Origin of the sequence: Variovorax sp. V213 (genome assembly GCF_041154455.1) — a bacterium.
GTDB lineage: Bacteria > Pseudomonadota > Gammaproteobacteria > Burkholderiales > Burkholderiaceae_C > Variovorax.
On sequence record NZ_AP028665.1, the window covers coordinates 674,351 to 900,411 of the forward strand.

At 66.3% G+C, this 226,061-nt stretch carries 208 protein-coding genes and 4 pseudogenes (2 of these 212 running past the window's edge); 92 read left to right on the plus strand and 120 right to left on the minus strand.

The genetic code is table 11. From position 1 onward, the window contains the following. The 25 genes from ACAM55_RS28350 to ACAM55_RS28470 all read right to left on the minus strand — a co-directional run. Window positions 1-1,872, minus strand: partial view of a GNAT family N-acetyltransferase gene (locus tag ACAM55_RS28350; RefSeq protein WP_369656592.1) — the 5' portion only. 819 nt of this gene lie to the left of the window's left edge; the window shows 1,872 of its 2,691 coding nt (coding positions 1-1,872); its start codon is at window positions 1,870-1,872; the stop codon falls past the left edge of the window. A 90-nt stretch (window positions 1,873-1,962) separates the two neighbouring features. Further along, entirely contained in the window at window positions 1,963-2,151 is a 189-nt protein-coding gene (locus ACAM55_RS28355; protein ID WP_369656593.1) for an NnrS family protein, read from the minus strand. A gap of 43 nt (window positions 2,152-2,194) precedes the next feature. Further along, complete coding sequence (locus tag ACAM55_RS28360) at window positions 2,195-2,845, minus strand: hypothetical protein (protein WP_369656594.1); 651 nt, start codon at window positions 2,843-2,845, stop codon at window positions 2,195-2,197. Window positions 2,846-3,103: 258 nt separating this feature from the next. Then, on the minus strand, window positions 3,104-3,904 hold the full coding sequence (locus ACAM55_RS28365) for an IclR family transcriptional regulator (protein WP_369656595.1): 801 nt from the start codon (window positions 3,902-3,904) through the stop codon (window positions 3,104-3,106). A gap of 14 nt (window positions 3,905-3,918) precedes the next feature. Continuing rightward, a complete protein-coding gene (locus tag ACAM55_RS28370; RefSeq protein ID WP_369656596.1) occupies window positions 3,919-4,611 on the minus strand; it encodes an amino acid ABC transporter permease in 693 nt (230 codons plus the stop codon). Further along, window positions 4,608-5,378: an amino acid ABC transporter permease gene (locus ACAM55_RS28375; protein WP_369656597.1), complete on the minus strand. Its 771-nt coding sequence runs from the start codon at window positions 5,376-5,378 to the stop codon at window positions 4,608-4,610. Before ACAM55_RS28375 ends, ACAM55_RS28370 begins: the two co-directional genes overlap by 4 nt. 29 nt (window positions 5,379-5,407) lie before the next feature. Further along, entirely contained in the window at window positions 5,408-6,304 is an 897-nt protein-coding gene (locus ACAM55_RS28380) for a transporter substrate-binding domain-containing protein (protein WP_369656598.1), read from the minus strand. Between the two features lie 51 nt (window positions 6,305-6,355). Further along, a complete protein-coding gene (locus tag ACAM55_RS28385; protein ID WP_369656599.1) occupies window positions 6,356-7,531 on the minus strand; it encodes an aminotransferase class V-fold PLP-dependent enzyme in 1,176 nt (391 codons plus the stop codon). Window positions 7,532-7,868: 337 nt separating this feature from the next. Further along, window positions 7,869-8,909 carry an MBL fold metallo-hydrolase gene (locus ACAM55_RS28390; protein ID WP_369656600.1) on the minus strand — a complete coding sequence of 347 codons (1,041 nt, stop codon included), beginning with the start codon at window positions 8,907-8,909 and terminating at the stop codon, window positions 7,869-7,871. A gap of 13 nt (window positions 8,910-8,922) precedes the next feature. Further along, window positions 8,923-9,582: a peroxiredoxin gene (locus ACAM55_RS28395; RefSeq protein ID WP_369656601.1), complete on the minus strand. Its 660-nt coding sequence runs from the start codon at window positions 9,580-9,582 to the stop codon at window positions 8,923-8,925. A gap of 208 nt (window positions 9,583-9,790) precedes the next feature. Next, a complete protein-coding gene (gene acs, locus ACAM55_RS28400) occupies window positions 9,791-11,713 on the minus strand; it encodes an acetate--CoA ligase (RefSeq protein WP_369657490.1) in 1,923 nt (640 codons plus the stop codon). A 96-nt stretch (window positions 11,714-11,809) separates the two neighbouring features. Continuing rightward, window positions 11,810-12,718: an ACP S-malonyltransferase gene (locus ACAM55_RS28405; protein WP_369656602.1), complete on the minus strand. Its 909-nt coding sequence runs from the start codon at window positions 12,716-12,718 to the stop codon at window positions 11,810-11,812. Continuing rightward, window positions 12,715-13,578: a triphosphoribosyl-dephospho-CoA synthase MdcB gene (gene mdcB, locus ACAM55_RS28410; protein ID WP_369656603.1), complete on the minus strand. Its 864-nt coding sequence runs from the start codon at window positions 13,576-13,578 to the stop codon at window positions 12,715-12,717. The genes ACAM55_RS28405 and mdcB overlap by 4 nt, the downstream gene beginning before the upstream one ends. Further along, window positions 13,575-14,267: a malonate decarboxylase holo-[acyl-carrier-protein] synthase gene (gene mdcG, locus ACAM55_RS28415; protein ID WP_369656604.1), complete on the minus strand. Its 693-nt coding sequence runs from the start codon at window positions 14,265-14,267 to the stop codon at window positions 13,575-13,577. The genes mdcB and mdcG overlap by 4 nt, the downstream gene beginning before the upstream one ends. Before the next feature lie 17 nt (window positions 14,268-14,284). Continuing rightward, the gene (gene mdcE / locus ACAM55_RS28420; RefSeq protein ID WP_369656605.1) at window positions 14,285-14,986 is read right to left on the minus strand and encodes a biotin-independent malonate decarboxylase subunit gamma; all 702 of its coding nucleotides are present in this window, start codon (window positions 14,984-14,986) and stop codon (window positions 14,285-14,287) included. A gap of 14 nt (window positions 14,987-15,000) precedes the next feature. Then, a complete protein-coding gene (locus ACAM55_RS28425) occupies window positions 15,001-15,906 on the minus strand; it encodes a biotin-independent malonate decarboxylase subunit beta (protein ID WP_369656606.1) in 906 nt (301 codons plus the stop codon). Further along, window positions 15,903-16,235 carry a malonate decarboxylase acyl carrier protein gene (gene mdcC, locus ACAM55_RS28430; RefSeq protein WP_369656607.1) on the minus strand — a complete coding sequence of 111 codons (333 nt, stop codon included), beginning with the start codon at window positions 16,233-16,235 and terminating at the stop codon, window positions 15,903-15,905. Before mdcC ends, ACAM55_RS28425 begins: the two co-directional genes overlap by 4 nt. A gap of 14 nt (window positions 16,236-16,249) precedes the next feature. Continuing rightward, entirely contained in the window at window positions 16,250-17,932 is a 1,683-nt protein-coding gene (gene mdcA / locus ACAM55_RS28435; RefSeq protein WP_369656608.1) for a malonate decarboxylase subunit alpha, read from the minus strand. 46 nt (window positions 17,933-17,978) lie between these two features. Next, window positions 17,979-19,352, minus strand: coding sequence for an SLC13 family permease (locus tag ACAM55_RS28440; RefSeq protein ID WP_369656609.1), 1,374 nt, complete (start codon window positions 19,350-19,352; stop codon window positions 17,979-17,981). 159 nt (window positions 19,353-19,511) lie between these two features. Then, the gene (locus ACAM55_RS28445; protein ID WP_369656610.1) at window positions 19,512-20,426 is read right to left on the minus strand and encodes a LysR family transcriptional regulator; all 915 of its coding nucleotides are present in this window, start codon (window positions 20,424-20,426) and stop codon (window positions 19,512-19,514) included. Between the two features lie 69 nt (window positions 20,427-20,495). Then, a complete protein-coding gene (locus ACAM55_RS28450; protein WP_369656611.1) occupies window positions 20,496-21,287 on the minus strand; it encodes an enoyl-CoA hydratase/isomerase family protein in 792 nt (263 codons plus the stop codon). A gap of 29 nt (window positions 21,288-21,316) precedes the next feature. Continuing rightward, window positions 21,317-22,300 (minus strand): Bug family tripartite tricarboxylate transporter substrate binding protein, encoded by a 984-nt coding sequence (locus ACAM55_RS28455; RefSeq protein WP_369656612.1) that lies wholly within the window; start codon window positions 22,298-22,300, stop codon window positions 21,317-21,319. 59 nt (window positions 22,301-22,359) lie between these two features. Further along, the gene (locus tag ACAM55_RS28460; RefSeq protein ID WP_369656613.1) at window positions 22,360-23,901 is read right to left on the minus strand and encodes an AMP-binding protein; all 1,542 of its coding nucleotides are present in this window, start codon (window positions 23,899-23,901) and stop codon (window positions 22,360-22,362) included. A 242-nt stretch (window positions 23,902-24,143) separates the two neighbouring features. Then, window positions 24,144-24,857, minus strand: coding sequence for an IclR family transcriptional regulator (locus tag ACAM55_RS28465; RefSeq protein ID WP_369656614.1), 714 nt, complete (start codon window positions 24,855-24,857; stop codon window positions 24,144-24,146). Window positions 24,858-25,112: 255 nt separating this feature from the next. Further along, a complete protein-coding gene (locus ACAM55_RS28470; RefSeq protein WP_369656615.1) occupies window positions 25,113-25,385 on the minus strand; it encodes a DUF4242 domain-containing protein in 273 nt (90 codons plus the stop codon). A 130-nt stretch (window positions 25,386-25,515) separates the two neighbouring features. Between ACAM55_RS28470 and ACAM55_RS28475 the strand changes: the two genes are divergently transcribed. Both ACAM55_RS28475 and ACAM55_RS28480 read left to right on the plus strand, forming a co-directional pair. Beyond that, complete coding sequence (locus ACAM55_RS28475; RefSeq protein WP_369656616.1) at window positions 25,516-26,469, plus strand: AraC family transcriptional regulator; 954 nt, start codon at window positions 25,516-25,518, stop codon at window positions 26,467-26,469. 166 nt (window positions 26,470-26,635) lie between these two features. After that, window positions 26,636-27,094, plus strand: a complete 459-nt coding sequence (locus ACAM55_RS28480; protein WP_369656617.1) for a hypothetical protein — start codon at window positions 26,636-26,638, stop codon at window positions 27,092-27,094. A gap of 69 nt (window positions 27,095-27,163) precedes the next feature. Here the strand turns inward: ACAM55_RS28480 and ACAM55_RS28485 are convergent, their stop codons facing one another. Genes ACAM55_RS28485 through ACAM55_RS28500 form a run of 4 tightly spaced genes read right to left on the minus strand, consistent with a single transcriptional unit; the run spans window position 27,164 to window position 32,587 of the window. Then, window positions 27,164-27,841, minus strand: coding sequence for an acetyl-coenzyme A synthetase N-terminal domain-containing protein (locus tag ACAM55_RS28485; protein WP_369656618.1), 678 nt, complete (start codon window positions 27,839-27,841; stop codon window positions 27,164-27,166). Beyond that, on the minus strand, window positions 27,838-30,153 hold the full coding sequence (locus ACAM55_RS28490; protein WP_369656619.1) for a N,N-dimethylformamidase beta subunit family domain-containing protein: 2,316 nt from the start codon (window positions 30,151-30,153) through the stop codon (window positions 27,838-27,840). Before ACAM55_RS28490 ends, ACAM55_RS28485 begins: the two co-directional genes overlap by 4 nt. Beyond that, window positions 30,150-31,127 (minus strand): Bug family tripartite tricarboxylate transporter substrate binding protein, encoded by a 978-nt coding sequence (locus ACAM55_RS28495; RefSeq protein WP_369656620.1) that lies wholly within the window; start codon window positions 31,125-31,127, stop codon window positions 30,150-30,152. The genes ACAM55_RS28490 and ACAM55_RS28495 overlap by 4 nt, the downstream gene beginning before the upstream one ends. Window positions 31,128-31,177: 50 nt before the next feature. Next, window positions 31,178-32,587, minus strand: coding sequence for an aspartate aminotransferase family protein (locus tag ACAM55_RS28500; RefSeq protein ID WP_369656621.1), 1,410 nt, complete (start codon window positions 32,585-32,587; stop codon window positions 31,178-31,180). Window positions 32,588-32,658: 71 nt separating this feature from the next. Between ACAM55_RS28500 and ACAM55_RS28505 the strand changes: the two genes are divergently transcribed. The 7 genes from ACAM55_RS28505 (at window position 32,659) to ACAM55_RS28535 (ending at window position 38,001) form a co-directional block, all read left to right on the plus strand. Next, the gene (locus tag ACAM55_RS28505) at window positions 32,659-33,576 is read left to right on the plus strand and encodes a LysR substrate-binding domain-containing protein (protein ID WP_369656622.1); all 918 of its coding nucleotides are present in this window, start codon (window positions 32,659-32,661) and stop codon (window positions 33,574-33,576) included. 313 nt (window positions 33,577-33,889) lie between these two features. Next, on the plus strand, window positions 33,890-34,381 hold the full coding sequence (locus ACAM55_RS28510) for a GNAT family N-acetyltransferase (RefSeq protein ID WP_369656623.1): 492 nt from the start codon (window positions 33,890-33,892) through the stop codon (window positions 34,379-34,381). 101 nt (window positions 34,382-34,482) lie between these two features. Then, on the plus strand, window positions 34,483-34,827 hold the full coding sequence (locus ACAM55_RS28515; RefSeq protein ID WP_369656624.1) for a hypothetical protein: 345 nt from the start codon (window positions 34,483-34,485) through the stop codon (window positions 34,825-34,827). A 92-nt stretch (window positions 34,828-34,919) separates the two neighbouring features. Continuing rightward, window positions 34,920-35,753 carry a tetratricopeptide repeat protein gene (locus tag ACAM55_RS28520; protein ID WP_369656625.1) on the plus strand — a complete coding sequence of 278 codons (834 nt, stop codon included), beginning with the start codon at window positions 34,920-34,922 and terminating at the stop codon, window positions 35,751-35,753. Between the two features lie 108 nt (window positions 35,754-35,861). Next, window positions 35,862-36,422: a dihydrofolate reductase family protein gene (locus ACAM55_RS28525; RefSeq protein WP_369656626.1), complete on the plus strand. Its 561-nt coding sequence runs from the start codon at window positions 35,862-35,864 to the stop codon at window positions 36,420-36,422. Window positions 36,423-36,573: 151 nt separating this feature from the next. Beyond that, window positions 36,574-37,197, plus strand: coding sequence for a site-specific integrase (locus tag ACAM55_RS28530; RefSeq protein ID WP_369656627.1), 624 nt, complete (start codon window positions 36,574-36,576; stop codon window positions 37,195-37,197). Between the two features lie 432 nt (window positions 37,198-37,629). Beyond that, entirely contained in the window at window positions 37,630-38,001 is a 372-nt protein-coding gene (locus ACAM55_RS28535) for a hypothetical protein (protein ID WP_369656628.1), read from the plus strand. Between the two features lie 502 nt (window positions 38,002-38,503). Here the strand turns inward: ACAM55_RS28535 and ACAM55_RS28540 are convergent. Together ACAM55_RS28540 and ACAM55_RS28545 are read right to left on the minus strand one after the other, a co-directional pair. Next, complete coding sequence (locus tag ACAM55_RS28540; protein ID WP_369656629.1) at window positions 38,504-39,013, minus strand: DUF1993 family protein; 510 nt, start codon at window positions 39,011-39,013, stop codon at window positions 38,504-38,506. A gap of 244 nt (window positions 39,014-39,257) precedes the next feature. After that, window positions 39,258-39,488 (minus strand): hypothetical protein, encoded by a 231-nt coding sequence (locus ACAM55_RS28545; RefSeq protein WP_369656630.1) that lies wholly within the window; start codon window positions 39,486-39,488, stop codon window positions 39,258-39,260. A gap of 644 nt (window positions 39,489-40,132) precedes the next feature. On the opposite strand from ACAM55_RS28545, the gene ACAM55_RS28550 reads away from it, so the two are divergent. From ACAM55_RS28550 to ACAM55_RS28575, 6 genes are all read left to right on the plus strand, one after another. Further along, window positions 40,133-41,014 (plus strand): alpha/beta hydrolase, encoded by an 882-nt coding sequence (locus ACAM55_RS28550; protein ID WP_369656631.1) that lies wholly within the window; start codon window positions 40,133-40,135, stop codon window positions 41,012-41,014. Window positions 41,015-41,154: 140 nt separating this feature from the next. Further along, window positions 41,155-41,904: a DUF4303 domain-containing protein gene (locus ACAM55_RS28555; RefSeq protein ID WP_369656632.1), complete on the plus strand. Its 750-nt coding sequence runs from the start codon at window positions 41,155-41,157 to the stop codon at window positions 41,902-41,904. A 1,137-nt stretch (window positions 41,905-43,041) separates the two neighbouring features. Beyond that, a complete protein-coding gene (locus tag ACAM55_RS28560; protein ID WP_369656633.1) occupies window positions 43,042-43,950 on the plus strand; it encodes a LysR family transcriptional regulator in 909 nt (302 codons plus the stop codon). Window positions 43,951-44,075: 125 nt separating this feature from the next. Beyond that, on the plus strand, window positions 44,076-44,939 hold the full coding sequence (locus ACAM55_RS28565) for an NmrA family NAD(P)-binding protein (RefSeq protein WP_369656634.1): 864 nt from the start codon (window positions 44,076-44,078) through the stop codon (window positions 44,937-44,939). Window positions 44,940-45,191: 252 nt separating this feature from the next. Then, a complete protein-coding gene (locus ACAM55_RS28570) occupies window positions 45,192-45,494 on the plus strand; it encodes a DUF3658 domain-containing protein (protein ID WP_369656635.1) in 303 nt (100 codons plus the stop codon). A gap of 59 nt (window positions 45,495-45,553) precedes the next feature. Then, complete coding sequence (locus tag ACAM55_RS28575; protein ID WP_369656636.1) at window positions 45,554-45,715, plus strand: hypothetical protein; 162 nt, start codon at window positions 45,554-45,556, stop codon at window positions 45,713-45,715. Between the two features lie 136 nt (window positions 45,716-45,851). Here ACAM55_RS28575 and ACAM55_RS28580 read toward each other — a convergent pair whose 3' ends face one another. Further along, window positions 45,852-46,787 carry a LysR family transcriptional regulator gene (locus ACAM55_RS28580; protein WP_369656637.1) on the minus strand — a complete coding sequence of 312 codons (936 nt, stop codon included), beginning with the start codon at window positions 46,785-46,787 and terminating at the stop codon, window positions 45,852-45,854. A gap of 116 nt (window positions 46,788-46,903) precedes the next feature. Here ACAM55_RS28580 and ACAM55_RS28585 point away from each other — a divergent pair, with 116 nt between their 5' ends. The 3 genes from ACAM55_RS28585 to ACAM55_RS28595 all read left to right on the plus strand — a co-directional run bounded on the left by ACAM55_RS28585 (window position 46,904) and on the right by ACAM55_RS28595 (window position 49,757). Continuing rightward, window positions 46,904-47,875 carry a Bug family tripartite tricarboxylate transporter substrate binding protein gene (locus ACAM55_RS28585; RefSeq protein WP_369656638.1) on the plus strand — a complete coding sequence of 324 codons (972 nt, stop codon included), beginning with the start codon at window positions 46,904-46,906 and terminating at the stop codon, window positions 47,873-47,875. 18 nt (window positions 47,876-47,893) lie between these two features. Next, on the plus strand, window positions 47,894-48,697 hold the full coding sequence (locus tag ACAM55_RS28590; protein ID WP_369656639.1) for an alpha/beta fold hydrolase: 804 nt from the start codon (window positions 47,894-47,896) through the stop codon (window positions 48,695-48,697). A gap of 655 nt (window positions 48,698-49,352) precedes the next feature. Continuing rightward, window positions 49,353-49,757 (plus strand): hypothetical protein, encoded by a 405-nt coding sequence (locus tag ACAM55_RS28595; protein WP_369656640.1) that lies wholly within the window; start codon window positions 49,353-49,355, stop codon window positions 49,755-49,757. A 233-nt stretch (window positions 49,758-49,990) separates the two neighbouring features. On the opposite strand, the gene ACAM55_RS28600 is transcribed toward ACAM55_RS28595, so the two are convergent. Further along, window positions 49,991-50,434 (minus strand): hypothetical protein, encoded by a 444-nt coding sequence (locus ACAM55_RS28600; RefSeq protein WP_369656641.1) that lies wholly within the window; start codon window positions 50,432-50,434, stop codon window positions 49,991-49,993. A 163-nt stretch (window positions 50,435-50,597) separates the two neighbouring features. Here ACAM55_RS28600 and ACAM55_RS28605 point away from each other — a divergent pair, with 163 nt between their 5' ends. From ACAM55_RS28605 to ACAM55_RS28615, 3 genes are read left to right on the plus strand one after another with little or no spacing between them, the layout of a single operon-like run. Further along, window positions 50,598-51,113 carry a transposase gene (locus ACAM55_RS28605; protein ID WP_369652061.1) on the plus strand — a complete coding sequence of 172 codons (516 nt, stop codon included), beginning with the start codon at window positions 50,598-50,600 and terminating at the stop codon, window positions 51,111-51,113. Further along, entirely contained in the window at window positions 51,089-51,439 is a 351-nt protein-coding gene (gene tnpB, locus ACAM55_RS28610) for an IS66 family insertion sequence element accessory protein TnpB (protein WP_369652062.1), read from the plus strand. Before ACAM55_RS28605 ends, tnpB begins: the two co-directional genes overlap by 25 nt. Before the next feature lie 17 nt (window positions 51,440-51,456). Then, window positions 51,457-53,043 carry an IS66 family transposase gene (locus tag ACAM55_RS28615; protein WP_369652063.1) on the plus strand — a complete coding sequence of 529 codons (1,587 nt, stop codon included), beginning with the start codon at window positions 51,457-51,459 and terminating at the stop codon, window positions 53,041-53,043. 46 nt (window positions 53,044-53,089) lie between these two features. On the opposite strand, the gene ACAM55_RS28620 is transcribed toward ACAM55_RS28615, so the two are convergent. From ACAM55_RS28620 to ACAM55_RS28630, 3 genes are all read right to left on the minus strand, one after another. Then, on the minus strand, window positions 53,090-53,296 hold the full coding sequence (locus ACAM55_RS28620) for a hypothetical protein (RefSeq protein ID WP_369656642.1): 207 nt from the start codon (window positions 53,294-53,296) through the stop codon (window positions 53,090-53,092). 289 nt (window positions 53,297-53,585) lie between these two features. Then, window positions 53,586-54,047, minus strand: coding sequence for a hypothetical protein (locus ACAM55_RS28625; protein ID WP_369656643.1), 462 nt, complete (start codon window positions 54,045-54,047; stop codon window positions 53,586-53,588). A gap of 109 nt (window positions 54,048-54,156) precedes the next feature. Further along, a complete protein-coding gene (locus ACAM55_RS28630; protein WP_369656644.1) occupies window positions 54,157-54,495 on the minus strand; it encodes a hypothetical protein in 339 nt (112 codons plus the stop codon). A gap of 175 nt (window positions 54,496-54,670) precedes the next feature. On the opposite strand from ACAM55_RS28630, the gene ACAM55_RS28635 reads away from it, so the two are divergent. Together ACAM55_RS28635 and ACAM55_RS28640 are read left to right on the plus strand one after the other, a co-directional pair. Next, a complete protein-coding gene (locus ACAM55_RS28635) occupies window positions 54,671-55,138 on the plus strand; it encodes a hypothetical protein (RefSeq protein WP_369656645.1) in 468 nt (155 codons plus the stop codon). Between the two features lie 456 nt (window positions 55,139-55,594). Continuing rightward, window positions 55,595-55,897 carry a hypothetical protein gene (locus ACAM55_RS28640; protein WP_369656646.1) on the plus strand — a complete coding sequence of 101 codons (303 nt, stop codon included), beginning with the start codon at window positions 55,595-55,597 and terminating at the stop codon, window positions 55,895-55,897. Between the two features lie 268 nt (window positions 55,898-56,165). Here the strand turns inward: ACAM55_RS28640 and ACAM55_RS28645 are convergent, their stop codons facing one another. From ACAM55_RS28645 to ACAM55_RS28675, 7 genes are all read right to left on the minus strand, one after another. Further along, window positions 56,166-57,209 (minus strand): IS110 family transposase, encoded by a 1,044-nt coding sequence (locus tag ACAM55_RS28645; protein WP_369656647.1) that lies wholly within the window; start codon window positions 57,207-57,209, stop codon window positions 56,166-56,168. 119 nt (window positions 57,210-57,328) lie between these two features. After that, a complete protein-coding gene (locus ACAM55_RS28650) occupies window positions 57,329-57,892 on the minus strand; it encodes a hypothetical protein (protein ID WP_369656648.1) in 564 nt (187 codons plus the stop codon). A gap of 110 nt (window positions 57,893-58,002) precedes the next feature. Continuing rightward, the gene (locus ACAM55_RS28655; protein ID WP_369656649.1) at window positions 58,003-59,640 is read right to left on the minus strand and encodes a hypothetical protein; all 1,638 of its coding nucleotides are present in this window, start codon (window positions 59,638-59,640) and stop codon (window positions 58,003-58,005) included. Between the two features lie 422 nt (window positions 59,641-60,062). After that, window positions 60,063-60,539, minus strand: a complete 477-nt coding sequence (locus tag ACAM55_RS28660; RefSeq protein ID WP_369656650.1) for a hypothetical protein — start codon at window positions 60,537-60,539, stop codon at window positions 60,063-60,065. Between the two features lie 89 nt (window positions 60,540-60,628). Next, window positions 60,629-61,186, minus strand: coding sequence for an AAA family ATPase (locus ACAM55_RS28665; protein WP_369656651.1), 558 nt, complete (start codon window positions 61,184-61,186; stop codon window positions 60,629-60,631). Between the two features lie 142 nt (window positions 61,187-61,328). Further along, window positions 61,329-61,568: a hypothetical protein gene (locus ACAM55_RS28670; RefSeq protein ID WP_369656652.1), complete on the minus strand. Its 240-nt coding sequence runs from the start codon at window positions 61,566-61,568 to the stop codon at window positions 61,329-61,331. A 287-nt stretch (window positions 61,569-61,855) separates the two neighbouring features. Continuing rightward, complete coding sequence (locus tag ACAM55_RS28675) at window positions 61,856-62,782, minus strand: LysR substrate-binding domain-containing protein (protein ID WP_369656653.1); 927 nt, start codon at window positions 62,780-62,782, stop codon at window positions 61,856-61,858. A gap of 119 nt (window positions 62,783-62,901) precedes the next feature. Here ACAM55_RS28675 and ACAM55_RS28680 point away from each other — a divergent pair, with 119 nt between their 5' ends. After that, a complete protein-coding gene (locus tag ACAM55_RS28680) occupies window positions 62,902-63,867 on the plus strand; it encodes an alpha/beta fold hydrolase (protein WP_369656654.1) in 966 nt (321 codons plus the stop codon). Between the two features lie 119 nt (window positions 63,868-63,986). Beyond that, on the plus strand, window positions 63,987-64,778 hold the full coding sequence (locus tag ACAM55_RS28685) for an SDR family NAD(P)-dependent oxidoreductase (RefSeq protein ID WP_369656655.1): 792 nt from the start codon (window positions 63,987-63,989) through the stop codon (window positions 64,776-64,778). 306 nt (window positions 64,779-65,084) lie between these two features. Here the strand turns inward: ACAM55_RS28685 and arr are convergent, their stop codons facing one another. The 3 genes from arr to ACAM55_RS28700 all read right to left on the minus strand — a co-directional run bounded on the left by arr (window position 65,085) and on the right by ACAM55_RS28700 (window position 66,766). Next, complete coding sequence (gene arr / locus ACAM55_RS28690) at window positions 65,085-65,480, minus strand: NAD(+)--rifampin ADP-ribosyltransferase (RefSeq protein ID WP_369656656.1); 396 nt, start codon at window positions 65,478-65,480, stop codon at window positions 65,085-65,087. A 157-nt stretch (window positions 65,481-65,637) separates the two neighbouring features. After that, window positions 65,638-66,291 (minus strand): glutathione S-transferase family protein, encoded by a 654-nt coding sequence (locus ACAM55_RS28695; protein WP_369656657.1) that lies wholly within the window; start codon window positions 66,289-66,291, stop codon window positions 65,638-65,640. 55 nt (window positions 66,292-66,346) lie between these two features. Further along, the gene (locus ACAM55_RS28700; protein WP_369656658.1) at window positions 66,347-66,766 is read right to left on the minus strand and encodes a hypothetical protein; all 420 of its coding nucleotides are present in this window, start codon (window positions 66,764-66,766) and stop codon (window positions 66,347-66,349) included. 156 nt (window positions 66,767-66,922) lie between these two features. Between ACAM55_RS28700 and ACAM55_RS28705 the strand changes: the two genes are divergently transcribed. Continuing rightward, a complete protein-coding gene (locus tag ACAM55_RS28705; RefSeq protein WP_369656659.1) occupies window positions 66,923-67,735 on the plus strand; it encodes a class I SAM-dependent methyltransferase in 813 nt (270 codons plus the stop codon). A gap of 21 nt (window positions 67,736-67,756) precedes the next feature. Here ACAM55_RS28705 and ACAM55_RS28710 read toward each other — a convergent pair whose 3' ends face one another. The 23 genes from ACAM55_RS28710 to ACAM55_RS28820 all read right to left on the minus strand — a co-directional run bounded on the left by ACAM55_RS28710 (window position 67,757) and on the right by ACAM55_RS28820 (window position 89,471). After that, complete coding sequence (locus ACAM55_RS28710) at window positions 67,757-68,161, minus strand: cupin domain-containing protein (RefSeq protein ID WP_369656660.1); 405 nt, start codon at window positions 68,159-68,161, stop codon at window positions 67,757-67,759. A 119-nt stretch (window positions 68,162-68,280) separates the two neighbouring features. Next, complete coding sequence (locus ACAM55_RS28715) at window positions 68,281-69,252, minus strand: Bug family tripartite tricarboxylate transporter substrate binding protein (RefSeq protein ID WP_369656661.1); 972 nt, start codon at window positions 69,250-69,252, stop codon at window positions 68,281-68,283. A gap of 31 nt (window positions 69,253-69,283) precedes the next feature. Beyond that, window positions 69,284-70,438 carry an acyl-CoA dehydrogenase family protein gene (locus tag ACAM55_RS28720; protein ID WP_369656662.1) on the minus strand — a complete coding sequence of 385 codons (1,155 nt, stop codon included), beginning with the start codon at window positions 70,436-70,438 and terminating at the stop codon, window positions 69,284-69,286. A 16-nt stretch (window positions 70,439-70,454) separates the two neighbouring features. Next, window positions 70,455-71,633: a thiolase gene (locus ACAM55_RS28725; protein WP_369656663.1), complete on the minus strand. Its 1,179-nt coding sequence runs from the start codon at window positions 71,631-71,633 to the stop codon at window positions 70,455-70,457. Next, a complete protein-coding gene (locus tag ACAM55_RS28730) occupies window positions 71,630-72,028 on the minus strand; it encodes a Zn-ribbon domain-containing OB-fold protein (RefSeq protein WP_369657491.1) in 399 nt (132 codons plus the stop codon). Before ACAM55_RS28730 ends, ACAM55_RS28725 begins: the two co-directional genes overlap by 4 nt. A 14-nt stretch (window positions 72,029-72,042) precedes the next feature. After that, window positions 72,043-72,948 (minus strand): SDR family NAD(P)-dependent oxidoreductase, encoded by a 906-nt coding sequence (locus ACAM55_RS28735; protein WP_369657492.1) that lies wholly within the window; start codon window positions 72,946-72,948, stop codon window positions 72,043-72,045. A 24-nt stretch (window positions 72,949-72,972) separates the two neighbouring features. Next, window positions 72,973-73,773 (minus strand): enoyl-CoA hydratase/isomerase family protein, encoded by an 801-nt coding sequence (locus ACAM55_RS28740; protein WP_369656664.1) that lies wholly within the window; start codon window positions 73,771-73,773, stop codon window positions 72,973-72,975. Next, window positions 73,770-75,488 (minus strand): long-chain-fatty-acid--CoA ligase, encoded by a 1,719-nt coding sequence (locus ACAM55_RS28745; RefSeq protein WP_369657493.1) that lies wholly within the window; start codon window positions 75,486-75,488, stop codon window positions 73,770-73,772. The genes ACAM55_RS28740 and ACAM55_RS28745 overlap by 4 nt, the downstream gene beginning before the upstream one ends. Beyond that, window positions 75,488-76,654, minus strand: coding sequence for an acyl-CoA dehydrogenase family protein (locus ACAM55_RS28750; RefSeq protein WP_369656665.1), 1,167 nt, complete (start codon window positions 76,652-76,654; stop codon window positions 75,488-75,490). Before ACAM55_RS28750 ends, ACAM55_RS28745 begins: the two co-directional genes overlap by 1 nt. Then, entirely contained in the window at window positions 76,651-77,493 is an 843-nt protein-coding gene (locus ACAM55_RS28755) for an SDR family NAD(P)-dependent oxidoreductase (protein ID WP_369656666.1), read from the minus strand. Before ACAM55_RS28755 ends, ACAM55_RS28750 begins: the two co-directional genes overlap by 4 nt. A 23-nt stretch (window positions 77,494-77,516) precedes the next feature. Then, a complete protein-coding gene (locus ACAM55_RS28760) occupies window positions 77,517-77,963 on the minus strand; it encodes a MaoC family dehydratase (RefSeq protein WP_369656667.1) in 447 nt (148 codons plus the stop codon). Then, complete coding sequence (locus ACAM55_RS28765; protein WP_369656668.1) at window positions 77,960-78,403, minus strand: MaoC family dehydratase N-terminal domain-containing protein; 444 nt, start codon at window positions 78,401-78,403, stop codon at window positions 77,960-77,962. The genes ACAM55_RS28760 and ACAM55_RS28765 overlap by 4 nt, the downstream gene beginning before the upstream one ends. Before the next feature lies 1 nt (window position 78,404). Beyond that, entirely contained in the window at window positions 78,405-79,589 is a 1,185-nt protein-coding gene (locus tag ACAM55_RS28770; RefSeq protein WP_369657494.1) for a lipid-transfer protein, read from the minus strand. Between the two features lie 133 nt (window positions 79,590-79,722). Then, window positions 79,723-80,157 carry a PaaI family thioesterase gene (locus ACAM55_RS28775; RefSeq protein WP_369656669.1) on the minus strand — a complete coding sequence of 145 codons (435 nt, stop codon included), beginning with the start codon at window positions 80,155-80,157 and terminating at the stop codon, window positions 79,723-79,725. Beyond that, the gene (locus ACAM55_RS28780) at window positions 80,154-80,972 is read right to left on the minus strand and encodes an SDR family oxidoreductase (RefSeq protein WP_369656670.1); all 819 of its coding nucleotides are present in this window, start codon (window positions 80,970-80,972) and stop codon (window positions 80,154-80,156) included. Before ACAM55_RS28780 ends, ACAM55_RS28775 begins: the two co-directional genes overlap by 4 nt. A gap of 17 nt (window positions 80,973-80,989) precedes the next feature. Then, complete coding sequence (locus tag ACAM55_RS28785) at window positions 80,990-81,955, minus strand: tripartite tricarboxylate transporter substrate binding protein (protein ID WP_369656671.1); 966 nt, start codon at window positions 81,953-81,955, stop codon at window positions 80,990-80,992. Window positions 81,956-81,986: 31 nt separating this feature from the next. Then, complete coding sequence (locus ACAM55_RS28790) at window positions 81,987-82,406, minus strand: PaaI family thioesterase (protein ID WP_369656672.1); 420 nt, start codon at window positions 82,404-82,406, stop codon at window positions 81,987-81,989. Beyond that, window positions 82,403-83,914, minus strand: a complete 1,512-nt coding sequence (locus tag ACAM55_RS28795) for a class I adenylate-forming enzyme family protein (protein WP_369656673.1) — start codon at window positions 83,912-83,914, stop codon at window positions 82,403-82,405. Before ACAM55_RS28795 ends, ACAM55_RS28790 begins: the two co-directional genes overlap by 4 nt. Window positions 83,915-84,012: 98 nt before the next feature. Further along, on the minus strand, window positions 84,013-85,026 hold the full coding sequence (locus tag ACAM55_RS28800; RefSeq protein WP_369656674.1) for an AraC family transcriptional regulator: 1,014 nt from the start codon (window positions 85,024-85,026) through the stop codon (window positions 84,013-84,015). A gap of 65 nt (window positions 85,027-85,091) precedes the next feature. Next, a complete protein-coding gene (locus tag ACAM55_RS28805) occupies window positions 85,092-86,273 on the minus strand; it encodes a CaiB/BaiF CoA transferase family protein (protein WP_369656675.1) in 1,182 nt (393 codons plus the stop codon). Between the two features lie 188 nt (window positions 86,274-86,461). Beyond that, on the minus strand, window positions 86,462-87,439 hold the full coding sequence (locus tag ACAM55_RS28810; protein WP_369656676.1) for a Bug family tripartite tricarboxylate transporter substrate binding protein: 978 nt from the start codon (window positions 87,437-87,439) through the stop codon (window positions 86,462-86,464). Between the two features lie 50 nt (window positions 87,440-87,489). Beyond that, on the minus strand, window positions 87,490-88,464 hold the full coding sequence (locus ACAM55_RS28815) for a Bug family tripartite tricarboxylate transporter substrate binding protein (RefSeq protein WP_369656677.1): 975 nt from the start codon (window positions 88,462-88,464) through the stop codon (window positions 87,490-87,492). A 53-nt stretch (window positions 88,465-88,517) separates the two neighbouring features. Beyond that, a complete protein-coding gene (locus ACAM55_RS28820) occupies window positions 88,518-89,471 on the minus strand; it encodes a 2-hydroxyacid dehydrogenase (RefSeq protein ID WP_369656678.1) in 954 nt (317 codons plus the stop codon). A 142-nt stretch (window positions 89,472-89,613) separates the two neighbouring features. Between ACAM55_RS28820 and ACAM55_RS28825 the strand changes: the two genes are divergently transcribed. Continuing rightward, window positions 89,614-90,774, plus strand: coding sequence for a citrate/2-methylcitrate synthase (locus ACAM55_RS28825; RefSeq protein WP_369656679.1), 1,161 nt, complete (start codon window positions 89,614-89,616; stop codon window positions 90,772-90,774). A 114-nt stretch (window positions 90,775-90,888) separates the two neighbouring features. Here ACAM55_RS28825 and ACAM55_RS28830 read toward each other — a convergent pair whose 3' ends face one another. The 3 genes from ACAM55_RS28830 to ACAM55_RS28840 all read right to left on the minus strand — a co-directional run bounded on the left by ACAM55_RS28830 (window position 90,889) and on the right by ACAM55_RS28840 (window position 92,558). Further along, window positions 90,889-91,260 (minus strand): DUF4440 domain-containing protein, encoded by a 372-nt coding sequence (locus ACAM55_RS28830; protein WP_369656680.1) that lies wholly within the window; start codon window positions 91,258-91,260, stop codon window positions 90,889-90,891. Then, window positions 91,260-91,889, minus strand: a complete 630-nt coding sequence (locus ACAM55_RS28835) for a GNAT family N-acetyltransferase (RefSeq protein WP_369656681.1) — start codon at window positions 91,887-91,889, stop codon at window positions 91,260-91,262. Before ACAM55_RS28835 ends, ACAM55_RS28830 begins: the two co-directional genes overlap by 1 nt. A gap of 111 nt (window positions 91,890-92,000) precedes the next feature. Continuing rightward, a complete protein-coding gene (locus tag ACAM55_RS28840; RefSeq protein ID WP_369657495.1) occupies window positions 92,001-92,558 on the minus strand; it encodes a nucleotidyltransferase family protein in 558 nt (185 codons plus the stop codon). Between the two features lie 186 nt (window positions 92,559-92,744). Here ACAM55_RS28840 and ACAM55_RS28845 point away from each other — a divergent pair, with 186 nt between their 5' ends. Further along, window positions 92,745-93,800, plus strand: a complete 1,056-nt coding sequence (locus tag ACAM55_RS28845) for a lysophospholipase (protein WP_369656682.1) — start codon at window positions 92,745-92,747, stop codon at window positions 93,798-93,800. Between the two features lie 82 nt (window positions 93,801-93,882). On the opposite strand, the gene ACAM55_RS28850 is transcribed toward ACAM55_RS28845, so the two are convergent. Next, on the minus strand, window positions 93,883-94,677 hold the full coding sequence (locus tag ACAM55_RS28850; protein ID WP_369656683.1) for a fumarylacetoacetate hydrolase family protein: 795 nt from the start codon (window positions 94,675-94,677) through the stop codon (window positions 93,883-93,885). A 220-nt stretch (window positions 94,678-94,897) separates the two neighbouring features. On the opposite strand from ACAM55_RS28850, the gene ACAM55_RS28855 reads away from it, so the two are divergent. From ACAM55_RS28855 to ACAM55_RS28910, 12 genes are all read left to right on the plus strand, one after another. Further along, a complete protein-coding gene (locus ACAM55_RS28855) occupies window positions 94,898-95,746 on the plus strand; it encodes a branched-chain amino acid ABC transporter permease (RefSeq protein ID WP_369656684.1) in 849 nt (282 codons plus the stop codon). Continuing rightward, complete coding sequence (locus tag ACAM55_RS28860; protein ID WP_369656685.1) at window positions 95,737-97,515, plus strand: branched-chain amino acid ABC transporter ATP-binding protein/permease; 1,779 nt, start codon at window positions 95,737-95,739, stop codon at window positions 97,513-97,515. The genes ACAM55_RS28855 and ACAM55_RS28860 overlap by 10 nt, the downstream gene beginning before the upstream one ends. After that, the gene (locus ACAM55_RS28865; RefSeq protein WP_369656686.1) at window positions 97,505-98,212 is read left to right on the plus strand and encodes an ABC transporter ATP-binding protein; all 708 of its coding nucleotides are present in this window, start codon (window positions 97,505-97,507) and stop codon (window positions 98,210-98,212) included. Before ACAM55_RS28860 ends, ACAM55_RS28865 begins: the two co-directional genes overlap by 11 nt. Continuing rightward, the gene (locus ACAM55_RS28870) at window positions 98,202-98,813 is read left to right on the plus strand and encodes a cupin domain-containing protein (RefSeq protein WP_369656687.1); all 612 of its coding nucleotides are present in this window, start codon (window positions 98,202-98,204) and stop codon (window positions 98,811-98,813) included. Before ACAM55_RS28865 ends, ACAM55_RS28870 begins: the two co-directional genes overlap by 11 nt. Further along, a complete protein-coding gene (gene eno, locus ACAM55_RS28875; protein WP_369656688.1) occupies window positions 98,806-100,098 on the plus strand; it encodes a phosphopyruvate hydratase in 1,293 nt (430 codons plus the stop codon). Before ACAM55_RS28870 ends, eno begins: the two co-directional genes overlap by 8 nt. A gap of 37 nt (window positions 100,099-100,135) precedes the next feature. Beyond that, entirely contained in the window at window positions 100,136-100,723 is a 588-nt protein-coding gene (locus tag ACAM55_RS28880; protein WP_369656689.1) for an NADPH-dependent FMN reductase, read from the plus strand. Between the two features lie 46 nt (window positions 100,724-100,769). Then, window positions 100,770-101,777 carry a VOC family protein gene (locus tag ACAM55_RS28885; protein ID WP_369656690.1) on the plus strand — a complete coding sequence of 336 codons (1,008 nt, stop codon included), beginning with the start codon at window positions 100,770-100,772 and terminating at the stop codon, window positions 101,775-101,777. Between the two features lie 20 nt (window positions 101,778-101,797). Next, entirely contained in the window at window positions 101,798-102,328 is a 531-nt protein-coding gene (locus ACAM55_RS28890; RefSeq protein WP_369656691.1) for a carboxymuconolactone decarboxylase family protein, read from the plus strand. A 61-nt stretch (window positions 102,329-102,389) separates the two neighbouring features. Continuing rightward, window positions 102,390-103,010, plus strand: coding sequence for an ABC transporter substrate-binding protein (locus ACAM55_RS28895; protein ID WP_369656692.1), 621 nt, complete (start codon window positions 102,390-102,392; stop codon window positions 103,008-103,010). Further along, window positions 102,929-103,612 carry an ABC transporter substrate-binding protein gene (locus ACAM55_RS28900; RefSeq protein ID WP_369657496.1) on the plus strand — a complete coding sequence of 228 codons (684 nt, stop codon included), beginning with the start codon at window positions 102,929-102,931 and terminating at the stop codon, window positions 103,610-103,612. Before ACAM55_RS28895 ends, ACAM55_RS28900 begins: the two co-directional genes overlap by 82 nt. Before the next feature lie 21 nt (window positions 103,613-103,633). Next, on the plus strand, window positions 103,634-104,761 hold the full coding sequence (locus ACAM55_RS28905) for an alcohol dehydrogenase catalytic domain-containing protein (protein ID WP_369656693.1): 1,128 nt from the start codon (window positions 103,634-103,636) through the stop codon (window positions 104,759-104,761). Between the two features lie 14 nt (window positions 104,762-104,775). Next, window positions 104,776-105,762 carry a phosphotransferase family protein gene (locus ACAM55_RS28910; protein WP_369656694.1) on the plus strand — a complete coding sequence of 329 codons (987 nt, stop codon included), beginning with the start codon at window positions 104,776-104,778 and terminating at the stop codon, window positions 105,760-105,762. Window positions 105,763-105,787: 25 nt separating this feature from the next. On the opposite strand, the gene ACAM55_RS28915 is transcribed toward ACAM55_RS28910, so the two are convergent. Both ACAM55_RS28915 and ACAM55_RS28920 read right to left on the minus strand, forming a co-directional pair. Continuing rightward, complete coding sequence (locus ACAM55_RS28915; protein ID WP_369656695.1) at window positions 105,788-106,753, minus strand: C-terminal binding protein; 966 nt, start codon at window positions 106,751-106,753, stop codon at window positions 105,788-105,790. Between the two features lie 21 nt (window positions 106,754-106,774). Continuing rightward, the gene (locus ACAM55_RS28920; RefSeq protein ID WP_369656696.1) at window positions 106,775-107,821 is read right to left on the minus strand and encodes a LacI family DNA-binding transcriptional regulator; all 1,047 of its coding nucleotides are present in this window, start codon (window positions 107,819-107,821) and stop codon (window positions 106,775-106,777) included. A gap of 218 nt (window positions 107,822-108,039) precedes the next feature. Here ACAM55_RS28920 and ACAM55_RS28925 point away from each other — a divergent pair, with 218 nt between their 5' ends. Next, window positions 108,040-109,329, plus strand: a complete 1,290-nt coding sequence (locus ACAM55_RS28925) for a porin (protein WP_369656697.1) — start codon at window positions 108,040-108,042, stop codon at window positions 109,327-109,329. Here ACAM55_RS28925 and ACAM55_RS28930 read toward each other — a convergent pair. Beyond that, window positions 109,326-110,258, minus strand: coding sequence for a LysR family transcriptional regulator (locus ACAM55_RS28930; protein WP_369656698.1), 933 nt, complete (start codon window positions 110,256-110,258; stop codon window positions 109,326-109,328). The genes ACAM55_RS28925 and ACAM55_RS28930 overlap by 4 nt on opposite strands. Window positions 110,259-110,347: 89 nt before the next feature. On the opposite strand from ACAM55_RS28930, the gene ACAM55_RS28935 reads away from it, so the two are divergent. From ACAM55_RS28935 to dmpG, 7 genes are all read left to right on the plus strand, one after another. Continuing rightward, window positions 110,348-111,325 (plus strand): tripartite tricarboxylate transporter substrate binding protein, encoded by a 978-nt coding sequence (locus tag ACAM55_RS28935; protein ID WP_369656699.1) that lies wholly within the window; start codon window positions 110,348-110,350, stop codon window positions 111,323-111,325. Between the two features lie 31 nt (window positions 111,326-111,356). Further along, window positions 111,357-111,881, plus strand: coding sequence for a heme-binding protein (locus tag ACAM55_RS28940; protein WP_369656700.1), 525 nt, complete (start codon window positions 111,357-111,359; stop codon window positions 111,879-111,881). 85 nt (window positions 111,882-111,966) lie between these two features. Next, window positions 111,967-112,782: a 2-keto-4-pentenoate hydratase gene (gene mhpD, locus ACAM55_RS28945; protein ID WP_369656701.1), complete on the plus strand. Its 816-nt coding sequence runs from the start codon at window positions 111,967-111,969 to the stop codon at window positions 112,780-112,782. Beyond that, entirely contained in the window at window positions 112,779-113,546 is a 768-nt protein-coding gene (locus ACAM55_RS28950; protein WP_369656702.1) for a 2-keto-4-pentenoate hydratase, read from the plus strand. The genes mhpD and ACAM55_RS28950 overlap by 4 nt, the downstream gene beginning before the upstream one ends. Before the next feature lie 3 nt (window positions 113,547-113,549). Further along, window positions 113,550-113,804 carry a 4-oxalocrotonate tautomerase family protein gene (locus ACAM55_RS28955; RefSeq protein WP_369656703.1) on the plus strand — a complete coding sequence of 85 codons (255 nt, stop codon included), beginning with the start codon at window positions 113,550-113,552 and terminating at the stop codon, window positions 113,802-113,804. Between the two features lie 10 nt (window positions 113,805-113,814). Beyond that, window positions 113,815-114,774: an acetaldehyde dehydrogenase (acetylating) gene (locus ACAM55_RS28960; RefSeq protein WP_369656704.1), complete on the plus strand. Its 960-nt coding sequence runs from the start codon at window positions 113,815-113,817 to the stop codon at window positions 114,772-114,774. Next, window positions 114,771-115,820, plus strand: a complete 1,050-nt coding sequence (gene dmpG / locus ACAM55_RS28965; protein ID WP_369656705.1) for a 4-hydroxy-2-oxovalerate aldolase — start codon at window positions 114,771-114,773, stop codon at window positions 115,818-115,820. The genes ACAM55_RS28960 and dmpG overlap by 4 nt, the downstream gene beginning before the upstream one ends. Before the next feature lie 121 nt (window positions 115,821-115,941). Here dmpG and ACAM55_RS28970 read toward each other — a convergent pair whose 3' ends face one another. The 4 genes from ACAM55_RS28970 to ACAM55_RS28985 all read right to left on the minus strand — a co-directional run bounded on the left by ACAM55_RS28970 (window position 115,942) and on the right by ACAM55_RS28985 (window position 120,090). Further along, entirely contained in the window at window positions 115,942-117,171 is a 1,230-nt protein-coding gene (locus ACAM55_RS28970; RefSeq protein ID WP_369656706.1) for an acyl-CoA dehydrogenase family protein, read from the minus strand. 315 nt (window positions 117,172-117,486) lie between these two features. Further along, complete coding sequence (locus tag ACAM55_RS28975) at window positions 117,487-118,299, minus strand: class I SAM-dependent methyltransferase (protein WP_369656707.1); 813 nt, start codon at window positions 118,297-118,299, stop codon at window positions 117,487-117,489. A gap of 54 nt (window positions 118,300-118,353) precedes the next feature. Continuing rightward, complete coding sequence (locus ACAM55_RS28980; protein ID WP_369656708.1) at window positions 118,354-118,758, minus strand: nuclear transport factor 2 family protein; 405 nt, start codon at window positions 118,756-118,758, stop codon at window positions 118,354-118,356. A gap of 48 nt (window positions 118,759-118,806) precedes the next feature. Next, window positions 118,807-120,090 (minus strand): LysR family transcriptional regulator, encoded by a 1,284-nt coding sequence (locus tag ACAM55_RS28985; protein ID WP_369656709.1) that lies wholly within the window; start codon window positions 120,088-120,090, stop codon window positions 118,807-118,809. Between the two features lie 202 nt (window positions 120,091-120,292). Between ACAM55_RS28985 and ACAM55_RS28990 the strand changes: the two genes are divergently transcribed. From ACAM55_RS28990 to ACAM55_RS29005, 4 genes are all read left to right on the plus strand, one after another. Beyond that, window positions 120,293-121,321 carry an amidohydrolase family protein gene (locus tag ACAM55_RS28990; protein ID WP_369656710.1) on the plus strand — a complete coding sequence of 343 codons (1,029 nt, stop codon included), beginning with the start codon at window positions 120,293-120,295 and terminating at the stop codon, window positions 121,319-121,321. A gap of 4 nt (window positions 121,322-121,325) precedes the next feature. Then, window positions 121,326-122,027, plus strand: a complete 702-nt coding sequence (gene ligK / locus ACAM55_RS28995; protein ID WP_369656711.1) for a 4-carboxy-4-hydroxy-2-oxoadipate aldolase/oxaloacetate decarboxylase — start codon at window positions 121,326-121,328, stop codon at window positions 122,025-122,027. An 81-nt stretch (window positions 122,028-122,108) separates the two neighbouring features. Further along, the gene (locus ACAM55_RS29000; RefSeq protein ID WP_369656712.1) at window positions 122,109-123,089 is read left to right on the plus strand and encodes a Bug family tripartite tricarboxylate transporter substrate binding protein; all 981 of its coding nucleotides are present in this window, start codon (window positions 122,109-122,111) and stop codon (window positions 123,087-123,089) included. A gap of 20 nt (window positions 123,090-123,109) precedes the next feature. After that, window positions 123,110-123,799, plus strand: coding sequence for a substrate-binding domain-containing protein (locus ACAM55_RS29005; RefSeq protein ID WP_369656713.1), 690 nt, complete (start codon window positions 123,110-123,112; stop codon window positions 123,797-123,799). A gap of 30 nt (window positions 123,800-123,829) precedes the next feature. Here ACAM55_RS29005 and ACAM55_RS29010 read toward each other — a convergent pair whose 3' ends face one another. Next, window positions 123,830-125,596: a tannase/feruloyl esterase family alpha/beta hydrolase gene (locus ACAM55_RS29010; protein WP_369656714.1), complete on the minus strand. Its 1,767-nt coding sequence runs from the start codon at window positions 125,594-125,596 to the stop codon at window positions 123,830-123,832. 203 nt (window positions 125,597-125,799) lie between these two features. Between ACAM55_RS29010 and ACAM55_RS29015 the strand changes: the two genes are divergently transcribed. From ACAM55_RS29015 to ACAM55_RS29025, 3 genes and pseudogenes are all read left to right on the plus strand, one after another. Beyond that, the gene (locus tag ACAM55_RS29015; protein WP_369656715.1) at window positions 125,800-127,332 is read left to right on the plus strand and encodes a diguanylate cyclase; all 1,533 of its coding nucleotides are present in this window, start codon (window positions 125,800-125,802) and stop codon (window positions 127,330-127,332) included. Window positions 127,333-127,494: 162 nt separating this feature from the next. Next, window positions 127,495-129,570: pseudogene (gene yccS, locus ACAM55_RS29020) on the plus strand (YccS family putative transporter); the annotation flags it as partial. 88 nt (window positions 129,571-129,658) lie between these two features. Further along, window positions 129,659-130,795 (plus strand): YihY/virulence factor BrkB family protein, encoded by a 1,137-nt coding sequence (locus tag ACAM55_RS29025; RefSeq protein WP_369656716.1) that lies wholly within the window; start codon window positions 129,659-129,661, stop codon window positions 130,793-130,795. Between the two features lie 6 nt (window positions 130,796-130,801). On the opposite strand, the gene ACAM55_RS29030 is transcribed toward ACAM55_RS29025, so the two are convergent. Beyond that, the gene (locus tag ACAM55_RS29030; RefSeq protein WP_369656717.1) at window positions 130,802-131,779 is read right to left on the minus strand and encodes a Bug family tripartite tricarboxylate transporter substrate binding protein; all 978 of its coding nucleotides are present in this window, start codon (window positions 131,777-131,779) and stop codon (window positions 130,802-130,804) included. A gap of 165 nt (window positions 131,780-131,944) precedes the next feature. On the opposite strand from ACAM55_RS29030, the gene ACAM55_RS29035 reads away from it, so the two are divergent. Both ACAM55_RS29035 and ACAM55_RS29040 read left to right on the plus strand, forming a co-directional pair. Next, complete coding sequence (locus tag ACAM55_RS29035; RefSeq protein ID WP_369656718.1) at window positions 131,945-133,282, plus strand: glycosyltransferase family 2 protein; 1,338 nt, start codon at window positions 131,945-131,947, stop codon at window positions 133,280-133,282. Beyond that, window positions 133,279-134,238: a hypothetical protein gene (locus ACAM55_RS29040; RefSeq protein WP_369656719.1), complete on the plus strand. Its 960-nt coding sequence runs from the start codon at window positions 133,279-133,281 to the stop codon at window positions 134,236-134,238. The genes ACAM55_RS29035 and ACAM55_RS29040 overlap by 4 nt, the downstream gene beginning before the upstream one ends. A gap of 19 nt (window positions 134,239-134,257) precedes the next feature. Here the strand turns inward: ACAM55_RS29040 and ACAM55_RS29045 are convergent, their stop codons facing one another. Continuing rightward, window positions 134,258-135,550, minus strand: a complete 1,293-nt coding sequence (locus ACAM55_RS29045; protein WP_369656720.1) for a porin — start codon at window positions 135,548-135,550, stop codon at window positions 134,258-134,260. A 181-nt stretch (window positions 135,551-135,731) separates the two neighbouring features. Between ACAM55_RS29045 and ACAM55_RS29050 the strand changes: the two genes are divergently transcribed. The 5 genes from ACAM55_RS29050 to ACAM55_RS29070 all read left to right on the plus strand — a co-directional run bounded on the left by ACAM55_RS29050 (window position 135,732) and on the right by ACAM55_RS29070 (window position 140,789). After that, on the plus strand, window positions 135,732-136,379 hold the full coding sequence (locus ACAM55_RS29050) for a TetR family transcriptional regulator (RefSeq protein WP_369656721.1): 648 nt from the start codon (window positions 135,732-135,734) through the stop codon (window positions 136,377-136,379). Window positions 136,380-136,496: 117 nt separating this feature from the next. Continuing rightward, the gene (locus ACAM55_RS29055) at window positions 136,497-137,516 is read left to right on the plus strand and encodes an amidohydrolase family protein (RefSeq protein WP_369656722.1); all 1,020 of its coding nucleotides are present in this window, start codon (window positions 136,497-136,499) and stop codon (window positions 137,514-137,516) included. A gap of 29 nt (window positions 137,517-137,545) precedes the next feature. Continuing rightward, entirely contained in the window at window positions 137,546-138,511 is a 966-nt protein-coding gene (locus ACAM55_RS29060; RefSeq protein ID WP_369656723.1) for a Bug family tripartite tricarboxylate transporter substrate binding protein, read from the plus strand. A gap of 357 nt (window positions 138,512-138,868) precedes the next feature. Beyond that, the gene (locus tag ACAM55_RS29065; RefSeq protein ID WP_369656724.1) at window positions 138,869-139,255 is read left to right on the plus strand and encodes a tripartite tricarboxylate transporter TctB family protein; all 387 of its coding nucleotides are present in this window, start codon (window positions 138,869-138,871) and stop codon (window positions 139,253-139,255) included. A gap of 10 nt (window positions 139,256-139,265) precedes the next feature. Further along, the gene (locus tag ACAM55_RS29070) at window positions 139,266-140,789 is read left to right on the plus strand and encodes a tripartite tricarboxylate transporter permease (protein ID WP_369656725.1); all 1,524 of its coding nucleotides are present in this window, start codon (window positions 139,266-139,268) and stop codon (window positions 140,787-140,789) included. A 78-nt stretch (window positions 140,790-140,867) separates the two neighbouring features. Here ACAM55_RS29070 and ACAM55_RS29075 read toward each other — a convergent pair whose 3' ends face one another. Together ACAM55_RS29075 and ACAM55_RS29080 are read right to left on the minus strand one after the other, a co-directional pair. Continuing rightward, a complete protein-coding gene (locus ACAM55_RS29075) occupies window positions 140,868-141,986 on the minus strand; it encodes a 3-deoxy-7-phosphoheptulonate synthase (RefSeq protein WP_369656726.1) in 1,119 nt (372 codons plus the stop codon). 97 nt (window positions 141,987-142,083) lie between these two features. Further along, window positions 142,084-143,223: a hypothetical protein gene (locus ACAM55_RS29080; RefSeq protein ID WP_369656727.1), complete on the minus strand. Its 1,140-nt coding sequence runs from the start codon at window positions 143,221-143,223 to the stop codon at window positions 142,084-142,086. A 173-nt stretch (window positions 143,224-143,396) separates the two neighbouring features. On the opposite strand from ACAM55_RS29080, the gene ACAM55_RS29085 reads away from it, so the two are divergent. Then, on the plus strand, window positions 143,397-145,373 hold the full coding sequence (locus ACAM55_RS29085; RefSeq protein WP_369656728.1) for an ATP-binding protein: 1,977 nt from the start codon (window positions 143,397-143,399) through the stop codon (window positions 145,371-145,373). 12 nt (window positions 145,374-145,385) lie between these two features. Here ACAM55_RS29085 and ACAM55_RS29090 read toward each other — a convergent pair whose 3' ends face one another. The 7 genes from ACAM55_RS29090 to ACAM55_RS29120 all read right to left on the minus strand — a co-directional run bounded on the left by ACAM55_RS29090 (window position 145,386) and on the right by ACAM55_RS29120 (window position 151,007). Then, on the minus strand, window positions 145,386-145,646 hold the full coding sequence (locus ACAM55_RS29090) for a hypothetical protein (protein ID WP_369656729.1): 261 nt from the start codon (window positions 145,644-145,646) through the stop codon (window positions 145,386-145,388). Window positions 145,647-145,740: 94 nt separating this feature from the next. After that, window positions 145,741-146,034 carry a hypothetical protein gene (locus tag ACAM55_RS29095; protein ID WP_369656730.1) on the minus strand — a complete coding sequence of 98 codons (294 nt, stop codon included), beginning with the start codon at window positions 146,032-146,034 and terminating at the stop codon, window positions 145,741-145,743. Window positions 146,035-146,211: 177 nt separating this feature from the next. Next, window positions 146,212-148,302, minus strand: a complete 2,091-nt coding sequence (locus tag ACAM55_RS29100) for an SdrD B-like domain-containing protein (protein WP_369656731.1) — start codon at window positions 148,300-148,302, stop codon at window positions 146,212-146,214. After that, on the minus strand, window positions 148,299-149,126 hold the full coding sequence (locus tag ACAM55_RS29105; RefSeq protein ID WP_369656732.1) for a hypothetical protein: 828 nt from the start codon (window positions 149,124-149,126) through the stop codon (window positions 148,299-148,301). Before ACAM55_RS29105 ends, ACAM55_RS29100 begins: the two co-directional genes overlap by 4 nt. Continuing rightward, window positions 149,126-149,596 (minus strand): hypothetical protein, encoded by a 471-nt coding sequence (locus ACAM55_RS29110; protein ID WP_369656733.1) that lies wholly within the window; start codon window positions 149,594-149,596, stop codon window positions 149,126-149,128. Before ACAM55_RS29110 ends, ACAM55_RS29105 begins: the two co-directional genes overlap by 1 nt. Then, window positions 149,593-150,258, minus strand: a complete 666-nt coding sequence (locus ACAM55_RS29115) for a hypothetical protein (RefSeq protein WP_369656734.1) — start codon at window positions 150,256-150,258, stop codon at window positions 149,593-149,595. The genes ACAM55_RS29110 and ACAM55_RS29115 overlap by 4 nt, the downstream gene beginning before the upstream one ends. Window positions 150,259-150,356: 98 nt before the next feature. After that, window positions 150,357-151,007 (minus strand): hypothetical protein, encoded by a 651-nt coding sequence (locus ACAM55_RS29120; protein WP_369656735.1) that lies wholly within the window; start codon window positions 151,005-151,007, stop codon window positions 150,357-150,359. 300 nt (window positions 151,008-151,307) lie between these two features. Between ACAM55_RS29120 and ACAM55_RS29125 the strand changes: the two genes are divergently transcribed. From ACAM55_RS29125 to ACAM55_RS29135, 3 genes are all read left to right on the plus strand, one after another. Further along, on the plus strand, window positions 151,308-151,523 hold the full coding sequence (locus tag ACAM55_RS29125; RefSeq protein ID WP_369656736.1) for a DUF2892 domain-containing protein: 216 nt from the start codon (window positions 151,308-151,310) through the stop codon (window positions 151,521-151,523). Then, complete coding sequence (locus ACAM55_RS29130; RefSeq protein ID WP_369656737.1) at window positions 151,520-152,080, plus strand: RNA polymerase sigma factor; 561 nt, start codon at window positions 151,520-151,522, stop codon at window positions 152,078-152,080. The genes ACAM55_RS29125 and ACAM55_RS29130 overlap by 4 nt, the downstream gene beginning before the upstream one ends. A gap of 112 nt (window positions 152,081-152,192) precedes the next feature. Next, on the plus strand, window positions 152,193-152,567 hold the full coding sequence (locus ACAM55_RS29135; RefSeq protein WP_369656738.1) for a YbaN family protein: 375 nt from the start codon (window positions 152,193-152,195) through the stop codon (window positions 152,565-152,567). On the opposite strand, the gene ACAM55_RS29140 is transcribed toward ACAM55_RS29135, so the two are convergent. Then, window positions 152,544-153,821, minus strand: coding sequence for a M20/M25/M40 family metallo-hydrolase (locus ACAM55_RS29140; RefSeq protein ID WP_369656739.1), 1,278 nt, complete (start codon window positions 153,819-153,821; stop codon window positions 152,544-152,546). The two genes, ACAM55_RS29135 and ACAM55_RS29140, sit on opposite strands and share 24 nt — an antisense overlap. Before the next feature lie 4 nt (window positions 153,822-153,825). Continuing rightward, entirely contained in the window at window positions 153,826-156,771 is a 2,946-nt protein-coding gene (locus ACAM55_RS29145; protein ID WP_369656740.1) for an FAD-dependent oxidoreductase, read from the minus strand. 105 nt (window positions 156,772-156,876) lie between these two features. Between ACAM55_RS29145 and ACAM55_RS29150 the strand changes: the two genes are divergently transcribed. The 5 genes from ACAM55_RS29150 to ACAM55_RS29170 all read left to right on the plus strand — a co-directional run bounded on the left by ACAM55_RS29150 (window position 156,877) and on the right by ACAM55_RS29170 (window position 161,658). Then, window positions 156,877-157,773 carry a dihydrodipicolinate synthase family protein gene (locus ACAM55_RS29150; protein WP_369656741.1) on the plus strand — a complete coding sequence of 299 codons (897 nt, stop codon included), beginning with the start codon at window positions 156,877-156,879 and terminating at the stop codon, window positions 157,771-157,773. Window positions 157,774-157,835: 62 nt separating this feature from the next. Further along, the gene (locus ACAM55_RS29155; protein WP_369656742.1) at window positions 157,836-158,666 is read left to right on the plus strand and encodes an ABC transporter substrate-binding protein; all 831 of its coding nucleotides are present in this window, start codon (window positions 157,836-157,838) and stop codon (window positions 158,664-158,666) included. Window positions 158,667-158,704: 38 nt separating this feature from the next. Beyond that, entirely contained in the window at window positions 158,705-159,433 is a 729-nt protein-coding gene (locus ACAM55_RS29160) for an amino acid ABC transporter permease (RefSeq protein ID WP_369656743.1), read from the plus strand. Between the two features lie 13 nt (window positions 159,434-159,446). Then, entirely contained in the window at window positions 159,447-160,901 is a 1,455-nt protein-coding gene (gene hydA / locus ACAM55_RS29165) for a dihydropyrimidinase (RefSeq protein WP_369656744.1), read from the plus strand. A 70-nt stretch (window positions 160,902-160,971) separates the two neighbouring features. Further along, the gene (locus tag ACAM55_RS29170) at window positions 160,972-161,658 is read left to right on the plus strand and encodes a GntR family transcriptional regulator (RefSeq protein WP_369656745.1); all 687 of its coding nucleotides are present in this window, start codon (window positions 160,972-160,974) and stop codon (window positions 161,656-161,658) included. A gap of 27 nt (window positions 161,659-161,685) precedes the next feature. Here the strand turns inward: ACAM55_RS29170 and ACAM55_RS29175 are convergent, their stop codons facing one another. Further along, window positions 161,686-162,699 (minus strand): tyrosine-type recombinase/integrase, encoded by a 1,014-nt coding sequence (locus tag ACAM55_RS29175; RefSeq protein ID WP_369656746.1) that lies wholly within the window; start codon window positions 162,697-162,699, stop codon window positions 161,686-161,688. A gap of 368 nt (window positions 162,700-163,067) precedes the next feature. After that, window positions 163,068-163,967, minus strand: coding sequence for a LysR family transcriptional regulator (locus tag ACAM55_RS29180; RefSeq protein ID WP_369657497.1), 900 nt, complete (start codon window positions 163,965-163,967; stop codon window positions 163,068-163,070). Window positions 163,968-164,037: 70 nt separating this feature from the next. On the opposite strand from ACAM55_RS29180, the gene ACAM55_RS29185 reads away from it, so the two are divergent. The 10 genes from ACAM55_RS29185 to ACAM55_RS29230 all read left to right on the plus strand — a co-directional run bounded on the left by ACAM55_RS29185 (window position 164,038) and on the right by ACAM55_RS29230 (window position 191,636). Beyond that, window positions 164,038-164,409 (plus strand): hypothetical protein, encoded by a 372-nt coding sequence (locus ACAM55_RS29185; RefSeq protein WP_369656747.1) that lies wholly within the window; start codon window positions 164,038-164,040, stop codon window positions 164,407-164,409. A gap of 707 nt (window positions 164,410-165,116) precedes the next feature. Beyond that, the gene (locus ACAM55_RS29190; RefSeq protein WP_369656748.1) at window positions 165,117-166,007 is read left to right on the plus strand and encodes a LysR family transcriptional regulator; all 891 of its coding nucleotides are present in this window, start codon (window positions 165,117-165,119) and stop codon (window positions 166,005-166,007) included. 401 nt (window positions 166,008-166,408) lie between these two features. Next, window positions 166,409-167,050 carry a hypothetical protein gene (locus tag ACAM55_RS29195; RefSeq protein WP_369656749.1) on the plus strand — a complete coding sequence of 214 codons (642 nt, stop codon included), beginning with the start codon at window positions 166,409-166,411 and terminating at the stop codon, window positions 167,048-167,050. A gap of 141 nt (window positions 167,051-167,191) precedes the next feature. Next, window positions 167,192-170,101, plus strand: coding sequence for a beta strand repeat-containing protein (locus tag ACAM55_RS29200; protein ID WP_369656750.1), 2,910 nt, complete (start codon window positions 167,192-167,194; stop codon window positions 170,099-170,101). Window positions 170,102-170,303: 202 nt separating this feature from the next. Then, window positions 170,304-177,569, plus strand: a complete 7,266-nt coding sequence (locus ACAM55_RS29205; protein ID WP_369656751.1) for a hypothetical protein — start codon at window positions 170,304-170,306, stop codon at window positions 177,567-177,569. Between the two features lie 2 nt (window positions 177,570-177,571). Next, window positions 177,572-184,810 (plus strand): hypothetical protein, encoded by a 7,239-nt coding sequence (locus ACAM55_RS29210; RefSeq protein WP_369656752.1) that lies wholly within the window; start codon window positions 177,572-177,574, stop codon window positions 184,808-184,810. A 2-nt stretch (window positions 184,811-184,812) separates the two neighbouring features. Continuing rightward, the gene (locus tag ACAM55_RS29215; RefSeq protein WP_369656753.1) at window positions 184,813-185,634 is read left to right on the plus strand and encodes a winged-helix domain-containing protein; all 822 of its coding nucleotides are present in this window, start codon (window positions 184,813-184,815) and stop codon (window positions 185,632-185,634) included. Window positions 185,635-185,944: 310 nt separating this feature from the next. Further along, the gene (locus tag ACAM55_RS29220) at window positions 185,945-190,288 is read left to right on the plus strand and encodes an autotransporter outer membrane beta-barrel domain-containing protein (RefSeq protein WP_369656754.1); all 4,344 of its coding nucleotides are present in this window, start codon (window positions 185,945-185,947) and stop codon (window positions 190,286-190,288) included. Between the two features lie 38 nt (window positions 190,289-190,326). After that, a complete protein-coding gene (locus ACAM55_RS29225) occupies window positions 190,327-190,905 on the plus strand; it encodes an OmpA family protein (RefSeq protein ID WP_369656755.1) in 579 nt (192 codons plus the stop codon). Window positions 190,906-190,928: 23 nt separating this feature from the next. Beyond that, on the plus strand, window positions 190,929-191,636 hold the full coding sequence (locus tag ACAM55_RS29230) for a Crp/Fnr family transcriptional regulator (protein ID WP_369656756.1): 708 nt from the start codon (window positions 190,929-190,931) through the stop codon (window positions 191,634-191,636). A 17-nt stretch (window positions 191,637-191,653) separates the two neighbouring features. Here ACAM55_RS29230 and ACAM55_RS29235 read toward each other — a convergent pair. Beyond that, window positions 191,654-192,390: pseudogene (locus ACAM55_RS29235) on the minus strand (IS5 family transposase). 986 nt (window positions 192,391-193,376) lie between these two features. On the opposite strand from ACAM55_RS29235, the pseudogene ACAM55_RS29240 reads away from it, so the two are divergent. Continuing rightward, window positions 193,377-193,655 (plus strand): annotated as a pseudogene (locus tag ACAM55_RS29240) (transposase); the annotation flags it as partial. A 315-nt stretch (window positions 193,656-193,970) separates the two neighbouring features. Here ACAM55_RS29240 and ACAM55_RS29245 read toward each other — a convergent pair. From ACAM55_RS29245 to ACAM55_RS29255, 3 genes and pseudogenes are all read right to left on the minus strand, one after another. Continuing rightward, the gene (locus tag ACAM55_RS29245; protein WP_369656757.1) at window positions 193,971-195,230 is read right to left on the minus strand and encodes a LysR family transcriptional regulator; all 1,260 of its coding nucleotides are present in this window, start codon (window positions 195,228-195,230) and stop codon (window positions 193,971-193,973) included. Between the two features lie 499 nt (window positions 195,231-195,729). Further along, a pseudogene (locus ACAM55_RS29250) lies at window positions 195,730-195,952 on the minus strand (transposase); the annotation flags it as partial. 149 nt (window positions 195,953-196,101) lie between these two features. Next, window positions 196,102-196,611 (minus strand): ornithine carbamoyltransferase, encoded by a 510-nt coding sequence (locus tag ACAM55_RS29255; protein WP_369656758.1) that lies wholly within the window; start codon window positions 196,609-196,611, stop codon window positions 196,102-196,104. A gap of 214 nt (window positions 196,612-196,825) precedes the next feature. Here ACAM55_RS29255 and ACAM55_RS29260 point away from each other — a divergent pair, with 214 nt between their 5' ends. Further along, on the plus strand, window positions 196,826-197,614 hold the full coding sequence (locus ACAM55_RS29260; protein ID WP_369656759.1) for a Crp/Fnr family transcriptional regulator: 789 nt from the start codon (window positions 196,826-196,828) through the stop codon (window positions 197,612-197,614). Window positions 197,615-197,620: 6 nt separating this feature from the next. Here the strand turns inward: ACAM55_RS29260 and ACAM55_RS29265 are convergent, their stop codons facing one another. The 4 genes from ACAM55_RS29265 to ACAM55_RS29280 all read right to left on the minus strand — a co-directional run bounded on the left by ACAM55_RS29265 (window position 197,621) and on the right by ACAM55_RS29280 (window position 199,631). Then, window positions 197,621-198,235, minus strand: a complete 615-nt coding sequence (locus ACAM55_RS29265; RefSeq protein WP_369656760.1) for a hypothetical protein — start codon at window positions 198,233-198,235, stop codon at window positions 197,621-197,623. A 126-nt stretch (window positions 198,236-198,361) separates the two neighbouring features. Then, window positions 198,362-198,862 (minus strand): DUF6691 family protein, encoded by a 501-nt coding sequence (locus ACAM55_RS29270; RefSeq protein ID WP_369656761.1) that lies wholly within the window; start codon window positions 198,860-198,862, stop codon window positions 198,362-198,364. Between the two features lie 11 nt (window positions 198,863-198,873). Continuing rightward, window positions 198,874-199,308, minus strand: a complete 435-nt coding sequence (locus tag ACAM55_RS29275) for a YeeE/YedE family protein (protein WP_369656762.1) — start codon at window positions 199,306-199,308, stop codon at window positions 198,874-198,876. Then, window positions 199,305-199,631, minus strand: a complete 327-nt coding sequence (locus tag ACAM55_RS29280) for an ArsR/SmtB family transcription factor (protein ID WP_369656763.1) — start codon at window positions 199,629-199,631, stop codon at window positions 199,305-199,307. The genes ACAM55_RS29275 and ACAM55_RS29280 overlap by 4 nt, the downstream gene beginning before the upstream one ends. A gap of 112 nt (window positions 199,632-199,743) precedes the next feature. Here ACAM55_RS29280 and ACAM55_RS29285 point away from each other — a divergent pair, with 112 nt between their 5' ends. After that, window positions 199,744-200,634, plus strand: coding sequence for an MBL fold metallo-hydrolase (locus ACAM55_RS29285; protein WP_369656764.1), 891 nt, complete (start codon window positions 199,744-199,746; stop codon window positions 200,632-200,634). Here the strand turns inward: ACAM55_RS29285 and ACAM55_RS29290 are convergent. From ACAM55_RS29290 to ACAM55_RS29305, 4 genes are all read right to left on the minus strand, one after another. Continuing rightward, on the minus strand, window positions 200,580-203,759 hold the full coding sequence (locus tag ACAM55_RS29290; protein WP_369656765.1) for an efflux RND transporter permease subunit: 3,180 nt from the start codon (window positions 203,757-203,759) through the stop codon (window positions 200,580-200,582). The genes ACAM55_RS29285 and ACAM55_RS29290 overlap by 55 nt on opposite strands. After that, window positions 203,756-205,264: an efflux RND transporter periplasmic adaptor subunit gene (locus tag ACAM55_RS29295; RefSeq protein ID WP_369656766.1), complete on the minus strand. Its 1,509-nt coding sequence runs from the start codon at window positions 205,262-205,264 to the stop codon at window positions 203,756-203,758. Before ACAM55_RS29295 ends, ACAM55_RS29290 begins: the two co-directional genes overlap by 4 nt. Further along, window positions 205,261-206,493: a TolC family protein gene (locus ACAM55_RS29300; RefSeq protein WP_369656767.1), complete on the minus strand. Its 1,233-nt coding sequence runs from the start codon at window positions 206,491-206,493 to the stop codon at window positions 205,261-205,263. The genes ACAM55_RS29295 and ACAM55_RS29300 overlap by 4 nt, the downstream gene beginning before the upstream one ends. A gap of 76 nt (window positions 206,494-206,569) precedes the next feature. Next, window positions 206,570-206,959 carry a hypothetical protein gene (locus ACAM55_RS29305; protein ID WP_369656768.1) on the minus strand — a complete coding sequence of 130 codons (390 nt, stop codon included), beginning with the start codon at window positions 206,957-206,959 and terminating at the stop codon, window positions 206,570-206,572. A gap of 189 nt (window positions 206,960-207,148) precedes the next feature. On the opposite strand from ACAM55_RS29305, the gene ACAM55_RS29310 reads away from it, so the two are divergent. The 7 genes from ACAM55_RS29310 to ACAM55_RS29340 all read left to right on the plus strand — a co-directional run bounded on the left by ACAM55_RS29310 (window position 207,149) and on the right by ACAM55_RS29340 (window position 212,604). After that, on the plus strand, window positions 207,149-207,436 hold the full coding sequence (locus ACAM55_RS29310; RefSeq protein ID WP_307578381.1) for a DUF2282 domain-containing protein: 288 nt from the start codon (window positions 207,149-207,151) through the stop codon (window positions 207,434-207,436). Window positions 207,437-207,461: 25 nt separating this feature from the next. Next, a complete protein-coding gene (locus tag ACAM55_RS29315) occupies window positions 207,462-208,304 on the plus strand; it encodes a DUF692 domain-containing protein (protein ID WP_369656769.1) in 843 nt (280 codons plus the stop codon). After that, complete coding sequence (locus tag ACAM55_RS29320; protein WP_369656770.1) at window positions 208,301-209,089, plus strand: DNA-binding domain-containing protein; 789 nt, start codon at window positions 208,301-208,303, stop codon at window positions 209,087-209,089. Before ACAM55_RS29315 ends, ACAM55_RS29320 begins: the two co-directional genes overlap by 4 nt. Then, complete coding sequence (locus ACAM55_RS29325) at window positions 209,086-209,571, plus strand: DoxX family protein (protein WP_369656771.1); 486 nt, start codon at window positions 209,086-209,088, stop codon at window positions 209,569-209,571. Before ACAM55_RS29320 ends, ACAM55_RS29325 begins: the two co-directional genes overlap by 4 nt. Before the next feature lie 85 nt (window positions 209,572-209,656). Further along, the gene (locus ACAM55_RS29330; RefSeq protein ID WP_369656772.1) at window positions 209,657-210,463 is read left to right on the plus strand and encodes a LuxR C-terminal-related transcriptional regulator; all 807 of its coding nucleotides are present in this window, start codon (window positions 209,657-209,659) and stop codon (window positions 210,461-210,463) included. Between the two features lie 88 nt (window positions 210,464-210,551). Next, window positions 210,552-211,577: a Rieske 2Fe-2S domain-containing protein gene (locus tag ACAM55_RS29335; RefSeq protein WP_369656773.1), complete on the plus strand. Its 1,026-nt coding sequence runs from the start codon at window positions 210,552-210,554 to the stop codon at window positions 211,575-211,577. A gap of 46 nt (window positions 211,578-211,623) precedes the next feature. Continuing rightward, window positions 211,624-212,604: a Bug family tripartite tricarboxylate transporter substrate binding protein gene (locus ACAM55_RS29340; RefSeq protein WP_369656774.1), complete on the plus strand. Its 981-nt coding sequence runs from the start codon at window positions 211,624-211,626 to the stop codon at window positions 212,602-212,604. A 16-nt stretch (window positions 212,605-212,620) separates the two neighbouring features. Here ACAM55_RS29340 and ACAM55_RS29345 read toward each other — a convergent pair whose 3' ends face one another. Next, window positions 212,621-213,961, minus strand: a complete 1,341-nt coding sequence (locus ACAM55_RS29345; RefSeq protein ID WP_369656775.1) for a type II toxin-antitoxin system HipA family toxin — start codon at window positions 213,959-213,961, stop codon at window positions 212,621-212,623. A 1-nt stretch (window position 213,962) separates the two neighbouring features. Then, window positions 213,963-214,160 carry a helix-turn-helix domain-containing protein gene (locus ACAM55_RS29350; protein ID WP_369656776.1) on the minus strand — a complete coding sequence of 66 codons (198 nt, stop codon included), beginning with the start codon at window positions 214,158-214,160 and terminating at the stop codon, window positions 213,963-213,965. A gap of 143 nt (window positions 214,161-214,303) precedes the next feature. On the opposite strand from ACAM55_RS29350, the gene ACAM55_RS29355 reads away from it, so the two are divergent. Next, on the plus strand, window positions 214,304-215,182 hold the full coding sequence (locus ACAM55_RS29355) for a LysR family transcriptional regulator (protein ID WP_369656777.1): 879 nt from the start codon (window positions 214,304-214,306) through the stop codon (window positions 215,180-215,182). Here the strand turns inward: ACAM55_RS29355 and ACAM55_RS29360 are convergent. The 10 genes from ACAM55_RS29360 to ACAM55_RS29405 all read right to left on the minus strand — a co-directional run. Then, window positions 215,179-216,168: a tripartite tricarboxylate transporter substrate binding protein gene (locus tag ACAM55_RS29360; RefSeq protein ID WP_369656778.1), complete on the minus strand. Its 990-nt coding sequence runs from the start codon at window positions 216,166-216,168 to the stop codon at window positions 215,179-215,181. The two genes, ACAM55_RS29355 and ACAM55_RS29360, sit on opposite strands and share 4 nt — an antisense overlap. A 9-nt stretch (window positions 216,169-216,177) precedes the next feature. Then, complete coding sequence (locus tag ACAM55_RS29365; protein WP_369657498.1) at window positions 216,178-216,975, minus strand: amidohydrolase; 798 nt, start codon at window positions 216,973-216,975, stop codon at window positions 216,178-216,180. A gap of 201 nt (window positions 216,976-217,176) precedes the next feature. Further along, window positions 217,177-217,773: a hypothetical protein gene (locus ACAM55_RS29370; protein WP_369656779.1), complete on the minus strand. Its 597-nt coding sequence runs from the start codon at window positions 217,771-217,773 to the stop codon at window positions 217,177-217,179. A 31-nt stretch (window positions 217,774-217,804) separates the two neighbouring features. Then, complete coding sequence (locus tag ACAM55_RS29375) at window positions 217,805-218,602, minus strand: DUF899 domain-containing protein (protein ID WP_369656780.1); 798 nt, start codon at window positions 218,600-218,602, stop codon at window positions 217,805-217,807. Between the two features lie 160 nt (window positions 218,603-218,762). Then, a complete protein-coding gene (locus tag ACAM55_RS29380; protein WP_369656781.1) occupies window positions 218,763-219,446 on the minus strand; it encodes a hypothetical protein in 684 nt (227 codons plus the stop codon). A 52-nt stretch (window positions 219,447-219,498) separates the two neighbouring features. Next, on the minus strand, window positions 219,499-220,719 hold the full coding sequence (locus tag ACAM55_RS29385; protein ID WP_369656782.1) for a helix-turn-helix domain-containing protein: 1,221 nt from the start codon (window positions 220,717-220,719) through the stop codon (window positions 219,499-219,501). 43 nt (window positions 220,720-220,762) lie between these two features. Then, window positions 220,763-220,987 (minus strand): formate dehydrogenase subunit delta, encoded by a 225-nt coding sequence (locus tag ACAM55_RS29390; protein WP_093014171.1) that lies wholly within the window; start codon window positions 220,985-220,987, stop codon window positions 220,763-220,765. 12 nt (window positions 220,988-220,999) lie between these two features. Further along, complete coding sequence (fdhD, locus tag ACAM55_RS29395) at window positions 221,000-221,836, minus strand: formate dehydrogenase accessory sulfurtransferase FdhD (protein WP_369656783.1); 837 nt, start codon at window positions 221,834-221,836, stop codon at window positions 221,000-221,002. After that, the gene (fdhF, locus tag ACAM55_RS29400; protein WP_369656784.1) at window positions 221,833-224,715 is read right to left on the minus strand and encodes a formate dehydrogenase subunit alpha; all 2,883 of its coding nucleotides are present in this window, start codon (window positions 224,713-224,715) and stop codon (window positions 221,833-221,835) included. Before fdhF ends, fdhD begins: the two co-directional genes overlap by 4 nt. A gap of 28 nt (window positions 224,716-224,743) precedes the next feature. After that, window positions 224,744-226,061: the 3' portion of a formate dehydrogenase beta subunit gene (locus ACAM55_RS29405; RefSeq protein ID WP_369656785.1), read on the minus strand. Its footprint extends 239 nt past the window's final position; 1,318 of the gene's 1,557 nt are visible here — the last part of the coding sequence; its start codon lies beyond the right edge, outside the window; the stop codon is at window positions 224,744-224,746.

Here is a 226,061-nt window from a genome sequence, read left to right on the forward strand (position 1 = left end):
CAGCGGCGGCAGCGCGATGGCCGTGTCGCCGATCACCTCGACCGCGGTACCGCCCTGCCCGCAGAGGATCACGGGGCCGAACACGCTGTCGATGCTGGCGCCCACGATCAGTTCCTGCGCATGCGGGCGGTGCACCGCGGGCTGCACGGTGAAGCCGTCGATCCGCGCCAGCGGCCTGGCGCTTCGCACCGCCTCGAGCATCTCGCGGGCGGCGCCGGCCACGGCGGCTTCGCTGTCCAGTCCGAGCCGCACGCCGCCCACATCCGACTTGTGGGTGATGTCGCGCGACAGGATCTTGAGCGCCACCGGATAGCCCAGGCCGCGCGCCGCCTCGACGGCTGCCTCGGCCGTCGCTGTGACCGCCAGCGTGGGCACGACCTCGATCCCGTAGGCCTTCAGCAGTGCCTTGGCCTCCTGTTCGCCCAGCCACTCGCGGCCTTCGGCCATGGCGGCCTCCAGCGGCGCACGGACCGCGGCGGCGTCGGGCGAGGCGTGGGGGCTGGCGCTCGGCGTCTCCATCAGGATGTCCTGGTTGCGCCGGTAGGTCTGCAGCATGGCGAAGGCGTGCACCGCTTCTTCCGGCGTGGCGTAGTCGGCGATGCCGGCGTCCTCGAAGAGCTTGCGCGCCTGCGCCACCGCGTTGTCGCCGAGCCAGGCGCTCATCACGCGCGAGGCATGGCTGCGCACCAGCGGCAGGCAGACTCGCGCGATGTCCTCGCTGCGCACGATGGCGGTCGGTGCATGCATGAAGAGCACGGCGCCCGCCGAGTCGTCGGCCAGCAGGGCCGAGAGGGTCTCCGCATAGCGCTCGACCGGCGCGTCGCCGATGATGTCGACGGGATTGGCGCGCGACCAATGGGCCGGCAGGATGGCATCGAGGCGGGCCAGAAGGGCGGCGTCGGGCTCCGCGAGCGCCACGCCCTCTTGCGCGGCCGCGTCGGCGGCCATGACGCCGGCGCCGCCGCCATTGGTCATGACCGTGAGCGTGGTGTGCCGATTGCCGCGAAAGCGCGACAGCGTCTCGGCGGCAATGAACAGTTCCTGCAGGGTGTCGACGCGCAGCATGCCGGCGCGCCGGATGGCCGCGTCATACACCGTGTCGGAGCCGGCCAGCGCGCCGGTGTGCGAGGCTGCCGCCTTCACGCCGTTGCCGGCGCGGCCGGCCTTCACCACGATCACGGGCTTGTTGCGCGCGGCGGCCCGCGCGGCCGACATGAACTTGCGCGGCGATTCGATCGACTCCACGTAGAGCAGGATCGATCGGGTGTGCGCATCGCTGGCCAGGTGGTCGAGCAGATCGCCGAAGTCGACGTCGCAGTGGTCGCCCAGGGAGATCAGGTGCGACAGGCCCACGCCGCGGCTGCGCGTCCAGTCGAGCACGGCAGTGACCAGCGCGCCCGATTGCGAGACGAACGCCACGTCGCCCGCCAGCGCATCGGTGTGCGCGAAGCTGGCGTTCAGTCCGATGTGCGGGCTGAGCAGCCCCAGGCAGTTGGGGCCGAGCAGCCGCAGTGTGAACGGGCGCGCCGCGTCCAGCGCGGCCTTCCTCTGTTCCGCGCTCAGTCCCGCCGTGACGATGACCACCGCGCGGGTGCCGAGCGCGCCGAGTTCGGCGACCAGCGGCGCCACGGTGGCCGGTGGCGTGCAGATCAGCGCCAGGTCGGGCGCCGCGGGCAGATGGGCCGCTGCCGCGAAGATGGGCACGCCATCCAGCGAGGAGTGCTTCGGGTTCACACCGTACACCGGCCCCGCGAAAGGGCCGGCGCGCAGGTTGCGCCACACCGTGGCGCCGACGCTGCCGGGCCGGTTGGAGGCGCCGAACACGGCGACGGAGGCCGGCGACAGCAGGCGATCGAGATGGCGAATGCTCAAGGAAGGCTCCGAAGTGAACGCCCATGGTGCCGGGCGGTGCCGGCCCCTGCCTTGACGCACGTCAACCTGCCGCCGTGACGCAGGGAGCGCTCAGCCGGGCTTGCCGTCCAGGCGCGCCCGGGTCAGCACGGGCCAGTAGCGCACCGCATAGAGGCCGAAACCCAGGCTCCAGAACGCGCTGAAAAAAAGCGCCGCGGCAACGGTATGGGCCGGGGACACCAGGGGCAGCAGAACCCGGACCAATGCGGCGAGCAGAACCAGCGCGAAGCCCAACAGCATCTCGTGCGCATGCCACATCGGCCCCCGAAGGTAGGCGCCGGGCTCAGCCCCCGTTTGTCGCGGCAAGCAGCATGGCCTGCAACACGAAGCGGTGGTTCTCCGAGCACTCCGCGGCATCGATCGGGCCGGAGGGCGCATGGAGCATCCAATGGTCCGCGTCGAGCGCGTCCACCAGGAATTCCGCCTTGTCCGTCGTCCCGGAGGGATCGAACTGGCGCAGGCGGATCCCTGCCGCGCGCGCGAGCTCGAAAAAGTTCTCCGCACGCCTCGAAAGGGGGTCGCCGAGAAAGGCGATCTGCGTGTTCGGCGCCGGCGTGCAGCCGTGTTCGCGCAGTGTCATCAGGTCTGCCATCGCCCGTGCCGGATGGTCGGCGCTTTCGAGATCGTCGAAGACGGGCACGCCCGCATGCCGTTCGATCTGCCGCACTTCCGCAGGCGACAGGGAGGAACAATCGATCGCGTCGTACAGCCGGCCCAGCATCTGGGAAAGGCCGCGGAACTGAATCCCGTTCGGCTCGATCGGGGGACCAAGGCGCACATGCGCCACGTGCGCGCCCAGGTCCAGCGCGGCGCGATGAAGCACCGGCAGCTGCGCTTCGGGCGGGCGCGCGCGCAGCAGCGCGATGTTCTTGCCGAGCAGGGGCCGGTCGCCGTGACCGCCCGCGAGTGATGCAGCCTTCAGCCGGTGCGCCATCTCGTAGACGGCCGAAAGGTCGCTGGCCGTGAACATGCTGTCCGGGCGGAAGCCGGGACTGTTCGAGGAAGGCAGGGTCGAGTGCAGCATCTCCGCAGCCTATGGGCAGCGGCACCGCAATCCTTGATGGCCGTCAAGTCTTCGCCATGTCGGGAATGAATGACACAGTCCATTCACCCGCGGTTCACGCTGGCGTGGCGCCGCGTCCACGGTGCTCACGCTGTCGCAGGAAGGCGGCAGGCCGAGTCAGGGGGATCTTCAGGATTGCTGTGCGATCGAACGCCTCATGCGCTCCGCGTATGTCTTGACTGTCGGGACCATGGCGTGGACCTCGTCAAGGGTGCGACGACTTCTTGGCGCCGAAATGGTCAGTGCCGCAACCACCTGGTTGTCGGCACCGTGAATCGGAACCGCGGCCCCGACCACTCCGACGATGTACTCCGACTCGTTGGAGGCGAAGCCGTCGGCGCGGACCTTGCGCAACTTGTCCTTCATGGCCTTGGGATCAGTGATGGTCTTCGGCGTGAGGGCTTCCCAGGGGCCCGAGGCAAGGAATTTTGCGAGCTCGTCATCGCCGAGTCCGGCCAGGAACACCTGGCCGCTGGAGGTACTGTGCAGCGGTGCCTTCTGGCCCGCCTGAAACTGGAGCGTCAAGGGAGACTGGCCCATCACGCTCGCGATGTACTCCACCTCCCCGCTGGACATCACGGCAAGTCCACACGTTTCTCCGGTCTTCTGGGCGAGGCCCGTCAACAAGGATTGAATGGGCGCGTAGACGATGGTCGACCCGAGAATCGATGTCGCCAAGCCCACCAGCTTTGGCGCAATCGCATATTTGCCCTTGACGGGCATCTTCTGGAGGAATCGAAGCTCCTCCAGCGTCGCAATCATCCGGTGGGCAGTCGGCCGCGGGAGATCGAGCATGTAGACGACGTCCGCGGCGGAGATCATCCCCATCTTCGATGCGAGCGTCAGCACCGCAAACAGCCGCTCGACCGGCGTTCCAGGCCCAAGTGCTTCGCGCGCCTTGGCTTTCCGATTTGGTGCAGGCTTGGCCATACCGTCCTTTCCCGTCAGCGGCGGTCCGGCACGGCGTAGCGCCGCTTCAGCACGGCCACCAGCTGCGACGTCGCGCAGCAGATGACCATGTACACCACGGCCACGGCCAGGTACATCTCGACGAGGCGCCCGTCTCGCTGGGCCACCTTGGACGCGGCGCCCAGCAAGTCGGTGACGGAAAGTACGTACACCAGGGAAGTGTCCTGGAAAAGGATGATGGTCTGGGTGAGAAGTATCGGGCTGACGACGCGCAGGACCTGCGGAAGGATGATGGAGCCGTAGGTTTGAAGGGTCGTCATCCCAAGGGCCTTGGAGGCAGCGAACTGGCCCTTCGCGATGGATTTGAAGCCGGCGCGGATGATCTCCGCGTAGTACGCCGCCTCGAACAGCGTGAAGGTCACAAAGGCGGTCCACACGGGGCCGATCTGGACAGGGCGCGAGGCGCCGGTCAGCCACATGAGGATCAGCGGCATCAGAAAGAAGAACCAGAACAGCACCATGATGAGCGGCACCGAACGGATCAACGTGATGTAGCCGGTCGCCAATGGGGCGGCGAACGGAACCTCGAGATGCCGCACCAGAGCCAGGCCGATGCCCAGGACCAGCCCGCCGATGAAGCCGACAGCGGTGAGCTCGAGCGAGAAGATCAGGCCCTTGACCAGGAACGGCCAGGCCTGGACGATGACCGAGAAGTCGAAGTGATTCATGGCGTTGCCTCCTCGGCCTTCTTGTCGAACGGGATGCCGCGCTTTTCCCGTTTCATTTCCTGCCCTGGTGTCTGGAAATGGTTTTCGAGCCAGCGCATCGCTCCATAGACCGTGAGCGCCAGGAGCAGATAGATGAGGGTCGCGGCTCCGAATGCCTGGAACGTCTTGAACGTGAACTCGTTGATCTGCCGGGCCTGCGCAGTCAGCTCCAACAGGCCGATGGTCAAGGCAACCGACGTGTTCTTGAAAATGCCCATGACCTCGCTCGTGAGCGTCGGCATGATGATGCGAAGAGCTTGAGGCAAAAGGATGAGGCGGTAGGCGCCGAACTCCGTCATCCCGAGCGCTCGCGACGCGCAGCGCTGGCCATAGGGAAGCGCCTCGATGCCGGCCTTGACCTGCTCCGCGACCCGGGCGGCCGTATACAGCGAGAGGCCAAGCAGCGCCGGGACGAATGTTCCCCAGGGTGGGGGGATCTTCTTGATCCACGCTCCCGTTTCAGGGGGCAGAACCTCGGGCAGTACGAAGTACCAGAGGAACATCTGGACGATGATGGGAATGTTGCGGAACACTTCGACATAGAGGCGCGACGCTATGGCCACGGCCCGGTTCGTCGAGGTCCTTGCGCATCCGACAACGATTCCCAAGGCGAACGCGAAGCACCATCCGGCCAGCGCGAGCGCGACGGTCCAGCCCAGCCCGGCGAGGAGCCATGTCAGGTAGAGCTCTTCTCCATCCTGGACGGTTTCAAAAAGGACGTTGAACACATCTCTCTCCGGGTTGGCTGGCTGTCTGCCTAGTCGATCTTGTCGCTGGGCGACTTGATGCGCTCCCTGAGCTTGTCGGTCATCGGAAAGTTGAGGTTCATGCCCTTGGGAGGAATCGGCGATTCGAACCACTTCTTGTAGAGCTTGTCGAACTCGCCGGCCTTCATCATTCCCGCAATCACGCCATCGACGAGCGTCTTGAACTCGGCATCGTCCTTGCGCAGCATGAGGCCGTAGTAGATGTTGTCGAACCCGCCTGGCATCAGCGTGAACGACGCGCCATTGCGGGAGTTGGCCTTCTCCCCGGCCAACAGGATGTCGTCTTCGAGCCATGCGGCCGCACGGCCGCCGTCGAGCGTCAGCATCGACTCCCCATGGTCCTTGGCCTGGATCGTCATCAGGTCCAGCTTTTGCTCGTCATTGAACTTTCGAGCGAAGCCGACGGCATTCGAACCTTGCGTGACGACGATGGTCTTGCCTTTGAGATCGGCGGGCCTTTTCACCCCGGCGTCGTTTCGCACGAGCCAAAGGGGCTGGCTCACGAAGGTGGCGACGGTGAAGCTCACCTGCTTTTGCCTTGCTGCATTGTTGGCCGTGCCGCCGCACTCGACATCGACCGTGCCGTTCACCACCAGCGGGATGCGGTTCGACGAATTCACCGCAACTTCCTTGACCTCGAGCGCAGGCAGGTTCAACTGCTGCTTGACCTTCGCGACGATGGCTTGGCAGATGTCCATGGAGAAACCCACAGGCTTCTGCTGCCCGTCGAGGAAGGAGAACGGTACCGAGGATTCACGGTACCCCAGCGTGATGGTCTTGGTTTCCTTGATCTTCTTCAGAGTGTCGCCGGTGGACTGGGCGAACGAGGGGGCGCCGAGGAGAAGGCCGCTGACTGCAGCGACGGCAAGCAAGGTGAGGCGGTTCATGGGAAGGACTCCTGTTGATTTCCGAAGAGAGTGGCCGGGGAGCGAATCGGGTCAGTCGATCTGCTCGGCTGCCTGGGAGCGTGTTGTCTGCAAGTGCCGCTCTTTGAGAAGTGCGGCGACCCGGTCCACGTCTTCGAGCGAGTTGAAAAGGCCGAACGAGATGCGGATGCCGTCCCGCTCCGGTGAAACCCGCACCTGGTGTTGCGCCAGGTAGTCGAGCCATTCGGCGACGGGCAAATCGAGCACATAGATATGAGCGCGGCTGTCCCGGTGTCGCGGCCCCACCAGCGGGATCCCCAACGCGTCGAGGTGAGTGATCAGCCGGTCTCCAAGCGAGAGAACGTGCTGCTCGATGTTGGCGGGCCCCGCCCTGTTGATGAGTTCGATGGCGGCAGAGAGCGCGTGAAGGTCGGGGAGGTTGTAGTTCCCCATCTCGAAGCGCCCGGCGTCCTTCCGTGGAGCGAGGTCATCAGGCCGGGCGATGTAGTCCTCGGGAGGATTCGCGAGACTGGACATGGCCAGATACGCGGGCTGGAGTTCGTCCAAGCCCTCCTTCACGTACAGGATGCCCAGCCCCTGTGGGACCAGCAGGCCCTTGTGGCATCCGGCAGCCAGGACGGATACACCAAGGGCCTTCACGTCGACCGGCAGTACACCGACTGACTGCATCGCGTCCACGACCAGGTAGATTCCCTTGCTTGCGCAGAGCTTGCCGATGTTGCCGATATCGTGGCGATGGCCGGCATGAAAGGTGACGTGCGACAAGGAGATGACCTTGGTCCTTGCGTCGATGTGAGGCGCGAACGTCTCGGCGGAGGCAATCTCGGTGTCGAGCTTGATGAACCGGACCTCCACACCCTTGCGCTTCAGATTGAGCCACGCGTACGCATTGTTGGGATGGTCGCCCTCGATCATCAGGACGTTGTCCCCCCGCTCGAGCGGGACGGCATTCGCGGCGATGTTCAGGCCCTCCGACGTGTTCTTCGTGAACGCAATCTCGCGGGCTGAGGCGTTGAGCAGCTTGGCAACGTTCTCGCGGGCGATCTCCACTCGACGCATCCACACCGGCTTCGGGCCTGCCGATTCGTTGCCCTCGACGAGAAACTCCGTCAAGGCCGTGCGGACGGACGTCGCCATCGGCGTCTGGTGGGCCGAGTCGAGATACAACATCCGCTTCATTACGGGGAACTCGCTGCGAAGCGAGGCGAGGTCGAACTTGTCGGTCATGGCGTTCTCGGTGAGTTGGTCAAATGCCGCCGCACAAGGGCGGCCTGCGCACTGAAACCGCCTGTCTGCCGCGTGGCGGATCTCAATGCGTTCGACCAATGCTAGGTATTCCGTGAGCCGCCACGTCTCGAACTTTGAGCGCGGAGCAGCGGCCCTTTCGCTAGGGAAAGCACTATTTCGACATGCTGAAATCGGCCGTGAATCGCGTCCGGATTTCGAGACATAAAAATTTTTCGGGGTCCAGCCCGGCGTCGCGCGACGCGCGGCGTGCCGGCCGCGAGCGAGAGCCCGCGGCCGAGCCGGTTGCGCCGATTCGGCGGAGAAAAACCCCGCGCGCTCAGGCCACGCGCCCGGCCGTCAGCGGATAGCCTGCCTCGCGCCAGGCCTTCATGCCGCCGTCCAGCGCGACCGCGTGCAGAAAACCCATGCCCCGCAGCGTCGAAGCCGCCAGCGTCGAGATGTAGCCCAGCTCGCAGCAGGTGAGGATGCGCCGCGTGGGATCGGGCAGGTCCTGGTTGACGCGCAGCTCCAGCTGGCCGCGCGGCAGCAGGCGCGCGCCGGGAATGTGGCCGGCCTCGTAGGCGTCGCGCTCGCGCACGTCGAGCACGATCAGGTCGTCCTCCGCGGCCTCGACGCGCGCCTTGAGTTCGGCCAGCGACATGAAGGGCACCGCCGCCGTCGCCTCGGCGAGCAGGCTCGCCACGGTCTTGCCGCCGCTCATGTTCGTGCGCAGCGCCTCGGTGATGTGCGTCGGCATCGTGAGGTTGAGGCTGCGCATCATCTCGACGAAGGCCTCGCGATCGCGCGCCTGCAGCCGCGGGTTGGATGCGATTTCCTCGGCGATCGTCGAGTGGGTGCGTCCCTTGTAGTCGTGCGCGGGGCAGACCTTGAGCGCCGGGTCCATGCGCAGCACGCGGTTGAACAGGCTGTCGTAGAGCGCTTCGGGGTCCCCGCTGGGCAGGTCGGTGCGCCCGGTGGCGCCGATGAGCAGCGTGTCGCCGGTGAACAGGCGGTCTTCCACTTGAAGGCACATCGAGTCGGCGGTGTGGCCCGGCGTGTGGGTGACCTGCAGCCGCAGGCGCCCGACGACGATCATCTCGCCGTCGCCGATGCGCATGTCCACGAAGGGCGCGGGGCTCGCGTGGTGCATGACCACGGGCACCTTCAGCTGGCGCGCGAGTTCGCGGGTCGCCGAGAAGTGGTCGGCGTGCGTGTGGGTGTCGATCAGGTAGCGGATGCGCACGCCGTCGCGGGCGGCGAGCGCGATGTAGTGATCGATCTGGCTCAGTTCCGGATCGATGAGCGCGGCGGCACAGGTCTGGTCGCAGCCGACGAGGTAGGACTGGCAGCCGCCGGTCGCGATCTGCGCGAAGACCATGATGCGCTCACGGTCAGCCGGGCTGCTTCACCACGCGCAGGTAGGGCTTCGGCGACTTCCAGCCCGCGGGGAACAGCTTCTTGGCGTCCTCGTCCGACACCGAGCCGGCGATGATCACGTCCTCGCCCTTTTGCCAGTTGACCGGCGTGGCGACCTTGTGCGCCGCAGTCAGCTGCATCGAGTCGAGCACGCGCAGGATCTCGTCGAAGTTGCGTCCGGTCGTCATCGGGTAGGTCAGCATCAGCTTGATGCGCTTGTCGGGCCCGATCACGAACACCGAGCGCACCGTCGCATTGGTCGCCGCGGTGCGGCCCTCGGACGTGCCCGGCTCGTCGGCCGGCAGCATGTTGTACAGCTTGGCCACCGCGAGGTCGGTGTCGCCGATCATCGGGTACTTGGGCAGGTAGCCTTGCGTTTCCTCGATGTCCTTGGACCAGCGGTCGTGGGCATCGACCGGATCGACGCTCAGGCCGATCAGCTTGGTGTTGCGCTTGGTGAATTCGGGCTCGATCTTCGCCATGTAGCCCAGCTCGGTGGTGCAGACCGGCGTGAAGTCCTTGGGGTGCGAGAACAGGATCGCCCAGCCGTCACCGATCCATTCGTGAAACTTGATCGGCCCCTGGGTCGTCTGGGCCGTGAAGTCGGGGGCAATATCGTTGATGCGCAGTGACATGATCACTCCTTGAACGGGTTGACGACATACGCTCTTTCTTGCCGGCCATCCGGCAAGACTCAAAGCATAGGACGGTGCGGCGGCGGACGCCAGTGCCGGCAAGCCGGAAATTGCCGCGGCAGGTTCGCGGGCGGCGGCAATCTCACGCAGCCTGCGCGATCGCGCAGGCCGCAACGGTCCGGCCCCACCCCGGGAAGCCGGTGTCTCGTCAGTTCCGCTGCGACAGTTGTTCCAGGATGGCCGGGTTCTCCAGCGTCGAGGTGTCCTGCGTGATGGCCTCGCCCTTGGCGACGGACCGCAGCAGCCTGCGCATGATCTTGCCGCTGCGGGTCTTGGGCAGGTTGTCGCCGAAGCGGATGTCCTTGGGCTTGGCGATCGGGCCGATTTCCCTGGCGACCCAGTTGCGCAGCTCATTGGCGATCTTCTTCGCTTCGTCTCCCGTGGGCCGTGCGCGTTTCAGGACGACAAAGGCGCAGATCGCCTCGCCCGTGGTGTCGTCGGGGCGCCCGACCACCGCGGCTTCGGCCACGAGATCGGTGCACGACACCAGCGCGGACTCGATCTCCATCGTGCCCATGCGGTGGCCCGAGACGTTGAGCACGTCGTCGATGCGCCCGGTGATCGTGAAATAGCCCGTCTTCGCATCGCGGATCGCACCGTCTCCCGCGAGGTAGAAGCCCTTGAGTTCCGGCGGGTAGTAGCTCGCCTTGAAGCGTTCCGGATCGCCCCAGATCGTGCGGATCATGCTCGGCCAGGGCTTCTTGACCACCAGGATGCCGCCCTGGCCGTTGGGCACGTCGGCACCGGTCTCGTCGACGACGGCCGCCGCGATGCCGGGAAAGGGCAGGGTGCAGGAGCCCGGCACCAGCGGGGTGGCGCCCGGCAGCGGCGTGATCATGTGGCCGCCGGTCTCCGTCTGCCAGAAAGTGTCGACGATCGGACAGCGGCCGCCGCCGACGTGCTGGTGGAACCACTCCCAGGCCGCGGGGTTGATCGGCTCGCCGACCGAGCCCAGGATGCGCAGGCTCGACAGGTCGTAACGCTTGGGATGCACGGTTTCGTTCGCCTCGGCCGCCTTGATCAGCGAGCGGATGGCCGTCGGCGCGGTGTAGAACACGCTGACCTTGTGGTCCTGGATCATCCGCCAGAAGCGGCCGGCGTCGGGATGGGTGGGCACGCCCTCGAACACCACCTCGGTGGCGCCCAGCGCCAGCGGGCCGTAGGCAATGTAGGTGTGGCCGGTGACCCAGCCGATGTCGGCAGTGCACCAGAACACGTCGTCCGGCTTCAGGTCGAAGGTCCACTTCGTCGTCAGCGCCGCGTGCAGCAGGTAGCCGCCGCTGGAATGCTGGACGCCCTTGGGCTTGCCGGTCGAGCCCGACGTGTAGAGCACGAAGAGGGGGTGCTCGGCACCGACCCATTCGGGTTCGCAGGTCTCGGCCTGGGCTTGCATCTCCTCGTGCAGCCAGCGGTCGCGCGACGCGACCCAGTGGATCGCGCCGCGGGTGCGCCGATAGACGATGACGTTCCGGACGCTTTCGCAGCCACCCAGCGCGATGGCTTCGTCCACGATGGACTTGAGCGGCAGTTGCTTTCCGCCGCGCAGCTGTTCGTCGGCGGTGATGACCATGACGGCGCCGGCATCCTGGATGCGATCGCGCAGGCTCTGCGCGGAGAACCCGCCGAACACCACCGAATGCGTGGCGCCGATGCGCGCGCAAGCCTGCATCGCGACCACGCCCTCGATGCTCATCGACATGTAGATGACGACGCGATCGCCTTTCTTCACGCCGCGCGCCTTCAGCGCATTGGCCAGGCGGCAGGTGCGCGCCAGCAGTTCGCGGTAGCTGACCCGCGTCACCTGGCCATCGTCGGCCTCGAAGACGATCGCGGTCTTGTCGCCCAGCCCACGCTCGACCTGGCGGTCGAGGCAGTTGTAGGACACGTTCAGCGTGCCATCCTCGAACCACTTGAAGAAAGGCGCCTGGCTGTCGTCGAGCCCTTGGGTGAACGGCGTTCTCCAGCTCAGGAACTCGCGCGCAAGGCGCGACCAGTAGCCGCTGTAGTCGGCCTCAGCCTCGGCCACCAGCTTGTCGTAGGCGGCCATGCCGGCCACATGGGCGTCGTTCATGTCCGGGACCGGAATCGGATGGGGCGTTATTTCTTCGTTGCTGTTCACGATGGATCTCCTGTTGCTCGATTCAAGACGTCAAGTGGCCTGCCGGTTTCACGGGTCCGCGTGGCTGTTCAGCCATGCCGCGATCGCCGCGGCGCTGCGGAAGTCGTCGCAGGCGCGAGCCGGAACGGTCGGGTAGCGCTGATTCCACATGCGCGCCAGCGCCTGGCCCGGACCGATTTCCAGCACGCAACGCACCTGCCGGGCCATGACGTTTTCCATGCATTCGTCCCAGCGAACCGTCCGGGCGATCTGGGCGGCCAGCGCAACGCGGGCAGACTTTGCATCCCGGATGCGATCCCCCGCATTGCTGAACAGCACGACCCGAGGCGCGTCGAACGGCACCTGTGCAAGCGTCCGCGAGAAGCTCTCTGCCGCCTCGCGCATCCAGGGCGTGTGGGAGGCGACGTTGACCCGCAAGCGCGTGCACTGCGCGCCCAGCGACCCGGCAATGCGTTCGGCGTCATTCAACGCGGCGATCGGGCCGCCGAAGATCACGCTGGCGTTGCCGTTGCGAATGGCGAGTTCGAGGCCGGCTTCGACGCGCAGCTGTTCGAGCTTCTGCTCGGGAAGACCGCTGACGGCCAGCAGTCCGCCGGGCACACGGGCGGCGCAACGGTCCATGGCCTCGGCCCGCTGCGGCGCCAGCGCTGCCGCTGTGGCGGGATCGATCACGCCGGCGGCACTGAACGCGGCCAGTTCGCCGACGCTGTAGCCCGCCACTGCGGCTGGTGGTGCGAGAAGGGGCGCCAGCTGCCCCCAGGCTGCCAGGGCAAGGCCCGTCAACAGCGTCTGGGCGTGGTCGTTGCGCTCGGCCCACTCCGGATCGGCGAGTGCATGGCGCCAATCGTCGACGCCAAGCCGCGCGCACATGTCGCGCACAAGTGGGTCGTCCGTCAACCAGGGCAGCATGGCGGGATGCTGGGTGCCCTGGCCGGAAAAAAGCAACGCGAAGCTCATGAGCCTGGGCACACGCGCTGGATCCAGCAGGCTGCGGCGAGCGTGTCGGCCGCGCCGCCGGGCGACAGGCGCCGCCGCACGAAATCGTCGGCAATGGCGTGTGCCTGCTGGAGCCCGTCGGGCCGCGCGACGCCTCCTCGATCCAGAAAGTCTTGCGCGGCGCGCTGGGCGCAGCGCAAGCCGGCGAGGCCGCCGCGATGCGCGAGGTTGCTGTCGTCGAGGACCGCGATGATGTGGAACAAGGTATCGAGACGGGCCTGGCGGGGCGTGAGGCCCCGCGCCAATGCCCCCTTCAGTGCGGGGAGCGCTGTCTCGAACAGCACGGGAAACGCGAGCGCCGCTTCTTCGGATGCGCCGCGCAGGCCGTGCCTTCGTGCAGCGATGCCGCCGGGCAGCACGGGCGGGCGCCGGCTTCGCCTGGCCAGCGCGTCGCCCCAGTGCTGGCGCAGCGCATCGCGCAGTCCGGGCGGGTGCAATGCGCCGCCGTGCTCTCGCAACGCGGCGCCCGCTGCCGCGCACAACAGGCCGAGCATGAAGATCGCGCCGCGATGCGTGTTGACCCCGCCCGTGGCGGCCAGCATGCGTGCCTCCGCAGCGATGCCATGCCGCTCCAGCACGTCGAAGTCTGCACCGCCGAATCCGGCTTCGGCGATCTGCGCGAAGTAGCGACGCAAAGAGAACAGGCTGCGCATGAAGGTATGGGCGTCCATGTCGTCGTGGCTGCCCGAGTCGATCAACGTCACCAGGCCCGGCTTGGGTGCCAGCGACAGTTCGTCATGCAGCGCGAGCGTGGCGGCGCGCCCGATGGCGGCCGGTGTGAGCGGCGAATCCGGGGCCAACGGGAGGGCGGAGCTCTTCACGCGGCCACCTCCATCCGCCCGGCGTGTTCGCACCACGCGGCGTCGCGCTGCAGGGATACGCCGTCCAGTCGCTTGACCATCACCGCCCGCGAGCGTCCGGTGCGCCACTCGCGCCATTCACGCCACGCAACCGCAGCTGCGTCGCCGAATATGAGCTCGCCGTCCAGCCGGGGCCGTATCGCGTCGAACGACTCGAGCGCACGAACCGCGCTGTCCGCATGTTCCGCCCCCCGGGCGGTGACCGACAGATCGAGATCGGAGTCGGTCCGCACGTGATCGAGACCGCTGATCGCTTGCCAGCCATAGCTGCCGAACACCCGTGCTGTCGCATGGCACGCGTCGAGCCTGCCAGCCAGCTCGCGCACCGCATCCCGCGCCGACGATGGCAGCAGCTCCTGGACAGCGGCGAGGCGCGGGAACTCGTCGAGGCAATGCACCGCAACGCGCGGCACCTGCAGTGCAAGCCGTCGCCTGCCCCAGCGCGCAGGCGAGGGCAAACCCAGCGCGATCGATCCGTTGGACTCGGAATGAACCGGTTGGCGCGTCACGACCAGTGGCAACTGATGCGACGCCCAATGCGCAAGGCAGTCGCGCGCCTGCTCATCCCAAGGATGGCGCAGGACGGCGGCCCAGCCGCTCCTGGAGAGCCGGGCGAGTTGATGGCGACGCAGTGGAGCCATGGCACTCATGCGCATTCAAGCGGCGCTCAGGCGGCGTCCAGCACGCGCTGCGCGACCGCGGCGGCAAGCCGGCGGCCCCCCCGTTCGGCGCCGTCCCGTGCGCGCCGGTCGTCTGTTGGCGCTGGGGCCAGCGCCTCGCGCAGGCAGGCCTGCAGGTCGCCCCGCCAGAGTGCGCGCACGCCCCCCATCGCCACGTAGTTCTGTACGCCAGGGGCGAATACCGGATTGGACTGCGACAGCGCCGTGAGTTTGTCCTCCGGCAGCTTGGTGACGCGCGCCATGGCGGGGATGCGCATCACCCGGATCTCGGCATCCGGCAGCGCGTAGCAGGCGTCGGCAATCAAGCCCGAGGTGATGAACCCGCCGGACAGCGCCTGGTCGTACACCAGGCCGATCACGCGGTGGCCGCGGCGCCGTGCCAGGTCGATGCTTGCGCCCAGGTGCGCCATCGCCCGGTTGATGCCGAGCAACTCGTCGCGCCGGCGCAGTTGCTGTCCCTGGGTGTCGATCAGCAGCAGGATCGGCCGGCCCGGGTGCCGGGTGATGGTGTCCAGGATCGCGCGGGCCTGCGCAAGTGCGAGCCGGACCCCGATCGGCGCATGATGGGTCGTGCCGATCACCGTGAGCGGCTCGCCTTCGAACATCACCTCGCCCTGCAGAAAATCGCCGTCCTCGCGCATGCCGTGATAGGGGCCGAAGAGCTGGGTGACTAGAGAACTCCACTGCATGTGATGCTCCTCGGTTAAATGGTGCGCAGCGCGCGGACGGCTTCCACCGAAAGCTCCGGGACCTGCTGCGCATCGGCAATCCCGAGCGCGCTCCAAAGCTGCATTGCTTCGTCGCTTCCGGCGTTGTCGGCGTGGTCGGCGTGGTCGGCGCTGTCGATGGGCAGGGCGTGCAGGCGTGCCGTGAGCAATGCGTGCTCCTGCTCCAGCGCCGCCAGGGTCAATGGCCTCGATTCGCCGATCGCCGCGATGGCCGCCGCGCGAAAAGCGGCGACGTCGTCTTCGACCAGCGCATCGCAGTCGCCAGTCAGCCAGCGGTGCTTGCCGCCGGTCGTGCGCCAGACCAGCGCGCGGTCGCGCGAGTCGAATTCATCCACGCCGTGAGAAGCTTCGATCACCTCGGGCCCCGACATGGCCAGCCGGCCGACGTCGCTCATCACGATGTAGTCGGCACAGCGCGCCACGATGCCCATGCCGCCGAAGCAGCCGTTGGCGCCGCCGATCAGCACCAGCACGGGGATGCGGGCGGCGCGCACGTCGAGGAGCGCGCGCATCACTTCCGACACCGCGATCAGCCCGGCGTTGGCTTCATGCAGTCGCACGCCGCCCGATTCGGCCAGCAGCAGCACCGCCGCCGGCCGGTCGCGCAGCGCGCGCTGAAGCAGGCCGACCAGCTTGGCGCCATGCACCTCGCCGACGCCGCCGCCCATGAATGCGCCTTCCTGTGCGGCCACGAACACGCTGCGGCCGTCGAGCATCGCGCGGCCGACCGCCACACCGTCGTCGAACGCGCAAGGCACGCCGAGTTGCGCCAGATGCGGGCTCATGACCCGCTCGCTCGGAGGCAGCCATTCATGAAAACTACCGGGATCGAGCAGCAGGGCCAGCCGCTCGCGCGCCGAGCATTCTGCATAGCTGATCATGGCCGGCCTCCGGCGATCTCGGCCACCGCCTGGTCGAGCCGCAGGCTCACCACCGCGGGCGTGGCGCCCATGTCGTTGATCGAGACGCGCACACCGGCCAGCGGATGGCGCGCATGGAAGTCGTTCATCACGGCCTGCCAGATCGGCCCGAAGCCGCGCGCCGAAGTCTCGACACGCACCGCGCAGCCGTTGCCGCCGGCCGGCTCGAGCAGCACCTCGAGGTTGCCGGAGCCGACGACGCCGACCAGCACCGGCGCAAAGGCACCGGCCGGCCGGCCGCCGGAGAAGGAAAAGTCCAGGGTTTCGAGCCCTGCGGGAACGTCGCTCATCGTTGAATCTCCTGCTACCAGTTTCTGAAGCGCTTGGGCGGCTGATACAACCCGCCGGAGGCGCGCACCAGGTCGCGCATGCTGCGTGCGGCCAGCAGGTTGCGCGTGGCCTGGCGGGGGTCGATGCCCAGGTCCTGCGGCCGGCGGATCACGCCGCGGTCGCGCAGGTTCTCGACCGCGCGCTTGTCGCGCGCCAGGCCCACCGCGGTGTAGCCGGCCACGCCGCGGATGGCTTGCTCGCGCTCCGCGTCGCTGCGGCACAGCAGCAGGTTGGCAATGCCTTCCTCGGTGAGGATGTGCGAGACGTCGTCGCCGTAGATCATGATCGGCGGCAGGTCCATGCCGGCCTGCTCCTGCAGTGTCCAGGCGTCGAGCCTGTCGACAAAGGCCGGCTGCATGTGCTCGCGGAAAGTCTCGACCATCTGCACCACCAGCTTCTGCCCGCGCGGCGTGCCGGCGGCGCCGGTGCGCCCGGCACGTGCCTCGCGTCCGGCCTTGAGCCAGGCCGGGCTCGCGTGGCGGCGGCCGCGCGCATCGGCGCCCATGTTGGGCGCTCCGCCGAAGCCGGCGATGCGGCCCAGCGTGGCGGTGGAACTGTTGCCATCGAGGTCGATCTGCAAGGTCGAGCCGATGAACATGTCGCAGGCGTAGTGGCCGGCCGCCTGGCAGAACGCCCGGTTGCTGCGCAGGCTGCCGTCCGGGCCGGTGAAGAACACGTCGGAGCGCGCGCGGATGTAGTCTTCCATGCCGAGCTCGGAGCCGAAGGAATGCACGGACTCGACCCAGCCCGCCTCGATCGCCGGGATCAGGGCCGGATGCGGGTTCAAGGCCCAGTGCTTGCCGATCTTGCCCTTGAGGCCGAGCGACTCGGCATAGGTCGGCAGCAGCAATTCGATGGCCGCGGTGTCGAAGCCGATGCCGTGGTTCAGGCGCTGCACGCCGTACTCGGCATAGATGCCCTTGATGGCCATCATCGCCATCAGCACCTGCACCTCGCTGATCTGCGCCGGGTCGCGCGTGAACAGCGGCTCGATGAAATTCGGGCGCGGCGCCTTGACCACGAAGCTGACCCAATCGGCTGGGATGTCGATGCGCGGCAGCGTGGTGGTCTTGCCATCGACCATCTCGTTGACCTGCGCGATCACGATGCCGCCCGAGAACGCCGTGGCTTCGACGATGGCGGGCGTGTCCTCGGTGTTGGGGCCGGTGTAGAGATTGCCCTCGGCGTCGGCCGCCTGCGCGGCGACCAGCGCGACCTTGGGTGTCAGGTCGACGAAATAGCGTGCGAACAGCTCGAGGTAGGTGTGGATCGCGCCGATCTCGATGCGCCCGGCCGACACCAGTTTGGCCAGCCGCGCGCCCTGCGGCCCCGAGAAGCTGAAGTCCAGCCGGGCGGCGACGCCGTTCTCGAAGATGTCCAGATGCTCAGGCAGCGCCAGCACCGACTGCACCATGTGCAGGCCGTGGACCCGCTGCGAATCGACCCCCACCAGTGCCTGCGCCAGGAAGTCGGCCTGCTTCTGGTTGTTGCCTTCTAGGCAGACGCGGTCGCCGGGCTTGAGCACTGCTTCGAGCAGGGCCCCGATGGCGCCAGTGTCGACGCGCTTGCCGGCGAGCCGCGTCCCGAGTGCGGCGGCGGCGCGCGCCAGCCGGGCGGCGCGATCGTCGGCCTTGGAGGTCCAGGAGCTGGGATTCATGGGAGGGTTGATGGGAGTGAAGTTCAATCGAAACAAGAGCAGCGCCTCACAGCACCACGAAGAGCAGCCACACAACCACGGGGGCCACCAGGGTCACGATGGCACCGTACACCATCAGCTGCCGGAAGAAAACGTCGCGGTCCACGCCCTTGGCACTGGCGAGCACCAGGGCGCCGTTGGTGGAGAACGGGCTGACGTCGACGATGGTCGAGGACACGGCCATCGCCGCGATGAAGCCGATGGCACTGACGCCGGTATCGCCCTGCAGGAACGGCACCGCCAGCGGAATCAGCGAGCCGAGCACGGCGGTCGACGAGGCGAAGGCCGAGACCACGGCGCCGACGAAGCACAGCAGCAAGGCGGCCACCATGGGCGAGGTGAGCCCGGCCACGCTGTGGCCAACGAAGTCGATGGTGCCCATCTTTTCCATCACGCCCACGTAGGTGCTGACACCCACGATCAGCATGATCTCCGGCCACGACACCTGGCCCAGGGCGCGCTTTTGCAGATTGGGCGCCATCAGCGTCAGCACGAGCCCGATGGTGATCGAGACGAAGCCGATGTCCTGCTTGAAGAACAGCGTCAGCACGGCCAGCGCCAGGAGGCCGACCACGGTCGCGACCTGATAGCCCCGCGAGCCGGGGTTCGTGGCTCCGGCCGGCGCCGACTCCATCAGCGAGTTCTTTGCCCCGGCTGCCGTGCGCCGCTCTTCGGGAAACGACTCGCCTTCGGCGTCGCCATACACCTGGGCGCCGCCCTGACCATGCGACACGCGCTGCACGAACGGCGCACTGCCGTCGGCGTTGGCTCTCTGGCGCATCAGCTTCATGCCACCCATGAGGAAGAACAGCAGCAGCGACACGGACAGGTTGACGCCGAGGCTCGCCAGCATGGTGGCGATCTCGTTCAGGGGCAGGCCGGCCTTGGCGACGATCTTGTTGGTGATGCCGCCGTAGATGCTGATCGGCGAGAAGCCGCCTCCCTGGGCGCCGTGCACGACCATCAAACCCATGAGCAGCGGATTGATGCCGTACTTGGCGGCAAAGCCCAGCGCGATCGGCGCGATGATGGCCACCGCCGCCGGGCTGACCGCCCCCACCGCCGTGAGCAGCGCGGCGATGAAGAACATGATCCAGGGAATGGCGGCGATGCGCCCGCGCACGGCGCGCACCGCCAGCTTGACGAGCCAATCGATGGTGCCGTTGTTCTGCGCCAGTGCAAAAAGATAGGTGATGCCGACCAGGGTGAGGAACAGGTCGGCGGGAAAGCCGCCCATGATCGCCTTCGTGTTCATGCCGGCCACCAGCGTGCCGACCAGGAAGGCGCCGACGAAGGCGATCACGCCCATGTTGATGGGCAGCACCGTAGCAAGCACGAACATGCCGACCAGTGCGTAGATCGAAATCCAATGTGAACTCATCGATGCGTCTCCGGTGTTTTTTGGGTGCGAGCGCATGTACCGCGCGTCTGGGTCCGTACGGTACGCACCCCCTCCGGGACGATCAATGAAGCGGCGGCGTCGACCTTTACGCCTTGTGAAACGATCGAGGGTTAACCCTGATCTGGCCGACGCCGCATGCTAGCCGAGTTCGGGTTTGGCCAGGCGGCAGACCGACAGCAGCGCGAGCAGGTTGGGGTCGCGCTCGCGTGTGCGCAGGAAGTTGAGCGCGATGGTCTGTCGCATCAGGTACCTGGACTGCAACGGGATCAGCTGCACGTTCTGCGGCATGACGCCACGCACGCGCCCCGGCAGCAGCGTGTAGCCGACGCCGCCGCTGACCAGGTTCATGAGCGAGAAGATGTCGTCGGTCTTCATCACCACATTGGGCGTGAAGCCGGCGATGCGAAACGTCTCGACAAAACCCTTGTAGGTGACGAAACCTTCGCTCAGGCTCACGAAGCGTTCGCCGGCGCAGCTGCTCAGGTCGATTTCCTTTTGCGCAGAGTAGGGGGAGCCCACGGGCGCGGCGAACTGGATGTCGTCCTCGAACAGGGGTTCCGACTCGACATCGGAAACATCCTCCGGAATGGCCATGAGCGCGGCGTCGATCGCGCCATCGCGCAGCTTCTGCAGCAGGTGCGCATTGGACCCGAGCACGAGCTCGGTGTGCAGGTCCGGCTTGCGCAGCTTCATTCCCATGATCAGCTGCGGCACTGTGCGGCTCGTCAGGGAATAGAGTGAGCCGATGCGTATCCGGTCGGCCGAGTAGCCGGCGACTTCCCGCGTGGCACGGATGCCCTCGGACATGGTGCGAAGCACCTCGCGCGCCACCTCCGCCAGCGCATGGGCGGCTTCGGTCGGGTGCAGGTTGCGGCCCTCGTGCCGGAACAGCGCGCAGCGCAGCCCGGTTTCCAGCGAATGCAGGGCGCGGTGCACGCTCACGGCGCTGATGTCGAGCTTTTCTGCCGCGCGGGCAAGATTGCCGGTCTCCATGAAGGCCAGGAGGACCTCGAGCTTGCGGAAGGTGATCTCTTCGTCGACGTGAAGGAGCATGGGGCGGCCTGCGGATGACATCCGATCGTAACGCCGGCAAGGCGAGCGGTACGCATCGACAGGCGTGCGCTACGTCCCGGCGGGGTTCGCTTGCTTGCGTTCGGTGAATTTCCTTGCGCCGAGCGAGTAGGCGCCGGACGCGAAGTTGATGGCGTGCCCGCGGCGGGCAGCGGCGGCGGCCTTGGCGAACAGCTCGTCGCCCATCTCCTTCCACCACGATTTGGTGATGGCCACGGAGGTTGGCGACCACTGCGACACCTGCGCGCAGATCTCGGCCACCCGTTCGTCCAGGCACGCATCGTCCACGACTTCATGGACCAGGCCGAGTGCCAGGGACTGCGCGGCCGGCACGATCTCGGCAAGCAGCACCAGCCGCTTCATCGCAGCCTCGCCGATGATCGAGTGCAGCAAGGTGCTGCCGAAGATGGCTGCGGAGCCCACCTTGAACTCCGTCATTCCGAAACGTGCCTGGGTGGAGGCGATGCGCAGGTCCGACATGAGCGCGATCTGCAGCCCTGCGCCGGCAGCCACGCCGTTGATCCGTGCGATGACCGGTTTGCCAAGCGCACGGAACACTTCGTACAGGGCCATGTAGCTGTCGATCCGTGCGGCCGAGCCCGCCGCGTCCATGGCGGCGCTCTCGTGCTGATCCTGGCCCGCGCAGAAGGCCCTGCCGGCGCCGGTGATCACGATCGCGCGCACCTGCGCCTCGGCATCGGCCGACTGGAGGGCCGATTGGAAGAGTTCGCGCTGCGTACGATCGAACGCGTTCATGGCGTGCGGACGATCCATCGTGATCAGGGCGACACCCTTTTCGATGGCAAGGGTGACGCAAGGTTTTGTGGAAAGCGCTTCAGTCATTGGTTCGGCTCCAGGATGTGTGTGAGGTTCTAGCGGGCCACTCTGATCCGCTGCACCACCTGCTCCCACTTGTTCGATTCGTTCTGCAGCCGGTCGCGCGCCTGGGCGGGCGTGCTGCGGACGGCCTCGACCCCGAGCTGCGCGAAGCGGCGCTTGACCGCCTCGTCGTCCAGGGTCTCGTTGAGCGCCGCATTCAGCGTGGCCATCACATCGTCGGGCGTCCCCTTGGGCGCCAGCACCGCATACACCGAGGCGGCGACGAACTGCGGCAGGCCCTGCTCCGCAAAGGTGGGCAGGCCCGGGAAGATGTCCAGCCGCTGCGGGCTCGCCACGCCCACGGCCACCACCTTTCCCGAGGCCAGGTTGGTGAGCGCAGTGGGCGAGGTGGTCACCATGAACTGGATCTCGCCCGCGAACAGGTCGGCCATCGCCGGCGCGGAGCCGCGGTACGGCACGTGCAGCAGTTCAATGGCCGCCTGCTGGCGGAACCACTCGGTGACGATGTGTTCTGTCGAGCCGTTGCCCGACGAACCGTAGGCGAGCTTGCCCGGCTGCAGCCTGGCCTTGGCGGCCAGGTCGGCGTACGAGGTGATGCCGCTTGCCTTCGACGCGAGCATGACCAGGGGCAGCTCGCCGACCGTGGCCACCGGCCTGAAGTCCTTGGCGAGTTCGTAGCCGACGGCCTCGGTGCCGGACATCTTTTCCGACATGACGTAGGAAGTGGTCGGTGCCATGAGGAGCGTGTGGCCGTCCGGCGCCGCCCGCTTGACGAACTGAGCTCCGATCGCGCCGGAAGCGCCCGCCTTGTTGTCCACCACCACCGACAGCTTCAGCTTCTGTGCCATGCCCTGCGCAAGGATGCGTCCGACCACATCGACGCCGCCGCCGGCCGGAAAGGCCACGACCAAGGTGATGGGCTTGTCGGCGAGGGCGGCCTGGCCCCATGCGCAGAAGGCGAGGCTGGAAACCATCACCAGCGCCTGGCGCCAGCGATTCAAGTGAGCTCGGACCATGACTTTTCCTTTCAGTTGAGCAATCGGGGAATCGGTGGAGACCTTGAATCGGAGGGGTTTCAGTGCTTGGCTGCGCGAAAGCCGGCGGCATCGGCGTCCCACACACCGGTCAGGCTGCGAGACAGCTCTCTCTTCTGGATCCGCTGCGTCGGTGTCTTGGGGAAGATGTCGATGAACTCGACGTAGCGTGGAATCTGGAAGTACGGCAGCTTGCCGCTGCACCAGCGGATCAGGTCGAGCGGCGTGACGCGGGCCCCCTCGCGCAGGCGCACGAACAGCTTGAGTTCGTCTTCGCCAAGCTCGCTGGGGACGCCGACCAGAGCCACTTCGGCCACCGCATCGTGCTGCGCGAAGACGCTCTCCACATCCCAGGCCGCAATGTTGATCCCGCGGCGCCGCAGCATGTCCTTCTTGCGCCCCGCGTAGAAGAGATTGCCGTTCGCATCGCGGCGCGCCAGATCGCCGCTCAGGAACAGCTCGCCGCGGCGCGCGGCCGCATCGGCCTGCGGGTTCCTGAAGTAGCCCAGGAACCCCAGGCGTGGGTCGAGGGCGCGAATGGCAACTTCACCCTGGGCGCCCGGCTCGACCGGCGACCCGTCGTCGGCGAGAAGCGAGATCTCGTAGTACGACAGCGGCTTTCCGATGGAGCCCGGTGGCCCGTCGATGTTGGCCGTCACGAAGGTGATCAGTTCGGAGAGTCCGTAGCCTTCCCGCATCGACACGCCGAAACGTTCGGCGAATGCGTGCCACACATCGGCGGGACAGCCACCTCCCCAGGCGATGCGCACGCGATGCTCGCGGTCGTCGGGGCGCTCCGGCTGCTTCAGCAGCATCGGCAGCACGCTGCCCAGGTAGTGGATGTGCGTGGCCCGGTGGCGACGGACGTCGTCCCAGAACCGCGATGCGCTGAAGCGCTCCAGCATCGCCAGCTGAAAGCCTCCCATCAGCGCGGCAATCGCGACGGCCACGCCGGAGCCGTGGTGCAACGCCTCCCAGAACAAAAAGACGTCACCCGGTCCGGCCTCCGTCAAGCGAAGGATGGCCAACGGTCCGGCGCGCAGTTGGCGGTCGGATTTCAGAACGCCCTTGGGTGCGCCGGTGGTGCCCGAGCTGGGACTGAGGGCAATGATCTCGTCGGTCTTCACGAGGGGCGCGGCGTCGTCCTGGTCGCAGAGGGCGAAGCGATCGAACGCCCCGCCGATGCCGTTGCGCCAGATCACCCGCGGCGGGTTGCTTCCCGCTTCCTCGAGCGCCGCACGGAATGCGGTGTCGGCCACGATGGCTTGTGGTGCGAGCTCGCGCAGGAGATGGGCCAGCGGTGCGCCCAGCAGGTGCACGTTGATCGGCACGCGAACCATGCCCAGCCGCGCCAAAGCGAAGAGCAGGTAGAGGTGGTCCGGATGGCTGGGCAGCATGACCGCGACCCGGTCGCCCTTTTGCAGGCCTTGCGACTTCAACAGGGTCGCAACCTGGTTCACTCGCCGGTCCAGCATCCCGACGCTGATGCGCTCGCCCTGGAAGGAGCAATAGATGTCTTCGGGATTCGAGCGGGCGCGGCGGGCAAGCAGTTCGCCGATGGTTTCCTCGCTGAGCGAGTCCATGGCGACGGATCCGGTCGAAAGGGTGGCCTGCGACATCTTGTTCCTGAGAAAAAGTTCAAGCGAATCTGCGGATATAATTGCAATGCAATTTATTAGTTTGCATTTCAATTAATATTGCGCGTTGTGCCTCGCTTCGTCAAGTGCGGGATGCGCGTACCCGACAGCCGGGCACGCGCTGTTCGCCCCGGCAGATCCGGCGGCAGACAAGAGGGAACGGGGCAAGCGCGCGAGAGCCGCGGCGCTCAGGTGGAGGCTTCGCGCGCCGCCAGTTCGAGCCGGGGAAGGATCAGTTCGCGCACCTGGGCGATGTCGTAACGCGAACGCACGGTCGATACGTTCAGGGCGGCAATGGGACGCCCCGAGAAGTCCGTCACGGGCACCGACACGGAGACGCCGTCGTCGCCGAAATTCTTCTCCGTGAACGAGTGCCCGTCTTCCGCCGCCTTGCGAAATATGGAGAGCACCTCGGATCGGCTGCGGGCGCCGAAGCGCGCCCGCACCTCGGGGGACAACGCATCCAGCATCTTCACCAGCTGCGCCTGCGGAGCGTGCGAGAGAAGCACCTGACCCGATGAAGAGGTGAGCGCAGGAAAGCGGCTTCCCACCGGGAGGTTGATGGCCGCGACGTGCGCTCCCGGAATGTTCAGCAACACGACAACCTCGTCTCCGTCCAGTTCAACCCATGACACGGTTTCGCGCGTCTCCTTGGCGAGCTTCTCGAGCAGTGGGTACGCGAGCTCTCTCTGAGGATGGTGGCGATGGATGCCGCGCACCAGCCCCAGGAGCTTCAGCGAGGGGAGGTACTTTTTCGACTCGCTGTCCTTGCCGAGATAGCCAAGCCGGTGAAGCGTGTAGACGAAACGCTGCGCCGCGCTGCGGCCCATGCCGGTGTGCTGCGCAATGTCGCCGATCGAAAGGGCGCAGGGATGTTCGTTGAACAATTCGAGGATGCGCATCCCCTTTTCCATCGAACCGACGAACAAGCGCCCATCGACATCGCCTTGGTCTTCGTGCGAATCGGCCTGGGCGGAGGAGCGGCGCTTCGAGCGCTTTTGAGACGTGTCCACGAGGAGCGTGACGGTCGATGGTGTGAATACGTATCGAGGCGCGCCACGCTTCCAAGGCGCGGGCCGGATCGAGCAAGGGGTGAAAATCAGTGTAGCGCACCGGGTCGAGCCCGGCCGTGGCACATCCCGCCCCGCTCGTAGCGCTCACTCGGCGGTGGCCGGGTCGATCACGCTGTACACCCGGTCCACCCGGTCGACCGGGAAGCCACCGAGTTCCGCGTGCCGGCGCACCAGGGCTTCGTCGGTGGACTGGTAGACGCAGTAGATCCGGTCGTCGGTCACGTAGCTGTGGACCCACTGGATGTCGGGGCCCATGCTGCTCAACACGCCGCAGGACTTTTGCGAGATGGCCTTCAGGTCCGCCGGGGTGAATTTGCCGGCGCCGGGGATGTGCCGTTCGATGAGGAATTTGGGCATGGCGATACTCCTGTCTAGAATCGGTCAAGGGCGACCAGGACCCATGGTGCCGACGCGAAGCACCTTCGTATTGCCCGCCACTCCGGACTTATTGACTGAAACCCCGCCCTCGCTTGCCTGAGAGGTGACCATGGATGTCTTGTCGGACGTGCTGCGGACCATCCGCCTGGAGGGCGCGCTGTTCCTGAACGGGGACATGCACGCGCCGTGGTGCTTCAAGGTGCCCAAGGGTACGGACATGGCGCCGCTGCTCAAGCCCGGCGCGCAGCGCCTGGCCATCTGCCATCTCGTGCTGCAAGGCGAATGCTGGGCCCAGGTCGAAGGCGGGGAGGCGATCCGCGCATACGCGGGCGAAGTGATCGCCGTGCCGCGCGGCGACCCGCATGTGCTGGGCAGCGGCCTGCACCATGCGGCGGTGGACGTGGCGCATGTGGTGAGTCCGCGCGCCCCCGAACTGGAGCGCATCCGCTACGGCGGCGACGGTGACCGCACCGTGCTGGTGTGCAGCTGGTTCGCCTACGAAGGCGATGCGCCCAATCCCGTCATGGCGAACATTCCGCGCCTGTTCACCACGCCGCTTCGCAGCCGGCCGGCCGGCCCGTGGATCGAGCAGTCCGTCAATTTCGTATTGGCCGATGCCGCTTCGCACACGCCCGGTTCGGAGATGGTCGCCGCCAAGGTGGCGGAGGTGTTGTTCGCCGAAGTGCTGCGCGGCTACATCGAAGCCATGCCCGCCAACAACCCTGGCTGGTTGGCGGGCCTGCGCGACCCCCACGTGAGCCGCTGCCTGGCGCTGATGCACGGCGAGCCCGCGCGCAACTGGACGGTCGATGCGCTGGCGCAGGAAACCCACATCTCGCGCAGCGTGCTGGCGGACCGCTTCGCCGAACTGGTGGGCGTGCCGCCCATGCAGTACCTGACGCGCTGGCGCATGATCCTGGCCGCCGGCCTGCTGCGCAGGGACCAGGGCAACCTGGCGCGCATTGCCGAAGACGTCGGCTACGAGTCGGAGGCCGCTTTCAACCGCGCATTCAAGCGCGAGTACGGGGTGTCGCCGGGGGCTTGGCGGCAGAATGGTGCTTAGCTGGGTGCAACCGCTTGGGCCACAACCCGTCGAAGTCGAAGGCGCAGAGCCGCGAGACTCGCGGGGCACTGTAAGGGTTTGCGTTGACAAGATGAGGGTCAAACCCTGTTCCGCAGCGTAGTAAGAGTTGCGTAAGATTCGCGCCCACGCCCCAACCAAGGTACCCATGCTCGACGTCGACTTGCCAGCGCCCGCTGCGACCGTTCGCAGCCTTCTTGCCAGCCGCGGGATCGTTCCGGCGCTGGCCTTGCTCAACGATAGGACGTCCTATCGGTTCACGGCGATCTACAAATTGAACGGCGAGGTGATGCGCGCGGCGCATGCCTTCGACCGCGACTCCGAATACCGCACCTGGCTGAAGGTGGTGCCTCTGGGCAAGAGCTTCTGCCAGTACGCGCTCGAGCACGGCGAGTTCGTAACCCGCCATGCCTCCGAGGATCAGCGCCTGACGAACCGACCTTATGCCGGCATGGTCGAGTCGTACTACGGCCGGCTGCTGACGCGAAGATGCGGCACGCCCTATGGCACCTTCATCCATTTCGACTTGGAGTCGCGCAGCATTCCCACAGAGGAAATCCGCTTCCTGCGCGAGGTGATCCCGCAGTTCATTGACTACTTGGAATGAACAGGCGGCAACAGGGGCCCGCCAAACGAACGACTGGTGTCGAAGCCGAATCCGGCAGTCGACGTGCAGTCAGGGGCTGAACCAGGCGCCCATGCAAATCAACGCCTTGAGTGCAGATTTACCAAGCGCGTTCAAGCGGGTTTTCAACATAGCTTGAATTTCCCGGCGGGGTTGAGCACCGTACATTGAATTATTCCCGTCAGCGCGAGGGGTCTGGCTCCGCCGACGGCCCTGGCGTGAACAGCCGTTTTGGGCCCCTTCGCGACGGCAGCGCGACCGGCGACGGTCGGCCAGGAGCCGACGGTCTTCGACGACGGCTTTCCGGCATTCCACCTGGCGCTGGAGCTCGCACCAGCTCATGGCGCCGGTGCCCGAGGCCTCGCTTTCAAAAACGATCGAGGGCGAGGCGAGGTGGGCGTGGCGGAACACCTGGTCGACCAGGTTGAGCCGGGCGCCTTCGAACCAGCGGGCGCCCGGCATGTCTTCGCCGGACAGGATGCGTTCATACGGCGTTCGCAACGGAAGCTCGAAGAAGGCCAGAACAGCGCTCCAGAAGCCCTCCAGGTCGGTCACCGACCATTGCCACAGCGCCTCGTAGTTCTCGAAGCGAAGACCGCGTTCGCGATCCAGCCAGGCCTCGAAGTGCGTGATCAGGGCCCGTTCCTTGCGGCCGGGCGCAGGCGTCCACAGGGGCGCATCGGGCGCGGCGGACACCGTGTGAAGAGTCATTTCTGGATGTGCGGTCACGGTGCAGTCTTGCCGGTGCGGGCTCGCGCGAGGTTCGTGGGCGCCACGCCGAAACGATGCAGCACGTTGCCGAGCAGTTTTCCGAAGAGCGGGTCGCTGCCAATCACCCAGGCCGCGCCGACGGCGCCTGCATGAAACACGCGCCCGCCCTGCGGTCGCTCCCAATAGATCATTTCGGCCGAAAGTCCGTCGAGCGATTCGGTGAGCCTCGAGTAGTAGTCGAGGTAGGCGTCCAGCTTGCCCGGGACGCGCCGGATGCCCTTGGCGATGACTTCGATGCCCTCTTGCGCGACGGGCAGGGAAGCACCCGGGGGGCGGCGCTTCGTCATCTTCGCGAGGGTCGAGAGGGTCAGGTCCCACTCGTGACCGATGGCACGCGGCAGCCCGCCGCCGGGCGCGTGGCCGAAGGTTTCGCCCTTGCCGAGGCCCAGCGGCTGCGGCTCGTTGAAGAGCGCATGCGCCGGCAGCTCGACGTGGTAGACGCCGAAGTCGTCGCCGTCTGCGAAGGCCCAGCCCGCGGTTTCGAGGCCGATGATGTCGGCGGCCGGTCGGCCCGATGCCTTGAGCCTTCCGCCGCGCGCCCAGTCCTGGCTGTGGTACTGCTCGCCGAACGCGCCTGCCGGCGGGCCGACGGGTGGCCTGGCGTCGTCGTGATCGGGCCCGTTCACCTTCCGCTGCTCCATGACGGTGAAGTCCTCGTCGTAGCTCACGCGCAGGTACATGGTGTTGCCCGAGAGCACGATCGTACTGCCGCCACGCTTCAGGAAATCGTCCAGCCCCTCCACGCCGGGCAGCGACCAGTATTCGCTGTGGCCGTTGATGAAGACGGTCTTGTAGCGCGCGAGCAGAGACGGGTCGCGGTGCAGGTCGATGTCGCCGATCACGTCGTAGTCGTAGCCCTGCTTCTCGAGCCACACGTGCAGGTGGCGTTCGAGCCGCGTCCACTGGCTGAAGCCGCTCGCGGCCGGATCGTAGAGTGCATTGGGGCTGGCATTGGGCCAGGGCATGCGCAGGCCGACCTGGTAGCAGGGCTGGCCGTGGCGGTGGTAGACGTAGCTGCTGTAGGCCGGCGCTTCGGGATGGCTGTTCTCCAGCCCCTCCGAACGGCGCGGCCACACCGGATCGTCGATCACGTTTTTCGCGAACGGCGTGGTGGCGTAGGCGAGCCAGCTGTTGACGGCGCACAGCACGAGAATCGGGGCCGGCGACACGTGCGCGGGCTTGCGCACGATGAAGGTGATGTCGTAGTCCGCCTTGCGGCCTTCGATGTCGAAGCGCGCGCGGCCGACGTACACGCCCGACCTGGCGTCTTCCGGAACGCGAAATTCGTGCACCGCGTCCCAGCGGCAGTCGTAGAGATCATCGCCGGCAAAACGCAGGCCGTGCCCGCGCGTCGGATCGTGGAGCGGGTCGTAAGGCGATTCGTCTTCTTCGCAGTGGCCGACCTTGCCGGGCTCGAAGGCCGGCCCGACGATCATCCAGGTCGCGTGGTTGACGATGCGGCCCGTGCGTTGATGCCCGCTGGCATCGGCCACCTGCGAGCCGCGTTCTTCCCGCAGCGGCCAGCAGGCGAGTAGCGAGCGGCCCGTCGCGATCTGCAATCCGCGTTGTTCGCGGCGTGCGGTAATTTCGTGGCTCGACAGCGCCCGGTCGTACAACGCCGGCATGACGAGGTCGGCTTCGAGGAACAGGTCGGCCTGGCCGTCGATGGCGCTTGCGCCGAGCCGCAGCGGCGCGGCTGCGGGCTCGACGGCCTGCAGCGCGGGCCACTCCGCCACGCACACCCCATCGATGCAGAGCGTCGCAAACTCGCCGTTCCACGTGGCGGCAATGTGCTGCCAACGACGCGTCACGAGCCGGCCGTGCGATGGCGCGGCGTTGTCTCCCAGGTGGAACGACAGTGCGCCGCCTGGTTCGATGAAGAGCGCAAAGCCGCGGTGCGCGGGGTCGTCGTGCTGGCTGACGATGGTCTGCCTGACATCGACCGTCCAGGGCTTGATCCAGCATTCGAAGCTCAACCCGCGCAGCGGCAGGCCGGCCGGCAAGCCGCGTTCGACATGCACGTAGGAGCCGGGGTGGATCGGCTGGACGCGCGCCTGATGCGGCGCGAACGCTTCGAGCGCCACATCGTCGCTGCGTCCTTCGACGTCGCTGCCCAGCCGGCAGACCGCGAACTCGTAAGGCACGTCGCTGCTGACGTGGAAGCGGATGAGATCGCCCGCCGCCACGGTCTTGGCATCGGCGTAGCCGTGGAGGCCTGGCAGTTGCAGCGGTTTGTGCGGCGGGATCGGGTGCGGGGCGGTCGCTGTCATTCCGACGTGAAGCCCGAGGCCTTCACCACCGGTCCCCAGCGCCTGATGTCGTCGGCGATGAGGGCCGAGAGTTCTTCGGGCGTGCTCGGATTCGGATCGCTGCTGAGCTTGAGCAGCCGTTCCTGCACGTCCTTGTTGGCAAGTGCCTTGCCGAGTGCCGCATGCAGCTGATCGACGATCGGCCGCGGCGTGCCGGCCGGCACGAAGAGGCCGGTCCATTCCAGGTTGTCGAAGTGCGGCTGGCCGAGTTCCTTGAGCGTCGGCACGTCGGGCAGCAATGCGGCACGTTTGGTGCCATTCACCGCCAGCACCTTGAGCTTGCCCGACTGCTGGTGCGCGACGAGATCGGCAATGGGCATGATGCCGGCCGAGATCTGGTTGCCGAGCAGGTCCTGCACCAGCGGCGCGGCGCCCCGGTAGGGCGCGGCCACGAGGCCGGCCTTGGCGTCGCTGCCGAGCCGGTAGCCCATGAACTGCGCGACGCTGCCCGGTGCGGGCACGCCGTAGTTCGCCTTCTTCGGGTCCTTGGCGGCGATGTCGAGCCATTGCTTCACATCCTTGGCCGGCAGCTCCGCGGGCACCGCGATGCCTACGTAGAAGCTAGCTATGCGGCCGACGGGCTTGAAGTCCTTGACAGGGTCGTAGCGCACCGACTTCGTGGTGAGCGGCAGCATGACCATCATGTGCATGTTGGCGAGCAGCACGGTGAGCCCGTCCGCTGGCGCCGTGCGAACGTAGTCGGCCGCGATCGCGCCGCCTGCGCCGGTGCGGTTGTCCACGACAACCGTCGTGCCGAGTTCAGCGGCCAGCTTGTCGGCGAGCGTGCGCGCCTGCACGTCGGCCGAGCCACCCGCCGGGTAGCCGACGATGAGTTTCAGCGGACCGTGCGCGGTGTTGATCTGTGCCGCGGCCGCGGCGGCGAAGGCCAATGCGGTGCAGGCGAGCGCGGCCTTGAGAGTGGACGAGAGCTTCATCGGAGGCTTTCCTGGGTGGTGGGGTTGCGAGATCGGTGCGGTCGCCGGGTTCAGCGTGCGAGGCCCTTGCGCGCGACCTCGTCGGCGAGATCGGCGAGCGACTTTTCGAGCAGGCCGGCCAACTCGTCGATCTCCGCTTCGGTGATCGTGAGCGGCGGCGTGATCATCTGGAAATCCCCGAAGGCGCCGAGGTTGGCCCGGCGGTTGTAGAGCGCGATGCCATGCTTCAAGCCGTGCTCGGTCAGCCGCGCGGGCGCGTTGAAAGCGACCGGCAGCTGGCTGCGCGTGGCCTTGTCCGAGACGATCTCGATGGCCGTGAGCAGGCCCTTGCCGCGCACGTCGCCGACGATCGGCGATCGCGATGCGATGTCGCGCAGGCGTGCCATCAGCAGTTCGCCCATGTCGCGTGCGCGCGTCACGAGGTCTTGCCGCACGACCTCGTCGACCACCGCGCGTGCAACCGCACACGACAGCGGATTCGTGAAGTAGGTATGGCCGTGCACGAAGCCGCCGGCACCCGCGATCGCATCGACCATCCGGTTCGGTGCGAGCAGGCAACCGAGCGGGGTGTATCCGGCGGCCAGGCCCTTGGCGAGCGTCACGAGGTCCGGGCGCGCGCCCTCCCAGTGGTGCGCGGCCAGGAAGGCGCCGGTGCGGCCGGCGCCGCTCATGATCTCGTCGAAGATCACCAGCACGCCGTGGCGGTCGCAGATCTCGCGCACGCGCCGGAAGTAGGCGCCCGAGGAAACCACCGCACCGGTCGAGAGACCGCCGATGGGCTCGAGGATGAACGCCAGCACCGTGTCCGGACCCTCGCGCAGGATGGTCTGTTCGAGCGCGTCGGCGCATGCCTGCTCGTGCGACTCGACGGTGTGGCCCTCGGGGATGCGGTACGACAAGGGCGCCGGCACCTTGGGCATGGCGCGGACCATCGGACCATACAGGCCGAGCGTGTTGGCATCGCCCGTGACCGCCAGCGCGCCGAGCGTCGAGCCGTGGTAGCTCGGATCGCGCGAGATCACCTTCGAGCGGCTGCCCTGGCCGGTCACGACCGCGTACTGGCGCGCGAGCTTGATCGCAGCCTCGTTGGCCTCCGAGCCGCCCGACACGAAGAAGGCGCGGTCGAAGCCTTCGCCTGCGAGTTCGCAGACGCTGTCGGCCAGCGCAATGTTGTGCTCGCTCTCGAAAAAGCGCGGGTATGCAAAGGTCACTTTCGATGCCTGCTCGGCCATCGCGGCCAGCACGCGCGGGTTGCCGTGGCCTATGTTCGCGACGACGGCGCCGGCGGTTGCATCGAGGTAGCGCTTGCCGTTCGCATCCCACAGAAAGATGCCTTCGCCGCGCGCGACTTGCGGCGGGCGGGCCGACCCCTTGGGGGCGTAGAAGCCGAGGACAGAGCCGCCCTTGGGCTCGTCGCCAATCCGGGCGATGCCGGCCGCGTTGGAATTCGAGGTGTTCATGCCCCGACGATACAAATCGCGCTCACTTTGCGGTAGACGCATGGAGTGATGAAGTGTTATACGTTCGCCGTATGAAGCATGTACATGATCGGCTCGACCTGCTCGACACGTTCCAGAAGATCGGCGAGAGCGGATCGCTCAGCAAGGCAGCGCGGCTGCTGGGCACGACGCAGCCCACGGTCAGCCGGCGGCTGCTCGAACTGGAGCGGCTGCTCGGCTGCAAGCTGGCGCTGCGCACCACCGCGAGCTTTTCGCTCACCGACGAAGGGCGCTCGCTGCTCGTCGAGGCGCGCGACCTCGGCGACCGCTGGTCAGGCCTGTCGCAACGCCTGAAGGGCGGACAAAGCCAGCCTGAAGGCACGCTGCGCGTGATCGGGCCTTCGGGGTACGGGACGGGCTTCCTGACCGATGCCGTGACCGACCTGCGCGCGGCACATCCCGCGCTGCGCGTCGAACTCACGTTGACCGATCGGGTGCTCGACCTGACTGCCTGGGGAGCGGACTGCTGGGTCTGCGTGGGAGAAGTGCGTGATCCTGGATTGGTGAGTCGCAAGCTCGGCACGATGGAACGCGTGCTGATCGCCACGCCCGAATTGCTCAAGAAGCTGGGGCCCGTCAGCATCGCGCGTCTTGCGCAGTTGCCTTGCGTCGGGCTCGTGCCCTACGTGAGCGGCAACGTGCGCATGCTGGATCGATCGGGCCGCCCCCGCATGGTGATGCTCGACACGCCGATCCAGACCGACAGCCTGTTGTCGAGCTACCGCGCGATCCTCAACGGAGCCGGGATCGGCGCGGCGGCCCCCTGGATGTGCCAGGAAGACCTCAAGACCGGTCGGGTGCAACGGGTGCTGGCGAACTGGTGGCTCGAACCCATCGCCATTCATGTCGCGCTGCCTCCGGGCATCTACCGTCCCGCGCGCGTGACGGCTTTCATCCAAGCGCTCAAGGCGCGGATGTTTGCCCTTTCCGGATTCAAGCCATCGCACTAAGAAAAGCAAACCACCAAGACGTACCCAATGGCCCTTGCATTCCGAGGCCAAAGTACCGCTACGTTTCATATCCGAGGGACCGCTCCCTTGCACTGAGCTCGTCAAAAAGCGCACAAGGTTGCCCGACAGGCGCTTCGCCGCATTTCGTCAAGATCGGGAGAAGAGGTCGTCCGATCGTTGAACGACAGTTTTTCGGGAGACAATTTTGGCGGCTGAATGTCGACAGTGGGCCCAAAGCTCCTGCCGTCGCAAGCGGCTACGGTCGGCCAGGACCGGACCTTCGCTGCGGTCGCCGAATGAACTACTGCCATCCATGAACATCCAGGAAGCGCGCCCCTCCGATGCGCCAATGATTGCCTCCGTCCTGCAAGAGGCAGCCGAGTGGCTCGCCAGCGACGGTAGGCCGCTTTGGTCGGCAACCGAGATTGGCCTCGAACGCGTCCTGCGAGACGTGAGCAATGGTCTCTTCCACATTGCCCGTCAGGACGAGCAACTGGCTGGCGTCATGAAGTTCGAGTTGGAGGACGCCTATTTTTGGCCCGAGGTCCTGCCGTGCACCTCGGCTTTTGTTCACAAGCTCGCCGTACGCCGAGCGTGGGCGAAGAAGGGCGTCTCGACCGCGCTGCTGTCATATGCCCGAACTCGGGCTCAGCAGCTTGGACGTGATCACCTTCGCCTGGACTGCGTTGCGGACCGCCAAGGGTTGCGGAATCTTTATGAAGGCTTCGGCTTCGCCCTGCACAGCGTCGTTCGGATAGGGGCCTCTTCGTATGCGCGGTATGAACTCTCGACGGCAACCCTGTAGGGACTAAGGCGTCGACGGGCTACAGTTGGCCAAGAGCGGAAGTACGCATGCGGGGTAGAGTTGCCACAAACCGGTCATCCAAAAACACTTGAGCTTGGAATATGCCGTCAGTCCTGATTCGTCTTGATCCCCGCCGCATGGAGAATCCAGATACCGATCTTCGGTACGTCGTACCTGATCGCTTGGCCGAGGTTTCGAGCGAAATTCTGACGGACAGTGGTTACGACTATGAAGAGGGAACTGATGCAATGCTCATCTACCTGTCCACCGACAACCTGGACGCAGCACTCCCCTTCGTGATCGAACTCCTAGAGAACAAAATAGTCCATCAGAACCGGTTAGCCTTATCAGCCAAAGTGGGAACCTCACCGCTGGATCAGACGGAGCGCCCTGCCGATTTCACGGTCGTCTACCCAGGTGCCGAAGTTGGCACACGTATGCGTTGAGCCCGCGGTCGGCCAACAGCGGACGCTCGGTCCGACGCCAGAAATTCGCACCCTGCATCACCAATTTCGAGCAGCCATCGCTGACTTGTTCCATGTTCCTCCCCCCTCAGATTGTCGAAGTCAGCGTTGACCAATCTTGGCGCTACGAGACGCCGTACCCTCCCTTGGGCTTTCGACCCTTCGCTGAAGGGGAGCTCGGCAACGGCGATTCGTTTGGGCTTTATTGGCCTATTGGGCTGGAAACGCGAGAGCCCATCGTGGTCGAGACTTGGCACGATTCATGGCAGATTCAGCCGACGTACTCTTCACTGTCCTCATTCCTGGCCGCGCTTGAGAAAGCTGAGGGCGAATATCCTGAGCCTCCCTCTATTGAACAGGACGCGCGTTCACCACGAGCGCTGTTCGAGGACGCGAAGCGAAAAGTGCAGGCCCAAGCTGTCGCCGACGCCGTTTCGCTGTTGGAAAGGGCGTTGGAGGTCCTGCCCGAGTACACGGATGCACTTTGCCTTCTTTGGGCCCAGTATGTTCGGCAAGGTCGCATAGATGAAGCGCTTGCAGTCGCGGTCAAGGCAATCATCGCTCCGCCATCATTTGGAGGCCGTGCGACCAAGCCGCTCAGATGGTTGCAGGGGCGAAGCAACGCGCCGACCTTGGAACATGACCCGATTTGGCAAGGACGCGCGGAACTCGAGCTGTCCTACGGGGGCGTCAAGGAGAACGGAGACTATGCCGTGTATCGAGCAGCGATCCAGACCTACCTAAATGCCTCGCGGTATGTTGAAGCGTGCACGCTCATGCAAACCTATGCGGAACTGATGCACGCTGAGACGGTGGCCTTCCAAGAGCGACAAGGATTCGTGAAGGCTGACTTCGTGGCTACCCAAATTGCTGCCAGCCGTAAGCTGCCGCATGGGCCACGGGCGTAAGACCGTGCTGGGCCACGAACGGCCATTCACGGTGCCGCTCCGCGCTCCGAGCAGGTATTCGTCGACAAGCGACCGTCCAGCGGACCGCCCAACTCGGAGGAGACTCGCATGGGACTTCTAACTTTCAGCCTCAACGTCACCCTGGACGGCTGCGTCGACCACCAGGAGGGAATCGCCGACGACGAGACGCACGCCTTCTTCACCCGCCTCATGGACGAGGGTGGGGCGATGCTATGGGGCCGCGCCACCTACGAGATGATGGAGAGCTACTGGCCGGCGGTCACCCGCGGCGATGTGGAGGCACCTCCGACGGTGCGCGAATGGGCGGCCAAGCTGGAGATCAAGCCAAAGTACGTCGTGTCGTCGACGCGAACGGACTTCCCGTGGACCAACAGCCACCACATCGCCGGCGACTTGCGCTCAGGCGTGCAAAAGCTCAAGGACGCGACCCCGGCCGGCGTGCTCCTCGGTAGCGGCAAGCTCGCGGCCGAGCTGGACCGGCTGGATCTGATCGACGAGTACAAGTTCCTCGTTCACCCCAGGATCGCCGGCCACGGCCCGACCCTGTACCAGAGCGGGCTGCCCAGCACGCGACGGCTTGAGCTGGTCTCGGCAAAGCCGCTCAGCAACGGCGCGGTCGCAATGCATTACCGGCGCGCGCGCGGCTAGCGATCGGTTGCAGCGGACGGTCCGCTGCGCGGCCCGCCGCTGAACAGCAGCGTTGAACGACTGCTTCCGGGGAGCGCCCAACGCCCGCGATGGGCCCCCAGGGGCCCTATTGGCGCAAAGTTTCGATCCCTAAACTGCACAGGAGATCGACATGGACGCTCTCACCGTCCCAGCACCGCGGCCCCCGTGGAACAAAGACAAACTCGTGGGGCAGAAGCGGCCTTTCAAGCTCAAGGAGATTTGGGCCATCCGCACCCGGCTCCAGTTGTCCCGTCGTACTCGAGACCTTGCACTTTTCAATCTCGGAATCGACAGCAAGCTCAGAGCATGCGACCTGGTGAAGCTGCGGGTCCGCGATGTTGCCAACGGCGACCGGACGGCCGCACGGGCGAACGTGGTGCAGCAAAAGACCGGGCGACCGGTCCAATTTGAACTCACCGATCCAACGCGGGAGGCCGTGTCCAGCTGGATCAATCTGGCCCACCTTCGTTCCGAGGATTTCCTTTTCCCTAGCCGGGTGCATTCGTCGCCGCATCTCGGGACCAGGCAGTACGCTCGAATTGTTGATGGGTGGGTGGAAGAGATCGGACTGGACCCGGCCGAGTACGGCACCCACTCAATGCGCCGGACCAAGGCTTCCTTGGTCTACCGCCGAACGAAAAACCTTCGCGCGGTGCAGCTCCTGCTCGGCCACACCAAGCTGGAGAGCACTGTGCGTTACCTCGGAATCGAGGTCGAGGACGCACTGGAGATGGCTGAGCAGACAGAAGCCTGACGGAGTCCTGGCGCCCTGGTCGACGGGCGCCAGTCTAGGGAAAGATGCGGCCAGGAGCGGTCGTTCGACCCGGGCTGCAGCCCATAGCAAGCGCACTCTCTTGGGAAGAGAGCCAGAGCGGGCAGCCGACGTGGCATTGGGAGGCGCCAGCGGAATGACAAAATTCTGGGATCCAAGGCCTAGTATGCAGGAAATCTTGCAACACTTAGGAAAAGAATGGCCTACGTGGGCTACGAATACGTGCGGTCAAGCCTGGACCTGCCCATCTTCGAAGTGAGCCGACCCGCTATAGAAACCGGTCACGCGCATCATGTCATCGGCGGAAGCACTTGGCGTGCCGGGTGCCATGGCGCCGGCCGACGGCGACCTTGTAGCGCACTTGCTCTTTGCCCTCAAGCATGAGGGAGTGAACCTGCAGGTGCTTGCAGGTGCTTGCAGGTGCTTGCAGGCGCATCCAAGCACCTCGCCGGCGCCGACCTGGCCGCGGCGCTCGCCGCGACTCCGAATGGACAATACGTGCGAATGCTCTGCAGCGCGTGGGAACACTTCACCGGCAACCAGGTGGTGGCCCAGCCGGTCGTCACCGCGGGCTATGTTGACTTGTTCGACGAGGGTCGTTACTACACAGGCGGCACCGACCGCGACTCTCGATGGCGAGTCAACTTCAACGGCCTCGGAACCTGGGACTACTGCGTCACAGTGGAGCGCACGCCGGCGATCAAGGACGCGCTGGACTTTGATGTGCTGGGGCCACTCGTGAATTCGTCACCTCCCTCAACCGCGAACTCCTTGATCGCACGTTGACCTGGGCGTATCTGTACGAGACCCAAGACAGCTACGCGATAGAGAAAGAGGCGCCGTCGGAAGACAAGGCGCGCACATTCATCCGCCTGCTGCGTCAGCCAACTCTCTTTTTTCATCGAAGCGTTCCTTCTCGCGCTATGCGTGTTGCGCGCTCCTCAGTCTTGAAAGACCGCCATTAAGCCATGAGCAAGCTCACGAAGGTCCTCACGTGCCTCGTTGGACGTCCGTGCTGAATGTCTAGTCCTGGCGATAGTACCCATTGGCGCAAGGCCGAGAGATGGCGGCAACCGCTGCATAGCCGCCATCGGCAGACCAACGTCGAACGCTCGCAACGGGTCGACTGTGTAATTCACAGACTAACGCAGGAGACATTTGGTCAGCTTGACCAGGCGCCAAGCAAATTAGGGTAGATAAAGCCTCCATCCACAGCTAGCTGAAATCGCGCAGCGACGGAGGCTCTAGTTGCTATGGCCAGAGTGGCTGAACTTCTGTCTGTCTTGGGTTAGTAGGCACCCATGTAGTCGCGCTTACCGATCTCAATACCGTTGTGGCGCAAGATGGCATAGGTGGTGGTCACGTGGAAGAAAAACTGCGGCAGTCCATAGTGCAGAAGATATGCGCCTGCGGTCAGCTTCTTTTCCTTGGGGGTGCCGGGGCGCAATACGATTTCGCGGCTCTCGCTTGAATCAAATTGCTCAGACTTGAAGGAGCCGATATGGGCCAAAGCTTTGGCGATCAACGCTTGCAGGTCGGCGAAGCTGACCTCAGTGTCGGGCCAGGACGGCACCTCGGCACCAGCCAGGCGGGAGGCAATGCCCTTGGAGAAGTCTGCGGCGATCTGTACCTGACGTACTAGCGGAAACATGTCAGGGAACAGCCGCGCCTGCAGCAGCGCATTTGGATCGATATTTTTTTGCGTCGCGTGGTCTTCGGCCTTCTTGAGCACGTCGGACATGGCGCGCAGCATCTGCTGCATGACGGGAACGGAGGCGTTGTACAGCGGGCTGATCATAGTGAGTTCACTTCTAAAATTGGGCACGATGGCCGGAGTTGGCGTGGCAGAGGCTCTGCCGACCATGTAAGGCTAACAGCACAGGGCGAACTGAATCGCCCCGGCTTTTGTGGCCAGCTTTTCTTCCCGCTGGTAGTCGGAGCAGCCGCGTTGAGGGGCAGTTCACTAGCAAGAAGCGGACGTCAATTGCAGACGCACGACAGACCGCGATCGCTGCGTAGCCGCCCATCGTGGTATGCGCGCTTCAGACTGGCTGCCGACGTTCGGTGCGCTGACGTGAATAGGTACTATCGGCCACAACCAGACATTCACCCCCATGTCTGAACACACGCTGTATGCCTACGTTGATGGCGCCGACCTTCATGAAATCGCCGATCCAGTTGAAAGACGCTTGGACGCCTTTGCCAAGGAAGGCGAATGGCGGATTGCGATTCCATGGGTAGTCAATCGGCGAGGCACTGACGATGGCCTTCATGCCGGCGACCTCCGTCGTGGGACCTAGGTCTCAACCTTGCACTCCCTGACGTCAGGCACGAGTCCGAGGGATGGTTCTTGGATGTCGAGCAAAGCGCGCGCTTCATGGGACGGCTGCATGCGCAGTTCGCACGAGACTTCATCATCGGCATTTCCCACAATGGAACAGGGCTTGCAGAAGACCTCTTCACAGTCGAGTCAGTCGTTCCCGACCTCGCTCTGCTCCAGCAAATCATCGGTGTCGAACCGCCGAGGGGCGCTTAGGCCATAACAAGTCATCCAGCATGTTGACCAAATTGCCGCCGGAATATCGTCAATGCATCACCGCGAGTGGCTGTTCGAGGGCAGAGTTGTCACAGCAGCGCACGAGGGAGACATCATCCTCTGGGGAGAGGAAGAAGCGGTACCCGACTTCGGGTTCGAGCGCTAAGGTGTAAATACCCCACGCTGAGCCGCTTGTGGACCCGATTGCGGGCCCAGGCGGCTTTTTGCTTGGCGGCCGGACGCGCCGACCATCGCTCGCGGTACTGGCCCATAGGGTTGCTCATCCGGAGCCGCGCAGGGAGGTGGTTACGAACGGAGGTCATTGACCACTGACATATGCCGCGACGATGATCCTGGGCGTTACGAAATGCCTCGACAAGAATGAAAGCCACCATGCAATTCAGAGGGAGTCTTTACGCGCTCATGTCCGCAGTCTGCGGCGCGCTTCTCATTGCGCTAACAGCCTGCGGCGGCGGAGGTGGGGGCGGCGGCGGTGCCGCTTTGCCGATACTGCCCGTAACGGGTGGGCCCCCCACCACCACGCCACCGGCTACTGGCCGAACGGAAACCGCAAGCATCCGCTCCGCACAAACCGGCGCAACCTACGAGCTGCAGATATACCTGCCGCCCTCATACAGCGGCAGCTCCGCGGCGGTCCCCGTTATCTACGCGCTGGACGGCGATGCTCCTTATGCACCGGTCTCGCGCTTCCATAACCTTAAGGAAATACTCGAACGACGGCGCGTCGAAGCCATCCTCATCGGGATAGGCGGCACCATACGTAGGAGCACCGACTACACCTTTCCCGGGGCCCTTCCCTATCATGAGTTTCTCAGGTCGGAACTGGTGCCGTTCATCGAATCCAGGTACCGTTCCGATCCGAGCAAGCGCATCCTCACAGGGCTTTCGCTCAGCGGCAGCATGACGGGCCATGCGCTTTTTCTTGAAGGTGCCAGCGGCACACTCACTTTCACGCACTTCCTTTCTTTTGAAGGCTCCTATGGTTTTCAGAAGGACGATACGAACAACCTCGAGCAGAAGATGTACGACACCCAGAAAGGCAAGGCCATCAACGCCACGTTGATCCTCGCGCGATGCGGTGATCCTGTGGGCTGCAACTACGTGTCGGTAGGCGAGATGTATGAAAAGCTGCTGCAGCGCGGCTATCCGGGCTTAACGGTGATGGAAAAAACATATTCAACGAACCACGTCGGGACGGATCTGCCGGCTTTTGAAGATGCGATTTCGATGATCTTCAAATAGGCCGCAGCCCAGCTGATTCCGAACTGACCCTGCAAACGTCTGACCAGCCGCCGCAGGCTGTGCCAGCGGCTTGCATACTGGAGGTACTCGCGGTCTTCCAGATCCGTCACCAGCCGCCCCCCAGAAGGAGTTCCCCGTCGATGACCTGGTCACTGTTCTACCGTTTCGACAACGAGGTTCCCACGAACTTTTACGAACTGCGCCAATTCGGCAACTCGCTGTGGACCGCGAACGGCAGGGTGCACACCATGGGGCACTCCCTGGTCGCCGAGTTCGCAAGTCCCGAAGCCGCAAAGGAAGCCCTCGTGCAGCGAAGCAACGAGATCGAGGCGCAGGGCTACAAACGAGTGCGCCACGGCATACACGATCCCGCTCGAATCGACTTCCCCTTGCTCACTACAGAGATTCGCGAAGGTGCTCGCCACACCTTTCAGGCCATTCGCGCGGCTCATCCTGACAAGACCATCCGTCTTTTCGCGCTTGGCAGCGATGACGGTGCGATGACCATCGTCCATGCAGCCAGCGATCTCTCTTTGGGCGCTCCGGGCGACATGGACGATGAAAGCGAGGTCTGGAGCTCCGCCGAATGGCCCTACACGGAGGGCGGTGAGTTCCTCGACATCGCTTACCGCATGATCCTGTCATGCCACCGCAGCGACTTGCCTTGCGACGTTGAATTCGACGTCTTGCATGCGGGTCTCTTCGAGGCCTGCATTGCCGCGATGGAGCAACTTGACCGTGAAGGTTTCTTCGCCACGGGCGACGCGCGTGAAGAGGTTGTGCTGCTATGCCAAAGCGAGGGCAACGAGGATATGGAAGGCTCGATCGGCAGACTCAACACTTCGCGAGTGGTGGGGCGACTCGAACGCTGGATCAAGCTCTGCCAATGAGCGCAGATTGGGAGCTGGCGGATTGCCGGATGACCCTGAGGCTTTGCCTGAGTGATCGCTTTGCGAAGTTTCCAAGAACCGCCCATTCAGGATGGTGTCGCGACCGGCTAAAGTCGGCCAAGACCGGACGTTTGACTCCGCCTCCCGAAGCGTGTGCGCACTGACTGGTAGTCTTGGAGCCCCAACAGAGCAGCGAACCTGTTCTTGCTGAAAATGCCTAGCAATCCAGAGATTGTTGTATCCATCGTTGGCGGCGTCTTCCTCCTTATCTTCGGGGAGGCCATCGCAAATATCTTTGGACTACTCGTGTCCGCCATCTTGACACTCGGTCTCATCAGAGTGCAGGGCCCAGAAGACCGCGAACGGGTCTTTCCATGGCATGGCTTCGCAAGGAATGAAGCCGGCAAACTCGTCGTGCAGACTGAGATGGCAGGAGGAATTGGCATGATTGCGGGACTGGCTGTGTGTGTTCTTCTTTGGCGGTACGGGGGCTAGCTGGCCAAGACCAGTCATTCCCCATCACCTCCCATCGAAGATGAGCCGCGTGACCATTTCTATAGCGCCGTGTGACCCGTCCGCCTCGTTGGTGAGCGAAGTTCGGCGAATCACAAACTTCGGAGTTCTTGACGTGCGAGACCGTCTTTCCGCCGGAAAGCCCGTGTTCGACCAAGAGCTTTTCTGCAATCGAGCAGAGGACGTCTTTGCAAAAGCGCGAGCGCTGCTTTCGGCTCTGGAACGTGGCGGGTATCAGCCTCTTGTCAGTGAGGCTGGTCGACCTATCACTCCGCAGATTCTGCGAAATATCTTCCTGCTTCCGAGGAGGGCGCCGAGGAGCTTCGCCGGCTCGATGACGTGGGACACGTTTAGGCGACGGCAGAATGCGGCCACAACCGGCCTTCCGGCACCGCCGCCCTGTTGAATATCATCAGGCCATGGCGATATTCGCGTTTGCAGTCAAAGTGCCCTCGGCCGGGCCGTTCGTTGGCGACCTTCGGCCGAGCTTCGACGCAATGATGAAGCTGGCGGTGCCAGCGCACATCACTGCGCGTGATTTGCCACTCGCGTTCACCGAGGCCGGGTGGAAATAATGCGCAAGACGCAGCGACTAGCGATTCTCATCAGTCACGCAAGGCGCTAATGGCAGGATTCGACGAAAGAATTGTGAACGGCATCAGCGTTCTCGCGGCGATCATCGACAGCGGCACGTTTGCGGCGGCGGCCGACATCCTGCAGATGTCGCAGTCGGGCGTCAGCCGTGCCATCGCACGTCTCGAAGGCCGGCTGGGCATTCGCCTGCTCGAACGCACGACGCGGTCGGTCGCCCTCACGGACGAAGGCCGGCGCTTCTATGAGCAGGTGGCGCCGTTGCTCGCCGGGCTCGAGGAAGCAGCGGCATCCGCAGCGCAAGGAACGACCACCATTCGCGGCGTTCTGCGGGTCAACATCGACCCGTATTTTTCTCGGTTGATCTTGGGGCCGCGCCTTGGCGCGTTTCTCGATGCGTACCCGCAATTGAAGCTCGAACTGATCACCCGCGACGAGCTGGGTGACCTTGTTGCCGATGGCTTCGACTTGGCAGTGCGCTTCGGCCATCCGCGGCCATCGACGCTGATCGGGCGCAAGTTGCTCGACACACGGATGCTGACAGTGGCCTCCCCTGGCTACTTGAAGCGCCACGGACACCCCAAGGATCCACGCGAATTGACGCTGGGCGGTCATGTCTGCATCCTGTTCCGGGACTCTGCAACCGGCCGGCCATTTCCATGGGAATTTCACAAGCGCCGCAAGAAGCTGGTGTTCCACATGGACGGAGCTTTGACTGTCAATGATGCTGGCACGCTCTACAGCGTCTGCCTCGCCGGCCACGGCCTCGCCCAGGTGATGGATCTGGGCGCTGAGCCGATGCTGGCCGATGGGCGGCTGGTCAACGTCTTTCCCGATTGGCCCGACGAGCGGTTTCCGCTGTATGCGTTTCACCCGTCGCGTCAGCATCTGCCAGCGAAGACGCGCGCCTTCCTGGACTTCATCGTCGGTCTTTTGCGGTAGCGCTGGCGCGCGGCGTTAATGCTTACCAAGCATGAATGAAATGACATTCATGTCATTGAGAAATGGATGGTCGAAGTTCAAACTTCCTGCGCCGAGGCAATTTCTGCCGAAAACAAGGAGTTTGGATGTTTGCCATTACGGGAATCACGGGACAGGTAGGCGGCGCCGTTGCGCGCGCGCTCATGGAAGCGGGCAAGGATATTCGCGCCGTCGTACGCGACGCCGGCAAGGGCGTCGCATGGAAGCAGCGCGGCTGCGAAGTTGCCATTGCCTCGCTGGACGATGCCGAAGCACTCAAGAAAGCTTTCGCCGGTGTTGAGGGCGTATTCTTCGTCTTGCCGCCAGTGTTCGACCCTTCACCCGACTTTGAGGAGGCCCGCCGCGTCATCGCGGCAGTCCGTGAGGCGCTCGGGCAGACGCTGCCCGGCAAGCTCGTCTCGCTGTCGACGATTGGTGCTCAGTCATCACGGCCCAACCTGTTGCAGCAGCACTCCTTGCAGGAGACCAGCCTGGGTACACTGCCCTTGCCCGTGACTTTCCTGCGCGCTGCCTGGTTCATGGAGAACGCGGCTTGGGATGTGGGGCCTGCACGCACGACGGGAGTCATTCCGAGCTTCCTATATCCGCTCGACAAGCCGGTGCCCATGGTTGCCACCGCGGATGTTGGACACCTCGCCGCTGAGTTGCTTCAGAAAAGTTGGCAGGGCAAGCGCATTGTTGAACTGGAAGGCGAGCGCTTGACGCCCAACGAGATTGCTCTGGGGTTTGCTCGCGTTCTGGGCCACGACGTACGCATGGAGGTGGTGCCGCGCGCCAATTGGGAGGCGCTTTTCAGAGCACAGGGCATGCGCAACCCCTTGCCGCGCATTCAGATGCTGGACGGTTTCAACGAAGGATGGATCGAGTTCGAGAACCCGAACAAGGTTCGCAAGGGAACGGTTCCTTTGGACGCTGTACTGCGGGAACTCGTCGCGCGCCCTTTGAGTTGAGCCGCGTAGCCGGCTGTTAAACAGTCTGCTGTGAGCATTCGTACTCGTCGTCGCGGCCTATAGCGCCACAAAACTCGTTCCCGGCCGAGAAGCCAAAGTCGGCGGTTGTCGGGCCGAGCCAGAGGCAATGGAGGTCTGCTTTGGAGCAAAGCGTACAGCCGGGATGGGCCCAAAGCTCCGGCCGTCGCAAGCGGCTACAGTCGGCCAGGAGCGGACATCCGATACGGCCCTGCCGACCAACGAGTTAGCACGATGAACGACGACGACACCTACGATGCCGAGCTTTCGCCCGCAGAGAGTGCGCGGGTTGCAAAGCTGTCTCTAGCTGAGCTGGCGCTTATCGATGCGGCACTTCTTTCGCAAGTTGCCGACGATTGGAGGAAGGTCGCACGCGTAGTTGGGATGGCGATGCTGTCGATGCCAGATCGCCCAAGTGGAGTTCCCGACGTCTTCTTCGCAAAGCGGGTCGAGCAGCTTGTCGAATCCGGCCAACTTGAGTCGCAGGGCGACCTTCGGCGGATGCGATTTAGCGAAGTAAGGCTTAGGTCTGCCTGACGGCAGAATGCGGCCAGGAGCGGACATCGGTCCTGGTGACCGCTCGAAAGGAACGGACCATGCGTTACCGCTTCAACGCTTTCGGACGAATCATTGCCGTCGAGCGGGTCGATGACGCCTGGGATACGTACCTGATGGGAAACGAGGGGAAGCGCCGGCCAGCAGGCTTTGCCGTTCCGTCCGACGTGACCCACTGTCGTTTCGAACTTTCCCACGCATGACGCGCGCACGCACCCTCACTTCTTCTAGGGCGCAAGCAAAACGGGATCTTCGAACTCTATTAGCTCGAACCACCCGAGGCCGGCCCCACGCGCCATGGTGCAGATCGACAGCGCCGCGAGCCCACCGCAAACTCTCTCAATGCGGTACTTCAGGGTTCATAAAGTCGACCAGTTGCCGCCACGCCCCGAACGGTCCTGCGATCGGGCACATCAAGCCGAGTGGCTCGAGCATGTAAAGCGGCCGTAGCTTCAACTCGCGCAGCAAGCCGGCATCGAGGAGGGGCCGCACGAAGTTAAGCGGCAGGAACGACAGTAGGTTTTCTTGCTGCGAGAGCCACCACAACATGGCCGTTGATCGAGTGACGACCGGATAGGTGCGGATCGGGTGAGGCAGGTTCGCGGTCAATTCGTCGAATCGCTCACGGGCGGCCGAACCCGTGGGGGCGAGTAGCCAGGTCTCGTCGGCGAGTTGCGGCCAGCCCAGGGAACGCTTGCGCACCAGTGGATGGTCTGCGCGCGCCAAGACCGCGAAACGATCTTCGCGCACCGGTATGAAGTGCCAGCCTTCCGGGATCACGGGAGGCCGTCGGCATGCCACGAGATCTGCCTCGCCACGTGCGATGGCCAGCAGCTGATCGTCCCCTTCGGCTTCCGAGAGGTGAACGGTGACATCCGGATGCCGTTGCGCGAAGCGAGGCAGCACGTCGAGCAGGAGCCCGTTCATCGCGCCGACCGAGGCGACGAGGCGGATGGCGCCGCCGATGCGTTGCCGTCGCGCGGCGACGACCTCGGCGCCGTCGGCGACGCCGATCAGCATGCGACGCGCAACGGGCAAGAGGTCTTCGCACGCCTGCGTGGGCCGCACGCCGCGCGCATGCCGCTCGAAGAGCTGAACTTCCAGCAGCCGTTCCAGGTACGCGAGGCCCTGGGTCACCGACGACTGCGTCATGCCGATCGAGTCCGCCGCCCGCTGGAGGCTGCCCAGCTCTGCCACTTTCAAGAGGATCTGCACATGCCGAAACTTGCCGCGCGCGAGCAGGCGGTTGAAGAGGACGGATGCGTCATGGCTCAAGGTATCGGCAAGTCTAATGGGAGAGTGCCGTTTTTAATTTGTCGCCGATGGCTTGCTCGGGGATGATGGCAACTCCACAAACAGCGGGCAGCAAGCCACGCGACAGGAGACAAAACGTGAAAAAACCATGGCCGCTGCTCGCGGTTGTCTGTTGCCTGCTCGGCGCCTTTCCGGCCCATGCGCAGGACGAGGTCTGGCCGTCCAAGCCGATCCGGGTGATCGTGCCGACCCCGCCCGGCGGCGCCTACGACCGCACCATGCGACCGCTTGCGCAGGAGCTGGCGTCGTTGCTCAAGCAACCGGTGGTGATCGACAACAAGCCTGGTGCCGGCAACATCATCGGCGCCCAGGCGGGCGCCGCGGCCCCACCCGACGGCTACACGCTCACGATGACGGGCATGGTGAACACGATCGCCCAAGGCATGTACGACAACGTGCCCTTCAACATCGTCAATGACTTCACCCACGTCGCCATGATCGGCGGCGGCGCGCAATGGCTGGTGGTCAACAGCCAGTCCGGCATCGAGTCCTTCGCCGATCTGATCGCCCGCGCCAGACGCGAGCCGGGCGCGATCAACTACGCGAGCTCGGGCGCCGGCAGCACCGGCCATCTGTTGATGGAACTGCTGCAGAAGGCGACACAAACCTCGTTCGTGCACATCCCCTACAAGGGCGGCGCGCCGGCGCTGATGGATGTGCTGGGAGGCCAGGTCGCTGTCACCGTGATTCCGCCGAGCGGGTCGATGCAGTACATCCAGAGCGGCAAGCTCAGGGTGCTGGCGGTGTCCAGCCCGAAGCGCAGCCCCGAGCTCCCTCAAGTTCCGACCTTCGAGGAGCTGGGCTACAAGCAGCTGACGGTGATCTCCTGGGTGGGCCTGTCGGCACCGAAGAAGACGCGGCCCGAAGTCGTGCGCAAGGTCAACGAAGCAGTGCGCGAAGCGATGACGAGGCCGGAGCTGCAAAAGAAGCTCGACGCCGAAGGCATCACGCCGATGACGATGGCGCCCGACGAGTTCACGCGCGTCGTCAAGAGCGACACCGAGCGCTGGGGTGCACTGACACGCAGCCTGCAACTCAAGGCCAACTGAAATCCGAGCCCATCCCTCATGCCTTTTGTCACATCGAACAAACGCGACATCTACTACGAGCGTCACGGCGCCGGCCCGGCGATCCTGTTTCTGCACGGTGCCGGCTCGAACGCCGCCACCTGGTGGCAGCAATTGCCGGCCTTCACGCCACAGTACACCTGTCTCACGATGGACATCCGCTGCTTCGGTCGTTCGGTGGCGCCGCCGGAGGAGTTCTCGCTGAAGCTCTTCGTCGGCGATGCCTTGGCGGTACTGGCGCGCGAAGGCATCGAGCGCGCGATGGTCGTCGGTCAATCGCTTGGCGGGATGATCGGGCTGCGGCTCGCGTTGCGCCATCCCGAGCGCGTCGCCGCGTTCGTCGCGTGTGACACGTCGCTGGCCATCGACCACCCGACGCTGGTCGACAGCATCGAGCGGCGCTTTAAGACAGTTTCCGCGGTAAGCATCGAGCAGCGCTCGCTGGGCGCCTGGTTCTTGAAGGCGCAGCCCGCGCTTGCAGCGCTTTACGCGCAGATCAACCACTTCAACCCGAGCGCTCACAGTATTGCGCCCGAAGCCTGGCGCGAGGCCGTACTGCGCCTGAACCAGCCCGAGAACCTGCTCGCCGTCGCGGAGATCGACCAGCTGGCTTGCCCGACGATGTTTCTCGTTGGCGCCGAAGACCCGATTGTTCCGCCGTCGGTCATGCGCGAACTCGGCCAGCGCCTGCCAGGGAGCGAGGTCGTCGTCGTCGAGGAGGCCGCGCATTCTGCGTACTTCGAGAAGCCGCTGGAGTTCAACCAGGCGGTGTTCGACTTCTTGAGACGACGCGCCGACTCCTAGGTCTGCTGTGCAGCGCATCCTGCCACAGTGTCGTCGACTCCTTCGCCCACAGTGAACACCAAGACGATCTATCGGAGAAAGTCAAAACCCATCTTTCTCGAGCTGCCGAATTGCCCTTGACTCTTTGTATTTGTGCACCCTCAGAAGGCGTTGTGCTTCACCGGCAACTCGCTCGGGTCTGAAGCCAGGCCACGCAGGAAGAAGGCGCATCAACTCGATCCAGTCTTCCTCCAGGTCGGTTCTCGGCTCGTCCAGCATGAGTGACGCTCGATAGGCAATCACCTTGCGAAGGTGCACTGATGCTCGCAAGTTGTGGCCGTATTCCGTCCTCGGAGGTAGCTCGTCATTCCAGATCAGACCGCCTGCCATCAAGTCGTAACTGCAGGTCGCCGTTGGGCTGTACTGGCAAGCCCTCAGCGCGTCCAACAACAAGGGACTGAACATCATGAACGGTGGACTGGGTGCTGTCATGGAAGGTCTGCTATTGGCCGAATGTAGCTGGACAGGTCGCCTGCGCAAAGGACCCGAAGCGGATGTAGCATCTTCTCCAAAGCTGGCATTCAACTCAACTTACGTAGCGACAGCCGCGAACACCCAGCATCGCTGAGGTCTGCAACCCAAACACCTCCTAAAGGCTTACTCAAAGGCAAACCTTATGGGCGCCCCCATCTGGATCAACAACAAGACGGACCTCTGGATCAGCAATGGGATGAAAGATGCCTTTTGCGAAGTGCTGACGACTGTTGCGACTCTTGAAGGCCACGATGTCATGGCCGTCTATACCGATGCACCGGGCGTGGCAGGCACCTACGGAGTCTCCGGTTTGGGCATCGATCTTGACGAGTTCAATACCTACCTCGGTGGACGGGAGGGCGTACGACGCCATCTTGACGTCTGTCGTGCGCGCTTGCCAGAAGTCGCCGAGTCCTGCGGCCTGACACCTGCCGGCGCTAAGCATATGTTGAATTTGTTCGCGTGGGCAGCGTACATCATGGATGGAAATCCGCTCCCCAAGAGCTGCAACTACTACCTTGACTGGCCGCCCGGCATCGGGGCCTGACGCTACAACACCGCTCGCCGCTGTCGATTGTGGTGAATGAGCCAAGCCTAACGGACAGCCGCTTCTGGCCGAATTTTCCACACGGCGCGACTGACCGGTCTTGGCCGACTGTAGCCGGTTGCGGTCGTCGGAGCTTCGGGCCCGAACCGGCTGTACAGAATTCTCCGAAGCAGACCTTCAAATTGGCGCGATGCAAGTGGCCTCTGGCGGCGACCGGTGACGGCGGCAAGGTCCTACCCTTGGTCCCCAGCCGTCGGGTCTCCGAGCCACCAGCGCATGGTTCGCACTGCAGCAATCTCTCCATCACTCAAGTCCTCAGTCGCTTGCACTGACGCGAGCGCATCGATTGCCGCCTGCTTCCCAAGCACTCGGGCGAAATACTGGGGAAGTTGCTCGACGCTGAGGTCGTAGCTCGGCAGGGACGCCCGTATGCATTCGACCAGGTCAAACTCCTTGGTCGGCTCTGCTGTATCGAGCAATCTGCCGGCCAGCTCCTGCCGCTGAGACCGCAATTCTTTGGGCGCACTCTCGACGAAGACCGCGAACAGGCCTGCAAAAACTTCAGCGGATGCACAGCGGCTCAGCCGAGACCGGAGAAAAGCGAATTGCTGGGGATTGTCCGCTCCGAAGCGGTCTGCCGACTGGAGCACGGCGGCAAGAACCTCATCACGTTTCATTGACCGTCCTTCAACTTCTGGTTCTGGCCGATGACAGCTGTTGCATCCACGATTGCGCAGCCTTACCAGAATCGACGTACGCGGTCAATTAACCACGCCCTTGTTGAGTGAACGATGAGCTGTGAGGCTACGTGCCCATGTAGAGCAACATGGACATGTAGAGATGACAGAGCAGTACGCGGAGTTGAGAAGCCGGCTGGTTGTGGGACGCAAGAGTGACGGTCGCGGCGTCTACGACGAAGCTGCCAAGAAGGAATTGATCGTTGCCTGCCTCAAGCCGGGAGTGTCGGTGGCACGCATGGCGATGGAGCACGGTGTCAACACGAACCTTCTGAGGACGTGGATCACGGCTTACCAGCGGCGAAGTGCCCAGGTGCCGACTGGTGACATCGCGCGAACGCACGATGCGGCATTCGTTGCCGTGCGCGTAGAGGGTGAACAGGATCCGCCGCAGCGCGAGCGTGCGGTGGCTGCGCCCGCGGTAGCCCACACACCTGCTACGGCCGTGGCGGTGATCCCGAATGAGAGCTCCTTGGCGGCATCGACCCCGATGGTCGGTTTGCAGGTGCGGCTGCCCAACGGTGTGCAGCTCGATCTCGGCGAGACGAGCTTGCAGGAATTGCCGACGCTGGTGCAGATGTTGAGCCGATTGCCATGTTCCGCTTCGACGAAGGGCTGAAGGTCTACCTGCACCGCGAGCCGGTGGACTTCCGGTTGAGCATCAACGGCTTGGCCGTGCTGGTGGAGCAGGCGCTGGGCCTGGACCCGTTCGCCTCGTGCGCGTACGTGTTCAGCAACCGCCGGCGCGACCGGGTGAAGATCCTGGGTTGGGAGCGCAACGGCTTCTGGCTGTTGCTCAAGCGCCTGGAGAAGGACAGGTTCATCTGGCCCTCGGCCGATGCGGTTCCCACGCTGACGGCCGAACAGCTGCACTGGTTGCTGGAGGGCATCGATATCGCGGTGGTGCAACGCCACTCTCGTCTGCGCTATTCCAGCGTGGCCTGAAGGAACAATGATGGGGCATGCCGATCCAAGCGGGCGTGTCGTCGCCCGCCACCATCACCGCTGAAGAACTCGTCGCGCTCATCGCCGAGCGCGATGCGCTGGCCGGCGCGCTTCGAGTAGCGACCACCGAGCGGGACTTGGCGCTCGAGCGGTTGAGGTCCTTGCAGCGCCAGCTCTTCGCCGCCAAGAGCGAAGCCCGCGGCACCGATCAGAAGGACCTGTTCCTCAACGAGGCCGAGGCGCTCGCGCCCACAGATCAGACGCCGCAGGCCGAGGTCGAAGACATCGACGAAGAGGAGTCGACACCGGTCGCGGGCCATCAACGTAAGAAACGCGGACGCAAGCCGCTGGACCCTGCGCTGCCGCGCGAGATCGTGCGCCACGAACTGCCCGAGGCCGAGCGTGTGTGCGCGCATGACGGGCACGCGCTGGTGGAGATCGGCGCCGAGGTTAGCGAGCAGATGGATGTCATCCCCGAACAGGTGCGCGTGCTGCAGCACCACCGCATCAAGTACGCCTGTCCCTGCTGCGATCAGAGCCTGAAGGTTGCACCGACGCCGGCGCGCATCATCGCGCGCGGGCTGCTCACCGAGCAGGCCCAGGCCTGGGTCATCACCGGCAAGTACCAGTTCGGCATGCCGCTGTACCGAACGGCCGTATTGCTGCGCCGCTTCGGTGGCGACATCGCGAGCAATACGCTGGCTTCCGGCATCGTGCGCATCGGCCAGGCTGTACAGCCGGTCATCAACCTGCTGCGCGACCACTTGCTGGACTCGGACCTGATCTACGGCGACGAGACCACGGTCCAGGTGCTCAAGGAGCCTGGGCGCAAGGCACAGACGAAGAGCTTCATGTGGGCGCAGATGAATGGCACTGGTCCACCGGTACGGCTGTTCGCCTATGCACCGGGGCGCGGCGCCGTGCACGCCGAGAAGCTGTATGCCGGCATCCGTCCCGGAACGACGCTCATCACCGACGGCTACGAGGTCTACAACGGCATCGCGAAGGCCGGCGGTCTCACGCACCTTGGATGCTGGGTGCACGCGCGCAGGCCGTTCATCAAGGCTGACGAGTCCATCCCGAAGGCAGCCCGCTCGTCCGATCAGATCGCGGCCCGGTTCGTACGGCTGATTGGCAAGCTGTACCGTGCGGAGTCCTTGGCCAGGCACTGGACGCCCGCGCGCCGCCTGCGACTGCGTTCGCGCTACAGCGCCGCCATCGTGCGCGAGATCGAGCGCTTGCTGCTCACGCACCTGCACAGCGTTGCGCCGTCGAGTCTGCTGGGTGAAGCGCTGCACTACCTGCACGGTCAGTGGCCCAAGCTCGTGCGGTTCCTGGACAACGGCTCCTGGCCGTTGGACTCCAACCCGGTGGAGAACGCCATCCGGCCCTTCGTCGTCGGGCGGCGCAGCTGGTTGTTCGCCGACACCGTCGGCGGTGCCAACGCGAGCGCCAATCTCTACTCGCTGATCGAGACCGCCAAGGCCAACAACGTCGAGCCCTACCGCTACCTCGTCGCGCTGTTCAAGAAGCTGCCGCTGGCGCAAACGGTCGACGACTACGAGGCGCTGCTGCCCTGGAACCTTGAACTCGGCGGCGCGTAGGCCGTCCTGCGCGCATCGGCTCTGACACCACGCGCAAGGGCGTGGTTTATTGACTGCTTACGAATCGACCGACAAAGCTAACGGTCTTCTCAAACAGGCTATTCGGCAGCATGGTGCTCACAGCGATGCAAGCACCACCGATGAGCCCAAACAAGAAACCAACCTGATCACCGCCGGCCCACAGCAGGTAGCCGATACCCGCGATGGCTGCACCAAAGGCGAGGACGGAGAGTCGCCCTTTCCAATTAGCCATGAAACTCCAATCTTTTTGTGGGTCGCGTCCCATTCCGTGGTGTAGGTCCACAGCCCGGAGAAGGCTGAGGTGCACGGTACTCAGCGTGCCACCTCGTCGTCTTGGTGCTTCCAGAGCAGGTCGATGTACTGCTTGGTGGGGTTCACTGAGAGTCGCTGAGGAATGTCTGGTTCTGGCCGACTGTAGCCGGTCGCTGCCTTGGAGCTTAGGGCCCGAAGCTGCCTCTCTGGCAGCTTCAAAGCCGACGTTGAATCCTCGTCAGTCATTGCAGCTTCTCAGGCGGCTGCCGCTATCGCACTACCGGTTCGTGATAGTCCGGCGACTCCGAAATCGTCCAACGGGTTTCCAGTTTGGCTCGCGCGTTGTCATAGTCTGCACGAATCCATGAACTGCACTGGAGGGTATCTGGAGCGGCTCCTGCATCCACCACACTGAGGGTTACCTTTTCACCGTCACGAAAGACAAAGCCACTGACTCGAATCGCGACATGGCTCCGTTCGATCATGAGGTTCACGTAGCGTTTACCTACTGGATCTTCATAGCTCTTGTCGAGGAATGGTGGATTCCCGAGGCTTTCGATCGCGAAATCATGCATCAGCCGCCTCACATCGATCCATTCGCTTTCCTTGATGCTAAAGGAAAGAGATTTGCATACCATCGATTCGCGTGCCGGTGGTGTACATGCGCTAAGTGCGACGGCGAAGGCCGCTGCGCCTATCACGCACGGGAGATGGTCCCAGATCGAATGCATGTCCTCACTCCAGTATGCTTTTTTTCTTCTACGTCGGCGAACGCGCCGCTCTTGGATATTCGCGCTAATTGTGCCGGCACGGCGAACGGCCGGTCTTGGCCGACTACGGCTATACCTCGCCCCGACCCACGGCCATGGCGATTTGGTAGGCGACGTGCTCGGCCTGTCCTTTTCCTGGATAGTCGTCGGGGACGACCTCAATCGCCTCAACTTCAAGGCGGCTTCCAAGTTCAGAGTTTGCCCGAGCCACCCCAGCAAGTATCTCGGACACGTGATTCGACAGGTCAAACTGGACCGCGCTTTCCGTCCGATCCATCGCGAGTAGTCGAATCAATGTTGGGCCATGTGCTGGCACCTTTCCAAATCGAACGGAAACAAGGATGCACTTTGGACCGGTCACGTGCTGATAGCGGAAGAAGACCGAGCGCTGGATGCGAGTGATGTCCATTTTTGATGACGGTTGCGAACGACAGGTTTTGGCCGACTGCGGTAGATGACGGCATTTTGCCGCGCGATGATTTCTTTGCCTGCTAGTGAGTTGCCATGCGCGTGAGTGTTCCGGGCACACGGTGGGGGGCGGCGAGCCTTAGAGCGGGTGCAAAATCCTCGCTTGGAGAGCGGGGATGTTCCTGCGTGAGAAGTTTGGACCAGAAAGCCGAAAAGCTATGACTGATGAATTGCCAGAGGATCTCGCCGAACGCGCGGTGTACAGCTCAGCGGATGCGGCCGAAGCAATCCTCAACACAATGGGAGACCTTCCCCCATTTGGGATCGCATTCTTCGCCGACGGGAAGCGCCAAATCGTTGCGCCATTCGAGGATGCAGAAACCGCTGAGCAAGCCACGCACGATTGGCTTCGAACGCAGGTCGCCAAGCAACTAGAAGCCGTCGTTCGCCAGCGTGATGACGTTGTCGCTGTAACTACCATCCTGGCCGACGATGGACCTGCGAAGGTCTATATCCAGTTGGAAACGCGCGCAGTGCTGGCGCCACCACTCGCCTTTCCGGTCTCATTGCGCGACGGAAGGCACAACCTCGAGGAACCGCATGTCTTCGAACAGCGGATCGCCGCACCGATTCTTCCTCGATAAAAAGCCCGCTCGGGCGACCCGACCGGCGAACGCGCGGCCGGGGCCGCGCGAGGAGATAACTGGAGTTGCGGGACTCATGTTCCAGCACCCAGTAGCGGCGGCGAAGCCCTACAGGGATACGAGCAGTCAGGAGGGCGAGTTCCGGCCCCAAACTGGTGGCAACGATCGCGAGTCAACAGGCATGGAGCGTAATGGATGGCGTAGCGCTCGTCCAAAGGCTCATGTCGGGCAAGTGTTACAGGGAGGTAGCGGGCTCGCCCTGTCCCATGCCGATCCAGACCTCCACGATCATGCCGTTCAGGCCCGCGGGGGCACTCTCAAAACCTGCGCGGATACTTTGCCCAAAGGTCGTCCATCAGGCTGGTCGATGCAGACTCGAGCGTGTGGTTCGATTTGCCAACGCAGTACTACTTTGAGATGGAGGCAATAGAACGGAGCAGCGAAGCCTGTGACGCAATGTCCGTCGTCTTCCGGAATATCGTGAACTGCGTCGACAAGCCCGACGTGGCGGCGACCACGTTTGACAAGTTCCTAGGCAACGCTACAGCTGAAACTCTGGTCGTGCCTGATGCAGACCAATTTGACCTCCTTCGGCATGCACTTCGAGCACTCGACACAGATCATCTACGGCCCCTGGCAGAGCTCACGGCCGATGGGCCACCGCTTTTGCGGCTGATCTGCTACCGCAGCGGACGGGCAGATGAGCCCGCGACAAGTGACGACGAGCTTGCCGTTGGTAGCGAACGTCGGCTTCTCTGATCGGGCCATTTTGTCAAGCGCAGAGTATCTCGGTATTTGGCTTCGTCGAACAGAACGTCTCGGTGCAGGTCACGCTTCTCTACGCAGTCGTCCCGACCCGAAGGTCGGCGCTGCACGCATTGGTCAGACGGAGCGGAGAGCCACGCTTATGGACGCGCTTTAAAGCGCAGCAGACATTTACGGCTTCATCCGGACCATCGTCTACACCTGAACGCTCAATCCTCGATTCCTTTCAATTCTGTCAGTCAGTGCACGAACCCGCGCACGGTCACCCTTTCACGGCCACAGGCTCCTGAGCACCCCATCGGAACTCGGAGCCTTCCACCCACATGCGGTGCAGGATGACGGCCAGCTTGCGCGCCACGGCAATCACCGCGCGTCGATGGCCTCTTGTCTTGGCAAGCCGCATTCCCCAGGCTTTCAACGACGACCACTGCGCGTTGCGCGTGAGCAGTGAGTGCGCCGCCACATAGAGTGCCGACCGCACGTCGGCATCGCCAGCTCGCGAGATGTGACCAGGGTTGTCTATCTCGCCGGACTGGTAGCGTTTGGGTGTCAATCCGAAGTGGGCCGCCACAGTGCGCGACGACTTGAACCGGGCCGGGTCGTCCACGGCGGACTTGAAGGTCAGCGCGGTCACAGGACCGACGCCCGGGATGGACATGAGCCGTACGCACAGCGGATCCGCCTTGGTCAGCGCCTTGACCGCGTTGTCCAGCTTCAGGTAGGTCTTGTAGAGCACGGTCCGCGCGTCCAGCAGCGGCACGAGCGCGCAGGACAGCATCTCGTCATCGGCGAAGGTCTGGCGCACCTGGGCGTCGAAGGATCCGTGGCCCACACGCGGGGCCAGGCGGATGCCGAACACGCGCAACAGTCCCCTCAGCTCGTTCTCGAGATCGACGCACTTCGCCAGGATCGCCTTGCGGCTGGCGAGCAGTGCGCGCACACGGTGGCTGTGCAGGCTCTTGATGTGCACGCGGCTGTACCAGCCGGTGCGCAGGATCTGCGCGATGCCGCGGGCGTCGTTGCGGTCGGTCTTGTTGCGCATGGCGTCCAGGGTGTTCTTGACCTGCCGGGCTTCCAGGCAGATGACCTCGAAGCCCGCGGCCTGCAGACCGTAGGTCAGGTACTGGCTCAGCGCGCCGGCTTCGAAGCCGACGGACTTCAACTCAGGACTGAAGGCGTGCAGCCAGGCGGCGATGACATCGACCTGTGCGTCGACCTTCGCCTCTCGGCAGACCTCGCCACGGTCGTCCACGACGCAGATCGAGACGGATCTCAGGGACACATCGATTCCGGTGAAGTAGGTCATTCAAGCTCTCCTTCGTAGTGGGCTTACGAGTCTAGGAAGAGAACTCCGCGGGTCAATCAACCCGCCCGATCACCGATGCTTGTGGCCGGTAGCAGCATTGCCTGCTCCATGGTGAGCGGTCAAAAGCAGATAGGTCTATCGAGCGTCTTCGCTGCCGCATATAGGATTTGCATCGTCTGCACAAAGCCTCTCAAAAACGCATCTGTACTCGGCTCGTCGCAGCTGACTCTAGCGAGTTGATCGACCTCCTCGCGAAGCTGAGGCATCAGTTCCATCGGCACTGAATCACCACCGTGCGTGCCGTTGTACAGAACATGTCCCAACAGAACAGGGAAAGTTGATTCCATGTCGTTAGCACAGAGCAAATCCCGAAGCATACTGACGAGAGCAACGTTGCCTATCGGCCGGCTCACATAGATGCCAAACTCATGTTGACAGGCTGATCCATTCCAGCGATCAAATTCGAGCTCCGTTTCAAGATCAAGACCTTGGGTGCTTCTTGAACCATCAGAGTCAACGAATAAATTCCAATAAGCTTTCGGTTTTGAGGCGACGAGACCTTTTTCAAGGCAGTTGCAGTAGACGTGTGCGGAAACACCCATGAAATGCCCTACTCGGAGGTGAAGCGCCACATCGGCGCTGAGAGAGACCGGATCGCGACCTTGAAAATTCGCGGCTGCCACGGATCGCCACAGAGGCGAACGACCGCTAATGGCGGCGGATTCAAGATGCTCGGTTAGCTACACACTACGCAGCCTTCCTCGCCTTTGAAAGAGTAGCAACCGAGTGAGGATCAGAGACCCGGTTGCGGACGCGGTGAAGCAGCGACAGGAGCGGAGTTCGCGCCCTCCCGTGGAAAGCGAGGTGTCCATGTCTTTCCTGCGTCGAGCGATGAAAAGACTCGCTTCCCGTCTTCCGCGAGGATTTCTTGGTCATCGGCGTACACGATTCGTGCCGCGAAGTCGGCGCTCCGGAACGGCTGGCCCAAGGACGTCCAGGTCTTGCCGCCGTCGGTCGTCTGCGTGACCTGGTTGCTGACAGTACTGAATCCAGGCGTTGGCTGAATGCCCAATGCACGGGTCTGATCCCGCCAATAGATCCCGATCGGCACGGTGCGCTCGGTGCTAACCCAGGTCTTGCCGCCATCTTTGGAACTGGTGAAGTACGTCGTCATGCCATTCATGCGGGTGACGGCAATCTCCCCATCCGGGAGCACCTGCCAATTGCTGACCCAGAATTTCTCGCGATTCGTCGTTACCCGAAGAGACTGTTTGTCGACGCGTGTGATGAGGGTCTCGCGCCGAAAGCCGGGAACGTTTCTGGCCATCAGCAGGGCGTCTGGATGATCCAACAGCAGAGCGGGCAGCTTTGCCTCGTCCACATCCTGAATTCCCGCGCCGAGTTCCTTAGGCGCAGCCTCATCGTTGCTCAGTTGGTCCTGAACCAAGATGCGGGCGCCCTTGAGCCGGTCGGTGACAACGAGCAGGGCTCTGCCTTCAGACAAGTCCTGGATGGATGCGACATGACCATACTCGCTCGACAATCGGCGAGCTTCCCAGGAACCACCGCGGCGTTTGATGGCGTAGCGGCCGAACTCGGAGCCAGCCACGCACGTTTCATCTTTCCAGCAGGACACGAAGTTCACACGCGCCAGCGTGTCGAGCGGCTCCGATGTCCAGCGCCCTGGGGCCACGCGCTCGACGATCTCGCCCAAGTGCGATCCAGCCACCATGCGGGTTCCGCTTCGCGATCCAATGGGAGACAGCATCGACACCAGCCCTCTTGCGCGAGCAACGGCCTGCGCTTCGTCTGCGGGCATCTGGAGCCAGCCTCCGCCCGGGCGCAGCGCGGGGGCACTGCGGGAGTCGTCCAGCAGCGCTCGCATGCTTTCCGCGGTACCTCGTGCGCCGCCAAGCAGGACGAGCTGGGCCGGCTCCTTGTCCCCCGTGCTAGGCGAGAACACCACAGTTCCCAGGTTGGCAAGGCGTCCCGGCTCGATCTTGAAGCGAGGCACCTGCTTGTCCAGGGACGCATGATCGCTGGTGATCAACGCAAGCAGCAAACCTGGCCCGGGCCCGATGCTGCCGGCACTCGCAAACTCGTACTCGCCGGGAGGCAACCGGCCGAAGTGCAATGATTCGGTGGGGACCGAACTGCCTCCAAATACTCCCATGGCCATTGGAGTCAAATCGGGCACTTCATGACGAATGCCTTGCGCGGAGATTAATGTGATCTGCTGCCACTTCGGATTCAGCAGACTGATCGGTCTGGTGGACACGACCTTGAGGAGCACATACCCGTCCGTTCCCTCTGCAGGAAGTCGAACATCAAGCCGGCCGTCCGGCGCACGCGTGGCGATCGACGCGGCGCAACCGGTCAGCAGCGCCAAGCTGATAACGGCAAGCCATCGCCCGATGACATGAGCTCTCATTCATCCCCTCCCAAGTTGTCCTGTTGAAATTTTCTAAGAAGCGACAGGATGCTAGCCGAGCTTTGAACTGAGCGGCAAGCACCGGATGGATGTGGCGGTTATTTTTCATGAATGCCTAACTTCGAGATGCCCGGCGGCCGAAAGCAGTCGAAGCCTGCTGGAGAGTGTCGGCTTTATGAAGGGGTCAGGACACGTGATCGGACCGTCCACCTTCTTTACCTAACGTCGTCTGTTGTCATTTCTTGGTTCACTGGAGTTCGACCTCGAATGTCCGTTCTTGGCCGACTGTAGCCGGTCGGGGGACCGTCGTGAATGGACCCGAAGCGGTCTTTTCGTTGCTGCAAAACGGTTGTCGACTCGACTTCGGACGACACCGAGCGATCGGGATCAGACTGTATTAAGAAGCCTCCGGCGGCGCAGCATCAATAGACGACAACTAGGTCACCTGATACCCCAAGAGGCCAATTGCCAAGACAGAAGATGCGAGCTATCGCACACCATTGGCTTGGCGCGTGCCCGGCAATCTCCTTTGCGGCTAAACGCATTGCATACGCCGCGGTCTTCATCGCCGGCCAAGAATAGTCGTGCCAGGAGGAACGCAGACATGCGAGCCCGTCGCTGCTTCGGAGGGAAGCCAAAGCAAGCCGATACTCATCGTTGCCGGCGGTGCTGGAGATCTGTGGAGGCATCTCAAATGGGGCCGGATCTTGGGTCGACTGGGGCAGCCAGACCATCGAACCCAGGGTCATATCCAGAGCCGGGATGCCAGTGGTTAAGTTCTCGTCATCCCAGAACGTCAAGGACGTGATCGCTAGGAAACCAGGTTCCGACGAAAAGGAGCCCGCACGCTCGAACCAGCGTGCATTGGAAATCAACTCGCGGAGCTCATCGGATGTCATCGCAGGAACAGGAAGGAATCTAGTGAACGTCTGGTGTTGGCCGAGTTTTGCCCACCGCGGTGAACGGCCGGTTCTGGCCGACTGTAGCCTCACGTCATCTTTGCCAGTTTGTCGAGGACGAACGCTACGCGCGCCTGCACCGACACCTTTGGAATGACGCAGGTCGAATAGCCCGCCTCGACATACGCATCGACAGTTGGAGCAAAGGAGCGAGTTGCCCGCTCGAAGCTTGCGCGGCGCTCGTCATTCTGGACGTACACCTCCGGCCAGGGCTCCATCACGAATACCGTCAGGGCGTAGCGATATTGTGCGGGCGCAGCCAAGTGATGAGGCGCTAACGCTAACCCGGACAACCGCAGCCAGGCCAAGCATTCCGGAATGCCTCGGTCAAAGAAGACGGGCGCCCTCAACGAATGCGCAGCTTGATGGTTGCGGATGTTCCGCTTGAAGACCTCTTCCATGAAGGCTGGGCGATTCGTCCAAGGAAGAATGCTGCCGCCGCGCTTCTGCTGCTCGCGGAGAACGTCGAGAGCGGCTTCTGGGACTGTGGCATACCCAAGGTCGCCCAATGCCGCCACGAGGGTGGATTTCCCCGCTCCTGACGCGCCGGTGATTACGTAGCAGCCTTCGGTGAATTGCTTCGACATCAGTTGTTGGACTGAACTCTATTCTTGCGCGTGAAAGGGATTGCCGCAGCACTGTGCCATAGCCCAAGGGTGCGCGATGACAGCTCTGCGCGGACCGAGCGAAGTTCCGCTCTTGGCCGGGTGCGGTCTGATGGTTGAGGCTTCAGCCGCGTGAGCGCGCATCATGCCAAAGCGCATCTATGAGTGCGCCCGATGCCGTATCACCATCGATGACGAGGCGATGTGGCATCTTGGCATTCATGTCGTCGAAAAGCGCCTGTGTCGCGGTCGCATGCCAAAGGCCAAGCTCGCCTCTCAGTTGGTATCCCAGAGTCATGTGCAGGCGCCAACTGGCCTCCTCTAATGGAAAAGTCCGAAGTACATCCTTGTCTTCGAGCGACATGAGGGTCCTGGCCTTGGCGACTGCGTCTTCAAACGTTAGTGGAGGGGTCATCGTAGGTCCGCTCTTAGCCGGATTCTGCAGCACAGGCGAACGTCCGGTCCTGGCCGACTGTAGCCGCACAAGCGAAGGCACAAAGGGCCCGGAGCGGAGGTGGCGACTTCTCCGAAGCAGACACCCGCAAGGTGCTGGGCCGGCTTGTTCTGGTATTCAGCGGAGAGTGGAACGAAGGTTGCGGCCTATGGAGCGAACGCAAGTGCGCCAGCTCCTGGCACAAGATCGGCGGAGACTCACTTGCCCACCGCTGCCACCCCGCCTTCCACCAGTGGCGCGTCTTGAAACGCATCGACCAGAAAGTCGACCATCACCCGCACTTTCGCGCTGAGATGTCGACGGCTTGCATAGATTGCCAAGATGTCGACGGGCGGCATGTGATAACCAGGCATGACCTCGACCAATCGACCGGCCCGCACGTCCTCGCCAATCACGAAGCTCGGCTGCCAGATGACGCCGGCACCAGCGAGCGCTGCGGCGCGGGCGGTTTCGCCATTGTTGGCGCGCAAGGCCCAGCGCACGCGCACGGATTCCAGTGTTCCGCCGGGGCCGGCAAACTGCCATTCGTCGGAGGTCGCACCGTACGTGTAGCCCAGGCACGGATGCCGCGAAAGGTCCGTCGGTATCTCGGGCATGCCATGGGCCGCAAGGTAGTCGGGCGAGGCACAGACCAGGTTCTGCGAGCGGCCCAGGCGGCGCGCGATATGGTTGCCCGACGTGGTGCGCGAGATGCGGATGGCCAGGTCGTAGCCCTCTTCGACGATGTCGACGACGCGGTCGATGAGCGCGATGTCGAGCTCGACGTCGGGATACTTCGCCATGAACTTCGGCCACAACGGCGCCAGCACGAGACTGCCGAAGCTCAGCGGCGCGTTGATGCGCAGGCGCCCCCGTGGCTGCAATGACGCGGTGGTCGCCAGAGCCTCGGTCTCCGCCACTTCTTCGAGGATCGATTTCGCCCGGTCGAAGAGCGCTTCGCCGCCTTCGGTGAGCGACAGGCGGCGCGATGTGCGGTTCATGAGCCGCGTGCGCAGGTGGGCTTCGAGCTCGTTGACGTAGCGCGTTACGTTGGCTGGCGAGGTGTCCAGCGCGTCAGCCGCCTTCGTGAAACTGCCCCGCGCCACCACGGTGACAAACACCTCGTACGCACGCAATCGGTCCATGGGCTCACTTTCAATCATTCATAAAAGCTGAATGAGTAAACCACTTTTGGGCTCTTTCTGGAAGTGAAGCTGAATCATAAATTCACCTCGCCCAGAAACCAAAAGAAAGGAAGTTCAACATGACCGAGATCGATTTCACCCCCGCCGCCCCCTGTACTCCCACCCGCCGTGCCCTGCTTGGCGGCGCAGTCGCCGTCGGCGCCGCGCTGACCATGGGCCGCGCCGCGCACGCGGCACCCGCCGCCGACGCGGTGCCGGGCTTCCGCTCGGGCAGCGCGGAGGTGAACGGCACCCGCATCCACTACCGCATCGGCGGCAGCGGGCCGACCGTCGTGCTGCTGCACGGCTACGCCGAGACCGGGCACATGTGGAACCCCCTGATGCCGCTTTTGGCCAAGACGCACACCGTGGTCGTGCCCGATCTTCGGGGGGCCGGCGATTCCTCGAAGCCCGAGAAAGGCTATGGAAAGAAGAACATGGCTGTCGACATCCACGAGCTTGTGCGCTCGCTCGGCATTCGCAGCGTCAGCATCGTCGGCCACGACATCGGCCTGATGGTGGCCTACGCATATGCCGCGCAGTTTCCTTCGGAGACCGACAAGGTGGCGCTCATGGACGCATTCCTGCCTGGCATCGGCGCATGGCAAAACGTCTGGCTCCTGCGCGACCTGTGGCATTTCCATTTCCACGGTGCGACGCCGCTGGCGCTCGTGAAAGGACGCGAGCGCATCTATTTCGAGCACTTCTGGAACGACTTTGCGGCCGACCCCAAGCACTCGGTGCCCGAAGCCGACCGCCAGTTCTACGCCAGGGCCTACGCGCAACCCGGCGGCATGCGTGCAGGGTTTGAATATTTCAAGGCTTTCGAGCAGGATGCGGCGGAGTTCGCCGAACTGGGCAAAACGCCGCTGCCCATGCCGATGCTGGTGCTCTCCGGTGAAAAGGCCGGCGGTACCTTTCTGATCGAGCAGGGAAAGATGGTTGCGACCAACGTGCAGGGCGTCATCGTCAAAGGCTCCGGGCATTGGTTGATGGAAGAGGCGCCAGAGCAGGTCATTCCGGCGTTGGTCAAGTTCCTGGGCTAGCGGAAAAGCTGACGCGGCATGTGCGCGACATGGGCGCGAGGGGGACCTCACCATTCCGCGGGCGGCACGAACAGCAGAACTCAACGAACATGAACGTCAACCAACCCAGGAGAACCAAGATGGACCTGCAACTCGATGGAAAGCTCGCCCTGGTGAGCGGGAGCACCGCCGGCATCGGCTTCGCAATTGCGCGCACGTTGGCCCAGGAGGGCGCAAGCGTGATCGTGAACGGCAGATCGCAGGCGGCGGTCGACGAGGCGGTGGACCGCATCCGCTCGGAAACGCAAGGCACGGTGCTCGGTTATGCCGGGGACCTCAGCCGGGCCGACGCTGCCGAGGAAGCCGTGCGTCGCCACACCGGCATCGGCATCCTCGTGAACAACCTGGGCATCTTCGAGGCCAAGGCTTTCGAAGATATTCCCGATGAAGACTGGCAGCGCTTCTTCGACGTCAACGTGCTGAGCGGCGTTCGCCTCGCACGCCTGGTGCTGCCGGAGATGAAGCGCACGAACTGGGGCCGGATCATCTTCATCTCCAGTGAAAGCGCGGTGCAGATCCCGACCGAGATGATTCACTACGGCATGACAAAGACCGCGCAACTCGCCGTGTCACGCGGGCTGGCGGAATCGGTCGCCGGTACCAACATCACGGTGAACAGCGTACTTCCGGGCCCAACGAAATCGCGCGGCGTCGGCGACTTCGTGGAAGGCATGGCGCGCTCGAGCGACAAGAGCTTCGAGCAGGTCGAGGCAGAGTTCTTCGACCACGTTCGCCCGACCTCGCTGATCAAGCGTTTCGCTTCGCCGCAGGAGGTTGCCTCGCTCGTGGCCTACGTGGCAAGTCCGCTCGCGTCGGCGACCACGGGTGCGGCCCTTCGCGTCGACGGCGGCATCGTCAAGAGCGCCTTCTGAAGAGGGCGCGATCGATAGGCACGGTCGCTCGGCATGTCGGCCAGTGCTGTTGCAGCGCCTTGCTGCTACGAGGCCGAGAGCGACCTGCTGTTCCTTAACATGCCGAGGTCCTGCCTTGCCAGTTTGACGACCAGGTCAATCAGCCTCTCCGGGGATAGCATTCGAGTTCTTCTGGTCGGTTTCTGGCGCAGCCGCGAAGGACCGGCACTGGCCGAATTCTGCCGCACAGCTGCGGCGCCGCGGCGCCCAAGGCGGTCAACAACCCAGTCCATTTCCGATCGCTACCCAGCGGCATGGCAGGCGGTATCAGTTAATGATCTCTCCCATGCCTACGCGTACGCGCTCCCTGAGCTGCCGGATGTACTCCGCATCAAAGAGTTCCCAGGTCTCCAGTTCGCCGACGATCCGCAGCGGCTCCCGGCTGCGGTACGAGCGTGTGGGATTGCCCGGAAACTTCTTATCGGTGACGTTAGGGTCGTCCTCGAAGGCGCCCGTGGGCTCGACGATGTAGACGCGGCCACGGCCATCGCCCTTCGCCATTTCGGCGGCCAGCCCGGCGCCCTTTGGCCAGGCGGTGAAGTAGATGTGGTTCATGACGACGCGGCCGTCGTAGTTTGAGCGGAAGCCCGCGGTGAGCAGGTCGCCCACCTGGAGGTCCGCCCGCGTGCCGTGGAAGTAAGGCCCGGTGTCCAAGACAGCCATCGCGGATCGCTCCTCTACAGAAACGAAAAGCCGCGGAGTTTACCCGTGTCGATTTTCGCGTGAGCCGTCATGGGTGAGGGCCCGTTCGGATGCGGAACCTCAGGCTTCTGGGTTGGTGTTGCGGATGGCCGCTCCTGGCCGCAGTCTGCCTTCCAGGTCAGCCCGCCGGTAAAGGGGCGGCGTTGATCGCCAGTTGCGCAGCGAACGCCCGTTGGTAGGCCGGCCGCGCTTCGCCGCGAGCGACATAGCCGGCCAGGCTGGGAAACTCGTTCAGCAAGCCGGACGGTCTCAGCCGCAGCAGCACCGACACCATCAGCAGGTCGCCCGCGCTGAAGCCGCCGTCCAGCCAATCACCATCGCCCAAGCGGGCGGCCAGCTGGTTCAGTCGGGCGCGCACCCGGTCCTCGACGAGAGGCAGGCGCTCGGCCTTCCAAGGCCTGTCGCCTTCCGCCAGCTTGGCAGTGACGAGTTCGAGGATGGGCGGCTCGACCGTATTGAGCGCCGCGAACATCCACGTGATGGCGCGCGCCCTTGCGTTGGCATCGGCGGGGAACAGGCCCGGGTGGCGCTCGGCGATGTGAAGCACGATGGAGCCGGTCTCGAACAGCGCGAGGGCGCCTTCCTCGTAGGTGGGGATCTGGCCGAAGGGATTGAGCGCCAGATGCGCGGCCTCCTTCATCGCGCGGAAGGACACCAGGTGCACCTCGTAGGGCAGGCCGGCTTCCTCCAGCGCCCAGCGCACGCGCGTGTCGCGCGCCAGACCCTTGCCGCCGTCGGGCGACCGTTCAAAGGCGGTGATGATGATGGTCATCGCGAGTGTCCTTTTGCCTTCCGACACGGTGAAGGTCGGCCTTTGGCCGGGCGAGTTACAGGGCTAATTGCGTTAAGGCCCAGGCCACAGTACCCAGCTGTGCCACGTTGAGCATCATCCCGGCGATGTGAAGCCGGCGGAACTGGGAGATCGAGGCGTCAATGGCCGGAATCGAGTGACGCAAGACGTCCATGCGCGGGATGATGATCCATCGGCGCAGCGCGTACGCCAAGGTTGCGATGAAGGCCATGCCAAAGGCGAATGCAGGCTTGCCGGACCAGGCAAAGCTGAGTGCTGCAGCGCTCGCCGTCAGTACCACGGCAACGTAATAGACGTTGAACAGGCCCCGGATAAAGCGCGAGTCCAGCGGGGTGTCGTGCTTGAGCACCAGCAGTGGCAGCGAGCCCATCATGAAAAACCCCATCCAGACGAGCAGGATGACCGTCGCTATGAGCGCAATGACGATGGAAAGCATCTAAACCCTCCGCGTCTCGAAGCATACCCCGAGCCAAGTCGCATTCAAGCTGAACGGAAAAACCGACAGGCGCGTCGGCGTTGACGCCGCGGCCGGCCGAGGCATAGCATCTCGCCTGCGCGGTCTCCATGCGCCCGGCCGCGCGGAGGGATTGCCATGAGCACCACGTCTTCGACCTTCGTCGCCGCCGACGGCGATGGCTATGAACGGTTGATGGGCCGCTGGAGCCGCCTTCTCGCGCTGCCTTTTCTCGACTTCGTGGGCACCGCGGACGGAGACCGCATCCTCGACGTCGGATGCGGCACGGGCCATCTGGCCTTTGCCGTGGCCCGCCGCACGGGCGCGGGCGAAGTGCGGGGCGTGGACCTCGCGCAGCCCTACATCGAACATGCCAGGCGCCACAACGAGGATGCGCGCATCGCCTTCGAGGTGGCCGACGCCTGCGCGCTGCCGTACCCGGCGCAAAGCTTCGACCGCGTGCTCTCGCTGCTGGTGCTGCACTTCGTTCCGGAGCCGGGCAAGGCGATTGCCGAGATGCGGCGCGTCGCGAAGCCCGGCGCCGTGGTCGGTGCAGCGGTGTGGGACGCGCGCGGCGGCTGGATCTCCAACCGCATGTTCTTCGACACCGCTGCCATGCTCGACCCGGAGGCCGGCGCGCGCCGCGCCCGCAACTACACGCGGCCCCTGACGCGGCCCGGCGAACTGGCCAAGGCATGGCGCGAGGCCGGGTTCAAGGGCGTGGAAGAAACGACGCTCGCCATCCGGATGGAGTTCGCCTCGTTCGCGGACTATTGGGGCCCCTACGAAGGCAAGGACGGCCCCGGCGCGGAGTACGTTGCCACCCTGGATGCGCAGGCGCGTTCGCGGCTGCGCGAGGCCGTCCAGGCAGCCTATCTCGACGGCGAAGCCGATGGCGTTCGCTCGTACGCAGCGCTGGCCTGGGCCGTCAAGGGCACGGCGCCGGCTTAGCCGCCGCGGCGGCCGCGGTCTTCACTCATCGTTGACCGTCTCGTGCTCGGCGGGCACGAGGATCTCGAGCAGCTCGCAGTCGTCCGACCAGCCCACGACGGTGTGCCGTATGCCGGGTGGCTGCACCCAGCTCGAACCTGCGACCAGGCGCTGGCGCCCGACGCCCTCGAACTCGGTCTCGAACCAGCCCTTCAGGCAGTAGACCATCTGGAACTGCAGGTCGTGGTGGTGCCGCACGCTCAGTTCGGGGCGATAGGGGGCGATCATGCGGATCACGTGGGCATGCGCCAATCCGTGGGTGGCCTCGGCCACGCCGAGATCGCGGTAGGCCGAGTAGTTGCGCAGGCCCCCGGTCTTGAAGTCGGACTCCTTCAGGTGGCTCACGACGAAGTGCTGCTGCTGTGTGGGTTGTGGCTGGGCTTCCATGTGATCCTCGCGAGGTGGTGCGTGGGAGTGAAATGAAACACCCAAAACCCGCCGGGATCAAGTGCAGCGATGCGGCGAACGAGGTACCCCGCGCGCCGATGCGCCGCAACAGTTCGCGCTCACTGCGCCACGCGGATGTTGGCGTCCTTGATGATCTTGGCGTAGATGGCGGCATCCGCGCGCACCAGCTTCTGGAACTCTTCCGGCTTGCCGCCGGCCACCTGCAGGCCCAGCGCTTCGATCTTGGCGCTGACTTCGGGCAGGTGCACGATGCGGTTGATCTCGTCCGAGAGCTTCTGCACCACGGGCGCCGGTGTGCCGGCGGGGAGGAACACGCCGAACCAGCCGTACGGATCGAACGAGTGGTAGCCCAGCTCGGCAAAGGTCGGCACGTCGGGCAGGCCCGGCATGCGCTGCGTGCCGGTCACAGCCAGCGGGCGCATGGACTTGAGGTGCGGCCGGGCACTCGCACTGTCGATGAAGGCCGAGGCGAGCTGGCCGCCCACGAGGTTGGTCACCAGCGGTGCGGCGCCCTGGAAGGGCACGTGAACCAGGTCGATGCCGGCCTGCATGTTCAGCAGCGCGCCCTGGATGTGCGACGAGGTGCCGGCGCCGTAGCTGCCGAAGTTGTACTTGCCGGGGCTCTGCTTCACCATCGCGATGAAGCTCTTCAGGTCTTTGGCGGGCGAGTCCAGTGGCACGGCCAGCATGCTCGGGCTGCGCGCGATCATGGTGACGGGCGCGAGATCCTTCAGAGGATCGTAGGGAAGCTTCTCCATGAGCGATGGCTGCTGGATCAGCGCGGTGATGGCAATGAGCACCGTGTGGCCGTCGGGCGGCGCCTTCGCGACGAAGCTGTTGCCGATGGTGCCGCCGGCGCCGGGCCGGTTCTCCACCATCGCCGGCTGCCCCCAGGCTTCCTGCAGTTTCTGCCCGATGGTGCGCGCTAGCGCATCGGTGGCACCGCCGGCGGGGTAGGGCACGATCAGCTTGAGCGGCTGTGCCGGATAGGCTGTTTGCGCCAGGGCCGGCACGGCCAGCAGCGCGGCCAGGCCGGCCGCAAGGCAGAGTCGCATCTTCGATGTCTTCATGGTCTTGTCTCCTCGGGTGGATCGGAAAAACTCAGCGCATCGCTTCGCGCACCAGGTTGCGTGCAATGACGATCTGCTGGATCTGCGTGGTGCCCTCGTACAGCCGGAACAGGCGCACGTCGCGGTAGAACCGTTCGATGCCGTAGTCGGAGACGTAGCCGGCGCCGCCGAAGATCTGCACCGCGCGGTCCGCGACGCGCCCGCACATCTCGGAGGCGAAAAGCTTGCAGCACGAGGCCTCGGTGGCCACGTTGCGGCCCTCATCGCGCTGGCGCGCGGCGTCGATCACCATGCAGCGCGCGGCGTAGATCTCGGCCTGGCTGTCGGCCAGCATCGCCTGCACCAGCTGGAATTCGGCAATGGGCTGGCCGAACTGCTTGCGCTCGATCGCGTAGTGGAGCGCGTCGCGCTGCATGCGCTCGGCCACGCCGACGCAGATGGCGGCGATGTGGATGCGGCCCTTCTCGAGCACCTTCATCGCGGTCTTGAAGCCCTGGCCTTCGCGGTCGCCGATCAGCTGGCTCGCAGGCACCCTGCAGTTCTCGAAGATGACGTCGGCGGTGTGGGCGCCGCGCTGGCCCATCTTGCGGTCCTTGAGGCCGATGGTGATGCCCGGCGTGTTCGCTTCCACGATGAAGGCCGAGACGCCGCCCGCGCCCTTGTCCTCGGGATTGGTGCGCGCCATCAGCGTGAAGATGCCGGCATGCGGCGCGTTGGTGATGAAGCGCTTGGTGCCGTTGACGATGTAGTGGTCGCCTTCGCGGATCGCGCTGGTGCGCAGCGACGCCGCGTCGGAACCGGTGTCGGGCTCGGTCAGCGCGAACGAGGCGATGAGCTCGCCGGTCGCGAGAAGCGGCAGGTACTTTTTCTTCTGCGCCTCGGTGCCGTCGAAGAGAATGCCCTGCGAGCCGATGCCCACCGTGGTGCCGAACAGCGAGCGGAAGCACGGCGAGGTCTGGCCCATGGCCAGCATCACCATCACCTCTTCTTCCATCGTCAGGCCCAGGCCGCCGTATTCCTCGGGCACGGTCAGGCCGAAGAGGCCAAGTTCCTTCATCTCGCGCACGATGTCGTCGGGGATCTCGTCGGTCTCGGCCACGAGGGCCTCGGCCGGCACCAGGCGCTCGCGCACGAAGCGGTTGACGGCGTCGAGCAGGGCTTCGAGGGTTTGTGGGTCGCGGATCATTCTTCTTGATGCTTTCTCAAAGCGTTTCGGCCGTGCCGAGGATGGCGCTGGCCTGGCTGGACAACATGCCGCCGTTGCCATGCGCAATGGCGATGTGCGCGTTCTTCACCTGGCGCTCGCCGCATTCGCCGCGCAGCTGCCGCACGGCCTCGATCAGCGCGAAGATGCCGTACATGCCGGGATGCACGCACGACAGCCCGCCGCCGTTGGTGTTGACCGGCAGCTTGCCGCCGGGCGCAATGGCGCCATCGGCGACGAAGCGGCCCGCTTCGCCCTTGGGGCAGAAGCCCAGGTCTTCCAGGAACAGCAGCGTGTTGATGGTGAAGGCGTCGTACAGCTGCACGACGTCGATGTCCTTCGGTGCCAGCCCCGCCATGGCGAAGGCCTCGCGGCCCGACTGGCTGGCCGCCGTGACGGTGAGATCCGCCATCGAGGAGATCTGCCGGTTCCACACCGCCGTGGCGTTGCCCAGCACGTAGACCGGCTTCTTCGGCAGGTCCCTGGCGCGTTCGGCGCTCACCAGCACGCAGGCGCCGGCGCCGTCGGTGACCAGGCAGCAGTCGCGCACGCTCAGCGGGTCCGACACCATGCGCGCACCCAGCACCTCCTCGCGTGTGAGCGGCTCGCGCATGAAGGCCTCGGGGTTGAGCCCGGCCCATGCGCGTGCAGCCACCGCGACGTCGGCAAGCTGCTCGCGCGTGGTGCCGAACTCGTGCATGTGGCGCGATGCGGCCAGCGCGTAGGCCGACACAGGCAGCATCGGCTCGTAGGGATGCTCGTAGGGCTGCGGGTCGAGAAAGCGGCGCGCCGCCACGATTTCGCGCCGGCCGAAGGCGGCGCTGCGCTGCGCACTGCCGTAGCAGATGAGCACCGCGCTGCATTGGCCGGAGCGGATCGCATGCATCGCGGGCAAGAGGTGCGCGATGAAGCTGCTGCCGCCCAGCATCGTGCCGTCGATGTAGCGCGGGTTGAGGCCGAGGTACTCGACCACCGGCAGTGCCCACATCGCGGCCGAAGCGCTCGCGGTGCAGAGGCCGTCGATGTCGCGCATCGTGAGGCCTGCATCGGCCACCGCCGCATGGGCGGAACGGGCCAGCAGTTCCATGTCGGTGAAGCCGGGCTTTTCGCCGCAGCCGAAGGTCGCAACGCCGGCGATGGCAGCGCTGCCGCGCAGGGCTTTCAGGCCGGTGCTCATGCAGCGGCTCCGTCGATGGCATCGAACAGCACCAGACCGCGGCCGTCCTTCACCTGCACACGCGCCTTGACGCGCTGGCCGATGCGCACCGCCTCGGGCGCAAGGTTGTCCACGCGGCTCATGAGCCGCACGCCTTCGTCGAGATCGACCAGGCTGACGTTGAGGTCGCCGCCATCGGCGGGCTTGCGCCGCACGGTCGTCACGGCGTGCACGCTGCCGAGGCCGCTGGGCGCCGTCCATTCCAGCGCCGTGCTGCCGCAGTGCGGGCAGGTCTCGCGCGGGTAGTACACGTGGCGGCTGCATTCGCCGCAGCGCTGCACGAGAAGGCGGCCGGCATCCAGTTCGCCCTGGTGGAAGGCCTGCACGCCGGTGACGCCGTCGCTGGTGGTCTGCATCGACATGGCGGTGGTCAAATCGGGTCCCAGCTGAACACGTCGGCTGAGCGGTCCAGGTCGTAGAAGCTCGCCTTGAGCGCCGGCAACGCATGGCTCGCCACGGTCTGCGGGCTCCAGCCTTCGCTGCGGTGCACCGAGCGCACCGGCCGCGGCTGGCTCATGAGAAAGATCTCGTTGTTGCGCACGGCGAAGATCTGGCCGTTGACGTCCTTCGCAGCGTCGCTGGCCAGGCAGACGGCCAGCGGCGCGATCTTGGCGGGCGTCATCTGCTTGAGCCGATCGACGCGCGCCTGCTCTTCGGGCGTCTCGGTCGGGATGGAGCCGATCATGCGGCTCCATGCAAAGGGCGAGATGCAGTTGGAGCGCACGTTGAACTTCTGCATGTCGAGCGCAATGGACTTCGACAGCGCCGCGATGCCGAGCTTGGCCGCGCTGTAGTTGGACTGGCCCAGGTTGCCGACCAGCCCGGAGGTGGAGGTCATGTGCACGAAGCAACCGCTCTCCTGCTCCTTGAAGTGCGTGGCGGCGGCGCGGCTCACGTAGAAGCCGCCGTACAGGTGTACCTTGATGACTGCATCCCACTCTTCGGCGCTCATCTTGTGGAAGAAGCGGTCGCGCAGGATGCCGGCGTTGTTGACGACCACGTCGACGCGGCCGAAGGCCTGCACCGCCGTGCCGACGATGCGGGCCGCGGCGGCCTGCTCCGACACGCTGTCGGTGTTGGCCACCGCCTCGCCGCCGAAGGCCTTGATCTCGTTGACCACGGCTTGCGCGGGGCCCGCGTCCTGCCCTTCGCCGCCGACCGAGGCGCCGATGTCGTTGACCACCACCTTGGCCCCTTCGCGCGCCATCGCCAGCGCGATGTCGCGGCCGATGCCGCCGCCGGCACCGGTGACCACGACGACCTTGCCTTCCAGCATTTGGGTTTCACTGCTCATTCGCTCTCACTCCTTGTCGGTGCGCGCCGGCCACTGGAAGGCCGACGGCTGTTTGTCGAAGAACCGCTGCACCGCCTCGCGGTGCGGCGTGGTCTGGAAGCACAGCGCCTGGGCGTTGGCCTCGGCCTCGAAGGCGGCTTCCATGGCGCCCGCGTCGAGCGCGATGCGCTTGACCAGGCTCACGGCCAGCGGCGAGGCGCCGGCAAAGCTGTCTGCCAACGCGAGCGCCCGCGGCAAGAGCGCGGCCTGCTCGTGCTGCTCCATCGCGATGCCGAGCGCCAGTGCCTCGCGCGCATCCACTTCGCGGGACGAGAGGAACAGCTCGCGCGCACGCTGCGCACCGACGATGCGCGGCAGGGTGTAGGTGGCGCCGCAGTCCGGCACGAGCCCGATCCGCATGAAGACCATGCAGAAGCGGGCGCGCGGCGTCACCAGCACGAAGTCCGCCGCCAGCGCCAGGCTGAAGCCGGCACCGTAGGCCGCACCGTCCACGGCGGCGATGACGGGGCGGTCCAGCGACAGCAGCTCGCGCAAGATCGCGTGCATGCCGTGCATGCGCGCGCGCAGGCCGTCGCTCTCAAGCGTGCCGGAAGCGGCAATGCCGCGCAGGTCACCGCCCGCGCAGAAGGCGCCGTTGGCGCCGGTGATCACCACGGCACGGACACCGCTGTCGGCCTTGACCTGCGCGATGGCGGCGGCCAGGCCCTCCTTCAGATCGGGGGTGAACGAGTTGCGGGTGGCGGGGTTGTCGAGGGTCACCACGGCCGTGCTGCCAAGGCGCTCGAAACGAACCGGTGCGTCGCTCATGCGGACTCCTTTGCTGCAGCGGTGCGATGCTGCTCCTGCAGCTCGCGCCAGAGGATCTTGCCGGTGCCCGACTTGGGCAGCGCGTCCACGAATTCCACGAGACGGGGCGCCTTGTAGACCGCCATGCGCTCGCGTGCCCAATCGACGATGTCCTGCGCCTGCACCTTGCTGCGGAAGGCGGGCTTGAGCGAGACGATCGCTTTCACCGCCTCGCCCTGCCTGGCATCGGGCACGCCGATGATGCAGGCCTCGTGGATCGCCGGGTGCTCGTACATCATGTTCTCCACCTCGGCCGGCCAGACCTTGTAGCCCGAGCTGTTGATCATCCGCTTGAGGCGGTCGCGCATGTAGAAGTAGCCTTCCTCGTCCACGTAGGCGAGGTCGCCGGTGCGGAAGAAGCGCTTGCCCTCCAGCTCGAGGAAGGCATCGCGGTCGGCCTGCGGGTTGCGCCAGTAGCCGACGGTGTTCTGCGGCGCGTGGGTGACCAGTTCGCCCAGCTCGCCCTGCGGGAGTTCCTTCAGCGTCAGCGGATCGACGATGCGCGTGTCCACGCCCTGCGCCGGAATGCCCAGGCATTGGCGCTTGCCGCGCGCAAGCGGGTTGGCCTGCAGGAAGGAGGCGGTCTCCGTCAGGCCGTAGCCTTCGTTGTAGGTGATGCCGTAACGCTGCTGCATCATCGTCGCCACCGCTTCGGGCATGGCCGCGGCGCCGCCGGAGAGCAGCGTCAGGCTGGAGATGTCGCGCTGCGCCGCCTCGGGGTTCGCGAAGAAGTCCAGAATCATCGCCGGCGGGGCCGTCCACGCCGTGACGCGGTGGCGCTCGATCAACCGCGCGGCCAGCGCCGGATTCCAGCGCGGCAGCATCACCGAGGTGCCGCCCAGGAAGATCGGCATGTTCATGCCGTTCTGCAGGCCGAGCATGTGGAACAGCGGCGCGACGGCCAGCACCACCGTCTCGCAATGCAGGCCCTTCCAGACGTGCGAGGCGGCCAGGGACGCGATCACCGTCTGGTGGGTGTGCATGCAGCCCTTGGGGTGGCCGGTGGTGCCCGAGGTGTAGGGCAGGACGGCGAGGTCCGTGGGGCGCACGCCCGGGTCGGCACCATCGCCGGTGGCCGGCACGCCGGCCCAGCCCGCGCAATCGGACCGCGCGATCGGACGCAGCGGCTCGAGCACCCAGTCCGGGATCTCGTCGGAGGCATCCGCCACGGCCTCGCTGTACGCGTGCACGACGATGCGGTCGAACAGGCCGGGCTCGAAGTACTCCAGCAGCTCCTGCGCCACGAACGCGATGCGCGCGCCGCTGTTCTCTGCGTAGTACTGAACCTCCTGGGCCTTGCTCATGGGATTCACAGGCACCACGACGCCGCCCGCACGCAGGATCGCGTAGCAGGCAACCACGAACTGCGGGCAGTTCTGGCTGGCAATCAGCACGCGGTCGCCGCGCTGCAGCCCGAGCGTGTCGCGCAGCCAGGCCGACATCGCAGCCACGCGCTGCTGGAGCTCGGCGTAGCGGATGACGCTGCCGCAATAGACGATCGCGGCCTTGTCCGGATAGCGCCGCGCCGCGACTTCGAGGTACTCCGGCAGCGTTGCCTGCGGCACGACCAGCTCGCGTGCAACGCCCTTGGGCCAGAAGCGGAAGTGCGGACGTTCGGGAACAGTGCCCCCCAGGGGGGCCTTCGCGCCTTCGGGCGGCCGTGCGGCGCTCACCATCATTGCTTCTCCATGGCCCGCGCGATGATCTCTTTCATCACCTCGTTGGCGCCACCATAGATGCGGCCGACGCGCACGTCGGCATACAGCCGCGCGATCGGGTACTCGTTCATGAAGCCGTAGCCACCGTGCAGTTGCAGGCACTCGTCGACGATGCGGCAGCAGGCGTCGGTGGTCCACCACTTGGCCATGGCGGCCGTCGGCACGTCGAGCTCACCGCGCATCAGGCGGGCGATGCAGTCGTCCACGAAGGCGCGCGCCACCTGCGCCTGCGTCTCGCACTCGGCCAGCTTGAAGCGGGTGTTCTGCATCTTCAAGAGCGGCTGGCCGAACACCTGTCGGTCGCGCACGTACGCGAGCGTGTCGTTGATTGCGCGCTGCATGGTCGCCACTGCACCCACGGCGATCAGCATGCGCTCACGCGGCAGCTGCGCCATCAGTTGCGCGAAGCCGCAGCCCTCCTGGCCGCCCAGCAGGTTGTCGGCCGGCACACGCACGTCGTCGAAGAACAGCTCGGTGGTGTCCAGCGTCTTCTGCCCCATCTTGTCGAGCAGCGGCCCGCGGCGAAAGCCTGCCGTGCCTTCGGTCTCCACCATCAGCAGCGAGATGCCCTTGCCGCCGGCCGTCGCATCGGTCTTGGCCGCGACGCAGACCAGGCCGGCATGCATGCCGTTGGTGATGAAGGTCTTGCTGCCGCTGATGCGCCAGTGGTCGCCGTCGCGTCGCGCCTGCGTCTTGATGCGCTGCAGGTCGGTGCCGGCGCCGGGCTCGGTCATCGCGATCGCGGCCACCAGCTCGCCGCTGGCCATGCGCGGCAGCCAGCGGCGCTTCTGCGCCTCGGTGCCATAGGCCAACAGGTAGTGGGCGACGATGCCACTGTGCACGTTGTTGCTGAAGCTCTGCGCCATGGCGCGCATCTGCTCCTCGCAGATCACCGCCTCGTGCAAAAAGCTGCCGCCGCCGCCGCCGTATTCCTCGGGGATGCTGGCGCACAGCAGGCCGGCCCGGCCGGCCTGGGTCCAGATGTCGCGGTCGGCGTGGTGCTGGGCGCGCCAGCGCGGTTCATGGGGCACGCACTCGCGTTCGAAGAAGCGGCGCGCGCTGTCACGCAGCATCTCGAGTTCTTCGTTCATCCACGGCCGCGTGGCAACGGCCCCGGCGGTCATGGCCGGCCGCCTCCGCAGACCAGCACCTGGCCGCTCACGTAGTTCGATTCCGGAATGCAGAACAGGTAGACCGCGCCCGCCGCTTCCTGCGGCGTGCCGCCGCGCCCGAGCGGAATCATCGCTTCGGCGTTCTTGAGGATCTGCGGGTTGACGCCGACCCTGATCTGCCGGCCCTCGATGTCGATGCTCGCGCCCGCGCTCGCATCGGCTTCGGTCAGCCGGGTCTTGATGAGGCCGAAGGCCACGCTGTTGACCGTGACCTTGTAGCGGCCCCATTCCTTGGCCATCGCCTTGGTCAGGCCGTTGATACCGGCCTTGGCGGCCGCGTAGTTGGCCTGGCCCGCGTTGCCGTACACGCCGGAGGTGGACGAGATGTTGACCACCTTGCGGAACACTTCAAGGCCTTCGTCGGCTTCGCGCTTGGCGGCATCGCGGATGAAGTTGGACGCGGCGCGCAGGATGCGGAATGGCGCCGTGAGGTGCACGGCGAGCATGGCTTCCCACTGCTCGTCGCTCATCTTCTGCACCACGTTGTCCCACGTGTAGCCGGCGTTGTTGACGATGATATCCAGGCCGCCGTAGCTGTCGACGGCGGTGCGCACGAAACGGTCGGCAAAGCCGCTGTCCGTCACGCTGCCGGCGCAGGCGATGGCATTGCCGCCCGCGGCCACGATGTCGTTCACGGTCTGCGCGGCCGGCTCGGCGTCCAGGTCGTTGATGACGACGCGCGCGCCGTCGCTCGCGAGCTTGAGCGCGATCTCGCGCCCGATGCCGCGGCCGGAGCCGGAGACGATGGCCACCTTGCCTTCGAGTTTTCTGCTGTTGTTGCTGCTGTTCATGGGTTGTCTCCTCGGGGGATGTGTCAGAGCCAGGCGACGAGTGCCTCGCCGCTCAGTTTGATAACGCCGTTCGCGTTGGCGCTTGCGACCTTGAGCCGCACGCTGCGCCGGCCCTCGCGCTCGAACTTCTCGGCGACCGTGCCGGTGCAGCTGATGCGCTCGCCCACATGGGTGAGGGCGGCAAAGCGGACGTCGAGCGAGCGGATCGCGGGCTGCGGCACCCAGTTTGTCAACAGCCGCGCGAGCCAGGCCGCCGACAGCATGCCGTGCGCGAACACGTCCGGCATGCCCGCGGACTTGGCAAAGTCGATGTCGACGTGGATCGGGTTGTGGTCGCCCGAGGCGCCGCAGTACAGCGCCAGGTCGAGCCGGCTGATCGGCGGCAGTTCCAGCGGGGGCAGGGTGTCGCCGGGCTGCAGCGCATTCCAGTCGGGAAGGGTGGCGTGGGTCATCGCAGGGCTTTCGGTCATGGGTTGCGCACCACGGTCACGCAGCGCAGCTCGGCCACCAGTTCGCCCTGCTGGTTGCTGACGCGGGTCTTGCGCACGACGAACTCGAGCGCGCCGTTCTTCTTGTCGTAGATATCCTCGATGCGCTGGCGAAAGGTCAGCGTGTCGCCGGCGTAGGCCATGGTGTAGTAGCTGAAGCCCTGCTCGCCGTGCAGCAGGCTGCGGTAGTCCATGCCCAGCAGCTCGCGAATGGCGGCCGGGTTCGGCGCCTCCATCTCCAGGCAGAAGAAGAAGGTGGGCGGCACCGGCAGGCCCGGGTGCCCCGCATCGCGGGCCGCGGCCTCGTCGATGTAGACGGGATCGGTCTGGCCCGTGGCTTTGGCGAAGAAGCGCAGGCGGCCTTTATCCACCTCCACCTGGAACGGCGGGAGCTGGTGGCCGATGTGGCGGCGGTCGATCATTTCAGACGGCTTGGTACAGGGTGACGACGCAGGCGCCGCCCAGGCCCAGGTTGTGCTGCAGCGCGAGGCGTGCACCTTCGACCTGGCGCTGCTCGGCCCGGCCGCGAAGCTGCCACACCAGTTCGGCGCATTGCGCGAGGCCGGTGGCGCCGAGCGGATGGCCCTTGGACAGGAGACCGCCCGAGGGGTTGGTCACCACGCGCCCGCCATAGGTGTTGTCGCCCTCGACGATGAAGCGCTCGGCCGTGCCCTCGGGCGTGAGGCCCAGTGCCTCATAGGTGATGAGTTCGTTGGCGGTGAAGCAGTCGTGCAGCTCCACCACGTCCAGTTCCTCCGGGCCGATGCCGGCATCTTCATACACCTGTCGGGCCGCGGCGGCGGTCATGTCGTAGCCCACCAGCTTGCGCATGTCCTTGCTCTCGAAGGTGGAGGGCGTGTCGGTGGTCATGGCCTGCGCGGCAATCACCACGCGCATGTCGAGGCCGTGCTTTTCTGAGAACTCGGCCGAGCAGACGATGGCCGCGGCCGCGCCGCAGGTGGGCGGGCAGCACTGGAAGCGCGTGAGCGGATCGAACACCAGCGGCGAGGCCATCACCTCGTCCAGGGTCAGCGTCTGGCGGAACACCGCAAGCGGGTTGCGCGCGGCATGCTGGCGCGCCTTCACCGAGATGCGGCCGAAGGTGTCGCGGCGGATGCCGTGTTGCGCGATGTAGTCGCGGCCGGCGCCGCCGAAGAACTGCGCGGCGCGCGGCGCCTCGGGGATGAAGCCCTGCTTCTCGGCCATCACGTCGGCGAAGCGCGCCATCGGCGAGGGCCGGTCGTCGTAGGCACCCTTGAGGGCGCCGGGCTGCATCTGCTCGAAGCCGAGCGCAATCGCGCATTCGACCATGCCGCTCTCGACCGCCTGGCGCGCGAGGAACAGCGCGCTGGAGCCCGTGGAACAGTTGTTGTTGAGGTTGAAGACCGGAATGCCGCTGAGGCCGACGCCGTAGATGGCAGCCTGGCCGGCGGTGGAGTCGCCGTAGACGTAGCCGACGTAGGCCTGCTGCACCAGCGAATAGTCGACCCCGGCATCGTCGAGCGCGAGCTTGGCGGCGCGCGCACCCATCACGGTGTACGGGTCGCTGGCGCCGGGCTTGGTGAAGGGAATCATGCCCACGCCGACCACATGGACGGGGCGCTGCATACGTGTCATTGAAACTCCTGATGGGATGCGGTGACGATGGATGAAGTCTCGGCCGACGCGCCGGCATCAACAATCGCGGATCGGGCCAAAACGATTGGCCGAAACGTTCATTGGCGCGCCCTTGGCGCCGCGCTCATACGGGGTCGCGATAGCGGAAGGTGCCCATCGCGCGCGCCGCCACGTCGCCATTGGCGTCGGTGACGGTGGCCTCGCAAAAGCACACCGAGCGGCCGCCGCCGGTCGCGCGCCCCTGCGCCTGCAGCGGCCCGCTCGCGGGCCGCATGAAGGCGATGTGCATGTCGACCGTGACGACCTCGCGCGCGTAGTCGACGCGCGAGAGCGCGGCATGCGCCATGGCGCTGTCGAGCAAGGTCATCAGCACGCCGCCGTGGCCGTTGCCGTGGTTGTTCAGCAGTTCGGGGCGCAGCGCCACCGAGACCACGGATTCGCCGCCTTCGGCTCGCTCGACCGCGAGGCCCAGGTGCTCCGAGAAGGGCACGTAGCGCTGCGGTCCGCTGCGCGGCCGGTCGTTGCCTTCTGGCAGCGCGCTCGCGAGGTGCAGGCTCATGGCGTGGCTCCCCGCTTCGAGGCGGCCGCGGCCGCCGTGAAGTCGCGCGGCCCGGTCAGCGCAAGGCCGCCGTCCACGGGAATGACGGCGCCCGTGATGTAGGAGCCCCAGTCGCTCGCGAGCATCATCGCCGTGCGGCTGATGTCCTCGATGCGGCCCAGGCGCTTGAGCGGCACGCGCTGCGCCATCGCGGCCATCGTGTCGTCGGTGGGCGCGAGCCGCTTCAGGCCCTCGGTGTCGGCGATCGGCCCCGGCACGATGGAGTTGATGCGGATGCCCTGCGGACCCCACTCTAGCGCCAGCACCTGGGTCAGCATGTCGACGCCGGCCTTGGCCGCGCACACGTGGGCCTGGAAGGGCGTGGGCGTGAAGGCCTGCCCGGCGGAGATCTGGATCACGCAGGCGCCGGGTTGGCGCAGGTGCGCATGCGCGAGCCGGGCGACGTTGAAGCTGCCCAGCAGGTCGATGTCGACCACGGTCTTGAAGGCGTTGGGCGACATGTCGAGCGCACTGGCCAGGAAGTTGCCCGCCGCGCCCGAGACCAGCACGTCGATCGGACCGAAGCGCTGCGCGCCTTGTGCGAACGCGCGTTCCAGCGCCTCGGGCTGGCGCACGTCGGCCGATATGCCGATCGCTTCTGTACCGAGCGTCTCGAGCTGCTGCGCCGCCGTTGCCACCTTGTCGGCCGAGCGGCTGAGCACCGTGAGGCGCGCACCGGCGCGCGCGAAGGCCTGCGCGATGCCGAAGTTGATGCCGCTGGAGCCACCGGCCACGGCCACGTGGCGGCCCTTGAAATCGAATGCGGAAAAGTCCATGGGGTTCATCATTCCGATCACTCCGGTTTGAAGCCGATCTCGGCCAGCATCTTCCGCTCGCGCTCGAACTGCGCACGGGCGTAGTCGGCGTAGCTCTCGCCGGTCATCAGCTTGGGCTGCATGTCGAACAGCTCCAGCTGCTGGAGGTAGGTGGGGTCCGCCGCAGCCTTGCTGAAGGCCGCGTGCAGCCTGGCGGCAATCTTCGGATCGAGGTTCTTCGGCGCAACCAGGCCCACCGGCGATTCGATCACCATGTCATGACCCAGCTCCTTCACGGTCGGCGCGTCGTAGCGCTTCAGGCGCTCCGCGGTGAAGGTGGCGAGCAGGCGCACCTTGCCGCCCTGAACCTGGGGCCCGAAGCCGGGGTCGCCGTAGACGTCGAGATGGCGCCCGATCACCGCCTGGAAAGCCTCGCTGCCGCCCTTGTAGGGCACCAGGTTGAAGGAGGTGCCCGCCTGCCTGGCGAGCCGCTCGGCGTAGATGCGGTTGATGCTGATCGCACCGACGTTGCCCCAGCTGACGACGCCGGGACGCTTCTTCGCGTCTGCCAGCAGCTCGGGCAGCGACTTCCAGGGCGCATCGGAGGCCACCACGATGCCGGTGGCGAGCCCGGCCAGCCCGATCAGGTAGGTGAAGTCCTTGAGAGGGTCCCAGGTCACCTTCTGCACCAGCGGCGCGCGGATCACCGAGTTGTGCATGACCGCGATCGTGTAGCCGTCGGCTTCGCTCATGGTCGCCAGCGATGCGGTGCCGGTGACGCCGCCCGCGCCCGGCCTGTGCATCAGCACGATGGGCTGGCCCAGGTCCCTGGAGGCAGCCTCGGCCAGCGTGCGGAAGATCGGGTCGAAGGAGCCGCCGGGCGGAAATGGCAGCACGAGCTGGATCGGCTTGTGCGGGTAAGGGTCGGCGGCCTGCGCCAGCGGCGCGGCCAGCGTGCAGGCGGCCAGTGCGGCCAGGGCCGCGCGGCGATGCATCTTCGTCATGGTGTTGTCTCCTGTCGTTTGAAATTGCGGGTCAGGCGGCCTGCGGCAGCGGCAGGTAGCGGAAGGAACCCTGCGCACGCGCGACCACGCGGCCGCCTGCGTCGGTGACCGAGGCGCGGCACCAGGCCACGCTGGCGTCGTGCTGCACCACTTCGCCATCGGCCGTGAGCCGGCCGCGGCCCGGTTCGAGAAAGCTGGTGTTGAGGTTGAGCGTGACGGCGGTGCGCGCAAAGTCGAACAGCGACACGGCGGCGCTCGCCATGGCCACATCGAGCAGCGTGACCAGCACGCCGCCATGCACGGCGCCGATGACGTTGCCGAGCTCGGGCCGCGCGTCGATGACGAGACGCGCGCGGCCGGCCTCGGAATACTCGCGGCGCGCGCCCAGCAGCCGCGTGAAGGGCACCTGGCCGAACATATTGCGGCCGTCCGCGCCCGCGACGGGTTTCATGCGCGCACCTGTTCACGCAGCACGTTCTTCAGCACCTTGCCGGCGGCCGACAGCGGCAGCTCGCGCATGAAGCTGATGCCGCGCGGACACTTGTAGCCAGCCAGCCGCTCGCGGCACCAGGCGCGCAGCTCGTCGGCCGTGGCCGTGCTGCCGTCGCCGCCCTCGGCCATCACCACCGCTGCGTGCACCGCCTCGCCCCAGCGCGCGTCCGGCACGCCGATGACTGCCGCCTGCCTGACCTGGGGATGGCTGCGCAGCGCGGCCTCCACCTCGGCGCAGTAGACGTTTTCGCCACCGCTGATAATCATGTCCTTCAGGCGATCGACGATGAACAGGTAGCCGTCGTCCAGCATGCGGCCGGCATCGCCGGTGTGCAGCCAGCCGCCCTGCAGCGCGGCGGCCGTGGCTTCGGGGTTGCGCCAGTAGCCTTGCATCACCATCGGACCGCGCGCCAAGATCTCGCCCACCTCGCCGCGCGGCAGCTCGCGGCCGCTCTCGTCCGCGACGATGATCTCGGCGCCGAGTCCGGCGCGGCCGACGGCGTTCAGCCGGCCGAGCGCGCGCGCCTCGGGCCGGTGGTTGGCCGGCATATTGATGCACACGGCACCCGCGGTCTCGGTGAGGCCATAGGCCTGGAAGAACTCGGCATGCGGCCACGCGGCCAGCGCGCGGTCGAGCAGGTCCGGCGGCATCGGCGCGGCGCCGAAGGCGACGCGCGTGAGGCTGCGCACGCGCTCGGGCGTGAACGAAGGATCGTCCAGCAGCGACTGCAGCATGCTCGGCACCACGATGATGTCGCCGATGCGGTGCTCGGCAATGGCCTCGATCACCGCCGCGGGCCGGAACTGCGCCATTGTCACGCAGCTGCCGCCGACGATCAGCTGGCCCACCAGGCGGCCAAGTCCGGCGACGTGGAACAGCGGTGCCACGAGCAGCGACACCGAGTCTGGCGCGTTGTTGAGCTCGGCACCGCGCGTCATCGACGCGGTCCAGAAGTTCGCGTGGCTGAGCGTCACGCCCTTGGAGCGGCCGGTGGTGCCGCCGGTATAGAGGATGGCGGCGAGCGCGTCGCCGCCCGTGCGCGTGTCGGCCAGGGGCTCCAGCGTGGGGCTTTCTTCTTCCAGCGCACCGAGGCGCAGCAGCGGGGTCTGGCCGGCCGGCGCGAGCGCTTGCAGCGTCTCGTCGACGAGCAGCAGCGAGGCTTCGCTGTCTTGCAGTGCATGTGCGAGCTCGGGCGTGCTCCAGCGGATGTTCAAGGGGCAGGCGACGGCGCCCAGCCACCAGCATGCAAGGATGGCGCGCACCAGCTGGTCGCTGTTGGATGCGAGCAGCGCCACGCGGTCGCCGCGCGCGATGCCGCGCCGTGCCAGCGCAGCCGCCTGCCGGGCCACGCTGCTCACCAGCTGCGCATGGGTCTGGCGGCGCACGCCGCTGTCGCCGACGTGGGTGAGCGCTGCCGCGTCGGAGTTGCGCTGGAGCGCGCGATGCAGGCCTTGGGTCAGGTACACGATGAAGCCGCCGAGGGGTAACGAAGATGCGGCACAGCTTATGGCGCGCCGCGCTCCGCACCCATGGCGGGAAGCGCCAAAGGGCTTGGCGAAACCGCTCAGCGGTCCGGGCCGTGCGTCAGCCGGTATTCGCCGGGCGCCACGCCGGTCCACTGCTTGAAGGCGCGGTGGAAGGTGCTGGCCTCCGAGAAGCCCACGCGGTTGGCGATGTCGAGCAGCGGCAGCGGCGTGTGCAGCAGGTATTCGATGGCGGCGTCGCGCCGCAGCTCGTCCTTGATCTGCTGGAAGCCGCGGCCTTCGTCGCGCAGCCGCCGGCGCAGCGTCTGCGGCGTGACGGCGAGCGCATCACCCACTTCCTCGAGCGACGGCAGCTCGCTGCCCAGGCCCTTGCGCAGCAGCCGGCGGATGCGCTCGGTGAGGCTGCTGGTGTCGCGGTACTTCACGATCAGGTTGGCCGGCGATCCGGCGAGGAATTCGCGCAGGCTCTGCGGCGACTGCACCACCGGCAGGTCGAGCCAGCGCGCCTCGAACGACATGCCGACGTGCGCCTGGCCGTAGCGGATCGGCACCTGGTAGACGCGCGAGGTCTCGGTGTTCGTCTGCTCGGCCGTGTAGTCGACCTCGAGCAGCGGAATGCGGCGCGCCACCAGCCAGGAGGAGGCATTGAAGGCGAACAGCATGAAGGCCTTCACCGCGTAGTCCAGCCGCGCATCGGAGGCGCGGCGCAGCACGAACTGCACGTGCGCGCTGCCGCCCTGCACGGTGAGGCGCGGCACGAAGTCGTGCAGCAGCAGGTGATAGGCGGCGAAGCCGTCGCGCAGGGCGTCGCCGAGCGTGGCGCAGCGCACCAGCTGGCGCATGCACTGGCCGAAGCTGCCGGGCGGCAGCGGCCGGCTCAGCAGGCCCCAGATTTCGTCGCGCAGCTCGCGCCGCAGCGCGCGGATCAGCAGTGCGTACTGGCGCTGCGAGATGCGTGCGAGCGGCGACTCCAGCAGCGAGGGCGCGATGCCGGCCCGCGCCAGCACGCGCGCCGCGTCGATGCCGCGATGGCGCGCGCCCATCAGGATGCTGTGCACCTGCTGGATGGCAACGGTGTGGTGGGTGTGCGTCATCGAGGGGCGGCCGCTGCATCTCGGCCGTTGGGATTGTAGGCAGCGCTCCCGCGGGAGGAAGCGTCTCAATCGATGGCGCCGGCCGCCCGCAGTTCGGCCACGGCCGACGCGTCGAGGCCGGCCTGTCGCAGGATCTCGTCGGTGTGCTCGCCGGCGCGCGGGGCGGGCCGCGGAACGGCGGGCTCGAAGCCGGTCATCTTGATGGGACAGCCGAGTTGCGGCGCCGCCGCATCATCGCCCCCCACGCGCATGCCGCGCGCGCGGAAATGCGGATGCTCCAGGGTCTCGTCGATGCGCAGCACCGGCGTCACGCAGCCCACACCGTCGTGGAACAGGCCGCGCCAGTGCGCGAGCGGCCGCGCGCCGAATATGGCGGCCAGCTCGGCGCGCAGGCGCTCCTCGGTGGCGGCATCGCCGCTGCGGTGCAGCGGCGCGAGGTCGGGGCGCTCCAGCAGGCGGCACAGGTCGTGCCAGAACTTCGGCTCCAGCGCGCCGACCGCCACGTGCCGGTCGTCGGCCGTGCGGTAGTAGCCATAGCAGGCAAGGGAACCGGTCAGCGCGCTGTGGCCGATGCGCGCCACCTGGCCGTGCTGGTGCAGGCCGGCCAGCGGCAGCACCGCGTGGGCCAGCACGCCGTCGGCCATGGCGATGTCCACATGCCGTCCGCGGCCGCTGCGCGCGGCATCGAACAGCGCGGCCAGGATGCCCGCCACCGCGGTCATGGTGCCGCCCAGCAGATCGGCCACGGGCAGGTTCGACAGGGCAGGGCCCGCGGCGTTGCCGATCTGGTCGGCAACGCCCGCGAGCGAGGCGTAGTTCAGGTCGTGCCCCGGCGTGTCGCACAGCGGGCCGGTCTGGCCGAAGCCGCTGATGCTGCAGTAGACGATGCGCGGGTTCACCGCCGCCACCGCTTCGTAGCCCACGCCCAGCCGCCGCATCACGCCAGGGCGGAAGCCCTCCACCAGCACGTCGGCATTGCGGCACAGGCGAAGCAGCGTGGCCACGCCTTGCGCGTGCTTCAGGTCGATGCGGATCGCGCGCTTGTTGCGGTTGACAAGCGCGCGCACCGAGGGGCTCGCGTAGTCGCCGGCGCCGGTGTCTTCGATCTTGACGACGTCGGCGCCAAGGTCGGCCAGATGCATGGTGCCGAGCGGCCCCGGCAGCAGGCGGGTCAGGTCGAGTACGCGCACGCCTGCGAGCGGCGCGCCCTTGGATGCGCTCGCCGTGGATTCAGGGAAAGAGGTCATGTGGGCTGCAATCTAGGCGTTGCAAGACAACGCGGCAATGGCAGCACCGCTCCGGGCGATTGGCGAAAAGCGTCAGGGGGCCGCACGCATGCGGCCAGCCCCCGTGCTGGGTGAGCAAGGGCACCAGGCGTCCGGCGCGGATGTGCGAAGCGGCGGCGACATGACAACGCAAAGGAACGCGGCTCGCCTCATTCCGCCTGGATGCCGGCCTCCTTGACCACCTTGCCCCATTTGGCGAGGTCGGACTTGATCACCGCGGCGTACTCCTGCGGCGTTCCGCCCTGTATCTCGATGCCGGCCGCTTCCAGCTTGGTCCGCACATCGGGCAGCTTCAGCGCCGCGTTGATCTCGGCATTCAGCTTGGCGATGATCGGCTTGGGCGTGCCGGCCGGCGCCAGGAACCCGCCGTTCGTATTGGCGTCGTAGCCCTTGAATCCCTGTTCGTCCGCGGTTGGCACGTCGGGCAGGGACTTTGTCCGCTTGCGCGTCGACACTGCCACAGCCCGCGCATTGCCGGCCTTCACCTGCGGCAGGATGGCACTGATGGTGTCGATGAAGAGCGCGGTGCGTCCGGCCAGCAGATCGGGGTGCGCGGCCGATGAACCCTTGTAGGGAACCAGCAGCATCTGCGCACCGCTTGCCATGCGGAACATCTCGGCCGCCATTTCCTGCGCACTGCCGCGGCCGGAGGTGGCAACCTTGGCCTCCTCCGGATGGGCCTTCATCCAGGCCACGAACTCGGGCAGCGTCTTGGCGGGAAGCTGCGGATAGATGGCGAATACCAGCGGCACCTCGTGGGTGTAGACGATGGGATCGAAGCTTTTTTCCGGATCCCAGCCGAGGTTCTTGAACAGGAACTTGTTGGTGTTGTGGCTGCCGCCCACGATGCCGATCGTGTAGCCGTCGGGCACCGACTTGGCGAGCACGTCCGTGCCGAGGTTGTTGGATGCGCCGGGCCGGTTGTCCACGATCACCGGCTGGCCCATCGACAGTGCGAGCTTGTCTCCGACGACGCGGGCAATGGTGTCGATCGCGCCGCCCGGCGGAGCGGGCACGATGATCTTGATGGCGCGAGTCGGGTAGGCCGCCTCGGCCGACGCCGCGGTCGGCAGCGCGGCCAGCGATGCCGAGATTGCAAGGACCTTGATCAGGGATGCGAGCTGCATGGATGTCTCCTCTTGGGGGGTCTGTCGTTTGAAAGGCCGGCTTGTCGCGCTCACTCGATCGTGATCTTGCGGCTGCGGATGACCTGCGCGTAGCGGCCCTTGTCATCGGCGATCAGCTTGGCGAACTCCTGCGGCGAGGCGGCGCGTGGCACGCCGCCCAAACCCACGAAACGTGCCTTGACCGATTCGTCGGCCAGCACGGCGCGCAGGTCGCCAGCGATCTTGTCCACCACGTCCTGCGGCGTGCCCGCCGGTGCCAGCAGGCCGATCCAGGAGATCGCGTTGAAGCCGGGCACCACGCTTTCTGCGAGCGTGGGAACATCGGGAAACGCCGGCACGCGCTTGTCGCCTGTCACGGCCAGCGCACGCAGCTTGCCTGCCTTGATGTGGCCGGACGCTTCCAGCACTGTCATGAACGACAGCTGCACATGGCCCGCGAGCAGATCGGCGATGGCCGGTCCACCGCCGCGGTAGGGCACATGCAGGATGAAGGAGCCCGTCTGGTCCTTGAACATCTCGGCTGCCAGGTGTGGGGCACCGCCGGCGCCCGAACTGCTGTAGCTCATCTGGCCCGGCCTGGACTTGGCCAGCGCGACGAATTCGGCTGCGGTCTTCGCGGGGACCGACGGATTGACCATCATGGCCAGCGGCAGCTCGGCCACCAGGGACACGGGGGCAAAGGCCTTGTCGGCGTCGTAGGGCAACTTGGGATACAGCAAGGGATTGATCGCCTGCGTCCCGATGTTGCCCAGCAGCAGCGTGTAGCCGTCGGGCCTGGACTTGGCGACGAAGTCGGCACCGATCTGCCCGGCGGCACCACCCTTGTTCTCCACGATGACAGGCTGGCTCCAGCGCCGGCCCAACTGCTCGGCGATGACGCGGCCCCCGGTGTCCGTCCCGCCGCCCGGCGGGAACGGAACCACCAGCGTCACGGGGCGGGAAGGAAAGGTCTGCGCGAAGCTCGGCGCATGGCTGGCGCAGAGGGCGAGCGCCAGGAGGGGAATCGCAAGGTGTCGAGTGAACAAGAGTGTCTCCTTTTATGGTTTGGATGCGGTCGCTGCGCCGCGAGCGCAGAGGCTCAAGTGGTCAGGCTCATGGCCGGGCGCTCGCCTGCCAGGGCTTGGGCAACGCTGCCCAGCACCATCTCGGCCATGGCGGTGCGGGTCTCCCAGGTGGCGCTGGCGCGGTGGGCCTGCAGCGTCACCCTGTCGGACTGGCGCAGCGCCAGAGGCACGCGCGGTTCGTCGACGAACACGTCAAGGCCCGCACCCGCGATGCGGCCGGCGGCCAGCGCTTGTGTCAGGTCGGCTTCATTGACGAGCCGCCCGCGGGCGACGTTGACCAGGAAGCCGCGCGGCCCCAATGCGTCGAGCACGGCAGCGTCGATGATTCCTTCCGCCTGGTCCGCGGCTGCGCACAGCACCAGTGCGTCCGACTCGCGGGCCAGGTCCAACAGGCTCGGTATGAAGCGGTGCGCGACGTCGTCCATGGCGCGCAGGTCGGTGTAGCGGACGAGGCAGCCGAAGGCGGCCGCTCGCACTGCGACGGCGCGGCCCACGCGGCCCATTCCGACGATGCCGATGCGCATGCCGCTGAACCGCCGGGCGAGCGGAAGGGCGCTGGGCTGGGGATGGAGTTCCCACTGGCCGTCTCGCACAAAGCGGTCGCCGGCACACAGGTTTCGGCAAGCCGCGATCAGCAAGCCGATGGCCAGGTCGGCCACGTCTTCCGTCAGCGCACCCAGCGTAGCGGTAACGGGCAGGCCGCGACCCCGGCAGTACGCCAGATCCACGGCATCGGTGCCGACGCCATTGACGGCCACCACTTTCAGGCTGGGCAATTGCTCCAGCATCGCGCGCGAAATGCCGGTGTGCCCGCCGGTGATCACGGCATCGATCGATGCGCCATGTTCGCGCAGCCAAGCCGCCGGATCGGGCAGCTCGAAGTGTTTGTGCACGACGTAGAGCGAAGCGAGCTTCTCGTTGATCGCAGGAATCAGGATGGGATTGAGTTGAAGGACTTGCGGTTTCATATTCACTGTTCGTTCACGGTGGCCGGGGCCCAGCTGTGCGAGAGAGGCTCTCCACGACCTCGGACGCATGCTAGTAATGGATTGACATATTGGTCAATATTGATCTATATAATCAATGTAAATTGACTATATCGGCGCGGCCATGGCTTCCTGGATTTCGATGAGCGAGGCGTGCAACCTTCTGGGTGTGCAACCTCAGACGCTCTATGCGTACGTGAGCCGCGGCAAGCTGGAAGTCGCGCCGGATCCGGCCGATACGCGACGCAGGCTGTACCGCGCCGAGGACGTGGCCGTGTTGGCCAAGCGCAAACAGGCCGGCCGCAAGCACGAGACGCTGGCCGCGAATACGCTGTTCGGCTCGGAGCCCAGTATTCCGACGGCCCTTTGTGCGTTCTCTCGCGGGCGGCCGTATTACAGGGGACGGGACGCCGTGAGCATGGCCCGAACGGCCACGCTGGAAGATGCGGCTCAACTGTTGTGGGGCGCCGAGCGCACTGTTGATTTCTCCTGCCTGAAGTCAATGCGCTCCGGAAAACCTGGGCGAGACGCGGCTTTCGCCGCTTTGGCCAGCCTGGCGGCTGCCGGACATTCCACCGGCGGACGTCTGACCCGGGTGCTGCATGCCGAGGGTCAGAACCTGGTGGGCCAGTTGGCCAACGCGTTCGGTGCCTGGCCGGGCGCCGAACCGCTGCATCTGCGATTTGCGAAAGGATGGAAGCAATCTGCCAAGGTGGCCGAATTGCTGCGAACGGCCTTGGTGCTGCTGGCCGATCACGAGCTGACCAGTTCAGCCTTTGTCGCGCGAATCACCGCTTCGACAGGCGCCTCGCTGCCGGCATGCCTCCTGGCCGGATTGACCACGCTCTCCGGCCCCCTGCATGGCGATGCCTCAGGCCGCGTCCGTGCACTGTTCAACGAGGTGGAACGACTGGGCGAGGATCAGGTGCTGGCCCACTACCTGTCGAACGGCTTGTCGCCGGCCGGATTCGGCCATCACCTCTACCCCGACGGCGATCCGCGCGCGGCCGCATTGCTGGCCTTGTTCGAGCCGCCCAAGGTCATTTCACGCTTCATCGGCAAGGTGACGAAGCTGACTGGTTTGCAGCCGAACATCGACGTCGCCCTGGCCGCGCTGGTCGCTCACCACCGGCTTCCTGCCGATGCGGCCTTCGGCCTGTTCGCAACGGCGCGCAGCGTCGGGCTGTTGGCGCACAGTCTGGAGCAACTGGGTGTGGCGCAAGTCATCCGTCCACGCGGGCGCTATGTGGGGCCGATGCCCGAACCGCATGACCAGGACGCCTGAATGCGCACTGCCAAGCCGGCGCTCGCACCATGCGCCAGCGAACATCGCAGCTATGGTAAGCAATGCCGGCTTTTGCCACCGTACGGGCTGAGCAACAACAAGGCAGAAACCGTGTCAGGCTATGACGGTCCCTTGATGGAATACGATCGTCCAGCCCGCACTCGCTTTGCGCCAAAGTGTCGTTCGGCGCGTCAATCGCTCGGGCTGCTTCAAGACGTAGTTGAGTTGATAGAGATCCTCGGCAATTTGACGGATCGAGAATTCACTGCACGTTAAATCGTCGCGCTCTGGCGATTTGTAGCGCTCCAGAAGTTCGGAGATAACGAACTCACGCTCGTAAATCTTGCCGCTCGCGCCGATCTCCCAGAAGTCGCCAGCAGTCATTCGGAGAAGATCTTCACGACTGGTCCCGAATTCCCGACGATGAAAGATGGGCTCCCGTGCACGGAGTTCGTCCAAGATTTCTTCGAGATTCGAGCTGGGCATTACCGTTCCTTCAAGCAAGCGTGACGTTCAGCGAAAGCATCTCGATGAAGGTTCGCCCGGTCTCTTGAAAGCAATATCAATACTGCCTCGCCAGACGATGGCAACGCATTCAGGTAAAGCGAGCGTTGTCCGCGTGTAATCAAGACTGCATTCTGCCTATCACTACAGCCGGCACGCTGCGTAGATAAAGCAGTCGCGTGGTTCAGCGGAGATGTTCGGATGGATCGTGTGGCGGGCAAGGCGGCCCTCCGACAGGAAGCCACTTTTCTCCAGTGCTCGGGTAGAAGAGAGCGGTTGTCAACGTCGCAGATCGCTTCGACGCGAAAAATTCCTGGCACACCAAGGGCGTGGGCAGTAAACGCCCGTACGGCCTCGACCATCAGGCCTTGACCCCATTGGTTGCGTGCGAGCACGTAGCCGATGTTGACGATATGGCCGTGAAGACGTGCGTCGAGCATGCCGATGAGTTGGCCGCTCGACTTCAGAGCGACGACGTACGGAAGGGCGGTGCCAGCATCCCACTGAGCGACGCAGTCGGCAATGAATTCGCGTGTGGTCTCCAAGAAGGAATGCGGCCGCCAGACCATGTACCGAGCTACATCTGCATCCTGGGTGTATGAGTCGAACATCGCCTGTGCATCCGCAACATCTGGCGGGCGAAACTTCAGGCGGCGGTCTCGATGAAGTCCGGAAACGTCGCAGGTTTGTGGGCCATTGAAGGTGCCAATCGAATGTCTGGCTCAGGCCGCATTTTGGCCCGAGGCTGTGTTGATCGAAAGCCGGGGCCACCGCTCACCAAACCGTTTCGCCGCAACACGCTGCCGATAGGTTGCGACGCTCGCGCGGAGCGGGTTATGCCGGACACGCAGCTCGAACAGGTCATCAAGCCCATGCGGGGCGACGACGCCCAGCGCCCCGTCCTCGTTCAGGTAAACACCGACGCAGGTCGCATATTCCGGCCACGTCGCAACGCCTTCTTCCAGGGATGCGAGAGGCGGCACCACCTGACCGAGGGCGGCGGCAAACCAACGATGCACGCCCGCCTGATTCGTTACCTCCCAACGAAAGCCTGGCATGGCCGAACGAAGCCGGTTCTCGAGCTCGCCATCCTGCTCTGGACCGGCCTCTGCATCGAAGTAGACGACATCCATGTCTTCGACGGCCGAGCGTTGGTCGAACTCATGAAGGGCGTCCCATACCAGAGACCGGATGGCCCCAGCGCCGATACACCAAGATCGCAGTCCGAGCGAGCGGACGACTCGCAGAGCCGCCATCAACTCATCGGATGCAGTCACCATTGCAGCAAGCCTCTGCTCGTGGTCCGTCTTGGGGCTGAAAGTCATGCCTCGATGGTAAATCGGCGGACACGCGGGCACGGGTCATCAATGAGCGGGCCCAATGAATTCATTTGCTTTCCTCGTTGGACGCATCGCCTTTGACGACCTCTAATTCGTGGACTACCACGAATACGACGGAGACTCTTCATGCGTCACATGTACGGAAAGATCGCCGCCGCGGCCTGCGCGCTGGTGGTCGGCTACGGGGCAATCGGGGCGGCCGCCGCAGCCTCGATCGGCGGACCGCTGAACCTGGCAGACGAGGGCATGTTCTTCGTCAACGGAAAGCCCGCCACTTCTAAGCATCCGGGCGTTTCGCCGGCCGGCCCCGTGCCGCCGGGGACGGTGACCGTCGACCAGATGTACGTGCACTACCGCGTCCCCGCCAGCAGAACCAGTGCCACCCCCATCGTGCTGGTGCACGGCGGCGGGTTGAGCGGCATGAGCTACGAGACCACGCCCGACGGCCGGGAGGGCTGGGCGACCTACTTCGTGCGCAAGGGCCATGCCGTCTACGTCGTCGACACGCCCGGGCGTGGGCGCTCCGGCTTCAACGCCACAGCCATCAACCAAGCCAAGGCCGAGGGGAGTGCCTCCGGATTGCCTGCCAGTGTGTTGATGGTGACGGCCGAGCTGGCCTGGCCTCTCTTTCGCTTCGGGCCATCGCACGGGACGGCGTATCCCGATACCCAGTTTCCGGTCGAGGCCTTCCCGAGCTTCGCCTCACAGGGCGTGCCCTTTGCCGAGGCCATGCTCGAGGGCGGCGGCATGGGCACGGCGCCGCAGGCGCTCGCGGCGCTGCTGGACGACATCGGGCCGGCGATCGTCGTGGTGCATTCGCTGGCGGGGCCCTTTGCCGATGCCCTGGTCGGCCTGCGTCCGGCCCTGGTCAAGGCGGTCGTCAACATCGAGGGTGCGCAGTCGGTCGCTCCCACCGACGCGCAGATCGCGGCCTACCAAGGCGTTCCCGTACTGGAACTCTTCGGCGACCATCTGGATGCACCCGTGTTCACGGGCCAGCCCCGCTACGAGGCGCGCAAGGCCGTCGTCGAGCGGATCAACCGCCTTGAAGGCGGCAGGGCGACCCTGGTGCGGCTTCCCGACGCGGGCCTGAAGGGCAACTCGCACATGATGATGCAGGACAAGAACAACCTGCAAGTGGCCGACTTCATCCTGGGCTGGATCGCGGACAAGGTGCGCTGAGTCGTTCTCCGGTGCCGGGGTGATGGGCATGGCAATGACGAAGCAGCACCCGCTCATGGTCGACCTCGGGGCCGGCCGTTCGCTACAGGCGCGGCGCGTTGCCGCGATCTTCCGCCACGACATCGTTGCGCAGGATGCCGATGCCCTCGATCTCGACCTCGATGATGTCGCCCACCTGGATCGGGCCGACGCCCGCGGGGGTGCCGGTCATGATCATGTCGCCCGGCAGCAGGGTCATGTACCGGCTCAGGTACGCAATGATTTCCGGCACCGAAAAGAGCAGGTCCGCGGTCGTGCCGTTCTGCCGCACGGCGCCGTTGACCCGCGTGATGATCCCGAGCCTCGATGGGTCCAGCCCGGTGGCGATCACCGGCCCCATTGGTGCGAAGGTGTCGTAGCCCTTGCCGGCGAGCAAGCAGCCGAACTCGCTTTCGCGGCGCTGCAGCACCCGGTCGCTCACGTCGTTGCCGCAGGTGTAGCCGAGCACATGGCCCAGCGCATTCGCCGCGGACACGTGGCGCGCCTTCTTGCCGATCACGACGGTGAGCTCGCCTTCGAAGTGGATGTTCCGTCCGTCGTCGGGATAGACGATCGACTCGTCCGGACCGATCACGCTGGTGCTCGGCTTCATGAACAGCACGGGAATCTGCGGCACCGCCTTGCCGACTTCTTTCGAATGCGCGACGTAGTTGTAGCCGAGCCCGAACACGCGCGGCTGCTCGATGGGAGCGAGCAGGCGTACGGCCGAGGGCGGATCGATCGCGCCGCTGCGCTTCAGGCCGTGGAGCGGCGAGCTCTGCAGCCGAGCGATCGAGCCCTCGTTTTCGATGATTCCGTAGTGGACGCATTCGTCCAACGCGTATCTGGCGATGTGCATGGTGGTTCCGATTTTCTTTCGTTGTGGCCGATGTCTGATGCTAACGTTAGCTTTCGGAATGCAGCTTGTCAACGGAGACTCTACAAGCAGTTTCTTCTGAAAGCCGTTGACAAGCAGGATGCGCGTTTGCCAGAATATGCGCAAACGTTAGCACAAACAAGGAGACATACTTCATGAACAGAACTGGACCGCTTTTGCGGCTTCGGGTCAGGAGCTCACCATGAGCGCGACCCTGCTTGCCCAATCGGCCATTGGCGGCTTGCTGCTCGGTGGCATCTACGGATTGCTTGCCCTGGGACTCAGCGTGAGCTGGGGTTTGCTGCGCCTCGTCAACCTGAGCCACTTCGCCCTGGCCTTCCTGGGGGCCTACCTCACCTACCAGCTGGGAACGCAATTCGGCATTGCGCCGTGGTTGTCGGCGCTGGTCGTGGTGCCTGCCTTCTTCGTCGTCGGCATTGCCTTGCACGCGCTGTTCGTGCGCTTCCAGGTCAGCGAGTTCGCTTCGATGCTGGTCACGTTCGGGATCACCATCCTGATCGAGTCGCTGATCCAGTGGCTCTGGTCTGCGGACTACCGCAAGTTCGAGTCCGGCTACGCGCAGGCGTCGCTGCGCATCGGGCCCGTGTTCGTGCCCGTGCTGGAACTCGCCGCCTTCGCTTGCGCGGCGCTCCTTGCAGTCGCCGCGTGGGCCGGTCTGAACCGGACCCTGCTCGGCAAGGCGCTGCGCGCAGCCGCCCACGACGGTCCGATCGCGGCAGCCTTCGGCATCAATGCCAGGCGTCTTTCGTATCTGCTGGCCGGACTGTGCGCGGCCTCGGCCGGCATCGCCGGCGTGTTCATCGCGCTGACCTCGACGCTCGCGCCCTCCCAGATCGAAGCCTGGATCGGTGTCGTCTTCGCGGTCGTGATCATCGGCGGGCTTGCCCGGCCGCTCGGCGCCCTGGCGGCCGGCTGCCTGATCGGCGTCTCCGAGTCGGTCACCATGGCGGCGGTCAATCCGGCCTGGGCACCGCTGGTCGCCTTCTCCATCCTGATCGTCCTTCTGCTGTGGAGGCCCAGATGGCTCTGACCTCACGACAAGCGCGCGCAGCGGCGGCGGCAGTGGCCGGCCTGATCGCGCTTCCCTATGCGGGCGTTGCCGATTTTTACCTTTCGTACCTCTATGTCGTCTTCTTCTGGATCGCGCTGGCCACCAGCTGGGGCATCCTGAGCGGCTACTCGGGCTACTGGAGTTTCGGCCACGCAGCGTTCTTCGGTACCGGGGCCTATACGACGGCCACGCTGGCCGGCAAATGGGGCGTGCCCTTTCTGCTGACCGTTCCCGCGGCGGCGGCGATCGCGGCGGCGCTCGCGCTCGGCATCGGGTGGGTGGTGTTTCGCATCAACACCCTGCGAGCCGAGTTCTTCGCGCTGCTGACGCTCTCCGTGACCTACGTGCTGGCGGCCGTCATCTCCAACACGCCGCTCGACGGCGGCGGCGGGGTCTACCTGAGCAATGTCTCCATTCCGCAGTTCGGCACCACGGTGCCGGGGGCCATCTACCTCCTGGGACTTGCGCTGGCGTTCACCGCGCTCGCGGTCTCGCGCCGGATACTCCGCTCGCGCCTGGGGGCCGGCTTGCTGGCCATCCATGACGACGAGGACGTGGCGGAGGTCAAGGGCGTACCCACCCTGCACTACAAGCTCGTCGCCTTCGCCATCTCTTCGGCAATTGCCGGCGCGGCGGGCGCGATCCAGGCCGCCTACGTGGGCTACGTCACCGTGGGGGAGACCTTCTCGATCACAGTGCCGCTGTACGTCGTGCTCATGAGCATCCTCGGTGGCGCCCGCCATTGGGCGGGGCCGGCCATCGGCGCCACCTTGATCACCGTGGCGCTGAGCCTCTTCGTCGGCGGTGGGCATGCCGAGCTCGGCCGTGCCGGTGTGGCGCTCGCACTCGTGGTCGTGATCCTGGTTCTTCCCGAGGGCATCGCACCCAGCCTGTTCCGCCGCTTCGCTCGAGGCAAGAACGCTGCGCCCGAATCTGCATCGGCACCTGCGACCGCGAGCGAACCGGGCAACGTCGTCGTGATGAAGCCGCCGGCCGTCCATGCCGCCACGACCGCAAGGCCTTTGCTGACGTGCCGCGCGGTCGTGAAATCCTTCGGCGGCATCCGGGCGCTGCAAGGCGTCGATCTGCAGGTCGAGGAAGGCGAGATACTCGCGCTCGTCGGGCCCAACGGCTCCGGCAAGTCGACCTTGATCAACATGATCAGCGGGCACTTTCCGCTCAGCTCCGGCAGCATCGAGCTGCAAGGCGTGTCCATCGATGGCCTGGCGCCGCACGAGGTTGCGCGCCGCGGCATTGCGCGCACCTACCAGATCCCGCGCCTTTTCAATCACCTGACGGTGCTGGAGAACGTGCGGCTGTGCGCCTTCTTCGGTGGCGCACCGGACGCGGCCGGCGAGAGCCCCGATGAACTGGCCCGTCGCTGGCTCGCCTTCACAGGTCTCGAAGCCAAGGCCGACGTCCTGCCGCCCGCACTCAACCTGCATGAGCGCAAGTTCGTCGAACTTGCGCGCGCCCTGGCAGCGCGGCCGCGCCTGCTGTTGCTGGACGAGGTGCTTTGCGGATTGACCCCGACCGAAGTCGACCACGCCATCGCAATGATCCGCAAGATCAGGGCGGGCGGCACCACCATCGTCTTCGTCGAGCACCTGATGCGCGCCGTGGTCGCGCTCGCCGATCGCATCGCAGTGCTCGACCAGGGCACCTTGCTCGCACTCGGACTGCCCCGCGAAACGATGCAGGACCCCCGCGTCGTGGGCGCCTACCTGGGAACCGCCCATGCTGCTTGAAGTACGAAACCTCCATGTCTCCCATGGCGACGCGCCCGCGCTCTGGGATGCATCGCTCGACGTTGCCGCGGGACAGATCGTGGCCGTGGTCGGGCCCAATGGCGCGGGCAAGAGCACGCTGATCAACACCATCGCCGGCATCCTGCGCACGCGAAAGGGCGAGATCCGGATCGACGGCACCGACATCGCGAAGGTCCAGAGCCATCGCGTGTGCGAGCACGGCATCGCCATCGTTCCGGAAGGACGGCGCCTGTTCACGCACATGACCGTGCTCGAGAACCTCGAACTCGGCAGCTGGCGCGCCGACGCGCGGGCCTCGGGAGAAGGCTCGCTCGAAAGGGTGTTCTCGCTCTTTCCGATCCTCGGCGAACGCCGCCATCAGATCGCCGGCTCGATGTCGGGCGGGCAGCAGCAGATGGTGGCGATCGGCCGCGCGCTGATGGCACGTCCGCGGCTGCTCTTGATGGACGAACCCTCGCTCGGCCTTTCGCCGGCCGTGGTCGAGGACATGTTCCGGATCATCCGGACGATCAACGAGCGCGGCGTGGCCGTGCTGCTGGTCGAGCAGAACATCCACAAGGCGCTCGAGATGGCGCACCACGCCTATGTCATCGAGCAAGGCCGCATCGTGGCTTCGGGAAAGCAGGACACGCTACTCGGGAACCCTCGCATCCGGGAGGCTTATCTTGGCGTCTGAACTCTCATCGGGCGAGGGCGCACCGCTCGCCATCCGCCGCGTCGTCACCGGCCACGACAGGACGGGCGCATCCGAGGTGGCGCTCGACACCCGCGTGCCGCGTTCCCACGTCTTCCAGCACGTTCCGGGCATGGTGTCGCGCCTGGTGTGGGCGAGCGCGCCGGTGCCCACTCTGCCCTTCGACGGCCTTGATCCGACACCCTCCGTTGCCAACATCGTTCCCGCGGCGGGTGCCACGCGCTTCCTGATAGTCACGTTTCCGCCCGACAGCGTGTTTGTGGCGCGCGGCTTCGATCCGGCCGCTGCGGCCGCGGAAAACCTCGCAGTCAGCCCAGGCTTGGCCGAGTGCTTCGAGCCCGATGGCATGCATGCGACACCGACCGTGGACTACGCCGTCGTGCTCGACGGCGAGATCTGGATCGAGCTCGACGAGGGGCGTTCCACGCATCTTCGGCGCCATGACGTGGTGGTGCAGCACGGCACCCGCCACGCATGGCGCAACAAGAGCGAGCGTCCGGCGACGCTCGCCTTCGTGCTGATCGGCGCTTCGGCCGCGGCACGCAACGACACGCCATTCGACACAGGAAACACCCATGACTGACACAAGGATCACGCGGCTTCACGGGCGGCGCGTGTGGGATTCACGCGGACGGCCGACGGTGGAGGCCGAGGTCACTCTGGCCTGCGGCACCGTGGCGCGCGCCATTGCGCCCGCCGGTGCCTCCACCGGCAGCGGCGAGGCGCTCGAGCTGCGCGACGGCGGCACACGCTTCGGCGGGCTGGATGTCGCGAAGGCACTGGGCTCGATGCGCGAGATCGCGTCGTCGCTCGAGGGGCTCGATGCACGCGACCAGGTCGGAATCGATGCGCGCCTGGTGGCGCTCGACGGCACGCCCAACCGCAGCCGCCTGGGGGGCAACGCGATCGTGGCCGCATCGATGGCGGTGCTGCACGCCGCGGCGTCCGCGGCGGGGCAACCCCTGTGGCGCCATCTCGCCGGCGAGCGGCCGGTGCGCATGCCGCTGCCCGAAGTGCAGATCTTCGGCGGCGGCGCGCATGCCGCGCGGCGCGTCGATGTGCAGGACTTCATGGTGATGTGTCCGGCCGCCGGCAGCTTCAGCGAGGCGCTCGAATGGACCGCGGAGATCTATCTCGCCGCCGGCGCATTGATGAAGAAGCAAGGCAAGCTTCAAGGGGTTGCCGACGAGGGCGGCTACTGGCCGGCCTTCGATTCGAACGAACAGGCGCTGGACACGCTGATGCAGGCCATTGCCGATGCGGGCCTGCGCCCGGGCGAGCAGGTCGGCATCTCGCTCGACATCGCGGCCTCCGAATTCGGCCGTGACGGGCGCTACACGCTGGCGCTGGAAGACCGCAGCCTCGACACCGGCGAGATGAGCGCGATGCTCGGCCGTTGGCTCGACGCCTACCCGATCCTGTCGATCGAAGACCCGCTCGCCGAAGACGACGCGGCCGGCTTCCGGCAGTTCACCGCAGCCTACGGCGGCCGCTGCCAGGTGATTGGCGACGATTTTCTGGTGACCAACGCCGCGCGCGTGGCCGCTTCCGCAGCCGATGGCTGTACGAACGCGGTGCTGATCAAACCCAACCAGGCCGGCACCGTCAGTGAGACGCATGCGGCGCTCAAGGCCGGCAAGCAGGCGGGTTTTGGAACCATCGTTTCGGCGCGTTCGGGCGAGACCGAGGACGTGACCATCGCGCATCTCGCCGTCGGCTGGGACGCGGGCCAGCTCAAGGTCGGTTCGTTCTCCCGCTCGGAGCGCATGGCGAAGTGGAACGAGGTCCTGCGCATCGAGGAATCGCTGGGCCGCGACGCCGTGTTCAGCGGGTGGTCCGCATTGCCGTTTCGAAACCGCGCGCAATGAACGCCGCCCGTCACACCCCCCAAGGAAAGTCATCCCCATGAATATGATCAGGCTGGCAGGCATTTCAGGAAGTCTGCGAAAAGCATCCAGCAACACGGCCATTCTGCGCACGCTCCAGGCATCGCTGCCAGCGGGCGTGGAGATGGCGCTGCTGCCCCTCGACGGCATTCCCTCGTACAACCAGGATCTCGATGGGCCCGGGCTTCCGGATGCCGTGCGGGAGTTGAAGGCGACGATCGACTCGAGCGACGGCGTCGTGCTGTGCACTCCCGAATACAACTTCGGAATGCCCGGCGTCCTGAAGAACGCACTCGACTGGGCGTCGCGGCCGGCGTTCGCCTCTCCGCTGAAGGGCAAGCCGGTGCTGGTGATGACCAGCTCGCCGGCATTCACCGGCGGCGTGCGCGCGCAAGCCCAGTTGCGCGACACGCTCGGCGGCACCTTGTCGCGCGTGATCTCCAGGCCCCAGGTCGTCATCGCGGGCGTCAACGCAAAGATCGAAGACGGGCGGCTGGCAGACGCCGCGAGCCTGGCCTTCGCGCTCGAAGCCATCAATGACCTGATCGCCGAGATCGGTTTGCTTCGCGCGGCCCGAACTCCGGCGGCGCAGCCAGCCCACGGCTGAGCGGCAAGTCCTTTCCCCCTCAATCCAACCCTCCGCGAGGTTCCTCATGCTGCCCGCCGTCAATCTTCGTCCGCCGTTCAACATCACGCGTGCCAGTCACGTCGTCCTCCATGTCGCCGATCTCGCAAGGAGCCGAGACTTCTACGTCAACATCGTCGGGCTCGTCATCTCGCAGGAGGGCGAAGGCGTCTGCTACCTGCGCGGGCTGGCCGAAGCCTGCCACCACAGCCTGGTGCTGGTGCAGTCGCAGGCCGGCGAACAGACCTGCAAGCGAATCGGCTTTCGCGTCTTCTTCGAGGAAGACCTGGACAGTGCCTACGCGTTCTTCAAGGCCGAGGGCCTCGCTGCCGAATGGGTCGATGTTCCGCATCAGGGGCGCACGCTTCACGTGGAGGACCCGATCGGCACCAGGATCGAACTCTGCGCGCAGATGGAGACGCTGCCGCGCATGTACCTGAAGGTCGAGAGCTTCACCGGTGCGCATGCGCAGCGCCTCGACCACTATCAGCTGCTGGCACCGGACACCTACGCGCTGTGCGAGTTCTACAGCAAGCTGGGCTTTCGCAACTCCGAATACATCGCCCATGGGGACAAGCTGCTGGGTGCATTCATGTACCGCAAGGGCACCTGCCTGGACCTGGCCATCGTCCAGGGCCAGGGGCCCCGCCTGCACCACTTCGCCTACACCGTCTCTGAGTCGCACAACATCTTTACCGCCTGCGACCTGGCGGGCAACTACGGCTACGCCGCTTCGGTCGAGCGCGGCCCGGGCCGCCACGGACCGGGCGGGATGCTGTTCGTCTATCTGCGCGATCCGGACGGCCATCGCGTGGAACTCTTCAACAGCCACTACCAGACCATCGACATCGAGATCGAACCCGTCAGGTGGGAGGCAGCCTCGCTGAGCACCAATGTGCGCTGGGGGATTCCTGCCCCCGCCCGCTGGTACTTCGAAGCCACCGCCTTCGCCGGCGCCGCGCTCATCGAGCCGGCCGAGAAACCCAATCCCCAAACGCTGGAGAGCTACGCGCTGGCGCTCTCCATGCAGAAATAAAGACGAGAAAGGTCAACGCCATGGCACGAGTCAGATATCTCCAACGTTCGGACACCGACGCCGATCAAGCCCTGTTCGACAGGCTGGAACGTGAGCGCAAGGTGCCCACTGCCAACATCTTCAGTGCGCTGGCGAACGCGCCGCAGGCGCTGGACGGATTCATCTCCTATGCCAACACGCTGCGCGGCTCCAAGCTGCGCCCGAAGCTGCGCGAGCTGGCGATCCTCACCGTGGGCCACTGCACTGGGTCGGCCTACGAGATCGCGCATCACCAGTCGCATGGCCTCAAGGCGGGCATCAGCGCGGAACAGCTCAAGGCCGTGCCCGACTTCGAAAGCTCTGCGCTCTTCGACGACGAGGAGCGCGCCGTGATGGCGCTGGCGCGCGAGTCGACGCTGAAGGTCGACGTGAGCGAACCCACCTGGCGCAAGGCGGCCGCCTTCCTGTCCGAGCGCGAACTGGTCGAGCTGGTGCTCACGATCGGTTGGTACAACTCCGGCGTTCGCATCATGGGTGCTCTTGCCATCGAGCTCGAAGACGGATACCGCTAACAGCCGCCGCACGCCCGGCCGGCGCCGTCCGGCCGGTCTTCCGAAATTCCAGGAGACAACGATGAGCATCACCAGATTTCAACAACAGCGCCGAACCCTTCTTGCCGCGGCCGGCACACTGATGCTGGCCTATGGCTTGCCCGTGCATGCACAAGGTGGAGGCGGCGCAGAGCCGATCCGGGTGGGCGGCACGCTGCCCCTCACCGGGCCCCTTGCACCGGTCGGCGGCATCCACAAGGTTGCGGCCGAGGTGTTCGTCGATGCGCTGAACAAGCGCGGCGGACTGCTGGGCCGCAAGGTGGAGCTCATGCTGCTGGACGACCAGTCGCAGCCGGGCAATGCACGCACCTTGTACGAACGCCTCATCACGCGGGAAAAGGTCGACCTGTTGATGGGGCCCTATGGCACCAGCTCGATCATCGCGGCGATGGGCGTGGCGCAGCGCTTCAACAAGCTGTTCATCCAGAGCAGCCTCGGCGACCCGAGCCTGGCGCCTTATGAGATGCAGTTTCCGGCGCTCCCGCTGGGGCCGGAGCCGCGCCTGGCCGATACCGAGGTGCTGCTCGACGCCTATGCCAGCACCACCACGCCGCCGAGACCATCGCCTTCGTCACCAGCAAGTTTCCCTCGGCGCTCGACCTGGCCAAGGGCGGGCAGGAGATCGCGGCCAGGCGAGGCCTGAAGACCGTGCTGTCGCTCGAGTACGAGTTCGGAACGCGCGACTTCGGCGGCATTGCCGCGCGCATCAAGGATGCCGCGCCGGACCTGCTGTGGTCAGGTGCGGTCGGCCTCGAAGCGGGCCAGCTGCTCGATGCCATGAAGCGCATCGACTACCAGCCCGCGCGCCAGTTTCACCTGTTTCCCGCGCCAGGGCCGACCGTGTCGAATCCGCAGGCGGGCGGCCTGACCACGCTCACGTGGTTCGAGGACCACGCGCCTTTCACGCAGAACGCGGGCGCGGCCGAGTTCGTTGCTGCCTACAACGAGCGTGTGAAGGCCGCGGGCCTCGCGTGGCCGCACGTCGACTACCAGGCCGCGGCGGAGTTCGCGGCCTGGCAGATCCTGGAAGCCGCGGTCAAGGGCGTCGGCCGCCTCGACGACAAGGCCATGGCTGCATGGCTGCGCGCCAATCCGGTCGACACCGTGCTGGGCACGCGCCGCTTCGACGGCAAGTTCAACAGCGGCGCGGCCGACACCAAGATCAAGCAGGCACAGAACGGCAAGTGGGTCACCGTGTGGCCGCCCAAGTTTCGCCCCTCGGGTGCGGCATTCGTCGCCCCTTGAGTTTTTCAAAAAGAGGTTTTCATGAGCAGAACAATGACCGCAGCCCGGCTGCACGCGCTCGGCACGCCGATGTCGCTCGACACGATCCCGATTCCCAAACCCCGCCCCACCGACCTGCTGGTGAAGGTGATGGCATGCGGCATCGTCCCCAACATGGCCAATGTCATCAACAACTGGCCGACCTGGTTTCCGCACCAGCCCTTGCCGCGCTTCCCGGCCATCTTCGGGCTGGACGCCGTGGGTGTCGTCGAAGAGGTCGGCGAGGCCGTGATCAATGCCAGGCCCGGGGACCGCGTGTACGTGAGCCCGCTGCGCTCCTGTGGCTCCTGCAGCGCATGCCGTGCCGGCCAGCGCAGCCATTGCCGCTACTTCACGTTGAACGGCTACTTCAGCACGAGCCGCGACGGCCAGCGCATCTTCGACCTGTATCCGTACGGCGGCTTCAGCCAGTACATGACGGCGCCGGAGTACGCGATCGTCAACCTGCCGGACAACCTGAGCTTCGAGCAAGCGGGGCGCTTCGGCTATCTGGGCACCTCCTACGGCGCCTTGAAGAACGCGGGCGCCGGCCCCGGCCAGGTCGCGCTGATCGACGGCATCACGGGCACGCTGGGCGTCGCAGCCACGATGCTGGGCTTGGCCATGGGCCTGTCGCAGATCCTCGGCACCGGGCGCGACGAACGGCTGCTCGCCAGGATCAAGGCGCTGGCACCCGACCGCATCCAGGTGATGCGGCTCGGCGAGGGCTCCACCGGCGAATGGGCCAAGTCCCTCACGGGCGGGGAGGGTGCCGACTTCGCCATCAGCGCGTTGGGCGCGAAGGCGCCCGCGGCCACCATGCTCGACTCGATGAAGGGTGTGCGCCGCGGCGGCAAGGTGGTCAATGTGGGCGGCGTGGCGGAAGACCTGCCGATCGACGTGAAGTGGTTGATGGACGAGCAGATCCAGTTGATCGGGTCGAACTGGTTCACCACGGCACAGGGCCAGGAGATGGCCGAGATGGTTCGCACCGGCACGCTGGACCTGTCGTACCTGGAGCATCGCGCCTTCCCGCTCTCGCGCGTGAACGAGGCGATCTCCGGGCTGAAGGACCGCGACGGAGGTTTCAGCAACTACGTCGTGCTGCCCCAGGCAGTGGACGCGGCGTGAACGGCGCGGAATCCATGCTCGGCGCTTTCCTGGTGTCGCAGGGATTGGCCCGCGACGGGGAGCCGGCGCAATGGCACCCGCTGGCGGGCGGGGTGTCGTCCGATATCTGGCGCGTGGAGCTCCCGGGCCGATCGCTGTGCATCAAGCGCGCGTTGGCCAAGCTCAAGGTGTCCGCGGATTGGCAAGCCCCGGTGTCGCGCAACGCCTACGAGTGGGCGTGGTTGCAGTTCGCGGCATGCCACGCGCCCGACAATGCGCCGCGTCCGCTCGCCCATGATCCCGAGGCAGGGCTCTTTGCCATGTCCTTTCTCGCGCCCGAGGAGCATCCGGTGTGGAAGGAGCAGCTGATGGCCGGCGATGTCTCGGCGCGCGCGGCGCAAGCGGTCGGCCGTGTCCTCGGCGAGTTGCATGCGGCCAGTGCGGGCAGGGCCGAACTCGCCGCCGCATTCGATACGACTGACAACTTCCGGGCGCTGCGCCTCGAACCGTATTTTGCCGCGACGGCGCAACGCCATCCGGCGTTGGGCGCCGCGCTGACGGATCTGGTGGAACGCACGGCCGGGCTGCACATCGCACTGGTGCACGGCGACGTCAGCCCGAAGAACATCCTGGTCGGCCCCCGCGGGCCCGTGCTGCTCGACGCGGAGTGCGCCTGGTACGGAGACCCGGCCTTCGACCTGGCTTTTTGCCTGAACCATCTCTTGCTGAAGTGCCTCGTGCGCCCCGATCGTTGCGAGGCCTTGCTCGCAGCGTTCGCGGCGCTGGCCGGTGCCTACTTCGAGCAGGCGAACTGGGAACCGCGTGCGGAGCTGGAAGAACGCGCCGCCCGCTTGCTGCCCGCGCTGCTGCTGGCCCGTATCGATGGCAAGTCGCCGGTCGAGTACGTGAATGAAGAGGTCCAACGCGATGCGGTACGCGCGTTCGCCGTTCCGCTGGTGCTGCGTCCCGCGAGCCAGCTCTCGCACATCGCACGCGAGTGGGGCCGGGCAGCGGTTCGCTGATCCCGGCCTCCGCCGGGCGGCAAGGTTATCTTTGCGGCCCGGCGTTGCGCGGCTGCCGTGGTGCAACGCCCTGCAGCACCCGCACCACTTCCTCGGCCGCGCGCCGGCGCAGCTCGACCAGCGACGCATCCGACGAGAACGCGACATGGGGCGTGAGCATGGCGCCGGGATGGGTTCGGAGCTGGGCCGGAACCTCGGGTTCGGACTCGAGGACGTCGAGCGCGGCGCCGGACAGCTGGCCGCTGCCGAGTGCTTCGATCACGGCGTCCGTATCGACGACGCTGCCGCGGCTCACATTGATGAGGAGGCCGCCGTGAGGCATCTGCGCGAGCCGCTCGCGGTTGACCAGATGCCGTGTCGTTGCCGTCAGCGGCGCGTGCACGATCACGATGTCGCTCTGCGAGAACAGGGCGTCGAGCGTCACGCTCCGAGCGCCTTCGGCCTCGCCGGAAAAATGGGGATCGTGTGCCAGCACCCGGCAGCCGAACGCGCCGAGCTTGCGCGCGGTCGCGCGGCCGATGCGCCCGAAGCCGACGATGCCGCAGGTGAGCGCGGCGAGCCGGCGCAGCCTCGCCGTCGCGGGGTCCCAGCGGCCGGCACGTACTTCGCGGTCGAAGCGGACCAGGCCGCGCGTCCATGCGAGCGCGAAGCCGACCGCATGGTCCGACACTTCCTCCACGCAATAGTCCGGCACGTTGGTGACCCAGATGCCCCGCGCGCTCGCGGCATCGACTGCGATGTTGTCGAGCCCCACGCCAAGCCTGGCGACGATCTGGAGTTCCGGCGCGGCAGCGATGGCGTCAGCCGACACAGGGGCCCAGCAGGTCAGGATGGCCGATGGCTGGTGCCCGCGCGCCAGCGCTTCGATGCCCTCCGCAGGCAACGGCGTGGCCGGGCCGCTCACGAGGCGCATGCCGGCGGCTTCGACGATGCTCCGCTCGATGCTGTCGTCGGGCCAGGCGTAGTCGGTGAGCAGGACAGTGTGGTTCATTGTGAGATGGGGATAGAATGGCTAGTCGGCGAGCAGACGGGCCTGGCCGCGTTTGGCGCTGGCCGTTTCCAGCGCGCGGGTGCTGCCGCGCACCACGAGCGTGGGCGGCGAGACGGCGCTGTAGGGGGTCGCGCTTTCAGGCTTTTGCTTCAGCTGGTGAATGAACCAGAGCCCGCAGGCGGTGGCCAGTTCGGAGACTGGCAGGCTCACGGTCGTGAGGCCCGGGCCCCACCACCTGAAGCCCAGCTCGTCGCCGAAGCCGACGACCGACAGCTGTTCGGGCACGCGCACGCCGCTTGCATGCAGTTCTTCCAGCACGCCCTGCGTGTTCTGGACCGAACCCAGGACCACCGCCGTGGGCGGGGTGCGCAGCGCGAGCAGGCGGCGGATCGCGTCGCGGCCGAAGTCCGTCGAGGCGGGCGCGCCGAGTTCCTCGCGCGCATGCGTGGCCGCCTTGCTGCCTGCGAGAGCGTTGTGAAAGCCTTGCAGCCGCGCGGCGCCGGTGGGCAGATCGGTGGTGCCGCCGATGTAGGCGATGCGCTGATGGCCGAGTTCGACCAGGTGGCGCGTGGCCTGGAACAGCGCCTGCGCGTCGTCGATGCCGAACCAGTGCTCGCCCAGCGCCGCATGCCTGCGCAGCAGCTGGATGCGCGGCGTCATCTTGAGAAGGCGCACCGACTCCGGATGCGGCCGCGCGGTGGGCACGATGATGATGCCGGCCACGTTGACGCTGGTGAGCTCGCGGATATGACGCAGCTCGACCAGGCGGTCGTCGTCGGTCTCCGACAGCGTGAGCTGCAGATCCGCGCTCTCCAGGCATTTAGACAGCGCATGCGCGATGGTCGAGTAGAAGCTGTTGCGAATGTCCGGAACGACCAGGCCCACCAGGTTGCTGGAGGCCCCGCGCATCATGCGCGCCGCGCGGTTGGCGACATAGCCCAACTCGTTCGCGACCTCGGCCACCTTCTGCTTCATGGCGGAACTGATGCGCGGGTCGTCGGATAGGGCCCGGCCCACGGTGGAAGCGGAGACCTCGAGGCGCCGGGCAATGTCTTTGATCGTGACCATGTGCGAACTATATGCGCGAACAGTGTGCGGGAATGCACTAACGATAGCACGCCAGTGTCCGGATGCCAAGAAGAAGCCGTTTGACTTCATCTAGAAAGTCTCTCTAGAATCAATGCTAACGATAGCATAAATAGAAGCGAACCGCATCACAAGGCCGGACGGATTGATCCGCCGTCCGGCCACCTCGCCTGGATCGCAACGAAAACTGGAGACAAGACATGAAGCCCCACCCCTCTCTGCGCCATCGGGACAAGCTGAAAAGCTCATTGCTCGGCATGCTCGCCCTCGGCTCGGCCGGCGCTGCATGCGCGCAGTCGTCCGTCACCATCTTCGGCGTCGTCGATGCGTCGGTCAGCCACTACGCCAGCAAGTCGGAGGACCGCAACTTCGCAACGCCGGCATCGCCCTTCTACGTCAACCAGGGCTCGCGCACCGTGAGCCGGACCGCGCTCGCGAACTCGGCCTACAACAACAGCCGCCTGGGCTTCCGGGGCACGGAGGATCTGGGCGGCGGGCTCGCGGCCGGCTTCTGGCTCGAAAGCCCCATCACCAACGACGACGGCGCGACCGGCCTTGCGAACTTCAGCCGGCGTTCCACCGTGAGCCTCATGGGTGGCTTCGGCGAAATTCGCCTGGGGCGCGACTTCACGCCCACCTTCTGGAACGACACGGTGTACGACCCGTTTGCCGCGGTCGGTGTCGGCGCCAACCTGATCTCCGCAGCCAGCCTTTTCAACACCACCGGCGGTGCCGGCGGTTTCGGCGGCAATGCCAACTACCTGCGTGCGAGCAACTCGATCGGCTACTTCCTGCCTCCCAATCTCGGCGGGTTCTATGGCCAGTTCATGTACGCGCTGCACGAGAACAACAGCTACGACCCGGGCACCGCCACGCCGCCGGGCGTGAACCCGCTCACCGGCCAGGTCAACGCCGGCGCCGTCGCAAGCAGCCGCGCCGGCCGCTACGTGGGAGGCCGCATCGGCTATCTCAACGGTCCCCTGGACATCGCGCTCGCCTACGGCAGCAGCACGGCGGGGGACGACTATTTCGCGGGCACCACCGACAACGTGAAGACAATCAACCTGGGCGCGTCATACGACTTCGGCATCGTCAAGCTCTTTGGCGAACTGTCCCGCGTCAGCAAGACGCGCGACTACGCCGCCGTGCCATTGTTTCCCTTGCGCGACACGGACCTCAAGGGCTACCTGATCGGTGCGACCATTCCGGTGGGGCCGGGCCTCATCCGCGCCGCCTATTCACGCGTCAGTTACGACACGGATGCGGCGCCCACGGCCTTGGTGCCGGTGCCCGATCCCAAAGCCGGCAAGCTCAGCCTCAGCTACGTGCACAACCTGTCGAAGCGCACCGCGCTGTATGCCACCGTCGCGCGCATCAGCAACAAGAACGGCGCGGCATTGACGGTGGGCGGTCCGGCGTTCATCGCCACGAGCGTGTTTGCACCGCGAACCTCGAGCGGATACGACCTCGGTATCCGCCACGCGTTCTAGGGTACCTTGCGTCGAGGCGGTTTGGCCGGCGGGGGGTGCTGCGCTGCGGGCGGGGCGACGATGAAGTCGACGAAGCCCTGCGCCGCGTGCGAAAGCGAAACGCCCGCTCGCTGCACCAGCGAGACCTCACGGTCGATCGAAGGGTTCTCGATGCGGCGCCAGCCGATCCGCGCGGGGTCGGCCAGCTTCACCGCATAGCCGGGGAGGATCGCGACGCCGAGCCCGGCGTCCACCATGCCGATGAGCGAGCCCGCATAGTTGGCCTCCCTCGTGGGCTTCAGCATCAGCCCGGCGGCGGCGAAGCCTGCTTCGCTGAGGTCGCGGAAGACGCTGCCGCGGCGCAATGCGAGCACCGGCTCCTGCGCGATGTCCGCCCAGGTCAGTTTCTTCGAGCGGCTGAACGCGTGCCCGGCCGGGAATGCGGCTGCCATGGCTTCCGAGAAGAGCAGGGTGCGCTGGATGTCGACTTCATCCGACGCGAAAGTGCCGATGCCGACGTCGGCCGCGCCGCTGCGCACCAGCGGCAGCACCTGGTTGGGGAGCGTGTCCTGCAGCACCACCTCGATGCCGGGGTATTGCGCGCCGAAGGCAGACAGGATCGGCGGAAGGTAGGTGCTGGACAGCACCAGCGGGGCGGCCACCACGACGCGCCCGCGTTCCCGCGCCACGAGCTTGTCCACGCCCGCAATCGCCGACTCGAGCTCGGCCAGGATGCGTTCCGCGCGCGGGAAGAAGTCGCTGCCCGCCGCCGTCAGCGCCACGGTTCGCGTGGTGCGGTCGAACAGCCGGCTCTCGATGGTGCTTTCGAGTTCGCGCACCAAGAGGCTGAGGGCCGATTGCGTGACATGCATGGCCTGCGCGGCGCGGGTGAAGTTGCCAAGCCGCGCGACCAGCACGAAAGCCCGGAGCTGGCGGAGAGTCACATTCATGAGCGGAGCCAATCATTCGATTGGAAAGTCTCGATTGAATCACAGCCGTGTGCGTCTTCTAATCACTCCAACAGAGAAAGACCAGAGACATGAAACGCCGTGAACTCCTCCTCGCCTCCGTGCCGGCGCTCGCTGCCGCCGCCTTGCCCTCATGGAGCGCTGCGCAGCCTGCTTATCCAAGCTCGCCCGTCAAGGTGCTGGTGGGTTTCCCGCCTGGCACGGCGACCGACGTGGCGGTGCGGGCCGTCGTGGACCAGATGGCCCGGCGACTGGGCCAGCCCTTCATCGTGGACAACCGGCCCGGCGCCGGCAGCAACATCGCCGCCAAGGCCGTGGCCACGGCGCCGCCCGATGGCTACACCGTCTTCGCGATCACGATCGCCAACGTCATCAACGCCGCGTTCCCGGTCGCCAATGCGGTCGATCCGTTGAAAGACTTCAAGCCGATCACGCTAATCGGGAACGTGCCCAATGTGCTGGTGGTTCATCCTTCGCTGAAGGTGTCGAGCGTGGCCGAGCTGATCGCGCTCGCCAAGGCCAAGCCGGGCTCGCTGTCCTTTGCCTCGTCGGGCGTCGGTACCTCTCCGCACCTGTCGGGCGAACTGTTCGCGCGGATGGCCGACATCAAGATGGTCCACGTTCCGTACAAGGGAAGCACGCCCGCGGTGACGGACTTGCTCGGGGGCCAGGTGCAGCTCATGTTCTCGCCGGCCTCCACGGTGCTGCCGCAGGTGCGCGCGAACAAGCTGCAAGCGCTGGCCGTCACCAGCCCGCGCAGAACCTCGATCGCGCCGGAACTTCACACGCTCGACGAGCTGGGCTTGAAGGGCTTCGACACCTCCGTCTGGATGGGGCTGATGGCCCCGGCCCGGACGCCGGCCAGCGTGATTACCACGCTGCGCAACGCGGCCCACGCGGCGCTCGACTCGAGCGAGATCCAGGCGATCTACAAGGCGCAGGCCATCGACGTCCTGAAGACCAGCGACGAGGAACTGTCGCGCTTCCTGCGGAGCGAGGGCGCGCGGTGGTCGAAGTTCATCCAGCAGACGGGCATCAAGCCCGAGTGAAGAGAAGTTTTTTCAAAAGAGGAATACCGAAATGTCCAAGCTGCGCGTCACCGAGTGCCGAGAATTCATCGCCGCGGTCACCGAGAAGGCTGCGGAAATGGGAGTGCCCATCTCCGTTGCCATCGTCGGGCCCGAGGGCCACCTGATCGCGCTCGAGCGCATGGACGAGGCGGGCTTCATCACCCCGGACACGGCCCGCGCGAAGGCGTTCACCGTGGCCGCCTTCCGCTCGATGAGCCCGCGTTTCAGCGACGGCCTCGTCATTCAGCAGTGGTTCAAGGAGCGCAACCCGCAGATGCTGGTCAATGCTTCGGTCTTCACCAATGGCCAGGTGGTCGCCTCCGGCGGCTGTGCACCCGTGTTCAAGGGCAACGAGATGGTCGGCGCCTACGGCATCAGCGGTGCGACGGGCGACCAGGACGAGGAGATCGGCCAGCATGCCCGCGCGAAGGTGGGTTGGGCCCACATGCCGGTCGATGACACGACGCCCGAAAGCGTGAAGAAGCACGTGAACGAGATCTACAGCAAGGTCGGCCTGAAGGATCGCGCCCTCTGAGCCCTGCGCGGCAGCCGAGCCTGCCCGCGCTGACCCCATCCCCCCACTTTCAAACTGCCCGCCGCGCGCGGGCAACGGAGAACCCATGCCTTCCCAATCCGCCGTGCTGTCTGAAGCGGCCGACGCCCTGTGGCGTGCCGCCCAGACCGGCCACTTCATTCCACCATTGAGAGCCACCTATCCCGCCCTCGACGCGGCCGATGCCTACGCCATCCAGCGGATGAACACCGAGCGCCGGTTGGTCGAAGGCCGCCGCGTGGTCGGCTGCAAGATCGGCCTCACGGCACGTGCCGTCCAGGCGCAGCTTGGCGTCGACCAGCCCGATTTCGGCGTGCTGTTCGATGACATGAGCTTCGGCGACGCAGAGCCGATTCCCATGCAGCGGCTTCATCAGCCGAAGGTCGAGGCGGAGATTGCCTTCGTGCTCGGCCGGGACCTCGCCATGGCCAACCCCGGGCATGCGGACGTGATCAAGGCGGTGGACCACGTCCTTCCGGCCATCGAGATCGTGGGCAGCCGCATCGCGGGCTGGGACATCCGGTTCGTCGACACGGTCGCGGACAACGCGTCCTCCGGGGCCTTCGTGCTGGGCGGCTCGCCGCGGCTTCTCAGGGAGATCGATCTCAGGCTGTGCGGCATGGTCATGAACCGCCGCGGCGAGCCAGTGTCGGTCGGCGCGGGTGCCGCATGCCTGGGCCATCCGATCAACGCGGTGGTCTGGCTGGCCCGCACCATGGCCGCGCTCGGCCAACCGCTGCGCGCCGGCGACCTGGTGCTGTCGGGCGCACTCGGCCCGATGGTGCCGGTCGCACCCGGCGACGTTTTCGAAACCCACATCAACGGCCTCGGCAGCGTCAAGGCCGTGTTCGAAGCCGCTGCCAACGCGAAGGAATCCCAATGAGCCAGGCACACGAATTCGCGCATCTGCTGGACGATGCCGCCCGCCATGCCAAGGCCGTGCCGCAGATCGACCCGAAGGGCGAGCTCTCGCTGGCCGACGCCTATGCGATCCAGTCCGCATCCATCCAGCTTCGCCTGGCGCGCGGGGAGCGCCGCGTCGGCGTGAAGATGGGCTTCACGAGCCGCGCCAAGATGGTTCAGATGGGCATCGACGACGTCATCTGGGGGCGCCTGTCGAGCGGCATGCAGGTGGAGGAGGGCACGCCTGTGAAGTTCGCGCGCTTCGTGCATCCGCGTGTCGAGCCGGAGCTGGCCTTCGTGCTGAAGAAATCGCTGGCCGGCGACGTCACCGCGGCCGAGGCGCTTGCCGCGGTCGAGGCCGTGGCGCCGGCACTCGAAATCATCGACTCGCGCTACCACGACTTCAAGTTCAGCCTGCCCGACGTGATTGCGGACAACGCCTCGTCGAGCGGCTTCGTGATCGGCGCCTGGAGCGACCCGCGCCAGGATTTCAGCAACCTGGGCCTCGTGATGAGCATCGATGGGCGCGTGATGCAGGTCGGTTCCACCGCCGCCATCCTGGGCCACCCGTTGCGCTCGCTGGTTGCCGCGGCGCGCCTCTCGGCGGCGGCCGGCGAGCCGCTGCAGGCTGGCTGGGTGGTGATGGCGGGCGGCGCGACGCCCGCCGAGTGGATCAAGCCGGGCCAGTACGTCTCGATCGAGATGGAGCGGCTCGGCTCCGCCGGCTTTCATGTGGAGGAGTGAATCGTGCCCATTGCCTTGATCAAGATCATCGAGGGGCGCAGCCCCGAAAAAAAGCGGCGGCTGATAGAGAGCGTTTCGCGCGCCATGGCGGAGAGCCTCGAGATGCCGCTGGACGCGGTGCGGGTCCTTCTGCACGAGTACCCGTCGGGCCACTGGGGACGCGGGGGCCAACTTGTATCCGACATCCGGGCGGAAGCCGCCTCCGACCCATCCGGCGCAGAGCTCGCCGACGCGACGGCCAAGCTGCTCGCCAACTGAAAGAAGCCACGTGACGAACAAACTGAAGGTCGCCATCATCGGGCCGGGCAATATCGGCACCGACCTGATGATCAAGGTCATGCGCAACAGCAAGCACCTGGAGATGGGTGCGATGGTCGGCGTCGATCCGGCATCCGACGGCCTGGCGCGCGCCGAGCGCCTGGGCATCGCCACCACCGCGGAAGGCATCGAAGGGCTGCTGCGGCTCGGCGTGTTCCCGGACATCGACATCGTGTTCGATGCCACCTCGGCCGGCGCCCATGCGCGCCACGACGAGGTGCTTCAGGCCCATGGCGTGCAGGTCATCGACCTGACGCCCGCGGCCATCGGTCCCTACGTGATCCCCGCGATCAACCTCGATGCCGAGAACGCCAGCAACATGAACATGGTGACCTGCGGCGGGCAGGCGACCATCCCCATGGTGGCCGCCGTATCGCGCGTCGCCAAGGTGCACTACGCCGAGATCGTCGCATCGATCTCGAGCAAGAGCGCCGGTCCCGGTACGCGGGCCAACATCGACGAGTTCACCGAAACCACCCGCGCCGCAATCGAGAAGCTCGGCGGCGCGGAGCGCGGCAAGGCGATCATCGTGCTGAACCCGGCGGAGCCGCCGCTGATCATGCGCGACACGGTGTTCGTACTCTCCGAAGCGGCCGACCAGGCGGCGGTGGAAGCCAGCATCGCGCAGATGGTGGCGAGCGTGCAGGCCTACGTGCCGGGCTACCGGCTGAAGCAGCGCGTCCAGTTCGACGCGGTTCCCGCCGACCGGCCCCTCAACGTGCCCAGACTCGGCCTGCGCCACGGGCTCAAGACCTCGGTGTACCTCGAGGTGGAAGGTGCCGCCCACTACCTGCCGGCCTATGCCGGAAACCTCGACATCATGACCTCGGCCGCGCTCGCGTGCGCGGACCTGATGGCCGAGCGGCGCATCGCCAGCGGCATCGCCCGCGGCCTGAAGGAGTTCGCATGACCACCGGCAAGAAACTCTACATCAGCGACGTCACGCTGCGCGACGGCAGCCATGCCGTTCGGCACCAGTACAGCATTGCCAACGTCAAGGCGATTTCCGCGGCGTTGGATGCTGCCGGCGTCAACAGCATCGAGGTCGCGCACGGCGACGGGCTGGAGGGCTCCAGTTTCAACTACGGCTTCGGTGCGCATACCGATGTCGAATGGATCGCGGCCGTGGCCGAAACGGTGAAGACCGCGAAGGTCGCCACCTTGCTGTTGCCCGGCATCGGCACCACGCACGACCTGCGCAATGCCCACGATGCAGGCGCGCGCATCGTGCGCGTCGCAACCCACTGCACCGAGGCCGACGTGTCGCGCCAGCATCTGGAATACGCGCGCGAGCTCGGCATGGACCCGGTGGGTTTCCTGATGATGAGCCACATGACCACGCCGAGAAAGCTGGCCGAGCAGGCGCTCTTGATGGAAAGCTACGGCGCGAGCTGCGTCTACGTGGTCGACTCCGGCGGCGCGCTCGGCATGGACGACGTTCGCGACCGGTTCCGCGCGTTCAAGGACGTGCTGAGCGCCGAGACGCAGACCGGCATCCACGCGCACCACAACCTGAGCCTCGGCGTGGCGAACTCCATCGTTGCGGTGGAAGAGGGCTGCGACCGCATCGACGCCAGCCTGGCCGGCATGGGCGCCGGCGCCGGCAACGCGCCGCTCGAGGTGTTCATCGCGGCGGCCGAGCGCCAGGGCTGGCGTCACGGCACCGATCTTTACAAGCTGATGGACGCGGCCGACGACCTGGTGCGCCCGCTGCAGGACCGCCCGGTGCGCGTGGACCGCGAGACGCTGGCGCTCGGCTATGTGGGCGTCTATTCGAGTTTCCTGCGCCATGCCGAATCGGCCGCGAAGAAGTACAACCTGAAGACCGTGGACATCCTGGTCGAGCTCGGTGCGCGCAAGATGGTGGGCGGCCAGGAGGACATGATCGTGGATGTGGCGCTCGACCTGCTGCGGCGATCTGTGCCGGGACATGTGGATTCCGGACACCAGCCATGAGAGGGGCGGCACGACCTGGTCCGAAGCAGGCCTGGTGTTTTGCCAAAGCCATACGGTCCGCAACTTGGCCAGCGGCACCCTGTCGAACGCGGCGACGGTTGCCGCAATGCAGGCCCTCGACCTATCGATAGCCTGCGAGCTCGTGCTTGGCGATCGCGTTGCGGTGCACTTCATCCGGGCCGTCGGCCATGCGCAGGTGGCGGGCGTAGGCCCAGAAGTTCACCAGCAGCGTGTCCTGGCTCAGGCCCATGGCGCCGAAGGCCTGCATCGCGTCGTCGATCACCTGGATGCAGTTGTTGGGTGCGATCACCTTGATCATCGCGATCTCCTTGGCCGCCACCTTGCTGCCCACCGTGTCCATGCGCCAGGCCGCATGCAGCACCATCCAGCGGGTCTGGTCGATCAGCATCCGGCTTTTCGCGATGCGCTCGCGCCACACGCCCTGTTCGGCCAGCGGCTTGCCGAAGGCCACGCGCGACACCACGCGCTGGCACATCATCTCCAGCGCCGACTCGGCCATGCCGATCATGCGCATGCAGTGGTGGATGCGACCCGGGCCGAGGCGGCCCTGCGCGATCTCGAAGCCGCGGCCCTCGCCCAGCAGGATGTTGTCGACCGGCACGCGCACGTTCTCGAACAGCACCTCAGGATGGCCGAAGGGCGCGTCATAGTGATTGACCAGCGCCATGTCGCGCAGCACCGTGATGCCGGGGGTGTCGGCGGGCACGATGATCATCGACTGCTGGCGGTGGCGATCGGCATTGTCCGGGTCGGTCTTGCCCATCAGGATGAACAGCTTGCAGCGCTCGTTCATGGCGCCCGTGATGTACCACTTGCGCCCGTTGATGACGTACTCATCGCCTTCGCGCCGGATGCTGCAGGCGATATTGGTGGCGTCGGAAGATGCCACCGCGGGTTCGGTCATCGCGAAGGCGGAGCGGATCTGGCCGTCGAGCAGCGGCTGCAGCCAGCGCGCCTTCTGCGCGGCCGAGCCGTAGCGCTCGATCACCTCGGTGTTGCCCGTGTCCGGCGCGCTGCAGTTGAACGCCTCGGCGCTCCAGTAGCGCCGGCCCATGATCTCGCACAGCGGCGCGTACTCCAGGTTCGTCAGCCCGGCGCCATGGGCGGTTTCGGGCAGGAACAGGTTCCAGAGGCCGGCTGCCCGTGCCTTCTCCTTGAGTTCTTCCAGCAGCGGCAGGCCGGTGTAGAAGCCGCCGCTTTTCTGTGCGTTCAGCCAGGACTGGTGCGCTTCCTCGGCTTGGCGTTGCTCGTTCGGGTAGATGTGCGCGTCCATGAAGGCGAGCAGGCGGGTGCGCAGGTCCTGGACCTTGGGGGTGTAGGCGAATTCCATGCGGATGTCTTTCGAGTGAGGGGTAGTGAGGTCAGGATCAGGAGACAAGGCCGACGGCGATGGCCATCAGCGCAGGCTCGGGCTCGCCTTCCGGTCCAGCGCGGGCATGTGTGCAGTTCGATTGGACGTGCCTCGATCGTGCCCGGATCGGACCCGCCAGGCTGTCTCCTGCATGACGGAGCGCGCGTCCGGCAGGAATGCGGCGCCACGCTCCGCGACCTGCTCCACCGGCTCGCGCAGGGCCGTGCGCATGCCGATCACTCGGGGGGACGGTCTGGCTGATCGACCGGGCAGCAGCCTTTCGCCGGGACTGCGCTATCCCGCCGCCACGATGACGTGCGCCTGAATCTTGCCGGCCACCGGGCCCTTGCCGTGGCGGCTGGCGATTGCTTCCGTTGCGCGGTCCGTAGCGAGTTGAAGCAAGGTGGCATCGCGCGCCTCGATTTCGTTGCGCAGCGGCGTTCCCTGGCAATAGGCGGTGGCGACGTCGCGTGCCGAGGGCGCGCGACTCAGCTTCTCGCGCGTCTCGATCTCGATGTCGGTGAATCCTGCGCGGCTCAATTCCTCGCGGATCAGTGCCTCATCGTGATAGCCGTGCGGCGTGCGGGCGAGGAAACGCGGAGGGTCGTGCGGAAACACCGCGGCGAGGGCGTTGGTGACGTCGTCGGCAAAGGCGTTGTCTTCGATACGGTCCCAGACATTGAAGACAAAGCGCCCGCCCGGCCTCAGCACGCGACGCGCCTCGGCGTAGCCGGCGACCCGGTCGGGAAAAAACATCGCGCCGAACTGGCAGCAAACGACGTCGAACGAGGCATCTTCGAACGGCAGGTCGAGCGCGTCCGCCTGCCGCCATTCGATACGGCTGTCGGGCCCCTGCCGGCTCGCGGCATAGTCGATCATGGGCTGGTTGAGATCGGTCGCCACGTAGTGCGCGCCGGCGCCGAGCCTTGGTGCAAGCGCCCGCGTGACCACGCCGCTGCCGGCCGCCGTTTCAAGCACCGAGCCTGGCGAGGAGGCGGCGGCAAGCTCCGCCATGTCGGAGGCATAGGCCTCGAAGATCAGGGGGACCATCAGCGTGTCGTAGAACTTCGGGATCGAGCCCGCGAACACCTTGTCGCTCTCAGCCATAGGAGATCTCCTTGAGGTTCTGTACGGCACCCCTGCCAGCTTGCCGGCTACGTCTCATCGCGTTGGCACGGCAGGCGACAGGCGATTCTTGCGGTAGGAGTTCTTCAGGAGAATCTTGCCGGCCCGGAAAGTGAACAGATCGCAGCCTTGAACTTCAACGCGCGTGCCGTTCGTCCGCGTTCCCGTGAACGTCCATTCCGAGACGCCCCGGTCCCCGTGGACGAAATGGCGGGCGTTCCCCCAGTGGGCATCGGGAAAGACTGCCCAGACCTCCGCGAAACCCGCTCGCACGGCCTCGACGCCGACGTATCGGGTGCCGCACGCATCGGCGCCGGCAGACGATTCGAAGACGCAATCGTCCGTCATGAACGACATGAGAGCGTCGACATCGTGGCGATTCCACGCGTCGGCGAATGCTTGCAGCCCGTCCGTGGTCATTTCGGAGATCGCGATTTGCATGATGGGCACCTCTACAGAGCCTCCGCACCGATGTTCAGTGTAATGACTTCAGCTCGCCGCGGCGATGCGGAAATCGGGCGAGCGGCCGACCACCGCGCGGATTTCCTGCATCAGCGCGCGCGCACCCGGCGAGGGGAACGCGCCGAGGCGTTGGGTGAGCCCGATTTCGCGCCGAGTTTCGTCGAGCGGAAAGTCGAGCACGACGAGGCTGCCGTCGCGGATCTCGTAGCGCAGCTGGTGGGCCGAGATCGCGGTCAGCATGTCGCTTTCGAGCAGCAGGCCGCGCAGCACGGCAAGGTCGCCGGTCTCCACCGCGGGAATGGGAGGCGCCTGCCGCGCGGCGGAGAAAAAGCGCTCGAGCAGTTCGCGCGAAGGCGTGCCGTGCCGCGAGAGCGCCCAGGTCGCCTGCCGCAAGGCATCGAAGTCGACGCGCGCGGCGTGCTCGAGCGGATGGCCGGCGCGGGCGATCACCGAGATGTGGTCCTGAAACAGCGCTTCCTGCTGCAGGTCGCCGGCCTCGGCGCCGCTGCGCAGCGCGCCCAGGATGAAGTCGATGTCGCCGCTTCGCAGCAACGCCGCCAATGCGTCGTAGGGGCTTTCGACCGTGGCGACGTGCAGCCCCGGATGGCGCGCCAGCAGCGAGGCAACGGCCAGCGGCAGGATCTGCGTGCGGCCGAGCGGCAGCGCGCCGACGTTCACGCTGCCCTGCAGCATGCCCTCGCTGGCCGCGATGTCCGGGCCGATGTGGCGCAGCTCCGCGAGCACCCGCTTGAAGTAGAAGGCCACGATCTCGCCCACCGGCGTGGGCACGAGCCCGCGTGTCCTGCGCTCGAGCAGCGCGACGCCGAGCCCGCCTTCGAGGTCCTTCAGCGCGCGGCTGATGGCGGGCTGCGTGATGCCGAATTCGCGCGCGACCGCCGGCATGTTGCGCTTCTCCACCAGGCTCGCGATCACCGCGAGGCGACGGCCGTTGAGGATCGACGCGAAGAGCGAATGCACGTCGGCGGAGGCGCCGATGCCGCCGCGCGCCCCGAGCTGCGCGCGCGCATCCTCGAACTCGCGCTCGATGCGCCGCGCGCGCAGCAGCACCAGGTTGCCATACGAGTTCAGCGCCATGCCGCGCGAGCCGCGATCGAACAGCGGCCGGCCCAGCGCGCCTTCGAGCTCGGAGATGGAGCGCGTGACGCCCGAGGCGACGCGAAACAGCTGCTCGTCCGCGGCCCTCGCGATGCTGCCGGCCGCGGCCACGGCCGAGAACGCGCGCAGGTGCCGCAGGTTGATGCCGAGCGCGCTGGCGTGCGTCCGGTCGATAACTTTGTCTCGTGGGTGCACGGGCTCTGCTTTTTTGAGGATGTTCTCTCGCCGGAGCGGCCTGCGAGATGTGGGGGAAACCCTGATCGATAAAAAAGTCTGATGGTAGGGCAACCCGAACTCACCCCACGCGGCGGCCCCGCGAACCACACTTGCCGCAAGGGCTGGCGCACTCCCTCCACGCGCCAGCAAAGCATCACCCAAGCCATTCACGGAACTGCCAATGATCATCGACTGCCACGGCCACTACACCACGGCGCCCAAGGCGCTCGAGAACTGGCGCAATCAGCAGATCGCGGGCCTGAAGGACGCCGCGCTGAAGCCGCGTGCCGCCGACCTGCGGATCAGCGACGACGAGCTGCGCGAGTCGATCGAGGGCAACCAGCTGCGCCTCATGAAGGAACGCGGCAGCGACCTGACGATCTTCAGCCCGCGTGCGAGCTTCATGGCGCATCACATCGGCGATTTCGAAACGTCTTCGACCTGGGCCGCCATCTGCAACGAGCTGTGCTTTCGCGTGAGCGAGCTGTTCCCGGACCACTTCATCGGCGCGGCCATGCTGCCGCAGTCGCCGGGCGTGGACCCGCGCAGCTGCATTCCGGAACTGGAGCGCTGCGTGCGCGAATACGGTTTCGTGGCCATCAACCTCAACCCCGATCCCTCGGGCGGGCACTGGACCTCGCCGCCGCTGTCGGACCGCCACTGGTATCCGCTCTACGAGAAGATGGTCGAGCACGACATTCCGGCCATGGTGCACGTGAGCACCAGCTGCAACGCCTGCTTCCACACCACCGGTGCGCACTACCTGAATGCCGACACCACGGCCTTCATGCAGTGCCTCACGTCGGATCTGTTCACCGACTTCCCGACGCTGCGCTTCGTGATCCCGCACGGCGGCGGCGCGGTGCCCTACCACTGGGGGCGCTTCCGCGGACTGGCGCAGGAGATGAAGAAGCCGCTGCTCAAGGACCACCTGCTGAACAACATCTTCTTCGACACCTGCGTGTACCACCAGCCGGGCATCGACCTGCTGACCCGCGTGATACCGGTCGACAACATTCTCTTCGCGAGCGAAATGATCGGCGCGGTGCGCGGCATCGACCCGGAGACCGGCTTCTTCTACGACGACACACGGCGCTACATCGACTCCGCACCCATGCTCGACGCGAAGGCGCGGCACAAGGTGTTCGAAGGCAACGCACGCCGCGTGTACCCGCGCCTGGACCGCGCACTCATCGCCAAGGGGCTCTGATCTCATGTCTGCTTCCAACACCCTCCAACAGCTCGGCGTGGTTCACCGCCAGATCGCGCGTGCGGATGCCGCCGCGGTCGAAAAGCTTTCGCGCTTCGGCGTCTCCACCGTGCACGAGGCGCTCGGCCGGCTCGGGCTGATGCAGCCGCGCATCCGCCCGATCCATCCCGACGCGCGCTTCTGCGGCCCGGCCGTCACCGTGCTGCTGCAGCCCGGCGACAACTGGATGCTGCATGTGGCGGCCGAGCAGATCCAGCCCGGCGACGTGGTGGTCGCGGCCTGCACCAGCGACAGCACCGACGGCTTCTTCGGCGACCTGCTCGCCACCTCGTTCAAGGCGCGCGGCTGCAAGGGCCTCGTGATCGACGGCGGCGTGCGCGACGTGCGCGACCTCAATGCGATGGGCTTCCCCGTGTTCAGCCGCGCCATCCATCCGAAGGGCACGATCAAGGCAACGCTCGGCTCGGTCAACGTGCCGGTGGTGTGCGCGGGCGCCCTGGTGTATCCGGGCGACGTGGTGGTGGCCGACATCGACGGCGTGGTGGTGGTGCCCGCCGCGCGCGCGCAGCAGGTGGCCGATGCGGCCGAAGCGCGCGAGGCCAACGAGACGGCCAAGCGCGCGCGCTTCGCGGCCGGCGAGCTTGGCCTGGACATGTACGCCATGCGCGAGCCGCTGGCCAAGGCCGGCCTGCGCTACATCGACTGAGTGCGGCGCACCGCTGGCCCGGCAAGGATGCCCGCGCCGCAGACCTGGGGACCAGAAATCCCCGCAACCTGAAAATCGATGATGACAACTTTCATTCGCCGCCACGTGCTGGCCCTGGCCGGGGTGCTGGCGCTCGGCGCCTCCCTGAAGGCCGGTGCTGCCGATGCCTATCCGTCCAGGCCCATCAAGATGCTGGTCGGCTACAGCGCCGGCGGCGCGGTCGACGCCATCGCACGCTCGGTCGGCCAGCGCATGTCGGCCATCCTCGGGCAGCCGGTGGTGGTGGAGAACAAGCCGGGCGCGGGAACCAACATCGCGGTGAAGGCGCTCATCGCGAGCCCGCCCGACGGCTACACGCTGCTGCTCGCGGCCAACGCCTTGGCGGTGAACCCTTCGCTCTTCGAGCCCGCGCCCTACGACCTCGAGCGCGACCTGACGCCGGTCGCCTCGGTCGGCCGCGTGCCGGTGGTGTTCTCGGTGCGCGAGGGCTCGGCCCTCAAGACGCTGCCCGAACTGGTGGCCGCGGCCAAGGCCAGGCCGGGCGGCGTCACGGTCGCCACGCCGGGCAACGGCTCCACGCCGCATCTGGCGATGGAACTGTTCCAGCACACCGCCGGTCTCTCGCTGCGCCATGTGCCCTACAAGGGTGGCGCGCAGGCCCTCACCGATGTGCTCGGCGGGCATGTGGACGTGGTGGCCGTCAACGCCCTCGAGGTGCTGCCGCTGGCGAAGTCGGGCAAGCTGAAGGTGCTCGCGGTGATGAGCAGCGAGCGCGCCGCGGTGCTGCCGGGCGTGCCGACGGTGGCCGAGTCGGGTTACCCCGGTTTCGAATCGAGCGTCTGGTATGGCTTCGTCGCGCCCGCAAAGCTTCCGCAGCCGGTGCTCGCCAAGCTGCACGAGGCGGTGCAAAAGGCACTCGAATCGCCCGAGGTGCGCGACCAGCTTGCCGCGGCGGGCGGCGTCACCCTGCCGGGACCGGCGGCGCAGTTCGACGGGCTGCTCAAGACCGATGCGGTGCGCTACGGCAAGCTGATCCGCGAAGCCAACATCAAGCCTGATTGACCACGCGAGCGAGGCAACGAATGACGACACTGATCCAGGGCCTCTGCTCGATGGCGACTCGCGGGTTGCTGGACGAACTCGCGGCGGCCTATGCGCAGCGCACGGGGGTGCCGGTTTCCTTCCTGGCCATCGGCGGTGTCGAGGCTGCCCGGCGTGTGTCGGCGGGCGAATCGTTCGACCTGGTGGTGCTGGCCTCGGACGCCATCGACAAGCTGGTGGCCGCGGGCCGGCTCGCCGCCGCCGGCAAGGTCGAGCTGGTGCGCTCGGGCGTGGCGGCGGCGGTGCGCGCGGGTGCGCCGCGTCCCGACATTTCCACGGAAGAGGCGCTGCGCAGCGCCGTGCGGGCGGCACCTCGCATTGCCTACTCGACCGGCCCGAGCGGCGTTGCGCTGATGGCATTGTTCGAGCGCTGGGGCATTGCCGCCGAGATCCGCAGCCGCCTGGTGCAGGCGCCGCCCGGTGTGCCGGTCGGCTCGCTGCTCGCGCGCGGCGATGCCGCGCTCGGCTTCCAACAACTGAGCGAGCTGATCGGCGTCGAAGGCATCGAGCTGATCGGCCCGCTGCCTCCGGAGGTTCAGATCACCACCGTCTTCTCGGCCGCCCCCGGCATGGGTGGCGCGAAGCCGGAGGCGGTGCGTGCGCTGCTCGATTTCATGCGCTCGGCGGACAGCACCGAGGCCAAGCGCCGCCACGGCATGGAGCCCGCCTGAGGCATCGCGCCGGGCGCAGGGCAGGGCGGGCTATCGGCAGGCGAAGCTGGCGGCCGATTCGAGGCTGCCGCCCATGTAGACCGCCGTCTGCGGGTACGGGCACAGCGGCCGCGTGCGGGCAGGCGACCAGTCGGCAGGCACTTCGGCATTGACCACGTTGGCGCCGGGCCCGCGTGCATTGGCAACGACGGCCGCAGGCGCCTTGCCCTGTTCCACCCACGCGACGAGCGGCGCGAGCATGTCGAACTGGTCGGTGGCCGGACCGCCGCCGCAATGGTTCATGCCGGGTACCGGAAAGAAGCGAGCAAAGCCGGATGCATCGCCGCCGTTGGCCGCGCGCAGCTGCTCGTACCAGCTCGTCGTGTCGTCCGACGAGAACACCGCATCGCTGGTGCCGTGGTACACGATGAGCTTGCTGCCGCGCTCGCGAAGCGCCGAGAGGTTGGCGGGGTTCGGCGGCGTCATGAATGACATCGCCGACTCCGCATAGAGGGCCGTGCTCGCGAAGATGCCCGGCGCATCGGTGTCCATGTTGAAGCCCAGTGCGAAGTCGATGCCCGGTGGGCGGCTCGTGCCCAGCGGCGGCGTGCTGAAGACGAAGCCCACGGCGGCCGTGTCCAGGTTCTGCGAATTGGCAAATTCCCATTGGCGCCAGTCAGCGCCCTTGATGCCGGCGTCGTACGGAAAGCCGCTGTAGAGCGCCGTGCCCGCGCTGTTGCGCGCGCCCGAGAAGATGTTGTCGAGCACGGTCTTCTGCGTGGCCGTGAGGCAGCTGCCGGTGCGCGTGGCGCCGCATGTGGGCACGGCGCTGGCCAGGTCGAAGGCCTGCTTGCAGCTCTGCACGTCGGCCACGATGCCGTCGGTCGCGCCGTCCAGGGCGTCGCAGCGCGCGAGCACCGCGTTGGCCACCGTGGTCATCTCGGCCGGCGTGAAGGCGGTCTGCAGGTCCGGCTTGCCGGCCGGCGTGTTGGCGGTGGTCACCTTGGCATATTGCTGCACGCCATAGAGCTGGGCCACCGCGGCCTTCGGCAGGTTGAATCCGGGGTTGCCGGCCAGGATGCCGTCGTACTGGTTCGCGAACCGCGCCGCGGCCACCATCGCGTGGCGGCCGCCGTTCGAGCAGCCGCCGAAGTAGGAGCGGTCGGGCGCGCGCCCATAGGCCTTCGCGATCAGGTTCTTGGCCATCGGCGTCAGTTGCGCCACGGCGTTGTAGCCGTAGTCCAGGCGCGCCTGCGGGTCGATGCCGAAGGTCGGGATCTGCGCGCCCGAGTGCCCCGCGTCGGAACTGATCACCGCGAAGCCCCGGTGCAGCGCCGTGCTCGTGGGTGCGCCGCCGCCGATGCCGCCCGTTGCGCGCACCACGTTGCCGTCGAGCCCGCCATTGGCCTGGTAGAAGAACCGGCCGTTCCAGCTGACCGGCAGGCGCATCTCGAAGCCGATGGCGTAGGTCTTGCCGTCCACGCTGCTGGTGCGCTGGTTCATCTGCCCCTGCACCAGGCAGTGCTCCGGCACTGGCGTGCTCACGCCGGCGACGACGAGCGTACCCGCGGCCACCGAAGTGACGCTGGTGTAGACGGTGTTGCCGAACGCCGCCTTGCTTGCGAGATCGCTGCACGACTGGAGCGTGCCGGGGCGCGCCTCCGCCAACCCGGAGCCACCGGGGGAGAGCGTGGTTGGAACGAAGCCAAAGCCACCTGCGCCCCCGCCGCCGCCGCCGCCACCGCAGGCGGCGAGCAGGGAGGCCGCGGCCAATGCGGCCCATGTCGGGCGGCATGAAGAGAACTTGATCCGGTTCATCCGTGTCTCCTTGCCGGGTCGGGCCCGGCGGTTATAAAGTTATCGTGGATAACCAATATAGTTTTATGTGATAACTAAAAAATAGGGCAAACCCTGAAGCCCTGCCGGTCAGGTTTCGGCCCTGCTTTGCCCGATTCGAGGTGATCGGGGCACAGATGTGTCAAAGTGCGAGCGGCCGTTACGGCATCCCTTGAAAGTGCAGCGTGTTTCGCCGACCTTCCATCACCTTTCGGACGATGGCCTTCGTGGCCATCGTCTGCCTCAGCCTGCTGGCGATCGATTGCTGGAACAGCTGGCAGTCGCGCACGGTGCAATTGCGGCAGATGAACGTGGCGGCGTCGAACCTCGCGCGCGCCATGGCGCAGCAGGCGGACGACACGCTCAAGGCGGCCGACTCCGCGTTGGTCGGCATCGTCGAGCGCGTCGAACACGACGGCACCGGCCCGGCGGCCGTGGAGCGGCTTCGCAAGGTGCTTGCGGCCCAAGTCGATGAATTTCCGCAGCTCGACGGCTTGCACATCTATGACCAGGACGGCAACTGGGTCGCCAATTCGCGCCGGACACCGCCGCAGAACCTGAACAATGCAGGCAGGGAATACTTCATCTTCCACCGTACGCACGAGGAGCGCGGACCGCACATCGGCATCCCGGTGAAGAGCCGGACCAGCGGCGAGCTGCTGGTGCCGGTATCGCGTCGCATCAATCGTGCGGACGGCAGCTTTGCGGGGGTGGCGCTCGCGACCATCGACATCGACTTCTTCATGAAGTTCTACGACAGCCTGGACATCGGCGAGGCGGGCGCCGTGGCGCTGGTGCTCGACAACGGAACCATGATGACCCGCCGGCCCTACAGCCCCGAGATGGTCGGACGGGACATGCGGGAGACCGGGCTCTATCGCGCATACCTCGACCAGGGTGCGGCCGGCTCCGCGTACATCAAGTCGTCGCAGGACGGCACCATGCGCTTCAACAGCTTCCGGCGGCTCGAGAACTATCCGCTGTTCGTGGCCGCCGCCCTGTCCAAGGACGAGATCCTGGCCGACTGGTGGCGCGAAACGCTCTGGCATTCGGCCGGTGTCATGCTGCTCGCGCTGGGGGTCGGTTTTGTCGGATGGCGGCTGGTCAAGCAGTTCGAGCTCCAGGTCCAGACCGAGGACGAGCTGCGGCAGGCGCGCGACGCGCTCGAGACGCTGAACAAGACGCTCAATACGCTTGCCATGGAAGACGGGCTGACCGGGCTCGCGAACCGCAGGCAGTTCGACGTGACGCTCGACAACGAGTTCGGCCGCGCGATGCGCGATGCGAGCACGCTCGCGCTGATCATGATGGATGTGGATTGCTTCAAGCAGTACAACGACATCTACGGCCACGCGGCCGGCGACGAGTGCCTGCAGACGATCGGCCGCACCATCGCCAAGGTTGCAGGCCGTCGTCCGGGGGACCTGGCGGCGCGCTACGGCGGGGAGGAGCTGGTGGTGCTGCTGCCGAACACCGACGTGGCGGGCGCCGTCATTCTGGCGGAACGCATTCGCAGTGCCGTTCGCGACCTGAAGATCGTTCATGCCGGCACCGAAGACGGCTTCGTGACGTTGAGCGCCGGCGTGGATGCGTTCAGGCCCGAGCCCGGAGCGGCGCAGCCGAAGGAATTGATCCGCGCCGCGGACCAGGCCTTGTATGCGGCGAAGGCGGGCGGCCGCAACCGCGTATGCGCATCGATGCGGCCCGTGCCCGCCTAGGCTGAGCAGCGCCGGCGAGCGCCAGGGCAGGGTGCGCGTTGGCACGCATCGTGCACAAAGACGGCCATGTTTTCACTTTCCCTGGATGCCTTCCGCGATCGCCTTCGCCAACTGGCCGGGAAGGCCCAGCCGCTGCGGGTGTTGCTCACGCTGGGCAGCCTGATGGCAATCGGCAGCCTGAGCGGGCACGCCGAAGCCGTCACGCCGCTTTTCTTGGGCACCATTGCGAGCGCATTGGCAGAGACCGACGACAGCGCGCGAGGGCGCTTGCGCGCGCAGCTCGTCACGCTGGCCTGCTTCGCAATGGCCGCCTTCGCGGTGCTGTCCTGGATCGACAAGCCGGTCTTCTTCATCCCGGGGCTCGCGCTGGCCGCGTTCTCGCTCACGATGCTCGGCGCCATCGAGCCGCGCTACAAGGCCATCGGCTATGCCACGCTCATTCTCGCGATCTATGCCACGCTGGGCGCCGACGGCAACGCGGCCGCAAGCGAAGCCGGAAGACTGCGTGAGGTCCTGCTCCTGCTGGCGGGCGCCGCCTGGTATGGCGTGTTCTCGGTGGCCTGGTGCGCGTTCTTTCCAGCCCAGCCGGTACAGGTGCGGCTGGTGAAGCTGTTCTGCGTGCTCGGCGACTACGTGTGCTTCAAGGCATCGCTGTTCGAGCCGCTGCGCGGCATCGACGTGGAGCGCAAGCGGCTTTCGCTTGCGCAGCTCAACGCCGACGTGGTGGGCGAACTCAACGCGGCCAAGGAGGGCATCTTCCGGCGCATCGGCGCGCGCGCACCCAAGGGCCGTATCGCGCGCTACCGCGGCCTGTACCTGATCGCGCAGGACGTGCACGAGCGCGCGACCTCGTCGCATGAGGACTACAACGCACTGGCCGATGCGTTCTTCCACAGCGACCTGCTCTACCGCTGCCAGCGCGTGCTGAGCTTGCAGGGAGACGCCTGCCGCCGGCTTGCGCATTCGATCGAGCGGCGCGAACCTTTCGTCGCCGGCCCAGCGACGGGTCGCGCGCTGGCGGAGCTGCAAAGTGCCATCGACCATGAGCGCACGCAGGTGCGCGAACCGCGCCGGCTCGCACTGCTCGCGTCCGTCGAGGCGCTGGCGTGGAACCTGGCGCGCCTCGACGGGCAACTCGCCGGCGCCACCGAGCCGTCGGCCCGGGCGGGGCGCGCCGACATGGGGCTGTTCGACCGCTCGCCGCGTTCCTGGCGCGAGCGGGTGGAGCGCGTGCGGCGCCAGTTCACGCCGCGGTCGGCGCTGTTTCGCCATGCGCTGCGCCTGGCCGTCGCACTCATGGCGGGCTACGGCGTGATGCTGCTGATCCGCCCGGTGCGGGGCTACTGGATCCTGCTGACCACGTTGTTCGTCTGCCAGCAGGCCTGGGGCGATACCGTGTCGCGCATGAGCCAGCGCATCGCGGGCACGGCGGTCGGCGTGGTGGCCGGGTGGGCCTTGCTGGCGCTCTTTCCCCAGCCCTGGTTGCAGTCGCTGGTGGCCGTGGCCGCGGGTGTCTTCTTCTTCGCCACGCGTGCCACGCGCTACCTGCTCGCCACGGCCGCGGTCACGGTACTGGTGCTGATGTGCTCCAACCAGGTGGGCGATGGCGACGTGCTGATCGTGCCTCGGCTGGTCGACACCGCCATCGGCAGCGTGATTGCAGCGCTCGCGATGGTCCTGGTCCCGCCCCATTGGCAGTCGCGGCGCTTCGGCGATCTGGCTGCGACGGCGCTGCGCAACCACGCGCATTACCTGCGGCAGATCGTGGGCCAATACCGCTCGGGCGCGCGCGACGACCTGGCCTACCGGCTCGCGAGGCGCAATGCCCACAACGCCGACGCCACGCTGTCCACCGCCGTGTTCGAGATGTATCGGGAACCGGGCCTCGTGCGGCCGCGCGCGGGCGTCGCGTTGCGGTTCCTGATCCAGTCGCACGCGCTTCTGAGCTACTTGTCCGCGCTTGGCGCGCATCGCGTAGCGCTGAACGCACCGCAACAGTTCGCCGCCCTGCATGCCGAGGCTGAGGCGCGGCAACCGCGCTGGATGCGTTGGCCGCGTACATGGAAGGCGCGTCGCCGGATGGCGGCGAAGCAACCCGGAAGTCGATCGATCCCGCGGCAATGGTGGAGGTCGATGGCGACCAGGCCGCCAATCACGTGGCCCGGCTTTTTCGTGCCGAGCTCGCCATGGTCCGGGTGCAGATCGAATCGCTGCGCGACCATGCCGGGCGATGGATGCAGCCGCATGCCGACGGCGCAGGCCTTGCACGCTGAAGCGGTGTCTACCTACAACAGGCCTTGCGTGAAAGAGCGAGCTTCGTTCTGGCATGAACAAGCTCAAGCATCTGCTGCGCCTGTGCAAGGAGGCCGCCATGGCCTGGGTGGACGATTTCGCGCCGAGCATGGGAGCGGCGATCTCGTACTACACGATGTTCTCGCTGGCGCCGCTGCTGGTGATCGTGATCGCGGTGGCGGGCGCGCTCTTCGGAGCGGAAGCGGTGCAAGGCCAGATCGCCGCGCAGCTGACGGGCTTGGTCGGGCAGGAAGGGGCGCTGGCGGTGCAAGCGCTGGTCAAGAGCGCGAACGAGCCGTCGCGCGGGCTGATTGCCGGAGCCATCAGCATCGTGGTGCTGATCGTCGGTGCGACCACCGTGTTTGCCGAACTGCAAAGCGCGCTGGACCGCATCTGGCATGTGCCCGAGCGCGCAAAGCCCAGCGGCCTGTGGGGCATCCTGCGTGCACGGGTGCTGTCGTTCGGGTTGATCCTGGGGCTCGCTTTCCTGCTGATGGTGTCGCTCGTCGTCAGTGCCGTGCTCGCGGCACTGGGGAGCTGGAGCGTCGGGTTTTTTCCGGGGTGGGAGCTGCTGCTTCAGTCCCTCAACGCGCTCGTGACGCTGGGCATTCTGACGCTGCTGTTCGCGATGATCTACAAGCTCATGCCGAGCGCGCCGATCGCATGGCCCGACGTGTGGATAGGCGCGGCAGTAACCGCCGTGCTCTTCGAGGTCGGCAAGGTGCTGATCGGCCTCTATCTCGGCAAGAGCAGCGTCACCGAATCGTTTGCCGCGGCGGGATCGCTGGTGGTGCTGCTGGCATGGGTGTACTACGCGGCGCAGGTCTTCCTGCTCGGCGCGGAATTCACCAAGGTCTATGCCAACGCCCATGGCTCGGTCGCTGCGAGCAAGGCACAGGCCGCGACGGAACTCGCGGCGCAGCAAGCCAGGCAGGGCACCGAAAGCGCCGCGGTGCGGCAGCACGAAACGCCAAACCTCGAAGCATTCGAGAAGATCGAGGACACCCGGCGGGTGCTCGAGGAACGCACGAGGGTGGCCACTGCGAAGCTCATACAACAGGTTGCCGGGCTGTTTGCCATCAGCGTGGCAACCAGCTTGATGGCGTGGCACCGGCGCAGGTTGCGTCGTCGTGGCGCGGTCCGCCCGCGCGGCACGAGAGCAGCTCGGTGAGCGAGCCTAGAGCCTGATTCCTGCGCCCTGGACCATCGGGCCCAGCACGTTCACCTGCTCCTTCACGAAAGCGCTGAACGTGGCGGCTGTTTCCGGCTTTGCCACGATCCCCAGTTCGGTGAGCTTCTTCTGGATCTCGGGCATTGCCAGCACCTCGTTGCAGGCCGTGTTGAGCCGCGTCACCACGTCTGCCGGCAGCTTGGCCGGGCCGGACAGGCCGAAGAAGTTCTCGAGCACCAGCCTGGGCTGCTGGAGCTCGACGATGGTGGGCACTTCAGGCATCAATGGCGAACGCTGCGGGCCCGTCACGGCCAGGGGCACGAGCTGTCCGCTCTTGAAGAAGGGCACATAGGAAGTGATGACGTCGATGCCCAGCGGGATGGTGTTGGCGATCAGGTCGGTGGTCATCGGCGCGCCGCCGCGATAGGGCACGTGCACCATGTTGAGTCCCGTGACTTTCTTGAGCAGCTCGCCGTGGATGTGCCCGATCGAACCGGGGCCCCCGGAGCCGAAGTCCATGCGGCCGTCCTTGCGCGCGGTTGCCTCGAACTCGGCGTAGCTCCTGATGCCGGACGGCTTGCTGGCCATGATGGCCAGCGGCGCGGCACCCAGATGCGCGATGTGGCTGAAGCCCGCCACCGGATCGTAGGGCTGCTTGTCGAGCGTGAACGGACCGAGCGCGATCGGCGTGGTGTTGGAGAGCATCAGCGTGTAGCCGTCGGGCGGAGCCGAGGCCACCTGCGCGCCGCCGATCGTGCCGCCTGCACCGGGCTTGTTGTCCACGACCACCGGCTGCCCGAGCTTCTTCGACAACTGCTCCGCCATCACGCGTGCCAGTACGTCGCTGGAGCCGCCTGGTGGAAAGGTCACGATGATCTTGATCGCCTTGTCGGGCCACTGCGCGAACGCGGGAAGCGCGGCCGAGGCGACCCCGGCGGCCAGGAGGTGCAGCGCGGTGCGGCGGGTGGGTCGGAAATAAGGCATGGCGATCGATCTCTGCGGGCGATGAGGAACTCACCGGATAGCAGGAAGCGGGCCGGGCGACGCAAGGCTTCTCGATTTCACAGTTGTTAACACACGTCGAACGGTGTAAACAGCCTGTTCGCTGGGTTCCCTGCGCGTTACATTTTTAGGACTACGAGGCGTGACATGAACGAAGACGGCCCCAAAGCGACGCAGCCAATGTTTTACCTGTCGGTGTCGGCTAAATTCCTTATCGCCTTGATGGGCGCCAGCGCCTGGATGGGATTTTCAATATGGGCGGCGGGGCCTTGGTTCGCCGATCTTCAGCGTCATGTCGGTCCCGTCGTGGCGATTTTCCTGGTGTATGGCATTGCCATCATTCCGGGCTTCATGAATGCATTTCTCGCCATAAGCCTGATCCTGGACAGGAGGCCGCCGCATAGCGCTTTGGCCGTCTACCCCCCGATCTCCATTTTGGTTGCCGCGTACAACGAGGAAGCCTCGATCGGGGAAACGCTGGCCAGCATCGGCCACCAGAGATACCCCGGCGAATTGCAGGTCGTCGTGATCAACGACGGATCCACCGACAACACTTCACTGGTTGTGCAGCGTGCGCAAGATCAGTATCCATGGCTGACCTTCGTCGATCTGAAAAAGAACGGAGGCAAGGCTCGTGCGCTGAACATCGGGCTCAAGGAAGTTCTTCACGACCTCGTCATCACGGTGGATGGCGACTCGTTTCTGTATCGAGGGGCGCTGACCAATATCATCGAGCGATATCGGGCTGATCCACCGAATACACGCGCTGTCGCAGGAAAGATCCTGGTCCGAAACTCGCGGCAAAACTGGATCACCCGTTGCCAGGAATGGGACTACTTCCACGGTATTTCTGCAATCAAGCGGGTGCAGTCGCTGTTCCAGGGCACCTTGGTCGCGCAAGGTGCCTTTTCCGTGTATGACCGGGCCGCGCTGATCGAGGTGGGCGGATGGCCCGAGTGCGTGGGGGAAGACATCGTGCTCACGTGGGCTCTGCTGAAGGCCGGCTACCGGATCGGCCATTGCGAGGACGCATGCCTGTTTACCAACGTGCCCAGCACCCTCAGCCAGCTGGTCAAGCAGCGCCAGCGATGGGCGCGTGGCATGACGGAAGCGTTTATCAAACACCCGGGGATCCTGCTCAAATCCCGGCTGTCCACATTTTTTGTTTATTGGAATCTGCTGTTTCCATGGCTGGATCTGGCGTTCACCTTCGGATTCATACCCGGGATCATATTGGCGCTCTTCGGTTATTACTGGATCGTCGGCCTCATGACGCTCGCACTGCTGCCAGCCGCTTTTGCATTGAGTCTTCTGATGTTTTCCATCGAACGCCGGATGTTCAAGAAAACAGGCTTGGTCGTGCGAAAAAATGTTCAGGGATTCTTCGTCTATGTGCTGCTGTACAGCCTGATTCTGCAGCCGGCCAGCATTCTCGGCTACCTGGACGAGCTGTTGAAAAAGCCTAAAGCCTGGGGCACAAAATGACCCGGGTATTGAGATCCCTTGTTGCTGTTCCTTTGGGATTCATGGTGCTGACGACTGCTCCCTGCCGGGCGGAAGAAATAAAAGACAAGGAAAAAACAGCCGGCATGGCTTTTGGCACGGAATTTTATGTGACCAACGACAGCGATCATTTTCAATCGCGGCGGGTATCCGTGGAGTTTTTTCCCGCTTTCGAAAACGCCGATCGCTTCCTGGGGTTCCGGCTGGGGGATTACCAATACAAGCAGGACAACTGGCGAAGAAATGGGCAGAAGGTCTCGTTTCTCGCTCGCTCGATCGAAACCAGGACGGGCGACGGAGCAGCGATGGAGGCTGGCTTGTTCCAGCAGGGGGGGCATACGCTGCTGACGCTCGACGGCAGCTACCGTCTGTCCCCGACGAAGAGTACGGCGGTGGAGTTTCTTCTGACGCGCGACTGGGTCGAAACCCCGAAATCGCTGGACCGCGGAATCGACTTTTCCTTCGTCGGGGTCGCCGTGGATCAGGGGCTCGGGAGCCACGTGACCCTGGTGGGCCTGCTGGCGCAGCAGTATTTCTCCGATGGCAATCGACGCGACCACGGCCGCCTGCGGCTGATCTATCAGCCGTCGCTCGATCTGGGGCTGACCCTTCAAGCTCGCTATCGAACGTACCGAAGTACCCACGAGGACGTCGACCGAGCCTATTTCAATCCGAAGAGCTACGCCGAGTCGATGCTGGCGGTCAGCTGGCGGCACCGTTTCCAGGGATGGACCGCCGCTGTGACGGCGGGGCTCGGCAATGAGACCATCAATCACGATCTGAGCCAGCCAACGAAATTGCTGGACTTCAGTCTGCAAAGTCCCGTCAGAGGTTCGCAGGTGTTTCGATTGGGTGCCGGCTACAGTCGCAGCACCACCTTTTCAGGGCCCAGCTACCAGTACCGGTACATTCGCGGCGAATGGGTGATTCTGTTCTGAAGTGCCGCCCCCCGGATCGCTAGAAGGTGTGCCTCATGCCCACGTCGTAGCCCGTCGCTGTGCGGGGCGCATAGCCCGATACACCGGCACCGGTGGAAAGGTAGCCTCCCATACCGCCGGTCACGGCGCCCATGATGGCCGGATTGTTCTGTCCGTCCTTGATCCGGATGCGCGCCACGGTGGCATACAGGGCGGTGCGCTTCGAAAGGTTGTACTCGTAGCCGATGGCGAGCTTGCGCACCGACGCATCGCGTTCGGGCATGAAGGGGGCTGAAGCCGCACCCAGGTCGTTGTCGAACTTCACCCACGAGTAAGAGCCCTTGATCAGGCCGGCGCCAACGGGCACCGATACGCCAAGCAGCCCGCCCTCGTACCTGTCGGCCTCGCGCGTGGCGAGCAAGCCCACGACAGGCACGGCCACCGTCGAGATGGAGACATCGCGCACCTGGGACAGCTCCCCGAAGAGCTTGAAGGCGCCGAAGTTGTAGGAGGCACCGAGGTTGAGCGTCTTGATCTTCTCGCGCAGCCGGGCTCCGGTCGCCCACCCTGCGGCGTTCAGCGCCATCGCATCCGCGGCCGTGCTTTCACCATAGGCCAGCGCCACGTCCAAGGCCCCTGCGGCATATCCCAGCCGCCCGCCGGCGAAGCGACCCTTCGCGCTCGGCGTGCCCGGCACATTGCTCTGGCTCGCGTTCTCGTGCAGCGCGTACTGGACCTGGCCATAAAAGCCGCCCAGCCCCGGCGGCAGCAAGTAGCCGATGCTGTTGCTGGTGCGCATGTAGTTGTCCGTCGCCGACAGCGCGGAGCCGGGCCCTTTCGCGAGCTGCAGGTTGCTGCCGACGCTCGACACCACGTTGGTGCCCACGCCCAGCGTGCTGAAAGGGCTGAAGACGGCATCGTTCCAGTAGGTCGGGGTGTAGTCCCGGCCCAGGCGGACTTCACCGAAGGCGCCGGAAAGACTCACGGTGGAGCGCCGGTTGAAGACGATGACTCCGCCCGTTCCGGCGCCCGTGCCCGAGTCATTGGCCAGGCCGGCTTCCATCCAGAAGCTGGCCGCCAGGCCACCACCCAGATCCTCCGTGCCGCGCAAGCCCAGCCGGCTGGGCGTGGTGCCGCTGTTGGACAGCACGGTCTGGCTGCGCCTGATGTCTCCGGTTGGCACCAGCGAGCGGCTGGTGTTGTTGTAGAAGGAACTGGTCGTGCCGTAGTGGCTGACCGCCGCATCTACCGCACCGAACAAGGTGACGGACGATTGCGCGCCGGCTGCGCCGGCGCAGCACAGCGCAGTGGCTGCCGCGATGGTTCTCTTCATGAAGTCTCCTCGATGGTTGGTGCGGGAATGCGGTGGGCGCGGGCCAGGCGGATGCCACCTGATCGGCCGGGCGCGCCTTTAGTTCACTATTAGTGAATTGTGGAGCGAAATAGCCCGCGTGTCAGCCATACTTGCTACGCACTAACCCTAGCAACTCACCCGTGGTGAGCCCATTGAAGAATTGCCCATGAAGACAGCGAGCACGGCAGAAGCGAAGACGCGCGATGCGGATCGTTCACGCAAGGCCATCCTGGAAGCCGCGAGAAAGGAGTTCTCCGTCCACGGCCTGGGCGGTGCGCGGCTCGAGCGGATCGCGGTCGAAGCCGGTGTGCACAAGCGGCTGGTGTACTACTACTTCCAGGACAAGGACGGGTTGTTCTCGGCCGTGCTCGAGAGCGTGTACGAGGAGATCCGCGATGCGCAGCTGTACCTCGATCTCAAGGGCATGGCGCCCCTGGCCGCGCTGCGCCGGCTCGTCGAGTTCACCTGGGACTACTACATCGCGCACCCCGAGTTCATCATCTTCCTCAACAGCGAGAACCTGCACAAGGCCAGGCACCTGGCCGCCTCGCCGCGCATCCGGGCACTGAACTCGCCCCTGCTGCAGACGCTGTCGGACATCGTCGAGCGCGGGCAGAAGGAAGGCGTGTTCCGTGCCGGCATCGACCCCATGCAGCTGTACATCACGATCGCGGGCTGTGCTTACTTCTACCTGTCGAACATCCACACGCTCTCCGTCGGCTTCAGCTGCGAACTCGGCAGCCAGAAGATGCTGACTCAACGAATGCTGCACATCATCGACGTCGTCACCGCTTACGTGCTCCGGTAAGGAGCGGCCTCGTTCAGGGACCTTGCAGGTCCCATTTTTCCGCCTCATAATTCACTAAACGTGAATTGCGCCGTGCTGCGCTTTCTCGGGCCTTCACGGTATCTGACTGGAACCCATGTGAAAAAAATAGACAGCTACGCACACATCTTTCCCCGTGCCTACTTCGACAGGATGGCCGCCATGGCCAAGGACAAGGGGGCCATCAAGCGATGGCTGACCATTCCGGTGCTCTACGACCTCGAGGCGAGGCTCAAGATGATGGAGGGTTTCCCCGGCTACCAGCAGGTGCTGACCCTCTCGAATCCTCCCATCGAGATGATCGCGGGACCGGAGGAATCTCCGGAACTGGCGCGGCTTGCCAACGACGGCATGGCAGAGATCCGCGATGCACATCCGGACCAGTTTCCGGCCTTCGTCGCATCGCTGCCGATGAACAACGTGCCGGCAGCGCTCGAAGAGATGGAGCGCGCGATCACGGTGCTCGGCGCACGCGGCATCCAGGTGTTTACCAACGTCAACGGCCGGCCGCTGGACGACGAGGAGTTCCTCCCGATCTTCGAAGCGGCGGTCAACCGCTACGACGTGCCGATATGGATGCATCCGGCGCGCGGCGCCCACATGCCGGACTACGCAAGCGAGAGCAAATCGAAGTACGAGATCTGGTGGACCTTCGGCTGGCCCTACGAGACCAGCGCCGCGATGACGCGCATGGTGTTCTCCGGCTTCTTCGACCGCTGGCCGGAAATGAAGGTGATCACCCATCACATGGGCGCGATGATTCCCTTCTTCGACGGCCGCGTCGGTCCCGGACTGGACCAGTTCGGCAGCCGCACCTCCGATGAGGACTACGAAGGGATGCTCAAGCGCATGGCCAAGCGCCCCATCGACTATTTCCGACTTTTCTATGCCGATACGGCGCTGGCCGGAGGCCGCAGCGGCCTGCGTTGCGGGCTTGATTTCTTCGGCGCGCGCCAGGTCGTGTTCGCAACCGACTGCCCCTTCGATCCGGAGGGCGGGCCGATGTTCTTGCGCACCATCCCGAAAGCCATCGACGAGCTTGGCCTGACCGGATCGGAGCAGGAGGGCATTTACTTCCGCAACGCCTTGCGCTTGCTGAAGCTTCCCTGCGACTGCTAGCCACACCTCATACCTACGGAGACAAAAAAATGAAATCCATCGCCGCTTTGGCGCTTGGCCTCGCCATGCTGGGCACTTCGCTCGCCGGCCATGCCCAGAACTATCCTGAGAAGCCGGTTCGCATCATCGTTCCCTATCAACCCGGCGGCACCGTCGACCTTGTGGCGCGCGTGCTGGCGCAAAGCCTGACCGAGCAGACCGGAACGCAGTTCATCGTGGACAACCGTTCCGGCGCAAGCGGTGCCATCGGCAGCGAGGCCGTCGCCAGGTCGGCTCCGGACGGCTACACGCTGCTGGTGCAGTCGCCCACGCTGCTTGCCAACCCGCTGATCAGCCGCAAGGCCGGCTACGACCCGGTGCGCGACTTTCGCCCCATTGCCATGCTGGGGTCGGTGCCGATGGTGCTGACGATCCATCCCTCCATCAACGCCCGGAATCTGAAGGAATTTGCCGATGCGGCGCGTGCCGATCCGAAGAAGTACGCGCTGGGTACCTCCGCCATCGGCTCTCCCATGCATCTGGCCGAGGAAGCGATCAAGAAGGAGAGCAAGCTCGACATCCCCATCATCGTGTACCGCGGTACGGCGGGCGCCCTCAACGACGCCCTCGGCGGACAGATCAGCGGCATGATCGATGCCATCCCGTCTTCTGCGCCGCACATTGCGGCAGGCAAGCTGAAGGCACTGGCCGTCACCACCCATCATCGCGTTGCGAGCATGCCCAACGTGCCGACTGTCGCCGAGTCAGGCTATCCCGGCTTCGAGATGGTGACCTGGTACGGCTTGTGGGCGCCTCAAGGCCTGCCCGATCCGATCGCCCGGAAACTCGAAGTGCTGGCCCAGAAAGCGATGGCATCCAAGACGGTGACCGATCGCCTGGCCCCGCAGAACTTCGAGGCGCAGACCCTGTTGGGCGACAGCTTTGGCACATTCATCACCCGCGAGCTGGCCGGCTATGCGCGCATCGTGAAGGACGCGAACATCACGAGCGAGTGAACGACGAACGTGGCGCTGCGTGCAGGGGAGTACATGAACGAGCCCTCTCCCCGCGCCGCGCGTACCGGCACGTGAGGGAGAGGCGTATCGCGCAGTGGCAGGTCGAGTTCCTCTCGCGGCCTCGCCGCACACTGCGCACGACCTGTGCGATCAAGGAGTCCTTCCAAGCGAAGAATACGTAGTTCCCCTCGCCTCGGGGTCAGATTGCGATCAGCTCGGCGAAAGAGCATTCGATCGTCCGGAGTGCCACCCGGATGGAGACAAGCCCGGCCGGTTTCACCCGCGCCGGTTGCGTTCAACAAACCCACTGATCGGGAACGTATGAGAAACAGAAATCTTGTCAGAGGACTCTTCCTCATGGCAATCGCATTGGCCTTCGGCCTTACGGCGCTTCGCTACCCCATCGGAGATCTGAGCCGCGCCGGGCCAGGTCTTTTCCCCGTGATGGTGAGCAGCCTGCTGCTGCTGATCGGCGCCTCGACGGTGGTCCGATCGTTCTTCGTCGAGCCGGTGCGGCTGGACCTCCACTTCAAGAACATCGCACTCATCCTTGGAAGTCTTTGCGGCTTCGCATGGATCTCGATGTACCTGAACATGGTCGCGGGCATCGTCTTCATGGTGTTCTGCTCGGCCTTCGCCGGGAGTTCGAACTCGTGGGTGCGCAACGTCAAGATTTCGGCCGGCCTGATCGCCATGGCGTTCGCGCTCCAGAAACTCCTCGGCCTGAACCTGCCGCTTTTCTGAGGCCACGATCATGGAAGTCCTGAACAATCTGGCGTTTGGCTTTTCGCACGCCCTGACGTGGCAGAACCTGATGTTCTGCGCCATCGGCTGCACCGTGGGAACACTGGTGGGCCTGTTGCCCGGCCTGGGGCCGCTGGCGACCATCAGCCTGCTGCTGCCGCTGACCTATTCCATTCCCACGACCGGTGCGCTCATCATGCTGGCCGGCATCTACTACGGCGCCCAATACGGCGACAGCGTGAGCGCCATCACCATGAAGATCCCGCATGCGAGCAGCATCGTGGCCTGTATCGACGGGTACGCGATGACGCTGAAGGGCAAGACCGGCCTGGCGCTCTTCACGGCGGGGTTCTCCAGCTTCATCGGCGGCACGGTGGCCATCCTGGTGCTGTCGTTCTTCGCGCCCATGCTGGGTGAGGTCGCCTTCCTGTTCGGCCCCGCCGACTATGTCGCGATGATGCTGGTGGGCTTCGTGTGCGTGAGCTTCGTCACGACCGGCAGCCTGCTGAACGGCCTGGCGATGTGCATGATCGGCGTGCTGCTGGGAACGATCGGCACCGACGTGAACAGCGGCATGGCGCGCTTCACGCTGGACATGCCCTTCCTGACCGACGGCGTGGGCATCGTGAGCATCGCGCTGGGCTGCTTCGGCATCGCCGAGATCACCAAGAACCTCGATTCCCGCGAGGAGCGCTCGCCCTTCAACGGCAAGATCAACCTCATCCCCACCTGGGCGGAGTTCAAGCGGATCATCCCCAGCGCGCTGCGCGGCAGCGTGGTCGGCTCGCTGCTGGGCATCCTGCCCGGCGGCGGCCCCACCATCGCGCAGTTCGCTGCCTACGCGCTCGACAAGAAGGTCAGCAAGTACAAGCACGAGATCGGCTCCGGCTGCATCGAGGGCGTGGCCGGCCAGGCCGCGGCCGACGAAGCGGCGGCGCGCACCAGCTTCATTCCGCTGATGAGCATCGGCATCCCCGAGAACGCCGTGATGGCGCTGATGCTGGCGGCCTTCATCATCAAGGGCATCCAGCCGGGGCCGAACATGATCGGCGCCCACCCCGAGCTGTTCTGGGGCCTGGTGGCCAGCATGTGGATCGGCAACGTGTTCCTGCTGGTGCTGAACGTGCCGCTGGTGCGCTACTGGCTCTCGGTGTTCAAGATTCCGTACAGCGTGCTGTTCCCGTCGATCCTGTTCTTCTGCTGCATCGGCACCTACAGCGTGAACAACAACCTGGAGGACGTCTTCATCACCTCCGCCTTCGGCTTCATGGGCTACATGTTCATGCGCCTGGAACTGGACGCCGCGCCGCTCATGCTCGGCTTCATCCTGGGCCCGATGCTGGAGGAGAACTTCCGCCGCGCGATGCTGCTGAGCCGCGGAAGCTTTGGCGCCTTCGTGACGCGGCCCATCAGCGGCACCTTGCTCAGCCTGATCGGTGTCTTTGTCGTGTGGCAGTTGGTCGCTTTCGTGCTCCAGGCCCGAAAGAAAAGCGCCATTGGAGCGACTCCTATGGCACTGGAGCCGCAGGAGTAGCGCAAGACAGCCGCGTTGGCGAAGGGCTGCCGGCCAGCCCGCGCGGCGCGGCAGGTTCAGTCCGCCCGCCTGGCCAGCTCACGGCAAGCGCCGCCGCGCCTTGACCGCCGAAGCCAGGCCCTCGAGCACCGGCACCGTCTGAGCGAAGCCGATGCAGGCATCGGTGATCGAGACGCCGTGCTTCAGCGCGACGCCAGGCTTCAGGTCCTGGCGTCCTTCCTCGAGATGGCTCTCGATCATGATGCCCGTGATGCGCCGCTCGCCGGCCGCGATCTGCGCCGCCACGTCTTCGGCGACCACGATCTGCCGCTGATGCTGCTTGCTGCTGTTGCCGTGCGAGACGTCGATCATGACCTGGGGCCGCAGGCCGTTCGCCAGCAGCGCCTCGCAGCTGGCCGCGACATCGGCGGCCGAATAGTTGGGCGCCTTGCCGCCGCGCAGGATCACGTGGCAGTCGTCGTTGCCGCGCGTCTCGAAGATCGCCGCCATGCCCATCTTGGTCATGCCCATGAAGGCATGCGGTGCGCGGGCCGCGAGGATGGCGTCGGCCGCCACCTTGACGCTGCCGTCCGTGCCGTTCTTGAAGCCGACCGGGCAGCTCAGGCCCGACGCCAGCTGCCGATGGCTTTGGCTTTCGGTGGTGCGCGCTCCGATGGCACCCCAGGCGATCAGGTCGGCAATGAACTGCGGGCTCAGCAGGTCGAGGAACTCGGTGCCCGTCGGCAGGCCCAGGGTGGTCAGCTCGAGCAGCAGGCGCCGCGCGCGCTCCAGGCCTTCGTTGATCGCGAAGCTGCCGTCCAGGTGCGGGTCGTTGATGTAGCCCTTCCAGCCCACGGTGGTGCGCGGCTTCTCGAAATAGGCCCGCATCACGATCAGCAGGTCGTCCTGCAGGGAGTCGGCGACGGTCTTCAGGCGCTGTGCGTATTCGATGGCCTGGTCGTGGTCATGGATGGAGCAGGGGCCGACCACGACGACCAGCCGGTCGTCGCGACCGTGGAGCACGTCCGCGATGGCCGCGCGGCTGCCTTCGACCAGCGCCAGCGTGTTGTCGCGCACGGGCACGCGTTCCTGCAGCAAGGCCGGCGTGATGAGCGGCCGAACGGCGCCGATGCGCACGTCGTCGATCCGGGTGGTGTCGAGCGTGCTGTCGCGGGAGCCGATTTCGGCGTCGTGGAGGGGGTCGTCGAGACGGGGCATGGTCGTGGCTGTGATTTTCGAACTGGGCTTTTTCCGATTGTCTTCGAAGGTGCCCACAGCCGACATGCCTGCGAGGCGGCCGAGTTGCCTGCCGCAGCTACGCGTCCGGCACGTCCCGGTGTGGACGAAGATCGACCCGTGCCCCTGCCACCTTGCAGTTCCCGATATCGAGGATGAAGCGCATGTGCGGCCCGTCGACAACGAGCTGGAGCTTGAGCCGCGCCGTGATCCTGTCGCAGCCCAGCTGCGCGCCCCTCCAATCCGCCACTGCATTGGCGGCCGACAATGAAGCCATCTCGACGGCCAGGCCCTGGCCGAGGGCGTCGGAGTGCATGCCCACCGCATTGCGGCCTTCGCCGCGCCCCTCCAATCGCACTTGCAGGCCCGGCACGGCAAGGAGTCCATCGCCGAGTTGCACCTCGCCGGAAAGCGCGGTGCGGCCGAGCAACAGGCGCGCCTGCTCCGTCACCCCCTGGCCCGGGCCACCACCGCTGTGGCGCAGCATCGTCTCGCCGAAAGCCTTCAGGTACAGCTTGCCGCGTTCCGAGACCCACGGGCTCAGCAAGGCGCCGCGGTGTTCGAATTCCACCCCTGAGAGCGGTGCCGATGCGAACTGATAAAGATAGCTGCGCCCATTCGGCGCATCGACATACAGGCCCAGGCGACTCACGCCCATGCGCGAATCCGGTCCCAGATGCTCGACCGTCGCATCGTTGAAGTCGATCTGTCCCTGCCGTATCGGCACCGTGACCTCGGCGTCGAACAGCAGGTGCGCGTCGGTGATCTCTCCGCGGATCGTGCCGTCTGCCTCGCCGAGCGGGCCGAGGCTCCACGCGTCGGCCGGCGTGCCGGGTGCGGCCGCGCCCGCACTGCGCATCGCGTCCCATGCGCCGCGAATCTGCGGCGGCACGGTCAACGGCCCATGCAGCTTCACGCCCGAGAGCTCGGCTTCGCCCGCCTGGATGGCAGACAGATGCGGCACGCCGGCATCGATCCGCATCTGCGCCACCAGCTCACGCACGGCGATGCGGTCGATCTCCAGCACCAGTGCCCCGGAAGCAAGCCGGAGCGCGCTCGCCTCGAACTGCCGGGCGCCGACTTCGATCACGCCGTCTTGTCCGGGTTGCCAGGTGACGCCCTCGAGTGACCAGCGATCGCGAGCGGCCTTGTCGGAAGCTCCGAGTTCCAGCCCGAGCAAGAGATCGACGAGGGAGGCCGCGAGTGGGACGCTGCTCATGCGGCTTTGTACCAGACGTGGGGCAGAAGCGGATCCGCCCGTTCGATGGGCGCGTGGTTTGGCCGAGCACATAATTGTGACCTGATGAAAGCGTCTTCCATTGCCCTTGGCCACCACACTCTTCGTGTCGCGATGGTGGCGGTCGATGCTGGCTTCGAAGGCAGAAGCCATTCATGAAGCCCGGCCGCGGCGGTGGTTGCTGGGCAGGCCGGTGGATCGCAAAGCTGTGGCTCGCCTTGCCGATGGCAGCCTTGCCCTGCGCGCACGCGAATGAGCCACCGGCCGCGCAGGAGGTGCAGCAGCGCGAGGGCGTTCTCCACATCACGCAGGCCGAATTGCTGTCCGTTCCAGGTTCGGGTTATTCCGCCCCTCCGCGGCGTGCGGACGACGCCGGGTTGCCGAGTGACGGGTGGAAGGCGGTCGCTCTTCCGCATACGGCGGGCCGCGAACTGGTACCCACGTCGGCGGCCGGCGAGCGGACCATCACCGACTGGTACCGCATCGATCTGGCCCCGCTGGCGCCATCGACGCGGCAGCGCTTTCTCTACCTTCCGCGCTGGAAGACCCTGGGCCACATCGCGGTGTATGGCGACGGCGTCCTGCTCTATCAATCGCATGGCAGCCCCGTGCACAACGGCTACAACCATCCGCTGTTGCTGCCGCTCAATGCGGCGGCCCATGCGCTGTCCCCGACGTCCGTGCTGATTCGCGTCGACCGCCTGCGCAGCAGCGGGAGCGGATTCTCGACGGTGTGGGTCGGCGACCAGGACTCACTGATCTGGCGCTACCAGGCTCGCGAGTTGCTGCAGGTGCAGTTGCCGTTCATGGGCAGTGCCGCGTTCCTCGCGGTGGGTGCATTCGCCTTCGCGGTGTGGGTGGGCAAAAGGCGCGAATCGCTCTACCTGTTGTTCTTTGCGATCTCGACGATGGCTTTCTTGCGCACGCTTCACTACTACGTGAGCGGCGAGAACCTCCCGATCACCGATGAGTGGTTCGAGTGGGTCACCGTGGCCTCGTTGCTCTGGTTGATCATCCTCATCCACCTGTTCCTGCAGCGCCTGCACCAGCAGCCCTCGGCCTGGCTGACCCGTTCGTCGGTGGCGTTGGCGACGGTCAGCAGCATTGCGACGCTGCCTCATGCGTCGTTCGCCAGCCTGTACCTGTTCACGCCGCTGCTCAACCTGATGGTGCTGCCGGTGGCGGTCCTGATCTTTGCGGTGAACTTGCGCAAGGCGCTGCGCGCCAGATTGCCCGAGGGGCGGCTGGTGGCGGGCTGGGCAGTGCTCGCGGTCGCCTTCACCTCGTACGACGGGCTCCTGCAAAACAACCTGGTCAGCCCGGAGAGCGTGTACACCTCGCCCTACGCCATCATCGGCCTGTTTTTCATCTTCTCGTACATCATGTTCCAGCTGTACACGGGCGCGTTTGCCGAGGTGGCCCGGCTGAACAAGGGCCTGGCCCAGCGCCTGCAAGCGCGCGAAGCCGAGCTGGAGCAGAGCTACCAGCGGATGCGCGCGATCGAGAACGAGCACATGCTCGGTGCCGAGCGCAAGCGCCTGATGCAGGACATGCACGACGGGCTGGGTTCGTCGCTGATCAGCGCCATCCGTTCGGTGGAGCAGGGCGCCATGAACAAGGCCGAGATCTCGGGCGTGCTCAAGGGCTGCATGGACGACCTGAAGCTGGCGATCGACTCCATGGAAAGCGTGGACGCCGATCTGCTGCTGCTGCTGGCGACCTTGCGTTTTCGCCTGGCGCCGCGCATCGAGAGCGCCGGACTCGCGCTGCGCTGGGAAGTGCAGTCGGTGCCTGCGCTGCCGTGGCTGGACCCGAGCAGCGCGCTCCACATCCTGCGCATCATGCAGGAATGCGTGGCCAACGTGCTGCGCCATACGCAGGCCACCAGCATCTGCTTCAGTACCGCCACGGATGGCCAGGGCGTGCGCGTGGTGATCGAAGACAACGGGGCGGGCTTCGCCGTGGACGAGGCCCTGCGTCGAAGTGGCCGGGGGCTGCGCAACCAGCAGCGGCGTGCATCGGCCATCGGCGGCGCCGTGAGCTGGGAGTCGAGCAGCGCCGGAACCCGCTTCACGCTCTGGTTGCCTCTTCACCGCGGGGCCATGCCGAAGACGACGGCGTTCACGTCCTAGGCGGCCGCTCCCTCATTTGTCGAAAGACCCGCAGACATGGTCCGCCCATTCGGACCGGGCGATCTCGTCAAAGGTCGGATCCATGGATCCAAAATCGCCGAGCAGCGTCAGAAATCCCTTGCCCACGTCGGCCTGGTCGGCCGCGCGCAGCCACCCCATCCCGCAGTCTTCGCAGTGCGCATAGATCCGATGGTTCGTGATGTCGTGCTGCAACACCAGCCGGCCGTGCCCGCAGTTCTCGCACATGCGGGTCCAATAGGAGGAGGTCACCATAGGGCTATGCAGGCTGTGAAATGGCTGGCGCCCGGCCGTGCGCGGCCGCGGCAACCCGGCGCCGGCTGTCGCTTGCAGCTGCGGTCCGGCGGCTTCAGAGGCCGTGAATGAGGTAGACCCCCCGCGGGGACGAAGGCACCTTCAGCGTGTACTCGCCCACCTTGGAGAAGCGGTACTCGCGGCCGTTGAAAGAGGCTGAGGGGGTGTTGGTCCAGATGCGGTATTCGTAGCCGCCCTCCAGGGGCGTGACCTGCAATACGCGCATCACCGGGGGCACGACCACCTTGAAGCTCAGCTGGCGGGTGGCGCTGCTCGACGCCGCCACGAGCCCGGTCTGCGCGGTGCAGACCGGCGGCAGAAGAAGCAATGCGGACAGGGCGCCCTTCATGCACACCCCTGCAAATATCCTGCTCCCGGACATAAGGCTTACTCCCCGAAGAACACTGGGCTGGAGGCATCTGTGCGATGCCCGACCTTCGTATATCGGCAGCCGGCTTCAAAAATGAAGACCGGTGGAGCAAGTAAATACGGCAGGCGGTGTGAGCGCAACTGCCTTTCGTCGGATTCACCGGTCTTTCTGGATCGGGAAGTCGGTCATGGCGGCGTCTCGCACATAGACGTTGACGCGCCGCGATGGGGAACCCGCACTGCTCCAGGGCAGCGGCAGGTTGTCCTGGACCAGCTCGATCTGGTGGCTGCCGGCGGCCACGGAGGGGAAGCTGTAGAGGCCCTGGGCGTCGGTGCGGGCCACGTAGTTGCGATCGAGCACCACCGTCACGCCGGGAACGCCGCCTTCGCTGGCCTCGCGCAGGCCGTTGTTGTTCTGGTCGAAGAAGACGTAGCCCTCGAGCCTGCCCGCGCCGGCCCCGGGGGCGCCGCCGATCGGTGCGCTGGCCACGCCGGCGCGGCTCTCGTAGCGAAGCGCCACCATGAACGAGCGGTTGGAGGGCAGCACGCGCACGGCCTGCTGCATGGCTGTCGTCAGCGCCGACACCACGGCGGGGTTGAGCGACTCCTGCCCGCGTGCGGCCGCGTACTGGGCGATGAACGACCAGCCCAGGCCCAGCGGCCAGCTCAGGCGCGCGTTGGCGCTCAAGAAGCGCGAATCGGTGTCGCCGATGCCGTTGCTGCCGCGCAGGCTCAGGTCGAGCCGGGCGCCGGCGGCGAGCGGCGTTGTGCCCAGCACCCCCCAGTGCACGGTGCGCGAATCGATTCCGGCCTGGCGCGATTGCTCGTAGGCCAGCGAGGTCGAGAGCGTCTGGTCCTCGCTGACGCGCCAGGCGTGGTCGATGCCGGTGCGCAGCACGCGCAGGTCGGTGCCGCGCGCAACGTCGGTGCGCCACTGGCTGTAGCCCCAGTCGGACTTGTGCTCCCAGGTGAGCTGCGCCGACTGGGCGGCATAGCTGCCGGTGCGGGCGGCCACGTTGCCGGAGATCGAGTCGCGCGAATCGAAGCGAAAGCGGCCGAAGAGGTTGCCATACAGCGAGCGGCGCTGCAGCCCGCTCACGCTGTCGCTCACTTCGACGTTACCGCCCAGTTGCCATTGGCGGGAGGAGATGTCGCCGCGCCACGAGGCACCCCGCAGGTCGCTCGGCAGCGAGTCGCCGCCCCAGCGCAGCGAGGGCTGGAAATAGAACACGGTCGCGCTCTGCTGCATCAGCTCCGTGCGCCAGGTCGCGTCGACCCAGCCGCCGGTGGCCGAATCGCGCGCTGCGCGCGACGAGGCGTCGGAGGGCTGCCCGGTGCTGTGCGCCAGGTTGGCCTGGACGCGCAGGCCGCCCACGCGTTCGCCGACGCCGCCATAGCCTTTGCCGACCGACTCGGCCCAGGGTGCCTGGCCTTGCCAGGAGACGGCGCTCCACACCGAGCGGGTGTCCTGGGCAAAGCCGGCCACGCCGTTGGCGTTGAAATTGCGCGTTTCCACCAACTGGACCGCCGCATCGGTGCGGCCCAGCGCGTAGGGGCCGTCGCTGCCGCTCAGCTGGGTCTGGGCTCCGGCGCCCGCCGCGGTGCCCCGCCCGGACGTGAAGCCCTGGGACGAAATGCCATCGAAATAGCCCAGCCGACCGGCCGACGCATTCAACGTGGTGCGCCCCGGCTGCTCGATGCTGAGCGACGCGCCTTCGATCGGCAGGCTGGGCAGGTAGACCCGGCCGACACCGCGTGCGAGCGGCGTGCTCGCCATGTTGATGTTGCCGATGCTGTTGTTGCCGAACCAGCCGCCGTCGAAGGGCATGGCGCGCTGGTCGATGCGCCAGGTGCTGCCGCTGCGGTAGGTGTAGGGCACCTGCGTTACCGGTGTGCCGGTGGTGCCGTACAGCGCAATGCCGCTGACCGGGACGGAATCGCGGTTCAGGTTCAGGTTGGCGGAAAGGGTGCCGTAGTCGGGCGTGTCGAGGTAGCCCGAGAACAGCAGCGAATGGTTGCGTGAGCGCGAGGCTCCGCTTTGCTGGGTGGACTGGCCTTCGATGGTCCAGCCGCGCGGCCAACCGCTGCCCTGGACCTGGGGCTCATCGACCGGCGCGGCCTGCGGGCTGTCGTCGAGCACGCGGTCGATGTATTGCGCCGCCTCGGGCTGCGCCCATGCGGATGTGCCGCCCAGCACCTGCCCCGCGCCGCACAACCCGAGGGCGCCATAACGGAGCCAGCGCTTCATGGGGCGAAGCGTTGATTGATTGGCAGCGAGCCGCTCCTGCCCCACTCCAGCTTGCCGGTGATGGTGATCGGGAAACGCACCGCGACCGTGTTTTCGGTGTCGCCGGGCTTGTTGGCCACGAGCGCGATGTCGCGGGTTTCGCCGGCCATGATGGGCGTGGTGCCGGCCTGCAGTTCAAGGGCGGTGCCGCCCGCATCGGTGCCCGAGAGGAAGCCGGCCAGGCGGCCGTGCGCCGTGCCCGTGTTGCGGATCTTGAGCATGGGCGTGGGACGGCCGTCGATCGTCTGCACCGAACTGCCCACCAGTTCCAGCACCGGGGCCACGTTCCCCACGGCCACGTAGACGATCACGCCGATGCGCGCGCCCAGCGCCACCGGCACGCCCGGGGCCGTCGCGGGTTGCTGGCCTTCGATCAACACCGCAAAGCGGCATTCGGTCGGCGGCGCGTCGGCGGGCGGCGTCACCTCGAAGCGAAAGCGGTAGGGGCGTCCGGACGTGATGCTGAGTTCGCGGCGCTCGATGGCCACCCAGGGCCGGCAGCTGCCGGGCAGCAGCTCGTCGCTGAAGTCCACCGAGGCGTCGGGCCTGAAGGTCCAGTCGGCGGTCTTGAGCTTGTAGGCGCCGGATGGCGTGTCGCGGTGCGTGAGTTCGATCACCTCGCGCACGCGCTCGCCGGGCTTGGTGGACAGTTCGAAGCGCGGCGGCGATACGGCGAGGGAAAACTGCGCCTGCGCCGGTGCGCCAACCGTCAGGGCCGCCAGGCCGGTGGCAAGCAGAAAAAGGGCCGCGCAGCGGCCACGGAAAAGAATTGCGACTCGGCGCATCACGGGGATACCTCGATCTCGAAAAAGAACTGCAGGGACTGCGCGCTTTCGACCTTGCGGCCGTCGGCCGTGAGATCGAGCACGATGCTTTCCTGCAGGAAAGACTCGCGCACCACGCCGTCGAACACCAATGTGCGGCCACCGCCGCGGACCGTGCCCGGAAGCAGGCGGCCCTGCGTGCGCCACGTGGCGACCAGCTGTTCGCCGTCGGTCGGCGCCAGCGACAGGTAGATGCGCGCGGGCCGGTTGAGCCACTGCGACAGGTTGAGCCGCAGTGACACGGGCACGCGGCCCTCCACCGTGTGGTCGCCCGCGCGGCCCGGTGCCAGCCGGCGCCAGCGCATCTGCGTGACCGGTTGGCTTGCATAGGTGCCGGTGTCGTCGATGCGGAAGGTGGCGGCAGCCGCGGGGATCACGGTCCCCAGGGCCAGCAGGCCGGCCAGCATGGCAAGCGTGCGTCGGGCTTTCATGGGGCGGTCAGCGTGAAGGTCGCCCTGCCGGTGAAGGTGCCGGCCGGAACGAGCTCTGAATTGAGGTAGCGAAAGGCGAGACAGCTCTCGAACCAGGTGTTGCGGCTGACGGTCAGCAGGTCTTGCGTGCCGCCGACGAAGGTGCCGTTCGGAATGGTCGCCGTGGCGTCACCGATGCCCGAAGAGGTCCATGCAATCCTGCTGAACGGAATCGTGTCGCCGTTGCTGTTGGTCAGGGCGGCCGGTGTAGTGACCGTCAGCAGGGCTTCGTTGCCTCCGCTCCCCACGCCGGGCCGGCGGAAGAATCCGCCCACGTACACCTGCCCGGTGGTAGCGGGCGATGTGCAGAAGGCGGCCCCCTCCCAGGGACTGGCCGTGACGGTGCTGTCCGTCGTCATGAGCTGCGCCACGCCCGAGCCCAGCTGGGCCGCCGGAACCGTGACCGATGCGCTGTTGACCGTCGGGTTGTCGCCCGGCGTGCCGCCGCTGTTGAAATTGCCCCCGGACATGGTGCCCACGCCGACCTGCAGGAACAGCGAACGCTGCCCGGGCGAGATGCCGACCGTGAAGCCGTGCGCACTGGGCAGCCAGGCGCCGCACGCCAGGGCGAGCCCCAGCAGGGCACGTTGGGCGCGGGACAGCGGGAGTGACGAAGATTTCATGCCGCTCGTTCTCAATCAACAAATCGCGAAGGCGGGACCGGCCCGCCTTCGGTCATCGTGTGTCGAAAGCCGCGCGTATCGGAAGGTTGTGCTGGTGCTCAGGGGGCGGTCGCGGTGTAGGTCACGCGGCCGTTGTTTCCCGTCGTGTCGCCGTAGGTGCCGGCCGGCATCACGGACGTGTTGGCATAGGCGAAGGTCCAGCTGCCCTCGCGGCGCACGAGGCCGGCCGAAGCGGTCAGCGTGGTCGCCGACGCCGACGCACCCCCGGTAGCGCCGTTGTTGAACGGCGGGTGGGCGATGGCCGCGTTGGTATAGCCGGACGTGGTCGTCGACAATGCGCCGGCCGTCACGCTAATGTCGGTCCACGGCACGGTCGGATTACCGCTCACGCCATTGCTGAGCTGGCCCGTGGTCGCGTTGGTCAGGGTGACGTCGCCGCTGTTGCCGAGCACGCGAACCGTGACGGCGCCGGCAGTGAGGTCGCCGCCGGTGCCTGCCACCGCGGTGCCGTTACCGATACCGTTGGCGGGCACGGTGAAGGTGACCTTGTCCACCGTCGCGTTGTCCGCCATGCTGCTGCCCGTGCCGACCTGCAGGAAGAGCACCTTCGGAACGACGATCTTGAAGTCGAGCTTTGCGCTGGCGCTCGGCGTGCTCGAGCCGGAGGCCGTCACGAAATTGGATTCGGCCTGGCTGGCGAAGGGAGCCAGGGTGGCGGCCACTGCGGCGATCAGAAGAAGTTTTTTCATGAGAATGAATGCTTTTGGGCTAGGTGGAGGCGGAGGGGAGCCCGCAGTGTAACGAGAAATATACACTTGTGTGAGTTATTAAGTTCTCATTTTCAAATGTAGTGTTTCTAAAGGTGAACTTCGGTAATAAGTCACACAGATGGAGGGCCTCCGGCCGTCGCGCGGCTGCAACAGGTCAGCGCCAAGCCGCGCCGGATCTCCCCCCGACACGCCTCCCTGAATTTCTTTTTCCTCCCCTGAATCCTTTGCGCCACGCGCGGCCCTCCATGCAAGGGTCAACATCATTTGGAGAGCTGCAACGTGTTTCATCTCAAACGCAACATTCCGGCCTGGGAACGCATGGTCCGGCTGTGCCTGGGCGTCATTGCCGCGCTCGGCGCGTTCTACTTTCTGCCGACCGGAGCGATTCGAGTGCTGGGCTTCGCCGCGGCGGGCATGCTCGGCGCCACCGCCGTGGTCGGGTTCTGCCCGGCCTGCGCGATGCTCGGCCGCAGGGCCATCGGGCCGCTGAAATGATCCGCGCGTCCGCGCCGCTGATCGAGGCCGCCTGCGCGGGGGATGAACGGGCGCTGTCGCAGCTGCTGCGCGCCTGCCAGCCCGATCTCAAGCGCTTCGCGCGCCGCACCTGCGCCAACAGCGAGGACGCCGAAGACGCGGTGCAGGTGGCGCTGTGGCAGCTGCACCGGAAGATCGGCACGCTCGGGACCGTGGCGGCCTTTGCGACCTGGCTGTTCCGGATCATCGAGCGCGAGTGCTACCGGATCTTCAGGCGCAGCGCGGCCAAGGGCCGGCTGTCGGAGCCGCTGGCCGAGGAACCGGCGGCACCGCGGATTCCGGTCGACCTTCGCCTGGACCTGGCCAAGGCGATTGCCGCGCTCCCGGACGCCTATCGCGTCGCGCTGATCCTGCGCGACGTCGAGGAACTGACCGCCCCCGAGGTGGCGCAAAGCCTGGGCCTGAGCGTGGAGGCGGTGAAGAGCCGGCTGCATCGCGCCCGGGCCATGGTGCGCGCAAGCCTGATGAACGGCGGCTACTGGAACCAGGATGGCGGGCCCGGAGCCGCTTCGCGCTGAAGGACTCGCTGGAAGCGAAAAGCGCCTCGTGTCCGGGCGGACCGTTGGCTTACCATCCGCCAATGGCCGTTTCGCAGTTCCCCACATACCGCTTGCACGAGCACGCATCCTGATGCGGTTCCCCGATCCCGTTGCGCGGCTGCTTTGGCGCGTGCTGGCGGTGGTGTTCGTCGCCCTTGGCCTGATCGGCGCCTTTCTCCCCGTTCTGCCGACGGTGCCCTTTCTGCTCGCGGCCGCCTGGGCGGCGGGCCACGGCTGGCCCGCGCTGGAGCGCTGGCTCCTCGAACATCCCCGCTACGGCGAGTACATCCGGCGATGGCGGGAAGGGGGCGCGGTGCCACGCCGCGCGAAGTGGGCCGCGACCGGGATGATGATCCTCAGCGCGGCCGTGCTGCTCGCCACCAGCGCACCGGTCGCGGTGAAGATCGGCGCGCCGCTCTTCATGGCGGCCGTCGCAATCTGGCTATGGCGCCGGCCCGAGCAGTGATTGCTCCGGGCGGGTCAGCAGTTGCAGCAGCGTGTTGGCGACGACGACGGTCGCCTTGTGAAGCTCATCGAGCGGCACGCGCTCGTCGGCGCGATGGCCGTTGGCTTCGAGCAGCGACGCGGGACCGGCGCCGTACATCACGGTCGGAATGCCGGCTTCGCTGTAGAGCCGCGCATCGGTGTAGAGCGGCACGCCGATCGGCGTCACCGGCTTGCCCATCACGGCGCTGGCTTCGCGGCACATCAGCTCGGCGAAGGCCTGCGCGCCGGGGGCGGGCGCGAACGGCCGGGCCAGCAGGATCTGCCGGATCTCGACGGAAATCCCCGGCAGGCCGCTGCAGGCTTGCTCGATGAGTTGGCGCAGTTCGGCCTCGACATCCTCGGGCACTTCTTCGGGCACGATGCGGCGGTCGATCCGCAGGCTCAGCGCGTCGGCCACCACGTTGGTGTTGATGCCGCCTTCGATCAGGCCGACGACCATCGTCGGATGCGTGATGCCCGGCGTTTGCGAGGGCCGCTGCGCCAGCTGGTCGCGATAGCGGTAGAGCGCCGGCAGCAAGGTCGCCGAAGCCTCGATCGCGTCGACGCCGGTGTCGGGTCTCGCCGCATGGGCGGACTTGCCGCGCAGCGTCACTTCCAGATGCAGGCAGCCGTTGTGCGCCACCACCACGTGATGCGAGAAGGCGGCCGATATCACGTAGTCCGGCCGGCTCAGGCCCTGCGAAAGAATCCATGCCGGGCCGGTCATGCCGCCGGTTTCCTCGTCGTAGGTCAAGTGCAGCTCGACGGTGCCGGCCAGCGGCGCGCCCGATGACCGCAACTGCTTGAGCGCACGCATCGCGAAAGCGTAGGTCGTGAAATCCGACTTCGAGACCGCGGCGCCGCGGCCGTACAGCCAGCCGTCGCGCACCTCGCCGCCATAGGGCGAACCGGTCCAGCCCGAGCCGGGCGGCACCACGTCGCCGTGTGCATTGAGGGCAATCACCGGCCCGTCGCCGAAGCGCTCGCGCACGATCAGGTTGGTCACGCTGCGCATGCCGTGCTGCTCTGCGAACGCGGCCGGCACCGGATGGCGTTCGACCTTCAGGTCCATGGCCTCGAGCAGCCGGGCCGTGAGCTCCGCGTGCGGGGCGCAGTCGCCGGGCGGGTTGTCGGACGGGCATTGCACCAGCCGCGCGAGGGTTTCGACCTGTTGGTCGAAATGGGTGTCGATGAATTGGCGCAGCGTGTCGCGCGCGGTGGAACGGTCTGTCATGGCGTCAAAGAAAGCGGTCGATGTGGAAAGGAGTGATGTCGATGTCGGTGCGGCCGCGCGCGATCAGGTCGGCCACCAGGTGCGCGGTGATGGGTGCCAGCGTGTAGCCGTTGGAGGTCACGGCGTTGTAGAAGCCGGGCAGGCCGGCAACGCCGCCGATGATCGGCGCGCCGTCGATGTTGACGTTCATGCCAGCCCAGCAGCGCACCATGTGCAACCCGCTCACGGCCGGCAGCACCTGGCGCGCGACCCAAAGGCTTCCTTCGATGCTGGCGCGCTCCGCGCGGTTCAGGCGCATGCCCTCGTGAAAGGCGGCCGTCCAGCCGCCGCCGATGAGCAGGCCGCCGGTGGCCGCCTGCTTGAGGCTCAGGTGGCGGTCGGCATGCGCGACCAGGTGGTTGACCAGAGGCGGCGCCGGTTCGGTCACGATCATCTGCAGCGGCGCGCCCTTGACGGGGATCCTGATGCCGAGCATGTCGCCGACCGTGCTCGACCAGGCGCCGCTGGCGTTCACCACACGGCCTGCGTGGATGGTGCCGCGCGAGGTGTGGACCACGAAGCCGGCGCCGTGGCCCGGCCGGCGCTCGATGCGCTTCACGTCGCAGCCGCGGAGAAAGCGCGCGCCTTCCTGCTGCGCGCGCGACGCCACCGCGTAGGTTGCGCGCAAGGGGTTGATCTTGCCTTCCATCGGGCACAGGTCGGCGCCCAGCAGTTTTCCGGACAACGCAGGTGCGAGCCGGCGCAGCTCGGCGCCGTCGATGACGCGTGCATCGATGCCATGGCTGCGTTCGAGCGCGGCCTTGGCCTCGAGGAAACGCATGCCGGCCTCGCTGTCGGCCACCATCAGCCCGCCCGTGATCTTGATCTCGAGGTCTTCGCCGCAGTCGGCCTGGATCTCCTGCCAGAGCCGCACCGACATCGGACCGAGGGGCAGGGTGGCCGCGGCCGGGCCGCCGCCTTGCTGCGCCTTGGCGCCGAAGTCGAAGGACAGCAGTTGGACATGAAGGCTTCCCGCGTTGGCGCCGGAGGCCTGCAGGTTGATGTCGTCGCGGTCGACCACTGTCACCTCCTGGCCGGCCTTCGCCAGGTAGTAGCCCAGGCAGGAACCGAGCACGCCGGCGCCGATCACCAGCACGTCGGTGCGCAGGGCGTGAAAGGGCGCCCGTTCGACAGGGCGCGCGAGGTTCGGCGTGATCGCCGGCTTGTGGCCGCCCCATTCGGGCTTCTCGAAGCCGAGTGCGCCCGCGGGCACCGGCCTGGCCGGCGGCCGCGGCGCGAAATACTGCTCGACCTCGATCGGGCGCCGGGTCATCTCGCCGATCAATCGGGCCGCGGCGGCCGCGCAATAGCGGCCCTGGCAGCGGCCCATGCCGAGCCGCGTGTTGCGCTTCAGCGCGGCCAGCGTGTCGCGGCCGGCCCGGATCTGCTCGCGCACCGAACCGAAGCTGATTTCTTCGCAGCGGCACAGCAGCGTGTCGTCGCTGACCGTGGCCAGCACCACGGGCGGCGCCTGGTAGAGCGACCACAGCGCCTGCTGGAAGCACTCGGCCCGGCGCAACCGGTCCCCGACCCCGGACGGTACGGGAGCGATCAGGCCGATGTTGCGCGCTGCCGCCGCGCCCGCCAGCGTGCCGCGCGCCAGTGCGACGCGCGAGCCGCCCATGTCGGCACCGTCGCCGACCACGAACACCCCGGGCAGGCTGGTGGCGCCGTCGGTGCCCGTCACGGTCGCGAGGTAGCCCAGGTGCCGCTCGGCCAGGCGGTGCTCGCAGCCGAGCATGCGCGCCAGCTCGGTAGAAGGGATGAAGCCGTAGCCCAGGCACAGCGTGTCGGCCTCGAAGCGCAGCGCCGGCGAAGGCGTGGCACGGCCCTGGGCATCGAGCCGTGCGGCCTGCACCGCCTGCAGCTCGGCCGCGCCTTCGGCGGCGACCACTGCATGGCCCCACAGCAGCGGGACCTTGTGGTCGCGCAGCTGCCGCAGGTAGCCCCAGCCCTGGCGCAGCAGATCGGGCGCGGTGCGGGCGGCGGCGAGCAGCTGGCGCCAGTCGCGCGCGGACGGGCGGGCCGCCGATTCGAGCACCGCGACGACTCGGGCGCCGCCGGCGAGCAGTTCCGCGGCCAGCTGCAGGTTGAGCGGCCCGTTGCCGGCGATCACCACGCGCTGCCCCGGCGCGACGCGGTAAGCCCGCGCCAGCGTCTGTGCGGCGCCGGTGGTCATCACGCCCGGCAGCGTCCAGCCCGGGAAGGGCACCGGCCGCTCGTAGGCACCCGGCGCGATCACCAGCTGCCGGCATCGGATATGGGTGGCCTGCCCGTCGATCAGCGCGCTGACGTCGTGCGGCGAAAACGCGGCCCAGACCTGCGCGTCCTGCCGGATCGTGACGCCGGCGGCGAGCACTTCGCGCTCCAGCGCGAGGCCGTCCGCAAACTGCCGGTCCGGCGGTGTCGCGGCGTGGTGCGACGGTGCCAGCGGCTTGAAGAACTGGCCGCCGGACTGCAGCCGCTCGTCGAGCACCAGCACGCCGGCGCCCGCGCGCCGGGCCGCGAGCGCCGCCGAGAGGCCGGCCGGGCCGGCGCCGACCACCAGCACGTCGACCTCGCGCTCGAGCGGCCGGGCTGCCGCGTCGGGTGCCAGCGGCTGCAATGGATCGGCAGGCGTCCCGGCCGGCATGGCCGAGCGGATCTGCTGGCCGTCCGCGGCCTTCGTCAGGCAGGCGCGCTGGCTGGCCCGGCCGTCGATCGTGACGAGGCAGTCGAAGCAGGCGCCCATGCCGCAATACAGGCCGCGACGTCCGCCGCCCCGCGTGTGCCGCATCTGCCGGAGATGGCTCGCCGCGAGCGCGGCGGCCACGGTTTCGCCCTCGAGACCGTCCACGGGCTGGCCGTCGTACCAGAAGCGGATCGGGCGTCCGCCGGCAGCGATGGAGGGATGGGTCAGTCTGGCGCTCATTGAAACAGGTGCGAAGCAAAAAACCACTTGGACATGGTCTAATGTATACGTATACTGAACGTATACAAATACTTCGCCGCCCCAATTTTTTCAACAAGGACTGGAATGACAGCGTTCCGAGGCACCTATACGGTGCTCATCACCCCCATGACCGCCGACGGAAAGCAGGTGGACGTGCCGGCCCTGAAGAGGCTCGTCGACTGGCAGATCGAAGAGGGCATCCACGGGCTGATTCCCCTGGGCAGCACCGGCGAATTCCTGTCGTTGACGGCCGAGGAGCGGCAGCTGGTGATCGAAACCTGTGTGCAGACGGCAGCAAAACGCGTGCCCGTGCTGATCGGCACCGGCGCCGAGTGGACCGACGAGTGCGTGCGGCTGAGCCGCGAGGCGGAGAGCATGGGCGCCGACGGCGTCATGATCATTCCGCCGTTCTACAGCACGCCCACCGACGACGAACTGTTCGCGCACTACCGCAAGGTGGGCGAGGCGATCGGCGTGCCGATCATGGTCTACAACAACCCAGCCACGGCGAACGTCGATCTCAAGCCGGAACTGGTGGCGCGGCTTTCGCGCATCGACAACTGCAAGTACATCAAGGAGTCGACGCTCGAGGTGACGCGAGTGCGCGACATCATCGAACTCTGCGGCGACCGCATGACGGTGTTCGCAGGCATCCTGGGCTACGAGTCGTTCTGGCTGGGCGCGCAGGGCTGGGTCGCAGTCTGCTCGAACCTGATCCCGAAGATGTCGGCGCGGCTGTTCGAGCTGGTCGCCGACGAGCAGGACATGCCCGCGGCCCTCGCCCTCTACAAGGAAATGCTGCCGATCGTGCGCTGGGTCGGCGGCCACCGCTATGTCGCGGCCTCCAAGCACGGACTCGGAATGATGGGCCTGCCGGTCGGCCAGCCGCGCGCGCCGCGCCTGCCGCTGCCCGAAGCCGACGCCATCGACCTGCGGCGCGAGCTCGACCGCCTCGGCCTGCTCGGTTCGATCAAGGCTTGAGCAGCGCCCGTCCCTTCAGTCTCCCCTCCCTCGCCTCGCTCCATCTCCACCAGGAAACCACCATGAAACTGCTTCCCGCTCTCACGTCGGCCACGGTTCTTTTCATCCTCGGCATGGGCATCGCGAACGCCCAGGCCTGCAAGTCGCCGGTGCCCGACTCGGCGCTGATCAAGAAGGGCACGCTCATCATGTCGGTCAACCCGACCTTGCCGCCGATGCAGTTCGTCGACCAGACCGGCGCCCTCAAGGGCATGCGGGTGGAACTCGGCGAAGCGATCGCCAGGCGCCTGTGCCTGACGCCCGAATACGTGCGCATCGAGTTCTCGGCCATGATCCCGGGCCTGCAGGCTGGCCGCTGGGATGTGATCAACACCGGCATCTTCTACACCGAGGAGCGTGCCAAGCTGATGCAGATGCTGCCCTACGAGGACCAGGCGATCAGCATCAGCACCGCGCGCGGCAACCCGCTCAAGATCAGCAAGCCCGAGGACCTGTCGGGCAAGAGCATCGGCGTCGAGCTCGGCGGATTCGAGGAGCGCAAGGCGCGCGAACTCGACAAGCAGCTGACCGACAAGGGCATGAAGGGCATGACCATCCGGACCTTCGAGAACTTCGCGATGGCCTTCCAGGCGCTGCGCGCGGGGCAGGTGGAGGTGGCGCTGTCGATCGACTCCACGGGTGCCGAGTACCAGAAGCGCGGCGATTTCGACCGCGTGCTGAGCGGCCTGTTCCCGACCCCGGTGGCGCTGGCAGCAAAAAACAAGGACCTGTCGGTTGCGATGGCCAAAGCGCTCAACGACATGAAGGCCGACGGCAGCTTCCAGAAGCTGTTCGACCAATACGGCGTCAAGGCGATCGACGGTGCCGTCGTCGTCAAGGGCCCCGCCAGCTGAGCGCGCCGCACCACCACTGAGTTCGAGAGGGAAAGTCCATGGGACAAGGCTGGAGCTGGTCGGGGTTTGCCGACTACCTGTTCAATCCGTACATCCTGAACGGCGCGCTCACCACGCTGTGGCTCACCCTCGCATCGATCGCGGGCGGCCTGGTCGTCGGCTGTGCGCTGGCCCTGGCCCGCCTGTCGCGCCACCGCTGGCTGGTGGCACCGGCGCATTTCTACATCTGGGTCTTCCGCGGCACGCCGCTCTTGGTGCAGCTGATCATCATCTACACCGGGCTGCCGCAGCTCGGGCTCAAGATGTCGGTGATCGAGTCGGCGCTGCTCGGGCTGATCCTCAACGAGGCCGCCTACCTCGCGGAGGTGGTGCGCGGCGGCATCCAGTCGGTGCCGGTCGGCCAGACCAACGCGGCGCGCGCCATGGGCTTCAGCAGTGCGCAGAGCATGCGCTACATCGTGATGCCGCAGGCGATGCGGCTGATCATCCCGACGCTGGGCAACAGCATCAACGGCCTGCTCAAGACCACCTCGATCACCTCGGTGATCTCGATGGAAGAACTGCTGCGCCGCACCCAGGTGCTGATCCAGGAGAAATTCATGGTGCTCGAGCTGTTCATCGTCGCCGCCATCTACTACCTGCTGATGACCACGGCGTGGGATTTCGTCCAGCGCCGCATCGAGCGCCACTACGGCCGCGCCTACCGCAACGGCACCACCGCCGCCGACGCGCCGGTGGTGGCCGATGCCGTGCTCGAACAACGTTGACCGGAACCCGACGATGAGCTCCTACGACCTGATTCTCCGCAATGCCGACATCGCCACCGTGGGCGACCGCTACCGCGCCGACATCGGTGTGCGCGACGGGCGCATCAGCGCCATCGCCCACCAGTTGGACGGCAGCGCCGCGCGCGAGATCGACGCGGCCGGCCGGCTGGTGACGCCCGGCGGCGTCGACGGCCACTGCCATTTCGACCAGCCGACCAGCGACGGCTCGCGCTTCTCGGACGACTTCTTCACCGGCACGCGCTCGGCGGCCTGCGGCGGCACCACCACGGTGCTGCCGTTCGCCGCGCAGCAGAAGGGGCGCAGCATGCAGGAAGCCGTGGACGACTACCACCGGCGCGCCGAAGGCAAGGCGGTGATCGACTATGCCTTCCATCTGATCGTCGCGGACGCGACCAAGGATGTGACGCAGCGCGAGCTGCCGGCATTGATCGAGAAGGGCTATACCTCGTTCAAGATCTACATGACCTACGACGACCTGAAGCTCGCCGACCGGCAGATCATCGAGGTGCTCGCGGTGGCACGCCGGCACGGCGCGATGACGATGATCCATGCCGAGAACAGCGACTGCATCGCCTGGCTCACCGAGCAACTGCTCGACGCCGGGCTGACGGCGCCGCGCTATCACGGGAGCTCGCGGCCGATGGCGGTGGAGCGCGAAGCCACGCACCGCGCGATCGCGCTGGCCGAGCTGATCGATACCCCGATCCTGATCGTCCACGTCTCGGGCCGCGAGGCGGTCGAGCAGATTCACTGGGCGCGCGGGCGCGGGTTGCCGATCCATGCCGAGACCTGCCCGCAGTACCTTTTCTTGAGCGCGGAAGACCTGGGGGTGGACCCCGACGATCCGATGCACGGCGCACGCTGCATCTGCAGCCCGCCGCCGCGCGACAAGGCCAACCAGCAGTTCATCTGGAACGCTCTTTCGAGCGGCCTTTTCACGATCTTCTCGTCCGACCATGCGCCCTTCAACATCCATGGCAGCGACGGCAAGCGCGTGGCCGGCGAGGATGCGTCCTTCGACCGCATTCCCAACGGCATTCCAGGTGTCGAAACCCGGCTTCCGCTGCTGATGAGCGAAGGCGTGCTGACGGGGCGCATCGACGTCCACCGCTTCGTCGAACTCACGTCGACCAATCCGGCGCGGCTCTACGGGCTGTATCCGAAAAAGGGCACGATCGCGGTCGGCAGCGATGCGGACCTGGTGGTGTGGGACACGTTCGGCGAGGGCCACGAAAAAGTCATCCGCAACGACATGCTCCACCATGCGGCCGACTACACGCCCTACGAGGGCATGAAGATGCGCGCCTGGCCGGGAATCACGCTTTCGAGGGGGCGGGTGGTATGGGAAAATGGCGTGTTCTCGGCGGAAGCAGGTGCGGGACAGTTCCAGCCCTGCCTGCGCCCGCGCGCGCCCAACGCCGAGAATCCGCTCGCCAAATGGCTGTGAAGCTTTCAGCCCCGCCGCGGCTGGCCTTCCAGGCGTTTCCCCACCTTTCGTGGCAATCAACTTCTCCCGCATGCCAAGCCTTCCCAGCCCGGCTCAGCCAGCCACAATCACCATCGCGCCGCTCGAAGTCCGCTCCGCGAGCCTGGCCGAGCAGGCCTATGCGAGCCTGCGCACGCTGATCCTCGATCGCAAGATTTCGGCCGGCAGTCCGCTGCAGGAAGGCCGCCTCGCGGACGAGCTGCGGATTTCGCGCACGCCGATGCGTGAGGCGCTCGTCCGGCTTGCCGGCGAAGGTTTGCTCGTGCGCCGCGACGCGCGTTCCTACGCGGTGCGGGCGCTGGGCACCAAGGAATACTTCGACTGCATGCGGGCGCGCGAGATCATCGAGTGCGAGGCCATCGTGCTGGCGGTCGACAAGATCACCGACGCCCAACTCGACGAGCTGGACGCCGATCTGAAGACGCTCGACACCGGGGTGCATGACGAGATCGAGCACTGGCACTTCGACGACCGATTCCATCAACTCATTTCAGCGGCCAGCGGCAATGTGGTGCTGCCGCGCCTGGTCGAGGAACTGCGCGTGAACGCGCGCCTGTTCCGGCTGCACAGCCCGTTGCACCGCCAGCGTGAAAACCATGAAGAGCACGGCGAGATCATCTCGGCATTGCGCGCGAGGGATCCCGAACGGGCGCGTGCGGCGATGCGCGAACATTTGCGCAGTCTCCAGGAAGACGTCAAGCGCGCGCTCGTCAGCTGAGGCCGAAGCAGCGCCGCGCACTGGCGCTCAGATGACTTCGGCCGGACCCGTGAGCACGCGCTGATATTTGCCCATCGCCTCGGGCTCGATGCCGAGCCAGCGCGCCACCTGGTCGACCTTGGCGCCCCGGCGCAGCTGGCGCAATGCGAAGGTATGGCGCAGCAGGAACGACCCGCCGCCGGTAACGTCGATGCCCGCATCTTCCAGCACCTGTTTGGCGGCCACATACTGCGCTTCCTTGCTCCAGGGCTTGCCGGTGCGCGTGGACGGGAACAGGAAGTCGCCCGCGATCGGCGTCTCGGCGCGCACCTTCAGCCAGTGCTGGAGCAACTCGCCTGCCCAAGGAGCGATCGGTGCCTCGCGCGCCGGCGAGTTGCCGTTGCCCGGCACCGCAACCTTCCACGGACGTTCGCGCCGGCCGGCGATCTGCGACGTCGGCGCGTCGAGCCGCAGCACGCGGACGTCGCCGGGCGTGAGTCCCGCGCCCAGCTGCAGGGCGACCGCCACGCGATTGCGCAATGCCTGCCAGGTGAGCGCGGCCTGGCCGTGCCGGACGCCGGGCCGTGGCCGGGCGCTGGAGAGAAAGGTGATGAGATGCCGAGCCTCGGAGACCGAGAGAAATTCCGGCAGGGGATCCGCCCGCGCCGAATCCGCAAAGCGAACCTCGGGCTGTGTCGCGATCCATTCCGAGGCCGCGCCGTTGGCGGCCGTTCCGTGGGTCAGCGCGTGGTGGCGCAGCACTCGGTCGATCAGCCGGAGCAGGCGCAGTGCATAACGCGGAGACAGCGACAGGTCGTCGCTCTTCATGCCGAAGCGCGCCTGCTGGAACGCCGACAGATCGCCCGTGTCCAGCGACGCCAGCGTCACGGCGGGCGACTGGCCCAGGCACCAGGCCGTGAAACTGCCCCACATGTCCCGATAGACCGCGATCGAAGAGGGCTGCCGCAAGGCGCCGTTTTCCTGCTGCGCCGCAAGCCAGCGATCGAAAGCGGCTTGGTGCGACTCGCCGGAGGGCTCGGGGAAGAGTGGAAGTGACGGCATAAAAATACGCTAACGGCGGGACCTTGGTGTTGGGAAGCAAGTTCGCCGGCCGGCGCGGTGGTGGGTGGGTGTCGCGTGATTGGCTTGCCGTTAGTGTATTTACTTCTTGCGATGAAAGACATCACTGGGCGATGCTAACGAACAGTAAAAGCGTCGAAAGAATAAAGTCCGTCGGCGTGCTACTGAAAATTGGCCCCCTGGGGATGCGGACAAAAACTTGGACTGGTTTTATGTCGCGAGTCCGAGACTGTGCCGGTATTCGATGGGACTGAGAGAGCCCAGGGAGATCTAGAACCCCGGCCTGCAACACGCGCCAACAGCCCTGCCAACAGGGCCCAGCCTTCGGCGTGGGGTATTTCAGCGGCCTGCTAAGCCGCCTGTCGCAGGGACGCGCGCGCGCACGCCAGGAACGGCTCGATGAGAGGGCTGTCCCAATCGCTGCGCCAACAGGCGCCGACGTCCATCTTGGCGTCGACGTTGCGCAAGGGCCTGAACACCACGCCCGGCGGCCGGCCGATGCGTGCGCAGGCGGGCAAGATGGCCACGCCCTTGCCCGCCAGCACGAGCGCCAGCGCCGACACCGTGGTCCCGACCCGTTGCGCAATCGGCATGCTGACATCATGCCGCCGAAGCATCGAGGCGATGACGGATTTGTCGACGTCCCCCCCGGGGGCAGGGAGCCCGATGAGGGGCATGCCCGACAGCCGCGCCAGCGGAACGCTGGACGTCCGGGCCAGGGGCGAATCGGCCCGCACGGCCAGCATCAGGGGCTGGCTGCCGATGCGCTCGACCGCAATGCCTGTGTGGGCGATGGGCGGAATGCAGATGGCCACGGACACTTGCGAATCGGCGATGGCCGAGACGTTGTTGACGGCATTGAGCTCCACGTACTGGATCTCCACATCCGGCAGCTTCGCGCGCAGCGCGTTCGCCAAGCGGGGCAGCACCAAGTAGGAAAGCACGACCATGGTGCCGACCGTGAGCCGTCCCCGGCTGCCCGAGCCGATGGCGCGCGCGGCGTCGAATCCTTCATTGGCAAGCAGCAGCGCTTCCTTCGCACGCTGGAAGAGCGCATTGCCGGCATCGGTGATTTCCATGCCCCGCGCCGCCCTGCGAAACAGCGGCGTGCCCACCGCCGCCTCCAGATTCTTGATGTGAACCGACAGCGGCGGCTGGGCCATGTTCAGCCGCTGCGCCGCCTTTCCGACGCTGCGTTCCTCGGCGACAGCCACGAAGTAGCGGAGCGTTCTGAAGTCTGGTGCTGCCATACGCTGTGCATATGCCTTATCAAGAAAACAGTATTGGACCCGATGGTGCGGCGCATCAATCATTTGCGCCATGAAGAAGTTTCCCCGTCTTCCGAAGACCGAGATCCGCGAAATGTCCGCCGCGAGGATGCGCGCACTCGTCGCGCAGCGCAAACAGAAGGCCCACCCTGAGGAGGCGAAGGTCGTCACTACCGGCCGGGGCAGTGCGCAGGACATCAAGGAAAACCGGTTGATGCCAGAGTTCCTTGCTGCTGCGGTGGCGTCCACCAGTTCGATCCGAACGTTGCGTGCTTGGGTCATTCCGGGCACCGAAAAGGAATGTGCGATGGCCACCGAACGCGTTCGGCCTGGATGCAGCTCTGCCTGCATTGGCGCCCGGGCCGGGAATAAGTACCAGACGGGTTCGCAATCGTCCTACCGCCTCAGGGGAGTGGCTGCTTAGAGTTCATCTCTCTCCTCAACTCCGCCGCCGCGATGACGGCTCGATGCCGGCGATAAACAACTCCGCCAACTCGGTACGCGAGCATCGGCATGACCATGAAACCGGCGTTGGCCACCGCTCAGCCGGACTCGCAATTCACTCATGCAGTGTCTGAATTGGATCGCTCTTCCCGGTGAGATTTTCTCCTTGCAGATGATTTCGGCAAATGTCGGGGACCCGACATTCATATCACCGGAGCCGTGTGACTGTCCAGTGACGGTGTTGCAACTCACACGCTTTATGTCGCCGGATTGCCAAAAATTCCTCAAATTTCGCAGGATGCCGCGTTGTTACAGTGGTTAAGATTTGAATGCATTTCAATCGCCAGATAACACCATATTGGTGCGAGATGAAAATATGGAGATTGCATTTGGCGACTGAATTCGTTGAGGCATCTCATTGCGGATAAACGCATGAACTGTTTGCTCAGCTGCGTTTTGATAAAGGGTGAATCAAATAATAAATAGATTCCATGAGTTGAATTGAGTGCTGAACGGTATTGGGGCGCTTTGGTGTTGGAGGCAAATCAAGCTGGCTGCTTGATTGATTGTGGATGCAGGCCGGGAATGGTGCACCGTTCGTAGAAGCGGTTTTTGTTGAGCTGAACAATGCCTCTTTCCGGAAGAAAGGTGCGGAAGGGCACGCGTTGCACTCAAGTTCGAGGAAACATGGATTTATTGATGTCGGATGTGCGGCTTTTCGTGAAAGCCGTCGAGGTGGGAGGGTTGACGCAAGCGGCCGACGCGTTGAGCGTGCCCAAGGCATCCGCGTCCCGGCAGCTCAAGAGGCTGGAGGCCTTGGTCGGCCACACGCTCCTGCACCGGGGGGCAGGTCGTTTCGGTCTTACCGGGGAAGGGCGCGAGTTCCTTTCCACGGCGAAGGAAGTTCTGGAGGCAGTGAACCAGGCGCTCTCGCGGCTCTCCGACACCAACGAAGCCCTGACAGGCCAACTGCGGATCGCGGTTCCCGGCTATCTCGGCCGTGAACTGCTCTCCTCGCACCTGTCGGGCTTCATGGCCGCGCATCCCCTGCTCAAGCTCACCGTCGACGTGAACTACGATCGCGTGGATCTGTTTCGCGAAGACGCCGACGTGGCCATCCGGGTGGGGCTCGAGGGCTGCGAAGACCTCGTCGCGAGACGCATCAAGAGGCAGATCCTTGTCCTGTGCGCCGCACCCTGGTATCTCGAGCGCCATCCGGTGATCGAGAAGGTCGACGATCTCGCGGGACACTATTTTTTGACCTGTGGTCCGGAGCGGCAGGCCATGGAAATGGTCGTTCCGGGTCTCGACCGGGAGTACATCGTCAGGGCCGCGGGCGTATTCCGGGCCAACGATCCGGAATTGCTGCTGAGACTCGCCTGCTCGGCCGGCGGGATCGCCTTGGTCCCTCTTCTTTGTGCCAAAGCCGCGATCCAGGGCGGCTCTTTGGTCGCTGTCCTTCCGTCGTTCGAGCTGATGCCGGAAGAATTGAATCTGACGTATTTGCCCGCGCGGCGTAATACCCGAAAAATCAGAGCCTTCGTCGACTTCATATCCAAGGCGCTAGAGCAAGCCTGATTTGCGCCTGCCGCATCGGAGGCCTTCGTGGCTCCGGCGGTTTCTTCCACGTTCCATTTTTTAACGGCGATGCAGCCGGGCTTCCGCACGCCCCTGCGTTGCCGCAGGCAGTTCCACGCATTGACAGGACGGTACGCGGTCTCGGCGGGCAAATTGAAAAGAGGTTCCGAAATTGGAACCTCCACTTTCAAAAGTGGAACCCTGTTTTCTGTAGCCGCCGCAGGCAAAATCGGTGTTGGTTACAAGTGAAAGCGAACGTACATTTCCGCGAATTGAGAGGTTGACGTCGGTTGGACGCGTCCGCGGAAAAAAGTTTCGCTGCATTGTGACTTATTTCCAGGTATTTGTGACCCTGCTGGCGATTCGTGCCGAATTGCCGTGATCTTTGAACTGGAGCAATCATGCTTATACAAAAACTGACTCAATCTTTTTTCCGCTCCGCAGGCAGGCTGCCTGCTTTGGCTGCACGCTTTGGCGCCGGAATGATCGCCGTGGCCAGCCTGGCTGCGCCGGCCTCGGCGCAGCCTGTCGCAACCCCGTCCGCGCTCGCTCCCGAGAAAACCGTTGCGGTCGCCCTGACGCAATTCAAGGTGGTGAAGGCTGCGGACGGCAAGGAGCAGCTGCTGGATGCCTCCTCCGTCAAGCCGGGCGACATCCTGGAATACCGGGCAACCTACATCAACAAAACCGGCAAGGCGGTTTCCGGCCTGGTTGCCGATCTGCCGATCCCCGAGGGGCTCGAGTACCTGCCGCGCAGCGCCAAGCCCGGTGCCGCATTGGTCAAGGCGGCCACCAAGGACGGCGTTTACGGCGCCGAGCCGCTGACGCGGAAGGCCGCGAACAACAAGACGGAGCCCGTGCCCTACAGCGACTACCGCGCATTGCGCTGGACGCTCGGCCAGCTGCCCGCCGGCGGCGAAACCGCCGTGACTGCACGCGCCAAGGTCGAGGTCGTCGTTCCGCCCGAGCCGAAGACCTCCGCCGCCGCGCCGCAGGCGCCACCTGTGATGGTGCAGTCCGCTGCAGGCGCTGCCTCGCGCTGAGGTCGTGGTGGTTTCGCCTCCTGGCTTCCGTTCCCTTGCTTTCCTTTGCTATTGCGCGCACCCCGGCCAATGTCTTCCGCCCGCGGAATCCATGAGCCGGGCTTTTTTTGTTCCTTTTTTTGACAACCGAGGAGAAACCACGTGAGTCCCACCTTGCCAACCCGGCGCATCGGCTTGAGGCCGAGAGCCACATGGGCTGGCGCCGCAGTTCTGTCGCTGGGCTTCCTGTTTGGAAGCTCGAGCGCACTTGCAGCGCCACCGCCCGCCAATACCGTCATCGGTAACCAGGCTTCGGCCACCTATTCGGATTCGTCCGGCACCACGCAGCTGGCCACCTCCAACCTGGTGCAAACCACGGTGCAGCAGGTCGGCTCGTTCACGCTGGACACGTTCAACCAGGTCACGACCACGATCGTCAACACCAAGCTCGGCGCCGCAGGCTCGGTGGTGTACGCACCGCACATCTTGACCAACACCGGCAACGGCTCGGACACCTTCACCATCACGGTGGATGCCGACAACGATGCCTTCTCGAAGGTCGAGGTCTATCCCGACGCGAACGGCGACGGCATGCCCGACAGCACCACGCCGCTGTGTACCGCCGCGCCCGCCGCAGTCTGCAGCGTGCCCGCGCAGACCGTGCCCGGCAACAACGGCACGTTCCAGTTTGTCGTGGCCTACACGATCCCCGGCACAGCCACCACGCCGACCACGCCGTTCGATACCGCCACCATCACGGCCACCCCGGGCACGCCGGCGCTGTACACGGCGCCGAACACCTCGGCAGCGGACAAGGACCAGGTCAACCTGACGACGGTCGCCGCCTTCGGTGCCACCAAGTCGATCGGCGTTCCGGCAGTGGCCGGCCCCGGCGGCGCGGCCTGGCCGCTCGCGAGCACCGGCGGCCCGCGCTCGTCGTCGGCTTCGTGCTCGACGACCTGGGCTGCAGGCCTGGCTTCCAGCGCGACCTGCCAGTACACGGTCTACACGCTGACTTTCAACAACACCGGCGGAGCGCCCGGCAAGTTCGCCCTGTCGGACACGTTGCCATCGGGCTTCACCTATGTCGCGGGTTCTGCCGTCTGGAGCAGCGCCCCAGGCGTGGCGCTGGGTGACGGTGCTGGCGGCGATCCGGCCGGCATCGACTTCCAGGTGGCCGGCAGCACGCTGAACGCCGTCGTGAATTCGCTCGGCCAGAACGTCACGCAGACGATCAGCTTCGTGGTGTTGGTGAACAACACGGCTGTGGTCGGCACCTCGACCACGACCAACGTGGGCCAGTACAACCCGACGGATTCTCCGACCGCCACCGCAACGGCGATCGGTACCCTGGGTTCGAGCACCAACCCGGCTGCCTACACCGTCGTCGCCAGCTACGGCCTCGTCGTGGGTACCAACCCCTCGACCGCGGCAACGGCAGTCGACACGGTGGCTGGCACGCCCAACGGCACGGCGGCTGACACGACCACGCAGCCTTCGGTGGTTGCAGGCGGCAGTGTCAAGTTCCCGCAGACCGTGTTCAACACCGGCAGCGGCGTCGACAGCATCAACCTCAGCATCGCCAACGGAACGTTCCCGGCGGGCACGACCTTCCTGCTGTTCGCGGCGGACGGCGTGACGCCGCTGCTCGACACCACAGGCGACGGCGTGCCCGACACCGGTCCGATTCCGGTCGGCGGCAGCACCAACATCGTCGTGCAGGCCAACGTTCCGGCCAGCGCCACGGTGGGCTCGGGTCCGTTCAACGCGGTCCTGACCGGCCGCTCGGCGAACGACCCGACCAAGCTCGACGCCACGCTCGACCAGGTCACCATCGTTGTCGGTTCGCTCGTTGACCTGACCAACAGCGCAGCCGGTACCGGCTCGGGTTCGGTGGCAGGCGGTGACTTGGGCCCAGGCCCCAGCCCACAGCCGACCACGACCAACAGCACGGCTGCGGGCACCGGCACGATCTTCACGCTTTTCGTCAAGAACAACGATGCAGGCGGTCCGGCAACGCAGACCTACACGCTGGCGGCCAGCCAGTCCACCGGCTTCCCGGGCACGCTGCCGGCGGGCTGGACGGTGAAGTTCGTGGCAGCGGGCGGTACCTGTGCCGCCGCGGCCATTGCCAACGTGACCGTGGCTGCCGGTGCGCAGCAGCAAGTCGATGCCTGCGTGACGCCTCCCGCCACGCAAACGCCTGTGACGGCTCAGCCGATCTACTTCCGCGTGCAATCGACCGCTGTGGCATCGACCGGCGTGCTCGTGTCCGACGCCAAGCAGGACGCGGTGACCGTGACCACGGCAGCAACGCTGGGCGCCACCCTGACGCCCAACAACGTCGGCCAGGTCGCTCCGGGCGGCACCGTCGTCTATGCGCACACGCTGACCAACATCGGCAACCAGAGCTGCGGCGCGTACACGCTCACGGCCACCGTGCCGGCTGCCGACGCGACGCTGGGCTGGACCACCGCGATCTACCTCGACGTGAATGGCGACGGCCAGATCGATGCGGGCGACACGCTCGTCACCGGCCCGATCGCCGGTCCGCTGGCGGCAGGCGCAACGCAGAAGCTGCTGGTGCGCGTGTTCGCACCGGGCGGCGCCAGCGCCGGCGCAACCGATACGGCCACCGTGACGGCGACGTTCACCGATCCGGCACCGAACTGCGGCGCGCCTTCGGCCACCGACATCAGCACCGTGATCACCGGCCAGATCCGCGTCGTCAAGACGCAGGCCGCCGACATCGCCTGCGACGGTACGGCTGACGCCGCCTTCGCAGCGACGCCCCTGTCGCTGAAGCCCGGCCAGTGCATCGTGTACCAGGTCGTCGCGACCAATGAAGGCACTGCGCCGATCACCAACATCGCGATCAACGACGCGGCGCCTGCATTCACCAGCCTCACCGGTGCGACGCAGCCAGCCAACCAGTGCGTCTCCACGGGCGTGACCGGCACCGCGCTGGCCTATGCCCAGACCGCGACGGCGGTGAGCTGTGGCAGCGCGGCCAACACCGTGGCTCCGGCCGGTACGGCCACCTTGACCTTCGCCGTACGCATCAACCAGTGATGCGCGATTGAGTCGCCGGCAGGCCGCTTCGGGCCTGCCGGCTTTACGCGAGGCGCCGCCTTCACGGCTGCGCTTCGCCTTTTTCCCCTGCTGCTTTTGGCGCGTGTGCTCCCACACGCGCGCATGCCGGCGGCAGAGGAAAAAGACCCAGGTATTCACGGCCCCAGCAGGCGCCGACGGAAGGTTAAGCGGAGTGCAATTCTTGTCTGACTCATTGATGGGCTGCTGCTCGCAGCGATGGCGCCAAACCGGCGCCACGCTCGCGATCGGCCTGGCGCTGTTGCTGGCGCTCCTCCTGACGCTGTTCCTGGCGTCCACCGCGGTGCATGCGGCACCCGCGCCCGGTGGCAGTGTCATCCGCAACGTGGCAAAGGCCAGCTATGTGCCGGCCGGATTCGCACAGACCGAAACCTCCAGCTCCAACAGCGTGGTGGCGAACGTCCTCGCGGTCGAGGCGCTGGTGCTGACACAAGACCAGGCCGTCAACCGGCCGCCCGCCACCGTGGTCACGCTGAACCACCTGCTCACCAACACCGGCAACGTGCCTTCGAGCTATGCGCTGAGCTTTGCCAACAACGTGGGCGGCTGCGCGACCGACACGCTCGATCTTTCGACCCTGCGCGTCGTGCGCGACATCAACAACAACGGCGTGGCGGACCCCGGCGATCCGGTGCTGCCGCTCGGCGCGCCCGGCGCGCTGGCGCTGCGGCCCGGCGAAACGGCCTCGCTGCTGGTGCAGGGAACGGTTCCGGCCACCGGCGCCGGCGTTGCCTGCACAGCGCTGACGGCGACCACCGCGCTGCAGAACCTGAGCGCCTCCAACCGCGACACCGTGACAGTGGGCGACATGGCGGTGATCGCCATCAGCAAGAGCGCGAGCTACCCGGGCGTCATCGTTCCGGGGCAGACCCGCATCGACTTTGCAGTCTCGGGCACCAACATCGGCGCGCGCGATGCGCAGCCCGCCAACGTTGCCGCGCCGACGGGCACGCCGGTGCTGGTGAACGGCGCGCCCACCAGCCTGGTGCTGGTGCGCGACCTCGTTCCCGCCGGCACGCAGTACATCGCCGGCACGCTGCAGAGCACGGCGGCGGGCGCGGTGCGGCTGTTCCGCATGCCGGGCGACCCAGCCTTCAGCTACCGCACCGCGGACGACGCCGCGGCCGTCGAAGTAGCAATCGGAGTGCCCGCGGCCGTGTCGCGCAACGCCTCCATCGCCATGCAGTTCGCGGTGCTGGTGCGCGCGGACCAGACCGGCGACATCCGCAACACCGCGCAGAGCTACTACAACGACGGCACCGCACCGGTGGTGTCGCCGTCCAACACCGTGCTCATCACCACCAGCCAGAGCCGCATCGGCGTGGCCAAGACCGCATCGGTGCCGCGTGCGAACCGCGGCGCCGACGGACTGCTCGACGGGACCGCCACCGTGCGCTTCAGTGTCGACGTGCGCAACTATGGCGCCGTGTGGCTCTACGGCGTGCAGGCGGCCGACCTGCTCGAAGGCAGCAGCGCGACCCAGTTCGGCAGCTACACCGGCGCGGCGGTGCCGGGTCCCGGCCAGTACACGGTCGTGCCAGGCTCGATCGCCATTGCGGGCAACCAGGGCAACGGCGTGAGCGGAACCGTGGCCGCCGCGAACAACGGCTTCACCGGCACTGCCGCCGCGCAGAACCTGCTGGCGCCCGGTGCGGTGCTGCCCGTCGGTGCGCAGGTCACCGTGCAGTTCGACGTTCGCATCAACGTCAACGGCCGCAGCGGCACGCTTCTCAACAGCGTGCGTGCGCAAGGCGCCCTCGCGCCCGGCGGCGCGCCCGTGGCCTTCGACGATTCGGTCGACGGCGCCAGCCCGGACCCGGACGGCGACGGCAATCCGAACAACAACGCCTCGCCCACGCCGGTGTCGATGCAGCTGCCTTCGCTCTCGCTCGCCAAGACCGCCTCGCTGCCGCGGCGCGTGGCGCAGGGCGTCTACGAGATCGACTACCGGCTGCTCGTCACGAACACCGGCGTTGCCCCGGCGCCGCACGTGCGCGTGATCGACAACCTGAACTGCACCTTCGACATGGACAAGCCGGAAGGCCTGGTCGCGTCCTGGGAACTGGCAGCTGCGCCCAAGGTCCGCAGCGGGTTGCTCACTGCCGCGGGAAGCTTCACCGGGCGCGCCGCTTGCGACCGCGAGGCGCTTGCCAGCACCGACGCATTCAAGCTGCCGACCGAGGCGGTGCTCAGCCTGACCGACGGCAGCCGCGGGCTGGAGCCCGGCCAGAGCGAGGAAATCAGCTTCACCGTTCGCATCACCCAGAAGCCGGGGGCAGGGGACCGCCGCGTGGCGATCAACAACAAGGCATGGGCCGCGGCCTTTGACCAGAACACCATCAACGTCACGCCCGCGATGCTGGTTGCAGCCACTGCGAATTCAGTGCAGTCGCTGCTGGCCGACCCGGCCGGCACGGTCTACAACGCCGTCACGCGCGATCCTGTTCCCGGCGCGGTGGTCACGTTCACGCGGCAGTCGTGCAGCAGCGGGTCGGTGACACCGATGACCGAGGCCGAAATCTACGGTGGCTCCTCGGGCACCTACACGTTCAATGCGGACGGCAGCGTCTCGATGACGACCGGTGCCGATGGCAGCTATCAGTTCTACCTGCAATCGCCGCCGGCGACGGGCCTGTGCACGTACACGCTGCAGGTGGCGCCGCCGGCGGGCAGCGGCTATGTCTATCCGTCCCAACTGATCCCCGTGACGGCCGGCACCTTCGGCAGTTGCGGTCCGGTTGTGCCCAGTGCCCTGCCGCCCAAGGGCGCGGAGCCCACGACTCACTATTTCTCGGTCACGTCCGGCTTCAACGCCTCGAACGAAGCGTGCGACGTGCTACACAACCACATTCCGCTCGATCCGGGCAACGTGCTCGGTCTGGTGTTGCGCAAGGAAGGCAGCAAGCGGCAGGTCGAGTTCGGGGATTTCATGGATTACGCGCTGACGGTGACCAACAAGACAGGTACGCCGTTGACGGGGATCTCGCTCAGTGACAGCCTGCCGCCGGGCTTCGCCTATGTGAGCAACAGCGCCCGCCTGAACGGCGCGTCGACCGGCAATCCGGTCGGCGGCGCGGGACCGAAGCTGGTGTTCAGCTATCCCACGCTGACGCTCGGTGTCGACCAGATGGCCATGGTGCGCTATCGCGTGCGCGTCGGCGTGGGCGCTCCCACCAACGGAGACGCCATCAACCGTGCGCGCGCCTATTCGGGTCCGCTGCAATCGAACCTCGCGAACTGGACCGTGCGTGTCACGGGAGGCGTGTTTTCGGACGAGGCCTTCATGTTCGGCAAGGTCTACATGGACTGCAAGCCCGACGGCAAGCAGGAGGGCAGCGACGAGATCGGCGTGCCCGGCGTGCGCCTGTTCATGGAAGACGGCACCAATGTCGTCACCGACGTGGAGGGCAAGTGGAGCCTCTACGGGCTCAAGCCGCTCACCCACGTGCTGCGCGTCGACCAGACCACGCTGCCCGCCGGCGCGCGGCTGGAAGTGCTGGACAACCGCAACGCGGGCAGCCCCGAGAGCCGCTTCGTCGATCTGAAGAAGGGCGAGTTCCACAAGGCCAACTTCATCATCGGCAACTGCGACAGCAAGGCGACGCTGGCCGACGTGGTCGCGCGCCGCGCGGCCATCGCCGCGATTCCGGACACCGAAGCCGAAGCCCAGGTGCGCATGCGCCTGAATGCGGAGGGCCAGGTCGTCGTGGTAGGCGACTTGCGCTCGCTGCCCGCCAGCGGCCAGGCGCTCGCCAGCGGCAGCACAGGTTCGACCATGACCACCTCCGCACCGCTGATCGCGATGCCCGACGCGCCGGCCAATGCCAGCAGCTTCGTCGGTGCCGCGTCGGGCAGCATGAGCGGCACGCTGGGTGCTGCCGCTTCGGCCTCGCCGACGCCCGCCGGCAGCCTGTTCGCAGCGCTCAACGGCCTGCCGGCCGCCGCCCAGGGGGCATCGGCCACGGGCGGCGCGGCGAGCGGCGTCGGCGCGTTCGCCAGCCGGCCGGTCAACACCTCCGCGGCCATGCTGGAGCCGCGCGGCGCGCCGCTGCTGCCCGAGGCAGTGCCCAGCCCCATCGAGCTGGAGGTGCTGCTGCCGCAGATCGAAAGCAATGCGCTCGGCTTTCTCGGCCTGAAGGACGGCGACACCGTTCCCGGCCAGTCGATCAACGTGCGCGTCAAGGGCGAGGCCGGCTTGGCGCTGCGCCTCACGGTCAACGGCCAGGCCATCGACGGGCGGCGCGTCGGCAAGAAGACCCAGCTGCCGTCGAAGAGTATCGGCGCCTGGGAATACATCGGCGTGGTGCTGCAACCCGGAACCAACCGCCTGCAGCTCGATGCGGTGGACGATTTCGGCAATGTGCGCGGCAGCGAACAGATCGGCATCGTTGCGCCGGACAAGCTCGGCGCCATCCAGATCGATCTGCCCGAAACGGCGTACGCCGATCTGCGCACACCCGTGGTCGTGAAGGTGCGCCTGACCGACGCGGCCGGCGTGCCCGTGACCGCGCGCGCCCAGCTCACGCTGGAGGCTGACCGCGGCCGCTGGCTCGACGAGGACCTGAATCCGGCCGAACCGGGCACCCAGGTTTTCATGGACGGCGGTGCCGCCGAGTTCCGCCTGCTCCCGCCGGGCGAGGCGGGCGATGCGCGCCTGCGCGTGACGGCCGGCAGCTTCGTCAAGGAAGTGCGGCTCGCGCTGCTGCCCGAGATGCGCCCGATGATCGGCGTGGGCATCGTCGAAGGCGTGCTCGACTTCACCCAGCGCGGCAGCGTGCCGCTCGGCGCCATGCCGGCCGGCGCGGCGTTCGAGGCCGAGCTGACGGGGCTCACCGAGGAGCGCGAGAACCGGCGCGCCGCCGCTCGCGCCGCCTTCTTCTTCAAGGGCACCGTCAAGGGCGAGTACCTGCTCACGGCCGCCTTCGATTCCGACAAGGCGCGCAAGGACCGCCTGTTCCGCGACATCCGCCCCGACGAGTTCTATCCGGTGTACGGCGACTCGTCGGTCAAGGGCTTCGACGCGCAGAGCACGCAGAAGCTGTATGTGCGCATCGACAAGAACCGCTCCTACCTGCTGTATGGCGACTTCACCACCAGCAGCAGCACCGAGGTGCGCAACCTGAGCCAGAGCAATCGCGCGCTCACCGGTCTCAAGCAGGTGTACGAGACCAGCAACGTGCGCGCCACCAGCTACGTCTCCCGCACCGCGCAGACGCAGCAGGTCGAAGAGTTCCGCGCCGTGGGCACGTCCGGACCCTACTACCTGAGCGCGACCGGCGGCGAGTTCGTCGACAACAGCGAGCAGATCGAAGTCGTGGTGCGCGACCGCAACCAGCCCGACATCGTGCTGCAGCGCACGCCGGCCACGCGCTTCGTGGACTACACGGTCGAGCCGCTCACGCGCCGCATCCTGTTCACGCATGCCGTTGCGTCGGCCGACGCCAACCTCAACCCGCAGTCGATCCGCGTCACCTACGAAGTCGACAGCGGCGGCCCGAAGTTCACCGTGGCCGGCACCGACGTGCAGGTCAAGGTGGGGGAGCGCCTGCAACTGGGCGTGGTCGCCAGCACCGACCAGAACCCGGAAAACCACCGCAAGCTGCGCGCGCTGACGGCCGTGGCCCGACTCGGCGAAAACACCACGGCTGCAGCCGAGCTGGTGCGCACCGATTCCGACGCAAAGGGCAAGGGCGAAGGGGCCCGCGTCGAAGTGCGCCACCAGGACGAGAAGCTCGCGGTGGTGGCGCTGGCCAGCAAGACCAGCACCGGTTTCGACAACCCGGGCGCCAGTTTTTCGGCGGGCCGCACCGAGGTCTCCGGCCGCGCCGAATACAAGATCGACGACAACACCGCGGTGCGCGCCGAAGCGCTCTACAGCAAGGACGCGCTGCTGGAGGGCGACCGCAAGGGCGCCAGCGCGAGCTTGCGCAAGAAGCTGGACGACGACATCGTCGCGGAGGTCGGCCTGCGCCACGGCCAGAGCAGCAGCGGCCTCGCCTCGGGTTCCGGTTTCGACTACGGCGAGATCTCCACTTACAACGGCAATCTCGGCAGCCGCGTCGGTGCCGGCAACGTGACGGCGCTCGGCGCGGCGGCGACCGCGAACGCCAAAACCGAGACCGAGAGCCTGACCACCTTGCGCGCGCGCCTGTCGGCCCAGGTGCCCGGCGTGCCGCTGGCCCAGGTCTTCGTCGAGGGCGAGCAGGACCTGAAGCAATCCGACCGCCACACGCTGGCCGTCGGCGGCAACTACGCGATCACGGACAAGACGCGCGTCTACGCACGCTACGAGCTCATCTCCAGCCTGTATGGCAATGCCCAGCTGGACGCCACGCAATCCAACAACGTCGGCATCCTGGGCATCGAGAGCAACTACATGGACGGCGGGCGCCTGTACAACGAGTACCGGCTCGCCGACAGCATCGACGGCAGGACCGGGCAGGCAGCCACCGGCGTGCGCAACACCTTCAAGCTCACCGACCGCTTCAGCCTGACCGGCGGCCTCGAGCACACCCGCCGGATGGGCGGCTACACCAACAGCGCCAACAGCGGCACCGGCTACGCGGGCGGACTGGGCGAATCCACCGCCATCACGGCGGGCGTCGAGTACCTCACCGACACCTACAAGCTGAGCGGCATCCTCGAAGGGCGCAAGGGCGACGACGCGGATACCCGTCTCTTCAGCGCCGGCTTCGGCTACAAGATCTCGCCGGCCTGGAGCCTGTTGGCGCGCAGCGTGATGAGCGACAGCGAGGGGCGGGGCGTCAACGCAGGCAACGAGCGCCACCTGCAGCGCCACCAGATCGGCATGGCGTACCGCCCGGTCGACGACGACACCTGGAACGCCTTGTTGCGCTATGAGCGCCGCTCGGAGCGCATCGCGGGCCACGGCAACGCTGCCGGCGCATTGACCGGCGGCAGCGCCTTCGGCAGCGATTCCGGCAACGCCAGCTTGCCGGGCAGCACCAGTGCCGACATCGTCTCGGCGCACCTGAACTACAACCCGCAGCGCGGCAGCGTGCTGAGCGCGCGCTATGCGGGCAAGGTCTCGCGCGCCGACGACGGCTTCCTGGCCAGCAGCTACTGGGCCCACCTGCTGCACGCGCGCTACACCCACGACATCAACAAGGACTGGGACTTCGGCGTGCAGGCCGGCCTGCTCTACGGCAAGGGCGGCGCGCTGCAGAAGACCGTGGGCATCGAGTTCGGCTACCAGGTGGCGAAGGACCTGTGGATTTCCGCGGGCTACAACTTCGTCGGCCTGCGCGACCGCGACCTCACGGCCAACGAATACACCAGCAAGGGTGCCTACATCCGGCTGCGCTTCAAGTTCGACGAGACGGGGCTGGGCTTTCCATCGGCCGGTGCCGTTGCTCCGCCTGTATCGGCGCCCCCGTCCCCAGAAGAAAAAACCAGTTCAGAAAAATGAACATGCAAAGACTCAAGAACACGCTGCGCTCGATTGCGGGCACGGCAAGGTGGTGGCTCCTGTGCACGCTATGGCTGCTGGCCGTGCCGCTTTCCGGACATGCGCAGCAGGTGCTCAGGCCGCAGGCCGGTACGTTGATCAACGGCACGATGGTGGGCTCCAGTAACGGTTTGTCCATGAGAACCTACTGCGCCAGCGGGTTCCCGACCGGCCTGACGATGTGGGAGCGCTATCACAGCGCGGCGGTCAACGGCACCTTTGCCAACCTGACCGGCGGCTTGCGTGCGTACGAACTGCGCTGCTCTCCGTTCACCGTCACCGAGGGCGCGACCGCCGCGACCATCACCTGGGGCGCGCCGACCCAGCGCGGGGCCGCGGGCCGTCCCATCAACGGCATGACGCTGCGCGGTCCGCAGGCATGCCCGGCCGGCACGGTGATTGCGGTGATGGGCGGCGTCGACCGCATGTTCAACGGATCGTCGGGCAACATCTATCCGACGCAGCTCACCTTCACCTGCCGGCCGGTCACGGTGGTGGCGGGCGACTGGTTCCGCGTCGCGGCCACCGGAGGCGCAAGCTACACGCTGGGCATCACCACGAACGACGGCGGCACCGGTCCCGGCTCGGCGGTGCCAGGTCCCCTGCGCGCCCCGCGCACCGTTTGCCCCTATTCGGCCACCAACACCTGCAACGGCCTGGAAGACCACGGCGGCGGGGAGCTGATCGACGGCTTCTCCGGCGTGCGAAGCGAGTTTCCCGACGCACGCGTTTCGCAACGCATCAGCTTCGTCAACTACGCCTGGAGCCAGGCGCTCGGCCCCAGCACGAACACCGCCACCTGGCGCCCGACCGCGGGCCGTTTGCCGTTCTACCCGCCGACCGTTGCCAACAACATCGCCCGCTACCAGGACACCTACGAAAGCTACGCATCGGCAGGCACCAGCTACAGCGGCGGTGCCCTGGCACCCAGCGGCGTCAGCGTCCACAACGTCGTCAGGACCGGTACCTGCAACACCTCGCACACGCTCGCAACGCAGGAGGACTACACCTGCACGAACATCATCACCGGCCGGCCCGACCTGCAGGTGCGGGTCGCCGTGCCGCCGGACGCCTGGACCAGCCACGGGCAGGAACGCATCGTCAGGCTCACGGCCAAGAACTTCGGCCCGGGCCGCACCACGGCCACCGACAACTCCACTGCGGTGCTGGCCCTTCCCGCCGGATGGAACACCGGCACCTTGCCCGCCAACTGCGCAAAGGCCGGCTCGCCGGTGGTGGTGACCTGCCAGCTCAACCCCACGCTGCTCGCGGGCTCGAGCGGGCCCGGCATGACGGACGGCGGCGAAGCCAACTTCGACATCCCGGTGTTTCCGCAGCCCACAGTGGCGGCCGGCAGCTACCCGGTCGTCAATGGCGCCAGGGTTTGCGTTCAGGCGGCACCGTCCGGCAACCCGCACTACTGCACGGTGCCCAACGATGCGACCCCCAACAACGACGACGGCATCGCGGTGGATGAAACCGACACCATCGTCCTGGCCTACCTCACTCCGCCGCTGATGCCGCCCCGCGTCACGACCACCGTGGTCTCGAACGGCGGCGTGGGTTCCTTCGCCTTCACCGGCACCAACAACGCGGCGCCTGTCAGCCCCATCGTCACGACCGTGGCCGGCCAGGGGGAATCGGGGCCGACTCAGGAACTGGGGGTCACGCGGAGCGCGACGCTCCTGCAGCAGGCCGCGCCGCCTGCGGGCTTTGCGCTGCGCGCCATCTCGTGCACCGGCATGGCCGCGGGCGGCACCGCCACCTACGACCTCGCGCTGCGGCGGGTGACCCTGGATGCGGCGGCCACCGACTACGGCGCCAACATCGCCTGTACCTTCACCAACGTTCGCGTGGTCGTCACCGTCAGCAAGGTGACCGAGGGCGGAACGGGCAGCTTCTCCTTTACCGGCTCCAACGGCTTCGCCGCGCAGAGCATCACCACCTCCGCAGCCAACACGCCGGAGGAGGGCGATCCATCGGGCCTGACGACGGTAGGCGCCGCAACCACCATCACCGAAGGCGTGCCGCCTGTCGGCTGGCGGCTCAAGGCCATTGCCTGCACGGGCATGGGCGCGGGCGGCACGGCCACGGTGAATCTCGCCGCGCGTGCCGTCACCCTGAACGCGGCGGCCACGGCAGCCGGCAGCAACATTGCCTGTACCTTCACCAATACCAAGCTGCCGACGATGACGGTCAGCAAGGTGTCCATCGGCGGCACGGACAGCTTTGCCTTTACCGGCACCAACGGCTTTACCGCCACCAACGTGACGACGGAAGACGACGGCGTTGCCATTGCCGCAGCGGAACAGGTGCTCACGGCCGCGAACACCGCCACCAGCATCACCGAAAGCGTGCCGCCGGCCCCCTATGCGTTGACCGGCATCAGCTGCACGGGCATGGGCCCGGGAGGCACGGCCACGGCGAACCTGGCCACGCGCACCATCGCGCTGAACGCCGCGGCCACCGCACCGGGAAGCGACATCAACTGCACGTTCACCAACACCGTCCAGCCCCAGCTCAAGCTGGTGAAGACCGCCGGCGCCGCGAGCTTCGCGGTGGGCGTGCCTTCGAGCTACACGCTCACGCTGAACAACATCGGCCCGGTACCAACCTCCGCTCCCGCGACGATCAGCGACACCGTGCCCGCCACGCTGACTCTCGGCACCATGCCCGCCGGCTGCAGTGCAAGCGGGCAGGTCGTGAGCTGTACCGTGCCCGCGGGACTCGCCGCCACCAGCGGCACCACGGCCTTCGTCATTCCGGTCACGCCCTTGCCGGGCGCCTCGCCAAGCGTGGCCAATACCGCGACGGCCACGGGCGGTGGCGACCCGTCCTGCAACGCGACGGGCAATTGCACCAGCAGCGTGACCACGCCGGTGCTGGGGGAGCCCCGCATCACCCTGCGCAAGACCAAGACCAACATCACGGGCACTCACACCTTCGGCTTCACGCTGACCGGCGTGACCAACCCGACGGACAGCATCGCCGTGACCGCGCTTGCCACGCCGCAGGCCTCCACCACGGTGCACGTGGGCACGCCGGGCGTCGAGGCCACGGTGCAGGAGTCGGGCGTTCCCGCGGGCTGGCCGGCCAACCCGGTGTCGGTGTCCTGCCTGGACTCCGCGGCCGCGACGAGCGGCAATCCGACGACGCAGCTGGCCATACTCAACGGCAACACCGCAACCCTGCCGGCGAGCGTGATGCGGCCCGCGGCGGCCATTGCCTGTACCTTCACCAACACGGCCACCGCGCGCGTCGCGGTGAGCAAGACCGCGTCCGCGACCGCCGGAGCCGGCGGCAGCATCGTTTACGGCCTGAGCTTCGCCAACACCGGCCCGGTGGCCACCGGCACTTCGCTCGTGGTGAGCGAGCAATTGCCGCCTGGCGTGGTGGCCAATTCGGTGGTGCCCGGCACGGGTGTCACGTCGGTGAGCTGCGGCTCGCTGCCGAGCGCTCCCGGTGCGCTGCTCAACTGCACCATGACGCTGCCCGCCGGCGGCATTCCGGCCACCACGGGTGTGCGCGGCTTCACCCTGAACGCGACCGCGCCGATCGTCGACACGGGTACCGTGCTGACCAACTACGCCAGCACCAACGTGAGCGGCGCGGGCCTGCCGGTTACGACAGCCGGCGCCGCCTGCTTCTCCAGCGGCACGGTGAGCTGCGCCAACGCACAGACCACCATCGTGGTCGGCCCCGCGGCCGGCAGCCAGTCGGGCGTGCGCATCGTCACCGACAACCAGCTGGCCAACGGCACCGCACAGGACGTGCTCGAAGCGTTTATCCGCGACGAGTCCGGCAATCCGGTCCAGGCCGGTACGGTGGTGACCTTCGGCGCCACGCCGAATGTCGCGTTCAACGGCGGCGCGGTCGGCGCGGCCGGTAGCTGCACCACCACGGCGGCGGGTCTGTGCCAGGTGAGGGCAACCAGCACCGTGGCCGCGGTCTACAGCACCACGCAGGTCACGGTGGGCGGCGCTGTGCTGAGCGGCAACTTCAGCGTCGGCGAAGACAGCTACCTGCCGAGTCCGCAGCCCTACCGGTTCGGCAGCCGGCCGACCGTGACCATCCGCAAGACCTCGCTGGGAGGGGTCGGCACGTTCAGCTTCACCGGAAGCAACGGCCTGGTGGCACGGAACATCACCACCACCGTGGCCGGCACGCCGGTTGCGACGGCGGTGCAGACGCTCACGGCCGCGAACACGGCCACGACAATCACCGAAGGCGTGCCGCCGGCCGGCTACGCGCTGATCGATGCCTCGTGCACGGGCCTGGGTGCCGGCGGATCGGCTTCGCGCAACGGGCGCGTGCTCACGCTCGATGCGGCGGCCACCGCGCCCGGCAGCAACATCGTCTGTACCTTCACCAACGCATACGACGCGAATCCGCCCCCGCCGCCCGTTGCGCCAACCGTGATGTGCTCGACGAATGCCGCTGTGTTCAACACAGGCTTCGACGGCCCCGCCGGCCCGCCGGTGGCCACCGGGCGTGACCCGGTGTGGGAATCGGGCATCGGCACGGCGACCGGCGGTCCGGCCAGTGTGGCGGCATGGGCGCGCTCGTACGTCGGAAACAAGGCGCCCGCCAGTTGGATCGCGTCGCCGTTCGGCAATGCCAATTGGGTGTCGCAATACCCGGGCTCGCATACCGGCAATGTCGACATCTACCACCGCTTCACTTTCAACATGGCGCCGTCGGTCAATCCGGCGACCTTTGCGCTGAAGCTGGACTTCTATTCCGACAACTCGGTGGCGGCCATCTATGTCAACGGCGTGCTGCAGAGCGTTCCGGGCGTGCCGCAGGCCCCCACCAATCCGTACTTCTACGCCGGCTTCGTCGCGGGTGCCGCGGCCAGCACCAATCTGGTGAGCAACTGGCAGACCGGTTCCAACACGGTGATCGTCCACATCAAGAGCGGCGCGGGGGCCCAGGGCTTCCTGGCCCAGGCCACCACCAGCGCGCTGTGCGCGCCTGCGACAGTCAACCTGCAGAAAACCACCCTCAACGGTGCTGGCGGACCCTTCGGCTTCAACCTGACGAACACCACGCAGGCCAGCGGCACGGTCAGCACCATCGCTGTCGGTACGCCGGCGCAGGTGGACGGCAACACGGCGGCAGCGGGCATGCAGACCTTCAGCGCCAGTGCGAGCAACAAGGTCATCAGCATCACCGAACCCGCGGTACCCGGCTGGCATCTGACCGGTGCAAGCTGCACCGACGCCGGAGCGCCCGTCGGCAGCCTCGGCACCGGCGCGAGCGGGCGAACCTACACCATTCCCGCGGCCAGCGTGCAGCTGGGCAAGTCGCTGCAATGCGTGTTCACGAATTCCGCCTCGGCCACGGTGACCATCCGCAAGGTGTCCCTGGGCGCGACCGGAACCTTCGGCTTCAGCGGTAACAACGGCCTGACGGCGCAGAGCCTCACCACCACCGCGCTCGGCACGCCGGTTGCGGGCACCATCCAGACCGTGGCGGTGCCGAGCACGGCGACGACCATCACCGAAGACCCGCTGCCCACCGACTACGCACTGACCGGCGTCAGCTGTACCGGCATGGGGGCGGGCGGCACCGCCACGCCCGACCTGCCGAACCGCAGGGTGACGCTGGATGCGGCCGCCACGGCGCCAGGCAGCAACATTGCGTGTACCTTCACCAACGCCTACACGCCGCCGTATCCACGGGTGCAGATCGTCAAGACCACCATCGGCGGCAGCGGCAGCAACCTGTTCCGCTTTGCGCTCAGCGGCCTTTCAGTGGCAAGCGACAGCATCACCGTGGTGGGTGACGACAGCGTGGAGGGCGCTGCCAATATCACCGGCACGGCCGGTGTCGGTGTCACGATCAGCGAAACCTCGCCGCAGGGCTGGCCGGCCAACCCGGTAAGCGCCAGCTGCGTGGACTTGAACAGCGCCACCCCGGCCGCCGCGTTCGGCACGCTGACGGGCAATCAGCTGGCCATTCCCGCGGCCAACATGGTCGCTGGCGCAGCCATCACCTGTACGTTCGTGAACGGCTATCCGAAGAACGTGACGGGCCGCGTGTTCCTCGACAACGGCATGGCGGGCGGAACCGCGAACGACGGCCTCATCAATGGTGGCGAGATGGGGCTCAGCGGCATCGTCATGCGGCTGACCGACTGCGCGGCAACCACCCTGTCGACCGCCGTCACCGACGGCACCGGCAAGTACGCGCTGGCCGTGCCTTTCACCGTCGGCACGGGCGATGCGCTGTGCGTGGAAGAAACCAACACGGTTTCGCGCATATCCACCGGCGCTTCCCTGGGCGTCGTGCAGTTGCCCTCGGGCCAGGCCGTGACCAACACAGGCACCGCCTACACCTACACCCGCGAAGGAACGCCGGACCGTATTGCCTTTACCTGGAACAGCAGCGGCCACGCGGATCTGAACTTCGGCGACGTCGACCGCAACACGCTTGCCACGGACGGCGCCAAGAACGGCCTTCCCGGCAGCACGGTGAGCTATCCGCACACCTTCACCGCGCGCACCGGCGGCGAAGTGAGCTTCGACATCTCGAACTCGGTGGACACGCCGGCGCTCAGCGGCTGGAGCGGCAAGATCTTTGCCGACATCGGCTGCACGGGCGCGTTGCAAGCGGGCGCGGCGCTGCTCTACCCGCCGGCCGTCCCGGTGACGGTGGTCGCCGGGCAAAACGTGTGCATCGTGATGCAGGAGTTCATTCCCGCCAACGCGATGAGCGGCAACAACAACACCAGCACCGTGCAGGCCAGTTTCGTCTTCACCAACGCCAGCCCCGGCCTGAACGCCACCTACACGGTGACCGACATCACCACCGTGTCGACCAGTGCGCTGGAACTCAAGAAGGAAGTACGCAACGTGACACGCAGCGGCAGCTTCGGCATCAACAACCAGGCCAAGCCCGGCGACACGCTGGAATACCGCATCGCCTATACCAACAACGGAACGACCCCGATCAGCGGCTTGACGGTCAACGACACGACGCCGCAATACACGGTGTTCATTGCGGCGCAGGCGGACACGACGCCGACCACGCTCGCGAGCTGCCAGAAGAACACGCCCGCCAATCCGGCCCCGGCTCCGGCCGTGGAATGCAGTGCCGCGCAAACGGAGGGTGGAACGGGTGCGCTGAGCTGGAAGTTCACAGGGCCGCTGGACCCCGGCGCGTCGGGTACGGTCCTCTTCACTGTCAAGGTGAACTGAGCATGAGCAACCTCTTGCCAAGAGCCGTCGACGACAGCGGCGAATCGGGTGCACGGTCCACACCAGCGTGGAATCGAAGGGCGGTGCAATCGATGAGGTTCGTAACATCCGAAGGCGCGCGCATCGCGGTGCTCGACCCGACGCTGCGTACGCGCGAGTACGGACGCCGAGCCATTCGCAGGCTCGGGCATCAGCCCAAGGTATTCGCGAGCACTGCAGAGATGGCTCGCTGCGGTGCCGCGCTTGCGCCGAAATTCGACATGGTCTTCCTGGCTGTAGAGGGCGATGCCGAGTCTTCCCTCATGCAGCTCAGAGAGGTCAAGGCGCTGGTCGGGCATTGGACGCCGGTGCTGTGCCTGGCTTCGCGAGATCAAGTGCCGGTGCTGTCGGATCTGCATTGGAATGCGACGAATGAAGTGATCGTGAGCCCGACTTCATTCGTCGAATTCTGCTGTGTCGCGCGCATGTTCATGCGGCGCTTCGGTGTGAGCGTGTCCGAATCCGATCCGGCGTGGGATTGCTATCGCTTTTCTCTGTTGAGCGATACCGTGGAGGTTGCGGGTGAGAGGGTTCACCTTCGTGCGATCGACTCCGACGTTGCGTTCGAACTGTTCTCTCATGCAGGCCACACGCTCACGCGCGAGTGGTTGTACTCGACCGTCTGGGACAACCGCGAAGACACGCAGTCACGGTCCCTCGACGTCAGCATTTCCCGTTTGCGGCGCGTCTTGGATCTCGAGGCCAATGGCTGGGAGCTCCGGGCTGTCCACGGCAGGGGATATCGGTTGGACGGTCCGAGCGGGAAAAGCCGGGCTATCGCCTGACGCGAGGCGGGAGGTGCTTCGGCGAAGGATGCATCGATCGCCGTAGCTCCTCCTGGGGTCCCGGACATTTTTCACAATCGCAAACAAATGAATATCACCAATGTCGGGTAGCCGACACAGGCACTCAATCGGTTTGCACCTCGACGTTTCACAGCGATAGATTCCGCCCACTTCGAGGTCTTGCACGGTCGCTCTGCCTCGGAAAACGCGATCAACCGGAGATTCGAAGTGCAGCGCTTCAGTCCTTGGAGCAACTCACCCAGCACAACGTAGTCGGCGATCTATTTCTATCTAGCACGAGGGAGTAAATGTGAACAAGTCATTTCGCAGCATCTGGAACGAGGCGCTCGGCGCTTGGGTTGCGGCCAGCGAGGTGTGCACCGCGCGCGGCAAGAATTCTTCAAGCATCACGATCGGCGCGGCCCTTCTGGCGACGGCTGTTTTCGGCAGCGCATCGTCCGCCTGGGCGGCCAACGAATGCGGTGCGGTCGTTTCGGGCGGGACTGTGACTTGCCAGGGCGATGGAACGCCAGCGGGGGACGCAAACCCGAACACCACCGGCATTGCGTATGGCACCGACAACATCAAAGTCATCGTTGACGGCACGGCGGCGCCCATCACCATCGCGCCGGTCAACAACCATGGTATTTATTCGACCGGTAGCGGCGCAGGCGATCAACAGATTGAAGTGAATGGCCCTGTCACGATCAATGTGACCGCTCCTGCGGGCAATACCGGGGCCAGTCCTTTTTACGCTGTGCTGGCCGAAGCGAGAGTCGGTAGCGGTCCTACGGTTAGTACGGCCAGTACGAGGGTCGTCATCAATGGTGCGCAGATCACCAGCGTCGGCGAATTCGCACCTGGCGTCACCTCGGTCGCCTACGGCGACGGCAATGCAACGTCGATCCTCAATAGCGGCTCCATCTCGACCACCGGACAGCAAGGTTCCTCTGTCGGTCTGTATGCCGACACGCGCGGCACAGGCACGGCGACGGTCACGGTGAACGGCGGTTCGATCAGTACCGGCACTGCGGCAGGCGGGTCGCATGCGGCTTACGCCTTGGCGTATGGCAGTGGCGATGCTGTGGCCACCATGACGGGTGGTGTTGCCACCACGCAGGCCTTGAATAACTCGGTCGTTGTGGCCCAGACACTGGGCTCCGGCGATGCTTACGCCACCATTTCCGGCGGCACTGCGACGACCAACGGCGCCAGCTCGACCGTCATCGCAGTCGGCTCAGGGTCTGGCGACGCGATTGCCAGCCAGACGGGGGGAACGCTGATCGCCAACGGTTCGGGTGGCGTCGGGCTGGCCGCGTTGGCCATCGGAACGGGCGCCGCGACCGCGTCGATGACGGGTGGCAGTATCGCGACCCAGGGCAGCAACGGCTACGGAATCTGGGCCGCTGTCCTGAACCCAGCCAGCACGGCCGCGGCAACGGCAACCATGGATGCCGCAGCTTCGACGATCACTACGCAGCAGACCGGCGGCGCCGGTATCTACGCACGCAACGACGGCAATGGCGCGGCCATTGCCACGCTGCTGAACGGCCGCATCAGCACGGCGGGCGACTACGCTTACGGCCTGCATGCCGAAACGCGCGGCACTGGCGATGCGATTGCCAGCTCTTCGGCAGGCACTTCCATCCAGACCGGCGGCACCGAAGGCGCCAAGGGGATCCTTGCCCATGCCATGGGAACCGGCAATGCGACAGCGACGAACGGTGGAACCATACTGACGACCGGCGCCTCGGGTATCGATGGCAATTTTGGCGTCTATGCAGTTGCGGCAGGCGGTAACGCCAGCGCAGGCAACACCGGAACCGTCACGACCAATGGAACATTCGGCTGGGGCGTCTACGCGTTGACCATTGGCAATGGCACGGCGACGGCCACCTCGAGCGGCGCCATCACGACGAATGGTCCCTATTCCACCGGGATCGGCGCGCATATCGACAATGGTGATTCGTCAAAGCACGGCACTGCGATTGCGACGCTCCAGGCCGCAGGAACCGTCGCGACGAATGGGTCTCCCTACGGCATTGGCGTTTTTGCGGACGTCATGGGCTATGGGGATGCGATTGCCACCAACCAGGGGGCCATCGCAACCAAGGGGCAGTTCGCGAGTGGCACGGCAGCCCGCGTGCTTTATGGTGCAGGTGACGCCACGGCCGTGAATCAAGGGACGATATCCACCACTGGTATCGCAGCCCAAGGCATGCAGGCAGCAGTTGATCAGGGCGCTGTGGGCAATGCAACGGCATTGAACACGAGGACGGTCACAACGGTTGGCCAAGATTCGGTTGGTATTTCAGCGAGCGTCGGAACTGTTGCCAGCACCTCGACGGCGACGGCGATCATGAACGGCGGAACGGTGAGCACATCGGGCACCTCTGCCTCGGGCATCGTCAGCTCCAACGCCGGCCTTGGACTGGCCGCGGTTCAGATGAATGCGGGCACTGTGACGGCGACGGGCGCGGATGCCGACGGCCTGCGCGCCATCTCGGCTGGGGGCACCTACCAGGTCGATGCCACGGGCGGTAGCGTGACCAGTGGTTCGGGCCTGGCAGCGGCCCTCCACACCCTTGCAGCGGCCGGCGGAACCGTCAACATCGGCGCAGCCGCGACGGTCAACGGCGCCGCTTCCGGCATCGCCATCCGCGACGGCGACGCCGCCAACACCGGCACCGACACGCTCGGCGGCAATGCCGTCGTCACCACGGCGGGCACCGTGGCTGGCGATGCGATCCTCGGCTTGGGCAACGACAGCCTGACGCTCACCGGCGGCAGCTTCAACGGCACCATCCACGGCGACGACCGCGTTGCCAGCGCCGGCGACGGCAACGACAACTTCACCTGGTCGGGCGGTACCCTGTCGGGCGGCTTCCGCGGACAGAACGGCTCCGACACGGCACTCGTGTCCGCCGCCAGCTACAACGGCAGCACCCTCCTGGACGGCGGCGACGATGTTTCGGCCGCCGACGGATGGGTCGACAAGCTGACCCTGCAGGGCGTGACCGCGACGGCCGGCGGCGCCCAACTGGTCAACTGGGAAAGCATCACGCTGGACAACACCCGCCTCACCCTCGCTGGCGCCCCGCTGGTCGTCGGCGCCGGCGTCGATGGCAGCGGGACCCCGATGGGTCTGTTTATCCAGCCAACCAGCAGTGTGCTGATGGGCGCGAGCACTTTCGCCATCACCGGCGATGTGCACAACGCCGGCCTGGTCGACCTGCGCAGTCCCTCGGGCATGCCCGGCAACGTGCTCACGGTCAACGGCAACTACACCGGCACCAACGGCCTCGTGCGGCTGAACACGGCCCTGGGCGGCGACGCCAGCGCCACAGACAAGCTGGTCGTCAACGGCAACACCAGCGGCACCACCCGCGTGCTCGTGGCCAACGCCGGCGGCGCCGGTGCCGCCACCGTCAACGGCATCCAGGTGGTCCAGGTCACTGGCACCTCGTCGGAGGGCAACTTCACGCTGGCCGCGCCGGTGCAGGCCGGCGCCCACGAATACGGTTTGCACCGCGGCGGCCGCATCGACGGCGACGCCAACAGCTTCTACCTGACTAGCGTCTACATCCCCACGCCGATCCCGACCGCAGTCCCCGGGGCGAGCCCGGCGCCGACGCCGGTGCCAGCACCCGAGGTGTTCCGCCCCGCGGTTCCTGGCTACGTGATGGGCCAGATGGCCACAACCGAACTGGGCCTGGGCCTGCTGGGCAGCCTGCACAAGCGGGTGGGCGAGCAGCAGACGCTCAAGTGGGATTACTGCGGCTGCGACGCCAAGGCGCCCGGCGACCAGGTGTGGATGCGCCTGCACGCGCAACGCCTCGATGTGGACGGCAAGCGCCAGTTCGGCTTCGAACAGGAAATGCAGTATGTCCAACTCGGCAAGGACCTGGCGGTCACCTACAGCGGTGACGCCGGCGACAAGTCGCGCAGCCACACCGGCATCAGCGTGGGATACGGGCGCACCAGCACGAACTTCAGCGACCGCCGCCGCGGCCAAGCGGGCATGGGCTACGACACCGGAAAGATGACGGGCCAGATGACGACCCTTGGCGCATACCACACGCGCTACGCCGATAACGGCAGCTACCTCGACCTGGTTGGCCAGCTGCATGCGGTACAGAACAAGTACACCGACAAGTACGGCGGCGAGGGCACGCAAAAGGGCGCCGGCGCGGGGCTGAGCGTCGAAGTGGGGCGCCCCTGGCAGATCGGCGACAGCCAGTGGCTGATCGAGCCGCAGGCGCAGCTGAGCTACCAGGTCACGCGCTATCGCGGCTTTGCGGACAACGTGTCCTCGGTAGACGCCTTTACCAGCCAGAGCCTGCGCAGCCGCCTGGGCGGGCGGCTGGCCTGGAACGACAAGGCCGAGCGCGGCGACGCGCTCACGCGCACCAACACCTTCTACGTGACGGCCAATGTGCTGCACGAATTCAAGGATCCGAAGGCCGTGACCGTCGGCAGCACCGCAGTGAGCGAGGCGTGGGCCAAGCAGACCTGGGCCGAACTGGGCGTGGGAGCGCAACTGCCGCTGAGCAAGACCGCCTACCTCTATGGCGGCGTGCAGTACCAGCGCTCGCTCAGCGGCACCCACCGCGAGGGTGTCTCGGGGCAACTCGGTGTGCGGGTGGCGTGGTGAGCGCAGCGCAACCAATGGCAACGTCAAGGAAACAACACATGCAAACGAAGAACACACCGAAGCTGCTCGCGCTCGGCGCCTCGGCCCTCGCCACCCTCGTGCTCGCAGGCTGTGGCAGCCTGCATGACGAGCGCTACAACTGGTGCCAGGGGCAGAACTGCGCGCTCACGCCCGTCGTGACGCCAACCCCCACCCCCGTTCCGGAATCCGCACAAGCGACGACACGGCGCGTGAATCTCAGCGCCGACACGCTCTTCATCTTCGATCGCTCGAGTGCGGCAGACATGCTGCCCCAGGGCCGCGGCGAACTCGACGCGCTGGCCCGCGCATTGCGCAGCCAGGCGATGCAAGTGCAAAGCCTGACGATCACAGGGCATACGGACCGGCTCGGAGACGGAGCCTACAACGACCGCCTGGCGCTGCAACGTGCCAACACGGTGCGCGACTACCTGAGGGCAGCCGGCGTACGCGCACCCATGGAAGTGCGCTCGATGGGCGAGCGCGACCCCGCGACGCGCGATTGCCAGGGCACGCAGCGCACGCCGCGCCTGGTCGCCTGTCTGCAGCCGGACCGCCGCGTGGTGGTGGACATCCTGGGGCAGGCAGAGGGGAAGTGATCAGAGCGACTTTGGAGGACGCAGTGCTGGTGGAAGGCACGCTGCGCCTCACGCAGGGCTTCGCACGGTGGCCCGCCTCGGCGATGAGCAAGCTTCTCGTTAGCGCGCGCCTCGGCAGATACGCCAGGGGCGAGATGGTGTCGATCGAGCAGGGAATGCCTGAGACGTTTGTGATCGTGTCGGGACATCTGCTTGTCGGTCACATTCCACCTGGAGGACGTCGGACCCCTGTGGCACTCCTCGGGCCCGGCTATGTGGCCGGGTTCACCCGGACCATTGACCCAGAAGGGGGTGAGGAAGAGGAGGAGAGTCGCATCATCTACGACTTCTGTGCGCTGAACGACGTCACGGTCGTCCGGATGCCAACCCTGCTGGTTCAAAAAATCCTCGACGACGAGCCTGTCCTCTGGAAGGGAATGGCAAAAATGCTGATGAAGCAGCACAGGGTCGTGCTCGATTCGTTACTCAGTCAGGGCGTCGGCTCGTTTCAGCAGCGGCTGGTCGCGACGATCGAACGGCTGGCGGTGCTGTATGGGGGCAATGCCGGAAAGGGAATCAACCTGCGCCTGCGCTTGACACAGAAGGATCTTGCGGCCCTCCTGCAGGTCACCAGGCAGACAGTCAACCAGGCGCTCGGCGTGCTGGTGGCACATGGTGCGATCAGCTTGAACTACAACGCGATCACAGTCCTCGATCTGGATGCGCTGAGAAGGCTGACAGACAGCCCTTAGAACGTGTTTACGATCTTCTAAGCAAAAAGAGCCATGAATGCGAGATGGATGAATTGCAGGCTGGTGTCGAGCAATCGCTTGCAGTTCTTCCATAACCGCCTGTTCTTCTCCAGCCACGCAAAGCTGCGCTCGATGATCCAGCGCTTGGGCATGACCTTGAAGGTGTGCAGTTCGCTGCGCTTGGCAATCTGCACCGTGACGTGCTCGCCCAGAATGTCTCGCACGCCCTGCACGAAGGGTGCACCCACGTAGCCGGCATCTGCCAGCAGGCTCAGCACCCGTCCCAGGGCGGGCTTGCCGCGTTTGAGCGCCTGCAGCGCACCCTTGCGATCCGTCATCTCGGCCGTGGTCACTGCCTCCGCATGCGGCAATCCTTGGGTGTCCACCGCGATGTGGTGCTTGATGCCAGAAACCTACTTGCCCGCGTCATAGCCCTTCAGGGCTGCCGTGTCCGAGTTCTTCAGGCTCTGCGCGTCCACGATCAAGAACGCGCTGCTGGCGTTGCGCCCCAGTCTCGTACGGGCCGCGCCAACCTGATTTTTTTGAAGCCCGCTCCAGCACGCTCACACCGTGCGTCGGGATCGCTCCACTTGGCAAAGTAGGCATACACCGTCTGCCATTTGGGCAAATCGCTCGGCAGGAACCTCCACTGGCAGCCCGTGTGCAGCAGGTACAGCAGCGCGCAAAACACCTCATACACATCCATCGTCGCAGGCTTGGTGCGCCGGCGCACGCTGCTCAGCAGCGGCTCTATCTATGCGAACTTCTCTCGACTGATGTCGCTGGCGTATTTCTTTCTCTTCACTCAGCCATTTTCGCCAGCAACGGAGATCGTAAACACGCTCTTAGAACGTGTTTACGATCTTCTAAGCAAAAGAGCCATGAATGCGAGATGGATGAATTGCAGGCTGGTGTTGAGCAATCGCTCGCAGCCGCTCCAGCTTGCGTACTTTTCCACATATCGCTCACACCAATTCTCAAGAACTGACATGTGGAGGTTTGAAGAAGGATGTCGCCCGCTACATTGATCACCAAGATGCCTGCGCGCCTTGCGGACAAATCGTTCGTTCGCAAGATCAGAACCCTGTTAACCATTTTTCAATCCCAATTTTCATGACCACGCATCAATCAGTCTCGAGCAAATTGTTGGGCGCATGGGCACCTCTCGCTCATGCTGCCAATGCAGGCTCCACCAGTAGAGAAGCCCGCAAGGGCTTTCTGTTCAGGCACGAAAGTGAAGTTGGGGGGGCGAAGGAGTGCCGCCAGATCGTTTACGGCACCGAGGCGCTGGAGCAGTTGAAGCGCGAGTTCTTGAAGAACGTCCAGGTGCGAGAGCTTTCCAGTGAAGAGGCCCTGCAGGAATGCCTGCGCGCCCGAGTCGTTCCTTTTTGGCCCGCGCCCACTTCTGGTCCATCCAATCGGGTGACTAAGCCTCGCCGACCGCGGCTGCTGAATGCCGTCCAGTGTTGGCGCCGACTGAAGTTGAGCTCAGTTCTACTTCGACGCGGACGGTCTACATGGGCTTCAGCGATCCGCGCACCGTCGAGGCGACGGTGCCGGGCTGGCTGCCATTTGTCGATGAGATCGTGCTCGTGAAACCAAGTCCGCGCCGACTCCGATCAACGAAGTCCGGCGCCAGAAATTGGATCACCTGCTGGCCAATGCCTGCCTTCCTGAAGAGGCTTCAAGGAAGCTGTCGCGAATGGATCCCGTGATAAATGAATATGTGGGGCGCAGACCCACGGCATCCGTCACACCCTGATCGAGCCGGGACGGCCCTTGCAGAACGGCTACATCGAGAGCTTCAACGGCAAGTTCAGGGACGAGTGCCTGAACGAACAGTGGTTCGAGACGCTGCAGCAGGCCCGATCGGCCATCACGCTCTGGCGTCAGGACTACAACGAGGTCAGGCCGCACAGCAGTTGCCAGCGAATGCCTCCGTCGAAGTTCGCCGAGCTGCATCGCCAGCGCGTTGGCGATACAGCTCGATCCACCTCAACAACCACCGAGATCAATTAATCTTGCAACCCCGGACTTCCTCGTTATGAATGGCACGGCAGAAGGGGGCAGGTCAACGACCGCAGCCACACGCTATTCTATCTCGACCCGCCGTACTTGAGGAACCGGAGGCTATGACGTGCCATTCGGACTCGAGCCGCACGACCGCATGGCCGCACTGCTCAAGTCGATGAAGAGGAGGGCAGTGGTCAGCGTGAACGACATTCCCCAGATGCGGCAGGCCTTTGCTGGGTTGAAACAGCGGCGCTGTCGATCACCTACACGATGGGCTCGGCGGAACATCGCGCGGCATCACGCGAGCTGCTGATTTCGAACTTATAGGCCTTGTTCTTGCGGGCCTGTTGCTACGGCAGTGGCCGAGCATGGGGAGCTGTTCGTCGCGAGAAAGCGTGGGTCCGTACCGCCTTCGGAAGTCGGCCCTTCTTGCTTTTGAGCCTGTATGGATTGCTCTAGCGCCTCGAAGATGAAATCGACGAAGGTCCTGATTTTTCGGGTATTGCGCCGCGCGGGTAAATACATCAGGTTCAGTTCTTTGGGCATCAAATCGAGCGACGGAAGCACCGGAACCAAAGAGCCGCTCTGAATTGCGGCTTTGGCACAAAGAAGGGGAACCAAGGCAATGCCACCGCCCGCGCAGGCAAGTCTCAGTAGCAGTTCCGGATCGTTGGCGCGAAACACCCCCGTTGCCTCGACGATGTGCTCCCGGTCCAGGCCAGGAATGACCATTTCCATGGCCTGCCGTTCCGGCCCGCTGGTCAGGAAAGAGTGCCCCGCGAGATCGTCCACCGCGTTGATTGCGGGATGGCGATTTAGATACAACGGCGCAGCGCACAAGATGCGGCCCAGACTTTTGATGCGCCTGGCCACGAGTTCTTCGCAGCCCTCCCGCCCCGCCCGGATCATCACGTCAGCATCTTCGCGAAACAGATCGACCCGGTCAGCGCTCACGTCGACCGTCAACTTGAGCTGGGGATGCGCGGCCATGAAGGCGGCCAGGTGCGGCAAGAGCAACTCGCGACCCACATAGCCTGGAACCGAGATGCGCAGCTGGCCTGTCAGGGTTTCGTCCGTATGGGAGAGTTGTGCCCGGGCCTGGTCCACAGCCTCAAGTACCTCTTTGGCGGTGGGAAGGAAAAGGCGCCCTTCCCCGGTGACTCCGAAGCGGCCTGCTCCCCGATGCAACAGCGTATGGCCGACCAAGACCTCCAGCCTCTTGAGTTGTCGGGACGCGGATGCCTTTGGCACCCCCAACGCGTCGGCTGCCTGCGTCAATCCTCCCACCTCGACGGCTTTCACGAAAAGCCGTACATCCGACATCAATAAATCCATGATTTCCGAGGCTCCGCGTAGCTCTTTGCCCATTCCAGCTTCTCTTCTGGATCGGTGCGGTCTATCCGATAAAAATACTCCGCGAATGAGAACAGCGAGAAAGCGAATGCCAGATTTACTTTCGACGCCAAAACACCTCATTTGCCGAGAATTAACCCAGACTTTTTCATCGAGACTGAGCAATGTGCCGCACGACGATATGGACTCGACTTTGACCAAAAAATGACCCAAGTTGTCGTACAACATCGAGCACCGAAATGGTGCCCCACCAATGAAAAGTTGCGTAAATCTTAAACAGGTTGTCTGACAACCTCTGGGAAATTGTTGCGTTGCAGCGATATCATTTCTGCCAGCGGCAAAAGTGTTGCTGGACAGTCACACGGTTTGATTTGACTCACGCGCGTATCGCAGTCGCCGGCAGATGACGGCGCGCGATGTCGGGCCTTGCGTTTTCCGGCCGGCCCCCTCAAGCGTTGAGGATGGGACGGCACCTGTGTGCATTCGTCGGGGGAGGTCGAGGGCTGCCAAGCCCGCACGTGCGTAAGCGGCCATCCAAGACCCGTCCGGTTTTCGTACTGCCGAAGTCCCAGCTATACCCGTCTCGGACCCGCTGCCGGCGCTGATTGGCGCACGGCACCCCGCGCGGAATGGGCAGATACCTGCCGCGTGCAGACGGCCTTCAAGGAAACGCTCTTTCTGCCTAAGTGGTTTCCAGTGTGTTGCATCGATCGGTTGAATCCACGGCGAGGATGTCCCTCTCCTCGGTGACCCGCTCGAGCTCGGCCTTCAGCCGCCGCAACTTGTCTGTCTGCGACACCTGCGCTTGTCGATCACCGGCAGGCGTGCGCAGGGCCTTGATCCATTTCTCACTCCAGCCGGGCCGAAACATCCGCCACCTTGTGATGGCGCTCGGTGATCCGCTTGAGCGCCTCGGCCTTGAACTCTTCGGTGTATCTCTGCTTACTCATGGCCCTCCTATTGGTGCCTCAGGTTTGAGGCTCAGAGGTGTCTACAAAACCCGGGGCGATTCAAACGTCGAATAACCGTTGTAGATCAATACCTTGCGAAAACTTGACATCGGACGGACTTTATTGATTCTTGGCGGCGAAGGGCTTCCTCAGCCGATGCTGCCCAGCAGCAATGCCTGCAGCACGAAGCGCCTGTTGTCCGCAGCCGATGTCCGATCGTCGAGCCGAGCGGCAAGAACCGCAGTGGGATGGGTCGCGCAGGCGATGCCGTCATAGATGGGAATGGCGGCCTCCCGGCCGATCTGCCGCACGAGTTCCGGCGCCATCCCCTGGCATTCCACCGCGTCGTAGAAGCGGCTCAGGATCCGTGCCGTGTGCCGGACCTCATCGGGGCTGCCGAGGCTGGAGAGGGCGGGGCGAATGGTCGCGACATGCGCGCCCAGCGCCTGCGCCGCGCGTTGGAACAGCGCCCGGCTTTCGCTGCCTTCGCTTCCTTCGTCGCAAAAGATCCCGAGATTTTTCCCCTTGAGCTGCAGCGGAAAAGCGGCGCGCAACCACGCCGCCTGGAGCAGACGGGCACGCGCCAGCAGGGCCGCCTCGTCCTCTGGCAGCAAGGTCTGGAAGGCCGACGAATTGTGGATTTCGAAGGGAAAGCGCATGAACTCCCTTGTGGGACCCTGGGAGGCTAGCCCCAGCAGCCCAGCCGCTCTTGATGCAGATCAAAGCGGCGCGTGGGCGGGCGCTGTTACCCACCGGACACAAACCATTCACCCAGCGTTACCGACCGACTCCGAGCGTTGTCACTGTGTTGCCGCGCGCTTCCTAGCATCCCTCCATCGACCCGCGACACACACATCTCCAGGAGCTCTTCACATGTACAACCCCGCCCGCACCGAAACCGCCGCACCGGCGATGACCGGCTTTCTCGCAACGCGCGCGTTGCCGCAGGCAGGCGTGGCGGTCCACGAGCGGGCCTGCCAGAAGCTGGTGGAAACGCAGAAGCTCCTGCAGGAGCGCCTGGCCCCGCAGCGCCGCGTGGTGCACGCCGGCGACGTGATCTACCAGTCCGGCGAGCGCTTCGGCAACCTGTACATCCTGAACTCGGGCTTCTTCAAGATCGTGAACCTGTCCGCGGACGGCCGCGAGCAGGTGGTGGGCCTGAAGTTCCGCGGCGACTGGCTCGGCTTCGACGGCATCGCCGGCGGGCACTACTCGTGCGACGCCGTGGCCATGGACACGGGCGAGGTCTGGGTGGTCTCGTACGAATCGCTGCTTGCCGCCTGCCTGGCCGAGCCGGCGCTGCTGCAGGTGTTCCACACCGCGATGAGCCGCGAGATCGCCCATGACCGCGATTCGCTGATGTCCGTGTGCACGCTGCCGGCCGATGCGCGGGTGGCCGATTTCCTGCGCTACTGGGCCGAGTCGCTCGCCGAACGCGGCATGCGCACCGACCAGATCACGCTGCGCATGACGCGCGCCGAGATCGGCAATTACCTGGGCATGACGCTGGAGAGCGTGAGCCGGGCGCTGTCGCGGCTCGCACGCGACAAGGTCATCGAGTTCGTGGAGAAGGGTCGCCGCGACGTGCAGATTCCCGATGTGGGCGCCTTGTCGGCCTTCGTGCAGCGATGCCTCGCGCCGGCGCCCGCGATGCTGCAGTGACCGCCGCTACGGCTTTTCCGCGCCCGGGGGACGTGCGCCGCGCTTGATGGCCTGGGCTGATTGCTCAGCCGCATCCGCCGCCGCGCGCGCCGCATTGCGCATGGCCTCGGCGGCCTTGTCCAGCGCTTCGCGCGTGGCCTGGGCTGCTTTTTCCGCTTCTTCCTTGCTGGCCTGCGCGGAGCGCTTGACCGACTCATCGGCCCGATCGAGCGCCTCCCTTGCGGCGACAGAGGCCTTCCTGCTTTCTTCCTCGACGGCACGCGCAGCTTCCCGGGTACTGTCGATGGCCCTCGCGGACGAGGCACCCGCCTTCTCCTGGAAACGGTTGGCGGCCTCGGCCGCTTTGCGCGCGGCGCGGCGAATACCCTCCGCGAGGGCTTGCGAGATCCTGCCGGCGTCCGCCTTGCCTTTCTCTGCCGCTGCTTCGGCGGCATCGACCGCTTTCTTGCCGGCGTGAGCTGCGTCCTGCGAAGCCTTTCCAGCCGCCTTCACCGTGCTGCGGCCCGCTTGCGAGGGCGGGCTCAGCTGCCCAGGCACCATGTTGCTGTCGGCGGCAAACGCGGTAGCGCCAACGACAAGTGCGAGTGGAACGAGCAGGTCGCGAAATGTTGTGGAGCGCATGAAATTCTCCTGTTGAAGATGGGATGGAATCAATCAACGCAACACACACGGCGCCCGTTCACGGCCACTCCCAAAAGCGACCATGGATTCACTGCAGGAGCGCCTCGCCCGCAGCATTGCAGGGAATCAATTCGTGCGGCGGGAAGGGCCGCTGCGATGGGCAGATCCCCGGCGTCCATTCGCCTTCGGACGGCTCCCTCCCTGGTGCTTCGTTTCCTTGCGCCCCTCGAGCCATTCGAAAACGCCCATGCCAGCCAGCATCGCGATCACGAAGACCAGCGCCTTGGCTTGTCCCATGCCCACTGCCACCAATGCCGGCCCCGGACAGAAGCCCGCGATGCCCCAGCCGATGCCGAAAAGAACGCTGCCGACGATGAGGCGCCGATCGATCGCCCGCAGGCTGGGCAGCCGCATCGCCGCGCCAAGCAAGGAGCGCGTACGCCTCCTTGCCACTGCGAACGCGACGGCTCCGACGGCGATCGCACCGGCCATCACGAAGGCAAGCGACGGATCCCATCGCCCACCGAGATCCAGGAAGCCCAGCACCTTGGCCGGATTGGCCATGCCGGAAACGATCAGGCCCAGGCCGAACACCAGGCCCGCGAGAAATGAGGTGAAGAAGGCCATGGCAGTGTTCCTCAGAGGCCCAGCAGATGGCGCATCAGGAACACGGTCAGGAACCCGGCCCCCATGAAGGCCGCGGTTGCCGTGAAGGAGCGCGGCGACAGGCGCGACAGGCCGCAGACGCCGTGGCCGCTCGTGCATCCCGCCGCGTAGCGCGTGCCCACGCCGACCAGAAGACCGGCCACGACGAGCGTGCCATAGCCGGCCTCGATCTGCGGCTTCGGCCAGTCCGTGAAAAGCGCGTAGGCCATCGGCGCGCCGACCAGGCCGGCAATGAACGCCACGCGCCACGCCACGTCGCCGCTGACGAGCCGAAGCAGTCCGCCGACGATGCCGCTGATGCCGGCGACGCGGCCATTGAGCAGCAGGAACATCGCAGTGGCGGCGCCGACGAGCACGCCGCCCGCGAGTGCGGCCCATGGGGTGAATGAAGGCCAGTCGATGGTCATCGTTTTTCCTTCGGGCAGTAGATGCGGTAGAGCAGGGCCAGGATCTCGAGCAGCGCCGGATCGGCCACGGCGTAGAAGATGTTCTTGCCTTGCCGGCGCGTGGTGACCACGCCTTCGTTGCGCAGCACGCCGAGCTGCTGCGACAGCGTGGGCTGGCGAATGTCGAGCTGCGCTTCGAGCTCGCTCACGCACATCTCTCCCTGCGAAAGCTGGCACAGCAGCAGCAAGCGATCCTCGTTGGCCAACACCTTCATCACGCCGACCGCCCGCGCGGCGGCGCCGCGCAGCACCTCGGCGTCGAAGACGGGGTGCGGGGGTTTCATGGTTTGCACTGCAGGCATGAGTCGGTCGTCCATTTCATCGGCGTTGACAACAATATACCAATATATAGAATATTTTGTCATAGATCAATTGATCGACCCGCGAGAGACAGCCATGAACACACCCGCCGCCGTCCAGGCCTTCTTCGACCCCAGGACCGGGACTGTCTCCTACCTCGCATGGGACCCGGCCACGCTGCGGGCTGCCGTCATCGACCCGGTGCTCGACTACGACTTCAAGTCGGGCCACACCGGCACCGCCTGCGCCGACCGGGTGCTGGCGTGCGTGGCCGAGCACGGGCTGCAGGTCGACTGGATCCTGGAGACCCATGCGCATGCCGACCACCTTTCGGCAGCCGGCTACCTTCAGGCGCGGATCGGCGGGCGCATTGCCATCGGCGAGAACATCCGCATGGTGCAGGCCACCTTCAAGAAGCTCTACAACCTGGAGCGCAGCTTCCTGCCCGACGGCAGCCAGTTCGACCATCTCTTCAAGGATGGCGAGACCTTGCGCATCGGCGGGATCGAGGCCACCGCCATCCTCGTGCCGGGGCACACGCCCGCCGACATGGCTTATCTCATCGGCGGCGCCGTGTTTGTCGGCGACACGCTCTTCATGCCGGACCTCGGCAGCGCGCGGGCCGACTTCCCCGGGGGCGACGCGCACCAGCTGTATGCATCGATGCGGCGGCTGCTCGACCTGCCGCCCGAGACGCCGATGTATGTCTGCCACGACTACCCGCCCGCGTCACGGATGGCGCAATGGCAGACCACGGTCGCGGAGCAGCGCGCGCGCAACATCCATGTGCGCGACGGCATCACCGAGGAGGAATTCGTCGCCATGCGCCGCGCGCGCGACGCCACGCTCGATGTGCCGACCCTCATCCTGCCGTCGATCCAGGTCAACGTGCGTGCCGGCCGCCTGCCGCCCGCGGATGACAACGGCGTGTCCTACCTGCGCATTCCGCTGAATGCGCTGCCGGTTCGCCGCGCCGACGGCGGGTGAGCCCCGGGCTCGACGCGTCGGCGCATCAGGTACCACGCGGCGGGAACCACGAGCAGGCTCAGGAGCGGCGCGGTGACCATGCCGCCCACCATGGGCGCGGCAATGCGCGTCATCACCTCGGAGCCGGTGCCGCTGCCCCACAGAATGGGCAACAGGCCCGCCATCACCACGGCCACCGTCATGGCCTTGGGCCGCACGCGCAGCACGGCGCCTTCGCGGATCGCGGCGAGCAGGGTCTGGTCGCTCATCGGTTCTCCGGCTTCGAGGCGCCGCGCAAGCGCGTTCTTCAGGTAGACGAGCATCACCACGCCGAACTCGGCCGCCACGCCGGCCAGCGCGATGAAGCCCACCGCCGTGGCCACGGAGATCGAGTGGCCCATCGCCCAGATGAGCCAGAAGCCGCCGATGAGCGAGAACGGCACGGCCGCCATCACCAGCGCCGCATCGCCGAAGGACCTGAACAGCAGGTACAGCAGCACGAAGATGACCGCCAGCGTCGCCGGAACGACCAGCTTCAGGCGCTCGGTCGCGCGCTCCAGGTATTCGAACTGGCCGGACCATGACACCGCGTACCCGGCAGGCATCTTCACGGCCCTGCCGACGGCCGCCTGCATGTCGTTGACGGCGGAGCGCAGGTCGCGGCCGCGCACATCGACGTAGACCCAGCCCGACAGCCGCGCGTTCTCGCTGCGCAGCATGGGCGGCCCGTCGGCAATGGCAATCTTCGCGACATCGCCCAGCAGCAGCTGCGCGCCCCTGGCCGTCACGAAAGGCAGTTGCCGCAGGCGCTCCAGCGAGTCGCGGATCTCGCGCGGATAGCGCAGGTTGATGGGATAGCGCTCGCGCCCCTGGATGACCTCGCCGACGTTCTCGCCGCCGATGGCCGTCGACACCACGGCCTGCACGTCGGCCACCGAAAGCCCATAGCGCGCCGCCGCGAGCCGGTCGACGTCGACATCGATGTAGCGTCCTCCGGTGAGCCGCTCCGCCAGCGCCGACGACACACCCGGAACGTTCTTGACCGCCGCCTCGATCTGCGTGGTCAGCGCGTCGATGGTGACCAGGTCGGTCCCCGCCACCTTGATGCCGACGGGGCTCTTGATGCCCGTGGCCAGCATGTCGATGCGGTTGCGGATCGGCGGCACCCACACGTTGCTCAGGCCCGGCACCTTCACGGCGCGGTCCAGCTCTTCGACCAGCCTGTCGGCCGTCATGCCCGCGCGCCACTGCGCCCGGGGCTTGAACTGGATGGTGGTCTCGAACATCTCCAGCGGCGCCGGGTCGGTGGCCGTGTCTGCCCGGCCCGCTTTGCCGAACACGCGCTCGACCTCGGGCACGGTCTTGATCAGGCGGTCGGTCTGCTGCAGCAGCTCGGACGCCTTCGACACCGAAAGCCCGGGCAGCGCAGACGGCATGTAGAGCAGGTCGCCTTCGTCCAGCGGCGGCATGAACTCGCCGCCCAGTCGCGCGAGCGGCACTGCGGTGAGCGCCAGCAGCACGGCGGCCAGGGCCAGCGTTCCCCTGGGAAAGCGCAACACCAGCTCCAGCGCGGGACGGTACGCCGCCATCAAAAAGCGGTTCACGGGATTGGAGGCCTCGTGCGGAATGCGCCCGCGGATCAGATACCCCATGAGCACCGGGATCAGCGTGACCGACAGTCCCGCGGCAGCGGCCATGGCGTAGGTCTTGGTGAAGGCCAGCGGCGAGAACAGCCGACCCTCCTGCGCCTCGAGCGAGAACACCGGCACGAAAGACAACGTGATCACCAGCAGCGAGAAGAACAGCGCGGGCCCCACCTCCACGGACGCATCGCCCACCAGCTGCCACCGCTCGGCCACCGAAGGTTGCCGGCCCTGCGCCGTCTCGAACGCCTCGAGGTGCTTGTGCACGTTCTCGACCATGACGATGGCGCCGTCCACCATGGCGCCGATGGCAATCGCGATGCCGCCGAGCGACATGATGTTGGCGTTGACGCCTTGCCAGTGCATGACCACGAACGCGGCCAGCACGCCGACGGGCAATGCCACCACCGCCACGAGCGCCGAGCGCAGATGGAACAGGAAGACCGCGCAGACCAGCGCCACGACGATGAATTCCTCGATGAGCTTGGCGCGGAGGTTTGCCACGGCGCGGTCGATCAGCAGCGACCGGTCGTAGGTGGGCACGATCTCGACGCCCGGCGGCAGGCCGGGCTTGAGCGCCTCGAGCCTGGCCTTGACGGCCTCGATGGTCGAGCGTGCATTCTTGCCGGATCGCATGATGACGACGCCGCCGGCCACTTCGCCCTGGCCATCGAGCTCCGCGATGCCGCGCCGCATCTCAGGGCCGATCTGCACCGTGGCCACGTCGCGCAGCAGCACGGGCGTCGTGCCTGCCACCGAGAGCGGTATCGTTCGAAAGTCGTCCAGCGAACGCAGGTAGCCGCGCGAACGCACCATGTACTCCGCCTCGGCGAGTTCCACCACCGAGCCGCCGGACGCCTGATTGGCTTTCTGCAAGGCCTCCACGACCGCCGACTGCGTGATGCCCAGCGCGCGCATGCGGTCCGGGTCGAGCACCACCTGGTACTGGCGCACCATGCCGCCGATGCTGGCCACCTCGGCCACGTCGGACACGGTCTTGAGTTCGAACCGGAGGAACCAGTCGTTGAGCGCGCGCAGCTGCCCGATGTCGCGCGTGCCGGTGCGGTCGACCAGCGCGTATTCGTAGACCCAGCCCACGCCGGTGGCGTCAGGGCCGAGCGCTGCAGCCGCCCCCGCGGGGAGCCGGCTCTGCACCTGGTTGAGGTACTCCACCACGCGCGAGCGCGCCCAGTACGGATCGGCCTTGTCGTCGAACAGCACGTAGACGAACGAGTCGCCGAAGAACGAGTAGCCGCGCACGGCCTTGGCGCCGGGCACGCTGAGCATGGTGGTGGTCAGCGGGTAGGTCACGAGGTCCTCGACCACCTGGGGCGCCTTGCCGGGGTAGGGCGTGCGGATGATGACCTGCGTGTCCGAGAGGTCGGGCAACGCATCGAGCGGTGTGCGGGCCACCGACCACCATCCTGCGGCCACCACGAACAAGGTGGCGACCAGCACCAGGAACCGGTTGCCGATCGACCAGCGGATGAGCGCGGCGATCATCGTTGTGCGCCCGGTTGCACGCGCTGGACCGTGACGAGCTCATAGCCCATGGGGCCGCCCTCCCTGAACTCGAAGCGCACCTGGTCGCCGGGCTTGATTTCGGGAAACGCGTTGGGCGATATCTTGCCAAAGCCCATCGTCATCGAGGGCCACTGGAGCGTCGCGACGGGCCCGTGCGAAATGGTGATGCCGTCGGGCGCCACGCTCTCGACCTTGCCTTCGGCCTTGTGCAGCGCCGCGGCCGGCGTGGATGCCGGTGCCGATGCCGCAGCGCCTGTGGCGGGTGCCGCCATGCTGCCGAGCACGGAGCGCAGCCGGGCTTCCGAGTCGATCAGGAACTGGCCGCTCGCCACCACCTGGTCGCCCTCGGCCAGGCCCGAGACAACCTCGGTGTCGTCGCCCGCGTCCGCACCCAGCGACACGTCGCGCGGCTCGAAGGCGCCGTCGGCCCTGCGCACGATGACGACGGCGCGTCGCCCGGTGCGAATGACGGCCTCCGAAGGCACCACCAGCCGCGTGCTGGCCGGGCCTGCCACCTGAAGGTGCAGCAGCATGCCGGGCGTGAGCTTTCCGTTCTTGTTGTCCACCTCGAAGCGGGCCTTCAAGGTGCGGGTGGACGTGTTGATCTCGGGCAGGATCTCGTCGAGCGCCCCGTCGAACGACTGCGAGGCATCGGCCTGCAGAACGGCCTTGGCCTTCTGGCCGCGCACGAGGCGCACCGCCTGCGCTTCCGGAATTTCGGTCACGGCCCACACCTTGTGCAGGCCCGCGATGCGGAACAGCGTGGTGCCTGGCGCGACCGCAACGCCCTCGCGCACGCCCAGCTCGGCCACCACGCCATCGATTGGCGCGGTGAGCACGTGGCGCGCCTGCGCAGTGCCGATTTCCTCGCTGCGCCGGATGAGTTCAGCGGGGATGGAGAGGGCGCGCATGCGGTCGCGGGCCGCCGCAATCAGATCGGCCGAGACGCCCGAGCGTTTCAGCGCGAGCCATTCGTTCTGCGGCCCGAGCCAGTCGGGTGCGAAGACGGTGGCCAGGGCCTGGCCCTTGCGCACGCGCTCCATCGGCGCCCGCACCGACAGCTGCTCGATGTAGCCGGCCACGCGGGTCTGCACCGCAACGTTCAGGCGCTCGTCGAACTGCACCGTCCCAATCGCATCGAACGACGAGGAGGTTTCGGTCCGCCGCACGCTGGCATAGCGGATGCCGAGGTTCTGTTGAACGGTGGGGCTGATTCTGACGCCGGCCTCGTTGGCGGCGTTGTCGGCATACATGGGCACCAGCTGCATGTCCATGAACGGCGACTTGCCGGGTTTGTCGAAGCGCGGTCCCGGCACCATGGGGTCATGCCAGTAAAGAACCTTGCGGCCGTCCGCCACTGTGCTTGCAGCCGGTGCGACCGCCATCGTTGCCTCCTGGCCCGTCTTTCGGCCCAGGTAGAAAGTGCCGGCGGCGAGCAGCAGGGCGCTCAGCAGCGATACGCCGATGGTTAGTTGTCGGTTCATTGCGCCACCTCGGCAGTGAGCGGCCGGAAGGCCAGTTGGATGTGTGTCCTGGCGAGATCGCGCTGCAGCGCCAGCAGCTTGCGCTGCGCCTCGACTTCCGCGTGCCGCGCCTCGAACAAGGTCGCCAGGCTGCCCTGATTGGAGCGGTAGGCCGCCATTGCCGCCGCAGTGCGCTGGCCGGCGGGCACGGCCACACCGGTGCGGTAGCGATCGATGCGTTGCTGCAGGCGCTGGGCGTCGCCGAGCAGGGCGCGGTATTCGGCCGTGGCGGCGCGGGTGGCCTCGGCCAGGCCGGCCTCGGCTTTCTCGGCCAGCGCCAGCTTGGCGGCGGTGTCGCGGTCCTGGCGTTCACCGGGTGCCACGGGCAGCGGAATGCTCACGCCCACCGACACCATGTCCGAATAGCCGGTGCGCTGGCCGTAGGAAAGCTCCCAGGTCCAGTTGGGCTTGCGGTTGGACGCGGTCACGGCCGCGGCCTGCCGGGCCACATCCGCATCGCGCTGCATCGCCGCGACCGTGGGGTGCTTCGCGACGTACACCTCCTCGGTTGGAAGCACGACAGCGCTGGCAGGCAGCAGCTCATCCAGCTGCACGCCAACCCAACGCTGCAACGCGATGCGCGCGGCGTTCTGCTGTTGGCGTATCTCTGCCGTCTCGTCTTCCGAAACGCCTTGTGCGCCCGTCAGCGCCAGCACGTCCTGGCTGCTCCCCGCAGCCGAGGACAGGCGCGCACGCGATGCCTCCAGTTCCTCGTGCGCATGGTGTTCCATGAGCGTCGCGAGCTTCAGGCTTTCGCCGGCGTAGAAGGCGTCCAGGTAGGCGAGCGCGGTCTGCAGGCGGGTCTCGGCGGCGGCCGCCTGCGCCTGCACCGTTTCCCGGCCGACCGCCGCATCGGCGGCCGCCTGGCGCGCGGCGCGCTTGTCGGCGGACAGCCATTCTTGGCTGATGCCGATGCGTTTCATCGTCATCGATTCGCGCGCGGTGTGAAAGCGGTCGGGCCCCGTCGCGGGCAGGTTGTCGATGCCGACGCGCAGCGTCGGGTCGGGAAGCTGGGCCGCCGCATGCGACGCCTCCCTCGCACTCAGGACTCCGGCGCGAGCGGCGCGGGCGGTCTCGGAGCGCTGGGCCGCAAGCTGGAGCGCGGCCTCGAGGGAGAGGGGGGCCGCCGTCGCAAGACACGGCAGCAGCGCAACAACCACTGCGGTTGCGCGGGAAAAAGGAAGTGACATGGCAACTCCGCGGACGAACGAGGCAATCGCCGGCAAGCGGACGAGCCGCGCCGGCACCGGTCGGTCAACGGAGATTTCAGACGCGGAGTCTCAGGGTCGCGAGAAAGACGGGATCGGGCGGCGGATGCTGCCATTCGGGCCTGGCCTGCGGCGGCAGCGCGTGGTCTTGCGCAACAAGCACCAGCGGCACGAGCAGAACCTGCACGATGGCGGGCAACGAAGGCGCCGCGAGCTTCACCGGCTCAAAGGACAGCGACATGTCGGCGGCATGCTGGTGGCACAGCACGGGCTGGGCGGTGTCCATGCCTTCGCAGGACTCGCCTGCCGCCATAGTCATTCCGGCCATCGATGCCGCCTCTGCCTCGCCGGGGCACACGTAGCTTGCCAGCGCCAGCTGCGAAAACAGCAGCGACAGGACCACGAGGAACGCGGTCGTGCAACGTCGGAAGTAGCGATGTCCGCTCATATCGGCCTCAGTGTATCGCTGCTCGTTGCAACGATCGATGGCGGATGGACGCGCTGGCGCTGGTGGGTGTAAAAAAGATCTGGCCGATCGTCCACCGCGGTCTAACCCCGGCCGCGCAACTTGCGAACTAGCAAGTGACCGCGCATTGGGGCGTGGTTGCAAACCTCAATCAATCTTCGGAGTTCATCCATGATCAACCGTTCCTTCGCGATCACCGCCCTTGCGCTGGGTGCCCTTGCCGCCGGCTCCGCCATGGCGCAAGACAAACCCATGGCCGACAAGATGGCCACGATGGAAAAGTGCTACGGCGTCTCGATGGCCGGCAAGAACGACTGCGCCGCCGGCCCCGGCACCACCTGTGCGGGGACCTCCAAGGTCGACTATCAGGGCAACGCCTGGAAGAACGTTCCTGCCGGCACCTGCACCACGATCAAGACCCCCAAGGGCATGGGCTCGCTGGCACCCATCAAGTCCTGATCGACGACGCACTGCGCACGCCGCCATGTCCCACACTCTTGCGGCCGGTCTCGGCCTCAAGCCTGAGCACTACGAGGCCGCGCTCGGCGCGCGTGCCGAGGGCCTGTGGTTCGAGGTGCACCCCGAGAACTACATGGTGGCGGGCGGGCCGCGCATCGGGTGGCTCGAAGCGATCCGCTCGCGCCATCCGGTGTCGCTGCATGGCGTCTCGCTCTCGCTCGCGGGTGAGGCAGAACCCGACGCCGCGCATCTCGAGCGGCTGGCAGCGCTCGCCCGCCGCATCCAGCCGGCGCTGATTTCCGAGCACCTGGCCTGGTCCGCGTGGAACGGCCAGCACTTTCCCGACCTCTTGCCTTTTCAACGCACCACCGCCGTGCTGCACCGCATCGCTTCCAACATCGCGCGCACGCAGGACGTGCTGGGCACGGTGATCGCGATCGAGAACCCGTCCCACTACCTGCACATCGACGGGCACGAATGGGACGAGATCGATTTTCTTGCCGAGCTGTCGCGGCTCACCGGTTGCAAGCTGCTGCTGGACATCAACAACGTCTACGTGTCCGCACGCAACCTGGGCTTTTCGGCCGCGGACTGGATCGACCGGTTTCCGCAGGCTTCGGTCGGCGAGATCCATCTCGCGGGCCACACGGCCGACCCCACGCTCGGCGATGCCCTGCTGATCGATTCGCACGATGCACCCATTGCCCCGGAGGTCTGGCAGCTGTACCGGCGCTTCATCGAACGCGCGGGCGCCCGGCCCACGCTGATCGAGCGCGACGGCAATGTGCCGGCCTTCGGCGAACTCATGGCCGAACGGGAAACAGCTACGGCCGAACTGCAGCGCGCGGCGCAGGAGGCCATGGCATGAACACGCCGCACGGCCAGTTTCAGCAGGCCTTTGCAGAGGCCTTGTTCGATCCGTCGCAAGCCGTGCATCCGGCGGTGCGGGCGCTTGCCATGCAGCCTGCTTTCGCGGTGTACCGCAATACGGTGATGAAGGCTTGCATCGATGCGCTGCAGGCCAACTTCCCGACCGTTGCGCGGCTGGTGGGCGAGGAATGGTTTCGCGCCGCCGCCGCACTCTACGTGGCCGCCGACGTGCCGCGCGATGGGCGCCTGCTGCACTACGGCGGCGGCTTTCCCGATTTCCTGCGCGGCTTCGAACCGGCCGCGGAGCTCGTCTACCTGCCCGGCGTCGCGCAACTCGACATCCTCTGGCGCGAAGCCCATGCCGCGCGAAACGCACCTGCCGCCGACGCCGCATGGATCGCGCGCCACACGCCCGAACAGATCGCGGCCCTCGCACTCACGCCGCATCCGTCCGCACGCTGGGCATGGTTCGACGCGCAGCCGGTCTACAGCATCTGGGAGCGCAATCGCCGGCAGAGTGCCGTCGGTGAAGAACTGGCCTGGCGCGGCGAGGGCGCGCTGTTGGCGCGGCCCCACGACACGGTGAACTGGCACGAGATCACCAAGGCCGGCTGCGCCTTCCTCGACGCTTGTGCCGACGGAGCCTCTCTTGCCGAGGCGGCGGAACGCGCGCTGGCTGCCGACGCGGAGGCAGACGTCTCAGCCACCTTTGCAACCCTGCTGCGCGCCGGCGCATTCATCGGCACTTCTGCAATGCCTGCATCCAACGAAAGAGCACCATGAGCACCCACCTTCAGGCTTCCGCGCCGATCGAGAGCAGCAACCCTCGCGGTCTTCGCGCGCATTGGAACTCGGTGGCCGAACGGCTCACGCGGTTGGTGAGCCACGATCCGCTGGCACTGGCCACGCGCGTGGCCGTGGCGGCGATCTTCTTCTATTCGGGACGCACCAAGGTCGAAGGCTTTCTCACCCTGACCGACAGCGCCTACGAGCTGTTCCGCACCGAATACAGGTTGCCGTTCGTGCCACCCGAGATTGCAGCGCACCTCGCGGCCTACGCAGAGCATCTGTTCCCGCTGCTGCTGGTGCTGGGCCTCTTCACGCGCCTGTCGGCGCTGGCCTTGCTGGGCATGACGCTGGTGATCCAGATCTTCGTCTACCCGGACGCATGGCCAACGCACCTCTCGTGGGCCGCGCTGCTGCTGTACCTGGTGGGCCGCGGCGGCGGCCGTCTGTCGCTCGACCACCCGCTGGGCATTCGCTGACCGGGCGGGCCTTGGCCCTGCCGCGCCGGCTCCTGCGGGCTTCCACCCTGTTGAAATTGGCGCCGCATGCCTATATTGGGCCGCGATGCCTTCCACCTGGTTTCTCGACACGCCACCTGCGGGCCAGCTGCTGGATGCTGGCGCCGTCGCGCATCTGCTCGATGCAGGCAGCGAGCAGGCGCCGGCGCTCAACATGCTCGACTTCATCAACCACGTCGTGCCGGTCGAATACATCTCGCTCGTGGAGTACATCGACGGCGTTCCGTCGCAGGTGGAAGGGCATGCGGCCGGCCGGCGCGACAACATCACGGCGGAGTGTTTCTCGCTCTACAAGAAGCGCTTCCGGCATGCGGACGACATCACCCGCCTGGCCGCGCGCATGAGCGCGGAGGCACTGGCCCAAGCACCGGTGACCGCCTTGCTGTACGACGCGGCGGACATCCCCGATCCGGCGTGGCGCGACCAGATCTTCATCGGCCGGCATTTGACAGGGCGGCTGAGCTTTCTCTATTCGCCCGTGCCCCGGACGATCTTCGCGATCAACCTGTACCGCAACCGGCAGAACGGAAAGTTCGAGGAGGCGGATGTGGCACGGCTGCTCGGGCTGGCGCCCCTCCTGAAGCGGGCGCACCGCAACGCGCTCTTCGCGCAGCTCGCATCGCCCGATACGCCATTGCGTGTGGCGGGCATCGAGCGCACGCTGCAGCGCACGGCGCCCCAGCTCTCGGCGCGCGAGCGCGAGGTATGCGCGCGCATCGCCTGCGGCATGGGTGCCGATGGCATCGCCGCCGAACTGGGCGTTGCCTCGTCGACCGTGACGACGCTGCGCAAGCGCGCCTACCTGAAGCTGTCGATCCACGGTCGCCAGCAGCTGCTGCGTTTCACTCACTAGGGGATCGCCCTGAGGGTTTCGTACCCTTCGGCGGGGACAGACGGAAGCCGCGCGAATTTCTACATTGCCTGGACTCTTGGAGACAGGCATGTGGGTTCGAAATTGCTGGTACGTCATTGCATGGGATCACGAGATTTCCGCCGATGCGCTGTTCACGCGCACGGTGCTCAACGAGCCGATCCTGGTCTACCGAACCGAGAGCGGCGAGCTCGTCGCCCTGCAGGACCGCTGCTGCCACCGGCACGCGCCGCTGTCTCGCGGGCGCCGCGAAGGCGACTGCGTGCGCTGCGGCTATCACGGCCTCAAGTTCGCGGCCGACGGCGCCTGCGTGGAGGCGCCCGGACTGGCCAACATTCCCGTGAAGGCGCGCGTGCGGACCTATCCGGTGGTCTCGCACAACAAATGGGTGTTCGTCTGGATGGGCGAACCGACGCTGGCAGACCGGGCCCTGCTGCCGGACAACTTCTCGTGCGACCACCCCGACTGGCGCTACGAGCCCGGCTATGTCCACTACGACACCCCCTATCTCCTGGTCTGCGACAACCTGCTCGACTTCTCGCACCTGAGCTATGTGCATGAGGGCACGCTGGGCGGATCGACGGCCATCGCCCAGGCCGTTCCGAAAATCGAGAGAGTGCCGCGCGGCATCCGCGTGACGCGGCACGTACCCGACGTTCCTCCGTCGCCTTTCTGGAGATCGTTCCAGAGCTTCGATCGCAACGTCGACCGCTACTTCATCTACGACTTCGTCCTGCCCGGAACCTTGCTGATGAAGTCGGGCGGCGCACCGGTGGGGCAGGCCGAGGACGACCTGCGCGGCGGCGTGCAGCTGCACAGCTGCCAGACGCTGACGCCCGAAACGGAAACGACCACCCACTACTTCTTCCAGCAATCGCACCGAAGCAGCATCGCCGACCCCGCGGTCACCGAGACCATCTACCGGGGCCTCGTGACCGCATTCGAGGAAGACCGCGGAATGATCACCGCGCAATACCTGAACGTCGATCCCGAAGCACAGATGCTGCCGCTCGCCATGGACGCCGCGCTGGTCCAGTACCGCCGGCTGCTGCAGCAGGAAGTCGAGCGCGAGCGGGACATGCCGGCCGCTGGCTGAGCTGCACGAAGAACCTCAAAACAGACAGAGACAAAAGGAGCTCCCGATGCGCCGCCACTTTCTCACCATGGGTTTCGCCATGCTCGCCGGGCTGCCGCTCGGGAGCCCGGCGCAAGGAACGTCGTTCCCGACCAAGCCGATCCGCGTCGTCGTGACGGCCCAGGCGGGCGGGGCCACCGACTTCGTCGCGCGCCTCATCGGCGAGCATGCCGCGAAGCTCCTGGGCCAGCCCTTCGTCATCGACAACCGCGCCGGCGCGAACGGCGCCGTGGGCTTGGGCGAGGTGGCGCGGGCCGCGCCCGACGGCTACACGATCGCGGTCACGCTGGGCGATTCGCTCATCAACAATGTCGCGCTCTACAAGACACTGCCCTACGACCCGCAGCGCGACTTCGCTTTTCTCACCCAGGTCGTGCGCAGCCCGGCCATCCTCTCGGCCAACCTCCAGCTCGGCGTGAAGGGCATGGACGAGTTCCGCAGACTGGCCGCCAGGCCGGACCAGAAACTCAGCTATGGCACCTGGGGCCCCGGAGGTCTTGGCCATCTGGCGGGCGAGGCGCTCAACCGCAAGCTCGACGCCCACATGGTCCATGTGCCGCAGCGCGGAGAGGCGCCCGTGATGGCTGACCTGCTGAGCAACACCGTGAGCGTCGGGCTCACCTCCGCGGGCCTCGCGCGCCAGCACGTGCAGGCGGGCAAGATCGTTCCGCTGGCCATCATGGGGCGCGAGCGCTCGGCCGTGCTGCCGCAGGTGCCGACGATGCGCGAGCTCGGCTTCGACGACCCCTTGTTCGAGGCCGCCGTGTGGATCGCTTTCGTCGCGCCCGCCAAGACGCCGCCCGCTGCCATCGAACGGTTGATGGTGGCGCTGCGCACCGCCGCCGCCAACGCCGAGATCCAGGCGCGCATGGCGGAGCGCGGATTGGAAATGCTCAACACCACGCCCGAGCAGTTCGCCCTGAACTACAAGCGCGATTTCGATGTCATCACCCGGCGCATGCGGGAGTTCGGCATCGAAGCGCAGTAGGGCTGTGCCACAAGAATCAGCCCGGCGCCATGCCGGCGAGTTGCCTCGCCGACCCGCGCAGTCCGTTCAGGATGCCGTCGCTGACATGAGCCGGAAATCCCGCGGGCAGGGCGGCCGCCACCTTGTCGATGACGGCGGGTGTCCGTTCCAGGATGCGCTCGATGATCGGCTCCGCCGAAGGCGCGAAGAAGCACTTGGCCGCCATGGCATTGAAGTGCCGGCGCTGGATGTCCTTCATCAGGTAGTGCCGGTTCTTGCCCGAGACCGCCATGGCCAGCTTGGCGCGGTGCCAGTTGAACTGGTTGGGGCCGGTGCCGGCCGCGGGCCAGATCGACATCACGTCGTAGAGCGGCGTCATCCTGAACAGGCCGCCGGCAAGCAGATGCAGGCTGAAGTTCTTGGCATGGCCGTCGGGCGCGGCCAGCATCCAGAACAGGATCTGGGCGGTGAGCAGCGTGCGCAGGTCCGCCTCGGCGTTCTCCGACTGCCGCAGGATGCGCGCGAGGTCCTCCAGGCCCGGACCGCCATCGGCTTCGTACTTGGCGTGCGGCGGCACGCCCAGGGCCTGGCAGAAATCCTCCTGCGGAAGCCGCAGATACCAGCTGCCGTCAGGGTGCAGCTGGCGGTCGAAGCGCGTGACGCCGAGGACCTTCTGCCGGCCGAAGGTATGGATGTCGGTCTGAGCGACCGGCAGCCCGAACTCCCGCAGGATATTGAGGCACAGCCACTCGTTCTCGACCGAGGTGCCGAGGTCGATCTTCCGGTTGCCCACCAGGCCCAGGGGCAGTTTGAGGATGTGCGTGGTGGGCGTCGCGCCATGCGGGCGCAGCCACTTTCCCTTGTGCCGCAGCAACGCGGTTTTCTCCTGCGCACCGGCCAGCGAGATGCGGAAGTCGTCTTCGTCGCCCGCAGCGCCGAACGCCGTGGCGGAAACCGTTTGCTCGAGGAGCTGTTCGATGTCCTCGTCGCCGAGCACGGTGGCGTCGATGCCTTGCACGTTTCCCGGCGTTTCGTCTTCCTCGAGCAGCTGAACGGCACCCACGCAATCGCGGCCGATGGCCCTCAGCAGGTCGAAGGGATCGACCGACCCGGTGCCGAAGCGGCTGGCGATGCGCTTGCGGATGGCGTCGCTGTCGGGCAGCAGGTTGTCGAAATAGTTCTGCACCCGCTCGCCCCGCAGCGGCGCCTCGTCGACGCCGAAAGGCAGCGAGAGCGACAGCGGCCGGCCAGCCGGCGAATCCTTCCAGGCCCGGTCGTACTGGAGCTCGACCGCACCGCGCGCCGGGATGCGCCAGATGCCGACCCGCAAACCGTTGGCCCAGATCGAGAGCGTCTGGGCGTGGGATTTCCTGCCCATCTCACCAGCTCCCCGGTGCGCTGGCCGGGCGCTTGTCGTGCGCCGTCACGCGCAGCTCGTACAGGCTCATCAAGGCGAGCAGCTGTTCGAATGTCAGCGACGAGGGATCGGTTTCGAGCACCGACAGCCGGCTCTGGCTGATGCCCACGCGCGCGGCCGCCGCGGCCTGCGTCAGCCCCTTCGCCTTGCGGGCGGACATGAGAAGGTGGGCCAGCTGCACGGGATTCGACAGGGGGTACTGCATACAGATTATTCGTGATGCGAATAAATGCAATGTATCCCTCACACGAATAATTGTCAATTATTTCTGTGACACATAAAAGGCGAATATTAGAATGCCGCATGGAAACCCGGCAGATGCGTTGTGTGGTCGCGATCGCGGAGGCCGGCAGCCTGACGCGCGCCGCTGAGCATCTTGGCCTGGCCCAGCCCGCGCTGACGCAGATGCTGAACCGGCTCGAGCGCGAGGTCGGCACCAAGCTCTTCACGCGCACGCGCCGCGGCGCCACGCTCACCGAAGCCGGGCTCGCGGTCATCGACGATCTGCGGGCGAGCCTCGCGCACAGCGACGCCGCGACCGAGCGCATTCGCGCCGTGGGCGCCGGACGGGCAGGGCGGCTCACCATTGGCTTCGTCACGCATGCGGTTTATGAAGTGCTGCCTCGCGCACTCCGGCGCCTGCGCGAGGCGTACCCGCAGCTCGACATCTCACTGCGCGAGATGAGCAATGCGGAGCAGGTCGAGGCATTGGAAGGCGGGCGCATCGACATCGCGCTGCTGCATCCGCCCGTGGCGGTCAACGCGCGGGTGCACGAGAAACGGCTGGGCGAGGAACAGCTGGTGGCGGCCTTGCCCGCCGGCTACGAGACGCAGGCCGACGGCTGCGTCTCGCTCCATGAGATTGCCGCGCATGGCCTGGTGTGGTTTCCCAGCCTGCAGATGTCGGCCTTGCGCACCCAGATGCTGGCCGCGTTTCGCGCTGCGGGGCATGAGGTGCGCATCGTGCAGGATGCCAACCGCACCTTGACCGTGCTGTCATGCGTGGCGGCCGGCCTCGGCTGGTCGCTGCTGCCGAGTTCGGTTCGCGCGCTTCGCCATGAAGGCGTGCGCTATGCGCAGGTGCGCGACGGGGCAGGGCTTCCGCCTTTCGAGCTGTCCGCGATGTGGCTTGCGCGGTCGCGCCCGACCTTCGCGGATGCCTTCGCGGAGTTGCTCGCCTAGTCCAGCGCGATCTTGTTGGTCCTGGCGACCTGCGTCCACTTGGCGATCTCGGCGCGGCGGAAGCTCTCCAGCTCGGCCGGCGTGGAGCCGATGACCTCGGCGCCCATGGCTTCCAGGCGGGCGCGGACGTCGGGCTCCCGCATCACGGCCGAGAGCTCCTTCGACAGCCGCTCGACCACCGACGCGGGCGTTGCGGCCGGAACGAACACGCCGTTCCACTCGTAGACCTCATAGCCCGCCAGCCCCGATTCGGCCACGGTCGGAATCTGCGGCAGCACCGGCGAGCGCGCCTTGCCGGTCACGGCCAGCGCACGCAGCTTGCCGCCCTGGATGTACGGCAGGCTCGACGCCAGGCTGGCAAAAAACACCGGCACCTGGCCCGCCATCACGTCGGTAAGCGCGGGCCCGCCGCCCTTGTAGGCCACGTGGGTCATGCGCACGCCGGCCACCACACCGAAGAGTTCCGCAGCAAGATGCTGCGCCGAGCCGTTGCCCGACGACGCGTAGTTGATCTGCTCGGGCTTGGCCTTGGCCTGCGCGATGAGGTCCTTCACGTCCTTGATGGGGGCGGCGGGATTCGCAACCAGCACGTTGGGCACCCGCACCAGCAGCGAGACCGGCGCGAGGTCGCGCAGCGTGTCGAACGGCATCTTGCTTCGCAGCGCGGGATTTTGCGAATGGTTGGAGGCGTCGAGCATGACCGTGTAGCCGTCGGGCGCGCTCTTGGCCACCAGGTCGCCACCGATCGCGCCACCCGCGCCTGCGCGGTTGTCGATCACCACCGGCTGCCCGAGCCGGGCCGAGAGCTTGGGCGCGATCACCCGCGCCACCGCATCGACCGTGCCGCCCGGCGGGTAGGTCACGACCATCTTCACGGGCTTCGTCGGCCACGCCTCTGCCGCCGCGCTCAAGGTGCTGAGGACGAGCGCCGCGCCGATGCAGGCCGCCGGGATCCAGGCGCGCCGTGCGCTGTTGTTTGCTTTCATGGTGTCTCCTTAAAAGTGGAAAAGCGCGGCCGGTGTTTCGGCCAGGATGCAATGCCGCGCCTCGGGGTCGGGAACCCAGTCGCGAAGCGCCGCGAAACTTTGCGAATAGCCCGTGCGTTCGCGATGCTGGGTATGGGGCCAGTCGCTGCCCCACAGCAGGCGGCGCGGGCCGCAGGCATCGAGCAGCAGCCTCGCGGCCCGGCGCGCCTCGGGCCCGAGTGGATCGCGCCAGTTGCGATAGGCGGCCGACAGCTTGACCCACGTGCGGCCGTCCACGGCGGCGCCCAAGAGCCAGTCGAAGCCGCGGTCGCTGGCGATGTCCTCGCCGGGGCGCCCGAAGTGGTCGACCACCAGCTTGCAGCCGGCATCGAGCACCGGCCGGCCCACCGCGGCCAGGTCCTGCGAAGGCCGGTGCACCTCGACATGCCAGTCGAGGCTGCGAACATGCCCCAGCAGGGTCTGCCACACAGGCTGCGAAAGATCCGGCAGCGGCAGGCCCACGAGGTTGAGGCGGATGCCGCAGACACCCGAACCGGCGAGCGCCTGCAAATGGTCGAGCGGCGTGTCGGGGGCGACCACCGCGACGCCGCGCAGGCGGTTCGGATGCGCGCGCAGCACGTCGAGCATGAAGCTGTTGTCCGTGCCCAGGAAACTCGGCTGCACCAGCACGGCGTGCGAAACGTCGTGGGCATCGAGCAGGCCGAGGTATGCCTGCGGCGTCGCGTCGTAGTCCGGCGCATGCCGGGGGCGCTGCGTGAAAGGCAGGCTGCCGAGAAAGACATGCGCATGGCTGTCGACGGCGCGAATCTCTCGCGAAGCGTCGAGAACTTGCGATGCCCCTGGGGGGCGGTGTGCGGGGAACAGGGCGTGCCTCCTGAAGGTGAGGCGGAAGTATCGGCACGGACGCGCCGCCGCGGAATGGCGCGCTCCGTCCTTTATTCATAACAGCGGCTTATGGAAGCCGGCGGATGGCCGTGGGACTCGCCGCGGTGACCACCGCGGACCGAGTCAAGAGCGATGCGCAGCTGCAGGTGGCAGCTTTCGCCTGAGCCTCGATACCCAGCGCGCACCGGCATCGAAGCCGCGGCAGGCGCCGACCGCGATCGCACCGGTCACGGCGAGCATGGCCACGGTGTGAACGCCGACGGCCGCGAACGCCAGCATCAGCGAGCCCGACGCGCCGATCTCGCGGGCCGAGGCATCGCCCATGCACAGCGGAATCAGCGCCGGCACCAGCATCAGGCCGGCGCCGTGCGCGGTGGACATCATGAAAGACCAGAGCGCCATTCCCGCATGCCCGGCCGGCGCGCGCGCCGCGCTGGGTGTGCGGCCCGACAGGTGAAGCACCGCAAAGACGGCCACCAGCACGCCCGCCGAAATTTGCAGCACGACGCGGTCCATCGACAGGCCGAAGACCACCGCGCCTGCCACCAGCGCCACGGAGGCGGCATGCCCGATGGCGATAGGCACCAGCGCCCGCAACGCTTGCACGCGGTCGCGCGAACGCACGCCCCAGGCCGCCGCCCACATCCAGCCGGTCGCGGGGTTCAGCCCGTGAAGGGCACCGACGCCCGCCACCACCAGCCACGGCCAGAGGCTTGCCATGACGTTCTCGCAGGTTCGGCGCGCTCGGCGTTCAGTCCGACGCGTGGCAGCACGAACCCGCCGCGGCCGCCGGCTTCGCGGCCGGTGACGAGGACTCGTAGCGGTCGTGGTGCCGCACCCAGTCCATCGCATGGACCGGGTTGGGTTCGTCGCGGCCCTTGGGCGTGAGATCGAGCAGGCTGTAGGCACCCATCATCGCTTCCACGCCGCGCTCATAGGTCGAATAGGTGTGGAAGACATTGCCCGCGTCGTCCTTGTAGAACACGCTGATGCCGGGTGCCTCCTGCGCCGGAAACGGCCGCACGCTGTAGTTGTAGTAGACCTCGCCCTTGCCCTCGGCCCACTCCTGCGGCTTGAAGCTGACGTTGAAGTCGTAGTTGAAGTCGCTGCCATGCGACGACACCCACCTGAACTGCCAGCCCATTCGCTGGCGAAAGCGCTCGATCTCGGCCAGCGGCGCGCGCGAGACGACCAGCAGCGTGACGTCGCGGTTCTCCAGGTGCACCTTCATCCCGTCGAGGTGATCGGACATGTAGGAGCAGCTCGGGCAGCCCTGCTCCCAATCCGGGCCGAGCATGAAGTGCTGCACCAGCAACTGGCGCCGGCCTTCGAACAGATCGGCCAGCGCACGCGGGCCCTCGGGGGCGTCGAAGACGTAGTTCTTCGCGATGCGGGTCCACGGCAGGGCGCGGCGCTCGCGGGCGATCTGGTCGCGCAGGTGGGTCAGTTCCTTTTCGCGCGCCAGCAGGGCCTTGCGCTGCGCGAGCCATCGGTCCTTGGACACGACGGGATGGTTGGCGGTGCTGGTTTCGGCAATGGCGGTGTTCATGTGTTTCTCCTTCGGCTCGATGAGCCGTATCCAGGTGGGTCCATGCGCAGCTCCACCCGCCTGGTGGCCGGCGCGCTCTTCTTCGGCAAGCAAACCGAAAGGGGGTTGTCAGCGCGCGGGTGCTGCCACACCTGGCGCGCCGGGGAGCGGGTTTGGCCGCTCAGGCCTTGGTGGCTCTCGGGCGGCGCACGGCGCGGACCTTGCCGCTGCCGCCGCCACCGCAATAGAAGAGGTCGGCTCCGTCGGACTCGAGCCCGCTCACGTTGGCGCCGCGCGGCATCTCCAGGCGCTCGAGCACCGCGCCGTCGGCAGGGTCGACGCGGCGCAGCTCGCTTTCGTCGTTTTCCCAGGTGCCGTGCCACAGTTCGCCGTCGACCCAGGTCACGCCGGTGACGAAGCGGTTCGATTCGATGGTGCGCAACACCGCGCCGCTCACCGGATCGATCTGGTGGATCTTGCGATCGCGGTGTTGCCCGACCCACAGGCTGCCCTCGGCCCAGGTCAGCCCCGAGTCGCCGCCGTGGCCGGGCGTGGGGATCGACGACAGCACCTTGCCGCTGGCCGGATCGATCTTGTCGATGCGCGCCTTTGCGATTTGATAGAGATAGGTGCCGTCGAAGGCGGTGCCCGCATCGCAGACGCAATCGAGCGTGCGCGTGGTCTCGCCGCTCGCCGGATCGAAAGCCACCAGCCGCGTGCCGGTGGCCGCCCAGACGCGCTGGCCGTCGTGGGTCACGCCGGCCACGCTGCCGTCACCGCCGAAGGGCCCGTACTCGCGCACGATCTCGGCCGCACGCGGCACGACCGGGGACTTGTCTTTCTTGCTGGCTGTGGTGCTGTTCATCGCTGGCTCCTTGTGTGTGGCGGGCGCCGGGACCGGCGCCGTGGAGACAACTCTATTCAATCGGCAGCGCGGCGGGGAGTAACAAGATCGTCGTGAATCCCGCGAGCGGCGGCGCCAGCCAGCGCTGCGCCCGCGCCCGGCCGATGGAGCGCACCCGGCCTTCGGCCTCGAGCTCGGCGAGCGCGCGTTGCACCGTGCGCTGGCTGGCGCCCAGTGCCAGCGCCAGCGCCGAGGTCGACCAGGCTGCGCCATCGGACAGCAGCGCCACCAGCGAGGCCTGCTCGCCGTCGATGGGCGGCGCCAGCACGACCACTTCGCGTGCGTCGCGCGGCTTGAGCGCAAAGCCGCGCGCGGTGGCCTCGATGCCGGCCTGCGCCGCAACCAGCGCGCGCAGCCGGCCGATCTCCACCCGCAGGCGCGCGCGATGCGTCTCGTCGGGACGGCGGGTGTTGAACGCGCAAGCGATCAAGGCTTCGCGATCCACGTCGCCGGGCCATGCCTCGGCCAATGCGCGCGCCAACTCAAAGAGCACCGGCCGGCGCGCCAGCGGCCGCCACGCATCGCCAGCACCCACGCCGCGGCGGCAGGCGTCGACCACCAGCGCATCGGAGGCCAGCAGCGCGGCGACTTCGCCCAGGCGCAGCGGCTGCTCGCCGCCGGGCAAGAGGCGCCGGGCGGCAGGGCGGTCGAGCGCGGCCTGCGCCTCCGCCACCTCGGCCAGCAGCGCCGGCACACGCGCACGGTCGGCCGCCTGGTGCGCGCGGGCGAGCGCCGCGCGCGCCGGGCCAACCTGCAGCGAACGCAGCGCCAGTTCCGCCGCGGTCAGCTCGGCCACGGCCGCCAGCGAGGGGGGCAGGTCCCGCGCGTCCAGCGGCGCCAGCGCGGCCGTGGCCGCTTCCAGGCGGCCGAGCAGCAGCAGCCGGCGCGCCGCGATGAGCCGTGCCTGCATCGCGTTGGCGCGGTCGGCGTGGGCATCGAGCGTGGCCGCGGCCGCCGCGAGCGCGCGCGGCGAGCCGCCGAAATCGCGCATGGCCATGGCCACCTCGGCCTCGGCCACGACGCAGCGCGCACGCGCCAGTTCTTCATGAGCCCCGAAGCCGCGGCTGGCGCGCCGCAGCAGTTCGCGCGCGCGCGGATGCTCGCCCAGCTGCGCCATCGCGATGCCGCGCAGGGCCAGTGCGGGCGGGTCGTCGCGCAGGGCGACCCGCTTGAGGGCGCCAAGTGCGTCGCCGGCAGCGAGCGCGCGCGCGGAGGCGGCAATCAGGGAATCCATGCCGCGAGGTTACCCGGCGCGGCGCCTGGCGCGGCCCTTCGCGCTATTCGAGCAGCGCCCGGTGAACCCGGATCGCCTCGGCCGACACCGGGTTCAGTTCCCCGGACCCATCGGCATCCAGGTGCGCGAGCAGCTCCCTGCGCATGCGCGGCTCCCAGAAGCGCTTGAGATGCTGCGCCAGGTCATGCAGGGCTTCGCTGCGGTCGGGCATGGCTTCGAAGAAGCTGCCCATCTGGTTCACCATGCGAATCAACTGGTCGACGTGCATTGCAGAAAAACCTCAGGCGTTGGCGGGCAGGCCGTTCAGCCGCCACGGGTGGGTGTAGATGACCAGGTCGTCGCCGCGCACGAAGCCCGCCAGCGTCAGGCCGGCGTCTTGCGCGACCGCCGTGGCCAGCGAGGTCGAGGCCGACACCGCCGCCAGCAGCGGCACGCCGGCCGCGACGGTCTTTTGCACCATCTCGAAACTCGCGCGGCTGGTCACGGCAATGAAGCCCGTGGCGGCGTCCACCGTGCTTTTTGCGAGCGCGCCGACGAGCTTGTCGAGCGCGTTGTGCCGCCCGACGTCTTCGCGCACCAGCAGGGCTTCGCCATTGGCGGTGCACCAGGCCGCCGCGTGCACGGCGCCGGTGACCTTCTGCAGCACCTGCAGCGATGCGAGCTCGCGCATGCCGCGGGCGACGGCGTTCTTCGAAAGTGCCGGGCCGTGCGGCAGAGGTGGCAGCGCACGCGCGACATGCGCCAGGCTCTCGGTGCCGCACAACCCGCAGCCCGTGCGTCCGGCCATCGAGCGGCGGCGCTCTTTCAGCCGCGCGAAAGCCGCGCTTGCCACGTCGAGCTTGAGCGTGATGCCTTCGGGCGCGAACTCCTCCTCGATGCCGTAGAGCTCCCCGCGCCCGAGCAGGATGCCCTCGCTGAGCGCGAAGCCCAGCGCAAAATCGGCCAGGTCGGTCGGCGTTGCCAGCATCACGGCGTGCGCGATGCCGTTGAACTCCAGCGCGACCGGCACCTCCACGGCCACCCAGTCGCGGTTGTCGAACGCCTGGCGTGCGCGCACGCCGCGCACGGGCAAGAGCTCCGCGCCTCCTGGCCGCAGCGGTACGTCGGCCAGGTTCATTTGGTTGCCGCCGTTTCTGCCGTTTGTTCGAGCCGCTTGGTCAGCAGCTCTTCCTGCAGGGCATTGAACCGGCTGTACTCCTGCTGCCATTCGGAAGGCTGCATCACCGGCATCACCTGCACCGCGGTCACCTTGAACTCGGGGCAGTTGGTGGCCCAGTCGGAGTTGTCGGTGGTGATCACGTTGGCGCCCGATTCGGGGAAGTGGAAGGTGGTGTACACCACGCCCGGCTGCACGCGATCGGTGATGGTGGCCCGCAGCACGGTCTCGCCGGCCCGGCTCTTGATGCCGACCCAGTCGCCCTCGGCGATGCCGCGGTCCTCGGCGTCGTTCGGATGGATTTCCAGCCGGTCCTCGCTGTGCCACTGGTTGTTCGCGGTGCGGCGGGTCTGCGCGCCCACGTTGTACTGCGACAGGATGCGCCCGGTGGTCAGGATCAGCGGGTACATGCGCGTGACCTTCTCGTCGGTCGGCACGTACTGCGTGATGATGAACTTGCCCTTGCCGCGCACGAACTCGCCGATGTGCATGGTCGGCGTGCCCTCCGGCGCGGCCTCGTTGCACGGCCATTGCACGCTGCCCAGCTTTGCCAGCTTGGCGTAGCTCACGCCCGTGAAGGTCGGCGTCAGCGCGGCGATCTCGTTCATGATCTCTTCGGCGCTGGTGTAGTTCATGGGGTAGCCCAGCGCGTTGGAGAGCAGCTGCGTCACCTCCCAATCCGCGTAGCCGGCCTTCGGCGGCATGACCTTGGTGACGCGCGAGATGCGGCGCTCGGCATTGGTGAAGGTGCCGTCCTTCTCCAGGAACGACGCGCCCGGCAGGAACACGTGGGCGTACTTGGCGGTTTCGTTCAGGAACAGGTCCTGCACGACGATGCATTCCATCGCCATCATGGCCTCGGCCACATGCTGCGTGTTCGGGTCCGACTGGACCACGTCCTCGCCTTCGCAGTACAGGCCCTTGAAGCTGCCGGTGATGGCGGCATCGAACATGTTGGGAATGCGCAGGCCCGGTTCGGGCCGCAGTTCCACGCCCCAGGCGGATTCGAAACTGCCGCGCGCGGTGCTGTCCGACACATGGCGGTAGCCCGGCAGCTCGTGCGGGAACGACCCCATGTCGCAGGAGCCCTGCACGTTGTTCTGGCCGCGCAGCGGATTCACGCCCACGCCTTCGCGGCCCACGTTGCCGGTGGCCATGGCCAGGTTGGCGATGCCCATCACCATGGTCGAGCCCTGGCTGTGCTCCGTGACGCCGAGGCCGTAATAGATGGCGGCATTCCGCTTGCCGTCATGGCCCTGGGCGAACAGTCGCGCGGCGGCGCGCAGGTCGGCGGCCGGCACGCCGGTCACTGCTTCCATCGCCTCGGGCGAGTTGGCCGGGCGCGCAACGAATTCGCGCCACTCGTTGAACGACTTGGCCTCGCAGCGCTCGGCCACGAAGGCCTCGTCGACCAGGCCTTCGGTCACGATCACGTGCGCCATCGCGCTGATCACGGCCACGTTGGTGCCGGGCTTGAGCTTGAGGTGATGGTCGGCCTTGACGTGGGGCGACTTCACCAGGTCGATGGTGCGCGGGTCGATCACGATCAGCCGGGCACCGGCGCGCAGGCGGCGCTTCATGCGCGACGCAAACACCGGGTGGCCGTCCGACGGGTTGGCGCCGATCACCATGATCACGTCCGACTTCTCGACCGACTTGAAGGTCTGCGTGCCGGCCGATTCGCCCATGGTCTGCTTCAGCCCGTAGCCGGTGGGCGAGTGGCACACGCGCGCGCAGGTGTCGACGTTGTTGTTGCCGAAGGCCGCGCGTACCAGCTTCTGCACCAGGTAGCCCTCTTCGTTGGTGCAGCGCGAGGACACCAGGCCGCCGATGGAATCGGTGCCGTACTTGGCCTGGATGCGGCGAAACTCGCTGGCAGCGTAATTGACCGCTTCGTCCCAGCTCACTTCCTGCCACGGGTCGGTGATCCTGCTGCGGATCATGGGCTTGAGTACCCGGTCCTTGTGAGTGGCGTAGCCCCAGGCAAAGCGGCCCTTCACGCACGAATGGCCTTCGTTGGCCTTGCCGTCCTTCCAGGGCACCATGCGCACCACCTCGTTGCCCTTCATCTCGGCCTTGAAGCCGCAGCCCACGCCGCAGTAGGCGCAGGTGGTGATGGCGCTGTGCTCGGGCTGGCCCAGCCAGATCACCGACTTCTCCTGCAGCGTGGCGGTGGGGCAGGCCTGCACGCAGGCGCCGCAGCTCACGCAATCGGATTCCATGAATGGCTGGTCCTGGCCCGCCGATACGCGCGACTCGAAGCCGCGGCCGCTGATGGTAAGCGCGAAGGTGCCTTGCGTCTCTTCACAAGCGCGCACGCAGCGGTTGCAGACGATGCACTTGGACGGGTCGTAGGTGAAGTAGGGGTTCGATTCGTCCTTGGCACTGTTCAGGTGGCTGGCGCCGCCGTCGCCGTAGCGCACGTTGCGCAGCCCGGTCACGCCGGCCATGTCCTGCAGCTCGCAGTCGCCATTGGCGGCGCAGGTGAGGCAGTCGAGCGGATGATCGGAGATGTAGAGCTCCATCACGCCCTTGCGCAACTCCTGCAGCTTCGGGCTTTGCGTGCGCACCTTCATGCCGGCTTCGGCGGGCGTGGTGCAGGACGCCGGATAGCCTTTGCGCCCGTCGATCTCCACCAGGCAGAGCCGGCAGGAGCCGAAGGGCTCCAGGCTGTCGGTCGCGCACAGCTTGGGCACCTGCACGCCGGCATCGACGGCCGCGCGCATGAGCGACGTGCCCTTGGGCACCGTCACCGGCATGCCATCGATCTCGAGCGTGACCTCCTCGGTCGACTCGCGCCTGGGCGTGCCGTAATCGATCTCTTGCGATGGGTTCAGCATGGGGGTGTCTCCTGGAATGCTCGTCGATTCATGCCGCGGCGCGGTCGGGGGCTTCGATGCCGAAGTCCTCGGGGTAGTGATTGATCGCGGACAACACGGGGTAGGGCGTCATGCCGCCCATGGCGCAGAGCGAGCCGTGCAGCATGGTGTCGCACAGGTCGCGCAGGAGAATGACCTGCTGTGGCCGGTTCTGGTTGCTGGTGATCCTGTCGATCACTTCCACGCCGCGCGTGGAGCCGATGCGGCAGGGCGTGCACTTGCCGCAGGACTCGATCGCGCAGAACTCCATGGCATACCGGGCGAGCTGCGACATGTCGGCCGCGTCGTCGTGCACCACGATGCCGCCGTGCCCCACCACCGCGCCCACGGCCGCATAGGCCTCGTAGTCCAGCGGCAAGTCCCATTGCGATTCCGGCACGTAGGCGCCCAGCGGGCCGCCCACCTGCACCGCCTTGATCGGCCGGCCGCTCGCGCTGCCGCCGCCGAAGTCGTAGAGCAGTTCGCGCAAGGTCAGGCCGAATGCCTTTTCGACCAGGCCGCCATGCCGGATGTTGCCGGCCAGCTGAAACGGCAGCGTGCCGCGCGAGCGGCCCATGCCGAAGTTCTTGTAGAAGTCCGCGCCGCGCGCCAGGATGAGCGGCACCGACGCCAGCGTGATCACGTTGTTGATCACCGTGGGCTGGCCGAACAGTCCTTGCAGCGCCGGCAGCGGAGGCTTGGCGCGCACGATGCCGCGGCGGCCCTCCAGGCTTTCGAGCAGCGCGGTTTCTTCGCCGCACACGTACGCGCCGGCCGCCTTGCGCACGATCAGGCGGAAGCTGCGGCCCGACTCCAGGATGTCGTCGCCGAGAAAGCCTGCCTGCTCGGCATTGCGGATGGCCTCGTCCAGCGTGGCGATGGCATGCGGGTATTCCGAACGGACGTAGATGTAGCCCTCGGTCGCGCCGGTCGCAATGCCGGCGATGGCCATGCCTTCGACCAGCATCAGCGGATCGCCTTCCATCGTCATGCGGTCCGAGAAGGTGCCCGAATCGCCTTCGTCCGCATTGCAGACGATGTATTTTTGTGGCGCCTCTGCAGCCAGCACGGTCTTCCACTTGATGCCGGCCGGGAATGCGGCGCCGCCGCGGCCGCGCAGTCCGGAGTCGAGCACCTGCTGCACGATTTCCGCGGGTGCGAGCGAGAGCGCGCGGCGCAGTCCCGCGAAGCCTTCATGCGCCACGTAGTCGGCCACCGACACCGGGTCGGTCACGCCCATGCGGGCGAAGGTCAGGCGCTCCTGCTTCTTCAGGTACGGAATCTCTTCGGTCAGGCCCAGGTTCAGCGCATGGGCGCCGCCGGCCAGA

Excerpts from the sequence above, each read along its gene's own strand:
- ACAM55_RS28645 (WP_369656647.1), bottom strand. The coding sequence starts at position 57,209 with ATGACCTACTTCACCGGAATCGATGTGTCCCTGAGATCCGTCTCGATC.
- ACAM55_RS28890 (WP_369656691.1), top strand. The coding sequence starts at position 101,798 with ATGGCACGAGTCAGATATCTCCAACGTTCGGACACCGACGCCGATCAA.
- ACAM55_RS28490 (WP_369656619.1), bottom strand. The coding sequence starts at position 30,153 with ATGACAGCGACCGCCCCGCACCCGATCCCGCCGCACAAACCGCTGCAA.
- ACAM55_RS29285 (WP_369656764.1), top strand. The coding sequence starts at position 199,744 with ATGAACACACCCGCCGCCGTCCAGGCCTTCTTCGACCCCAGGACCGGG.
- ACAM55_RS28775 (WP_369656669.1), bottom strand. The coding sequence starts at position 80,157 with ATGAGCCTGCACCTCGCGAGCGCGCTGCCAGAAGGCAACGACCGGCCG.
- ACAM55_RS29295 (WP_369656766.1), bottom strand. The coding sequence starts at position 205,264 with ATGAACCGACAACTAACCATCGGCGTATCGCTGCTGAGCGCCCTGCTG.
- ACAM55_RS28635 (WP_369656645.1), top strand. The coding sequence starts at position 54,671 with ATGTTCCTGCGTGAGAAGTTTGGACCAGAAAGCCGAAAAGCTATGACT.
- ACAM55_RS28925 (WP_369656697.1), top strand. The coding sequence starts at position 108,040 with ATGAAGCCCCACCCCTCTCTGCGCCATCGGGACAAGCTGAAAAGCTCA.
- ACAM55_RS28750 (WP_369656665.1), bottom strand. The coding sequence starts at position 76,654 with ATGACCGCCGGGGCCGTTGCCACGCGGCCGTGGATGAACGAAGAACTC.
- ACAM55_RS29085 (WP_369656728.1), top strand. The coding sequence starts at position 143,397 with ATGAAGCCCGGCCGCGGCGGTGGTTGCTGGGCAGGCCGGTGGATCGCA.
- ligK (WP_369656711.1), top strand. The coding sequence starts at position 121,326 with ATGTCTGCTTCCAACACCCTCCAACAGCTCGGCGTGGTTCACCGCCAG.
- ACAM55_RS28615 (WP_369652063.1), top strand. The coding sequence starts at position 51,457 with ATGCCGATCCAAGCGGGCGTGTCGTCGCCCGCCACCATCACCGCTGAA.
- dmpG (WP_369656705.1), top strand. The coding sequence starts at position 114,771 with ATGACCACCGGCAAGAAACTCTACATCAGCGACGTCACGCTGCGCGAC.
- ACAM55_RS29030 (WP_369656717.1), bottom strand. The coding sequence starts at position 131,779 with ATGCCTTATTTCCGACCCACCCGCCGCACCGCGCTGCACCTCCTGGCC.
- ACAM55_RS28505 (WP_369656622.1), top strand. The coding sequence starts at position 32,659 with ATGAAGCATGTACATGATCGGCTCGACCTGCTCGACACGTTCCAGAAG.
- ACAM55_RS28910 (WP_369656694.1), top strand. The coding sequence starts at position 104,776 with ATGCTCGGCGCTTTCCTGGTGTCGCAGGGATTGGCCCGCGACGGGGAG.
- ACAM55_RS28885 (WP_369656690.1), top strand. The coding sequence starts at position 100,770 with ATGCTGCCCGCCGTCAATCTTCGTCCGCCGTTCAACATCACGCGTGCC.
- ACAM55_RS28790 (WP_369656672.1), bottom strand. The coding sequence starts at position 82,406 with ATGAAACCCGTCGCGGGCGCGGACGGCCGCAATATGTTCGGCCAGGTG.
- ACAM55_RS29270 (WP_369656761.1), bottom strand. The coding sequence starts at position 198,862 with ATGGCCTTCTTCACCTCATTTCTCGCGGGCCTGGTGTTCGGCCTGGGC.
- ACAM55_RS28845 (WP_369656682.1), top strand. The coding sequence starts at position 92,745 with ATGCGTCACATGTACGGAAAGATCGCCGCCGCGGCCTGCGCGCTGGTG.
- ACAM55_RS28525 (WP_369656626.1), top strand. The coding sequence starts at position 35,862 with ATGGGACTTCTAACTTTCAGCCTCAACGTCACCCTGGACGGCTGCGTC.
- ACAM55_RS28510 (WP_369656623.1), top strand. The coding sequence starts at position 33,890 with ATGAACATCCAGGAAGCGCGCCCCTCCGATGCGCCAATGATTGCCTCC.
- ACAM55_RS28830 (WP_369656680.1), bottom strand. The coding sequence starts at position 91,260 with ATGCCCAGCTCGAATCTCGAAGAAATCTTGGACGAACTCCGTGCACGG.
- ACAM55_RS29150 (WP_369656741.1), top strand. The coding sequence starts at position 156,877 with ATGACAGCGTTCCGAGGCACCTATACGGTGCTCATCACCCCCATGACC.
- ACAM55_RS28990 (WP_369656710.1), top strand. The coding sequence starts at position 120,293 with ATGATCATCGACTGCCACGGCCACTACACCACGGCGCCCAAGGCGCTC.
- ACAM55_RS28355 (WP_369656593.1), bottom strand. The coding sequence starts at position 2,151 with ATGCTGTTGGGCTTCGCGCTGGTTCTGCTCGCCGCATTGGTCCGGGTT.
- ACAM55_RS29330 (WP_369656772.1), top strand. The coding sequence starts at position 209,657 with ATGCCTTCCACCTGGTTTCTCGACACGCCACCTGCGGGCCAGCTGCTG.
- ACAM55_RS28810 (WP_369656676.1), bottom strand. The coding sequence starts at position 87,439 with ATGCAGCTCGCATCCCTGATCAAGGTCCTTGCAATCTCGGCATCGCTG.
- tnpB (WP_369652062.1), top strand. The coding sequence starts at position 51,089 with ATGTTCCGCTTCGACGAAGGGCTGAAGGTCTACCTGCACCGCGAGCCG.
- ACAM55_RS28740 (WP_369656664.1), bottom strand. The coding sequence starts at position 73,773 with ATGAGCGACGCACCGGTTCGTTTCGAGCGCCTTGGCAGCACGGCCGTG.
- ACAM55_RS28370 (WP_369656596.1), bottom strand. The coding sequence starts at position 4,611 with ATGAATCACTTCGACTTCTCGGTCATCGTCCAGGCCTGGCCGTTCCTG.
- mhpD (WP_369656701.1), top strand. The coding sequence starts at position 111,967 with ATGCCTTCCCAATCCGCCGTGCTGTCTGAAGCGGCCGACGCCCTGTGG.
- ACAM55_RS29345 (WP_369656775.1), bottom strand. The coding sequence starts at position 213,961 with ATGGGCAGGAAATCCCACGCCCAGACGCTCTCGATCTGGGCCAACGGT.
- ACAM55_RS29000 (WP_369656712.1), top strand. The coding sequence starts at position 122,109 with ATGACAACTTTCATTCGCCGCCACGTGCTGGCCCTGGCCGGGGTGCTG.
- ACAM55_RS29390 (WP_093014171.1), bottom strand. The coding sequence starts at position 220,987 with ATGCACGTCGACCAGTTGATTCGCATGGTGAACCAGATGGGCAGCTTC.
- ACAM55_RS28390 (WP_369656600.1), bottom strand. The coding sequence starts at position 8,909 with ATGGTCTTCGCGCAGATCGCGACCGGCGGCTGCCAGTCCTACCTCGTC.
- fdhF (WP_369656784.1), bottom strand. The coding sequence starts at position 224,715 with ATGCTGAACCCATCGCAAGAGATCGATTACGGCACGCCCAGGCGCGAG.
- ACAM55_RS29095 (WP_369656730.1), bottom strand. The coding sequence starts at position 146,034 with ATGAAGGGCGCCCTGTCCGCATTGCTTCTTCTGCCGCCGGTCTGCACC.
- ACAM55_RS29305 (WP_369656768.1), bottom strand. The coding sequence starts at position 206,959 with ATGAGCGGACATCGCTACTTCCGACGTTGCACGACCGCGTTCCTCGTG.
- ACAM55_RS29210 (WP_369656752.1), top strand. The coding sequence starts at position 177,572 with ATGCAAAGACTCAAGAACACGCTGCGCTCGATTGCGGGCACGGCAAGG.
- acs (WP_369657490.1), bottom strand. The coding sequence starts at position 11,713 with ATGAACGACGCCCATGTGGCCGGCATGGCCGCCTACGACAAGCTGGTG.
- ACAM55_RS28850 (WP_369656683.1), bottom strand. The coding sequence starts at position 94,677 with ATGCACATCGCCAGATACGCGTTGGACGAATGCGTCCACTACGGAATC.
- ACAM55_RS28605 (WP_369652061.1), top strand. The coding sequence starts at position 50,598 with ATGACAGAGCAGTACGCGGAGTTGAGAAGCCGGCTGGTTGTGGGACGC.
- ACAM55_RS28445 (WP_369656610.1), bottom strand. The coding sequence starts at position 20,426 with ATGCTCCTTCACGTCGACGAAGAGATCACCTTCCGCAAGCTCGAGGTC.
- ACAM55_RS28590 (WP_369656639.1), top strand. The coding sequence starts at position 47,894 with ATGCCTTTTGTCACATCGAACAAACGCGACATCTACTACGAGCGTCAC.
- ACAM55_RS28600 (WP_369656641.1), bottom strand. The coding sequence starts at position 50,434 with ATGAAACGTGATGAGGTTCTTGCCGCCGTGCTCCAGTCGGCAGACCGC.
- ACAM55_RS28500 (WP_369656621.1), bottom strand. The coding sequence starts at position 32,587 with ATGAACACCTCGAATTCCAACGCGGCCGGCATCGCCCGGATTGGCGAC.
- ACAM55_RS28745 (WP_369657493.1), bottom strand. The coding sequence starts at position 75,488 with ATGGTGAGCGCCGCACGGCCGCCCGAAGGCGCGAAGGCCCCCCTGGGG.
- ACAM55_RS28880 (WP_369656689.1), top strand. The coding sequence starts at position 100,136 with ATGAATATGATCAGGCTGGCAGGCATTTCAGGAAGTCTGCGAAAAGCA.
- ACAM55_RS29090 (WP_369656729.1), bottom strand. The coding sequence starts at position 145,646 with ATGGTGACCTCCTCCTATTGGACCCGCATGTGCGAGAACTGCGGGCAC.
- ACAM55_RS28595 (WP_369656640.1), top strand. The coding sequence starts at position 49,353 with ATGGGCGCCCCCATCTGGATCAACAACAAGACGGACCTCTGGATCAGC.
- ACAM55_RS29100 (WP_369656731.1), bottom strand. The coding sequence starts at position 148,302 with ATGAAGCGCTGGCTCCGTTATGGCGCCCTCGGGTTGTGCGGCGCGGGG.
- ACAM55_RS28785 (WP_369656671.1), bottom strand. The coding sequence starts at position 81,955 with ATGACGAAGATGCATCGCCGCGCGGCCCTGGCCGCACTGGCCGCCTGC.
- fdhD (WP_369656783.1), bottom strand. The coding sequence starts at position 221,836 with ATGAACCTGGCCGACGTACCGCTGCGGCCAGGAGGCGCGGAGCTCTTG.
- ACAM55_RS29315 (WP_369656769.1), top strand. The coding sequence starts at position 207,462 with ATGTCCCACACTCTTGCGGCCGGTCTCGGCCTCAAGCCTGAGCACTAC.
- ACAM55_RS29195 (WP_369656749.1), top strand. The coding sequence starts at position 166,409 with ATGCTTATACAAAAACTGACTCAATCTTTTTTCCGCTCCGCAGGCAGG.
- ACAM55_RS28855 (WP_369656684.1), top strand. The coding sequence starts at position 94,898 with ATGAGCGCGACCCTGCTTGCCCAATCGGCCATTGGCGGCTTGCTGCTC.
- ACAM55_RS29375 (WP_369656780.1), bottom strand. The coding sequence starts at position 218,602 with ATGAACACCGCCATTGCCGAAACCAGCACCGCCAACCATCCCGTCGTG.
- ACAM55_RS28700 (WP_369656658.1), bottom strand. The coding sequence starts at position 66,766 with ATGCTTTCCATCGTCATTGCGCTCATAGCGACGGTCATCCTGCTCGTC.
- ACAM55_RS29145 (WP_369656740.1), bottom strand. The coding sequence starts at position 156,771 with ATGAGCGCCAGACTGACCCATCCCTCCATCGCTGCCGGCGGACGCCCG.
- ACAM55_RS28755 (WP_369656666.1), bottom strand. The coding sequence starts at position 77,493 with ATGAACAGCAGCAACAACAGCAGAAAACTCGAAGGCAAGGTGGCCATC.
- ACAM55_RS28405 (WP_369656602.1), bottom strand. The coding sequence starts at position 12,718 with ATGAGCTTCGCGTTGCTTTTTTCCGGCCAGGGCACCCAGCATCCCGCC.
- ACAM55_RS28935 (WP_369656699.1), top strand. The coding sequence starts at position 110,348 with ATGAAACGCCGTGAACTCCTCCTCGCCTCCGTGCCGGCGCTCGCTGCC.
- ACAM55_RS29010 (WP_369656714.1), bottom strand. The coding sequence starts at position 125,596 with ATGAACCGGATCAAGTTCTCTTCATGCCGCCCGACATGGGCCGCATTG.
- ACAM55_RS29130 (WP_369656737.1), top strand. The coding sequence starts at position 151,520 with ATGATCCGCGCGTCCGCGCCGCTGATCGAGGCCGCCTGCGCGGGGGAT.
- ACAM55_RS29135 (WP_369656738.1), top strand. The coding sequence starts at position 152,193 with ATGCGGTTCCCCGATCCCGTTGCGCGGCTGCTTTGGCGCGTGCTGGCG.
- ACAM55_RS28570 (WP_369656635.1), top strand. The coding sequence starts at position 45,192 with ATGAACGACGACGACACCTACGATGCCGAGCTTTCGCCCGCAGAGAGT.
- ACAM55_RS28915 (WP_369656695.1), bottom strand. The coding sequence starts at position 106,753 with ATGAACCACACTGTCCTGCTCACCGACTACGCCTGGCCCGACGACAGC.
- ACAM55_RS28950 (WP_369656702.1), top strand. The coding sequence starts at position 112,779 with ATGAGCCAGGCACACGAATTCGCGCATCTGCTGGACGATGCCGCCCGC.
- ACAM55_RS28660 (WP_369656650.1), bottom strand. The coding sequence starts at position 60,539 with ATGACATCCGATGAGCTCCGCGAGTTGATTTCCAATGCACGCTGGTTC.
- ACAM55_RS28685 (WP_369656655.1), top strand. The coding sequence starts at position 63,987 with ATGGACCTGCAACTCGATGGAAAGCTCGCCCTGGTGAGCGGGAGCACC.
- ACAM55_RS28475 (WP_369656616.1), top strand. The coding sequence starts at position 25,516 with ATGGATGTCTTGTCGGACGTGCTGCGGACCATCCGCCTGGAGGGCGCG.
- ACAM55_RS29215 (WP_369656753.1), top strand. The coding sequence starts at position 184,813 with ATGAGCAACCTCTTGCCAAGAGCCGTCGACGACAGCGGCGAATCGGGT.
- ACAM55_RS28545 (WP_369656630.1), bottom strand. The coding sequence starts at position 39,488 with ATGAAGGCCATCGTCAGTGCCTCGCCGATTGACTACCCATGGAATCGC.
- ACAM55_RS29175 (WP_369656746.1), bottom strand. The coding sequence starts at position 162,699 with ATGCCGTCACTTCCACTCTTCCCCGAGCCCTCCGGCGAGTCGCACCAA.
- ACAM55_RS28550 (WP_369656631.1), top strand. The coding sequence starts at position 40,133 with ATGAAAGCCACCATGCAATTCAGAGGGAGTCTTTACGCGCTCATGTCC.
- ACAM55_RS28625 (WP_369656643.1), bottom strand. The coding sequence starts at position 54,047 with ATGCATTCGATCTGGGACCATCTCCCGTGCGTGATAGGCGCAGCGGCC.
- ACAM55_RS29080 (WP_369656727.1), bottom strand. The coding sequence starts at position 143,223 with ATGAGCAGCGTCCCACTCGCGGCCTCCCTCGTCGATCTCTTGCTCGGG.
- ACAM55_RS29290 (WP_369656765.1), bottom strand. The coding sequence starts at position 203,759 with ATGATCGCCGCGCTCATCCGCTGGTCGATCGGCAACCGGTTCCTGGTG.
- ACAM55_RS28730 (WP_369657491.1), bottom strand. The coding sequence starts at position 72,028 with ATGCAGACCACCAGCGACGGCGTCACCGGCGTGCAGGCCTTCCACCAG.
- ACAM55_RS28805 (WP_369656675.1), bottom strand. The coding sequence starts at position 86,273 with ATGACCTCTTTCCCTGAATCCACGGCGAGCGCATCCAAGGGCGCGCCG.
- eno (WP_369656688.1), top strand. The coding sequence starts at position 98,806 with ATGACTGACACAAGGATCACGCGGCTTCACGGGCGGCGCGTGTGGGAT.
- ACAM55_RS28640 (WP_369656646.1), top strand. The coding sequence starts at position 55,595 with ATGTCCGTCGTCTTCCGGAATATCGTGAACTGCGTCGACAAGCCCGAC.
- hydA (WP_369656744.1), top strand. The coding sequence starts at position 159,447 with ATGAGCTCCTACGACCTGATTCTCCGCAATGCCGACATCGCCACCGTG.
- ACAM55_RS28940 (WP_369656700.1), top strand. The coding sequence starts at position 111,357 with ATGTCCAAGCTGCGCGTCACCGAGTGCCGAGAATTCATCGCCGCGGTC.
- ACAM55_RS28630 (WP_369656644.1), bottom strand. The coding sequence starts at position 54,495 with ATGGACATCACTCGCATCCAGCGCTCGGTCTTCTTCCGCTATCAGCAC.
- ACAM55_RS29280 (WP_369656763.1), bottom strand. The coding sequence starts at position 199,631 with ATGAAACCCCCGCACCCCGTCTTCGACGCCGAGGTGCTGCGCGGCGCC.
- ACAM55_RS29335 (WP_369656773.1), top strand. The coding sequence starts at position 210,552 with ATGTGGGTTCGAAATTGCTGGTACGTCATTGCATGGGATCACGAGATT.
- ACAM55_RS29355 (WP_369656777.1), top strand. The coding sequence starts at position 214,304 with ATGGAAACCCGGCAGATGCGTTGTGTGGTCGCGATCGCGGAGGCCGGC.
- ACAM55_RS28565 (WP_369656634.1), top strand. The coding sequence starts at position 44,076 with ATGTTTGCCATTACGGGAATCACGGGACAGGTAGGCGGCGCCGTTGCG.
- ACAM55_RS28365 (WP_369656595.1), bottom strand. The coding sequence starts at position 3,904 with ATGGCCAAGCCTGCACCAAATCGGAAAGCCAAGGCGCGCGAAGCACTT.
- ACAM55_RS29325 (WP_369656771.1), top strand. The coding sequence starts at position 209,086 with ATGAGCACCCACCTTCAGGCTTCCGCGCCGATCGAGAGCAGCAACCCT.
- mdcA (WP_369656608.1), bottom strand. The coding sequence starts at position 17,932 with ATGAATCCCAGCTCCTGGACCTCCAAGGCCGACGATCGCGCCGCCCGG.
- ACAM55_RS28470 (WP_369656615.1), bottom strand. The coding sequence starts at position 25,385 with ATGCCCAAATTCCTCATCGAACGGCACATCCCCGGCGCCGGCAAATTC.
- ACAM55_RS29045 (WP_369656720.1), bottom strand. The coding sequence starts at position 135,550 with ATGAAGAGAACCATCGCGGCAGCCACTGCGCTGTGCTGCGCCGGCGCA.
- ACAM55_RS29025 (WP_369656716.1), top strand. The coding sequence starts at position 129,659 with ATGAACAAGCTCAAGCATCTGCTGCGCCTGTGCAAGGAGGCCGCCATG.
- ACAM55_RS28860 (WP_369656685.1), top strand. The coding sequence starts at position 95,737 with ATGGCTCTGACCTCACGACAAGCGCGCGCAGCGGCGGCGGCAGTGGCC.
- ACAM55_RS28455 (WP_369656612.1), bottom strand. The coding sequence starts at position 22,300 with ATGGTCCGAGCTCACTTGAATCGCTGGCGCCAGGCGCTGGTGATGGTT.
- ACAM55_RS28395 (WP_369656601.1), bottom strand. The coding sequence starts at position 9,582 with ATGTCACTGCGCATCAACGATATTGCCCCCGACTTCACGGCCCAGACG.
- ACAM55_RS28735 (WP_369657492.1), bottom strand. The coding sequence starts at position 72,948 with ATGCTGGAAGGCAAGGTCGTCGTGGTCACCGGTGCCGGCGGCGGCATC.
- ACAM55_RS29225 (WP_369656755.1), top strand. The coding sequence starts at position 190,327 with ATGCAAACGAAGAACACACCGAAGCTGCTCGCGCTCGGCGCCTCGGCC.
- ACAM55_RS28515 (WP_369656624.1), top strand. The coding sequence starts at position 34,483 with ATGCCGTCAGTCCTGATTCGTCTTGATCCCCGCCGCATGGAGAATCCA.
- ACAM55_RS28905 (WP_369656693.1), top strand. The coding sequence starts at position 103,634 with ATGAGCAGAACAATGACCGCAGCCCGGCTGCACGCGCTCGGCACGCCG.
- ACAM55_RS28385 (WP_369656599.1), bottom strand. The coding sequence starts at position 7,531 with ATGACCGACAAGTTCGACCTCGCCTCGCTTCGCAGCGAGTTCCCCGTA.
- arr (WP_369656656.1), bottom strand. The coding sequence starts at position 65,480 with ATGGCTGTCTTGGACACCGGGCCTTACTTCCACGGCACGCGGGCGGAC.
- ACAM55_RS29275 (WP_369656762.1), bottom strand. The coding sequence starts at position 199,308 with ATGACCATCGACTGGCCTTCATTCACCCCATGGGCCGCACTCGCGGGC.
- ACAM55_RS28680 (WP_369656654.1), top strand. The coding sequence starts at position 62,902 with ATGACCGAGATCGATTTCACCCCCGCCGCCCCCTGTACTCCCACCCGC.
- ACAM55_RS28425 (WP_369656606.1), bottom strand. The coding sequence starts at position 15,906 with ATGATCAGCTATGCAGAATGCTCGGCGCGCGAGCGGCTGGCCCTGCTG.
- ACAM55_RS29065 (WP_369656724.1), top strand. The coding sequence starts at position 138,869 with ATGGCAATCGCATTGGCCTTCGGCCTTACGGCGCTTCGCTACCCCATC.
- ACAM55_RS29320 (WP_369656770.1), top strand. The coding sequence starts at position 208,301 with ATGAACACGCCGCACGGCCAGTTTCAGCAGGCCTTTGCAGAGGCCTTG.
- ACAM55_RS28450 (WP_369656611.1), bottom strand. The coding sequence starts at position 21,287 with ATGACTGAAGCGCTTTCCACAAAACCTTGCGTCACCCTTGCCATCGAA.
- ACAM55_RS28930 (WP_369656698.1), bottom strand. The coding sequence starts at position 110,258 with ATGAATGTGACTCTCCGCCAGCTCCGGGCTTTCGTGCTGGTCGCGCGG.
- ACAM55_RS28715 (WP_369656661.1), bottom strand. The coding sequence starts at position 69,252 with ATGAAGACATCGAAGATGCGACTCTGCCTTGCGGCCGGCCTGGCCGCG.
- ACAM55_RS28710 (WP_369656660.1), bottom strand. The coding sequence starts at position 68,161 with ATGGAAGCCCAGCCACAACCCACACAGCAGCAGCACTTCGTCGTGAGC.
- ACAM55_RS29350 (WP_369656776.1), bottom strand. The coding sequence starts at position 214,160 with ATGTCCGCCCGCAAGGCGAAGGGGCTGACGCAGGCCGCGGCGGCCGCG.
- ACAM55_RS28530 (WP_369656627.1), top strand. The coding sequence starts at position 36,574 with ATGGACGCTCTCACCGTCCCAGCACCGCGGCCCCCGTGGAACAAAGAC.
- ACAM55_RS28495 (WP_369656620.1), bottom strand. The coding sequence starts at position 31,127 with ATGAAGCTCTCGTCCACTCTCAAGGCCGCGCTCGCCTGCACCGCATTG.
- mdcG (WP_369656604.1), bottom strand. The coding sequence starts at position 14,267 with ATGAGTGCCATGGCTCCACTGCGTCGCCATCAACTCGCCCGGCTCTCC.
- ACAM55_RS29110 (WP_369656733.1), bottom strand. The coding sequence starts at position 149,596 with ATGAAAGCCCGACGCACGCTTGCCATGCTGGCCGGCCTGCTGGCCCTG.
- ACAM55_RS29105 (WP_369656732.1), bottom strand. The coding sequence starts at position 149,126 with ATGCGCCGAGTCGCAATTCTTTTCCGTGGCCGCTGCGCGGCCCTTTTT.
- ACAM55_RS29160 (WP_369656743.1), top strand. The coding sequence starts at position 158,705 with ATGGGACAAGGCTGGAGCTGGTCGGGGTTTGCCGACTACCTGTTCAAT.
- ACAM55_RS28555 (WP_369656632.1), top strand. The coding sequence starts at position 41,155 with ATGACCTGGTCACTGTTCTACCGTTTCGACAACGAGGTTCCCACGAAC.
- ACAM55_RS28460 (WP_369656613.1), bottom strand. The coding sequence starts at position 23,901 with ATGGACTCGCTCAGCGAGGAAACCATCGGCGAACTGCTTGCCCGCCGC.
- ACAM55_RS29005 (WP_369656713.1), top strand. The coding sequence starts at position 123,110 with ATGACGACACTGATCCAGGGCCTCTGCTCGATGGCGACTCGCGGGTTG.
- ACAM55_RS29380 (WP_369656781.1), bottom strand. The coding sequence starts at position 219,446 with ATGAACAGCACCACAGCCAGCAAGAAAGACAAGTCCCCGGTCGTGCCG.
- ACAM55_RS28465 (WP_369656614.1), bottom strand. The coding sequence starts at position 24,857 with ATGCGCATCCTCGAATTGTTCAACGAACATCCCTGCGCCCTTTCGATC.
- ACAM55_RS29260 (WP_369656759.1), top strand. The coding sequence starts at position 196,826 with ATGTACAACCCCGCCCGCACCGAAACCGCCGCACCGGCGATGACCGGC.
- ACAM55_RS29075 (WP_369656726.1), bottom strand. The coding sequence starts at position 141,986 with ATGCCCCGTCTCGACGACCCCCTCCACGACGCCGAAATCGGCTCCCGC.
- ACAM55_RS28765 (WP_369656668.1), bottom strand. The coding sequence starts at position 78,403 with ATGATCGACCGCCGCCACATCGGCCACCAGCTCCCGCCGTTCCAGGTG.
- ACAM55_RS29060 (WP_369656723.1), top strand. The coding sequence starts at position 137,546 with ATGAAATCCATCGCCGCTTTGGCGCTTGGCCTCGCCATGCTGGGCACT.
- ACAM55_RS28980 (WP_369656708.1), bottom strand. The coding sequence starts at position 118,758 with ATGCAAATCGCGATCTCCGAAATGACCACGGACGGGCTGCAAGCATTC.
- ACAM55_RS28480 (WP_369656617.1), top strand. The coding sequence starts at position 26,636 with ATGCTCGACGTCGACTTGCCAGCGCCCGCTGCGACCGTTCGCAGCCTT.
- ACAM55_RS28780 (WP_369656670.1), bottom strand. The coding sequence starts at position 80,972 with ATGGACTTTTCCGCATTCGATTTCAAGGGCCGCCACGTGGCCGTGGCC.
- ACAM55_RS28840 (WP_369657495.1), bottom strand. The coding sequence starts at position 92,558 with ATGGTGACTGCATCCGATGAGTTGATGGCGGCTCTGCGAGTCGTCCGC.
- ACAM55_RS28665 (WP_369656651.1), bottom strand. The coding sequence starts at position 61,186 with ATGTCGAAGCAATTCACCGAAGGCTGCTACGTAATCACCGGCGCGTCA.
- ACAM55_RS29310 (WP_307578381.1), top strand. The coding sequence starts at position 207,149 with ATGATCAACCGTTCCTTCGCGATCACCGCCCTTGCGCTGGGTGCCCTT.
- ACAM55_RS28720 (WP_369656662.1), bottom strand. The coding sequence starts at position 70,438 with ATGATCCGCGACCCACAAACCCTCGAAGCCCTGCTCGACGCCGTCAAC.
- ACAM55_RS29070 (WP_369656725.1), top strand. The coding sequence starts at position 139,266 with ATGGAAGTCCTGAACAATCTGGCGTTTGGCTTTTCGCACGCCCTGACG.
- ACAM55_RS29155 (WP_369656742.1), top strand. The coding sequence starts at position 157,836 with ATGAAACTGCTTCCCGCTCTCACGTCGGCCACGGTTCTTTTCATCCTC.
- ACAM55_RS29185 (WP_369656747.1), top strand. The coding sequence starts at position 164,038 with ATGAAGAAGTTTCCCCGTCTTCCGAAGACCGAGATCCGCGAAATGTCC.
- ACAM55_RS28560 (WP_369656633.1), top strand. The coding sequence starts at position 43,042 with ATGGCAGGATTCGACGAAAGAATTGTGAACGGCATCAGCGTTCTCGCG.
- ACAM55_RS28920 (WP_369656696.1), bottom strand. The coding sequence starts at position 107,821 with ATGGTCACGATCAAAGACATTGCCCGGCGCCTCGAGGTCTCCGCTTCC.
- ACAM55_RS28975 (WP_369656707.1), bottom strand. The coding sequence starts at position 118,299 with ATGGCTGAGAGCGACAAGGTGTTCGCGGGCTCGATCCCGAAGTTCTAC.
- ACAM55_RS29300 (WP_369656767.1), bottom strand. The coding sequence starts at position 206,493 with ATGTCACTTCCTTTTTCCCGCGCAACCGCAGTGGTTGTTGCGCTGCTG.
- ACAM55_RS28540 (WP_369656629.1), bottom strand. The coding sequence starts at position 39,013 with ATGATCAGCCCGCTGTACAACGCCTCCGTTCCCGTCATGCAGCAGATG.
- ACAM55_RS28760 (WP_369656667.1), bottom strand. The coding sequence starts at position 77,963 with ATGACCGAAAGCCCTGCGATGACCCACGCCACCCTTCCCGACTGGAAT.
- ACAM55_RS29245 (WP_369656757.1), bottom strand. The coding sequence starts at position 195,230 with ATGTTGTACGACAACTTGGGTCATTTTTTGGTCAAAGTCGAGTCCATA.
- ACAM55_RS28440 (WP_369656609.1), bottom strand. The coding sequence starts at position 19,352 with ATGAGTTCACATTGGATTTCGATCTACGCACTGGTCGGCATGTTCGTG.
- ACAM55_RS29360 (WP_369656778.1), bottom strand. The coding sequence starts at position 216,168 with ATGAAAGCAAACAACAGCGCACGGCGCGCCTGGATCCCGGCGGCCTGC.
- mdcC (WP_369656607.1), bottom strand. The coding sequence starts at position 16,235 with ATGAGCGACGTTCCCGCAGGGCTCGAAACCCTGGACTTTTCCTTCTCC.
- ACAM55_RS29265 (WP_369656760.1), bottom strand. The coding sequence starts at position 198,235 with ATGCGCTCCACAACATTTCGCGACCTGCTCGTTCCACTCGCACTTGTC.
- ACAM55_RS29170 (WP_369656745.1), top strand. The coding sequence starts at position 160,972 with ATGCCAAGCCTTCCCAGCCCGGCTCAGCCAGCCACAATCACCATCGCG.
- ACAM55_RS28380 (WP_369656598.1), bottom strand. The coding sequence starts at position 6,304 with ATGAACCGCCTCACCTTGCTTGCCGTCGCTGCAGTCAGCGGCCTTCTC.
- ACAM55_RS29040 (WP_369656719.1), top strand. The coding sequence starts at position 133,279 with ATGACCCGGGTATTGAGATCCCTTGTTGCTGTTCCTTTGGGATTCATG.
- ACAM55_RS28670 (WP_369656652.1), bottom strand. The coding sequence starts at position 61,568 with ATGTCGCTCGAAGACAAGGATGTACTTCGGACTTTTCCATTAGAGGAG.
- ACAM55_RS29035 (WP_369656718.1), top strand. The coding sequence starts at position 131,945 with ATGAACGAAGACGGCCCCAAAGCGACGCAGCCAATGTTTTACCTGTCG.
- ACAM55_RS28825 (WP_369656679.1), top strand. The coding sequence starts at position 89,614 with ATGGCTTCCTGGATTTCGATGAGCGAGGCGTGCAACCTTCTGGGTGTG.
- ACAM55_RS28970 (WP_369656706.1), bottom strand. The coding sequence starts at position 117,171 with ATGGAATTCGCCTACACCCCCAAGGTCCAGGACCTGCGCACCCGCCTG.
- ACAM55_RS28725 (WP_369656663.1), bottom strand. The coding sequence starts at position 71,633 with ATGAGCACCGGCCTGAAAGCCCTGCGCGGCAGCGCTGCCATCGCCGGC.
- ACAM55_RS28575 (WP_369656636.1), top strand. The coding sequence starts at position 45,554 with ATGCGTTACCGCTTCAACGCTTTCGGACGAATCATTGCCGTCGAGCGG.
- ACAM55_RS28835 (WP_369656681.1), bottom strand. The coding sequence starts at position 91,889 with ATGTTCGACTCATACACCCAGGATGCAGATGTAGCTCGGTACATGGTC.
- ACAM55_RS29385 (WP_369656782.1), bottom strand. The coding sequence starts at position 220,719 with ATGGATTCCCTGATTGCCGCCTCCGCGCGCGCGCTCGCTGCCGGCGAC.
- ACAM55_RS28620 (WP_369656642.1), bottom strand. The coding sequence starts at position 53,296 with ATGGCTAATTGGAAAGGGCGACTCTCCGTCCTCGCCTTTGGTGCAGCC.
- ACAM55_RS28360 (WP_369656594.1), bottom strand. The coding sequence starts at position 2,845 with ATGGCGCACCGGCTGAAGGCTGCATCACTCGCGGGCGGTCACGGCGAC.
- ACAM55_RS28865 (WP_369656686.1), top strand. The coding sequence starts at position 97,505 with ATGCTGCTTGAAGTACGAAACCTCCATGTCTCCCATGGCGACGCGCCC.
- ACAM55_RS28520 (WP_369656625.1), top strand. The coding sequence starts at position 34,920 with ATGTTCCTCCCCCCTCAGATTGTCGAAGTCAGCGTTGACCAATCTTGG.
- ACAM55_RS29180 (WP_369657497.1), bottom strand. The coding sequence starts at position 163,967 with ATGGCAGCACCAGACTTCAGAACGCTCCGCTACTTCGTGGCTGTCGCC.
- ACAM55_RS29140 (WP_369656739.1), bottom strand. The coding sequence starts at position 153,821 with ATGACAGACCGTTCCACCGCGCGCGACACGCTGCGCCAATTCATCGAC.
- ACAM55_RS29115 (WP_369656734.1), bottom strand. The coding sequence starts at position 150,258 with ATGAAATCTTCGTCACTCCCGCTGTCCCGCGCCCAACGTGCCCTGCTG.
- ACAM55_RS28655 (WP_369656649.1), bottom strand. The coding sequence starts at position 59,640 with ATGAGAGCTCATGTCATCGGGCGATGGCTTGCCGTTATCAGCTTGGCG.
- ACAM55_RS28895 (WP_369656692.1), top strand. The coding sequence starts at position 102,390 with ATGAGCATCACCAGATTTCAACAACAGCGCCGAACCCTTCTTGCCGCG.
- mdcE (WP_369656605.1), bottom strand. The coding sequence starts at position 14,986 with ATGCAGTGGAGTTCTCTAGTCACCCAGCTCTTCGGCCCCTATCACGGC.
- ACAM55_RS29190 (WP_369656748.1), top strand. The coding sequence starts at position 165,117 with ATGGATTTATTGATGTCGGATGTGCGGCTTTTCGTGAAAGCCGTCGAG.
- ACAM55_RS29370 (WP_369656779.1), bottom strand. The coding sequence starts at position 217,773 with ATGGCAAGCCTCTGGCCGTGGCTGGTGGTGGCGGGCGTCGGTGCCCTT.
- ACAM55_RS28770 (WP_369657494.1), bottom strand. The coding sequence starts at position 79,589 with ATGCAGCGCCCCGTCCATGTGGTCGGCGTGGGCATGATTCCCTTCACC.
- ACAM55_RS28820 (WP_369656678.1), bottom strand. The coding sequence starts at position 89,471 with ATGAAACCGCAAGTCCTTCAACTCAATCCCATCCTGATTCCTGCGATC.
- ACAM55_RS28705 (WP_369656659.1), top strand. The coding sequence starts at position 66,923 with ATGAGCACCACGTCTTCGACCTTCGTCGCCGCCGACGGCGATGGCTAT.
- ACAM55_RS28675 (WP_369656653.1), bottom strand. The coding sequence starts at position 62,782 with ATGGACCGATTGCGTGCGTACGAGGTGTTTGTCACCGTGGTGGCGCGG.
- ACAM55_RS28800 (WP_369656674.1), bottom strand. The coding sequence starts at position 85,026 with ATGACGCACACCCACCACACCGTTGCCATCCAGCAGGTGCACAGCATC.
- ACAM55_RS29340 (WP_369656774.1), top strand. The coding sequence starts at position 211,624 with ATGCGCCGCCACTTTCTCACCATGGGTTTCGCCATGCTCGCCGGGCTG.
- ACAM55_RS28695 (WP_369656657.1), bottom strand. The coding sequence starts at position 66,291 with ATGACCATCATCATCACCGCCTTTGAACGGTCGCCCGACGGCGGCAAG.
- ACAM55_RS29120 (WP_369656735.1), bottom strand. The coding sequence starts at position 151,007 with ATGAAAAAACTTCTTCTGATCGCCGCAGTGGCCGCCACCCTGGCTCCC.
- ACAM55_RS29255 (WP_369656758.1), bottom strand. The coding sequence starts at position 196,611 with ATGCGCTTTCCCTTCGAAATCCACAATTCGTCGGCCTTCCAGACCTTG.